Source organism: Leptothrix sp. (in: b-proteobacteria), assembly GCF_965250675.1.
GTDB lineage: Bacteria > Pseudomonadota > Gammaproteobacteria > Burkholderiales > Burkholderiaceae_C > Sphaerotilus.
In genome coordinates, this window is the sequence record NZ_CBDFPH010000001.1 from 392,508 (window position 1) to 613,537 (window position 221,030).

At 67.7% G+C, this 221,030-nt stretch carries 212 protein-coding genes, 2 tRNA genes, 1 other RNA gene and 7 pseudogenes (2 of these 222 cut by a window edge); 103 read left to right on the forward strand and 119 right to left on the reverse strand.

The window, feature by feature from the left end; translation table 11 throughout:
• The 16 genes and pseudogenes from rsmH to lpxC all read left to right on the forward strand — a co-directional run.
• A protein-coding gene (rsmH, locus tag AC5IG3_RS01590) for a 16S rRNA (cytosine(1402)-N(4))-methyltransferase RsmH (protein WP_491905028.1) crosses the window boundary here: on the forward strand, positions 1-844 show its 3' portion. The gene continues 125 nt to the left of window position 1, outside the view; only the last 844 of its 969 coding nucleotides appear in the window; its start codon lies beyond the left edge, outside the window; it ends in the stop codon at positions 842-844.
• A complete protein-coding gene (gene ftsL, locus AC5IG3_RS01595) occupies positions 841-1,143 on the forward strand; it encodes a cell division protein FtsL (RefSeq protein ID WP_491897064.1) in 303 nt (100 codons plus the stop codon). The genes rsmH and ftsL overlap by 4 nt, the downstream gene beginning before the upstream one ends.
• Before the next feature lie 32 nt (positions 1,144-1,175).
• On the forward strand, positions 1,176-3,038 hold the full coding sequence (locus tag AC5IG3_RS01600) for a peptidoglycan D,D-transpeptidase FtsI family protein (protein ID WP_491905029.1): 1,863 nt from the start codon (positions 1,176-1,178) through the stop codon (positions 3,036-3,038).
• Positions 3,038-4,583, forward strand: a pseudogene (locus tag AC5IG3_RS01605) (UDP-N-acetylmuramoyl-L-alanyl-D-glutamate--2,6-diaminopimelate ligase). Before AC5IG3_RS01600 ends, AC5IG3_RS01605 begins: the two are co-directional and overlap by 1 nt.
• A pseudogene (locus AC5IG3_RS01610) lies at positions 4,577-6,018 on the forward strand (UDP-N-acetylmuramoyl-tripeptide--D-alanyl-D-alanine ligase). Before AC5IG3_RS01605 ends, AC5IG3_RS01610 begins: the two co-directional pseudogenes overlap by 7 nt.
• Complete coding sequence (gene mraY / locus AC5IG3_RS01615) at positions 6,008-7,189, forward strand: phospho-N-acetylmuramoyl-pentapeptide-transferase (RefSeq protein ID WP_491897065.1); 1,182 nt, start codon at positions 6,008-6,010, stop codon at positions 7,187-7,189. Before AC5IG3_RS01610 ends, mraY begins: the two are co-directional and overlap by 11 nt.
• A gap of 7 nt (positions 7,190-7,196) precedes the next feature.
• On the forward strand, positions 7,197-7,430 hold the full coding sequence (locus AC5IG3_RS01620; protein WP_491897066.1) for a hypothetical protein: 234 nt from the start codon (positions 7,197-7,199) through the stop codon (positions 7,428-7,430).
• A pseudogene (gene murD / locus AC5IG3_RS01625) lies at positions 7,406-8,978 on the forward strand (UDP-N-acetylmuramoyl-L-alanine--D-glutamate ligase). Before AC5IG3_RS01620 ends, murD begins: the two are co-directional and overlap by 25 nt.
• Positions 8,975-10,261, forward strand: a complete 1,287-nt coding sequence (gene ftsW, locus AC5IG3_RS01630) for a putative lipid II flippase FtsW (protein ID WP_491897067.1) — start codon at positions 8,975-8,977, stop codon at positions 10,259-10,261. Before murD ends, ftsW begins: the two are co-directional and overlap by 4 nt.
• The gene (gene murG, locus AC5IG3_RS01635; protein WP_491897068.1) at positions 10,258-11,361 is read left to right on the forward strand and encodes an undecaprenyldiphospho-muramoylpentapeptide beta-N-acetylglucosaminyltransferase; all 1,104 of its coding nucleotides are present in this window, start codon (positions 10,258-10,260) and stop codon (positions 11,359-11,361) included. Before ftsW ends, murG begins: the two co-directional genes overlap by 4 nt.
• Positions 11,358-12,770 carry a UDP-N-acetylmuramate--L-alanine ligase gene (murC, locus tag AC5IG3_RS01640; RefSeq protein ID WP_491897069.1) on the forward strand — a complete coding sequence of 471 codons (1,413 nt, stop codon included), beginning with the start codon at positions 11,358-11,360 and terminating at the stop codon, positions 12,768-12,770. The genes murG and murC overlap by 4 nt, the downstream gene beginning before the upstream one ends.
• Positions 12,767-13,780 carry a D-alanine--D-alanine ligase gene (locus tag AC5IG3_RS01645; RefSeq protein ID WP_491897070.1) on the forward strand — a complete coding sequence of 338 codons (1,014 nt, stop codon included), beginning with the start codon at positions 12,767-12,769 and terminating at the stop codon, positions 13,778-13,780. Before murC ends, AC5IG3_RS01645 begins: the two co-directional genes overlap by 4 nt.
• An 8-nt stretch (positions 13,781-13,788) precedes the next feature.
• Positions 13,789-14,583 carry a cell division protein FtsQ/DivIB gene (locus tag AC5IG3_RS01650; protein WP_491904536.1) on the forward strand — a complete coding sequence of 265 codons (795 nt, stop codon included), beginning with the start codon at positions 13,789-13,791 and terminating at the stop codon, positions 14,581-14,583.
• 25 nt (positions 14,584-14,608) lie between these two features.
• The gene (gene ftsA / locus AC5IG3_RS01655) at positions 14,609-15,835 is read left to right on the forward strand and encodes a cell division protein FtsA (RefSeq protein WP_491904537.1); all 1,227 of its coding nucleotides are present in this window, start codon (positions 14,609-14,611) and stop codon (positions 15,833-15,835) included.
• Between the two features lie 48 nt (positions 15,836-15,883).
• Positions 15,884-17,098, forward strand: a complete 1,215-nt coding sequence (ftsZ, locus tag AC5IG3_RS01660) for a cell division protein FtsZ (protein ID WP_491904538.1) — start codon at positions 15,884-15,886, stop codon at positions 17,096-17,098.
• 149 nt (positions 17,099-17,247) lie between these two features.
• Positions 17,248-18,183, forward strand: a complete 936-nt coding sequence (gene lpxC / locus AC5IG3_RS01665) for a UDP-3-O-acyl-N-acetylglucosamine deacetylase (RefSeq protein WP_491904539.1) — start codon at positions 17,248-17,250, stop codon at positions 18,181-18,183.
• Here lpxC and AC5IG3_RS01670 read toward each other — a convergent pair.
• From AC5IG3_RS01670 to dusB, 6 genes are all read right to left on the reverse strand, one after another.
• On the reverse strand, positions 18,150-20,363 hold the full coding sequence (locus tag AC5IG3_RS01670; protein ID WP_491904540.1) for a putative bifunctional diguanylate cyclase/phosphodiesterase: 2,214 nt from the start codon (positions 20,361-20,363) through the stop codon (positions 18,150-18,152). The two genes, lpxC and AC5IG3_RS01670, sit on opposite strands and share 34 nt — an antisense overlap.
• Positions 20,364-20,454: 91 nt before the next feature.
• Positions 20,455-21,003, reverse strand: a complete 549-nt coding sequence (gene ruvC, locus AC5IG3_RS01675) for a crossover junction endodeoxyribonuclease RuvC (RefSeq protein WP_491904541.1) — start codon at positions 21,001-21,003, stop codon at positions 20,455-20,457.
• 18 nt (positions 21,004-21,021) lie between these two features.
• Entirely contained in the window at positions 21,022-21,480 is a 459-nt protein-coding gene (locus tag AC5IG3_RS01680; protein ID WP_491904542.1) for a GNAT family N-acetyltransferase, read from the reverse strand.
• 4 nt (positions 21,481-21,484) lie between these two features.
• Positions 21,485-23,092 (reverse strand): bifunctional phosphoribosylaminoimidazolecarboxamide formyltransferase/IMP cyclohydrolase, encoded by a 1,608-nt coding sequence (gene purH / locus AC5IG3_RS01685; protein WP_491904543.1) that lies wholly within the window; start codon positions 23,090-23,092, stop codon positions 21,485-21,487.
• Positions 23,093-23,095: 3 nt separating this feature from the next.
• Positions 23,096-23,353 (reverse strand): helix-turn-helix domain-containing protein, encoded by a 258-nt coding sequence (locus tag AC5IG3_RS01690; RefSeq protein WP_491904544.1) that lies wholly within the window; start codon positions 23,351-23,353, stop codon positions 23,096-23,098.
• Positions 23,350-24,396 (reverse strand): tRNA dihydrouridine synthase DusB, encoded by a 1,047-nt coding sequence (gene dusB / locus AC5IG3_RS01695; protein ID WP_491904545.1) that lies wholly within the window; start codon positions 24,394-24,396, stop codon positions 23,350-23,352. Before dusB ends, AC5IG3_RS01690 begins: the two co-directional genes overlap by 4 nt.
• 150 nt (positions 24,397-24,546) lie before the next feature.
• Here dusB and AC5IG3_RS01700 point away from each other — a divergent pair, with 150 nt between their 5' ends.
• Together AC5IG3_RS01700 and AC5IG3_RS01705 are read left to right on the forward strand one after the other, a co-directional pair.
• The gene (locus AC5IG3_RS01700) at positions 24,547-25,029 is read left to right on the forward strand and encodes a YqaA family protein (RefSeq protein ID WP_491904546.1); all 483 of its coding nucleotides are present in this window, start codon (positions 24,547-24,549) and stop codon (positions 25,027-25,029) included.
• 49 nt (positions 25,030-25,078) lie between these two features.
• A complete protein-coding gene (locus tag AC5IG3_RS01705; RefSeq protein WP_491904547.1) occupies positions 25,079-26,587 on the forward strand; it encodes a carboxypeptidase M32 in 1,509 nt (502 codons plus the stop codon).
• A 4-nt stretch (positions 26,588-26,591) separates the two neighbouring features.
• Here the strand turns inward: AC5IG3_RS01705 and AC5IG3_RS01710 are convergent, their stop codons facing one another.
• The 6 genes from AC5IG3_RS01710 to AC5IG3_RS01735 form a co-directional block, all read right to left on the reverse strand.
• Positions 26,592-26,891, reverse strand: coding sequence for a copper-binding protein (locus AC5IG3_RS01710; protein ID WP_491904548.1), 300 nt, complete (start codon positions 26,889-26,891; stop codon positions 26,592-26,594).
• Between the two features lie 26 nt (positions 26,892-26,917).
• The gene (locus tag AC5IG3_RS01715) at positions 26,918-27,445 is read right to left on the reverse strand and encodes a cupredoxin domain-containing protein (RefSeq protein WP_491904549.1); all 528 of its coding nucleotides are present in this window, start codon (positions 27,443-27,445) and stop codon (positions 26,918-26,920) included.
• Positions 27,446-27,490: 45 nt separating this feature from the next.
• The gene (locus AC5IG3_RS01720; RefSeq protein WP_491904550.1) at positions 27,491-28,873 is read right to left on the reverse strand and encodes a multicopper oxidase family protein; all 1,383 of its coding nucleotides are present in this window, start codon (positions 28,871-28,873) and stop codon (positions 27,491-27,493) included.
• Positions 28,874-28,883: 10 nt separating this feature from the next.
• On the reverse strand, positions 28,884-30,299 hold the full coding sequence (locus AC5IG3_RS01725; RefSeq protein WP_491904551.1) for a TolC family protein: 1,416 nt from the start codon (positions 30,297-30,299) through the stop codon (positions 28,884-28,886).
• Complete coding sequence (locus AC5IG3_RS01730; RefSeq protein WP_491904552.1) at positions 30,296-30,598, reverse strand: hypothetical protein; 303 nt, start codon at positions 30,596-30,598, stop codon at positions 30,296-30,298. The genes AC5IG3_RS01725 and AC5IG3_RS01730 overlap by 4 nt, the downstream gene beginning before the upstream one ends.
• Positions 30,599-30,687: 89 nt before the next feature.
• Positions 30,688-31,116, reverse strand: coding sequence for a hypothetical protein (locus tag AC5IG3_RS01735; protein ID WP_491904553.1), 429 nt, complete (start codon positions 31,114-31,116; stop codon positions 30,688-30,690).
• Between the two features lie 83 nt (positions 31,117-31,199).
• Between AC5IG3_RS01735 and argB the strand changes: the two genes are divergently transcribed.
• From argB to AC5IG3_RS01760, 5 genes are all read left to right on the forward strand, one after another.
• The gene (gene argB / locus AC5IG3_RS01740) at positions 31,200-32,123 is read left to right on the forward strand and encodes an acetylglutamate kinase (RefSeq protein WP_491904554.1); all 924 of its coding nucleotides are present in this window, start codon (positions 31,200-31,202) and stop codon (positions 32,121-32,123) included.
• Entirely contained in the window at positions 32,124-32,951 is an 828-nt protein-coding gene (locus AC5IG3_RS01745; RefSeq protein WP_491904555.1) for a pyrimidine 5'-nucleotidase, read from the forward strand. It begins immediately after the preceding gene.
• Positions 32,923-33,642 (forward strand): nucleoid occlusion factor SlmA, encoded by a 720-nt coding sequence (slmA, locus tag AC5IG3_RS01750; protein ID WP_491904556.1) that lies wholly within the window; start codon positions 32,923-32,925, stop codon positions 33,640-33,642. Before AC5IG3_RS01745 ends, slmA begins: the two co-directional genes overlap by 29 nt.
• A 118-nt stretch (positions 33,643-33,760) precedes the next feature.
• Positions 33,761-35,308, forward strand: a complete 1,548-nt coding sequence (locus AC5IG3_RS01755) for a hypothetical protein (RefSeq protein ID WP_491904557.1) — start codon at positions 33,761-33,763, stop codon at positions 35,306-35,308.
• A gap of 177 nt (positions 35,309-35,485) precedes the next feature.
• Complete coding sequence (locus AC5IG3_RS01760; RefSeq protein WP_491904558.1) at positions 35,486-35,830, forward strand: DUF6444 domain-containing protein; 345 nt, start codon at positions 35,486-35,488, stop codon at positions 35,828-35,830.
• A gap of 170 nt (positions 35,831-36,000) precedes the next feature.
• On the opposite strand, the gene AC5IG3_RS01765 is transcribed toward AC5IG3_RS01760, so the two are convergent.
• The gene (locus tag AC5IG3_RS01765) at positions 36,001-37,587 is read right to left on the reverse strand and encodes a hypothetical protein (RefSeq protein WP_491904559.1); all 1,587 of its coding nucleotides are present in this window, start codon (positions 37,585-37,587) and stop codon (positions 36,001-36,003) included.
• Between the two features lie 27 nt (positions 37,588-37,614).
• Positions 37,615-37,752: a hypothetical protein gene (locus AC5IG3_RS01770; protein WP_491904560.1), complete on the reverse strand. Its 138-nt coding sequence runs from the start codon at positions 37,750-37,752 to the stop codon at positions 37,615-37,617.
• A 315-nt stretch (positions 37,753-38,067) separates the two neighbouring features.
• Here AC5IG3_RS01770 and AC5IG3_RS01775 point away from each other — a divergent pair, with 315 nt between their 5' ends.
• Both AC5IG3_RS01775 and AC5IG3_RS01780 read left to right on the forward strand, forming a co-directional pair.
• Entirely contained in the window at positions 38,068-38,985 is a 918-nt protein-coding gene (locus AC5IG3_RS01775) for an ATP-binding protein (RefSeq protein WP_491904561.1), read from the forward strand.
• A gap of 16 nt (positions 38,986-39,001) precedes the next feature.
• On the forward strand, positions 39,002-39,463 hold the full coding sequence (locus AC5IG3_RS01780) for an NUDIX domain-containing protein (RefSeq protein ID WP_491904562.1): 462 nt from the start codon (positions 39,002-39,004) through the stop codon (positions 39,461-39,463).
• Here AC5IG3_RS01780 and AC5IG3_RS01785 read toward each other — a convergent pair whose 3' ends face one another.
• From AC5IG3_RS01785 to pilB, 6 genes are all read right to left on the reverse strand, one after another.
• Positions 39,464-39,685 carry a DNA gyrase inhibitor YacG gene (locus AC5IG3_RS01785; protein WP_491904563.1) on the reverse strand — a complete coding sequence of 74 codons (222 nt, stop codon included), beginning with the start codon at positions 39,683-39,685 and terminating at the stop codon, positions 39,464-39,466.
• 23 nt (positions 39,686-39,708) lie between these two features.
• Complete coding sequence (gene zapD / locus AC5IG3_RS01790; RefSeq protein ID WP_491904564.1) at positions 39,709-40,464, reverse strand: cell division protein ZapD; 756 nt, start codon at positions 40,462-40,464, stop codon at positions 39,709-39,711.
• Between the two features lie 66 nt (positions 40,465-40,530).
• Positions 40,531-41,076, reverse strand: coding sequence for a dephospho-CoA kinase (gene coaE, locus AC5IG3_RS01795; RefSeq protein WP_491905030.1), 546 nt, complete (start codon positions 41,074-41,076; stop codon positions 40,531-40,533).
• A gap of 59 nt (positions 41,077-41,135) precedes the next feature.
• Entirely contained in the window at positions 41,136-42,068 is a 933-nt protein-coding gene (locus AC5IG3_RS01800) for a prepilin peptidase (protein WP_491904565.1), read from the reverse strand.
• The gene (locus AC5IG3_RS01805) at positions 42,068-43,303 is read right to left on the reverse strand and encodes a type II secretion system F family protein (protein WP_491904566.1); all 1,236 of its coding nucleotides are present in this window, start codon (positions 43,301-43,303) and stop codon (positions 42,068-42,070) included. The genes AC5IG3_RS01800 and AC5IG3_RS01805 overlap by 1 nt, the downstream gene beginning before the upstream one ends.
• Before the next feature lie 46 nt (positions 43,304-43,349).
• Positions 43,350-45,077: a type IV-A pilus assembly ATPase PilB gene (pilB, locus tag AC5IG3_RS01810; protein ID WP_491904567.1), complete on the reverse strand. Its 1,728-nt coding sequence runs from the start codon at positions 45,075-45,077 to the stop codon at positions 43,350-43,352.
• Positions 45,078-45,311: 234 nt separating this feature from the next.
• On the opposite strand from pilB, the gene htpG reads away from it, so the two are divergent.
• The 6 genes from htpG to AC5IG3_RS01840 all read left to right on the forward strand — a co-directional run bounded on the left by htpG (position 45,312) and on the right by AC5IG3_RS01840 (position 51,912).
• On the forward strand, positions 45,312-47,216 hold the full coding sequence (htpG, locus tag AC5IG3_RS01815) for a molecular chaperone HtpG (protein ID WP_491904568.1): 1,905 nt from the start codon (positions 45,312-45,314) through the stop codon (positions 47,214-47,216).
• 76 nt (positions 47,217-47,292) lie between these two features.
• Positions 47,293-47,709, forward strand: a complete 417-nt coding sequence (locus AC5IG3_RS01820) for a DUF2946 domain-containing protein (RefSeq protein ID WP_491904569.1) — start codon at positions 47,293-47,295, stop codon at positions 47,707-47,709.
• A gap of 148 nt (positions 47,710-47,857) precedes the next feature.
• The gene (locus AC5IG3_RS01825) at positions 47,858-48,877 is read left to right on the forward strand and encodes an MbnP family copper-binding protein (RefSeq protein WP_491904570.1); all 1,020 of its coding nucleotides are present in this window, start codon (positions 47,858-47,860) and stop codon (positions 48,875-48,877) included.
• Positions 48,878-48,967: 90 nt separating this feature from the next.
• Positions 48,968-50,143: an MbnH family di-heme enzyme gene (locus tag AC5IG3_RS01830; protein ID WP_491904571.1), complete on the forward strand. Its 1,176-nt coding sequence runs from the start codon at positions 48,968-48,970 to the stop codon at positions 50,141-50,143.
• Entirely contained in the window at positions 50,140-51,357 is a 1,218-nt protein-coding gene (locus tag AC5IG3_RS01835) for a hypothetical protein (RefSeq protein WP_491904572.1), read from the forward strand. The genes AC5IG3_RS01830 and AC5IG3_RS01835 overlap by 4 nt, the downstream gene beginning before the upstream one ends.
• Before the next feature lie 39 nt (positions 51,358-51,396).
• The gene (locus AC5IG3_RS01840) at positions 51,397-51,912 is read left to right on the forward strand and encodes a copper uptake system-associated protein (RefSeq protein ID WP_491904573.1); all 516 of its coding nucleotides are present in this window, start codon (positions 51,397-51,399) and stop codon (positions 51,910-51,912) included.
• A gap of 23 nt (positions 51,913-51,935) precedes the next feature.
• Here the strand turns inward: AC5IG3_RS01840 and AC5IG3_RS01845 are convergent, their stop codons facing one another.
• Positions 51,936-54,875 carry a DUF748 domain-containing protein gene (locus AC5IG3_RS01845; RefSeq protein ID WP_491904574.1) on the reverse strand — a complete coding sequence of 980 codons (2,940 nt, stop codon included), beginning with the start codon at positions 54,873-54,875 and terminating at the stop codon, positions 51,936-51,938.
• Between the two features lie 61 nt (positions 54,876-54,936).
• Here AC5IG3_RS01845 and AC5IG3_RS01850 point away from each other — a divergent pair, with 61 nt between their 5' ends.
• Entirely contained in the window at positions 54,937-55,629 is a 693-nt protein-coding gene (locus tag AC5IG3_RS01850; protein WP_491904575.1) for an FMN-binding negative transcriptional regulator, read from the forward strand.
• Between the two features lie 12 nt (positions 55,630-55,641).
• On the opposite strand, the gene AC5IG3_RS01855 is transcribed toward AC5IG3_RS01850, so the two are convergent.
• The 3 genes from AC5IG3_RS01855 to AC5IG3_RS01865 form a co-directional block, all read right to left on the reverse strand.
• The gene (locus AC5IG3_RS01855) at positions 55,642-56,655 is read right to left on the reverse strand and encodes a serine/threonine protein kinase (RefSeq protein WP_491904576.1); all 1,014 of its coding nucleotides are present in this window, start codon (positions 56,653-56,655) and stop codon (positions 55,642-55,644) included.
• A gap of 4 nt (positions 56,656-56,659) precedes the next feature.
• Positions 56,660-57,481 (reverse strand): DUF2726 domain-containing protein, encoded by an 822-nt coding sequence (locus AC5IG3_RS01860; RefSeq protein WP_491904577.1) that lies wholly within the window; start codon positions 57,479-57,481, stop codon positions 56,660-56,662.
• A gap of 164 nt (positions 57,482-57,645) precedes the next feature.
• A complete protein-coding gene (locus tag AC5IG3_RS01865) occupies positions 57,646-58,368 on the reverse strand; it encodes a GNAT family N-acetyltransferase (protein WP_491904578.1) in 723 nt (240 codons plus the stop codon).
• 202 nt (positions 58,369-58,570) lie between these two features.
• Between AC5IG3_RS01865 and AC5IG3_RS01870 the strand changes: the two genes are divergently transcribed.
• From AC5IG3_RS01870 to AC5IG3_RS01895, 6 genes are all read left to right on the forward strand, one after another.
• Positions 58,571-58,831: a PepSY domain-containing protein gene (locus AC5IG3_RS01870; protein ID WP_491904580.1), complete on the forward strand. Its 261-nt coding sequence runs from the start codon at positions 58,571-58,573 to the stop codon at positions 58,829-58,831.
• 35 nt (positions 58,832-58,866) lie between these two features.
• Positions 58,867-59,472: a cytochrome b/b6 domain-containing protein gene (locus tag AC5IG3_RS01875; RefSeq protein ID WP_491904581.1), complete on the forward strand. Its 606-nt coding sequence runs from the start codon at positions 58,867-58,869 to the stop codon at positions 59,470-59,472.
• A gap of 43 nt (positions 59,473-59,515) precedes the next feature.
• Entirely contained in the window at positions 59,516-60,169 is a 654-nt protein-coding gene (locus tag AC5IG3_RS01880; RefSeq protein ID WP_491904582.1) for a response regulator transcription factor, read from the forward strand.
• A complete protein-coding gene (locus AC5IG3_RS01885; RefSeq protein WP_491904583.1) occupies positions 60,169-61,485 on the forward strand; it encodes a sensor histidine kinase in 1,317 nt (438 codons plus the stop codon). Before AC5IG3_RS01880 ends, AC5IG3_RS01885 begins: the two co-directional genes overlap by 1 nt.
• Before the next feature lie 162 nt (positions 61,486-61,647).
• Complete coding sequence (locus AC5IG3_RS01890; protein WP_491904584.1) at positions 61,648-62,697, forward strand: AfsR/SARP family transcriptional regulator; 1,050 nt, start codon at positions 61,648-61,650, stop codon at positions 62,695-62,697.
• Between the two features lie 210 nt (positions 62,698-62,907).
• Entirely contained in the window at positions 62,908-63,378 is a 471-nt protein-coding gene (locus AC5IG3_RS01895; protein ID WP_491904585.1) for a hypothetical protein, read from the forward strand.
• 144 nt (positions 63,379-63,522) lie between these two features.
• On the opposite strand, the gene ssb is transcribed toward AC5IG3_RS01895, so the two are convergent.
• Positions 63,523-64,095, reverse strand: coding sequence for a single-stranded DNA-binding protein (gene ssb / locus AC5IG3_RS01900; protein WP_491904586.1), 573 nt, complete (start codon positions 64,093-64,095; stop codon positions 63,523-63,525).
• A gap of 146 nt (positions 64,096-64,241) precedes the next feature.
• Between ssb and recQ the strand changes: the two genes are divergently transcribed.
• Both recQ and AC5IG3_RS01910 read left to right on the forward strand, forming a co-directional pair.
• Positions 64,242-66,161, forward strand: a complete 1,920-nt coding sequence (gene recQ, locus AC5IG3_RS01905; protein WP_491904587.1) for a DNA helicase RecQ — start codon at positions 64,242-64,244, stop codon at positions 66,159-66,161.
• Between the two features lie 85 nt (positions 66,162-66,246).
• On the forward strand, positions 66,247-67,365 hold the full coding sequence (locus tag AC5IG3_RS01910; protein ID WP_491904588.1) for a patatin-like phospholipase family protein: 1,119 nt from the start codon (positions 66,247-66,249) through the stop codon (positions 67,363-67,365).
• Here the strand turns inward: AC5IG3_RS01910 and AC5IG3_RS01915 are convergent, their stop codons facing one another.
• From AC5IG3_RS01915 to AC5IG3_RS01925, 3 genes are all read right to left on the reverse strand, one after another.
• A complete protein-coding gene (locus AC5IG3_RS01915; RefSeq protein WP_491904589.1) occupies positions 67,366-68,181 on the reverse strand; it encodes a DUF481 domain-containing protein in 816 nt (271 codons plus the stop codon).
• 62 nt (positions 68,182-68,243) lie between these two features.
• Entirely contained in the window at positions 68,244-68,636 is a 393-nt protein-coding gene (locus AC5IG3_RS01920) for an Ig-like domain-containing protein (protein ID WP_491904590.1), read from the reverse strand.
• A gap of 26 nt (positions 68,637-68,662) precedes the next feature.
• Positions 68,663-69,451, reverse strand: coding sequence for an IclR family transcriptional regulator domain-containing protein (locus tag AC5IG3_RS01925; RefSeq protein ID WP_491904591.1), 789 nt, complete (start codon positions 69,449-69,451; stop codon positions 68,663-68,665).
• A gap of 134 nt (positions 69,452-69,585) precedes the next feature.
• Between AC5IG3_RS01925 and AC5IG3_RS01930 the strand changes: the two genes are divergently transcribed.
• Positions 69,586-71,505: a bifunctional sugar phosphate isomerase/epimerase/4-hydroxyphenylpyruvate dioxygenase family protein gene (locus AC5IG3_RS01930; RefSeq protein WP_491904592.1), complete on the forward strand. Its 1,920-nt coding sequence runs from the start codon at positions 69,586-69,588 to the stop codon at positions 71,503-71,505.
• Positions 71,506-71,514: 9 nt separating this feature from the next.
• Here AC5IG3_RS01930 and AC5IG3_RS01935 read toward each other — a convergent pair whose 3' ends face one another.
• On the reverse strand, positions 71,515-72,732 hold the full coding sequence (locus AC5IG3_RS01935; RefSeq protein ID WP_491904593.1) for an acetate/propionate family kinase: 1,218 nt from the start codon (positions 72,730-72,732) through the stop codon (positions 71,515-71,517).
• Positions 72,729-73,703 (reverse strand): annotated as a pseudogene (locus AC5IG3_RS01940) (bifunctional enoyl-CoA hydratase/phosphate acetyltransferase); the annotation flags it as partial. The gene AC5IG3_RS01935 and the pseudogene AC5IG3_RS01940, both read right to left, overlap by 4 nt.
• A gap of 112 nt (positions 73,704-73,815) precedes the next feature.
• On the opposite strand from AC5IG3_RS01940, the gene AC5IG3_RS01945 reads away from it, so the two are divergent.
• From AC5IG3_RS01945 to AC5IG3_RS01960, 4 genes are read left to right on the forward strand one after another with little or no spacing between them, the layout of a single operon-like run.
• Positions 73,816-74,829: a BMP family lipoprotein gene (locus tag AC5IG3_RS01945; protein WP_491904594.1), complete on the forward strand. Its 1,014-nt coding sequence runs from the start codon at positions 73,816-73,818 to the stop codon at positions 74,827-74,829.
• Positions 74,829-76,406 carry an ABC transporter ATP-binding protein gene (locus tag AC5IG3_RS01950; RefSeq protein ID WP_491904595.1) on the forward strand — a complete coding sequence of 526 codons (1,578 nt, stop codon included), beginning with the start codon at positions 74,829-74,831 and terminating at the stop codon, positions 76,404-76,406. Before AC5IG3_RS01945 ends, AC5IG3_RS01950 begins: the two co-directional genes overlap by 1 nt.
• Positions 76,403-77,554, forward strand: coding sequence for an ABC transporter permease (locus AC5IG3_RS01955; RefSeq protein WP_491904596.1), 1,152 nt, complete (start codon positions 76,403-76,405; stop codon positions 77,552-77,554). Before AC5IG3_RS01950 ends, AC5IG3_RS01955 begins: the two co-directional genes overlap by 4 nt.
• Positions 77,547-78,521 (forward strand): ABC transporter permease, encoded by a 975-nt coding sequence (locus AC5IG3_RS01960; RefSeq protein ID WP_491904597.1) that lies wholly within the window; start codon positions 77,547-77,549, stop codon positions 78,519-78,521. The genes AC5IG3_RS01955 and AC5IG3_RS01960 overlap by 8 nt, the downstream gene beginning before the upstream one ends.
• A 32-nt stretch (positions 78,522-78,553) precedes the next feature.
• On the opposite strand, the gene AC5IG3_RS01965 is transcribed toward AC5IG3_RS01960, so the two are convergent.
• Positions 78,554-78,940 carry a VOC family protein gene (locus AC5IG3_RS01965; protein WP_491904598.1) on the reverse strand — a complete coding sequence of 129 codons (387 nt, stop codon included), beginning with the start codon at positions 78,938-78,940 and terminating at the stop codon, positions 78,554-78,556.
• A gap of 75 nt (positions 78,941-79,015) precedes the next feature.
• On the opposite strand from AC5IG3_RS01965, the gene rnpB reads away from it, so the two are divergent.
• From rnpB to AC5IG3_RS01990, 5 genes are all read left to right on the forward strand, one after another.
• Positions 79,016-79,343, forward strand: an RNA gene (gene rnpB / locus AC5IG3_RS01970) — RNase P RNA component class A.
• 55 nt (positions 79,344-79,398) lie between these two features.
• Complete coding sequence (gene osmF / locus AC5IG3_RS01975; protein WP_491904599.1) at positions 79,399-80,337, forward strand: glycine betaine ABC transporter substrate-binding protein OsmF; 939 nt, start codon at positions 79,399-79,401, stop codon at positions 80,335-80,337.
• 41 nt (positions 80,338-80,378) lie between these two features.
• Positions 80,379-81,545, forward strand: a complete 1,167-nt coding sequence (locus tag AC5IG3_RS01980) for an ABC transporter permease (protein ID WP_491904600.1) — start codon at positions 80,379-80,381, stop codon at positions 81,543-81,545.
• A 5-nt stretch (positions 81,546-81,550) separates the two neighbouring features.
• On the forward strand, positions 81,551-82,507 hold the full coding sequence (locus AC5IG3_RS01985; protein WP_491905031.1) for an ABC transporter ATP-binding protein: 957 nt from the start codon (positions 81,551-81,553) through the stop codon (positions 82,505-82,507).
• On the forward strand, positions 82,507-83,277 hold the full coding sequence (locus AC5IG3_RS01990) for an ABC transporter permease (protein WP_491905032.1): 771 nt from the start codon (positions 82,507-82,509) through the stop codon (positions 83,275-83,277). Before AC5IG3_RS01985 ends, AC5IG3_RS01990 begins: the two co-directional genes overlap by 1 nt.
• Position 83,278: 1 nt before the next feature.
• Here AC5IG3_RS01990 and nagA read toward each other — a convergent pair whose 3' ends face one another.
• From nagA to AC5IG3_RS02005, 3 genes are read right to left on the reverse strand one after another with little or no spacing between them, the layout of a single operon-like run.
• The gene (nagA, locus tag AC5IG3_RS01995; protein ID WP_491904601.1) at positions 83,279-84,382 is read right to left on the reverse strand and encodes an N-acetylglucosamine-6-phosphate deacetylase; all 1,104 of its coding nucleotides are present in this window, start codon (positions 84,380-84,382) and stop codon (positions 83,279-83,281) included.
• Positions 84,379-85,302, reverse strand: a complete 924-nt coding sequence (locus AC5IG3_RS02000) for a glucosamine kinase nucleotide-binding domain-containing protein (protein ID WP_491904602.1) — start codon at positions 85,300-85,302, stop codon at positions 84,379-84,381. The genes nagA and AC5IG3_RS02000 overlap by 4 nt, the downstream gene beginning before the upstream one ends.
• On the reverse strand, positions 85,299-85,937 hold the full coding sequence (locus tag AC5IG3_RS02005) for an RNA pyrophosphohydrolase (RefSeq protein ID WP_491904603.1): 639 nt from the start codon (positions 85,935-85,937) through the stop codon (positions 85,299-85,301). Before AC5IG3_RS02005 ends, AC5IG3_RS02000 begins: the two co-directional genes overlap by 4 nt.
• Before the next feature lie 121 nt (positions 85,938-86,058).
• Here AC5IG3_RS02005 and AC5IG3_RS02010 point away from each other — a divergent pair, with 121 nt between their 5' ends.
• Together AC5IG3_RS02010 and AC5IG3_RS02015 are read left to right on the forward strand one after the other, a co-directional pair.
• Complete coding sequence (locus AC5IG3_RS02010; RefSeq protein ID WP_491904604.1) at positions 86,059-87,804, forward strand: proline--tRNA ligase; 1,746 nt, start codon at positions 86,059-86,061, stop codon at positions 87,802-87,804.
• A 17-nt stretch (positions 87,805-87,821) separates the two neighbouring features.
• Positions 87,822-88,535, forward strand: coding sequence for a lytic transglycosylase domain-containing protein (locus AC5IG3_RS02015; protein ID WP_491904605.1), 714 nt, complete (start codon positions 87,822-87,824; stop codon positions 88,533-88,535).
• Here the strand turns inward: AC5IG3_RS02015 and AC5IG3_RS02020 are convergent, their stop codons facing one another.
• The 5 genes from AC5IG3_RS02020 to hemA form a co-directional block, all read right to left on the reverse strand.
• Positions 88,536-89,102: a UbiX family flavin prenyltransferase gene (locus AC5IG3_RS02020; RefSeq protein ID WP_491904606.1), complete on the reverse strand. Its 567-nt coding sequence runs from the start codon at positions 89,100-89,102 to the stop codon at positions 88,536-88,538. It lies immediately after the preceding gene.
• A gap of 82 nt (positions 89,103-89,184) precedes the next feature.
• Positions 89,185-89,499, reverse strand: coding sequence for a Grx4 family monothiol glutaredoxin (grxD, locus tag AC5IG3_RS02025; RefSeq protein WP_491904607.1), 315 nt, complete (start codon positions 89,497-89,499; stop codon positions 89,185-89,187).
• Positions 89,500-89,594: 95 nt separating this feature from the next.
• Positions 89,595-90,419 carry a peptide chain release factor N(5)-glutamine methyltransferase gene (prmC, locus tag AC5IG3_RS02030; protein ID WP_491904608.1) on the reverse strand — a complete coding sequence of 275 codons (825 nt, stop codon included), beginning with the start codon at positions 90,417-90,419 and terminating at the stop codon, positions 89,595-89,597.
• Entirely contained in the window at positions 90,416-91,504 is a 1,089-nt protein-coding gene (prfA, locus tag AC5IG3_RS02035) for a peptide chain release factor 1 (protein WP_491905033.1), read from the reverse strand. The genes prmC and prfA overlap by 4 nt, the downstream gene beginning before the upstream one ends.
• Positions 91,505-91,509: 5 nt before the next feature.
• The gene (gene hemA / locus AC5IG3_RS02040; protein WP_491904609.1) at positions 91,510-92,814 is read right to left on the reverse strand and encodes a glutamyl-tRNA reductase; all 1,305 of its coding nucleotides are present in this window, start codon (positions 92,812-92,814) and stop codon (positions 91,510-91,512) included.
• A gap of 48 nt (positions 92,815-92,862) precedes the next feature.
• On the opposite strand from hemA, the gene AC5IG3_RS02045 reads away from it, so the two are divergent.
• Positions 92,863-93,144: a hypothetical protein gene (locus AC5IG3_RS02045; RefSeq protein WP_491904610.1), complete on the forward strand. Its 282-nt coding sequence runs from the start codon at positions 92,863-92,865 to the stop codon at positions 93,142-93,144.
• 21 nt (positions 93,145-93,165) lie between these two features.
• Here the strand turns inward: AC5IG3_RS02045 and AC5IG3_RS02050 are convergent, their stop codons facing one another.
• The 4 genes from AC5IG3_RS02050 to AC5IG3_RS02065 all read right to left on the reverse strand — a co-directional run bounded on the left by AC5IG3_RS02050 (position 93,166) and on the right by AC5IG3_RS02065 (position 98,135).
• A complete protein-coding gene (locus AC5IG3_RS02050; RefSeq protein WP_491904611.1) occupies positions 93,166-94,134 on the reverse strand; it encodes an MBL fold metallo-hydrolase in 969 nt (322 codons plus the stop codon).
• Positions 94,135-94,182: 48 nt separating this feature from the next.
• The gene (locus tag AC5IG3_RS02055; protein ID WP_491905034.1) at positions 94,183-96,297 is read right to left on the reverse strand and encodes a PhoX family protein; all 2,115 of its coding nucleotides are present in this window, start codon (positions 96,295-96,297) and stop codon (positions 94,183-94,185) included.
• Between the two features lie 234 nt (positions 96,298-96,531).
• Positions 96,532-97,944: a tRNA (N6-isopentenyl adenosine(37)-C2)-methylthiotransferase MiaB gene (miaB, locus tag AC5IG3_RS02060; protein WP_491904612.1), complete on the reverse strand. Its 1,413-nt coding sequence runs from the start codon at positions 97,942-97,944 to the stop codon at positions 96,532-96,534.
• 114 nt (positions 97,945-98,058) lie between these two features.
• Positions 98,059-98,135, reverse strand: a tRNA-Met gene (locus AC5IG3_RS02065).
• 134 nt (positions 98,136-98,269) lie between these two features.
• Here AC5IG3_RS02065 and AC5IG3_RS02070 point away from each other — a divergent pair.
• The 5 genes from AC5IG3_RS02070 (at position 98,270) to asd (ending at position 101,512) form a co-directional block, all read left to right on the forward strand.
• Positions 98,270-98,617: an ArsR/SmtB family transcription factor gene (locus AC5IG3_RS02070; RefSeq protein WP_491904613.1), complete on the forward strand. Its 348-nt coding sequence runs from the start codon at positions 98,270-98,272 to the stop codon at positions 98,615-98,617.
• A 3-nt stretch (positions 98,618-98,620) separates the two neighbouring features.
• Positions 98,621-99,151 (forward strand): arsenate reductase ArsC, encoded by a 531-nt coding sequence (locus tag AC5IG3_RS02075; RefSeq protein ID WP_491904614.1) that lies wholly within the window; start codon positions 98,621-98,623, stop codon positions 99,149-99,151.
• Between the two features lie 4 nt (positions 99,152-99,155).
• Positions 99,156-99,833: an aquaporin gene (locus AC5IG3_RS02080; RefSeq protein WP_491904615.1), complete on the forward strand. Its 678-nt coding sequence runs from the start codon at positions 99,156-99,158 to the stop codon at positions 99,831-99,833.
• Positions 99,834-99,860: 27 nt separating this feature from the next.
• On the forward strand, positions 99,861-100,583 hold the full coding sequence (gene arsH, locus AC5IG3_RS02085) for an arsenical resistance protein ArsH (protein WP_491904616.1): 723 nt from the start codon (positions 99,861-99,863) through the stop codon (positions 100,581-100,583).
• A gap of 80 nt (positions 100,584-100,663) precedes the next feature.
• Positions 100,664-101,512 carry an archaetidylserine decarboxylase gene (asd, locus tag AC5IG3_RS02090; RefSeq protein WP_491904617.1) on the forward strand — a complete coding sequence of 283 codons (849 nt, stop codon included), beginning with the start codon at positions 100,664-100,666 and terminating at the stop codon, positions 101,510-101,512.
• A gap of 13 nt (positions 101,513-101,525) precedes the next feature.
• On the opposite strand, the gene AC5IG3_RS02095 is transcribed toward asd, so the two are convergent.
• Positions 101,526-101,951 (reverse strand): Lrp/AsnC family transcriptional regulator, encoded by a 426-nt coding sequence (locus AC5IG3_RS02095; RefSeq protein WP_491904618.1) that lies wholly within the window; start codon positions 101,949-101,951, stop codon positions 101,526-101,528.
• A 142-nt stretch (positions 101,952-102,093) separates the two neighbouring features.
• Between AC5IG3_RS02095 and ocd the strand changes: the two genes are divergently transcribed.
• The 4 genes from ocd to AC5IG3_RS02115 all read left to right on the forward strand — a co-directional run bounded on the left by ocd (position 102,094) and on the right by AC5IG3_RS02115 (position 106,863).
• Positions 102,094-103,167 (forward strand): ornithine cyclodeaminase, encoded by a 1,074-nt coding sequence (gene ocd, locus AC5IG3_RS02100; RefSeq protein ID WP_491904619.1) that lies wholly within the window; start codon positions 102,094-102,096, stop codon positions 103,165-103,167.
• A 34-nt stretch (positions 103,168-103,201) separates the two neighbouring features.
• Complete coding sequence (gene ureG, locus AC5IG3_RS02105) at positions 103,202-103,846, forward strand: urease accessory protein UreG (protein ID WP_491904620.1); 645 nt, start codon at positions 103,202-103,204, stop codon at positions 103,844-103,846.
• Between the two features lie 363 nt (positions 103,847-104,209).
• On the forward strand, positions 104,210-106,216 hold the full coding sequence (locus AC5IG3_RS02110; RefSeq protein WP_491904621.1) for a multicopper oxidase family protein: 2,007 nt from the start codon (positions 104,210-104,212) through the stop codon (positions 106,214-106,216).
• A 29-nt stretch (positions 106,217-106,245) separates the two neighbouring features.
• Positions 106,246-106,863 carry an SCO family protein gene (locus AC5IG3_RS02115; RefSeq protein WP_491904622.1) on the forward strand — a complete coding sequence of 206 codons (618 nt, stop codon included), beginning with the start codon at positions 106,246-106,248 and terminating at the stop codon, positions 106,861-106,863.
• 50 nt (positions 106,864-106,913) lie between these two features.
• Here AC5IG3_RS02115 and AC5IG3_RS02120 read toward each other — a convergent pair whose 3' ends face one another.
• The 4 genes from AC5IG3_RS02120 to AC5IG3_RS02135 are packed head-to-tail and all read right to left on the reverse strand — an operon-like array spanning position 106,914 to position 110,024.
• Positions 106,914-107,939 carry a S49 family peptidase gene (locus AC5IG3_RS02120; protein WP_491904623.1) on the reverse strand — a complete coding sequence of 342 codons (1,026 nt, stop codon included), beginning with the start codon at positions 107,937-107,939 and terminating at the stop codon, positions 106,914-106,916.
• A gap of 39 nt (positions 107,940-107,978) precedes the next feature.
• The gene (locus AC5IG3_RS02125; RefSeq protein WP_491904624.1) at positions 107,979-108,365 is read right to left on the reverse strand and encodes a Rieske (2Fe-2S) protein; all 387 of its coding nucleotides are present in this window, start codon (positions 108,363-108,365) and stop codon (positions 107,979-107,981) included.
• Positions 108,366-108,387: 22 nt separating this feature from the next.
• On the reverse strand, positions 108,388-109,065 hold the full coding sequence (locus AC5IG3_RS02130; protein ID WP_491904625.1) for an HAD family hydrolase: 678 nt from the start codon (positions 109,063-109,065) through the stop codon (positions 108,388-108,390).
• The gene (locus AC5IG3_RS02135) at positions 109,062-110,024 is read right to left on the reverse strand and encodes an RluA family pseudouridine synthase (RefSeq protein ID WP_491904626.1); all 963 of its coding nucleotides are present in this window, start codon (positions 110,022-110,024) and stop codon (positions 109,062-109,064) included. Before AC5IG3_RS02135 ends, AC5IG3_RS02130 begins: the two co-directional genes overlap by 4 nt.
• A 926-nt stretch (positions 110,025-110,950) precedes the next feature.
• On the opposite strand from AC5IG3_RS02135, the gene AC5IG3_RS02140 reads away from it, so the two are divergent.
• On the forward strand, positions 110,951-114,097 hold the full coding sequence (locus AC5IG3_RS02140) for an Rne/Rng family ribonuclease (protein WP_491904627.1): 3,147 nt from the start codon (positions 110,951-110,953) through the stop codon (positions 114,095-114,097).
• A gap of 100 nt (positions 114,098-114,197) precedes the next feature.
• Here the strand turns inward: AC5IG3_RS02140 and nagZ are convergent, their stop codons facing one another.
• From nagZ to AC5IG3_RS02235, 19 genes are all read right to left on the reverse strand, one after another.
• Positions 114,198-115,310, reverse strand: coding sequence for a beta-N-acetylhexosaminidase (nagZ, locus tag AC5IG3_RS02145; RefSeq protein WP_491904628.1), 1,113 nt, complete (start codon positions 115,308-115,310; stop codon positions 114,198-114,200).
• A gap of 25 nt (positions 115,311-115,335) precedes the next feature.
• Entirely contained in the window at positions 115,336-115,731 is a 396-nt protein-coding gene (gene acpS / locus AC5IG3_RS02150) for a holo-ACP synthase (RefSeq protein ID WP_491904629.1), read from the reverse strand.
• A gap of 12 nt (positions 115,732-115,743) precedes the next feature.
• On the reverse strand, positions 115,744-116,535 hold the full coding sequence (locus tag AC5IG3_RS02155) for a pyridoxine 5'-phosphate synthase (RefSeq protein WP_491904630.1): 792 nt from the start codon (positions 116,533-116,535) through the stop codon (positions 115,744-115,746).
• 18 nt (positions 116,536-116,553) lie between these two features.
• A complete protein-coding gene (recO, locus tag AC5IG3_RS02160; protein ID WP_491904631.1) occupies positions 116,554-117,375 on the reverse strand; it encodes a DNA repair protein RecO in 822 nt (273 codons plus the stop codon).
• Positions 117,376-117,379: 4 nt separating this feature from the next.
• On the reverse strand, positions 117,380-118,504 hold the full coding sequence (gene era / locus AC5IG3_RS02165; protein WP_491904632.1) for a GTPase Era: 1,125 nt from the start codon (positions 118,502-118,504) through the stop codon (positions 117,380-117,382).
• A gap of 5 nt (positions 118,505-118,509) precedes the next feature.
• A complete protein-coding gene (gene rnc, locus AC5IG3_RS02170) occupies positions 118,510-119,205 on the reverse strand; it encodes a ribonuclease III (protein WP_491904633.1) in 696 nt (231 codons plus the stop codon).
• On the reverse strand, positions 119,202-119,576 hold the full coding sequence (locus tag AC5IG3_RS02175) for a DUF4845 domain-containing protein (RefSeq protein WP_491904634.1): 375 nt from the start codon (positions 119,574-119,576) through the stop codon (positions 119,202-119,204). The genes rnc and AC5IG3_RS02175 overlap by 4 nt, the downstream gene beginning before the upstream one ends.
• A 55-nt stretch (positions 119,577-119,631) precedes the next feature.
• Positions 119,632-120,600 carry a signal peptidase I gene (gene lepB / locus AC5IG3_RS02180; RefSeq protein ID WP_491904635.1) on the reverse strand — a complete coding sequence of 323 codons (969 nt, stop codon included), beginning with the start codon at positions 120,598-120,600 and terminating at the stop codon, positions 119,632-119,634.
• A gap of 48 nt (positions 120,601-120,648) precedes the next feature.
• Positions 120,649-122,457, reverse strand: coding sequence for a translation elongation factor 4 (lepA, locus tag AC5IG3_RS02185; RefSeq protein ID WP_491904636.1), 1,809 nt, complete (start codon positions 122,455-122,457; stop codon positions 120,649-120,651).
• A 138-nt stretch (positions 122,458-122,595) separates the two neighbouring features.
• The gene (locus AC5IG3_RS02190; RefSeq protein WP_491904637.1) at positions 122,596-124,125 is read right to left on the reverse strand and encodes a DegQ family serine endoprotease; all 1,530 of its coding nucleotides are present in this window, start codon (positions 124,123-124,125) and stop codon (positions 122,596-122,598) included.
• A 32-nt stretch (positions 124,126-124,157) separates the two neighbouring features.
• Positions 124,158-124,697 (reverse strand): hypothetical protein, encoded by a 540-nt coding sequence (locus AC5IG3_RS02195; protein ID WP_491904638.1) that lies wholly within the window; start codon positions 124,695-124,697, stop codon positions 124,158-124,160.
• 29 nt (positions 124,698-124,726) lie between these two features.
• Entirely contained in the window at positions 124,727-125,971 is a 1,245-nt protein-coding gene (fabF, locus tag AC5IG3_RS02200) for a beta-ketoacyl-ACP synthase II (protein WP_491904639.1), read from the reverse strand.
• Positions 125,972-126,022: 51 nt separating this feature from the next.
• On the reverse strand, positions 126,023-126,262 hold the full coding sequence (gene acpP, locus AC5IG3_RS02205) for an acyl carrier protein (RefSeq protein ID WP_491904640.1): 240 nt from the start codon (positions 126,260-126,262) through the stop codon (positions 126,023-126,025).
• Between the two features lie 152 nt (positions 126,263-126,414).
• Positions 126,415-127,161: a 3-oxoacyl-ACP reductase FabG gene (gene fabG, locus AC5IG3_RS02210; RefSeq protein WP_491904641.1), complete on the reverse strand. Its 747-nt coding sequence runs from the start codon at positions 127,159-127,161 to the stop codon at positions 126,415-126,417.
• 35 nt (positions 127,162-127,196) lie between these two features.
• Positions 127,197-128,135, reverse strand: coding sequence for an ACP S-malonyltransferase (fabD, locus tag AC5IG3_RS02215; RefSeq protein ID WP_491904642.1), 939 nt, complete (start codon positions 128,133-128,135; stop codon positions 127,197-127,199).
• 94 nt (positions 128,136-128,229) lie between these two features.
• Positions 128,230-129,219 carry a beta-ketoacyl-ACP synthase III gene (locus tag AC5IG3_RS02220; protein ID WP_491904643.1) on the reverse strand — a complete coding sequence of 330 codons (990 nt, stop codon included), beginning with the start codon at positions 129,217-129,219 and terminating at the stop codon, positions 128,230-128,232.
• Positions 129,216-130,283 carry a phosphate acyltransferase PlsX gene (gene plsX / locus AC5IG3_RS02225; RefSeq protein ID WP_491905035.1) on the reverse strand — a complete coding sequence of 356 codons (1,068 nt, stop codon included), beginning with the start codon at positions 130,281-130,283 and terminating at the stop codon, positions 129,216-129,218. Before plsX ends, AC5IG3_RS02220 begins: the two co-directional genes overlap by 4 nt.
• 139 nt (positions 130,284-130,422) lie before the next feature.
• Positions 130,423-130,605, reverse strand: coding sequence for a 50S ribosomal protein L32 (gene rpmF, locus AC5IG3_RS02230; protein WP_491904644.1), 183 nt, complete (start codon positions 130,603-130,605; stop codon positions 130,423-130,425).
• Between the two features lie 88 nt (positions 130,606-130,693).
• Positions 130,694-131,296 (reverse strand): YceD family protein, encoded by a 603-nt coding sequence (locus tag AC5IG3_RS02235; RefSeq protein WP_491904645.1) that lies wholly within the window; start codon positions 131,294-131,296, stop codon positions 130,694-130,696.
• Positions 131,297-131,338: 42 nt separating this feature from the next.
• On the opposite strand from AC5IG3_RS02235, the gene AC5IG3_RS02240 reads away from it, so the two are divergent.
• Together AC5IG3_RS02240 and AC5IG3_RS02245 are read left to right on the forward strand one after the other, a co-directional pair.
• Positions 131,339-131,956, forward strand: a complete 618-nt coding sequence (locus AC5IG3_RS02240; protein ID WP_491904646.1) for a Maf family nucleotide pyrophosphatase — start codon at positions 131,339-131,341, stop codon at positions 131,954-131,956.
• The gene (locus tag AC5IG3_RS02245) at positions 131,953-132,747 is read left to right on the forward strand and encodes an SAM-dependent methyltransferase (RefSeq protein WP_491904647.1); all 795 of its coding nucleotides are present in this window, start codon (positions 131,953-131,955) and stop codon (positions 132,745-132,747) included. Before AC5IG3_RS02240 ends, AC5IG3_RS02245 begins: the two co-directional genes overlap by 4 nt.
• A 57-nt stretch (positions 132,748-132,804) precedes the next feature.
• Here the strand turns inward: AC5IG3_RS02245 and AC5IG3_RS02250 are convergent, their stop codons facing one another.
• Together AC5IG3_RS02250 and AC5IG3_RS02255 are read right to left on the reverse strand one after the other, a co-directional pair.
• Positions 132,805-134,304 carry a DEAD/DEAH box helicase gene (locus tag AC5IG3_RS02250; protein ID WP_491904648.1) on the reverse strand — a complete coding sequence of 500 codons (1,500 nt, stop codon included), beginning with the start codon at positions 134,302-134,304 and terminating at the stop codon, positions 132,805-132,807.
• 85 nt (positions 134,305-134,389) lie between these two features.
• Entirely contained in the window at positions 134,390-135,481 is a 1,092-nt protein-coding gene (locus tag AC5IG3_RS02255; RefSeq protein ID WP_491904649.1) for an MraY family glycosyltransferase, read from the reverse strand.
• Positions 135,482-135,586: 105 nt separating this feature from the next.
• Here AC5IG3_RS02255 and AC5IG3_RS02260 point away from each other — a divergent pair, with 105 nt between their 5' ends.
• Positions 135,587-135,973: a polysaccharide biosynthesis protein gene (locus AC5IG3_RS02260; protein WP_491904650.1), complete on the forward strand. Its 387-nt coding sequence runs from the start codon at positions 135,587-135,589 to the stop codon at positions 135,971-135,973.
• Here the strand turns inward: AC5IG3_RS02260 and AC5IG3_RS02265 are convergent.
• The 20 genes and pseudogenes from AC5IG3_RS02265 to AC5IG3_RS02360 all read right to left on the reverse strand — a co-directional run bounded on the left by AC5IG3_RS02265 (position 135,958) and on the right by AC5IG3_RS02360 (position 156,394).
• Positions 135,958-137,160 carry a glycosyltransferase family 4 protein gene (locus AC5IG3_RS02265; protein WP_491904651.1) on the reverse strand — a complete coding sequence of 401 codons (1,203 nt, stop codon included), beginning with the start codon at positions 137,158-137,160 and terminating at the stop codon, positions 135,958-135,960. The two genes, AC5IG3_RS02260 and AC5IG3_RS02265, sit on opposite strands and share 16 nt — an antisense overlap.
• Before the next feature lie 223 nt (positions 137,161-137,383).
• Entirely contained in the window at positions 137,384-138,391 is a 1,008-nt protein-coding gene (locus AC5IG3_RS02270; RefSeq protein WP_491904652.1) for an EpsG family protein, read from the reverse strand.
• 119 nt (positions 138,392-138,510) lie between these two features.
• Positions 138,511-138,687, reverse strand: a pseudogene (locus tag AC5IG3_RS02275) (DapH/DapD/GlmU-related protein); the annotation flags it as partial.
• Positions 138,688-139,443: 756 nt separating this feature from the next.
• Positions 139,444-139,812, reverse strand: a pseudogene (locus AC5IG3_RS02280) (glycosyltransferase); the annotation flags it as partial.
• Complete coding sequence (locus tag AC5IG3_RS02285) at positions 139,809-140,870, reverse strand: glycosyltransferase family 4 protein (protein ID WP_491904653.1); 1,062 nt, start codon at positions 140,868-140,870, stop codon at positions 139,809-139,811. The gene AC5IG3_RS02285 and the pseudogene AC5IG3_RS02280, both read right to left, overlap by 4 nt.
• Positions 140,871-141,017: 147 nt before the next feature.
• Positions 141,018-142,004 (reverse strand): glycosyltransferase family 2 protein, encoded by a 987-nt coding sequence (locus tag AC5IG3_RS02290; RefSeq protein ID WP_491904654.1) that lies wholly within the window; start codon positions 142,002-142,004, stop codon positions 141,018-141,020.
• A gap of 18 nt (positions 142,005-142,022) precedes the next feature.
• Positions 142,023-143,054: a glycosyltransferase family 2 protein gene (locus tag AC5IG3_RS02295; protein ID WP_491904655.1), complete on the reverse strand. Its 1,032-nt coding sequence runs from the start codon at positions 143,052-143,054 to the stop codon at positions 142,023-142,025.
• Between the two features lie 44 nt (positions 143,055-143,098).
• Entirely contained in the window at positions 143,099-144,382 is a 1,284-nt protein-coding gene (locus AC5IG3_RS02300) for a lipopolysaccharide biosynthesis protein (protein WP_491904656.1), read from the reverse strand.
• Complete coding sequence (locus AC5IG3_RS02305) at positions 144,379-145,440, reverse strand: GDP-mannose 4,6-dehydratase (protein WP_491904657.1); 1,062 nt, start codon at positions 145,438-145,440, stop codon at positions 144,379-144,381. Before AC5IG3_RS02305 ends, AC5IG3_RS02300 begins: the two co-directional genes overlap by 4 nt.
• Positions 145,437-146,321, reverse strand: coding sequence for an NAD-dependent epimerase/dehydratase family protein (locus tag AC5IG3_RS02310; protein WP_491904658.1), 885 nt, complete (start codon positions 146,319-146,321; stop codon positions 145,437-145,439). The genes AC5IG3_RS02305 and AC5IG3_RS02310 overlap by 4 nt, the downstream gene beginning before the upstream one ends.
• A gap of 9 nt (positions 146,322-146,330) precedes the next feature.
• The gene (rfbH, locus tag AC5IG3_RS02315) at positions 146,331-147,671 is read right to left on the reverse strand and encodes a lipopolysaccharide biosynthesis protein RfbH (protein ID WP_491904659.1); all 1,341 of its coding nucleotides are present in this window, start codon (positions 147,669-147,671) and stop codon (positions 146,331-146,333) included.
• Positions 147,668-148,777, reverse strand: coding sequence for a CDP-glucose 4,6-dehydratase (rfbG, locus tag AC5IG3_RS02320; protein WP_491904660.1), 1,110 nt, complete (start codon positions 148,775-148,777; stop codon positions 147,668-147,670). The genes rfbH and rfbG overlap by 4 nt, the downstream gene beginning before the upstream one ends.
• Positions 148,768-149,541: a glucose-1-phosphate cytidylyltransferase gene (gene rfbF, locus AC5IG3_RS02325; RefSeq protein ID WP_491904661.1), complete on the reverse strand. Its 774-nt coding sequence runs from the start codon at positions 149,539-149,541 to the stop codon at positions 148,768-148,770. Before rfbF ends, rfbG begins: the two co-directional genes overlap by 10 nt.
• A 19-nt stretch (positions 149,542-149,560) precedes the next feature.
• Positions 149,561-150,559, reverse strand: coding sequence for an FAD-binding oxidoreductase (locus AC5IG3_RS02330; protein ID WP_491904662.1), 999 nt, complete (start codon positions 150,557-150,559; stop codon positions 149,561-149,563).
• Between the two features lie 36 nt (positions 150,560-150,595).
• Positions 150,596-151,717, reverse strand: a complete 1,122-nt coding sequence (gene gmd, locus AC5IG3_RS02335) for a GDP-mannose 4,6-dehydratase (protein WP_491904663.1) — start codon at positions 151,715-151,717, stop codon at positions 150,596-150,598.
• A gap of 51 nt (positions 151,718-151,768) precedes the next feature.
• Positions 151,769-152,023, reverse strand: a complete 255-nt coding sequence (locus tag AC5IG3_RS02340) for a DUF2442 domain-containing protein (protein WP_491904664.1) — start codon at positions 152,021-152,023, stop codon at positions 151,769-151,771.
• A 7-nt stretch (positions 152,024-152,030) separates the two neighbouring features.
• A pseudogene (locus AC5IG3_RS02345) lies at positions 152,031-152,255 on the reverse strand (DUF4160 domain-containing protein); the annotation flags it as partial.
• A 62-nt stretch (positions 152,256-152,317) separates the two neighbouring features.
• A complete protein-coding gene (locus AC5IG3_RS02350; RefSeq protein ID WP_491904665.1) occupies positions 152,318-153,256 on the reverse strand; it encodes a GDP-L-fucose synthase family protein in 939 nt (312 codons plus the stop codon).
• A gap of 8 nt (positions 153,257-153,264) precedes the next feature.
• Entirely contained in the window at positions 153,265-154,395 is a 1,131-nt protein-coding gene (locus AC5IG3_RS02355; protein WP_491904666.1) for a GumC family protein, read from the reverse strand.
• Between the two features lie 13 nt (positions 154,396-154,408).
• Positions 154,409-156,394: an SLBB domain-containing protein gene (locus AC5IG3_RS02360; protein ID WP_491904667.1), complete on the reverse strand. Its 1,986-nt coding sequence runs from the start codon at positions 156,392-156,394 to the stop codon at positions 154,409-154,411.
• Positions 156,395-156,655: 261 nt separating this feature from the next.
• On the opposite strand from AC5IG3_RS02360, the gene rfbB reads away from it, so the two are divergent.
• From rfbB to AC5IG3_RS02385, 5 genes are read left to right on the forward strand one after another with little or no spacing between them, the layout of a single operon-like run.
• Positions 156,656-157,723, forward strand: coding sequence for a dTDP-glucose 4,6-dehydratase (rfbB, locus tag AC5IG3_RS02365; protein ID WP_491904668.1), 1,068 nt, complete (start codon positions 156,656-156,658; stop codon positions 157,721-157,723).
• Positions 157,720-158,625 carry a dTDP-4-dehydrorhamnose reductase gene (rfbD, locus tag AC5IG3_RS02370; RefSeq protein ID WP_491904669.1) on the forward strand — a complete coding sequence of 302 codons (906 nt, stop codon included), beginning with the start codon at positions 157,720-157,722 and terminating at the stop codon, positions 158,623-158,625. The genes rfbB and rfbD overlap by 4 nt, the downstream gene beginning before the upstream one ends.
• A gap of 41 nt (positions 158,626-158,666) precedes the next feature.
• On the forward strand, positions 158,667-159,548 hold the full coding sequence (gene rfbA, locus AC5IG3_RS02375; protein ID WP_491904670.1) for a glucose-1-phosphate thymidylyltransferase RfbA: 882 nt from the start codon (positions 158,667-158,669) through the stop codon (positions 159,546-159,548).
• A gap of 3 nt (positions 159,549-159,551) precedes the next feature.
• The gene (gene rfbC / locus AC5IG3_RS02380; protein ID WP_491904671.1) at positions 159,552-160,103 is read left to right on the forward strand and encodes a dTDP-4-dehydrorhamnose 3,5-epimerase; all 552 of its coding nucleotides are present in this window, start codon (positions 159,552-159,554) and stop codon (positions 160,101-160,103) included.
• A gap of 16 nt (positions 160,104-160,119) precedes the next feature.
• Entirely contained in the window at positions 160,120-161,565 is a 1,446-nt protein-coding gene (locus AC5IG3_RS02385; protein ID WP_491904672.1) for a mannose-1-phosphate guanylyltransferase/mannose-6-phosphate isomerase, read from the forward strand.
• Positions 161,566-161,669: 104 nt separating this feature from the next.
• Here the strand turns inward: AC5IG3_RS02385 and AC5IG3_RS02390 are convergent, their stop codons facing one another.
• Complete coding sequence (locus AC5IG3_RS02390) at positions 161,670-162,716, reverse strand: hypothetical protein (RefSeq protein ID WP_491904673.1); 1,047 nt, start codon at positions 162,714-162,716, stop codon at positions 161,670-161,672.
• Positions 162,717-162,934: 218 nt separating this feature from the next.
• On the opposite strand from AC5IG3_RS02390, the gene AC5IG3_RS02395 reads away from it, so the two are divergent.
• Positions 162,935-164,257: a UDP-glucose dehydrogenase family protein gene (locus AC5IG3_RS02395; RefSeq protein WP_491904674.1), complete on the forward strand. Its 1,323-nt coding sequence runs from the start codon at positions 162,935-162,937 to the stop codon at positions 164,255-164,257.
• Positions 164,258-164,324: 67 nt separating this feature from the next.
• Here the strand turns inward: AC5IG3_RS02395 and AC5IG3_RS02400 are convergent, their stop codons facing one another.
• The 4 genes from AC5IG3_RS02400 to cysM form a co-directional block, all read right to left on the reverse strand.
• The gene (locus tag AC5IG3_RS02400) at positions 164,325-165,314 is read right to left on the reverse strand and encodes a carboxypeptidase-like regulatory domain-containing protein (RefSeq protein ID WP_491904675.1); all 990 of its coding nucleotides are present in this window, start codon (positions 165,312-165,314) and stop codon (positions 164,325-164,327) included.
• Positions 165,315-165,428: 114 nt separating this feature from the next.
• Positions 165,429-167,297 carry an aminodeoxychorismate synthase component I gene (pabB, locus tag AC5IG3_RS02405; protein WP_491905036.1) on the reverse strand — a complete coding sequence of 623 codons (1,869 nt, stop codon included), beginning with the start codon at positions 167,295-167,297 and terminating at the stop codon, positions 165,429-165,431.
• 48 nt (positions 167,298-167,345) lie between these two features.
• Complete coding sequence (locus AC5IG3_RS02410; protein ID WP_491904676.1) at positions 167,346-168,368, reverse strand: triphosphoribosyl-dephospho-CoA synthase; 1,023 nt, start codon at positions 168,366-168,368, stop codon at positions 167,346-167,348.
• Between the two features lie 85 nt (positions 168,369-168,453).
• The gene (gene cysM, locus AC5IG3_RS02415) at positions 168,454-169,356 is read right to left on the reverse strand and encodes a cysteine synthase CysM (RefSeq protein ID WP_491904677.1); all 903 of its coding nucleotides are present in this window, start codon (positions 169,354-169,356) and stop codon (positions 168,454-168,456) included.
• Positions 169,357-169,502: 146 nt separating this feature from the next.
• On the opposite strand from cysM, the gene AC5IG3_RS02420 reads away from it, so the two are divergent.
• The 3 genes from AC5IG3_RS02420 (at position 169,503) to AC5IG3_RS02430 (ending at position 171,467) form a co-directional block, all read left to right on the forward strand.
• Positions 169,503-169,587, forward strand: a tRNA-Leu gene (locus AC5IG3_RS02420).
• An 85-nt stretch (positions 169,588-169,672) separates the two neighbouring features.
• A complete protein-coding gene (locus AC5IG3_RS02425) occupies positions 169,673-170,272 on the forward strand; it encodes a rhomboid family intramembrane serine protease (RefSeq protein ID WP_491904678.1) in 600 nt (199 codons plus the stop codon).
• A gap of 256 nt (positions 170,273-170,528) precedes the next feature.
• Complete coding sequence (locus AC5IG3_RS02430; RefSeq protein ID WP_491904679.1) at positions 170,529-171,467, forward strand: S1C family serine protease; 939 nt, start codon at positions 170,529-170,531, stop codon at positions 171,465-171,467.
• 39 nt (positions 171,468-171,506) lie between these two features.
• On the opposite strand, the gene AC5IG3_RS02435 is transcribed toward AC5IG3_RS02430, so the two are convergent.
• On the reverse strand, positions 171,507-172,379 hold the full coding sequence (locus AC5IG3_RS02435) for an SDR family oxidoreductase (RefSeq protein WP_491904680.1): 873 nt from the start codon (positions 172,377-172,379) through the stop codon (positions 171,507-171,509).
• A gap of 117 nt (positions 172,380-172,496) precedes the next feature.
• Here AC5IG3_RS02435 and AC5IG3_RS02440 point away from each other — a divergent pair, with 117 nt between their 5' ends.
• The gene (locus AC5IG3_RS02440) at positions 172,497-173,519 is read left to right on the forward strand and encodes a CDP-6-deoxy-delta-3,4-glucoseen reductase (RefSeq protein ID WP_491904681.1); all 1,023 of its coding nucleotides are present in this window, start codon (positions 172,497-172,499) and stop codon (positions 173,517-173,519) included.
• A gap of 106 nt (positions 173,520-173,625) precedes the next feature.
• On the opposite strand, the gene rpsT is transcribed toward AC5IG3_RS02440, so the two are convergent.
• The gene (gene rpsT, locus AC5IG3_RS02445; RefSeq protein WP_491904682.1) at positions 173,626-173,931 is read right to left on the reverse strand and encodes a 30S ribosomal protein S20; all 306 of its coding nucleotides are present in this window, start codon (positions 173,929-173,931) and stop codon (positions 173,626-173,628) included.
• Positions 173,932-174,089: 158 nt separating this feature from the next.
• Here rpsT and murJ point away from each other — a divergent pair, with 158 nt between their 5' ends.
• The 8 genes from murJ (at position 174,090) to AC5IG3_RS02485 (ending at position 181,898) form a co-directional block, all read left to right on the forward strand.
• The gene (murJ, locus tag AC5IG3_RS02450) at positions 174,090-175,652 is read left to right on the forward strand and encodes a murein biosynthesis integral membrane protein MurJ (RefSeq protein ID WP_491904683.1); all 1,563 of its coding nucleotides are present in this window, start codon (positions 174,090-174,092) and stop codon (positions 175,650-175,652) included.
• A 31-nt stretch (positions 175,653-175,683) separates the two neighbouring features.
• Positions 175,684-176,577 carry a SirB1 family protein gene (locus AC5IG3_RS02455; protein ID WP_491904684.1) on the forward strand — a complete coding sequence of 298 codons (894 nt, stop codon included), beginning with the start codon at positions 175,684-175,686 and terminating at the stop codon, positions 176,575-176,577.
• Positions 176,578-176,591: 14 nt separating this feature from the next.
• Positions 176,592-177,293, forward strand: coding sequence for a DnaA regulatory inactivator Hda (hda, locus tag AC5IG3_RS02460; RefSeq protein ID WP_491904685.1), 702 nt, complete (start codon positions 176,592-176,594; stop codon positions 177,291-177,293).
• Positions 177,290-178,006, forward strand: a complete 717-nt coding sequence (locus tag AC5IG3_RS02465) for an HAD family hydrolase (protein WP_491904686.1) — start codon at positions 177,290-177,292, stop codon at positions 178,004-178,006. Before hda ends, AC5IG3_RS02465 begins: the two co-directional genes overlap by 4 nt.
• Positions 178,007-178,016: 10 nt before the next feature.
• Positions 178,017-179,603 (forward strand): polynucleotide adenylyltransferase PcnB, encoded by a 1,587-nt coding sequence (pcnB, locus tag AC5IG3_RS02470; protein ID WP_491904687.1) that lies wholly within the window; start codon positions 178,017-178,019, stop codon positions 179,601-179,603.
• Positions 179,600-180,103 (forward strand): 2-amino-4-hydroxy-6-hydroxymethyldihydropteridine diphosphokinase, encoded by a 504-nt coding sequence (gene folK / locus AC5IG3_RS02475; protein ID WP_491904688.1) that lies wholly within the window; start codon positions 179,600-179,602, stop codon positions 180,101-180,103. Before pcnB ends, folK begins: the two co-directional genes overlap by 4 nt.
• Before the next feature lie 123 nt (positions 180,104-180,226).
• Entirely contained in the window at positions 180,227-180,874 is a 648-nt protein-coding gene (locus AC5IG3_RS02480) for a DUF47 domain-containing protein (RefSeq protein WP_491904689.1), read from the forward strand.
• A gap of 13 nt (positions 180,875-180,887) precedes the next feature.
• Complete coding sequence (locus AC5IG3_RS02485) at positions 180,888-181,898, forward strand: inorganic phosphate transporter (RefSeq protein ID WP_491904690.1); 1,011 nt, start codon at positions 180,888-180,890, stop codon at positions 181,896-181,898.
• Positions 181,899-181,985: 87 nt separating this feature from the next.
• On the opposite strand, the gene AC5IG3_RS02490 is transcribed toward AC5IG3_RS02485, so the two are convergent.
• Together AC5IG3_RS02490 and AC5IG3_RS02495 are read right to left on the reverse strand one after the other, a co-directional pair.
• On the reverse strand, positions 181,986-182,432 hold the full coding sequence (locus AC5IG3_RS02490) for an NINE protein (RefSeq protein WP_491904691.1): 447 nt from the start codon (positions 182,430-182,432) through the stop codon (positions 181,986-181,988).
• Positions 182,429-183,007 carry a GNAT family N-acetyltransferase gene (locus tag AC5IG3_RS02495; RefSeq protein WP_491904692.1) on the reverse strand — a complete coding sequence of 193 codons (579 nt, stop codon included), beginning with the start codon at positions 183,005-183,007 and terminating at the stop codon, positions 182,429-182,431. Before AC5IG3_RS02495 ends, AC5IG3_RS02490 begins: the two co-directional genes overlap by 4 nt.
• A gap of 215 nt (positions 183,008-183,222) precedes the next feature.
• Between AC5IG3_RS02495 and rpsP the strand changes: the two genes are divergently transcribed.
• From rpsP to AC5IG3_RS02525, 6 genes are all read left to right on the forward strand, one after another.
• Entirely contained in the window at positions 183,223-183,483 is a 261-nt protein-coding gene (gene rpsP / locus AC5IG3_RS02500) for a 30S ribosomal protein S16 (RefSeq protein ID WP_491904693.1), read from the forward strand.
• Positions 183,484-183,526: 43 nt separating this feature from the next.
• Entirely contained in the window at positions 183,527-184,111 is a 585-nt protein-coding gene (gene rimM, locus AC5IG3_RS02505) for a ribosome maturation factor RimM (RefSeq protein WP_491904694.1), read from the forward strand.
• Positions 184,112-184,140: 29 nt separating this feature from the next.
• Complete coding sequence (gene trmD, locus AC5IG3_RS02510; protein ID WP_491904695.1) at positions 184,141-184,890, forward strand: tRNA (guanosine(37)-N1)-methyltransferase TrmD; 750 nt, start codon at positions 184,141-184,143, stop codon at positions 184,888-184,890.
• Between the two features lie 78 nt (positions 184,891-184,968).
• Complete coding sequence (gene rplS / locus AC5IG3_RS02515) at positions 184,969-185,322, forward strand: 50S ribosomal protein L19 (protein WP_491904696.1); 354 nt, start codon at positions 184,969-184,971, stop codon at positions 185,320-185,322.
• 145 nt (positions 185,323-185,467) lie between these two features.
• A complete protein-coding gene (locus AC5IG3_RS02520; RefSeq protein ID WP_491904697.1) occupies positions 185,468-186,163 on the forward strand; it encodes a CoA pyrophosphatase in 696 nt (231 codons plus the stop codon).
• A 51-nt stretch (positions 186,164-186,214) separates the two neighbouring features.
• Positions 186,215-187,228: a CobD/CbiB family protein gene (locus AC5IG3_RS02525; protein ID WP_491904698.1), complete on the forward strand. Its 1,014-nt coding sequence runs from the start codon at positions 186,215-186,217 to the stop codon at positions 187,226-187,228.
• Between the two features lie 15 nt (positions 187,229-187,243).
• Here AC5IG3_RS02525 and AC5IG3_RS02530 read toward each other — a convergent pair whose 3' ends face one another.
• Positions 187,244-187,876: a LysE/ArgO family amino acid transporter gene (locus AC5IG3_RS02530; protein WP_491904699.1), complete on the reverse strand. Its 633-nt coding sequence runs from the start codon at positions 187,874-187,876 to the stop codon at positions 187,244-187,246.
• Between the two features lie 108 nt (positions 187,877-187,984).
• Between AC5IG3_RS02530 and AC5IG3_RS02535 the strand changes: the two genes are divergently transcribed.
• Complete coding sequence (locus tag AC5IG3_RS02535; RefSeq protein ID WP_491904700.1) at positions 187,985-188,908, forward strand: LysR family transcriptional regulator ArgP; 924 nt, start codon at positions 187,985-187,987, stop codon at positions 188,906-188,908.
• 15 nt (positions 188,909-188,923) lie between these two features.
• On the opposite strand, the gene rsgA is transcribed toward AC5IG3_RS02535, so the two are convergent.
• Positions 188,924-189,907, reverse strand: a complete 984-nt coding sequence (rsgA, locus tag AC5IG3_RS02540; protein WP_491904701.1) for a ribosome small subunit-dependent GTPase A — start codon at positions 189,905-189,907, stop codon at positions 188,924-188,926.
• On the reverse strand, positions 189,907-191,172 hold the full coding sequence (locus tag AC5IG3_RS02545) for a M48 family metallopeptidase (RefSeq protein WP_491904702.1): 1,266 nt from the start codon (positions 191,170-191,172) through the stop codon (positions 189,907-189,909). Before AC5IG3_RS02545 ends, rsgA begins: the two co-directional genes overlap by 1 nt.
• A gap of 80 nt (positions 191,173-191,252) precedes the next feature.
• Between AC5IG3_RS02545 and orn the strand changes: the two genes are divergently transcribed.
• Complete coding sequence (gene orn, locus AC5IG3_RS02550) at positions 191,253-191,816, forward strand: oligoribonuclease (RefSeq protein ID WP_491904703.1); 564 nt, start codon at positions 191,253-191,255, stop codon at positions 191,814-191,816.
• A gap of 31 nt (positions 191,817-191,847) precedes the next feature.
• Here the strand turns inward: orn and AC5IG3_RS02555 are convergent, their stop codons facing one another.
• The 9 genes from AC5IG3_RS02555 to AC5IG3_RS02595 all read right to left on the reverse strand — a co-directional run bounded on the left by AC5IG3_RS02555 (position 191,848) and on the right by AC5IG3_RS02595 (position 202,582).
• Positions 191,848-192,297 carry a MarR family winged helix-turn-helix transcriptional regulator gene (locus AC5IG3_RS02555; RefSeq protein ID WP_491904704.1) on the reverse strand — a complete coding sequence of 150 codons (450 nt, stop codon included), beginning with the start codon at positions 192,295-192,297 and terminating at the stop codon, positions 191,848-191,850.
• A gap of 47 nt (positions 192,298-192,344) precedes the next feature.
• Positions 192,345-194,141 (reverse strand): acyl-CoA dehydrogenase family protein, encoded by a 1,797-nt coding sequence (locus AC5IG3_RS02560; RefSeq protein WP_491904705.1) that lies wholly within the window; start codon positions 194,139-194,141, stop codon positions 192,345-192,347.
• Between the two features lie 20 nt (positions 194,142-194,161).
• Positions 194,162-194,905, reverse strand: a complete 744-nt coding sequence (locus AC5IG3_RS02565) for an ABC transporter ATP-binding protein (protein ID WP_491904706.1) — start codon at positions 194,903-194,905, stop codon at positions 194,162-194,164.
• A 2-nt stretch (positions 194,906-194,907) separates the two neighbouring features.
• Positions 194,908-196,686, reverse strand: a complete 1,779-nt coding sequence (locus AC5IG3_RS02570) for a branched-chain amino acid ABC transporter ATP-binding protein/permease (RefSeq protein ID WP_491904707.1) — start codon at positions 196,684-196,686, stop codon at positions 194,908-194,910.
• Between the two features lie 23 nt (positions 196,687-196,709).
• Positions 196,710-197,747, reverse strand: a complete 1,038-nt coding sequence (locus tag AC5IG3_RS02575) for a branched-chain amino acid ABC transporter permease (RefSeq protein WP_491904708.1) — start codon at positions 197,745-197,747, stop codon at positions 196,710-196,712.
• 73 nt (positions 197,748-197,820) lie between these two features.
• Complete coding sequence (locus AC5IG3_RS02580) at positions 197,821-198,984, reverse strand: ABC transporter substrate-binding protein (protein WP_491904709.1); 1,164 nt, start codon at positions 198,982-198,984, stop codon at positions 197,821-197,823.
• 104 nt (positions 198,985-199,088) lie between these two features.
• Positions 199,089-199,865: an SDR family NAD(P)-dependent oxidoreductase gene (locus AC5IG3_RS02585; protein WP_491904710.1), complete on the reverse strand. Its 777-nt coding sequence runs from the start codon at positions 199,863-199,865 to the stop codon at positions 199,089-199,091.
• An 11-nt stretch (positions 199,866-199,876) separates the two neighbouring features.
• Positions 199,877-201,751, reverse strand: a complete 1,875-nt coding sequence (locus tag AC5IG3_RS02590; protein ID WP_491904711.1) for a feruloyl-CoA synthase — start codon at positions 201,749-201,751, stop codon at positions 199,877-199,879.
• 3 nt (positions 201,752-201,754) lie between these two features.
• On the reverse strand, positions 201,755-202,582 hold the full coding sequence (locus AC5IG3_RS02595; protein WP_491904712.1) for a crotonase/enoyl-CoA hydratase family protein: 828 nt from the start codon (positions 202,580-202,582) through the stop codon (positions 201,755-201,757).
• A 204-nt stretch (positions 202,583-202,786) separates the two neighbouring features.
• Between AC5IG3_RS02595 and AC5IG3_RS02600 the strand changes: the two genes are divergently transcribed.
• The 3 genes from AC5IG3_RS02600 to AC5IG3_RS02610 all read left to right on the forward strand — a co-directional run bounded on the left by AC5IG3_RS02600 (position 202,787) and on the right by AC5IG3_RS02610 (position 204,850).
• Positions 202,787-203,650, forward strand: coding sequence for an amidohydrolase family protein (locus AC5IG3_RS02600; RefSeq protein WP_491904713.1), 864 nt, complete (start codon positions 202,787-202,789; stop codon positions 203,648-203,650).
• Positions 203,651-203,869: 219 nt separating this feature from the next.
• Positions 203,870-204,181: a c-type cytochrome gene (locus tag AC5IG3_RS02605; protein ID WP_491904714.1), complete on the forward strand. Its 312-nt coding sequence runs from the start codon at positions 203,870-203,872 to the stop codon at positions 204,179-204,181.
• 162 nt (positions 204,182-204,343) lie between these two features.
• On the forward strand, positions 204,344-204,850 hold the full coding sequence (locus tag AC5IG3_RS02610; protein WP_491904715.1) for a tellurite resistance TerB family protein: 507 nt from the start codon (positions 204,344-204,346) through the stop codon (positions 204,848-204,850).
• Positions 204,851-204,937: 87 nt separating this feature from the next.
• Here AC5IG3_RS02610 and AC5IG3_RS02615 read toward each other — a convergent pair whose 3' ends face one another.
• Genes AC5IG3_RS02615 through xseB form a run of 4 tightly spaced genes read right to left on the reverse strand, consistent with a single transcriptional unit; the run spans position 204,938 to position 208,842 of the window.
• Complete coding sequence (locus AC5IG3_RS02615; protein ID WP_491904716.1) at positions 204,938-205,708, reverse strand: ferredoxin--NADP reductase; 771 nt, start codon at positions 205,706-205,708, stop codon at positions 204,938-204,940.
• A 58-nt stretch (positions 205,709-205,766) separates the two neighbouring features.
• A complete protein-coding gene (gene dxs / locus AC5IG3_RS02620; RefSeq protein ID WP_491904717.1) occupies positions 205,767-207,647 on the reverse strand; it encodes a 1-deoxy-D-xylulose-5-phosphate synthase in 1,881 nt (626 codons plus the stop codon).
• Positions 207,648-207,682: 35 nt separating this feature from the next.
• Positions 207,683-208,588 (reverse strand): polyprenyl synthetase family protein, encoded by a 906-nt coding sequence (locus AC5IG3_RS02625; RefSeq protein WP_491904718.1) that lies wholly within the window; start codon positions 208,586-208,588, stop codon positions 207,683-207,685.
• Positions 208,585-208,842: an exodeoxyribonuclease VII small subunit gene (xseB, locus tag AC5IG3_RS02630; protein WP_491904719.1), complete on the reverse strand. Its 258-nt coding sequence runs from the start codon at positions 208,840-208,842 to the stop codon at positions 208,585-208,587. Before xseB ends, AC5IG3_RS02625 begins: the two co-directional genes overlap by 4 nt.
• A gap of 290 nt (positions 208,843-209,132) precedes the next feature.
• On the opposite strand from xseB, the gene AC5IG3_RS02635 reads away from it, so the two are divergent.
• The 3 genes from AC5IG3_RS02635 to AC5IG3_RS02645 all read left to right on the forward strand — a co-directional run bounded on the left by AC5IG3_RS02635 (position 209,133) and on the right by AC5IG3_RS02645 (position 211,648).
• Complete coding sequence (locus AC5IG3_RS02635) at positions 209,133-210,263, forward strand: aromatic ring-hydroxylating oxygenase subunit alpha (protein WP_491904720.1); 1,131 nt, start codon at positions 209,133-209,135, stop codon at positions 210,261-210,263.
• A gap of 7 nt (positions 210,264-210,270) precedes the next feature.
• A complete protein-coding gene (locus tag AC5IG3_RS02640) occupies positions 210,271-211,128 on the forward strand; it encodes a sulfurtransferase (RefSeq protein WP_491904721.1) in 858 nt (285 codons plus the stop codon).
• Positions 211,129-211,213: 85 nt separating this feature from the next.
• Positions 211,214-211,648 (forward strand): universal stress protein, encoded by a 435-nt coding sequence (locus AC5IG3_RS02645; RefSeq protein ID WP_491904722.1) that lies wholly within the window; start codon positions 211,214-211,216, stop codon positions 211,646-211,648.
• Positions 211,649-211,696: 48 nt separating this feature from the next.
• On the opposite strand, the gene AC5IG3_RS02650 is transcribed toward AC5IG3_RS02645, so the two are convergent.
• Positions 211,697-212,512: a TIGR00266 family protein gene (locus AC5IG3_RS02650; RefSeq protein WP_491904723.1), complete on the reverse strand. Its 816-nt coding sequence runs from the start codon at positions 212,510-212,512 to the stop codon at positions 211,697-211,699.
• 81 nt (positions 212,513-212,593) lie between these two features.
• On the opposite strand from AC5IG3_RS02650, the gene AC5IG3_RS02655 reads away from it, so the two are divergent.
• Positions 212,594-213,373 carry an SDR family NAD(P)-dependent oxidoreductase gene (locus tag AC5IG3_RS02655; RefSeq protein WP_491904724.1) on the forward strand — a complete coding sequence of 260 codons (780 nt, stop codon included), beginning with the start codon at positions 212,594-212,596 and terminating at the stop codon, positions 213,371-213,373.
• Between the two features lie 7 nt (positions 213,374-213,380).
• On the opposite strand, the gene AC5IG3_RS02660 is transcribed toward AC5IG3_RS02655, so the two are convergent.
• From AC5IG3_RS02660 to AC5IG3_RS02670, 3 genes are read right to left on the reverse strand one after another with little or no spacing between them, the layout of a single operon-like run.
• Positions 213,381-213,740: an FKBP-type peptidyl-prolyl cis-trans isomerase gene (locus tag AC5IG3_RS02660; RefSeq protein WP_491904725.1), complete on the reverse strand. Its 360-nt coding sequence runs from the start codon at positions 213,738-213,740 to the stop codon at positions 213,381-213,383.
• A gap of 16 nt (positions 213,741-213,756) precedes the next feature.
• On the reverse strand, positions 213,757-214,713 hold the full coding sequence (gene gluQRS / locus AC5IG3_RS02665) for a tRNA glutamyl-Q(34) synthetase GluQRS (RefSeq protein WP_491904726.1): 957 nt from the start codon (positions 214,711-214,713) through the stop codon (positions 213,757-213,759).
• A 17-nt stretch (positions 214,714-214,730) separates the two neighbouring features.
• The gene (locus AC5IG3_RS02670; protein WP_491904727.1) at positions 214,731-215,711 is read right to left on the reverse strand and encodes a LysR family transcriptional regulator; all 981 of its coding nucleotides are present in this window, start codon (positions 215,709-215,711) and stop codon (positions 214,731-214,733) included.
• A 100-nt stretch (positions 215,712-215,811) separates the two neighbouring features.
• Between AC5IG3_RS02670 and AC5IG3_RS02675 the strand changes: the two genes are divergently transcribed.
• The 3 genes from AC5IG3_RS02675 (at position 215,812) to AC5IG3_RS02685 (ending at position 217,931) form a co-directional block, all read left to right on the forward strand.
• Complete coding sequence (locus AC5IG3_RS02675; protein ID WP_491904728.1) at positions 215,812-216,522, forward strand: pirin family protein; 711 nt, start codon at positions 215,812-215,814, stop codon at positions 216,520-216,522.
• A 58-nt stretch (positions 216,523-216,580) separates the two neighbouring features.
• On the forward strand, positions 216,581-217,114 hold the full coding sequence (locus AC5IG3_RS02680) for a flavodoxin family protein (protein ID WP_491904729.1): 534 nt from the start codon (positions 216,581-216,583) through the stop codon (positions 217,112-217,114).
• A gap of 94 nt (positions 217,115-217,208) precedes the next feature.
• On the forward strand, positions 217,209-217,931 hold the full coding sequence (locus AC5IG3_RS02685) for a DUF599 domain-containing protein (RefSeq protein WP_491904730.1): 723 nt from the start codon (positions 217,209-217,211) through the stop codon (positions 217,929-217,931).
• Here AC5IG3_RS02685 and AC5IG3_RS02690 read toward each other — a convergent pair.
• Complete coding sequence (locus AC5IG3_RS02690) at positions 217,883-218,677, reverse strand: sulfurtransferase (RefSeq protein WP_491904731.1); 795 nt, start codon at positions 218,675-218,677, stop codon at positions 217,883-217,885. The genes AC5IG3_RS02685 and AC5IG3_RS02690 overlap by 49 nt on opposite strands.
• Positions 218,678-218,738: 61 nt before the next feature.
• On the opposite strand from AC5IG3_RS02690, the gene dnaE reads away from it, so the two are divergent.
• Positions 218,739-221,030 carry the 5' portion of a DNA polymerase III subunit alpha gene (gene dnaE / locus AC5IG3_RS02695; protein ID WP_491904732.1) on the forward strand. Its footprint extends 1,275 nt past the window's final position, so 2,292 of the gene's 3,567 nt are visible here — the first part of the coding sequence; the start codon lies at positions 218,739-218,741; its stop codon lies off the right edge, out of view.

Sequence of the window (221,030 nt, forward strand, 5' to 3'; positions counted from 1 at the left end):
GCAGCAACTGGGTGCGGACGGCCGCCTGCTGGCGATCGACCGGGATTTCGAGGCCATCGCGCACGCCCGGCAGGGTGACGCAGCCATCACCGACCCGCGCTTCTCCATCGACCACACCAGCTACGCGCACTTCCCCGAGGCGCTGGCCGCCCGCGGCGTGGCGGGCCTGGACGGCATCCTGCTCGACCTGGGCGTGTCTTCGCCGCAGATCGACACCCCCGAGCGCGGTTTCAGCTTCCGCTTCGACGGCCCGCTCGACATGCGCATGGACCCCAGCCAGGGCCAGAGCGCGGCCGAGTTCCTGGCCACGGCGTCGGCTGACCGCATCAAGGAAGTGGTGCGCGACTATGGCGAGGAGCGCTTCGCCCCCGCCATCGCCCGCGCCATCGTCGCCCGGCGCGAGAGCGGCCCGCAGCTGCAGCGCACCTCCGAGCTGGCCGAGCTGCTGGCGCGCACCGTCAAGACCCGCGAACGCGGCCAGGACCCGGCCACGCGCACCTTCCAGGCGCTGCGGATTCTGGTCAACGCCGAGCTCGAAGAACTGGAGCAGGGCCTGAACGCCGCGCTGCGCTGGCTGGCGCCGGGCGGCCGGCTGGTGGTGATCAGCTTCCACTCGCTGGAAGACCGCATCGTCAAGAACTTCATCCGCCGCCATTCGGTGGAGGAGTACGACCGCCGCATGCCGCTGGCTGCGCCCAAGCCGACGCTGCTGACGGCGGTGGCGCGCATCAAGCCGGGTGAGGCCGAGGTGTCGGGCAACCCGCGCGCGCGCTCGGCCATCCTGCGCGTGGCGGAGCGCACCGATGTGGCGCTGGCGCCGGAGTACCAGCGGGGCCGTGCGTGATCCGCGTCAACGTCCTGCTGCTGCTGGCCTTGCTGGTGAGCTCGGTCTACCTGGTGCAGACCTCGTACGAATCGCGCCGCCTGTTCGTGGCGCTGGAGCGTGAGCGCGCCGCTGCCAAGGAGCTCGACATCGACGCCGATCGGCTCGACATCGCCCGGCGCGCCCAGGCCACCAGCCTGCGCATCGAGCGCGTGGCGCGAGAGCAGATGAACATGCGAACCGCCACGCCGGCCGTCACGCAGTACGTGGTCGAGCCGGGTGCTGCCGCAGCGGCTGCCGTTCAAGGGAGCGCACCGTGATCAGCCGCCTGCGCAGCCGTCTGGGCGGCTTGATGGGCGCGCTGACCGCCCGGCGTGGCCGCAACGTGGCCGGGCGCGATTCCGGGCGCAGCACCACCCGTGAAACAGGGCGCGACACCACCACGGGCCGCGCACGCGCCGCCAAGGCGTCGCCCTCGTCGGCCCAATACGCCAGCAGCCCGCTGCTGGCGGCCAAGACGCCGCTGTGGCGTTCGCGCCTGCTGGTGATGGCGGTGGGCGCGGGGTTTTCGGTGCTGATCGGTCGTGCGGTCTACATCCAGGTGATCGACGCCGAGTTCTATCAGAAGCAGGGTGAGAGCCGCTACGCCCGCACCTTCTCCCTGCCGGCCAGCCGGGGCCGCATCGTCGACCGCAACGGCCAGATCCTGGCCGCGAGCGTGCCGTCGCCTTCGGTCTGGGCCAGCCCGAAAGAGTTCGCTCCCACGCCGTTCCAGCGCCGCGAACTGCTGCGCTTGCTGGACATGGGGTCGACGGAGCTGACCAAGCGCCTGAGCGACAACAGCAACTTCGTCTGGCTGCGCCGGCAGATCGACGAGACCACCGCATCCCAGGTCAAGGCGCTGGCCATCAAGGGCCTGCACCAGCAGCGCGAGTTCCGCCGCCAGTATCCGGAGGGCGAGTCGGCCGCGCACGTGGTCGGCTTCACCAACCTGGAAGAAAAAGGCCAGGAAGGCATCGAACTGGCGTTCCAGAAAGAGCTGCAGGGCCGCTCCGGCAGCCGCAGCGTGGTGCGTGACCGGCTGGGCCGCGTGGTCGAGGACACCGGCGAGGGCGTCGAGCCCGAAGACGGTCGCGACATCGCGCTGGCGCTGGACTCCAAGGTGCAGTTCTTTGCCTACCAGCGCGTGCGCGACGCCGTGGCCGAGCACAACGCCAAGGCCGGCAGCGTGGTGGTGCTCGACGCCCAGACCGGCGAGGTGCTGGCGCTGGCCAACTACCCGAGCTATGTGCCGGGCGAGCGCCGCAACATGGCCGGCGGCCAGCTGCGCAACCGCGCGCTGACCGACACCTTCGAGCCCGGCTCGACCATGAAGCCCTTCATCGCCGCGCTGGCGATGCAGACCGGCCGCGTCAGGCCCGAGACGCTGATCCAGACGGCGCCCGGCCGCATCACCATCACCGGCTCGACCATCACCGATTCGCACCCGCAGGGCGCGCTGACGGTGGAGCAGGTGATCCAGAAGTCCAGCAACGTCGGCACCGTCAAGATGGCGATGCAGATGGACCGGCGCGAGATGTGGGAGATGTTCAGCGCGGTCGGCATCGGCCAGAAGCCGCAGCTGCACTTTCCCGGTGTCGCCAACGGTCGGCTGCGCCCGTACAAGAGCTGGCGTCCGATCGAGCAGGCGACCATGAGCTACGGCTACGGCCTGTCGGTCAGCCTGTTCCAGCTGGCGCGCGCCTACACCGTGTTTGCGCGGGACGGCGACCTGGCGCCCGTCACCATGATCAAGGCCGATCAGCCCGCCGTCGGCACGCCGGTGTTCACGCCCGAGGTGGCGCGCTCGGTGCGCAAGATGCTCAACATGGTCACCATCGAAGGCGGCACCGCGCCCAAGGCGCAGACCATCGGCTATTCGGTCGGTGGCAAGACCGGCACCGCCTACAAGCAAGAGGGCAGCGGCTACGTCAGCAACAAGTACCGCGCCTGGTTCGTGGGCATTGCACCGGCCAGTGCGCCGCGCATCGTCGTGGCGGTGATGGTCGACGAGCCGAGCAACGGCCGCTACTTCGGCGGCGATGTGGCCGCACCGGTCTTCAGCGACGTGGTGCAGCAGTCGCTGCGCATGCTGGGCGTGCCGCCCGACATGGAAGTCAAGCCGCAGATCGTTGCGCGCGCCCGCGCGGCTCCAGCGGTCGAGGAGTCTTTCTGATGGCGCTGCACCGGTTGCATGACGTCGATCAGGCGCTGGCCTGGCTGCGGGCCCGGCTGGCGGCTGGCGCCACGTTGCGCGTCGACAGCCGCCAACTGCAGCCCGGCGACGCCTTCATCGCCTGGCCCGGCCACGCGCAGGATGGCCGCCAGCACGTTGCCGCCGCGCTGGCGGCGGGCGCGGCAGCCTGTCTGGTCGAGGCCGATGGCGCCGAGGCGTTTGCCTTCGACGACGCCCGCATCGCCGGTCTGCCCGGCCTGAAAGCTGCCACCGCTGTGATCGCGCATGAATGGCACGGCCGGCCCAGCGCCGCGCTCGACGTGATCGCCACCACCGGCACCAACGGCAAGACCTCCACCGCGTGGTGGACGGCGCAGGCGCTCGGCGCGCTGGCGCGCCGCTGCGGCGTGATCGGCACGCTCGGCGTGGGCGAGCCGCCCAGCCGGGCCCGCCCTGACGCCGTGCTGCACTTCACCGGCCTGACCACGCCCGACCCGCTGACGCTGCACGGCGGCCTGCGCCAATTTATCGACGCCGGCTTCAGCGCCTGCGCCATCGAGGCCTCGTCCATCGGCCTGGCCGAGCACCGGCTCGATGCGCTGCAGATCCGCGTGGCGCTCTACACCAACTTCACGCCCGACCACCTCGACTACCACGCCGACATGGCCGCCTACTGGGCCGCCAAGCGCGCGCTGTTCGACTGGCCGGGTCTGCAGGCGGCGGTGATCAACCTCGATGACGCGCAAGGCGTGGCGCTGGCTGCCGAGTTGCAGGCCGAGGGCCGGCTCGACCTGTGGACCTATGCGCTGCAGGACTCGGCGCCGGGTGCTGTCCGCCTGCGCGCCGGCGACCTGCACTACCAGGACGGCGGCCTGTGCTTCACGGTGCATGAAGGCGCCGAGCAGCAGCCGGTGCGCACGCACCTGATCGGCACCTACAACGCCAGCAACGTGCTGGCGGTGCTGGGCGGGCTGCGTGCGCTGGGCTGGTCGCTGGCGCAGATTGCGCCGCTGGCAGCCGGAGTTCACCTCGGTGCCCGGTCGCATGCAGCGCGTGCAGAGTGGGGCAGACAGCGCTGCCCCGCAGGTGGTGGTCGACTACGCCCACACGCCCGACGCCCTCGAGAAAGCCCTGCAGGCCCTGCGCCCGGTGGCCGAAGCGCAGGGCGGACAGCTCTGGTGCGTGTTCGGCTGCGGCGGCAACCGCGATGCGACCAAGCGGCCGGTGATGGGCGCGATTGCCGCCCGGCTGGCCGACCGCGTCATCGTCACCAGCGACAACCCGCGCCACGAAGCGCCGCAGGCCATCGTCGACCAGATCCTGGCCGGCTGCGCGGATGCTGCATCGGTTGAGGCCGAACTGGACCGCGCCACCGCCATCACCCGGGCCGTGCGCCGCGCCACTGCGCGCGACGTGCTGCTGCTCGCCGGCAAGGGTCACGAGGACTATCAGGATGTGGCTGGCGTCAAGCGCCCGTTCTCCGACATCGACGTGGCCGCGCTGGCGCTGCAGGCCCGCTCCATCACCCAAGGTGCCGCATGCTGACCCTCGCACAAGCCCACGCGCTGATCGCCGCCCGCGTGCCGCAAGCCCGGCTGGTGGGCGACGGCCGCGTGGCCTTCGAGCGCGTGCACACCGACACCCGCAGCCTGCGCGCCGGCGACCTGTTCGTCGCGCTGCGCGGCGAGCGCTTCGATGCGCATGACTTTCTGCCCCAGGCCAGCGGCGCCGGTGCGGTTGCGGCCCTCGCCGAGCGCGGCCTGGCCGAAGCCGGCCTGAACGGCATCGAGGTGCCCGACAGCCTGCAGTCGCACTGCAGGCGCTCGCCGCCGGCTGGCGGGCAGGTCTCGACCTGCCGGTGATCGGCGTGACCGGCAGCAACGGCAAGACCACCGTGACGCAGATGGTCGCGGCCATCCTGCGCGCCTGGCTGGGCGATGCGGCCCACGCCACCGCCGGCAACCTCAACAACCACATCGGCGTGCCGCTGACGGTGCTGGCGCTGCGCCCGCAGCACCGCGCCGCCGTGATCGAACTCGGCATGAACCACCCGGGCGAGATCGCCGAACTGGCCGCCATCGCCCAACCCACCGTCGCGCTGGTCAACAACGCCCAGCGCGAGCACCAGGAGTTCATGAAGACGGTGCAGGCGGTGGCCGAGGAAAACGGCAGCGTGCTGAGCGCCTTGCCGGCCACGGGCGTGGCGGTGTTTCCGGCCGATGACGACTACAGCGGTGTCTGGCGTGCGCTGGCCGGTGAGCGCCGGACGCTGACGTTTGCGCTGGCGGAGTCCGGCGTCACGGCCGGTTCGGTGGCGCGCGCCACCTGGGTGGGCGAGGGCTGGCAGACGGTGTTCGAGACCCCGGCCGGCCGCATCGAGCTGACACTGCGCGTCGCCGGTCGGCACAACGTCAAGAACGCCCTCGCGGCGGCGCTGTGCGCGCTGGCTGCAGGTTGCCCGCTCGACGCAGTGCAGCGCGGGCTGGCGGGCTTCGCGCCGGTCAAGGGCCGCTCGCAGGTCGAGACGCTGGCGTGGGGCGCGCGCCGCGTCACGCTGATCGACGACAGCTACAACGCCAACCCCGATTCGGTCCGCGCCGCCATCGAGGTGCTGGCCGCCTTGCCCGCGCCGCGCTGGCTGCTGCTGGGCGACATGGGCGAGGTCGGCGACGCCGGCCCGGCCTTTCATGCCGAAGTGGGCGCGCTGGCCGCCGAGCGCGGCATCGAGTGTCTGTGGACCGCCGGCACGCTGGCCGCCCACGCCGCCGAGGCGTATCGCCGCGAGGTGCCGCCGATGCAGGCACCGATGCAATCCGTGCGTCACCACGCCGACACCGCCGCCCTGCTGGTGGCCCTGCGCGCTGACCTGCCCGTGGCCGCCTCGGTGCTGGTCAAGGGCTCACGCTTCATGACGATGGAAAAAGGGGTCGCAGCGCTGCGCGAGGCTGCTGCGGCCGACGGAGAACAACATGCTCATTAGCCTCGCCCAGTGGCTGCAAGGCCTCTACCCCGACGCGCTCGGTTTCCTGCGCGTCTTCCAGTACCTGACCTTTCGCGCCGTGATGGCGGCCATGACCGCGCTGCTGCTCGGCCTGGCCTTCGGGCCGTGGGTGATCCGCTCCCTGGCTGCGCTCAAGATCGGCCAGCCAGTGCGCGAATACGCCATGCAGACCCATCTGGTCAAGACTGGCACGCCCACCATGGGCGGCGTGCTGATCCTGCTGTCGATCGCCATCAGCACGCTGCTGTGGTTCGACTGGAGCAACCGCTTCGTCTGGGTCGTGATGCTGGTGACCTTCGGCTTCGGCGCGATCGGCTGGGTCGACGACTGGCGCAAGGTCGTCAGCAAGAACCCCGAAGGCATGCCCTCGGGCGAGAAGTACCTGTGGCAGTCGCTGATCGGGCTGATCGCGGCCATCTACCTTGCCTTCAGCGTGTCCGAGACCAGCAACCTGCGCGTGCTGGAGCTGTTCCTGCGCTGGGTCGGCTCGGGCTTCTCAAACGACCTGCCGCCCAAGGCCGACCTGATGGTGCCGTTCTTCAAGACCATCAGCTACCCGCTGGGCGTGTTCGGCTTCATTTTCCTGAGCTACTTCGTGATCGTCGGCTCCAGCAACGCGGTCAACCTGACCGACGGGCTGGACGGCCTGGCCATCATGCCGGTGGTGCTGGTCGGCTCGGCGCTCGGCCTGTTCGCCTACGTCACCGGCAACTCGGTCTTTGCGCGTTACCTGCTGCTGCCGCACATTCCGGGCGCGGGTGAACTGCTGATCTTCTGCGCCGCCATGGCCGGCGCGGGGCTGGCCTTCCTGTGGTTCAACGCCTACCCGGCGCAGGTCTTCATGGGCGATGTCGGCGCGCTGGCGCTGGGCGGCGCGCTCGGCACCATCGCGGTGATCGTGCGCCAGGAGATCGTGCTCGGCATCATGGGCGGCATCTTCGTGGTCGAGGCGCTGTCGGTCATGCTGCAGGTGAGCTGGTTCAAGTACACCAAGAAGAAGACCGGCACCGGCCAGCGCATCCTGCTGATGGCGCCGCTGCACCACCACTTCGAGAAAAAAGGCTGGGTCGAGACCCAGGTGGTCGTGCGCTTCTGGATCATCACCATGCTGCTGTGCCTGGTGGGCCTGTCGACCTTGAAGCTGCGCTGAGCCGGCCATGAACGCACTCCGCGACAAGCACCTCCTGATCCTCGGCCTGGGGGACTCCGGCCTGGCGATGGCGCGCTGGGCGCAGCGCTGCGGCGCGGCGCGCATCGTGGTGGCCGACAGCCGCAGCGCGCCGCCGCAGGCCGCCCGCCTGGCGCAGGACGTGCCCGGCGCCGAACTGCGCTGCGGCGCCTTCACGCCCGAGTTGCTGGCCGACCGATGGGCCATGTGCATGCGGTGCTGAAAAGCCCCGGCCTGTCGCCGCTCGACCCCGCGCTGGCGCCGCTGCTGGCCGCCGCGCAGCAACGCGGCGTGGCCGTAATGGGCGAGCTGGGCCTGTTCGCCCAGGCGCTGGCCGACCTGAAGACCGCCCGCGGCTACGCGCCCAAGGTGCTGGCCATCACCGGCACCAATGGCAAGACCACCACCACCTCGCTGACCGCGCTGCTGTGCGAGCGCGCCGGCGCGCGGGTGGCCATGGCCGGCAACATCGGCCCGACGCTGCTCGACACGCTGGAGCGCGGCGCTGGATCTGGAGCCGGCTGATGCGCAACGCTGCGCCGCCCCGTCCCTGCCGAGGGGGAGTCGAAGCTCGCCGCAGGAGGCCCAGCCTATGAAGACGAAACCGCCGAGCTGGCGGCGCTCGATGGCGTGACGGACGCAGCCGACGAGCCGCTCGAAGGCGGTGGCCCGCCGCCGCACCTGATTCCGCCCGCGCCGCCCGGCCCGGTGTTCGAGCACCTGCCCGAGGTCTGGGTGCTGGAGCTGTCGAGCTTCCAGCTCGATGGCGTGCAGGGCTTCGAGCCCACTGCGGCGACGGTGCTCAACGTCACGCAGGACCACCTCGACTGGCACGGCGACATGGCGGCCTACGCGGCGGCCAAGGCGCGCATCTTCGGCCAGCACGGCCTGATGGTGCTCAACCGCGACGACGCGCTCGTGATGGCGCTGCAGCCGCGTCCGCCCGAGCCGGAGCTGGGCAAGACCGGCAAGCCGCTCAAGGCCCAGCCGCGCTGGACGCCGCGCGCCTGCGTCAGCTTCGGGCTGGACGCGCCGCGCCGCGCCGGCGACTGGGGCCTGATGACCGACCACGGCATGGCCTGGCTGGTGCGCGCGCAGGACGGCGATGACACGCCGCTGCGCAGCCGGCGCGGCGCGGTGCTGGATGCCGAAATCACGCTGCAACGCCTGATGCCGGCCGACGCGCTGCGCATCCGTGGCCGCCACAACGCCGCCAACGCGCTGGCCGCGCTCGCCCTGGCCAGTGCCACCGGCCTGCCGCTGGCGCCGATGCTGCACGGCCTGCGCGAATACCGGGGCGAGCCGCACCGGGTCGAATACCTCGGCAACGTCGGCGACGTCGAGGCCTACGACGACAGCAAGGGCACCAACGTCGGCGCCACCGTGGCGGCGCTCAAGGGCCTGGGGCCCTGAGAAGGCGCCGAAGAAGCTGGTGCTGATCCTGGGCGGCGACGGCAAGGGCCAGGACTTCACGCCGCTGGTCGAGGCCGTGGCGGCGCACACCCGCGCCGTGGCCCTGATCGGCCGCGACGCCCCGGCGCTGCTGATGACGCTGGCCGAACTGGCCCGCGACGGCCTGCCCATCCACAGCCACGACAGCCTGGAAGCTGCCACGCGCTGGTGCTTCGAGCAGGCCCAGGCCGGTGACGCCGTGCTGCTCAGCCCCGCCTGCGCCAGCCTGGACATGTTCCGCAACTATGCACACCGCGCCCAGGTCTTTGCCGACACCGTGGCGCAACTGGCCACCGAGCATGGAGGGATGAGCCTGTGAGCCGCGACGCCTCCGCCAACACGGCGAACACCACCACGTCCCCCGGCGGCTTCGGCCGCTGGCTGGCCGGCCTGCCGGCGCGCTTCAGCGGCGCCGACCTGTCGTCGTCGCGCGGTCTGCCGCCCGGTGCGCCGGGCCAGCCGGTGCAGTGGGTCGGTTTCGACGTGGCGCTGGCCTGGGTCTGCGTCATGCTGCTGTCGCTCGGCCTGGTGATGGTCTATTCGGCCTCGATCCAGCTGCCCGACAACCCCAAGTTCAGCAACTACACGGCCACGCACTTCTTCTCGCGCCACATCCTGTCGATCGTGCTGGCGGGCATTGCCAGCGCGGTGGCGCTGACGGTGCCCATGCGCGCCTGGGAGAAGTACGCGCCGTGGATCTTCGTCATCGCGCTGGTCCTGCTGGTGGTGGTGCTGATTCCGGGCATCGGCCGGGTGGTCAACAAGTCGCGCCGCTGGATTCCGCTCGGGCTGATGAACTTCCAGCCCAGCGAGCTGGCCAAGCTGGCGATCGCCATGTACGCGGCCAGCTACATGGTCCGCAAGATGGACATCAAGGAGAACTTCCTGCGCGCCGTGTGGCCCATGGCCGTGGCGGTGACGGTGGTGGGTTTTCTGCTGCTGCGCGAGCCGGACATGGGGGCCTTCATCGTGATCGTGACCGTCGCCATGGGCATCCTGTTTCTGGGCGGGGTCAATGCACGGGGCTTCTTCTTCATTGCGCTGCTGGTCGTGGTGCTGTTTGGCACGTTCATCTACTTTGACGACCTGCGGCGCGAGCGCATCTTTGCCTACCTCGACCCGTGGAATCCCAAGTACGCGCAGGGCAAGGGCTACCAGCTGACGCACTCGCTGATCGCCTTCAGCCGCGGCGAATGGTTGGGCCAGGGCCTGGGCTCGTCGCTGGAAAAGCTGCACTACCTGCCGGAGGCGCACACCGACTTCCTGCTGGCGGTGATCGGCGAGGAACTCGGCCTGATCGGCGTGCTGGCCGTGATCACGGCCTTCTTCTGGATGGTGCACCGCATTTTCATGATCGGCCGCCAGGCGATTGCCTTCGACCGCGTCTTTGCCGGCCTGACCGCGCAGGGCATCGGCGTCTGGCTGGGCGGGCAGGCCTTCATCAACATGGGCGTGAACCTGGGCGTGCTGCCCACCAAGGGCCTGACGCTGCCGCTGATGAGCTACGGCGGCTCGGCCATCCTGATGAGCTGCGTCTCGCTGGCCATCGTGTTGCGCGTCGACATCGAGAACCGCCAGCTGATGCGCGGAGGCCGGGTATGACGCGGCACCTGGTCGTCATGGCGGCGGGCACGGGCGGGCACGTCATTCCCGGCCTGGCCGTGGCGCAGGAAATGATGCGGCGCGGCTGGACGGTCAGCTGGCTGGGCACGCGCACCGGCATGGAAAACCGGCTGGTGCCGCCCAGCGGCATTGCGCTCGACCGCATCGGCTTTGCCGGCCTGCGCGGCAAGGGTGCCTTCGGCCTGCTGCGCGGCGCGCTGCAACTGCTGTGGGCGTTCTGGCAGAGCGCGGCCATCCTGCGCCGCCGTTCGGCCACCGCCGTGCTCGGCATGGGCGGCTATGTCTGCGTGCCGGGCGGCTGGGTTGCCCGGCTGCTGCGCCGGCCGCTGGTGCTGGTCAATGCGGACGCGGCGCTGCTGCTGTCCAACCAGTCGCTGCTGAAGGTCGCCGGCCGGGTGGCTTTCGGCTTTGACGGCGCTGCCGCCCGCGCCGTGCCGCAGGCGGTGGTGACCGGCAACCCGGTGCGCGCCGAGATCGAGGCCATCGCCCCGCCCGCGCAGCGCTACGCCGGCCGCAGCGGCCCGCTGCGCGTGCTGGTGGTCGGCGGCAGCCTGGGTGCGCGGGTGCTGAACGACACGCTGCCGCAGATGCTGGCCTTGTTGCCCGCCGCGCAGCGCCCGCACCTGATCCACCAGACCGGCCTGGCCAACCTGGACGCCGTGCGCGGTGCCTACGCCGCCGCCGGCCTGACGCCCGACGCGGCCCACGGCATCGAACTGCTGCCCTTCATCGACGACATGCCGCAGCGGCTGGCCGAGTGCGACCTGATGATCTGCCGCGCCGGCGCCATCACCGTGAGCGAGCTGTGCGCCGCCGGTGTCGCCAGCGTGCTGGTGCCGCTGGTGATCCGCACCACCGGCCACCAGCGCGACAACGCCGAGTGGATGCAGCAGCACGACGCCGCCATTCATCTGCCACAGCCCGAACTGACGCCTGCGCGTCTGGCTGAGCTGCTGGCCTCCCTCGATCGACCCCGGCTGCAGGCGCTGGCCGGGCGCGCCCGCGCGCTGGCGCAGCCGCGCGCCGCGCAGCGCGTGGCCGACGAGATCGAAGCCCTGACCCTGAAGGAGTCCGCATGAAACATGCGGTGAAACACATTCACTTTGTCGGCGTCGGTGGTGCCGGCATGAGCGGCATCGCCGAGATCCTGCACAACCTCGGCTACGTGGTGTCGGGTTCCGACCAGGCCGATGGCGCGGTGACGCGCCGGCTGGCTGAACTCGGCATCCGCATCCACACCGGGCACGATGCGGCGCACATTACCGGCGCGCAGGCGGTGGTGACGTCCACGGCGGTCAAGGGCGACAACCCCGAGGTGATCGCTGCCCGCGCCGCGCGCATTCCGGTCGTGCCGCGCGCGGTGATGCTGGCTGAACTGATGCGTCTCAAATCCGGCATCGCCATCGCCGGCACGCACGGCAAAACCACCACCACCTCGCTGGTGACCAGCGTGCTGGCCGAGGCCGGGCTGGACCCGACCTTCGTGATCGGCGGCAAGCTCAACAGCGCGGGCGCGAATTCGGCGCTGGGCAAGGGCGACTACATCGTGGTCGAGGCCGACGAGAGCGACGCCAGCTTCCTGAACCTGCTGCCGGTGCTGGCGGTCGTCACCAACATCGACGCCGATCACATGGACACCTACGGGCACGACTTCGCCCGGCTCAAGGCGGCGTTCGTCGACTTCCTGCACAAGATGCCGTTCTACGGCGCGGCCATCGTCTGCGCCGACGATCCCGGTGTGCGCTCGATCCTGCCGATGGTGTCGCGCCCGGTCATCACCTACGGCCTGGGCGAGGACGTACAGGTGCGCGCGGTCGACGTGGTGGCGCTGCCCGGCGGGCAGATGCGCTTCACCTGCCAGCGCCGCAATGGCGTGGCGCTGCCCGACCTGCAGATCACCCTCAACCTGCCCGGCGAGCACAACGTGCGCAACGCGCTGGCCGCCATTGCCGTGGCCACCGAACTGGAGTTGCCCGACGCGCCCATCGTGCGTGCGCTGGCGCAGTTCAGCGGCGTGGGCCGGCGCTTCCAGCGCTGGGGCGACTGGCCCAGCGCGCAGGGCGAGGGCGACTTCACGCTGATCGACGACTACGGCCACCACCCGGTCGAGATGGCCGCGACCATCGCCGCCGCGCGCGGCGCCTTCCCCGGCCGCCGGCTGGTGCTGGCCTTCCAGCCGCACCGCTACACCCGCACGCGCGACTGCTTCGAGGACTTCGTCAAGGTCATGGGCCGGGCGGACGCGATCTGGCTGACCGAGGTCTACGCCGCCGGCGAAGCGCCGGTGGTGGCCGCCGACGGCCGCAGCCTGGCACGCGCGCTGCGTGTGTCGGGCAAGGTCGATCCGCTGTTCGTCGATGACATTGCCGAGCTGCCCGCCACCATCGTCGCCCAGGCCCTGCCGGGCGACGTGGTGATCGCGATGGGCGCCGGCTCCATCGGCGGCGTACCGGCCAAGGTGGTCGAGTTGCTGAAGGAAAGCGCATGAATCGTGACGTGACATCACTCGGGAAAGTGGCTGTGCTGCTGGGTGGCAGCTCGGCCGAGCGCGACATTTCGCTGATGAGCGGGCAGGGCGTGCTGGCCGCGCTGCAGAGCCTGGGCGTCGATGCGCACGCGTTCGACCCGGCCGAGCGGCATCTGAACGGCCTGGAAGCCGAAGGCTTTGCGCGCTGTTTCATCGCGCTGCACGGCCGGCACGGCGAGGACGGCTGCATCCAGGGCGCGCTCGAATTGATGGGCATTCCCTACACCGGCTCGGGCGTCATGGCCTCGGCGCTGGCGATGGACAAGGTCATGACCAAGCGCCTGTGGCTGGCCGATGGCCTGCCGACGCCGCGCTACGTCAGCCTGTCGCCCGATGAACTCGGCACGCCGACCGAGGCCGCGCGCCTGGGCGAGGTGGTGGCCGCGCTCGGCCTGCCGCTGATCGTCAAGCCGCCGCGCGAAGGCTCGTCCATTGGCGTGACCAAGGTCGAATCAATCGACGCCATGGCCGCTGCCGTGCGGCTGGCCGCCCGCTACGACGCCGACGTGCTGTGCGAGCAGTTCATCCGCGGCGAGGAAGTTACCTGTCCGGTAATCGGCGAAGGTGCCTCGGCGCGCGCGCTGCCGGTGGTGCGCATCGTGCCGCCCGAGGCCGGCTACGACTACCAGAACAAGTACTTCACCGACGACGTGCGCTACCTCTGCCCGAGCGGCCTGCCCGAGGCCGAGGAGCGCGAGATCCAGCGCATCACCCTGGCCGCCTACCGTAGCCTGGGCTGCCGCGGCTGGGGCCGCGCCGACCTGATGATCGGCGTGGACCCGATCACCGGCGCGCGCCAGCCCTTCCTGCTGGAGATGAACACCTCGCCCGGCATGACCGGCCATTCGCTGGTGCCGATGTCGGCCCGCGCGGCCGGCACCAGCTACCCCGAACTGTGCCTGCAGCTGCTGGCCGCCGCCCGGCTGGACCAGGCCGGACCATCGGCGCACGCGGCGTCCCTTCTGACCTGAGCCGCACCATGGCCAGCCCCGCTCCCGCCTACCTGCCGACCGATGTGCGTCTGATGCGCGTCGCTGCGCGCGGCCTGCTCCTGCTCGCCGTGTTGGCCGTGCTGGCCGGGGCGCTGGTCTGGCTCAGCCGCTTGCCGTGGTTCGATCTGCGCGAGATCCGCATCGAGGGCGAGACCCAGCACAACAGCGCTGCCAGCATCCGCGCCAATGCCATGCCGCACCTGCATGGCAGCTACCTGAGCATGAACCTGCGCGAGGCGCGCGCCGCCTTCGAGGCCGTGCCCTGGGTGCGCCGCGCCGAGGTCAAGCGCGTCTGGCCGCACGCGCTGGTGGTGCGGCTGGAAGAGCACCGCCCGGTGGCCTACTGGGAGCGCGACCAGGCCGATGACCTGCTCATCAACCAGCAGGGCGAGGTCTTCGAGGTCAACCTGGGCGACGTCGAGGACGACAAGCTGCCCACGCTGCGCGGCCCGCAGGGCACGGCTCCACAGGTGCTGGCGATGTGGCGCGAGCTGGCGCCGGAGTTCGCCCGGCTCGACACCCAGCTCGACCGGCTGGCGCTGTCGGATGGGGGCTCCTGGCAGGCGCGGCTGGAACGGGCCGACGCAGTGATCGAACTCGGGCGTGGTGAACCTGCTGAAGTTTTGCAACGGACGCGTCGTTTCGTTCAAAGCGTGACACAAGTCACATCTCATTTTGAGAATCGTGCGATTGAATACGCCGATTTGCGCCACACCGACAGCTACGCGCTGCGGCTGGTGGGAATGGGCACCACCGACAACCCACGCAGCAAGGGCCGCTGAGGCGGACTTTGCGAGGAATAACAAAATGGCCAAGGAATACAAGGACCTCGTCGTGGGACTCGATATCGGCACTGCCAAGGTGATGGCGGTGGTGGCTGAAGTGCTGGCCGATGGCGAATTGCGCCTGGCCGGACTCGGCGTGGCGAGCTCGCACGGCTTGAAGCGCGGCGTGGTCGTCAACATCGACGCCACGGTGCAGAGCATCCAGCAGGCGCTGAAAGAGGCCGAGCTGATGGCCGACTGCCGCATCGGCCGGGTCTACACCGGCATCACCGGCAGCCATGTGCGTGGCCAGAATTCCACCGGCATGGTGATCGTTCGCGACAAGGAAGTGACCCCGTTTGATGTGGCACGGGTGGTGGATACGGCCAAGGCGATCAACATCCCGAATGACCAGCGCCTGTTGCTGGTCGAGCCTCAGGAGTTCGTGATCGACGGCCATGAAGTGAAAGAACCGGTGGGCATGAGCGGCGGCCGCCTGGAGGTCAAGGTGCACATCGTCACCGGCGCACAGAGCGCGGCCGACAACATCATCAAGTGCGTGCGCCGCTGCGGCCTGGAAGTCGAGGCGCTGGTGCTCAACCCGAGCGCGAGCAGCCTGGCGGTGCTGACGCCCGACGAGCGCGACCTGGGCGTGGCGGTGGTCGACATCGGCGCCGGCACCACCGACGTGACGATCTTCACCGACGGCGCCATCCGCCACACGGCCGTGATCCCGATCGCCGGCGACCTGATCACCAGCGACATCGCGATGGCGCTGCGCACGCCGACCAAGGACGCCGAGGAAATCAAGATCGAGCACGGCGTGGCCAAGCAGCTGCTGGCCGATCCGGCCGAGCAGCTGGAAGTGCCGGGCCTGGGCGACCGCGCCCCGCGCCTGCTGAGCCGCCAGGCGCTGGCCGGCGTGATCGAGCCGCGCGTCGAGGAAATCTTCGCGCTGGTGCACCAGGTCATCCGCGAGAGCGGCTACGAAGAGTTGCTGTCTTCCGGCATCGTGCTGACCGGTGGCAGCTCGGTCATGCCCGGCATGGTCGAGCTGGCCGAGGACATTTTTCTGCGCCCGGTGCGCAAGGGTTTGCCGCTGTACGGCGGCGCGCTTTACGACATGGTGGCGAGCCCGCGCTCAGCCACCGCGATGGGACTGCTGGAGGAGGCGCGCCTGGCCCGCACCCGTGGCATGAAGGCGGCGCAATCCGCTTCAGGCGTGGGTCTGTTCGGGCGTGCCAAGGACTGGTTCCTGAAGAGTTTTTGACATAGGCTTTCTGACGACGGCAATTGCAGAGGAAGTAAGGAGAACGAGATGGGTATCGAGATGATTGAAGAGTTCGACATGGGCACGCAGATCAAGGTGATCGGTGTCGGTGGCGGCGGTGGCAATGCCGTCGACCACATGATTGGCCAGGGCGTGCAGGGCGTGGAGTTCATCTGCGCCAACACCGATGCGCAGGCGCTCAACCGCTCCAAGGCGGATTCGCTGCTGCAGCTGGGCCACACCGGCCTGGGTGCGGGTTCGCGTCCGGACGCCGGCAAGGCGGCGGCTGAAGAAGCGGTCGACCGCATCCGCCAGTCGCTCGACGGCGCGCACATGGTCTTCATCACCGCCGGCATGGGCGGCGGCACCGGCACGGGTGCAGCGCCCGTGATCGCGCGCATCGCCAAGGACATGGGCATCCTGACCGTGGGCGTGGTGACCAAGCCGTTCGAATTCGAGGGCAACCGCCGCATGAAGCAGGCCGACACCGGCCTGGCTGAACTGGAAGCCAACGTCGACAGCCTGATCGTGGTGCTGAACGAGAAGCTGCTTGAAGTGCTGGGTGACGACGTCACGCAGGAGCAGGCCTTCGCCGAAGCCAATGACGTGCTGAAGAACGCGGTGGGCGGCATCAGCGACATCATCCATATTCCCGGCCTGGTCAACGTCGACTTCGAAGACGTCAAGACCGTGATGAGCGAGCCCGGCAAGGCCATGATGGGCACGGCCACCGCCAGCGGCCCGGACCGCGCCACCAAGGCGGCTGAAGCGGCCGTGGCCTGCCCGCTGCTCGAAGGCATTGATCTGTCGGGCGCGCGTGGCGTGCTGGTGCTGATTGCCGCGAGCAAGCAGACCTTCAAGCTGGCCGAGAGCCGCAACGCCATGACCACCATCCGCCGTTATGCGGCTGATGAGGCGCACGTGATCTTCGGCACCGCCTACGACGAAAGCCTCGGCGACGCGCTGCGCGTCACGGTGATCGCCACCGGCCTGGCCTCGGCCAAGCGCGCGATTGCACAGATGCAGGTCGTGGCGCCGATGCAGCGCACCGGCACCGACAACATCCCCGTGCTGAACCAGCCGATCCACGCCGGCCCGGCCGTGCACGGTGGCGCCATGCCCGTGGGCATGAGCCAGGACTACACCGTGCCGAGCGTGTGGCGCAACCCGCGCACCCAGGCGGCAGCCAAGGTCGAGGCGCTGGTCAACAACGGCATGGAAGAGATCGAGATCCCGGCTTTCCTGCGCAAGCAGGCCGACTGAGGCGGCGGCGCCTGCGGGTGCCGTCTTCTCAAGCCCGTTCTCCTCTGCCCTCGTCCAAAACCCCGGTGCCCACCCTGTGGCACCGGGGTTTTTTCAGTCCTTGCTGGCGCTTCACCGTCCAGCAACCCGGACTTGCCTAGAATTCCGGCATGCTCCAACAACGCACTCTGAAGTCACTCACCCGCGCCGTCGGCGTCGGCCTGCACAGCGGGCAAAAGGTGGAGTTGACCCTGCGTCCTGCACCGCCCGACACCGGCATCGTCTTTCGCCGCATCGACTTGCCGCAGCCCGTGGACATCGTCGTCAGCGCCGATTCGGTCTGCGATGCCCGCATGGCGACCACGCTGTCGCCCGGAGGCGACCCCGGCGCGCCCAAGGTCAACACGGTCGAGCACCTGATGTCGGCCTGCTGCGGCCTCGGCCTGGACAACCTCTACATCGACATCACCGCCGAGGAAGTGCCGATCCTTGATGGTTCGGCCGCTTCGTTCGTCTTTTTGCTGCAAAGTGCCGGCATCGAGCTGCAGAACGCGCCCAAGCGCTTCCTGCGCGTCAGGAAGCCGGTCGAGGTCAGCCAGGGCGAGGGTGAGCGCCGCATCTGGGCCCGGCTCGATCCGCACCACGGCTACAAGCTGACCTTCGAGATCGATTTCGGCCACCCTGCGGTCGATCAGACCGGCCAGCGCGTGGTCTTCGACATGGGCTCGGGCCAGTACAAGCGCGACATTGCCCGCGCCCGCACCTTCGGCTTCACCAAGGACCTGGAGCTGATGCGCTCGCGCGGCCTGACGCTCGGAGGCAGCATGGACAACGCCATCGTGGTCGACGATTCGCGCGTGCTCAACGCCGGCGGCCTTCGCTACGACGACGAGTTCGTCAAGCACAAGATCCTCGACGCCATCGGTGACCTCTACCTCTGCGGCATGCCGCTGCTGGCCAGCTACACCGCCTACAAGAGCGGCCACGCGCTCAACAACAAGCTGCTGCGCACGCTGCTGGCCGACCCTGACGCGTGGGAGGTCGTGACCTTCGCCGACGAAAAGCTTGCGCCTCAGGGCATGGCCGAGCTGGCGCCGGCCTGGTAGGCCGCCAGCCACGTTTCGAGCTGATCGGCTGTCATCGGCCGCGCCAACAGGAAGCCCTGCAGCACGGGACAGTGGCGCTCGGTCAGGAAGCGGGCCTGGGCTTCGGTTTCCACGCCCTCGGCCACCACCACCAGGTTCAGGCTCTCGCCGATGTGCAGCACCGCGCTGGTCAGGGCCTGGGCCATCTGATGCGCCAGGTCCTGCACAAAGCTCTGGTCGAGCTTGACCTGCCGGATCGGCAGGTGGTGCAGGTGGCTGAGGCTGGAGTAGCCGGTACCGAAGTCGTCCATCGCCAGGCACACGCCCAGCGCGCCGAGCGCATCGAGCGTCCGCAGGGCGTCGGTGCGGCGGTCCAGCAGCACGGTTTCGGTCAACTCCAGCGTGAGCTGGTCGCCGCGCAGACCGTATTGCCGCAGCAGCTGCCCGATGTGTGCGACCAGCGCCGGGTCATGGAAGTCATGCGCCGACAGGTTGACCGCCACCTGCGGCACCGCCACGCCGCGCGCCTGCCAGTCCGCCATCTGCGCGCAGGCGGCGTTCAGCACCCATTGCGACAGTTCGTGGATCAGCCCGCAGGCCTCTGCCACCGGGATGAAGCGCGCCGGTGACACCTCGCCCAGCGTCGGGTGCTGCCAGCGCAGCAAGGCTTCGACGCCGAACAGTGCCCTGCTGGCCGGGGGGGGACTGCCGCTCCGGCGGGCGTGGAGTTGCGGCTGGTAGTGCAGCTGCAATTCGCCGCAGCGCAGCGCGCGGCGCAGATCGGTTTCCAGCTGCAGGCGCTCTTGCGCGGACTGGTTCATCTCGGCCTGGAAGCACTGCAGCCGGCCCCGGCCGGCGCTCTTGGCCTGGTACATGGCCATGTCGGCATGGCGCATCAGGTCATCGAGCGTGGCGCCGTCGGCGGGGTACATCGCCACGCCGATGCTGGCTGCGCTCTGCAGCGGCTGATCGGCCACCATCATGGGCCGGGCCAGTGCCTGCAGCATGCGCTCGGCGGTCTGGCGGGTCTGCTCGGCATTGCAGTTCGGCAGCACCGCCACGAACTCATCGCCCGCCAGCCGGCTGATCAGGTCGCGGTGGCGCACCTCATGAGCCAGCCGCTGGGCGACCTCGCGTAGCACGGCGTCGCCCACTGCGTGGCCCTGGGTGTCGTTGATGGTCTTGAAGCGGTCCAGGTCGATGAACAGCAGGCCCAGCGGCGAGTTGTTGGCCTGCGCGCGGGCGACGGCCTTCGTTGCGTTGGCTTCCAGCAGTGCGCGGTTGGGCAGGCCGGTGAGGCTGTCGTAGTACGCCAGTTCGTGGATGTGGGCGTGCGCCTGCTCGCGCTCCAGCGCCAGCGTGCACAGGTGCACGCTCATCTCGACCAGCCGCTGGTGCAACGTGTTCGGCCCGCGCGGCTGGTGAAAGTAGAACGCGAAGGTGCCCAGCACCCGCCCGGCGCTGTTCTTGATCGGGCTGGACCAGCAGGCGTGCAGGCCCAGCGGCAGCACGAAGTCCCGGTAAGTGGCCCAGAGCGGGTCGGTGGCGATGTCGGTCACGACCACCGGCGTACCGCGCCAGGCGGCGGTGCCGCAGGAGCCGGCCGCCGGGCCGATGGGCTGGCCGTCAAAGGCGCGCGCCACCTCGGGCGGAAAGCTCGGGCCCGCCAGCGGATGCACACGGCCGGCGCCGTCCACCGCCAGCACGGTGGCGACCACGTCCGGCGTCAGCGATTCGACCTGGCCGCACACCAACTCCATCACTTCGGCCAGCGGGCGGTCGCGCACGATGGCGTCCAGCACGCGCTCCTGCAACTCGGTCTGGATGCGGCGCTGCGTGATGTCCACCAGCGTCAGCAGCGATTGCGAGACATGGCCGTCGGCGTCGCGCAGCAGGTCCAGCGTCAGGTCGCACCACAGCGGCTCGCCGTTGCGGCCATGCACCAGCGCCTGGGCCGCGCTGCGGCCGGTGATTTCCGCCGTGCGGCGCAAGGTCGCCCAGGCTTGCGCGGTGGAAGACGGCCCGCCCAGCACCTCTTCCGGCTGGCGGCCCAGCAACTGGGACAACTCCAGCCCCAACCGGCGCACGAAGCCCTGGCTGGCGTGCGTGACGCGCTCGTCCGCGTTGCAGACCAGCACCATGCCCGGACCTTCATCGAAGAACCGCATCAGCGCAGGCAACAGGTCGGGCGGTGTGCTCATGGTGGGAGCGGCGTGCGGGCGTCGGGCCGCCCGCACGGTAAAAATAAAAACCTATTCTGCGCGCTGCAGACGCTGCGGCCTTGCGCGCCCGTCAGAAAATGCGCCCGCCCTTGTAATGCGCGTGCTGCTTGCGCTGCAGGGGGGTCGACTGGGTGATGGCCGCAAACGACACGGCTGCGTGCGCGTGCGTGATGGCCAGCCCGAGCGCGTCGGCCGCGTCCTTGCCGGGCAGGCCGGGCAGCTTGAGCAGGCGCATCACCATGTCCTGCACCTGCTCTTTTTGCGCGTGGCCGTTGCCGACGATGGCCTTCTTCATCTGCAGCGCGGTGTATTCGCTCACCGCCATGTCACGCGACACCAGCGCCGCCATGGCCGCGCCGCGCGCCTGCCCCAGCAGCAGCGTGCTCTGCGGGTTGACGTTGACGAACACGATCTCCACCGACGCCGACTGCGGCTGGTAGGTGCTGACCACCTCGCACACGCCCTCGAAGATCAGCTTGATGCGCCCGGGCAGGTCGCCGATGGCCGCTTCCTTGGTGCGGATCGTGCCGCTGGCGACGTAGCTCAGGCGCGGACCGTCGGCGTCGATGACGCCGAAGCCGGTGATCTGCAGGCCGGGGTCGATGCCGAGGATGCGCATGGGCGTCCGGCGATCGCCTCAGCCCGCCAGATGGCGGTTGTAGGCGAAGAACACCTCGTCACGCACCCAGCCGAGCGATTCGTACAGCGCCTGCGCCTGCAGATTGGTCCTGGCGGTGGTGAGGTCCATCCTGGCACAGCCGGCTTGCCGGGCTTGTGCTTCCGCTGCCAGCAGCAGCGCCCGCCCGATGCCGGCCCGGCGCGCCGTGGCTGGCACGAACAGGTCGTACAAGGCGTAGATCGGCGCCGCTTCGACCGAGCAGAAGGTCGGGTACAGCTGGCAGAAGCCGCAGGCCTGCTGCCGCTCGTCCTCGGCCAGCAGGATCACCGATTCCTGCCGGTCGATGCGCGCGCCGATGAAGGCACGTGCCGCAGCCCGGTCGGGGGCCTGTTCGTAGAACTGCCGGTAGGCATCGAACAGGGCCGCCACGGCCTCGACATCGGCGGCTGTGGCGCGCCGGATCTGGACGGCCGACATGCGTTCAGTGACGGAAGTGCCGCACGCCCGTCAGCACCATTGCGATGCCGCGTTCGTTGGCCGCGTCGATCACCTCCTGGTCGCGCATCGAGCCGCCGGGCTGGATCACGCAGGTGGCGCCCGCGTCGATCACCACGTCCAGGCCGTCGCGGAACGGGAAGAAGGCGTCGCTGGCCACCGCGCTGCCGGCCAGCGTCAGCCCGGCGTGGCCGGCCTTGATGCTGGCGATGCGGGCGGAATCCAGCCGGCTCATCTGCCCGGCGCCGACGCCCACCGTCATGCTGTCCTTGCAGAACACGATGGCGTTGCTCTTGACGAACTTCGCCACCTTCCACGCGAACATCAGGTCGTCCATCTGCTGCGCGGTCGGCGCCAGCGCGGTCACGACCTTCAGGTCGGCGCGCGCCAGCACGTGGTTGTCGGCGCTCTGGATCAACAGGCCCGAGCCGATGCGCTTGATGTCGTGCGCGTTCTGGCCGCGGGCCCAGGCGGATGCGCCGTTGCGATCCACCTTGGACAGGTCGATCAGCAGCACGCGGGTGTTGGCCTTGGCAGCGAAGATGGCCAGCGCTTCGTCGGTGTAAGCCGGGGCGATCAGCACCTCGACAAATTGCTTGGCGACCTTCTCGGCCGCCGCTTTGTCGACCACGGTGTTGAAGGCAATGATGCCGCCGAAGGCGCTGGTCGGGTCGGTCTGGAAGGCCTTGGCGTAGGACTCGGCGGCGTCAGCGCCGAGGGCCACGCCGCAGGGGTTGGCGTGCTTGACGATGACGCAGGCGGGGGTGTCAAAGCTCTTGACGCATTCCCACGCCGCATCGGCGTCGGCGATGTTGTTGTAGGACAGCTCCTTGCCCTGCAGCTGCTGCGCGGTCACCAGCGAGCCGGGCGCCGGGTGCAGGTCGCGGTAGAAGGCGGCGGCCTGGTGCGGGTTCTCGCCATAGCGCAGGTCCTGCAGCTTGACGAAGCGGCCGTTGCTCTGCGCCGGGAACTCGGCGCGGGCGGGGGTGGCGGCGTCATCACACACTTCGGTGATGCCCGAGAGGTAGTCGCTGATCGCCGCGTCGTAGTTGCTGATGCGGTTGAACGCGGCCACCGACAGCGCGAATCGCGTGGCGCGGCTGACGGCGCCGTCGCGCTGGAGCTGCGCGATCACCTCGGCGTACTGGCTGGCATCGGTCAGCACCGCCACGTCTTTCCAGTTCTTGGCCGCGCTGCGCACCATGGCCGGGCCACCGATGTCGATGTTCTCGATCGCATCTTCCAGCGTGCAGCCGGGCTTGGCGACGGTGGCCTCGAACGGGTAGAGGTTGACCACCAGCACGTCGATGGTGGTGATGCCGTGGGTGGCGAGCGCCGCCATGTGCTCGGGCAGGTCACGCCGCGCCAGCAGGCCGCCGTGGATCTTGGGGTGCAGGGTCTTGACGCGGCCGTCGAGCATCTCGGGGAAGCCGGTGTGGTCGGCGACTTCAGTGACCGGCAGGCCGCGCTCGGCCAGCAGCTTGGCGGTGCCGCCGGTGGACAGCAGCTTCACGCCGGCGGCGTGCAGCGCCTGGGCAAGCTCGACGACGCCGGTCTTGTCGGAGACGGAAATCAGGGCAGTGAGTTGGGACATGGTTCAGTCGGTCAGTTTGTGTTCGAGGAGTTTGCGGCGCAGCGTGTTGCGGTTGATGCCCAGCCATTCGGCCGCGCGGCTCTGGTTGCCGTCGGCCTTCTGCATCACGACGTCGAGCAGCGGGCGCTCGACCGCGCGCAGCACCATGTCGTAGAGGGCGTGCGGGTCGGTGCCTTCGAGGTCGCGGAAGTACAGCTCCAGGTTGTCGCGGATGGAGGCTTCGATCGGGCTGTGAGGAGCGTCGGTGGTGGGGGAACTCATGCGGCAAGTGCCTCGGCAGCGTCGCTGGGGGCGGCATCGGGGGATGCGGCCGGCCACAGCGCGTGGGTTTGAGCCAGCTGGCTCAGGTAGTCATGCAGCGCGCGCTGCTGCGCGGCGCTGGCGTCCAGGGTGTTCATGCGGGCGCGGAAGGCCGCGCCGCCGGGCAGGTCGTGCACGGCCCAGCCGATGTGCTTGCGCGCGGTGCGCACGCCGGCGTATTCGCCGTAGAGGCCGTAGTGGTCGTCGAGGTGCTCCAGCAGCCAGTCGCGCACCTGGGTCGTGGCGGGCGCGGTGGCGTGCTCGCCGGTGGCCAGGAAGTGGCCGATCTCGCGGAAGATCCACGGCCGGCCTTGCGCGGCGCGGCCGACCATCAACGCGTCGGCGCCGGTGGCGGCCAGCACCTCGGCGGCTTTTTCGGGGCTGGTGATGTCGCCGTTGGCGACCACCGGAATGCGCAGCGCGCGCTTGACGGCGGCGATGGTGTCGTACTCGGCCGCGCCCTTGTAACCCTGCTCGCGGGTGCGGCCGTGCACCGTCACCATCGCCACGCCGGCGTCCTGCGCGGCCAGCGCGATGCGCAGCGCGTTCTTCTGGCTCTGGCACCAGCCGGTGCGCATCTTCAGCGTCACCGGCACGTTGTAGGGCGCGGCGGCCTCGACCGTAGCGGCGACGATGCGCCGGGCCAGATCCTCGTCCTGCATCAGCGCCGAGCCGGCCCAGACGTTGCACACCTTCTTGGCCGGGCAGCCCATGTTGATGTCGATGATCTGCGCGCCGCGCTCGATGTTGTAGCGCGCCGCTTCGGCCATCATGGCCGGCTCGGTGCCGGCGATCTGCACCGAGATCGGCTCGACTTCGCCGGTGTGGTCGAGCCGGCGGCTGGTCTTGAGGCTGTTGCGCAACTCGGGCCGCGAGGTCACCATCTCGCTGACCGCGTAGCCCGCGCCCAGGCGCTTGCACAGTTGGCGGAACGGCCGGTCGGTCACCCCTGCCATGGGGGCGACAAACAAGGCGTTGGGCAGCTGATGAGGGCCGATGCGCATCAAAAGGCTTGGGAAGTGAGCAAGGGTGAGGGGAGTGCCAAGCACGCGCCGAACATGAAGAACCCCGGCGCGGTTGATCAAAAATGAGGCAGAAGTATAGCGGCGGGGTCGCCGACGCCCGGCGGTGCCAAGGCGGCAGAATCAGCGCCCATGGATGCCTGGATCACCTCAATGCTGGCCGCACTGGCCCTGCCGCAATACGGCCTGCTGACCGTCTTCATCGTCACCACGCTGTCGGCGACGCTGTTGCCGATGGGCTCGGAGCCGGTGGTGTTCGGCCTGGTCAAGCTCAACCCCGAGCTGTTCTGGCCCGCCATGGCCGTGGCGACCGTCGGCAACACGCTGGGCGGAGCGATTTCCTGGTGGATGGGTTACGGCGCCGAGCGCGCCTATGAAAAGCTGGCCCACCGCAGCGCCGACGGCCGCGCGCTGCAACTGCTGCGCCGCTGGGGCCCGCCCGCCTGCCTGCTGAGCTGGCTGCCGGTGGTGGGCGACCCGCTCTGCGCCGTGGCCGGCTGGCTGAAACTGCCCTTCTGGCCGTGCCTGGGCTATATGGCGATCGGCAAGTTCCTGCGCTACTTCATGGCCACCGCCGGGCTGATGTGGATATTCCCGGGCGTGTGGTCGTTTTGACTACGATCCGGGATCTCCCAACCGCAACGCTTGAGGCATCAACAGCAGTATGAGCACCGCTCCCACGCCCGCTTATTCCGAACTCGAACAGCGCCAGCGGCGCATCTACCGCTTCGAGCACCTGGGCGCCATCGTCGGCTGGGACCAGGCCGCCAACATGCCGCCCAAGGGCAACGAGGCCCGCGCGGCGGCCAGCGCCGAGCTGGAAACCCTGCTGCACAGCCTGCGCACCGACGCCGCCTTGGTCGACCTGCTGGCCCGCGCCGAGCAGGAGCCGCTGACCGACCTGCAGCGCGCCAACCTGCGCGAGATGAAGCGCGACTGGCGCGCCAGCAACGCGCTGCCGGCACGGCTGGTCGAAGAGAAATCGCTCGCCGTGGCCCGCTGTGAACACGCCTGGCGCAGCCAGCGCCCGGCCAACGACTGGGCCGGCTTTGCCGCCAACCTCAAGCCCGTGGTGCAGATCGCCCGCGAGGAAGCCCGCTGCCTGGCCGACGCCACCGGCCTGTCGCTCTACGACGCCTTGATGGACCGCTTCGAGCCCGGCACCACCAGCGCCGAGATCGACGCGCTGTTCGGCGACCTCAAGACCTGGCTGCCCGGCCTGATCACGCAGGCCCAGGCGCGCCAGGCCGCACAAGCGTTGCACACGCCCGTGCTCACGCCGGTCGGCCCGTTCAACCGCGCCACGCAAAAGGCCCTGAGCCTGGACGTGATGAAGCTGCTGGGCTTCGATTTCGACGCCGGCCGGCTCGACGAGAGCACCCACCCCTTCTCCGGCGGCGTGCCCGAGGACGTGCGCCTGACCACCCGCTACCTGGACGACGACCTGGCCCAGGCGCTGATGGGCACGGTGCATGAGACCGGCCACGCCCGCTACGAGCAGAACCTGCCGCGCGAGTGGCTCGGCCAGCCGATGGCGCGGGCGCGCAGCTACGGCCTGCACGAAAGCCAGAGCCTGAGCTTCGAGATGCAGCTCGGCGGCCATCCCGGCTTCGTCGCGCAGCTGCTGCCGCTGATCGAGCGCCACTTCGGCCCCCAGCCCGCTTTCACGGCCTCCAACCTGCTGCGGCTGAACACCCGCGTGCGGCCGGGCTTCATCCGCGTCGATGCCGACGAGCTGAGCTACCCGGCCCACGTCATCCTGCGCTACGAGCTGGAACGCGCGCTGATCGAAGGCCAGATCGAGGTCGACGACCTGCCCGCGCTGTGGGACGAGAAGATGGCCGCCTACCTGGGCGTCGACACCCGCGGCAACTACGCCGACGGCGTCATGCAGGACGTGCACTGGCCGTCGTGCTACTTCGGCTACTTCCCCTGCTACACGCTGGGCGCCATGTACTCGGCCCAGTGGTTCGCCACCATGCGCCGCACCACCCCCGACCTGGATGCCCGCATCGCCGCCGGCGACCTCAGCCCGGTGTTCGACTGGCTGCGCGACAACATCTGGAGCCAGGCCTCACGCTGGGAAACGCCGGAACTGGCGCGGCGCGCCAGCGGCGAAACGCTGAACCCGGCGTATTTCCGGGCCCATCTGGAGGGGCGGTATCTGGGGTGATGGCTTACGGCGCCGGCGCCAGCTTGGTGACGGTGTACTGCCCGCCGATCTTTTCAGCGTCGAACATCACCCGGTCGCCGGCCTTGAGGCTCTCCAGCGCGGCAGCGTCCTGCACTTTGAAGACCATGGTCATGGCGGGCATGTCCAGGTTGGCGATCGGGCCGTGGCGCAGCGTGATCTTCTGCTGGGCCTTGTCGACCTTCATGATTTCGCCGGCCGTGCTTTGAGCGAACGCGGCTGTCGCGCTCAGTGCAGTGAGTGCCACGGTGGCGGCCAGAACGGTGAGTTGCTTGGGGGTGCGCATGAGGTTTCCTTTGAGTCGATAACGTTTCAGGACTTGCGGGGGACGACAGGGTTGCCGCTGACGCGCAGCACGCCCTTCATGCCGGCCGAGAAATGCCCGGCGATCAGGCAGGCAAATTCAAACTCGCCCGCGCGGTTGAAGGTCCAGATGATCTCGCCGGCCTGACCCGCAGGCACGTGCGCCATGTAGGGCTCGTCGTGCTCCATGTCGGGAAACTTGACCATCAGCGCGGCGTGTGCTTCCAGCTCGGGCCGGGTGCCGATCACGAACTCGTGCAGCAGCGAGCCGCGGTTGGTGATCTTGAAGCGCACCGTCTCGCCGGTCTTGATGGTGATCAGCGCCGGCGTGAAGCGCATGTCATCGCCCATGCCGACCGCGATGGTGCGGCGCACTTGGGCGGCGGTGCCGGCAATGCCCCAGTCCTTCTGTTCCATCTTGACCGGCCCGGCATGGGCCTTTTCGCCGTGGCCGCGTGCGGCGGGGCTGATGAGGAGTGCCAGGCCCGTGGTGGCCAGCGTGTGCAGCGCAGCGCGCCTGGGGGTGAGTGTCGTCATGGGGTGTCGTCGTTGAAAGGTTGAATTTGCGGGGTCGAGTCGGCTTCAATGCCCGCCGTGTCCGTTCGGCTTGCGCGCCTGTCCGGCGGCCTGGCCGGTGGCGGGCGCGGCCTTGACCGGCTCGGGCAGTGGTGCGCCGGTCCATTCATGGGCGACGGTGCCGGCCGGGTGCCTGAACCAGCCCGGGTCGCTGTAGTCGCCCGGTTTCTGGTCGCGCCGCACCTTGAGCACGCTGAACATGCCGCCCATCTCGACGCTGCCGAACGGGCCCTGGCCGGTCATCATCGGCGCGGTGTTGTCGGGCAGCGGCATGTCCATCTCGGCCATGTCGGCCATGCCGCGCTCGCCCATCACCATGTAGTCGGGGATCAGGCCGGTGATTTTCCTGACCACCTCGCGGTGGTCGACGCCGATCATGGTGGGCACGTTGTGGCCCATCGCGTTCATGGTGTGGTGGCTCTTGTGGCAGTGGAAGGCCCAGTCGCCTTCCTCGTCGGCCAGGAACTCGATCTGCCGCATCTGGCCCACGGCGATGTCGGTCGTCACCTCCGGCCACCGCGCCGTCTTCGGCACCGGCCCGCCGTCGGTGCCGGTCACCTCGAACTCATGGCCGTGCAGGTGGATCGGGTGGTTCGTCATCGTCAGGTTGCCGACGCGGATGCGCACGCGGTCGCCCTGGCGCACGTTGAGCGTGTCGATGCCCGGAAAGATGCGGCTGTTCCAGGCCCACAGGTTGAAGTCCAGCATCGTCATGATCTTGGGCGTGGCGCTGCCGGGCTCGATGTCGAAGGCGTTGAGCAGAAAGCAGAAGTCGCGGTCGACGTTGTCGATCAGCGGGTGCCTGCCGCGCTTGTCCAGCCTGGGGTGCGTGACCCACATGCCGTACATGCCCATCGCCATCTGCGTCATCTCGTCGGCATGCGGGTGGTACATGAAGGTGCCGGGGCGGCGCGCGGTGAACTCGTAGACGAAGGTCTTGCCCGGCTGGATGCTGGGCTGCGTCAGGCCGCTGACGCCGTCCATGCCGTTGGGCAGGCGCTGGCCGTGCCAGTGGACGGCGGTGTGCTCCGGCAGACGGTTGGTGACGAAGAGGCGCACGCGATCGCCCTCGACCACCTCGATGGTCGGCCCGGGCGACTGGCCGTTGTAGCCCCACAGGTTGGCGGTGAAGCCGGGCGTCATTTCGCGCACCACGGGCTCGGCCACCAGGTGGAACTCCTTCGCACCGTTGTTCATGCGCCAGGGCAGCGTCCAGCCGTTGAGCGTCACCACGGGTTGATAGGGCTGGCCGTTGGGTGGCGCCAGCGGGGCGGCAGTGGCAGCGCCTGTCTGGATGACGGGCTCGGGCAGCGCGGCCAGGGCCACGCGGCTGACGGAGGCGGCAGCCATGGCGGCGCCGGCCTGGAAAAGGTGTCGACGGTTGAGCATGATGGGTTCCTCAATGGCCGCCGCCAGCGGCGGGGGCGGCGGCGCGGGATGCGCCGGGCGTCGACAACTGCACTGGCCCGATCTGCGCCTGTTGCAGGTCAGCCTCGGCCAGCCAGAAGTCGCGCCGGGCGTCGATGGCGGTGGCGACGCTGGCGATCTGCAGGCGCGCTTCGGCCAGCAGCTCGAACACGCCGATCAGCATGCCGTTGTAGCGCAGCAGGTTTTCGTCGCCGATGCGCTGGCGGATCGGCACCAGCACCGCCTGCGTGTGCTGGGCGATGTCCCAGGCGTGGCGGTAGGCGCCGTAGGCCTCGCGCACTTCGGAGCGGGCGTTGACGGCCACGTCCGCCGTGCGGTGCAGGCTGGCGGTGTAGGTGGCTTCGGCGCGGGCGACGCGGGCGTCGCCCCAGTCGAACAGCGGCAGCTCCAGGCTCAGTTCCCAGGCGCGGCTGCGCTCGCCGTGGCTGTTGCTGCTGTTGAGCACGCCCAGCTCCAGCACATTGACGAAGCGGGTGCTGCGCGTCAGGCCCAGGCTGCGCGCCAGGCGTTCGCTGCCGAGCTTGGCAGCCTGCACGTCCAGCCGCTGGGCGATGGCGCGGGACTCGATGTCGGGCAAGTCCTGCGCCGCAGCAGGCAGAGCCGGCAGGCGGTCGGGCAGACGGTAGGCGAGCGGGTCGCCCCACAGGCCCAGCGCGCGGTTCAGGCGCTCGCGGGCGGCGTCGCGGTCGCGCTCGGCGCGAGCGAGGTTGAGGGCGGCTTCGGCCTCAAACGCTTGTTCCTGCGCCAGCCGCAGCTTGTTGAAGTTACCGGCGGCCGCCATGCGCCGTGCCAGCTCTGCGCCGGCCTGGGCGGCCTGCAGCACCTGCTGCTGGTAGCCCAGGCTTTCCGCTGCCGCCACGGCCGTGGTCCAGCGGCGTTTGACCTCCGCGACCTGCGCGAGCACGCGCTGGCTGGCGTCGAGTTGTGCCTGCGCCAGGCGCTGCTGTTCCAGCTCGCGGGCCAGCGGCATCAGCAGCAGGCGGCCCAGGCTGAGGTGCAGGCCGCGCTCGTATTCCACCGTGCCGCCGCTGGCGCTGCGCTGGAAGCTGAAGCCCGGATTGGGCCAGCGCGTGGCCTGCGCCAACTCGGCCTGGCCCACGCCCAGCTCCGCCAGCGTGGTCTGCAGGCCTCGATGGTGGATCAGCGCCAGCTCGACCGCCGCTTCCTGCGTCAGCGGCTGGGCGCGCAGCGCGGTGCTGCGCTGGGTCAGCACCGCGCCGGGCGATTCGCTGTCGGGCCAGGCGGCGAGCGCCAGGCCGGTGCGGTCACGCAGGTGCTGCTGCAGCGCACCGGGATCGCTCGGTGCCAGGCTGGCGCAGCCGGTCAGCGCCAGCGTGGCGATCAAGGCCAGCGGGAACGAGGGCCGCGCGCTCAGGGTCGGGCTCATGGCCGTGCTCCTGAGGCGGGTGCCGCAGGCGCAGCGGGTGCCTGCGCCTCCTTGGCATAGGCCCGCCAGCCGCCGATGGTGTGCACGCGGTCGTTGGCCGCGCGCCAGTCGCCGGGCTCGATGGGGGCGGCCTGGGCGGTGGGGCGATGGCTGGACAGGCTGGAGCGGTGCTGCAGCGGCGCGACGCGGGCTTGCGCGTCGGCCGGGCGCGGAGACTGGCTCCACGCGATGGGAGACGCAGCGACAAGCAGCAGCGCGCACAGGCACCGCGTTGCCGCCGCAAGGGGCAATGACTTCATGACGAACCTTGGTTCAGATCGACGTTCAGAACGTGAGCGAACACCCGCCAGGCGGGCGCCACCGAATGGGCCGCAGCGTGCGGCCCGGGTCAGGCGGCGGTGGTTCGAGGCGGTCTGAACAAGCCGCTGACCACGCCAGGCGGCAGGCCGGGGCAGGGTGTGGCGGCCGGCGCGAGGCTGGGTGGCAGGCTCAGGGCCAGCGTCACGCTGGGGGTGGGCCCCAGGCTGGCGTGGCAGATGTCGCACAGGCTGCAGTTGTGCAGCGGGCTGGCGTTCGGGGTGCCGGTGTCCGCCGTGCTGGCGCTGGCATCTTCGTGGCAATGCGCCGCCGGCTCGGCCAGCGCGGCCTCATGATGGGCGGCGTTGCTCTGCGTGCCGGCCTGCATCGGCGCTGCAACCGGCAAGCTCCCCATCGCCATGTGCGCGCCGCTGCGCAGCGGCAGCAGGGCAACCAGCAGCCACAGCAGCCAGGCGAGCCGGGGCAGGTGGAAGCGGGTGGCGTGGCGGGCTGATGACATGGCGCGCCAGTATAGGCAGACGCCGCGCCCGGCGCTGTCACCGGCTGTCCCTAGAATTTGCGCCATTCCCTACCGGAGTCCCCATGAGCACCACGACCGCATCGACGCCCGACCTGACCCCCGACGTCACCCACATCGCTGCCCGCGACAAGGCCGAAATCCTGGCCCAGGCGCTGCCCTACATCCGCAAGTTCCACGGCAAGACGCTGGTCATCAAGTACGGCGGCAACGCCATGACCGATCCGGCGCTGCAGCAGGATTTTGCCGAGGATGTGGTGCTGCTCAAGCTGGTGGGCATGAACCCGATCGTGGTGCACGGCGGCGGGCCGCAGATTGACGAGGCGCTGTCCAAGATCGGCAAGAAGGGCACCTTCATCCAGGGCATGCGCGTCACCGACGAGGAGACCATGGAGGTGGTCGAGTGGGTGCTGGGTGGCGAGGTGCAGCAAGACATCGTCGGCCTGATCAACGCCGCCGGCGGCAAGGCCGTGGGCCTGACCGGCCGCGACGGCGGCATGATCCGCGCCCGCAAGATGAAGCTGCTCGACCGCGACGACCCGAACAAGGAACACGACATCGGCCAGGTCGGCGAGATCGAGTCGATCGACCCGAGCGTGGTCAAGGCGCTGCAGGACGACGCCTTCATTCCCGTCATCAGCCCGATCGGCTTCGGCGAGAACAACGAGAGCTACAACATCAACGCCGACCTGGTGGCGAGCAAGCTGGCCGAGATCCTGAAAGCCGAGAAGCTGCTGATGCTGACCAACATCAAGGGCGTGCTCGACAAGCAGGGCCAGCTGCTGACCGACCTGACCGCCAAGCGCATCGACGAGCTGTTCGAGGACGGCACCATCAGCGGTGGCATGCTGCCCAAGATCGCCGGCGCACTCGACGCGGCCAAGAGCGGCGTCAATGCCGTGCACATCATCGACGGCCGCGTGCCGCATGTGCTGCTGCTGGAAATCCTGACCGATCAGGCCTACGGGACGATGATCCGGGCTCGGTAAATGAAGCCCCCACGCTGGCCGCTGCGCGGCTGCGCGGCCCCCCGAGGGGGCTCGGCGGGCCTTGGGGCGGCCCGGGTGGCGCCAGGCACAGGTGGCGATGCGCCCGTCTGGCTCTTCGACCTCGACAACACCCTGCACGACGCCTCCAACGGCGCGTTCGGCATGATTGACCGTTCGATGAACGACTACATCGTGCGCGAACTGGCGGTCGATGACGCCCAGGCCAACCACCTGCGTGGCCATTACTGGCGCCGCTACGGCGCGACGATGCTGGGGCTGATGCGGCACCACGGCGTGGCCGCGCCGCACTTCCTGCATCACACCCACCTGCTGCCCGGACTGGAGGCCACGCTGCGCACGCACCCGCACGACGTGGCGGCGCTGCGGCGGCTGCGGGGGCGCAAGTACATCCTGACCAACGCGCCGCTGGCCTATGCCGAGCGGGTGCTGGCGGCGCTCGGGCTGACGCGGATCTTTGATGGCGTGATCGCCATTGACCACATGACGATGTTCGGCCAGTGGCGGCCCAAGCCCGATGCGCGCATGTTCCGGGCCCTGGCCGCACGCCTGAAAGTGCCGCCGCAGCGCTGCGTGCTGGTCGAGGACACGCTGGCGCATCAGAAGTCGGCACGGCGCGTCGGGCTGCGCACGGTGTGGATGCAGCGGTGGCTGCAGGCCTCGGTTCACGGCCCGGAAGCGGGGGTGGCGTTGTGCCGAAAGCCCGCGTATGTGTGTGCCAGAATCCGCCGGCTTCAGGCCCTGGGCCCGCTGTTCCGAGATCGAGTTGTCACCTGTGCTGATGTCCATCGAGTCCCCCGCCACCGCTGAATTGCCTGAATCGCCGCCGTCGCAAGATGCTGCGCGCGCGCCGGCCTTGTCCGGCCAGGCGGTGATCGACGGCCTGGCCGAGGCGCCTGCCGAGGCCGCGCGCAAGCGGCCCAAACCGGGCGAGCGCCGCGTGCAGATCCTGCAGGCGCTGGCGCACATGCTGGAGCAGCCCGGTGCCGAGCGCATCACCACCGCCGCGCTGGCCGCGCGCCTGGAGGTGAGCGAGGCGGCGCTCTACCGCCACTTCGCCAGCAAGGCGCAGATGTTCGAGGCGCTGATCGAGTTCATCGAGTCCAGCGTCTTCACCCTGGTCAACCAGATTGCCGAGCGCGAGGCCGACCCGCACGTGCAGGCCGCGCGCACCGTCGCCGTGCTGCTGCAGTTCGCCGAGAAGAACCCCGGTATGACGCGCGTGATGGTGGGCGACGCGCTGGTGTTCGAGCACGAGCGCCTGCAGGCGCGCATGAACCAGTTCTTCGATCGCATCGAGTCGCAGCTGCGCATCAGCCTGCGCGGCGCTGCCGAAGCCAGCGGCTCGGCCAAGCCCACGGTGGACGCCACGGCAGCGGCATCGGTGCTGACCAGCTTCTGCATCGGCCGCCTGCAGCGCTTTGCCCGCTCGGGGTTCAAGCGCAGTCCGACCGAGCACTTGGACGCTGCGCTCGCTTGGCTAATGAGTAGTCTGACCTGATGACAAACGGCACGCTGAGTAGACACCTCTTGCGTGCTGGTTTTTTGACGTCCGCGAGCGTGCTGAGCAGGTTTCTGAAGAGATCTGTTTAATTAAATTAATATCGGTGGAGGGTGTCGTGGCCTTGGTCAATAGTTATGGAAAGTGGCTGAGAAAGCAGCTGTTCGCTGTGATTGTATTGGTGTTTTCTTTATTTTTTTCGACTGCTGCATGGGCCCAGCAGCAGTGCGGCACAGAATATTTGAGGCAATTTGATAATGCGCCTCCCGTAGATCCGGGATTGTTCCGTGCGCTGACGGAAACACGCGCCATCATCCGGGCTTGGGAAGCACAGCCAGACGTTGCCCAAGCAATTTCTGGCCTTGAGGACGCGGGCAGGGACGCATCTGGCTTGGAGGCGGCGGCAAGCCTTCTTGCTAATATTTTGATGCCAAACGGACAATTGAGAAGTTTGGGTAGACCAGACCTCGATGCTTATGCGGCAAGACAAGCCCAGTTTGTTAGAGAGCATCCGAGAGCTGGCCATGATTATGCAGAAGCTATCCTGAGGGTGGAGCGTCTTGGATGGGTCAACTATAAATTGAAGATGATTGAGGCGGCGGAGCCTGTGCTGAATCAGATCGCGCTCACGATGAGTAATCTTCCGTCGGGAGTTGATGCGCTATTGAAGGCTCGCCAACTGGAGAAAATTCATCTGTTTGTCATGAGGGAGTGTGGCATGTGGTTGCCACAGATTAAGTTTGTCAATTCCGCTCCCAGTTGGCTTCATGATTCAGGGTTGGAGCAGTTTGTTGGTGGTCGTGCGCCGTTCAAATCCAAAAACATCGGCGATTTGCTGCTTGAACGTGCGAGTCGCCAGTCTCCTGATGAAGATATTAAAAGCCGCTTCATGAGCGCATCAATTGCGGTTATTCGCGGTAATGAAAATCAACTTGTCAATGTGATTTCAAGTGCAAGTGAGTCCGAGTTGCAGGGCTTGTGGAATAAGATGTTTGGCGATAACGCCTTTGGTGAGTTAAAAACAGTTACCTTGAATAATTCCTTCATCAATGATGCTGTGAGGCGCAGGCAAGAAGAGAATAGGCGCCAAGCCGCGATTGCGGAAGCCGAAGACCATCGACGGAATGCTCAGGCGCGCATTGATCGTATTAATAATAACCTTCCGCCAATCGATTCGGATATATTGCGGGTTACCGTTGGAAATATTGTAAAAGTCATGGGGTCTACGCAGATTGACGCCAATGTGCTTGCACCTACGCCAGCGTTTCTCGTTGCCGCTGGGTTGCATCCTGTAAGCTATTCTGTAGAGGTATCAAATGTCTTGTGTCGGCCTGCAGAGAAAAATTATAAATGCTCCTACAATATGAAAAAAAATATTCAGCGAGGAGGGGAGGTGTGGGGGTCGTTCGGACTTGCACTGGCTCAGGTTGCGGGATCTGATCGCGTTCAGAGTCTTAGCTACATTTTTCAATGGCGCGACGGCGAACTGGTCTCTCCCGAAATGGAGCGCGCTCTTGGCATTGAACGCCGACGCAACATCGCTGAACATGAGGCTGTGATGGCGAGCGTGCGGGAATCGACGCGTGCATCCAATCAAATGGCTTGTGAACGGCGGAATACTCAGCGACTGATTCGTCGCGAAGGTGGTCGCGAGATGTGCCAATAAATACGCTGTTCCACCTGATGGCCTATGAGCACTTCTCGAAACCCCTCGCCTAGCCCGCTGGCCAACTTGCGGCAAGCGCGTGCGTACGTATTCAGCCCCCAGCCAACAAGCCAGCGCAGGTCAACTGGCTGAAGCCCGCGTAGACAGGGCCGAAGACGGTGGCCACAGTGGAGCCCCATGACGGCCGCATCACCCCCACCGGAAAACCCACCGCCCAAGCCCGACACGCTGGCGCAATGCCATGCCGTGATCGACACGCTGGGCCAGCAGCTGGCGCAGTTGCGAGAGCAAGTGGCCTGGCTGCAAGAGCGCGTGAAGCTGGACTCGCGCAACTCTTCGAAGCCGCCGTCCTCAGACGGACCCGGCGGCGGCAACCGCGCCCAGCGCCGTGCCAGCGAGCGCAAGCGCGGCGCGCAGCCCGGGCACAAGGGCAGCTACCGGGCAATGCTGCCCGAGGCCCAGGTCGACGCCATCGCCGTGAAGTCCACCAGTGCGCCGATGGCCGCCAGTGTCTGTATGTAGCCCTCCAACTTGACCTTGCGCTGGCGCGTCAGGAACAGGTCGTCGTGGACTTCTTCCGGGAAGAAGCTCGAGGGCTTGATGCGCGGCGTGATCATGAGTGGAATGTTGCCGGCTCAGATCATGGGGGAGCAGGGCGGTTTCGAGAAGCGCCCCTCAGTGCGCGAGCATCATCAGCACGGTCGACTCGATTCTCTGCGGAGCATGCGCTGCGTGTTCTCTTGTTCGCAATTTGATCGACGCAGGCGGTCTTGCTCGTTTTTTTCCGACGCCTGGATCTCGGCCCTGAGTTCCCTGGCCCGAACGCCCTGAATCGGTCCGGCATAGACGGTCTTCAACCCGTCTTCGGCCAAACCCTCAGTCTCCCAGCGGAACAGCGCATGCCGATTGCCATCCATTTCTTTGCGCTCGAAGCCCACCAACCCGCTCGACCTCAGCGTCACCGAGTACTTGCATCGCTGCTTGTTGCCCTCGGGGCGGCAGTCCACGGGGCCCAGATCGATCTTGTAGATGCTCACGGGAATGTCAAACACGGGATTGAAAACCGTCACCTCGTTCACTCCGGTCTGCCTGACCGATCGGTAGTACTCGCTGAGCAATTGGGCATACGTGCCCACGTGCAGCGACAGGATCTCCGAGTGGGTCGGCGGCACATTGCCCGCAGCCTTACGTTCAAAGGCCGCCCTGCGCGCTGCTGTCTGTCGATTCAATTCTTCGGCCGCCTGCCTCCTCTCCAGTGCGTCCCGCTCGGCCGCCAGCGCCGCGATGGTCTCTCTTTGCTGCCGGAGGGCGGTCGAGACGTCCGGGTCGCGAAACGCTGCCCACGACACGTACTCCGAACTCGTCAAGTCAGCTAGCGCGCGCGACAGCGCAGTCTCGTCGCGGGCCGATTTCATGCTGGCGATCAAGCCGGCCTTGTCATTGGCCACGGCGGTGAGCACGAGTTGACGGTAGCGAACGTCCAGGTTCTGTGTGCGCAACAGGGTCGGGCGTTCGGGCAGCCCTCTCAACGCGCACGCCTCCATGTAGGGGCTGCGAAACCGATCAAACTGGAGCACCGTCTTCAAGCGCGGCGAGCTCTCGAATGTGGCAGCAAAGGCCTCGAAAGTCTCCTGGTAGATGTCTGCAAAGCTCGCGGCATAGGCCCGCTCCTTTTCCTTCAACACCTTGTCCTGTGCGGCCAGGACGGCTGCGTTGTACTCCAGCACCTGGGTGATCTGGGCCGGATTCGGGTTCGTGGTGGACGGGGGCGTTGTCGTGCCGGGCCGCTGACGAGGGGGGAGCCGGTCCGCGGTCGCGGCATCCCCCGCCGGCTGGGCGCGCTTTTGCCTGAAGTTGGGCCCGCCGGTGTCCATGCCGCTTACGCTGCGCTGCGCCAGCGAGCGCTGCATGTGGAAGTCCCACGCATGGCGGGCGCGGGCCATGTCGAGGCCAGTGGCCATCATCCGGTCGAACTTGGCAACGTTGTCGCTGGACAGCCAGGGTGCGCCCTGCAGGGCAGCCAACACACCGGGCCGACACGCTTGCGCGATTTTTTCTTCTTCACGAAATGGCGGCGGCCCCGGCAACGCAGCAGGCTGTCCGTCACGCCTGCGGCTCTGTGCCACGTCGATATCGATCAGCGGCGAATCGGCGGTGATTTCCTGTCTGGCCTGCGCTGTTGGCGCCACCGCGGGCGGCTCGCGACGTGGTGCGGTGCAAGCCGCCGAGAGTCCGGCCACCAGGGCCAAGCCCGCCCATTTGATTACAGGTTGCTTCATTTCCGGTCATCCCATTTCATCGCTTGTTCAATCGTTACTGGCCACCTCTTCACCGCCTTTTGCCAGCAAATCCCCGAATCTGCTGCAGTTCACCTTCACCCCAGCATCCAGATCCAGCGCGGTCCTCTGGTCGGCGTAGTGTCGCAACGTTTCGTCGTAGCCCATGGGGGCACTTCCTAAAACCATCGATCTGATCGTCCGCTTCGCCGGATCGACGTCACGAAGGTTCTCGCAGTGTCATCCAAGGCCGAATCCGACGCCCCTCACGCCGCCCTCGCAGACGCAGACCAGCCATACCAGCCCTCGGGCGTCTCGCCCTTGCCTTGTTGAGCGCCTCGCGCTCAGCCTTGTTGGCCTGAGTGACCGGCGCCTGCACGATGCTGGCGTCGATGATCTGCCCGCCGCGCGGGATGCCCCCGTGCTGCTGCACCTGCTGGCTCAGCGTCTCGAACTTGGGTAACCTCCGTACACTGCCGCGCCATGACTGATTTCACTGCCCTGATCACCCGCGCCGAGGCGCTGCTGGCCCGCCTGGAGGCGGTTCTTCCTCATGCGTTGAGTGCGCCGGACTGGACCGCCTCGGTGGCTTTTCGCTACCGCAAGCGCGCGGGTAGTGGCGGAGGCGGCGCGCTGGAGCCGGTGCGCCATGTCGCGCCGCTGAAGCTGGACGCGCTCAAGGAAGTCGATCTGCAGAAGGAGCGCCTGCTGCGCAACACCGCGCAGTTTGTGGCCGGCCTGCCGGCCAACAACGTGCTGCTGACCGGCGCGCGGGGCACGGGCAAGAGTTCGCTCATCAAGGCGTGCCTGAACGAGCTGGCGGGCCAGGGGCTGCGGCTGATCGAGGTCGACAAGGCCGATCTGGTCGACCTGCCGGATTTGGTGGATCTGGTTTCCGGCCGGCCCGAGCGTTTCATCGTCTACTGCGACGACCTGAGTTTTGACGAGGGCGAGCCGGGCTACAAGGCGCTCAAGTCGATTCTGGACGGCACCATTGCCCAGACCAGCGACAACGTGCTGATCTACGCCACTAGCAACCGCCGCCACCTGCTGCCCGAGCAGGCCAGGGACAACCTCGGCGCGACCTACACCGACGACGGCGAGCTGCACCCGGGCGAGGCGGTCGAGGAGAAGATTTCGCTGTCCGAGCGCTTCGGCCTGTGGATCAGCTTCTACCCCTTCAGCCAGCGCGAGTACCTGGCGATTGCCGGCCAGTGGCTGCGCCACTTCGGGCTCGATGAGGCGGCGATTGCCGCGTCGCGCCAGGAGTCGCTGGTGTGGGCGCTGGAGCGCGGCTCGCGCTCGGGCCGGGTGGCCTACCAGTTTGCGCGCGACTTCGCCGGCCGCGGCGGCCAGGCCACACCGACGGCGCCGATCGCCAACTACGTGCGCGGGGGCTGAGGCGATGTCGAATGCAGTGGATCAAGCGATTGAACGCACGCCGGTCGACGTGGCCGTGGGCGTGCTGATCGAGCGCGATGCGGCGGGCGCCGAAGGCTGCTTCCTGCTGACCTCGCGCCCCGAGGGCAAGGTCTACGCCGGTTACTGGGAGTTTCCGGGCGGCAAACTGGAGGCGGGCGAGTCGGTGGAAGACGCGCTGCGCCGCGAACTGCATGAGGAAATCGGTATCACCCTGGGCACCGCGCCCGGCAGCATCACCCGCTGGCGCGAGCTGGTGATGGACTATCCGCACGCGCGCGTACGGCTGCATTTCTGCAAGGTCTACAGCTGGGCGGGCGAGTTCGAGATGCGCGAGCGCCAGGCCATGTCCTGGCAGACGCTGCCGGTGGCCGAGGTGCCGGTACTGCCCGGCACGGTTCCGGTGCTGGAGTGGCTGGCGGCGGAGCGGGGCCATGTGGGCCCGACGCACGCCGGCTGATCAGTTCGGCTCGTCCAGGTCTTCCGGCGGCGGCGCCGCCTGCACGCGGTAGTCCTCGGCCGCCCAGGCGCCCATGTCGATCTGCTTGCAGCGCTCGCTGCAGAACGGCCGCCACGGGTTGCCGGTGTAGGTGGCTTTCTTGCGGCAGGTGGGGCAGGCGACCTGCAGCGTCGAAGCGGCGGTGGGCGGTGAAGGCGGCGTTGTGGGCGGCGTGGTGTTCATGGGCAAGGCATCAAGATCAGGGGTCAGGCGCAGAGCGTCAGGTCCAGCTCGGCGTCTTCGTTCAGGGGGCGCAGCCGGCCTTCGGCGTCGAGTTGCATCAGGCGGATGGTGACCTGCAGGCGATTGCCGCTGATTTCGGGCACCCGGCCGCTGGCGGCGTCGACCTTGACACGCGCCAGCTGGTAGCCGCGCCCATGCGGCAGGCGCTGCTGGAACTGGCCGGCGCGCAGGGCCACGGTCTGGCCGAGGCCGGTGCCACGCAGCAACTCCATCGCCAATTGCAGTGCCGCAGCCAGCGGTGCCAGCGTGCCGACCCATTGCTGCAGATCGGCGCGGCGGCGCGCGGCGCTCAGGTGCTGCCAGGCGTAGTAGGCCGGCAGGTCGAATTCACAGGTGCCGCCGGGAATGTTGATGCGGCTGCGGATGCTCATGAGCCACTCGTTGCCGGTCAGCGCGTGGCCGGCCTTGCCGGGCAGCTGCAGCAGCGCCAGGTGGGCGACGTCGACGCGGGCGATCACCGCCTCCAGCGTGGCTTCCGAGATGGCGGGGTTGCCGCGGTAGCCGGTCAGCTGCTGGCGCTGGCGGTCGAGTTCCTGCAGCAGGTCGCTCTTGAGGTCGGCGCGCGAGGCCACGTCCATCACCTCGAACAGCGTGGCCAGCGCGTAGTGGTGGTCGATGGCCGACTCCCGCACCAGCAATTCGCCCAGCCGCCCGAGCAGGTGCTCCAGCCGCAACAGCGTGCGCATGCTTTCGTTGAACGGGAATTCGTAGACGATCAAGGCGCGTTCTCCAGCCAGTGCGGCGCTGTCAGCGCAGCGGCGCGAGATTGTTTCACAGCGGGTGTTCTACGCCGGCCTGGCGGTCCAGCGCTGCCAGACCTCGGCCACGCGGGCCTGCAGCGCGTCGAGGCTCAGGCCGTCGTTGAGGATCACCGCATCGGCCACCGCGCAGCGCTGCTCGCGGCTGGCCTGGAGGGCGATCACGCGCTCGACCTGCTCGCGCGGCCAGCCGTTGCGCGCCATGACGCGCTCGATCTGCGTGGCGGCGCTGCAGTCGACCACCAGGATGCGGTCGACCTTGTCGCGCCAGCGGCCCGATTCCACCAGCAGCGGCACGTCGAACACCACCACCTGGCCGGGCGGCACGGCGGCGGCCTGCGCGGCGGTGGTGGCGCTGATCATCGGATGCAGGATGGCTTCGAGCGCCTGCTTGGCCGCCGGATCGGCAAACACCAGGCCGCGCATGTGGGCGCGGTCGAGGGCGCCGTCAGCGGTGATGGCGGCCGGCCCGAAGCGTGCAGCAATCGGCGCGATGGCCGCGCCGCCGGGGGCGGTGAGCTGGTGGGCGAGGGCGTCGGTGTCGATCACCGCCGCGCCCAGCGCCTGCAGCATCGCCGCCACCGTGCTCTTGCCACTGCCGATGCCGCCGGTCAGGCCGATGCGCAGCGTGGTCACGCTGGCAGCCACAGCGCCTGCAACTGCGCGCCGTAGAACATCGCGGCCAGTCCGCCACCGGTCAGGTAGGGGCCGAAGGGGATCGGCACCTCGCGTTGGTGGCCGCGCCCCAGCACCATGAAGAGGCCGATGGCCGCGCCCACCACCGACGCCAGCATCATCACCGGCAGCAGGTTCTGCACGCCCAGCAGCGCGCCGAGTGCGGCCAGCAGCTTGAAGTCGCCCTCGGCCATGCCGATCACGCCGCGCACCAGCTTGTAGAGCGTGGCAATCGCCCAGAGCGCGAAATAGCCCCACAGCACGCCGAGCGCGGCCGATTCCAGCCCCACCTTCGTCCAGCCCATCCACGCGGCGAACAGGCCCAGGCCGAGCAGGCTGTAGGTCAGGCTGTCGGGCAGGTAGGTGGTGTCGAGGTCGATCAGCGCCATGGCGATCAGCAGCGCGGCGGCGGCGCAGTAGACCAGCGTCTGCGCGGTCGGGCCGAACACCCAGGCGATCACGCCGAACAGCGTGGCCGTGGCCAGCTCGACCAGCGGGTAGCGCCGCGAGATGGGTGCCTGGCACGCCGCGCAGCGCCCGCGCAGCACCAGCCAGCTCACCAGCGGCAGGTTCTGGTACCAGGCGATGGCCGTGCCGCAGGACGGGCAGCGCGAGGCGGGTTGGGACAGGCCCAGCGCGGGCAGCTGTTCCAGCGCGGTGTGGAGCGCCGTGCCGGCGCGCTGCAGCAGTTTGTCGGTGTCGCGCGTGAGCCCGTCGCCCAGGGCGCGCTGCAGCGTCGTGCGCTCCTGCAGCAGGCCCTGCACGTCGGCCAGCCACTGGCGCTCCATCATGATGGGCAGGCGGTGGATCACCACGTTCAGGAAGCTGCCGATGCACAGGCCCAGCAGGGCCAGTGCGGGCGGGGACAGCAGGAAGTCGATGTCCGTCATCAGACCACCTGGCCGAGCTTGAAGATGGGCAGGTACATCGCCACGACGATGCCGCCGATGATGGTGCCCAGGATCACGATGATGATCGGCTCCATCAGCGTCGACAGGCCCTTGACGGCGTCGTCGACCTCCTGTTCATAGAAGTCGGCCACCTTGCTGAGCATGCCGTCGAGCGAGCCGGATTCCTCGCCGATGGCGCTCATCTGCAGCACCATGTTGGGGAAGATGTTGGTGGACTGCATCGACGAGGTCAGCGCCGAGCCGGTCGACACGTCGCGCTGGATCTGCTCGGTGGCCTGCGCGAACACCGCGTTGCCGGCGGCGCCGCCGACCGAGTCGAGCGCCTCCACCAGCGGCACGCCGGCGGCGAACATGGTCGACAGCGTGCGCGACCAGCGCGCCACCGCCGCCTTGTGCACCAGCGGGCCGAAGATCGGCACCTTGAGCATCAGCCGGTCCATGGCGACCTGCATGCGCGGCGAGCGCTTCCAGCTCTCCAGGAACATGTAGATGCCGAAGCCCAGTCCGCCGAAGATGGCCCACCAGTAGTCGACGAAGAACTCCGACATCGAGATCACCACCAGCGTGGGCAGCGGCAGGTCGGCGCCGAACGAGGTGAAGATCTCCTTGAACGACGGGATCACGAAGATCATGATCACCGCCACCACCACGAAGGCCACCACCAGCACGGCCACCGGGTAGATCAGCGCCGAGCGGATCTTGCTCTGCAGCTCCAGCGTCTTCTCCTGGTAGACGGCCAGGCGCTCCAGCAGCGTCTCCAGAATGCCGGCGGCTTCGCCGGCCTCGATCAGGTTGCAGTAGAGCGCGTCGAACTGCTGCGGGTGCTTGCGGAACGCGCCCGACAGGCTGGTGCCGGTCTCGACGTCGCCGCGGATGTCGTTGAGCATGCGCGTCAGGCGCGGGTTGGGGCTGCCGCGCGAGACGATGTCGAAGGACTGCAGCAGCGGCACGCCCGCCTTCAGCATGGTCGCCAATTGGCGCGTGAAGATGGCGATGTCCTTGGTCTTGATCGACTTGCCGCCCGAGAGCCGGCGCTTCTTGACCTTGGTGACCAGGATGCCCTGGCGGCGCAGGCTGGCGCTGACCATGGCCTCGCCGCCGGCGCGCATCTCGCCGCGCACCGCCTTGCCGTTGCGGTCCTTGCCTTCCCATTCGAAGACGAAGTCCTTGATCTTCTTTGCCGCCGCTGCGGCTGCCGCTGATGATGTGGCCATTGCGCCCCCTGAAGCTGGTTGGATGCCGTGCCGGCCGCAGTGCGGCTCAGCGGTTGGTCACTGAAATCACTTCCTCAAGCGTGGTCGCGCCGTTGCGCACCTTGGCCAGGCCCGACAGGCGCAGGTCGCGCACGCCGTCGCGGGCGGCCTGCTCGGCGATGTCCATCACGGTGCCCTCGGCCAGGATCAGCCGCTGGATCGTGTCGGTGATCGGCATGACCTGGTAGATGCCGACCCGGCCGCGGTAGCCGTTGTTGCACGCCGAGCAGCCCACGGCGCGGTAAGGCGTCCAGGAGCCGTCGAGTTCCTCGGGCGCGAAGCCCGCGCGCAGCAACGCCTCGCGCGGGTAATCGGCGCGGGTCTTGCAGTTCTCGCACAGCCGCCGCGCCAGCCGCTGGGCGCTGATCAGGATGATGCTCGACGCGATGTTGAACGGCGCCACGCCCATGTTGAGCAGCCGCGTCAGCGTGGTCGGCGCGTCGTTGGTGTGCAGCGTCGACAGCACCAGGTGGCCGGTCTGCGCCGCCTTGATGGCGATGTCGGCGGTCTCCAGGTCGCGGATCTCGCCGACCATGATCACGTCCGGATCCTGGCGCAGGAAGGCCTTCAGCGCGGTGGCGAAGTTCATCCCGGCCTTGTCGTTGACGTTGACCTGGTTGATGCCCGGCAGGTTGATTTCGGCCGGGTCTTCCACCGTGGAGATGTTGACGCCCGGCTGGTTCAGGATGTTCAGGCAGGTGTAGAGCGACACCGTCTTGCCCGAGCCCGTGGGGCCCGTGACCAGAATCATGCCGTAGGGGCGGCGGATGGCGCTCAGCAGGCGCTCCTTCTCCTCGCGCTCGTAGCCCAGCGCCTCGACGCCGAGCTTGGCCGACGACGGGTCGAGAATCCGGATCACGATCTTCTCGCCGAACAGCGTGGGCAGCGTGCTGATGCGGAAGTCGATCGCGCGGCTGCCGAACTTGAGCTTCATGCGGCCGTCCTGCGGCACGCGCTTCTCGGCAATGTCGAGCCGGCTGATGACCTTGATGCGCGAGGCCAGCTTGTCCTTGATCGCCACTGGCGGCTGCGTGATCTCGCGCAGCTCGCCGTCGATGCGGAAGCGCACGCGGTAGATCTGCTCGTAGGGCTCGAAGTGCAGGTCGGACGCGCGCATGTTGATGGCGTCGATCAGCATCTTCTGCAGGAAGCGCACCACGGGCGCGTCCTCGACGTCGGCGGTGACCTCTTCATCGGGCCGCGCGCCGATGTCCTGTTCCTCGACGTCGAACTCGAAGTCACCGGCGACGATCGACTCCAGCGCCTCGCTGGCCGAGGTGGTCTTGGCGTCGACGATCTTGGCGAGCTTGTCGTACTCCACCAGCACCCATTCCGGCGTCAGCTGGGTGGCGAACTTGATGCGGTCGACCGCCTCCTGGTCGGTCGGGTCGGCCCCACCGATGAAGATGCGGTTGCCGCGCCGGCCCAGCACCAGCACCTGGTAGTGCGACAGCGTGCGCGCGTCCACCAGGTTCTGCGGCAGCTTGGTGATGTCGATCGCGTCCAGATCCACCAGCGGTACCGCCAGCGCGTGCGACAGCGTGTGCGCCAGCTCGGCCGGGCTGATCACCATGGCACCCACCACGGCCGCCACGAAGCTGCGGCGCTGGTCGCGCGCGGTGCGCACCAGATCCTCGGCGGTGCGGGCGCTGAGCTTGCCGGCGTGCACCAACACCCGCGCAATGCCCGAGAGGGTGTTCTGAGGAAGTTCGGTCAGGGAGGATTCGGCAGCCACGGTGGCGAGGGTTGAATCTTGAAGAGAATGATTGTCCGATGATCCGTGATCTGTCTGGCACAGTAAATCGCAGGGTTGCGGTGCCAGGGCGGTCGATCCGTCGCACCCGCCCTCAGCCTTTGAGCCGCCCTTGAACTCGGCCCGCCGACCCCCAAGTGGCGCCGGCAAGCCCATGACAGCGTTGACAGTCAACGCGGTCGCCGGCCACCCCGTCATCTACAGAAAGTCCTCCTCATGAGCCAGCCCCTCCAGAAGCAAACCCTTTCCTTCCAGGCCGAGGTCAAGCAGCTGTTGCATCTTGTGACGCATTCGCTGTACTCCAACAAGGAAATCTTCCTGCGCGAGTTGATCTCCAACGCGTCGGACGCCTGCGACAAGCTGCGCTTCGAGGCGCTCAACAACACCGCGCTGTTCGAGGATGCACCGAACCTGGAAGTCCGCGTCAGCTACGACAAGGCCGCGCGCCGCATCGTCATCAGCGACAACGGCATCGGCCTCTCCGCCCAGGAAGCCATCGACCACCTCGGCACCATCGCCAAGAGCGGCACCAAGGAGTTCATGGGCAAGCTCGAAGGCGAACAGGCCAAGGACGCCAACCTGATCGGCCAGTTCGGCGTCGGCTTCTACTCGGGCTACATCGTCGCCGACCGCATCACGGTCGAATCGCGCCGTGCCGGCGTGTCCGCCGACGAGGGCGTGCGCTGGAGCAGCGAGGGCACGGGCGACTTCGAGGTCGAGACCATCCACCGCGAAACCCGCGGCACCGACGTCATCCTGCACCTGCGCGAAGGCGAGGACGAGTTCCTCAGCACCTGGAAGCTCAAGAGCGTCATCAGCAAGTACAGCGACCACATCTCCCTGCCGGTGCTGATGCGCAAGGAAACCTGGGACGCCGAGAAGGGCGAGAACGTCATCGCCGACGACTGGGAAGCCGTCAACAAGGCCGCCGCCCTGTGGGCGCGCAGCAAGAGCGAGGTGACGGACGCCGAGTACAAGACCTTCTACGAAACCCTGACCTACGACCAGACCCCGCCGCTGGCCTACACCCACAACCGCGTCGAGGGCCGCAGCGAATACACCCAGCTGCTCTACATCCCGGCCAAGGCGCCGATGGACCTGTGGAACCGCGACAAGCGCGGCGGCGTCAAGCTCTACGTCAAGCGCGTCTTCATCATGGACGACGCCGAGGCGCTGATGCCCACCTACCTGCGCTTCGTCAAGGGCGTGATCGACTCGGCGGACCTGCCGCTCAACGTCAGCCGCGAACTGCTGCAGGAAAGCCGCGACGTCAAGGCCATCCGCGAAGGCTCGACCAAGCGCGTGCTGTCGATGCTGGAGACCCTGGCCGACAACGAGGACGTGGGCGAAAAGGCCAAGTACGCCGCCTTTTACAAGGAATTCGGCTCGGTGCTCAAGGAAGGCGTCGGCGAAGACCACGCCAACCAGGAGCGCCTGGCCAAGCTGCTGCGCTTTGCCTCCACGCAGGCCGATGAAGGCGTGTCCTTTGCCGACTATGTGGCGCGCATGAAGGAAGGCCAGGAGGTGATTTACTACATCACCGCCGACACCCTGGCAGCTGCCAAGAACAGCCCGCAGCTGGAGATCTTCAAGAAGAAGGGCATCGAGGTGCTGCTGTTCACCGACCGCGTCGACGAGTGGATGCTCAGCCACCTCTACGAGTTCGAGGGCAAGAGCCTGCAGAGCGTCGCCAAGGGCGCAGTCGATCTGGGTGGCCTGCAGGACGAGGAAGAAAAGAAGCAGGCCGAAGCCGCCGCCGAAGGCTTCAAGCCGACGCTGGAGCGCATCAAGGCCGCACTCGCCGGCCGCGCCAAGGACGTGCGCGTCACCACCCGCCTGGTCGACTCCCCCGCCTGCCTGGTGACCGAGGAGGGCGACATGAGCGGCCACCTGGCGCGCCTGCTCAAGCAGGCCGGCCAGAGCGCACCCGCGTCGCAGCCGGTGCTCGAAGTCAACGCCGACCACGCGCTGGTGCAGAAGCTGGCGGCGCTGCCTGAAGGCGCGGCGCAGTTCGGCGACCTGGCGCAGGTGCTGTTCGACAACGCGCTGCTCGCCGAAGGCGGCCAGCTGGAAGATCCGGCTGCGCACGTCAAGCGCATTCAGGCGCTGATCCTGGGCTGATCCTGGGCTCGCAGGCCTGTAAACATGTGTTGCCTTGTGCAAGGTTCGGCAAGGCAACACAAGGCACAATGCGTCTATGTGGCGCAAATCCCTGCAAAAACTCCTGAACAAGGTCGGCATCCTGCTGATCTTGTTCAACGTTCTTGCGCCCACCGTTTCACACGCCTTGCGCCTGCAGGACCCCAGCTTGGGCCAGCGCCAGCAGACGCTGGCGCTGGCCATGGCCGGTGACTGGTGTGTGGCCGCAGGCCAGGTCGGCCCGGACGAGTTCAAGACGCTGCAGCACGCGGTGTCCTTGAGTCAGACGCTGGACCACCTCAAGGCCTGCGATTTCTGCGACGACGCACCGGTCTCCACCGCGCTGCCGATGTCGTTCAACCTGGGTTGGTGCGCCCCCCCGGTCGAGTCGATCCGATTCAAGGCCTACGCCGCCGAGATCCTGCGGCGACCGGCCTACCAGCTGCCTGAGAGCCGCGCCCCGCCGCGCGGCTGATTTGCCCTGCTGGAGGGCACCTCCCGGGCTTGACGCCCGGTCGGGTGCCCTTCGCCACCCCTCCAAAAGCTTTTCCCTGACCCGAGCGCGGTATTTCTGCGCCGTCGGGTTGCGCTTTGCCATGGGCAAAGATTTCTCAGGATGTTTCATGTCTGCACCACAAATTTCCCGGTTTTTCCCGCGTTCCACATTCACCGCGCCCCTGATGGCCGTGGCCGCTGCCAGTCTGGTGGCCTGTGGCGGGGGCGGCGACACCGCTGTGGCCGTCGCGACCACGCAAGACGTGTCGATCGACTTCGCTGCCACGCTGGGCGCTACCGTGCTCGACACCCGCGACTGCGCCGCCGTGAACGTCGATACGCTGGCCACCCGCAACGGGGCTGCGGTCAAGGCCCGGCTCAGCGACCTGCGCTTCTATGTCTCCAACGTCAAGCTGCTCAAGGCGGACGGCAGCGCCGTGCCGGTGACGCTCAACGAGAGCGCATGGCAGGCCAATGCCTCGACCGGCGATACGCTGGCGCTGCTCGACTTCGAGAATGGCACCTGCGTCAACGGCAGTGGCAGCGGTGGCACCAACACCAAGCTCTCCGGCAAGGTGGCTGCCGGCACCTACACCGGCGTGAGCTTCACGCTGGGTGTGCCCGAGTCGCTCAACCACACCAATCCCACGGTGGCGAGCACGCCCAAGCCGATCGACAGCAGCGTGCCCGGCATGGCGTGGTCGTGGCAGAGCGGCCGCAAGCACCTGAAGATCGAGTTCAGCCCGGAGAACGCCACCGCGGCGGGCACCTACACCGGTGGCGTGCAAATCATCAACGCGGATGGCACCCAGGCTACCGCCACGACCGCTGGCGTGACCACCAGCGTGGCCAATACCAGCACCTTCGTCTACCACCTGGGTGCCACGGGTTGCACGGGCACCGAGGCGGCGGGCTACACCTGCACGGCGCCCAACACGCGCGACATCACGATCGCGTCGTTCACGCCGGGCAGCAAGCGCATCGCGCTGGACTTGCAGGCGCTGTTCAATGGCAACAACGGCACCCAGAACACGACGGGTACGGCTGCAGGTTGCATGTCGGCGGCCAACGATCCGCAGTGCACGGCGATGTTCACCGCCCTGGACAACGCCAAGAACGGCACCACGGTGTTCCGTGCCATCGACTGAGGTCGATGCTTTGGCCGTCTGGCACCGTCGAGTCCGCTCCAGGGTGCCGGACGGCGTTTTTCGCGGACCGCACGCCGGTCCGGTCTGGCTATGAAAAACTTCATTTTTTGGGCCGCATCGTTGGTGATGGGCCTGGCGGGCTGTGGCGGCAGCAGCACCGACATCACGGACAGCAGTGCCCGGTCGACGGCCTGGACCTGGGCTTTGCCGGCGGGTTTTCCGACCCCCGTGGTGCCTGCCGACAACCCGATGAGCACCGAGAAAGTGGCGCTGGGCCGCCACCTGTTCTACGACCGGCGCCTCTCAGGCAACGGCCAGCAGGCCTGTGCCAGCTGCCATCGGCAGGACAAGGCCTTCACCGACGGCCTGGCGGTCTCCATCGGCTCGACCGGGCAGGCGCACCCGCGCAACGCGCAATCGCTGGTCAACGTGGCCTACAACGCCACGCTGACCTGGGCGAACTTCTCGCTCATCAATCTGGAAGACCAGGCGCTGGTGCCGTTGTTCAGCACCGATCCGGTCGAGATGGGCATCACCGACCAGAACCAGGCCGAGGTGCTGGCCCGCCTGGCGGCCGACGCCACCTACGCGCGCCTGTTTGCTGCGGCCTATCCTGGCGCTCAAGCCCCGTACACCTGGGGGCAGGTCGTGCAGGCGATTTCCAGCTTCCAGCGTGCCCTCATCAGCGCCGACAGCCGCTACGACCGGGCCCAGCGCGGCGAGGCGGTGCTGAGTGCGGCAGAAATGCGCGGTCTGAACCTGTTCAACAGCGAAAAGGCCGAGTGCTTTCACTGCCACGGCAGCTTCAACTTCAACGACCAGGTCCTGCACCTGGGCATGCGGCTGGTGGACCGGCCTTTCCACAACACCGGCCTCTACAACATCGACGGCCAGGGTGGCTTCCCGTTCCCCAACCGCGGCCTGTTCGAGCTCAGCGGCGTGGCCAGCGACATGGGCAAGTTCCGCGCGCAGGGTCTGCGCAATGTCGCCGTCACCGCGCCGTACATGCATGACGGCAGCATTGCCACGCTGGAAGAGGTGCTGGATTTCTACGCGGCAGGGGGCCGCCTGCTCAGCGGCGGTCCGCACGCGGGCGATGGTCGCGCCAACCCGTTCAAGAGCGACCTGATCTCGGCCATCAGCCTGACCGACCAGGACAAGGCCGATCTGGTGGCCTTCCTGCGCACCCTCACCGACGAGACGCTGCTGACCGACTCGCGCTTTGCCGATCCCTTCAAGACCACTGCCCAGGGGAGCGCGCCATGAAGACCCGTTCGATGCTGTGGGCGCTGGCGCTCGGCTTGAGCCATGCCAGCGGCTGGGCCCATGACCTGAATGCCGATCCGATTCCGGCGATGCCCGGTCTGCGGCTGGGTGCTGCCGTGGCGGTGTCGGCCCTGCAGTCGCCGCACATCTGGCCTGCGCCCCGCGACCGTGGCGTGCTGGGCAGCGGCCAGACGCCCAGCGACCGCCGTGGCCTGCACCTGGAGCACGCCACGCTGGAGGCCGGTCTGCGCCTGACGTCCGTCCTGGGCGCCCATCTGGCGGTGGGCCAGCACGACCGCGACCCGACGCATCTGGAGGCCGCCCGCCTGGAGGCCCGCCACGCCGATGCGCGTGGCATCTGGCGGGCCAGCGCCGGGCGCGACCGGGTGCCGCTGGGCCGGGTCATCACCGGTGCGGGTCACTTCGACCGCTTTGCGCTGCCGCCGCTGGCCAAGCGCTCCATGCTCAACGACGACTGGATCGATGACGGCCTGAACCTGCGCTGGCAGGCGCCCGCCGGTACGGTCAACGCGGGCCTGCAGGACGCTGACCTGGGCCTCTGGCGGGCGCGCCAGTTTCCGGGCGGCCCCGCCGGCCCTGCGGCGCCGGTGCTGCGCCTTCGGGGGGGCTGGGGCGACTTCCAGGCCGACGTGATGGCAGCCTGGCTGGCGCCGGAGGCGCGCGGCACGGTGGCCGTCAGCAGCAGCGCCGGCCATAGCCACAGCGTGCCGGATTGCCGCAGCAGCCTGCAAGGCGTGGTCTGCTTTGACGGGCGCAGCCGCCTGCTGGGCCTGAGCGCGCAATGGACGCCGCATGACCTGCCGCTGACCGCCCAGCTCGCCTGGCTCGGCCAACGCGAAGACGGTTCGCTCTACGCCCGCGATGGCGATGCGCGCTACACCGGCCACACGCAAGGCGGCTGGCTCGATCTGGTCTGGTCGGCCTCCGGGCGGTGGGCGCTGGCGCTGCGGGCCGAGCGGCTCGCGGCCCGCCACCGCCTCGATGGCCCCGGCGCCGCCCAGGTGGCCGAGGCCGCCGCGCTGTCCCCCAACGCGCCGCTGCAGCGCCTGAGCGCCGCCGCGGTCTGGGCGCCCCAAGCGGGCTGGCGCGCCTCGTTCGAGGCCGGCCAGGAGCGCCAGGCCGCCGCCCGGTCGCATTGGCTGGGCCTGCGCCTGCAGTGGTTGACCCCCGATCTGTGGACGGGTTCTTTCTGAGATTTATTCACCCTGGAATTCATGATGAAGAAACACACGATGACTCCGTCCGTATGGACTGCGGTGCTGTTGAGCCTGGGCCTGTCTGCGGCGTACATCAGCCCTGCTCATGCTCATGGCACGCACGCACATGACGATGTGCCCCAGCGCTCGATGGCCACCGATCCGGCCGATGCCCACGCCATCACCCGGGTGCTCAAGGCCACCTGGGAGCGTCCCGATGCGCCGCTGCGTGTCGACCCCGTGGTGGTGCAGGGCGGCGTGGCGATTGCCGGCTGGTTTCAGGGCGAACGCGGTGGTCGTGCCCTGCTCAGAAAACGCATGCCCGGCGAGGCCTGGGAAGTGACGTTCTGTGCCGGCGACGCCCTGAAAGATCCGCAAGGACTGGTCGGCACCGGCTTGAACGCCACGCAGGCTCAGGCGCTGAGTACCGCCCTGATCGAAGCCGAGGCGCGCCTGAGCGGGGCCGATCGTGCGCAACTGGCCAGTTTCGAGGGCGTGGTCAAGATCCAGGCCGGTGCGGCGCATGGCCCCGCCACAGGCCACGGCCACTGACGAGGCCGCAGCAAGGTGGCCGCTCAGCGCAGCGTGAACTGCACGCGCGGGCTGGGACCGCGGTCCTGCACGGCGCCCGAGCCGGCCACCACTGAGCGGTTGATCAGCACACGCTCGGCCGGCAGCCGGGCCGACAGATAAGCCATGACGGCGTCGGCGCGCCGGTCGGCCAGCGTGCGCAGGGCGGCGGGCAGGTCGAAGGCGGGAGCGCTGGCAGCGGGAGTTGGGGCGGCGGCTTTTGAGGCGGGCGCTGCCGTGCCGGAGGCTGCAGTCGCCGGGGGCGCCGGCGGTTGCAGCGCCGCGCCGTCACTGACCGGATCGGCCTCGGCCGTGGCTTCAAGCTTGACCGCCGGGCGGTCCTGCAGGCGTTGGGCCAGGGTGTCGAGACGCTCGCGGGCGGCGGGGCTCAACTCGGCCGAGCCGGGGGCGAACTCGACCTGCGCCAGCTCCTCGCTCTCGCCGCCCATCAGCAGCGCAAACGGCGCCGTCACGGCCCGGTTGATGAGGTTGAGCACCAGCTTCCAGACGATGCCGCCGACCGAGAACTGCGGGTCGTCGAGCGTGCCCGCCACCGGCAGGCGCAGGTCGATCTCGCCCCGGCCGTTCTTGAGCAGCGCCACCGCCAGCCGCACCGGCAGTTGGGTGGCGTCGGCGCTGGCCACTTCGTTGCCGAAGGTGAGCTGGTCGAGGAAGAGCTGGTTCTCGGCCTGCAGCTGGCCCTGGTCGATCTTGTAGCGCAGGTTGACCGACAGCGAGCCCCGGTCGATGGCGTAGCCGGCGTAGCGCTCGGCGTAGGTGCTCAGGCGCGTGAGGGCGATGCCGCGCGCCGAGGCCTCGATGTCGGTGAACAGCCGCGCGCCCAGCGGGTGAAAGCGCCCGGCGATGCGCAGCGGCGCGCCGTCATCCAATGCGCCGGCGATCTCGACCTGCGCTGGCTGCGGCGCGCTGGAACTGAGTGCCGAGAGGCTGCCCTTCAACTGCGTCAGCCGCGCCGAGTAGTTGGGCTTGATGAAGTAGTCGCTGAAGTAGACCGAGCTGCGGTCGATGCGCACCTCCTGCCAGCGCAGCTTGGGCGCATTCGATGCGGCGGCCACTGGCGTGGCGCGCGCCGGCGTGGATGTCGAAGTCGCAGACTGCGGCGTCGTCAGCGATTTCGGCTCGGCCTGCGCGCTGGGCTTGACGATGTCGGCCACGTTCAGGTGCGCGTCCGGGTGCAGGATCAGCCGCGCCTGCAGGCCGTCGAGGCTGATGCGGCCCAGGTCGGCGTCGACCTCGCTGTCACGGCGCAGCGCCACCTTCAAATCCTGGAATCCGAGCGATTTCCACTGCACGAAATCCGCGCCCGTGACGCTGTCCTGCGTGCGCAGATCAGCCACCGCCAGGCGGCCCTGGTAGTCCAGGTCAAGCTGCGGCGCCGCACCTGGCTGGGCGGCCCGGCGCGACAGCGTCAGCTGGCCGTCGGTGCCGAGCGCGCCGCCGATCAGCGTCAGGTTCACGTACGGCGCCATGTAGGGCTGGGCCACGCGCAGGTCGATGCCGTCGAGCTTGACGTGGGCCTGCAGCGCCAGCGGTTGCGGGTGCAGCGTGCCGTTGAGCGCGATCTGGCCCGGCCTGGCGGGCTGCGTGGCACCCACTGATGACGTCATCGCCGCCGCAAACTGCAGCTGCAGCGGCTGGCTCAGGTCGCTGGAGAGCGGCGCCAGCGACAGATTCGTCTGCTTCAACGTGATGTCGGTGGGTGTGCTGGCGTTGGTGCGGGCATCGCGCAGCTGCAACTGGCAGTCGGCGCAGCTCAGGCGGCCGATCTGCCATTGCGGGGTGGATGCGCTGGCGGCGGGTGCCGTTGCTGCGGCCGGGACTGCCCTCGTCGTTGCGGCTGGGGCCGGCGTCAACGTGTAAGCCGCGTCCAGCCCCTGCAGCGCGACCTCGGCCAGCGCGTAACGCTGCTGCAGCGGCGCCAGGTCCAGCCCGCTGAGCTTGAGTTGCTGCCAGGCGACGCGGGCGTGCTGGGCCGGCAGGGCGAGTTGCAGTTGCGACAGGGTGAGGTCGCCCTGCACCTGCAGCCGGGGCGTCTCAGGTGCTGCCGTGGCGGTGTTTGCCGTGATGGGCCGCTCGAAACTCAGTTTCAGCTCGGCGTCCAGCAGGCCGCGTTGAAGGTCGACCGGCCAGTCCGGCGGCAGCACCGCCTTGAGCAGGCCGGCCCAGTCGTGCAGCGCGAGTTTTTGCCAGTGCAGGGTCAGCTCGGCGGGCTGGCCGGGCGCGAAGGGTTTGGCGTGGCCGCCGAGTTCGATCTGGCTGCCGTCGAGTGCGGCGCTCAGCTGCGGCTGCACCTCGGTCTGCACGTCGCTGGGCAGGTTGGACAGGAAGGGCACGCCGAGCTGTAGCGCGGTGACCTCGTGGCGTTGGCCGAGCGTGTCGTCCTGGTAGTGCACCTGGCCGTCGCTCAGCCGGATGTTGTGCAGCGCGAACAGCGTCGGCTCCGGGCTGGGCGGGTGGGCGACGCGCCAGTCGCGCACATGGGCCAGCACGGGGCTGAAGTTGAACGCGCCCGACGCCGTGCGCTGCACCCACGCCTGCGGCGCCTGCAGCGTCAGGCTGCGCACCACCGGTGCGCGTCGCCACAGGGTTTCGCTGGCCAGTTGCACCTGCACACCGTCGAGCTTGAACAGCGGCGCCTCGGCCGGGCCGATGCGCACGCCGCCCACCTGCAGCGCCAGCGCCCAGGGCTGCAGCGTGATCGGCCCCAGGCTCACGGGCGTGCCGAGCACGTCTTGCGCCGCCACTTCGAGGCGCGGGCGCACCCAGTCGGGCAGCCACCCCGTCAGCAGCGCGGTGAGTGCGGCCAGCAGCGCGAGCACGCCGCCCACGCTCCAGGCCAGACGGCGCAGCCAGCGGCGGGGCGGGGTGGCCGTCGTGGCGGGGGAGGATGGCGTCAGGGTATCGGGCGTTGGGGTATCAGGCATGGGCGGCTCGGCCATCGACAAAGGTGAATGGCACGGGCCGCGATGCTAAGCTGCCCGCGCCATGTACCTGCCCAGCCACTTCGAAGAAACCGACCCTGCGGCCCTGCACGCGCTGATGCGCGCCTACCCGCTGGGCACCTGGATCACCCCGTCGCCGGAGGCGGGTGTGGACGTCAACCACCTGCCCTTCCTGCTGGACGCCGATCACCCCGCCGGCCCGCGCCTGCTGGCGCACCTGCCGCGCGGCAATCCGGTCTGGCGCGGGCTGGCGGCTCCTGGAAGATCAGCCGGCTGCCAGGTGATCTTTCACGGGCCGCAGGGCTACATCAGCCCCGGCTGGTACGCCAGCAAGCCCTTGCACGGCAAGGTGGTGCCGACCTGGAACTACGCGGTGGTGCATGCGCACGGCGAGGCGCGTGTGCTGGAGGGGCTGGCGTCAGGCGACCCTGCTGCGGTCAATGGGGCCTTGCTCGACCAGCTCCAGCGCCTGACCGCCACGCATGAGGCCAGCCAGCCGCAGCCGTGGTCGATCCACGACGCGCCGCCCGACTACACCGCTGGCCTGATGCGCGTGCTGGTGTGCGTGGAGATCCGCCTGACGCGACTGGTGGGCAAGTTCAAGCTGAGCCAGAACCGGCCGCTGGACGACCGGCTGGGCGTGGTGGCAGGGCTGCAGGCGCGGGGCGATGCGGCGTCGCTGGCGTTGGCCGACCTGATGGCGCAGCGCGAGCCGTCAACGCCACGCCCGGACTGACCGGCCGGGCCTTCAGGCCACCAGCGGTGCGCCCGCCATGGCCTCGACCTGCTCGCGCAGTTGGGTGGCCTGCTGGTCCCAGTAGGACGGGCTCTCGAACGACGGGAAGGCGATCGGGAAGGCCGGGTCGTCCCAGCGCCGGGCGATCCAGGCGCTGTGGTGAATCAGGCGCAGCGTGCGCAGCGGCTCGATCAGCGCCAGCTCGCGGCGGTCGAATTCGCGCAGTGTTTCGTAGCCGTCGAGCAGCGCGCCCAGCTGGGCCTGCATCTCGTGGCGTTCGCCGCCCAGCAGCATCCACAGATCTTGCACGGCCGGGCCCATGACGGCGTCGTCCAGGTCGACGAAGTGCGGGCCGGCGGGCGTCCACAGCAGGTTGCCGGCGTGGCAGTCGCCGTGCAGGCGCAGCAGTTGCATCGGGCCGTGGCGCTCGAAGGCGCGGTCGACCGCGTCGAGCGCCGCCAGCGCCGCGTTGTGCCAGGCGCTGGTGCCGGGCGGCAGCAGGCCGCTCTCGCGCAGCCACTGCACGCTGGCGCGGCCGGCAGCGCTGCTGTCGAGCGTGACGCGGTGCGCAAAAGGCCGCTGCTGGCCGACCCCATGCAGCCGGGCCAGGAAGCGGCCGATCCATTCCAGCGTGGCGGGGTCTTCCAGTTCCGGCGCCCGGCCGCCGCAGCGCGGGCTGACGGCGTAGCGCCAGCCTTGCCAGTGCGCCAGCGTGGGCGGGGTGCCGGCCAGCGTGACATCCGGCGCAGCCACGCTGAGCGTCAGCGGCGCCACGGCCGGCACCTCGGCGGCGGCGAGTTCGAGCGCGAAGGCGTGCTCTTCCAGAATCTGCGCGTCGCTCCAGCGCCCGGCGCGGTAGAACTTGGCCACCACCACGGCGCCGTCTTCCAGGTGGATCTGGAAGACGCGGTTTTCGTAGGAATTGAGTTGCAGGATGCGGCCGTCGCCGCGCAGGCCGGCGGCGTCCAGCGCATCAAGCACGGCGTAGGGCGTCAGCCCGGCATAGGGCTGGCTCGTGTGGGGCATCGGGTCAGCCGCGGCCGATGATGTGGCCGGCCGAGTCGCCGCTGGGGCCGAAGTCCTCGCGGCGGCGGATCGGGCGCGGAATGCGTTGCGCGGGGTCCGCCTCGGCGCCGGCTTCGGCGGTCTGAGCCTGCGGGGCGCCCGGCTTGCTGCTGACCGGTTCGTCGGCCAGTGGGTCGCGCTGGGTTTCGGGGGCGAAGAACGAGTCGTGCGAGAAGCCGGACTCGAACCACTGTGTCTGGTTGTCGTTGGCACGCAGGCTGTGCGCCAGCGTCGAGCGGCGCTCCTGGCGGTCGGCCAGCGTGCTGGGCACCTGCGGACGCGCGCCGTCGGTCTGGTGCGGCACCAGCATCTGCAATTCAGCGGCGCTGGGCAGCTGGTCGGTGCGGCACTTCACGTAGCGCACACGGCAGGATTCGAGCACTGCCTGCTTGATGGCCAGGGTGCGCTTGGACGACGGGCGATTCGGTTTTTCCAGATCGATGGCGGCCAGCACCCGGCCGTTGTCGGCACAGACCACGAAGCTGACGTGGATCGGCCCGAGCAGGCCGAACCAGTAGCGCAACTCCTCGCGGTCCTGCGGCTGGCAGAAGCGCACCAGCGGCAGTTTGGCCAGCACCATGTGGTTGGGCAGTGCGGCGCGCAACTGGCGGTAGAGGGCCCGTTCTTCCGGCGAGAAGATGGCACGCTGCACCAGCGGCCACTCTTCGGGCAGTGCTTCGGTCTGGCTTTTCGCATCAGATGAGCGGCGCATCACCTTCAATGCGATGGCGATGGCCACCAAAGCAAGCAGGATGACCCCGGAGATGATCCAAACAGGACTGAACATGGCATGTCTTTCGTCGTGGCTGACAGTTCAGCCCATGCCTGTAATGGTAGGTGCTGCCGTTGCCACTTGTGTATCCCGGGGCTGAGGGCGCGTGCACCACAAGGCAGGGGGTGCGGAAACGAAAACGGCAGGCTGATCACCTGCCGTTTTTGCGTCTGCGGTCGTCAGGCACCCAGCCAGCGCGTCCAGACATGGCGCTTGAGGCCGACCAGGATCAACCGGGCTTGCCGCTTGACGCCGTAGTTGAGCTCGGCCGCCTGCACGTCGATCAGCTCTTCGAGCTTGGAGCCCAGGCTGTAGCGCGGCAGCTGCAGCCAGGCCTCGGATTCGCCGCCCTCGCGCGTGACGGTGGCGCCGGCCTTGCGGGCGATGCGCAGCATGGCGGTGTTCTCGCTCAGGGCGTGGATGAACAGGCGGTCCAGTCCCAGGTTGCGCAGGTGCCGCACTGCGTGCACGAACAGCCGGTCGCCGTAGCCGCGCCCGCGTGCCTGAGGCAGCACCGAGACTGCAAATTCCGCCATGCGTACGTTCTCGGCGCTGGTGGTGCTGGTGGCGGTGGGGCCGAACTCGTCGACCGGAATGTGCGCCAGGTGCGAGGTCGCCACCAGCTCCAGCCGGCGGTTGAAGATGCCGAAGACCTCGTCGCGGCTGAAGTCCAGCATGCGCACGTAGTGGCGGATGCGCTCGTCGCTGGCCGGGTAGCCGAAGCGCAGGTAGCGGTCGCGCTCGTTGAGGCTCAGGATGTGCCCGAGCAGGCGCGCCCGGTGCCGCTCCACCAGTCGCCGGATCGGTACCCAGCGCCACCAGGCCCGCTTGGGGACCGGTTTTCCCGAGGCGCTGACGCCATGCTCAACCGGGTCAGCGACAGGTGACTTTTTTGCATTCATGCCTGCATGGTAAGTGTTTACCCTAGTTTTGCGCTGGCTTGCTATTAATGGGAAAAAAACCCATTTAAGATCGGGGTGCGGTTCATGTTGATTTCCGTGATGAAAGTTTCACTTCAGGTCGCCTTCAGGGAACTGGCGTGAAATTCAACACGGCGGCTGATGTGGCTGCTCCCCGTTCAAACCTATCGACAAGGACTTACCCATGAAAACGATTTTTGCTGCTGCCGCCCTGACCCTGCTCGCTTCCGCTGCCGTGGCCGGCCCGACCTGCACCGTGCCGGAAGACAAGTGGATGAAGGAAGCCGACTTCAAGACCAAGCTCGAAGGCCAGGGCTACCAGATCAAGCAGTTCAAGGTCAGCAAGGGCAAGTGCTACGAGATCTATGGTTTCGACAAGGCCGGCAAGAAGGTCGAGATCTATTTCGACCCGTCCAACGCCGCCATCCTCGAACAGAAGTCCTGATCGACGCGCCAGACCTCAGCGAGCGGAGTCCCCCGATGAATCCAGGTTCCATCAACGAGTCAGTGCCGGCGCAAAGCCTGCTTGCCCGGATTCTTCGTCCGGTGGCCTCCCGCTCAGGAGCGCACCTGCGCGTTCGGGTCTGGGATCTTTTCATCCGTGTCTTCCACTGGAGTCTGGTGAGCTGCGTGCTGCTCAACTATTTCGTGATCGACGACGGCGAAGACCTGCACCAATGGGTGGGCTACGCCGCCAGCGCGCTGGTGTCGGCGCGCATCGTCTGGGGCTTCGTGGGCAGCCGGTACGCCCGCTTCAGCGATTTCTTTCCCACGCCGAAGCGGCTGCTGGATCACCTGAAGGTCATGCGCTCGGGCCGGGTGGAGTTTCACGCTGGGCACAACCCGCTGGGTGCCGTCATGATGCTGGCGCTGATGGCCACGGTGCTTGGCCTGGGCCTCACCGGTTTCATGCAGGGCACCGACGCCTTCTGGGGCGAGGAATGGTTGCAGGAGTTGCACGAGTGGCTCGCCTCCGGCCTGATCGCTCTGGCGGGACTGCACGCAGCGGCGGCCCTCATCATGGGCCGGCTGGAGCGCGTGAGGCTCATCCGCGCCATGGTCACCGGCGTCAAGGAACGCTACTGAGCTGTGGTGAGATATTGATCATGATTTGCCAGGGCCTTTGACGATGCGACTCCTGCTGCTGGAAGATGACGCCATCCTCGGCGAGGGCCTGAGTGCCTTCCTGCGCTGCGAAGGCCATGTGGTCGAGTGGTTCACGCGCCTGAGCCAGGTGCAGGCGCTCGGCCAGGAGCCGTACGACGCGCTGCTGGTGGACTGGAACCTGCCGGACGGCTCGGGCCTCGACTGGATCGCTGCGCTGCGCCATCGCGGCAACACCACGCCGATCTTCGTGCTGACCGCGCGCGACCTGATCCGCGACCGCATCCACGGCCTCGACCGGGGCGCGGACGACTACATCGTCAAGCCCTTCGAGCCCGAAGAACTCGCCGCCCGCGTGCGCGCCCTGGCGCGCCGCCTGTCGGGCGCGAGCCAGCATCGCCGGCAACTCGGCCCGGTCGAGATTGATCTGGCCGCCAAAGCGGTGTGGCGGGCGGGCGAGGCGGTCGACCTGACCGCCCGCGAATGGGCGGTGCTGGAGGCCCTGTTGCTGCGCAGCGGCCGCATCGTCGCCAAGTCCGATCTGGATGCGCTGGTGTGCGGCTTCCAGACCGAGAACGTCAGCAACGTGCTGGAAGTTCACGTCAGCCGCCTGCGCCGCAAGCTCGGCCACGACGTGATCGAGACCGTGCGCGGCCTGGGCTACCGGGTGCCGACCTGATGGCGTTGCCGTCGATCCGGGCGCGGCTGTCGCATAAGCTGCTGCGGGTGTCGCTGGTCTGGGGGCTGGCCGTCACCGCCGTGGTCTGGTCGATGGTGCGTCATGAGGTCGATGAGCTCATGGACAACACGTTGCAGGAGTCGGCCGAGATCATCTACGGCCTGCTGGACCTGCATGCCGGCGCGCTGCCCCTGAAAGCAGGCCCGGCCGGTGCCATGGCGGCGCCTTCCCACAAGGAACATCTGGTCTGGCAGCTGGTCGACGCCCATCAGACCGTGCTGCTGCGCTCGCACCGGGCGCCCGACCAGGCGCTGCTGACGGTGCCGGCCGCCGGCTTTGCCGATGTCGGCGACCAATGGCGCATCTTTGGCATGACCTTCAGTCCGCCCGCGCCTGATGCCCCCAAGCTGATGCTCTACGTCGCGCAGGAAGGCGCCGAACGCCGGGAAGCCCGCATCGAAGCCTCCGTGGTGGTGATCGGTTCGGCCATGCTGGTCGGCCTGGCCTGCGCGCTGTGGATGCGCATCTGGGTCCGGCGTGAATTGCAGCCGCTCGATGAACTCTCCGAGAGCGTCCGCACCTTCGACCCCTTGCGCCCGGACGCCGTGCTGCCACCGGCCACCCGCACCGAACTGGCGCCCATGCAGCACGCCATCACCGACCTCGGCCAGCGCCTGGCCCAGCGCGTGGCGAGCGAGCGCGCCTTCACCGCCCACGCCGCCCACGCGCTGCGCACGCCGCTGGCGGGCATGGACACCCAGCTGGCCGTGGCGCTGCGCGAATGCCCGCCCGAGTTGCAGCCACGGCTGCTGCGCTCGCGCGAGGCGGTCGGCCGGCTGCGCCGCGTCGTCAACGCCTTGCTGACGCTGTTCCGCACCGGCTCCGAGCCGCACTGGGAGCCGGTCCAGCTCGACGCGCTGCTGGCCTACCTGCCGTTCGACGGGCTCGACATCCAGGCACCGCAACACCTCGTCCTGCACGCCGACCCCGACCTGCTGGCCGCCGCCCTGCTCAACCTGCTCGACAACGCCCAGCGCCACGGCGCCAGCCGCGTCACCGTCACGGCACGCCCGCAGGGGCGTGACATGTGGGTGGCCGTGCGCGACAACGGCTCCGGCATTCCGCCTGACGAGCGCCAGCGCCTGCAGACAGCCATCGACGCGCAGGACTACGCCGCCCTCAGCGGCCTGGGCCTGATGCTGGCCGATCTGGTCGCCCGCGCCCACGGCGGCGGCCTGCTCCTGCGCGATGAAGGCGAGGGCTGCACCGTGCAGCTGCGCCTCGGCCCGCCGCCTGCCGCGTCCGCCACGCTCTAGCGCAACTTGGCCGCAGAACGCGTTTCAGGCTGCGACTTTGTGCGCAGCCCATGCCTTTCCCTGCTCCCGGCGATTGACAGCTCGCAAGGCCCGTACAACTCCAAAACGGCAAAAATGAAAATCACGAGCTGACATCCGCCAGACGACTGCAGGGAGCCCCCGGTGACCAATTCCAAGCCTGAATGGGCTCACGTGCCCCTGTCCAGCATTCCCCCACCCGGGAATCTGGGCAACATCCTTGCCGCCACGCGCATGCTGCTGGGTGTCTGGGACACGACGCTGTCGCAGTGGGATGACGCAGCGCCACCCGAGCCGGCCCCGGACCCTCGGATCCGCCCGCCGGCTGGCGCACCTGCTGCCTCGACAACCGTCCCCGGTGCTGCGCCTGGCAAGGCCCCGGGTGAGGCGGCCGAGCATGCCAGCACCCGCGCCGTGGCAGCAACCGCCACGGCCACTGCGGTCGCGTCGCTGAACGTGCAGATGCTCGACGGCTTCCAGATCTGCGTGGGCAGTGAACAGTTGCAAGACCTGCCGCGCGGCAAGGCCCGCGCGCTGCTGATGTTTCTGCTGCTCAACCGCCGCCGGCCGCTGTCACGGGCGCGCCTGTGCAGCCTGTTCTGGCCCGAGGTCGATGCAGCGGCCGCACGCAACAACCTGAACGTCAACCTGCACCGCGTGCGCCGCCAGCTGCACGAGCCTAACCTGCTGCACCACAGCGACGAGGGCTACCAGATCCTCACACGGGGTGAAACCTGGCTTGACATCGAGCAGTTCCAGCTGCACGCCGTACTCGGCGCGCAGGAGGACGCTGCCGGCCATGCGGCCCAGTCCATCGCGCATTACGAGGTCGCCGCTGCGCTCTACCGCACCGACCTGGTCGACGACAGTGAGCACGAGCCGGCGCTGATGGCGCAGTCCCAGGCGCAGCGCGATCGGCTCAACCAGGTGCTGGAGCGCCTGTCATCCCTGCGCGAAACCTCGGGCGACCTGCATGGCTGCCTGCGCATCACCCTGCGCCACCTGGGCCTGGACGAATGCAACGAAGTGGCCCATCGCCGCCTGATGCGCTGCTACGCCCTGCTCGGCCAGCCGCAACTCGCCGAACGCCAGTACCGCCAATGCCTGGTGACGCTGCGCCGGCAACTCGGCCTCAACCCCAGCGCCGAAACCACCGAGCTGTACCGCCGCATCACGCGCCGCGAGGGGCTCTGAACATGCTTTGACGAGGGCCTTGGATGGCCGCGCGCTCCGGCGGCCTGTGCCGTGCCTGAGCTTAACCGCCACACGCCACACCGCTAAGTCTGTACGTAATCGGCGCGGTATCTGTCTATTAACGGTGGCTTTCTACAGTCAATTCTGTCGAAAGCCTGTGCAAAAGCTCTCGACGGTTGAGTTGTCTCACTGTTCTCAAAGGAGTCCATCATGGCTAATCCCTTCCCGATCGTCTTTGAAGAAAGCCTGCCCGCCTTCGTGATCGCCAGCACCGCGCAGGCGACGATCACCGAACTGACGAGTCCGCCGCCTATGCCTTTCCCCCCGGTGCTCACGCCGGCCAGCAGCATCCGCTCGGATCAGCCGTGGGGCGTGCGGGTCGAGTGGCAGACCAGCGGGTCACTGAGTTCGCTGCTGGCGGGCGACTGGGAGGTCACGGTCTACATCGACCGCATGGGCGGCGCGCCTTTCACGCTGCCGGGCAATGTGCAGACCACGCCGCTGGTGGCCCTCAATCCGGCCAACTACACCGTGGACTTCACTTTCCCGGCCGGCGCCGTCCCCGCTGGCGCTTACCGGATGGCCATCACCGTCACGATGCGCGGCCCGGCCCCCGGCCACGTCCCCGGCCCGATCGGCGGCATCGGTGATGGCCCGCTGCTGCAGTTCTACAGCGCCTGACCCCACAGCGCCGAGGGAGGTTGGCAGGCCGCTTCCCTGACTGGGCAGCGGCCCGCTGTCGGGTACCGAAAAAGAAAAAGCCCCTTGCCGCGACAGCAAGGGGCTGGGCTGTTGACGGACGGTGGCGCCGTCCTTTTCCTGTTTTCAGAACGGAATATCGTCATCCATATCGTCAAAGCCGGTCGTCGGCTTCTGGGTGGGCGCCGGTGCGGGCGGACGCGGTGCCGGCGCGCGTGGCGCAGGCGCTGCGCGGCCTTCGGAGGCGTCGCGGCGATAGCCACCACCCCCGCCCATGCCACCGCTTTCACGGCTGCTGGACATGCCGCCACCCATGCTCATTTCCTCTTCGGCGCTCATGCCGCCGCCACCGCCGCCGCTGCCTTCACGGCCGCCCAGCAGCTGCATCTGGTCGGCGACGATCTCCGTCGTGTAGTTTTCCTTGCCTTCCTTGTCGGTCCACTTGCGCGTCTTCAGGCGGCCTTCGACGTAGACCGGGCGGCCCTTGCGCAGGTACTCGCCGGCGATTTCGGCCAGGCGGTCGTAGAACACCACGCGGTGCCATTCGGTTTCTTCCTGGCGCTCACCGCCGTCCTTGCCCTTCCAGTTGCGCGTGGTGGCAATCGAGACGTTGCAGACGGCCGCGCCGCTGGGCGTGTAGCGCACTTCGGGGTCGCGGCCGAGGTTGCCGATGAGGATGACTTTGTTGACTGACGCCATGAGCGGCTCCTGTACGTCGCCCCGGGGGGCGAGGCGGATGTAGAAATAGAAAGATGGTCCGAATTGTGCCAGCCACCCCGCCGCCGGCGCCTCCCGCCAAGGTGGGATAGGCCGGTGCGTGGGGCGCCGCTACCATCCACGCCCTCATGAGCCAAGATCCCGCCGTCGACACCCCACCCGCCCGCCAAGTGCTCTCGCAGGTGTTCGGCTACCCGGCCTTCCGCAGCCAGCAGGAGGTCATCGTCGAGACGGTGATTGCCGGCGGCGACGCGCTGGTCCTGATGCCCACCGGCGGCGGCAAAAGCCTGTGCTACCAGGTGCCGGCCATCGTGCGCCAGCAGGCCGGGCGCGGCGTCACGGTGGTGGTCAGCCCGCTGATCGCGCTGATGCACGACCAGGTGGGCGCGCTCGACGAGGTCGGCGTGCCCGCCGCGTACCTCAACTCCAGCCTGAGCAGCGAAGAAGCGCAGGGCGTGGAGCGCGACCTGTTCGCCGGCCGGCTGACGCTGCTGTACGTGGCGCCCGAGCGCCTGCTGACGCCCCGGTTCCTGGGCGTGCTGGATTCGCTCAACGAGCGTGGCCTGCTGTCGCTGTTCGCCATCGACGAGGCGCATTGCGTCAGCCAGTGGGGCCACGATTTCCGCGAGGACTATCTGGCGCTGAGTGCGTTGCACGAGCGTTTCCCGAGCGTGCCGCGCATCGCGCTCACCGCCACCGCCGACGGCCACACCCGGGCCGACATCATCGAGCGGCTGCAGCTGCAGGACGCGCACGTCTTCATCAGCAGCTTCGACCGGCCCAACATCCGCTACACCATCACCGAGCGCGACAGCTCGGCGCTCAGCGCCCGTGCGCAGCTGCTGCGCTTCATCCGCGACGAGCATCCGGGTGAGGCAGGCATCGTCTACTGCGGCAGTCGCAAGAAGGTCGAGGAAGTGGCCGCCTGGCTCGAAGGCGAGGGCGTGCCCGCGCTGCCGTACCACGCCGGGCTGGACGCGCAGGTGCGCCGTCGCCACCAGGACCGCTTCCTGCGCGAGGAAGGGCTGACGATGGTCGCCACCATCGCCTTCGGCATGGGCATCGACAAGCCCGATGTGCGCTTTGTGGCCCACCTCGACCTGCCCAAGAACATCGAAGGCTATTACCAGGAGACCGGCCGCGCCGGCCGCGATGGCGCGCCGGCCGAGGCCTGGATGGCCTATGGCCTGGCCGACCTGGTCTACCAGCGCCGGTTGATAGACGAAAGCCCGGCGGCCGAAGAATTCAAGCGCGTGCAGCGCGGCAAGCTCGACGCGCTGCTGGCGCTGGCCGAGGCGCACGACTGCCGCCGCGTGCGCCTGCTGAGCTACTTCGGCGAAGACGGCCCGCCCTGCCGTCCGTACCAGAACGCCTGCGACAACTGCCTGCGCCCGCCCAGCACCTGGGACGGCACCGAGGCGGCGCGCAAGGCTCTCAGCGGCATCTACCGCTTTGCCCAGCAAGGCCGCGAGCAGGGCGGCGCGCGCAGCTTCGGCGCCGTGCACCTGATCGATGTGCTGCGCGGCAAGACCACCGACAAGATCGCGCAGTACGGCCATGCCGCGCTGTCGACCTTCGGCTGCGGCGCCGACCTGAGCGAGGCGCAATGGCGCGCCGTGCTGCGCCAGCTGATCGCGCTGGGTCACGTGGTGGCCGAGGGCGAATACAACACGCTGGCGCTGACCGACAGCGCCCGCGCCGTGCTGCGCGGCGAGGTCAACCTGCGCATGAAGACGCCGCCCGAGCAGCCCAAGCGGGCCCGAGGCGCACGCGGCACCTCGGGCGCCGGGGCGGCCAGCCGGCCCGCGCCGATCGACCTCGATGCCGCTGCGCAACAGCGCTTCGATGCCCTGCGCGCCTGGCGCACCGAGGTCGCCCGCGAGCACAACCTGCCCCCCTACGTGGTCTTCCATGACGCCACGCTGGCCGAGATGGCCCGGCGTGAGCCGCACAGCCTGGCCGAACTGGGTGACATCACCGGCGTGGGCGCCAAGCGGCTGGAGGCCTATGGGCACGAACTCTTGCGCGTGTTGAGCCAGCCGGGCTGAGCGCGGCCCCCTGGCGGGCGCCCCTGTCACCTGCAACCGGCAGAATTGAAACTCCCTGCCGCCGTGCAGCCACCAGGATTCCGCCATGCCCGTGCCGCCCAAGTCGTCGCCCAAGCCACCATCCAAGCCGGTATCCCCGCCGACCCGCCTGCTGGACCTGGCGCTGCAAGGCGGCGGCTCGCACGGTGCGTTCACCTGGGGCGTGCTGGACGCCCTGCTGGAAGACGGTCAACTGACCTTCGACGGCGTTTCCGGCACCAGCGCCGGGGCCATGAACGCGGCGGTGCTGGCCTGCGGCTACGCGCGGGGCGGACGTGAGGGCGCCCGGCAGGCGCTGCGCGCGTTCTGGAGCGACGTGGCGGGCGTGCCCGGCTGCCTGGGCCGTGCAGCGGCGTCCAATGGACGGCGCTCCTCTGACGCCTGGGCTGCCTTGCCGGCCTGGCCCGCCTGGCTGTTCAACACCGGTGCCTGGCCGCTCTACAGCCTGTGGGATGGCTGGCTCAAGACCTTCAGCCCTTACCAGATCAACCCGCTCAACCTCAACCCGTTGCGCGACATCCTGGTGCGCCATGTGGATGTGGCAGCGCTGCGCGCCGGGCCGCTGAAGGTGTTTGTCACGGCCACCGCCGTCAGCACGGGCCAGCCCCGGGTGTTCAGCGGCGCCGACCTGTCGGTGGAGGCGCTGCTGGCTTCGGCCTGCCTGCCGCAGATGTCGCACGCGGTCGAGATCGACGGCCAGGCCTACTGGGATGGCGGCTTTGCCGGCAACCCGGCGATCTGGCCGCTGATCTACGGCACGGGCGCGGTGGACGTGCTGCTGGTGCAGATCAACCCGCTGGTGCGCCCCGGCGTGCCCACCAGCGCGCTGGACATTGCCGACCGGGTGAACGAAATCACCTTCAATGCCAGCCTGGTGGCCGAGATGCGCGCCATCGCCTTTGTGCAGAAGCTGATCGCGCAGGGCCAGGTGTCGTCCGATGACTACAAGAACCTGCGCCTGCACCGCGTGGCCGACGAGGCCGGGCTGGCGCCGTTTGACGCGTCCAGCAAGCTCAACACCGACCCGCGCCTGCTGCAGACCCTGTTCGACCTGGGCCGCCAGGCCGCCGTGCGCTGGCTGGCCGAGCACGGGCAGGAGGTGGGGGTGTGCGGCTCGACCCGCATCGAGCCGGTCTACCTGGCGCCGCGCAGCCTCCCGGGCTGATCAGAACCGGTAGCTCAGGCCCGCATCGAAGCTCGATTCGGCCTGGCTGGGTGCGCTGTCGAACGGGAAGGCCTTGCGGTACTGCATTTCGTACTTGAGCCAGACCCGCTCGGTGATCTTGTTGCGCAGGCTGGCGCTCAGGGTGCGGTAGTTCTCGCGGTTGGAGCGCTCGTCGACGTAGTTGAACTTGAAGTAGAGCGTGTCGGTCAGCTCGTAGTCGAGCTTGCTGGAGATGCCGTAGAGCGTCTCGAACACGCTGCCGCCGGCCTGCTTCTGCGCCCAGCGGATGCCGGGGCCGACTTCGAGGCTCAGGTTCAGGCGCGGGCTGGGCTCGAATCGCCGGCCCAGACCCACCCGCCAAGCCTGCGAGCTGCGGAAGTAGCCGAAGCGGTTGTAGCGCAGCCGGGGCGAGACGAAGCTGTAGAACGGGTTGTCCAGCAGCATGCGCTTCCACTTGATGTTGGCGTCGTATTCGTCGCGGTTGACCTCGGCAGCGCCGCCGTTGGCCTGGACGTATTCGCGGTCGATGCGGAATTCGCTGCTGATCTCGCTGCGGGTCCAGCGGTAGTCGATGTCGCCGTCAGACGCCAGGCGTCGGCTGGTGTAGGTGGACTTGCTGAGCGCAAAGCGCAGGCCGATTTCGGCGGAGATCTTGGGCACCTCGTCGGCATCGGCGACGGGGGCGAGCGTGCTGGTGTCGGTTTCGGTGGGAATGTCGATCACCGGCGCGCCTTCGGCGGCCGCGCGGTTCAGGGATGACAGGGCGAACAGGGCGCAGGTGAGCGCAAGGCTCAGGGGAGTGTGGCGGGACAGCATGGGCGGGATTTTCGCCGCAGCCCGGCCGCTTTGCCGGGCCGGCCGGCTGCTGCAATGGGCGATCAGCGCAATACGGTCACGGCAGACAGCGCGCTGTCGCGGCGCTGGCCGGCGTCGTCTTCGGCGCGGGCGAAGTAGCGCACGCTGCTGAAGGCGCTCTCGGGCAGCACGCTGTCCCAGCGGTAGGGCCGGGCGTAGTCGTCGCCCAGCCAGAGCGCAACGCCGTTGTCGCCGACGCGGTAGAAGCTCACGCGCACCACGCGGTAGTCGTCGCTGGCATCGGCGCTGAGCTGTACCGCGCTGCCCGGCAGGGCGGCGGCGGGGCTGGCGACCAGGGCCACGCTGGGCGGTGCGTCGGCGCTGTTGTCCCAGCCGAGGTAGATGCCGCCGCCGCAGCCCGCCAGCATCAGGCCAGCCAGGGCGATGAGGCTGAGGCGGTGGGGTTGGCGTTTCATGGCGGGACCTCCGGCGTTGGTGTCGTTCACAGGATAGAGCGCAACGCGTGCGCGGCTTCCTGCAGCGGCGGCAGCAGCCGCACGAGGCAGCTGTCCTCGGGGTAGGCCTGCGCCTGGAAGGTCATGCTCAGCGCGCCGGCGCAGCGGCCCTTGCGGTCGACCAGCGCCACGGCCAGACCGCACAGGCCGAGGTCGACCGATTGCTCGACCCGGCCGTAGCCGAGCCGTCCGGCGTTGAGCACCGCCGCGCGAAAGCGCGCGGCTTCCGTGATGGTGTTGGGCGTGAACTTGCCGAAGGCGTGTGCGGCCAGCCAGCCCTCCAGCAGCGGCTCGCTCCAGGTCGACAGCACGGCCAGTCCCGGTGAGACGACGTGCGCCGGCAGGCGCGAGCCGACCTGAAAGCCGATCGAGATGATGCGTGGCGAGTTGCTGCGCACCAGGTAGACCACCTCGTGGCCGTCGAGCACGCTGAGGTTGGCGGTCTCGCCTGTCTGCATCGACAGGCGCTGCAGGAAGGGCTGTACCAAGCGCGGCAGGCGCGCCGCTTCCAGATAGCTCTGGCCCAGGCGCAGCACGCTGGGCATCAGCCAGTAGTGCTTGCCGTCGGTGTCGGCGTAGCCGAAGTGCACCAGGCTCATCAGGTAGCGGCGTGCGGCGGTGCGCGTCATGCCGGTGCGCAGGCCGGCCTCGGTGGCGGTCAGGCGCGGGTGGTCGTCGGTGAAGGACTCGATCACCCGCAGCCCCTTGCCCAGTCCTTCGATGAGCAGCGAGCGGTCGATGTCGGTGCGGGGCGGGGTGGGCGTCGGGGGGGACATGGGCTCAGTAGAAACCAGTAGTGCGGTCGGTCAATGATTGTCTGCGATCAGTCATCGATCGCAAGCTGATTGCAAAGCCTGGACCTGTGGCATGCCGCGGCCTACATTGACCAGCCCACTTGTCGAGACTAGCCATGCGCCGATCGATCGCCACCGTTTCCCTCTCCGGCATGCTGCGCGAAAAGCTGCAGGCCATTGCCGCCGCGCGTTTCGACGGCGTCGAGATCTTCGAGAACGACCTGCTGCAGTTCTCCGGCAAGCCGGCCGAGGTGCGCGCGATCGCCGCCGACCTGGGCCTGGCCATCGACATGTTCCAGCCCTTCCGCGACTTCGACGGCAGCACGCCCGCGCAGGTCGCGCGCAGCCTGGACCGGGTCGAGCGCAAGTTTGATTTGATGGAGCAGCTCGGCACCGACCTGCTGCTGGTCTGCTCCAGCGTGCAGCCTGACGCGCTGGGCGACACCGACCGGCTGGCCGAGCAGTTCGCCCAGCTGGCCGCCGCCGCCGGCCGGCGCGGCATGCGCATCGCCTATGAGGCACTCGCCTGGGGCACACAGGTCAAGCTGTTCTCGCAGGCCTGGGACGTCGTCAACAAGGTGAATCATCCGGCGCTGGGCCTGGCGCTCGACAGCTTCCACACGCTGTCGCTGCGCGACGACCCGGCGCCGATCCGCCAGATTCCGGGCGACCGCATCTTCTACGTGCAGCTGGCCGACGCGCCCTGGGTCAACACCGATGTGCTCACGCACAGCCGCCACTACCGCTGCTTCCCCGGCCAGGGCGAGATGAACGTGACCGGCTTTGTCGGCGCCATCCTCGACGCCGGCTACACCGGCACGATTTCGCTGGAAATCTTCAACGACGAGTTCCGCTCGGCGCCGGCGCGCGCCAACGCGGTCGACGCGATGCGCTCGCTGCTGTGGCTGGAGGAGCAGGTGCGTCTGACGCGTCCGGCCGAGCCGGCGGCGCGCGTGCCGCTGTTCAACCCGCCGCCACCGCCCCAGCTGGCTGGCTGGTCCTTCATCGAATTCGCGGTCGACACGGCGGCCGCCACCCGCCTGGCCGCGCTGCTGGCCACGCTGGGCTTCGTGCGCATTGGCCAGCACCGCAGCAAGGACGTCGAGCTGTTCGGCCTGGGCGACGTGCGCCTTGTGCTCAACCGCGAGCAGGAATGCTTCTCGCGCAGCTATTTCGACCTGCACGGCACCTCGGCCTGCGCCACCGCGCTGACCACCGCCGACCCGCAGGCCGCATTGGCCCGCGCCGAGGCGCTGGGCTGTGTGCGCGTCACCGGCCGCGTCGGCCAGGGCGAGCTCGACATTCCGGCGGTGCAGGCCCCGGACGGCAGCCTGCTGTACTTCTGCCCGCCCGCAGCCCACGGCCAGCACGCCTTCGAGGCCGACTTCGTGATGGACGCCGCCGCCGTGCGCCAGCTGGCCGACCACGCGCCGACGCAATCGGCCCGTGTCGACCACCTGGTGCAGGCGGTGCCCGGCGGCCAGATCGATCCGTGGGTGCTGTTCCAGCGCGCCGTGCTGGGCCTGGTGCCGCAGCGCAACACGGTGCTGCACGACCCGTTCGGCATCATCCGCAGCCGCGAGATCGAGTCCGCCGACAAGGCGGTGCGCACTTCGCTGATCGTTTCGGAGCGCGACAACACCGCGATTTCGCGCTCGGTGGCGCGCTTCGGCGGCGGTGGCGTGCAGCAGATCGCCATTGCGGTTGACGACATCCTGGTCACCGTGGCCGCGCTGCGCCGCCAGGGTGCGCCGCTGCTGCCGGTGCCCGACAACTACTACGACGACCTCGACGCCAAGTACGCGCTGGAGCCGGCCTTCCTGGCCGCCATGCGCGAGGCCGGCGTGTTCTACGAGCGCGACGCGCAGGGCGGCGAGTTCCTGCACGCCTACGCGGCGCCGTTCGATGACCGCTTCGAGTTCGAGTTCATCGAGCGCCGTGGCGGCTACGACTTGTACGGCTCGACCAACTCGCCGTTCCGGCTGGCCGCGCTGGCCGAATGGCGCAGCGGGTGTGGCGTTGGAGTGGGCGCCTGACCTGACGTTTCAGCCCGCCGCGTCCAGCAGCGCCCAGGCCGCCTGCGCCGCCACCCGGCCTTCGTCGGTGGGCACGACCCAGACTTCGACCGCGCTGTCGGCGGCGTGAATCGGCACGGTGGCGTCGCCCCGCGCGGCGGCGTTGGCGGCGGGGTCGAGCCGCACGCCCAGGTGCGCGAGCCCGGCCACCAGCGTGGCGCGCGTGGCGGCGTCGTGTTCGCCGATGCCGCCGGTGCAGGCCAGCAGATCCAGCCCGCCGAGCACCGCCGTCAGCGCGCCGGCTTCGCGCACCAGCCGGTAGCCGAACAGGTCGACCGCCTGCTGCGCCGGTTCGTCACCGCTGGCTGCCAGTGCGCGCAGCGTGCGCATGTCGGCCGAGCGGCCCGAGACGCCGAGCAAACCGCTTTCCTTGTAGAGCAGGTGCTCAAGCTGATCGACGCTCCAGCCCTGGCGCCCCAGGTGCAGCAGCACGCCGGGGTCGAGCGCGCCGCAGCGGCTGCCCATCATCAGCCCGTCCAGTGCCGAGAATCCCATCGAGGTGGCGATGCTCTGCCCCGACCGCGTCGCGCACAGGCTCGCGCCATTGCCCAGGTGCGCCAGCAACGCGCGACCCTGGCTGCGCGGCGTGCGCGCCTGCAGCACTTGCGACACGTACTGGTAGGACAGGCCATGAAAGCCGTAGCGCTGGATGCCCTGGTCGTGCAGCGCGCGCGGCAGCGCATAGCGCCGCTCCAGCGCAGGCAGGTGGGCGTGAAAGGCGGTGTCGAAGCAGCCGATCTGCGGCAGCGCCGGCCAGCTGCGTCGCAGCGCACGCACGCCGCCCAGGTTGTGCGGCTGGTGCAGCGGCGCCAGCGGCTCCAGCGCGGTCAGTTGCGCCAGCAGCGCGTCGTCCAGCACCACCGGCGCGCTGCAGACCGTGCCACCGTGGACGATGCGGTGCGCCACCGCGACGATCTGCTCCTGCGGCGCCGCCTGCGCCACATGGCACTGCAGTGCCTGCAAGGCGACGTCAAAGCGGGCCTCATCCGCCAACGCGGGGTCGATGTCCAGCGCCTGCACCGGCCCTTCGTTCGGACACAGGCGCGGCGTGCCGCCGGGCTGCAGGCCGTCGATCTGGCCGGCGGCCAGCGCCGCACCGTCGCGCGGGTAGAGCGCGAACTTCAGCGTTGCCGAGCCGGCGTTGACGACCAGCACGGCCGCAGCGGTGTGGCGGGGCACCCCATTCATCGTGCCCGCTCCCGGCAGGCCAGCGCCAGCCGCACCGCCAGCGCCACCGAGGCGAGCCGGGCCTCTTCGCCATCTGACCGGCTGGTGAGCGCAATCGGGATGCGCGCGCCCAGCACCACGCCGCAGCTGGCCGCGCCGGCCAGGTATTCGAGCTGCTTGGCCAGCATGTTGCCGGCTTCCAGGTCGGGCACCAGCAGGATGTCGGCGTCGCCGGCCACCGGCGAGGTGATGCCCTTGATGCGCGCCGCCTCGGCCGAGATGGCGTTGTCGAAGGCCAGCGGGCCGTCGAGCACCGCGCCGGTGATCTGGCCGCGATCGGCCATCTTGCACAGCGCGGCGGCGTCCACGGTCGACGGCATGCGCGAGCTGACGGTCTCCACCGCCGCCAGGATCGCCACCTTCGGGGCGGCCACGCCCAGCACGTGCGCCAGGTCGATGGCGTTCTGGGCGATGTCGGCCTTGTCCTCCAGCGTCGGGTTGATGTTGATGGCCGCGTCGGTGATCAGCACCAGCTTGGGGTAGGCCGGGATGTCGAAGCAGAACACGTGGCTGATGCGCCGCTTGGTGCGCAGCGCGGGCTGGCCGATCACGGCGTGCATCAGCTCGTCGGTGTGCAGGCTGCCCTTGATCATCAGCTCGACCTGGCCGCTGGCGGCCAGTTGCGCGGCGCGTTCGGCGGCGGCGTCGCTGTGTGGCACGGACTCGATGTGCACGCCGTCCAGGCTCAGCCCGAGCTGCTCGGCCAGCGCCCGCAGCCGCGCCTCGGGGCCGATCAGCCACGGCGTGATCAGGCCGAGCTGCGCCGCCTGCAAGGCGCTGCCCAGCGAGCCGGCGTCGCACGGGTGCACCACCGCGCACGGCACGGCCGGCCGCACCACGGTGGGGCTGACCGAGGCCAGCAGGCGGTGCGCCGGCGTGTCGTGGCCGGCGGGCGAGAGGGGCGGATGCGGGATGTGGTTCATCGGGGTGCGTTCCTGGCGTGTTTTCGGGGCTTATACCGGACAGACAGCGGGCTTATACCGTGTTCACCCCCGGGTACGGCTATTGCAGAATCGCGCCACCCTTTCTGGAGACGCCCGCGCCATGAACTGTTTCGCCACCCGCCGTACCTTGCTGGCCGCCGCTGCGGTCCTGAGCCTGAATGCTGCCCTGCCGGCCCAGGCGCAGACCGCCCAGCCCGCCGTCGTCTACGACGCCGGTGGCAAGTTCGACAAGTCCTTCAACGAGGCGGCCTACAACGGCATCGAGCGCTTCAAGAAGGAAACCGGCACCGCCTACCTCGACTTCGAGATCCAGAACGACACCCAGCGCGAGCAGGCCTTCCGCCGCATGGCGCAGAAGGGCGCCAACCCGATCATCGGCGTGGGCTTCACGCAGGCCTCGGCGATCGAGAAGGTCGCCAAGGAGTTCCCGGCGCTCAAGTTCGCCATCGTCGACATGGTGGTGAACCTGCCCAACGTGCAGTCGGTGGTGTTCAAGGAGCAGGAAGGCTCCTTTCTGGCCGGCATGCTGGCCGTCCTCAGCAGCAAGACCGGCAAGGTCGGCTTCGTGGGCGGCATGGACGTGCCGCTGATCCGCCGCTTCCAGTGTGGCTACGAGCAGGGCGCCAAGTACGCCAACTCCAAGGCCGAGGTGCTGTCGAACATGACCGGCACCACGCCGGCGGCCTGGAGCGACCCGACCCGCGGCGGTGAACTCGCGCGCAACCAGTTCTCGCGCGGCGTCGACGTGGTCTACGCGGCTGCCGGCGGCACCGGCGTGGGCGTCTACCAGGCGGCCAAGGACGCCGGCAAGCTGGCCATCGGCGTCGACAGCAACCAGAACCACCTGCACCCCGGCACCATGCTGACCAGCATGACCAAGGGCGTGGACGTGGCGGTGTTCAACATCGCCAAGTCGGTCAAGGACGGCACATTCAAGCCCGGCATCAGCGCGCTCGGCCTGAAGGAACAAGGCGTCGGTCTGGCGATGGACGCCAACAACGCCAAGCTCGTCAGCGCCGACGCCAAGAAGAAGATCGAGGCCGCCCAGGCCGACATCATCAGCGGCAAGATCAAGGTGGCCGACTACATGGCCGACAACGCCTGCAAGATCTGATGCCGCCCGAGCAGCCCGCCACGCCGGCCGTGGCGCTGCGCGGCATCTCCAAGCGCTTCGGCGCGGTGCAGGCCAATGCGGACGTCAGCTTCGAGGTGGCGCCCGGCAGCATCCACGGCCTGATCGGCGAGAACGGCGCCGGCAAGTCCACCCTGATGGGTGTGCTCTACGGCCTGCACGCGCCCGACACCGGCCGCATCGAGCTGGCCGGCCAGCCGCTGCGCCTGCGCAGCTCGCGCGACGCCATCGCCGCCGGCATCGGCATGGTCCACCAGCACTTCATGCTGGTGGACCGTTTCACCGTGCTGGAGAACATCGTGCTGGGCGCCGAGGGCGGCTGGCGCCTGGACCAGAGCCTGGCGCAGGCGCGGCGCGAATTGCAGCGGCTGGCGGCCGAGTTCGGCCTGGCGGTCGACCCCGACGCCCGCGTGCGCGATCTGCCGGTGGGCGTGCTGCAGCGCGTCGAAATCCTGAAGGCGCTCTACCGTGGCGCGCGGGTGCTGATCCTCGACGAGCCCACCGGCGTGCTGACGCCGCAGGAGGCCGAGCAGCTGATGGTCATCCTGCGCCAGCTGAAAGCGCGCGGCACCACCGTGTTGCTGATCACGCACAAGCTCAAGGAGGTGCTGGCCATCACCGATCGGGTGACGGTGATGCGTGCCGGCCAGGTCGTGGCCACGCGCGAAACCGCGCAGACCACCGAGGCCGAGCTGGGCGAGCTGATGGTGGGCCGGCAGGTCGACCAGGCCTTGCGCACCGGCCAAGCGGCCGCCGTGCGTGGCGAAACGATGTTGCAGGCTCACGGCCTGAGCTGGCGCGATGCGCAAGGCGTCGAGCGCCTCAGCGACGTGCGCCTGACGCTGCGCGCGGGCGAGATCGTCGGCCTGGCCGGCGTCTCCGGCAACGGCCAGAGCGAGCTGCTGGCGCTGCTGGCCGGCCTGGCGCCGCTGCAGGCCGGGCGGTTGCAGCTGGCCGGCCAGGACTTTGACGCCCACCACAGCCCCGACCCGCACGCGCTGCGCCAGTTGGGCGTCGCCCACGTGCCCGAAGACCGCCACAAGCTCGGCCTGGTGCTGGGCTTTGCGGCGTGGGAATCGGCCGCGCTGGGCTATCAGGACGACGCCGCCATCAGCGCCGGGCCGGCCTGGGCCGGGCTGATGAAGCCCACAGCCATGAAGCAGCAGTGCGCCGAGATGATGGATGCCTTCGACGTCCGCCCGCGCAACCCGCTGCTGGGCAGCGCCAAGTTCTCGGGCGGCAACCAGCAGAAGCTGATCATCGCGCGTGAGTTCCGCCGTGCGCCGCGCGTGCTGCTGATCGGCCAGCCGACCCGCGGCGTCGACATCGGCGCGATCGAGACCATCCACCGCGCCATCCTGGCCTTGCGCGATGCCGGTGGCGCGGTGCTGCTGGTGTCGACCGAGCTGGATGAAATCATGGCGCTGAGCGACCGCATCGTCGTGATGTGCCAGGGCCGAATCACCGGCGAATTTGAGCGCGCCGAGGCTGACGAGGCCCGCATCGGTCTGTGCATGGGCCAGGTCCAGGCGCCCCAGGATCCAGAGGTTTCCGCATGAGCGGCAAGGCGGGTAAAAACACGGGGCAGGCGCTGCCCAAATGGATCGACGTCGGCCTGCTGCCGCTGCTCAACATCGGCGTGGCGCTGCTGGCGGCGGGCGTGCTGGTGGCGGCCCTCGGCCACAGTCCGCTGGCGGCGCTCAGGCTGCTGGTCGACGGCGCTTTCGGCAGCCCGCTGGCGTGGGGCTACACGCTGTACTACACGACCAATTTCATCTTCACCGGGCTGGCGGTGGCGGTGGCGGCGCAGGCCGGCCACTTCAACATCGGCGGCGAGGGCCAGGCCACGCTGGGGGGCATCGGCGTGGCGCTGCTGCTGTTGGGGCTGGACGCGCACCTGCCGGCCGTCGTGCTGTTGCCGCTGGTCGTGCTGGCTGGCGCGGGGGCGGGGGCGGCGTGGGCGGCGGTGCCGGCCTGGCTGCAGGCGCGGCGCGGCAGTCACATCGTCATCACCACCATCATGTTCAATTTCCTGGCCAGCACGCTGATCGTGTGGCTGCTGGTCAACGTGATCAAGGCGCCGGGCACGCCCTCGGTCGAGACCCGCGTCTTTGCCGCCGCCGGTCTGCTGCCGAGCGCGCAGCAACTGGGCGCGGCGCTGGGCGTGGCGCTGCCGTCGACGCCGCTCAACCTCAGTCTGGGGCTGGCGCTGCTGTGCGCGCTGGGCGTGTGGGGGCTGCTGTGGCGCACGCGGCTGGGCTATGCGCTGCGGGCGCTGGGTCTGGCGCCTGCCGCCGCGCACTACGCCGGCTTCAAGCCGCAGCGGCTGACGCTCATCGCGCTGATGCTCTCGGGCGCGCTGGCCGGCGGCGTGGGTGTCAACGAGGTCAGCGGTGTGCACCACAAGCTGCTGCTGGACTTTGTCGCTGGCGCCGGCTTCACCGGCATCGCCGTGGCGCTGATGGGCCGCAACCACCCGGCAGGCATCGTGCTGGCGGCGCTGTTGTTCGGCGCGCTGGCGCAGGGCGGCTCGGAGCTGGCGTTCGAGATTCCGGCCTTCAGCCGCGACATGGTGACGGCAGTGCAGGGCCTGGTGGTGCTGTTCTGCGGCGCGCTGGCGCTGATGCTGCGGCCGCTGGTGGTGCGCGCGCATGCCGCGTTGACGCTGCGCAGCCCGGCGGCGCTGACCGGAGCCGCTCATGGATGACATGGTCCTGATCCTGAGTTCGGTGCTGGGCGCGACGCTGCGCATCAGCGTGCCGCTGATCCTGTGCGCGATGGCGGGTGTGCTGAGCGAGCGCGCCGGCGTGATCGACATCGGCCTGGAAGGCAAGCTGCTGGCCAGCGCCTTTGCGGCTGCTGCTGCGGGGGCGCTGGGCGCACCGGCCTTTGTGGCGCTGGTGGTGGCGATTGCCGTCAGCATGACGCTGGCGGCGGTGCACGGGCTGGCGTGCATCACGTTCAAGGGCGACCAGATCGTCTCGGGCGTGGCGCTCAACATCATCGCGCTGGGCCTGACCGCCGTGCTGGGCCTGCACTGGTTCCAGCGCGGTGGGCGCACGCCGGATGTGCCGCCTGCGGGCCGCTTTACCGCGCTGTTTCCGGATGCGGCGCGGGCGATGCAGGATGTGCCGCTGATCGGCCCCTTCATCGCCGAAGGCCTGCTGGCCCACAACCTGCTGACCTGGTTGGCGTTTGCCGCCGTGCCGCTGGTCTGGTGGGGCCTGTACCGCACCCGCTTCGGCCTGCGCCTGCGCGCGGTGGGCGAGAACCCGGCGATGGTTGATGCCGCCGGCATCTCGGTGCCGTGGCTGCGCTACCGCGCGGTGCTGCTGGCGGGCGTGCTGTGCGGCATCGGCGGCACCTTCCTGACGCTGGCGCAGAACGCCAGCTTCACGCCCGGCATGAGCGCCGGCCGCGGCTTCATGGCGCTGGCGGCGATGGTGTTCGGCCACTGGCACCCGGTGCGCGCGTTCTGGGCCTGCCTGCTGTTCGGCCTGCTGGACGCCATCGCCATTCGCCTGCAGGGCCTGCGCCTGCCGGGCATCGGCGACGTGCCGGTCGAGCTGATCCAGGCGCTGCCCTACCTGCTGACCGTGGTGCTGCTGGCGGGCTTCTTCGGCCGCGCCGAGTCGCCCGCGGCGCTGGGCCGGGCGTTCAGCAAGGAACGCTGAACGAGACCGGCCACAGGCCTGTCAACGCGGGTTCAGGTGCGGCAGAAAAAGGCCAGCTTGTTGCCGTCCAGATCGCGGAAGTAGCCGCCATAGAAGCCGTTGGTGCCACGCGGTCCGGGCGCGCCCTCGTCGGCGCTGCCCAGCGACAGGGCCAGGGCGTGCAGGCGGTCGACTTCCTCGGGCGTCTTGACCATCAGCGCGATCATGGTGCCGTTGCCGACCGTGGCGGGCTGGCCGTCGAACGGGGTGATGATGCCGAAGCTCGGGCCCTTGCCCGTGCCGTAGACCATGCCGCGCGGCAACGGAAACAGGCGGCCGGCGCCGGTGGCTTCCATCAGCGCGTCGTAGAAGGCCAGGGCGCGGGGCATGTCGTTGGTGCCGACGGTGGTGTAGCCGATCATGGGGGTGAGCTCCTGCAAGGGTGGGGGATAGAAAGCCGGCAGTGTGGCAGCAGCCCCGGGCCCTGCCTCGCACGCATGTGACAATCGCTGTGTGAAGCAGGCCAGACCGCCGCTGGTGCCGGATCCGAAAGGTGGCACTGGAGGAAGGTCCGGACTGCATAGAACGGCGTAGCAGCTAACGGCTGTCCACCGTGAGGTGAGGATCAGAGCAACAGAGACGAGCCGGTTCAGTCCGGGTGAAACGGGCAATCTCTACGCGCAGCAACACCAAATAGGCCAGCATTGAGGCGGTTCGCTGAGCTGGCGGGTAGGTGGCACCGAGCCGGGGGGCGACTCCCGGCCCAGATGAATGGCGGTCACGGCCGAGCGTCTTCCAAGACGCCCGGCTGCACAGAATCCGGCCTATCGGCTTGCTTCACACTTTATTTTTCAATGCTTGTTTTTCAATGGTCTCCCAACCTTTGCAGGGGTTCAGCATGCGTCAGTCATCCTTCCGTCGTGCCCTCTTCAGCCTGCCGGTGGCCATCGCCCTGGCGGGCTCGCTGCTGACGGGTGCCGTGCAGGCGGCCGACCCGATCCGCGTCGCCTCCAAGATCGACACCGAAGGCGCGCTGCTGGGCCAGTTGATCATCCAGACGCTCGAGGCCAACGGCATCAAGACCGTCAACAAGGTGTCGCTGGGCAACACCAAGGTGGTGCGCGGCGCGCTGACTGCCGGCGAGATCGACGTCTACCCCGAGTACACCGGCAACGGCGCCTTCTTCTTTGCCGACGAGAGCAACCCGGCCTGGAAAAACGCCGCCGCTGGCTACCAACTGGTCAAGAAGCTCGACGCCGACAAGAACAAGCTGGTCTGGCTGACCCCGGCGCCGGCCAACAACACCTGGGCGATTGCCATCCGCAAGGACGTGGCTACGTCGGCCAAGCTCAAGACCCTCGACGACCTGGGCCGCTACATCGGCCAGGGCGGCGTGTTCAAGCTGGCGGCGTCGGCCGAGTTCATCGAGCGCCCGGACGCGCTGCCTGCTTTCGAGCGTGCCTACGGCTTCAAGCTCAAGCAGGACCAGCTGCTGACGCTGGCTGGCGGCGACACGGCCGTCACCATCAAGACTGCCGCCGAGAAGACCTCCGGTGTCAATGCCGCGATGGCCTACGGCACCGATGGCCCGGTGGCCGCGCTCGGGCTGGTGACGCTCGACGACGTCAAGGGCGTGCAGCCGATCTACGCGCCCACGCCCGTGATCCGCGCCGAGGTGCTGGCGCGTGAACCCAAGATCGCTGACCTGCTCAAGCCGGTCTTCCTGACGCTGGACGGCCCGACGCTGCAGAAGCTCAACGCCAGCATCGCCATCGAGGGCCGCGACGCCCGCAAGGTGGCCGGCGACTACCTCAAGAGCAAGGGCCTCATCAAGTGAGCCCGTCCGGCGACCGCCCGCAGGCCGCCGGCTGACCCGCGATGCACAGGGGCGTGCGGCTGCACAGCCGCGTCCACCTGCTGCTGGTGGCGCTGGCGGTGGCGGCCGCCTTTGGCCTGCCGCTGCTGACCGTTGCCCCCAACCGGCTGCTGACCGGGCAGGGCGTCGGCCTGACGGATTTGCTGACCGGCGGGCGCTGGGGGTTGGCGTTGCCGGCGCTGGTGCTGTGGACCGCGCCGTGGCGGGCGCCCTCGCGCTGGCAGCGTGGCGCGGTGATCGTGGCGGCTGCGGCGCTGGGCGCCGGTCTGCTGGTGCTGTGCGGGCAGGAGGCGCAGGCGCGCACCGCCGAGCCGGACTCGTTGGTGCGCGTTTCCTTTGGCGGCGGTTTCTGGCTGCTGCTGCTCGCGGCCTGGCTGCAACTGGCGCAGGCGCTGCAGGGGGATGGGGAGGACGTGCCCTCGCTGCCCCGGCAGGTGGCGGTCGTGGTGGCTTCCTGCCTGCCGCTGATCGCGCTGCTGGCGGGTGGTGCGCTGGAGCATCTTTCGCTGCTCAAGGAATACCGCAACCACCAAGACAGCTTCGACGCCGCGCTGCTGCGCCACGGCCAGCTGGTGCTGGGCGCCGTGCTGCCGGCCATCGTGATCGGGTCGGCGCTGGGTGTCTGGGCGTTTCGCCGCCGTGCGGTGCGCGCGGCGCTGTTCCCGCTGCTGAACGTGCTGCAGACGGTGCCGTCGATCGCGCTGTTCGGCCTGCTGATCGGGCCGCTGGCGTGGCTGGGCCGGCTGTGGCCGGCGTCGGGCATTGCCGGCATCGGCCTGGCGCCGGCGCTGGTGGCGCTGACGCTCTACTCGCTGCTGCCGCTCGCCCGCGCCACGCTGGCCGGGCTGGAACAGGTGCCGCCCGCCGTGCGCGAGGCGGCGCGAGGCATCGGCCTGTCGGCGTGGCAGGTGTTCTGGCGGGTCGAGCTGCCGCTGGCCCTGCCGGTGTTCCTGAGCGGCCTGCGCGTCACCACCGTGCAGGCCATCGGCCTGGCCGCGCTAGCGGCGCTGATCGGCGCGGGCGGCTTTGGTGCGTTGATGTTCCAGGGCCTCTCGGGCAGCGCGGTCGATCTGGTGCTGCTGGGCGCGGTGCCGGTGGTGGCGCTGGCCCTGGTCGCCGACACGGCTTTCAAGCTGCTGGTCAACGCTTTGGAACGGCCCCAACCATGACGAACATGCTGGAGATCACTGCCGTCCACAAGGCCTTCAAGGGCTGGCCGGCGGTCAATGACCTGACGCTCACGGTGCCCGCCGGCGAGCTGGTGGTGCTGATCGGCACCTCGGGCTCGGGCAAGTCGACGCTGCTGAAGATGATCAACCGGCTGATCGAGCCCGATGCCGGCCAGATCCGCCTGCGCGGCGAAGACATCGCCCGCCAGGCGCCCGAGCAGCTGCGCCGGCGCATCGGCTACGCCATCCAGTCGGTCGGGCTGTTTCCGCACTGGACGGTCGAGCAGAACATCGCCGCCGTGCCGCAGCTGCTGGCCTGGCCGCGCTCGCGCATCCGCGACCGGGTGACCGAGCTGCTGGCGCTGCTGGACCTGCCCGAGGCCTTCCGCAGCCGTTATCCGCACCAGCTTTCGGGCGGCCAGCAGCAGCGCGTCGGCGTGGCGCGGGCGCTGGCGGCCGACCCGGACGTGCTGCTGATGGACGAGCCCTTCGGCGCGCTCGACCCGGTCACGCGCGCCAACCTGCAGCGCGAGCTCTCGCGCATCCACGCCGCCTCGGGCAAGACTATCGTGCTGGTGACGCACGACATCGATGAAGCGCTGGCGCTCGGCCAACGCCTCGTGCTGATGGACGCCGGCCGCATCGTGCAGCAGGGCCGGCCGGCCGACTTTCTGCTGGCGCCGGCCAACGACTTCGTGCGCGGCTTCTTTGGCCAGAGCGACGCCGGCATCCGCCTGCTCGGGCTGACCGAAGTCGCCCGCCGGCTGCGGCCAGGTGAGCGGGCCGAGGGCGCGCCGATCGCCAGCGACCTGACGCTGCGCGAGGCGCTGTCGGCCTTCGTCACGCGCGGCGTGGCAGTGCTGCCGGTGGTCGATGCGCAGGGCCGGGCGGCCGGGGCGCTGCACTTTGCGGATCTGCTGGTGTCCCCGTCCAAGGCGGTGGGCCAGGAGTCGCGCGCTTGATGGTCCGGATCGGCTCTTGGCTGCTGCGGCACCGCACGCCGCTGCTCATCAGCCTGCTGCTGCTGGCCCTGAGCGGGGGCATGCCGCTGGCCGCGCCGCTGTTCGCGTGGGCCTTCCCAGCGCTGGACCGGCCGCTCTACACCCAGGACACGTTTGCCGCGCTGGTTCTGGCGCATCTGCAGATCGTCGGCCTGTCCAGCGCGGTGGCCGTCGTGGGCGGCGTGGCGGCGGGGCTGTTCGTGACCCGGCCGGCGGGACGCGAGTTCCGGCCGCTGCTGGACACGCTGCTGGCCATCAGCCAGTCGCTGCCGCCGGTGGCAGTGCTGGCGGTGGCCGCACCGCTGATCGGCTTTGGCGAGGCGCCGGCGCTGATCGCGCTGGTGCTCTACGGCGTGCTGCCGGTGGTGCAGGGCACGGTCAGCGGCATCGGCTCGGTGCCGGTCGCCGTGCGCGAGGTGGCAGCCGGCCTGGGCATGACACCCGCGCAGACGCTCTGGCGCGTGGAGCTGCCGCTGGCCGCGCCGGTGCTGCTGGCGGGGGTGCGCACGTCGGTGGTGGTCAACATCGGCACGGCGGCCATCGCCTCGACCGTGGGCGCCAAGACGCTGGGGCTGCCGATCATCGTGGGCTTGAGCGGCTTCAACACCGCCTACGTGATCCAGGGCGCGGTGCTGGTGGCGCTGCTGGCGCTGGTGGCCGATCAGTGGTTCGAGGCGCTGGCGCGCGGGCTGTCGCCGCACATCGAACTGAACGCCGAGCCTTTGGGCTGAACTACAGCGCCTCGCCCGCCACGATCACGCGCTGAATCTGCAGCGCGGCGTCCAGCACGACCACATCGGCGCAGGCGCCGGGCGTGAGCCGGCCGAGGTCGCTGCGGCCCAGGAAATCTGCCGCGTGGGTCGAGACGCGCCGGGCGGCCTCGTCCAGCGGCAGGCCGATGCCAACCAGGTTGCGCAGCGCCTGGTCGAGCGTCAGCGCGCTGCCGGCCAGCGTGCCATCGGCCAGCCGCACGCCATTGCCGCACTTGCGCACGGTGTGGCGGCCGAGGCGGTAGTCGCCATCGGGCATGCCGGTGGCGGCGGTGGCGTCGCTGACGCAGTACAGGCCGGGAATAGCGCGCAGCGCGGCGTGGATCGCGCCGGGATGCACGTGCAGCAGGTCCGGAATGATCTCGGCGTGCTGCGCGTGCGCGAGTGCCGCGCCGACCATGCCGGGCGCGCGGTGGTGCAACGCGCTCATGGCGTTGAACAGGTGGGTGAAGCCGGCCGCGCCGCAGCGCAGCGCCGCCACGCCGTCTTCGTAGCTGCCGCTGCTGTGGCCGATCTGCACGCGGTGGCCGGCGGCGCGCAGCGGGACGATCAGGTCGAGGTGGCCGTCGACCTCAGGCGCCAGCGTGATCGTCACCAGCGGCGCGATGGCGTGCAGCGCGGCCACTTCGGCCAGCGTCATCACGCGTGCGAAATCCGGCTGCGCGCCGAGCCGGCTGGCGGCGATGTACGGGCCTTCCAGATGCACGCCCAGCACGCGCGCGCCGCCGGTGGGCCGCTGCGCGATGGCGGGGGCGATGGCGTGCAGCGCTGCGCAGATCTCGTCCAGCGGCGCCGTCATGGTGGTGGCCAGCAGCGCGGTGGTGCCGTGGCGGGCGTGGGTGCGGGCGACGGTGGTGACGGCCTCACCCGCGTCCATGATGTCGCTGCCGCCGGCGCCGTGCACGTGCAGGTCTATGAAGCCGGGCAGCACGACGGCGTGGCCGTCACGGCCGGCTTCGGCGGTGGCGATGGGCGTGCCGTCGATGCGCTCAACGTGGCCTGCCGCCAGGTGCAGCGTGCCGCGCACAAAGCCTTGCGGCGTGAGGATGTCGCCGGCGAGTCTCATGCGAAGTGCTTGCTCAATGCGTGCCGCAGCAGATGCAGCGCGCCCTCGGTGGCGTCACCCGCCGGGCTGACGAGGCGCGCCTGGAAACGGGCCGACAGGCGTGGCAGCAACTGCGCGCCGATGCTGCCGGTGATCGCCAGCGGCAGTGTGCCGTGCGGGTCGAGTGCATCGGCCAGTTGCTGCACTTCATCCACGGCCCGGGCGATCAAGGCGGCGGCGGCGGGGTCGGCGGCTTGCCACTCGAATACCAACGTCGCCAGTTCGGCATAGCGTTGCTGCTGGGCGGCGGCGCACCAGTCGAGCAGGGTGGGGCGGTCGGCGCCGCACTTGGTCCAGATCGCATGCGCGAGAGCGCCGGCGGTGGCGCGGCCGTCCAGGGCCTGTTGCGCGTGGCGGATGGCGTGCTGGCCGAGCCAGGCGCCGCCAGCCTCGTCGCCAAGCATCCAGCCCCAGCCGCCCACCGTCAGGCGCCGGCCGTCGGCGTGCAGCGCTTCGCCCACGCTGCCGGTGCCGACCGCCACCAGCGCGCCCGGCCGGCCGCCGTGGGCGCCGAGCACGGCGGCGTAGCCGTCGGTGTCGAGCGCGAGGTGGCCCCAGGCGGGCGCCAGGCTCAGAAAGTCACGCACCCAGCCGGGGTTCTCGGCCCCCGACAGGCCCAGTCCCAGGCCGCAGCGGTCGAGCAGCGCGGGGTCGTCGAGCGAGGCAGCCTCATGCGTCAGCCCCGCTGCCCTGAACGCGTCGGCCACCGCCGCCTGCACATGGCGCCAGGCCTGTGCCGCGCCTTGTCCGAGCGCCGAAGGCCCGGCTTGGCCGAGGCCGAGCAAGCGGCCCTCGGCGTCGACCAGGCGGGCACGCGTGCTGGTGCCGCCGCCGTCGATGCCGATCAGGTGGATGGGCTGGTCAGCGCTGCGCAGGCTCAATCGCGGTGACCCGTGGCGGCGTCAGGCGCGCAGAAGTCGACGCTCATCGAGGCATCCTGCTGCGGTTGATCGTCCTCGTGCTGCAGTTCGCAGTTCGGGTCGGCGCAGCCCTCGCGCCGCTGGCTGCGCACGCCAGCGCGCAGGTAGCGGTTCGGGTAGTGCGCGCGCGGCAGGAAGCGGGCGAGTTCGGTGAGCGCCATCTGATAGACGTCGCGCTTGAACTCGATCACCACGTCCAGCGGGATCCAGTAGTCGTGCCAGCGCCAAGCGTCGAACTCCGGGTGGTCGGTGGCGCGCAGGTTCATGTCGCAGTCGTGGCCGGTCAACTGCAGCAGGAACCAGATCTGCTTCTGGCCGCGGTAGTGGCCACGCGCGTCGCGGCGGATGAAGTGGTCGGGCACTTCATAGCGCAGCCAGTCGCGCGTGCGCGCAACGATGCGGACATGTTCTGGATGCAAGCCCACTTCTTCGTGGAGCTCGCGAAACATCGCCTGCTCGGGCGACTCACCGTATTTGATGCCGCCCTGGGGGAACTGCCAGGAGTGGGTGCGGATGCGTTTGCCCCAGAACACCTGGTTGCGGTGGTTGAGCAGCACGATGCCGACGTTGGGCCTGAAGCCTTCACGGTCGAGCATAATAAAATCCTGAATTCGAGTTGAAATCATTATTGCACTGGCCCCACGCGGCGCAAGCCCGCGACAAACCCGCAGCGGCCCGTGCTTCCTTTCCCCCTCCCGCCTGACGCCGCATCCGCTCATGAAAGCATCCCAGTTCTTCATCGCCACGCTGAAGGAAGCGCCCGCTGACGCCGAAGTCATCAGCCACCAACTCATGATGCGTGCCGGCATGATCAAGCGCCTGGGCGCCGGCATCTACACCTACATGCCGATGGGGCTGCGCGTGATCCGCAAGGTCGAGGCCATCATCCGCGAGGAGATGACCCGCGCCGGTGCCGTCGAGATGCTGATGCCCGTGGTCCAGCCCGCCGAACTCTGGCAGGAGACCGGCCGCTTCGACAAGATGGGCCCCGAGCTGATGCGCGTGAAGGACCGCCACGACCGCGACTTCATCATCCAGCCGACCAGCGAAGAGGTCGTCACCGACATCGCCCGGCAGGAACTGCGCAGCTACAAGCAGTTGCCCAAGAACTTCTTCCACATCCAGACCAAGTTCCGCGACGAGCGCCGGCCGCGCTTCGGCGTGATGCGCGGGCGCGAGTTCACGATGAAGGACGCCTATTCCTTCGACCGTGACCCGGCTGCCGCCGCCAGGAGCTACGACGGCATGTTCGCCGCCTACAAGCGCATCTTTGACCGCTTCGGCCTGCAGTACCGCGCCGTGGCGGCCGACACCGGTGCCATCGGCGGCGACCTGTCGCACGAGTTCCAGGTGATCGCCGACACCGGCGAAGACGCCATCGTCTACTGCCCCACCAGCGACTACGCCGCCAACATCGAGCTGGCCGAAGGCGTGGCGCTGATCGCCCAGCGCGCAGCCGCCGCGCAAGCACTGACCAAGACCGCCACGCCGGGCAAGAGCACCTGCGCCGACGTGGCTGCGCTGCTCGACCTGCCGCTGGCGCAGACCGTCAAGTCGCTGGTGCTGGCCACCGATGAATTGAACGACAAGGGCGACATCGTCAAGAGCACCGTCTGGCTGCTGCTGCTGCGCGGCGACCACGACATGAACGAGGTCAAGGTCGGCAAGGTCGAAGGCCTCAAGGCCGGCTTCCGCTTTGCCACGCTGGCGGAGATCGAAGCGCACTTCGGCACCAAGCCCGGCTACCTGGGGCCCATCGGCTTGAAGAAGCCGGTCAAGGTCATCGCCGACCGCACGGTGGCGAACATGGCCGACTGGGTCTGCGGCGCCAACGAGGCTGATTTCCACCTCACCGGCGTCAACTGGGGCCGCGACCTGCCTGAGCCGGACATCATTGCCGACATCCGCAACGTCGTCGCCGGCGATCCGTCGCCGGACGGCCAGGGCGTGCTGGCCATTCAGCGCGGCATCGAGGTCGGCCACGTGTTCTACCTCGGCACCAAGTACAGCCGTGCCATGAACGCCACCTTCCTCGATGAGACCGGCAAGCCGGCGTTGATGGAGATGGGCTGCTACGGCATCGGCGTGACGCGCATCCTGGGCGCGGCCATCGAGCAGAGCCACGATGCGCGCGGCATCGTCTGGCCGGACGCGATCGCGCCATTCTCGGTGGCGATCTGCCCCATCGGCATGGACCGCTCGGAAGCCGTCAAGGCCGCTGCCGAGGCGCTGCATGAAGAATTGCAGGCCGCCGGCATCGACGTGATGCTCGACGACCGCGGCGAGCGCCCCGGCGCCATGTTTGCCGACTGGGAACTGATCGGCGTGCCGCACCGCGTGGTGATCTCCGACCGGGGCCTGAAAGAAGGCCAGGTCGAATACCAGGGCCGGCGCGACGCCGCTGCCAGCAGCGTGGCCGCCGCTGAGGTGGCTGCCTTCGTCAAGGCGCAACTCCAGGCCTGAACCCATGGGCGCGTGACATGAACCGACTGTCCACGCGCCATCACACAAGCGGCTGCACACGCCGCGATTGGCTGGCCCGCACCACCTTCACGGCGGGCCGGTTGCTGACACTGGGCGCCGTGCCGGCGTTGCTGCCGAAGCTGGCACAGGCCGGCTCGCAAGTCGAAGAGCCGTTGGCCGATTCAGTGCGCACCGCGTTGTCAGCGGCGGTGTCTGACGCCGCGCCGCCCAAGCTCGACTTCGTGCACATCGATGCCCGGCTGGCCTACCTGCGCTGGCTGGGCGCTTTAAGCCCGCGCCTGCAGCGGCGCAAGCCCGACTTCAACGTCCGGCGCGATTTCCTCGAAACCCTCTGGTACGAAAGCCGCCGCGCGGGCCTGGAGCCGGCGCTGGTGCTCGGGCTGGTCGAGGTGGAAAGCGGCTTCCGCAAGTACGCGATTTCGAGCGTCGGTGCGCGTGGCTACATGCAGGTCATGCCGTTCTGGAGCCGGCTGATCGGCGACGGCGATGCGGGCCGCCTCTTTCATCTGCAAACCAACCTGCGCTTCGGCTGCGTGATCCTGCGCCATTACCTCGACCGCGAAAAGGGCGACCTGTTCATGGCGCTGGGCCGCTACAACGGCAGCCGGGGCAAGGCGCCGTATCCGAACATGGTGCTCGGCGCACGGCAGCGCTGGCTGTTCGATGACAGGGAAGCGGCACCTAGGCTGGCGAAGGCGGCTTCGAGCTGATCAAAGCCCCGCCCACGCCTTGGGCGCAGACGACCGCACGCCGCTGATCTGCAGCACCCGCTCGACCGTGTCGTCGACCAGCTCATCAATCGTCTGCGGCCGGTGATAGAAGGCCGGCAGCGGCGGGAAGATGATGGCGCCCATCTCGGTGGCCGACACCATGTTGCGCAGGTGGGCAAGGTTGAACGGCGTCTCGCGCACCATCAGGACCAGGCGGCGGCGCTCTTTCAGCGTGACGTCGGCGGCGCGGGTCAGCAGGTTGTCGCCGTAGCCGTGGGCCACGGCGGCGAGCGTCTTCATCGAGCAGGGCGTGATCACCATCGCCTCGGTCATGAAGCTGCCGCTGGCGATGCAGGCGCCGACCTCGCCGGGCGCGTGTGAATGGTCGGCCAGCGCCTCGAGGCCCTTGCGGTCCAGGCCCATCTCGTGGTGCACGTTGAGCACGCCGGCCGGGGTGACGACCAGGTGCGTCTCCACGCCCAGCACACGGCAGCGCTCCAGCAGCCGCACACCGTAGATGGCGCCCGATGCGCCGGTGATGCCAACAACCAGCCGCGGCGGAGTCATGTCTGCCCCTCGCTCAGCGCATACGCTGAACGATCCCCCGAGGGGATGTGGGCCGGGGCCCGGCGCTCGGCCCGCCTGGCGCTCACTGCGCTGCAATCAGCTGCTGCAGTTCACCGGCTTCGAACATCTCCATCATGATGTCCGAGCCGCCGATGAATTCACCGTTGACGTAGAGCTGCGGGATGGTCGGCCACTGGGCGTAGTCCTTGATGCCCTGGCGGATTTCCGCGTCTTCCAGCACGTTGACGGTGGTCAGGTTGCTCGCGCCGCAGGCCTTGAGGATCTGGATGGCGCGGCCCGAGAAGCCGCACATCGGGAACTGGGCAGTGCCCTTCATGAACAGCACCACAGGGTGGGTCTTGACCAGGGTGTCGATGCGATCGTGGGTAGTGGACATGGCAGAAATCAAGTGAATGCGGCGGTGCCGCGAAAACCGGGTTTATACGGCATTGCGTCGTTTCTTGTCAGCACGCGGCTTCCGGCGGCGGCTTTTCAGCCGGGCCAGGTGCCGCCGCTGCAGCGCACATGGCCAGCCAGATCGTGCCGATGCGCGATCGCCTGGAAGCCGCGCTGGCGCAGCAACTCGGCCACGGCGTCGCCCTGGTCGTAGCCGTGCTCCAGCAGCAGCGCGCTGCCCGGGCAGAGGTGCTCCGGCGCGCGGGCGACGATCTGGCGGATGGCGTCCAGCCCGTCGGCGCCCGACGTCAGCGCCAGCAGCGGCTCGTGGCGCAGCGCGGGCAAGTGCGGGTCGGCGTCGGCGATGTAGGGCGGATTGCTGACGATCAGGTCGAAGCGCTCGCCCGGCAGCGCGCCGAACCAGTCACCCTGGCGCCACTGCACGGCCAGGCCCAGGCGCGCGCCATTGCGCTGCGCCATGGCCAGCGCATCGGCGCTCAGGTCCACAGCGAAAACCTTCGCCTGCGGCCAGCCGTGCTGGACGGCCAGCGCGACCGCGCCGCTGCCGGTGCCCAGATCGACCACGCGCGGCGCGCTCAGGCCGCTGTCGCGCAGCCGTTCCAGCGCCCAGTCGACCAGCGTTTCGGTGTCGGGCCGGGGGTCGAGCACGGCCGGCCCGACATGCAGCATCAGCCCATGAAACTCATGCCAGCCGGTGATGTAGGCCAGCGGCTCGCCGTCGGCGCGGCGGCTCAGGGCGGTTTGCCAGCGCGCTTGCTGCGCGGCGTCGAGCACGGCGTCGTCATGCGTCAGCAGCCAGGTGCGCGGCTGCGCCAGCACGTCGGCCAGCAGCAACTGGGCGTCGAGCCGGTCGATGCCCAGCGTGCGCGCTTGCCTGAGCGCGTCGGCGACTGAAGTCATCCGCGCGCTTCCATCTCGGCCAGCTGCTCAGCGGCGGCGGCCGATTGCAGCGCGGCAATCACCTCGTCCAGCTCGCCTTCCATCACTGCGCCCAGCTTGTAGAGCGTCAGGTTGATGCGGTGGTCGGTGAGGCGCCCCTGCGGAAAGTTGTAGGTTCGGATGCGGTCGCTGCGGTCGCCGCTGCCGATCAGGCTCTTGCGCTGGGCGGCGTCCTTGGCCTGGCGCTCCAGCCGGTCCTTGTCGCGCAGCCGCGCGCCCAGCACGGCCAGGGCGCGGGCCTTGTTGCGGTGCTGGCTGCGGTCGTCCTGGCATTCGGCCACCAGGCCGGTCGGGATGTGCGTGACGCGCACGGCCGAGTCGGTCTTGTTGATGTGCTGGCCGCCCGCGCCGCTGGCGCGGTAGGTGTCGATGCGCAGGTCGGCGGGGTTGAGCGTGACCTCCTCGGCCTCGTCCGGCTCGGGCAGCACCGCCACGGTGCAGGCGCTGGTGTGGATGCGGCCTTGCGTCTCGGTCTGCGGCACGCGCTGCACGCGGTGGCCGCCAGATTCGTACTTCAGCGCCTCGTAGACGGCGTCGCCCTCCACGCGCACGACCACTTCCTTGTAGCCGCCCAGGTCGGACTCGCTGGCCGACATGATCTCGGTTTTCCAGCCCTGGCGTTCGGCGTGGCGCAGGTACATGCGCAGCAGGTCGGCGGCAAACAGCGCGGATTCATCGCCGCCGGTGCCGGCGCGGATTTCCATGAAGGCGTTGCGGTCGTCGTCGGCGTCGCGCGGCATCAGCGCGGTTTGCAGCTCGGCGGCCAGGCGCTCGATGTCGGCTTGCGCGGCGGCGGCTTCGTCGGCGGCCATTTCGGCCATCTCGGTGTCGCCCTCGGCCAGCATCGCCTGCGCGTCGGCCAGGTCACGTTCGCGCTGGGCGAAGCGCAGCCAGCGTTCGCTGAGTGCCGACACGCGCGCGTGCTCGCGGTTCAGGCTCTTGAGGGTGGCGAGCTGGCTGCTGACCTGGGGGTCGGCCAACGCAGCGTCGATTTCAGCCAGGCGCAGGCTCTGGCGTTCGAGCTGGCTGCGCAGAAACGGGGACAGCAGACTCATCGGCGCGGCTCATGGCCTGAGTGACCGCGTGGTTCGCCCCGAAGGAACAGCCTGCTCACCGTGTCGCTCATCTGCGCGCGCTGCTGCGGGTCGGCGTTGTGCAGCTCGGCCAGCGCGCCGTGCAGCATTTTCTGCGTCAGGCCGCGGCTCAGCGCTTCCAGCACCTCTTCGACATCGGCGCCGCGCGCCAGCTGCTTGCGGGCGCGGGCGATCTCGGCGGCACGCCACGCATCGGCCTGCGCCTGCACGGCCTGGATCAGTGGCACGGTGCCACGCTGCGCCAGCCAGTGGACAAAGTTCTGCACGCCGGCGTCGATGATGGCCTCGGCCTGCGCCACGGCGGCCAGCCGCTTTTCGCCGGCCGTCTGCACCAGCGCGGACAGGTCGTCGACGGTGTAGAGGTAGACGTCATCGAGTTGGGCCACCTCGGGCTCGATGTCGCGCGGCACCGCCAGGTCGACCATGAAGATCGGCCGGCGACGACGGGCTTTCAACGCGCGTTCGACCGCGCCCAGGCCGATCAGCGGCAGCGTGCTGGCGGTGCAGGAGATCACCGCGTCGAACTCGTGCAGCCGCGCCGGCAGGTCGGCCAGGCGCATCGCCTCGGCACCGAAGTGCTGCGCGAGCTTCTCGCCGCGCTCCAGCGTGCGGTTGGCAATCGCGATGTGCTTGGGCGCCTTGGCGGCGAAGTGGGTGGCGGCCAGCTCGATCATCTCGCCCGCGCCGACGAACAGCACGCGGATCTTGCTCAGGTCCTCGAACAGCTGGCCGGCCAGGCGCACCGAGGCGGCGGCCATGCTGATGGAGTGGCTGCCGATCTCGGTCGAGGTGCGCACTTCCTTGGCCACCGAAAAGCTGCGCTGGAACAGCTGGTGCAGGGTGGTGCCCAAGGTGCCGGCGGTGTCGGCCTCGCGTACGGCCTGCTTGAGCTGGCCGAGGATCTGCGGCTCGCCCAGCACCATCGAATCCAGCCCGCTGGCGACGCGGAAGGCGTGGCGCGCGGCATCCTTGGCTTCCAGCACGTGGGTGTGGCGGCGCAACTCGTCGGCACTGACGCCGCCGTGCGCGGCCAGCCAGTCCAGCGCGGGCACGACCAGATGACGCGCCTGGGCCGGATCGCTGGCGATGTAGAGCTCGGTGCGGTTGCAGGTCGACAGCAGCGCCGCCTCGGGCGCGGCCCGCTGCAGGCCCTCGCGCAGGCCTTGCAGCGCGGGGGTCAGCTGCTCCAGCGTGAACGCAAACCGGCCCCGCAGGTCGACCGGCGCGGAGTGGTGGTTCAGGCTCAATGCAAACACGCTCATGCCGCAATTGTAGGATCGCTGGTTTTTCGCCACGCTATCCGCCAAGCCATGGGCCCGATCGACGCGCTGCTCCACCTGATCAACTTCCTGCTGCCCGCCGTGTGCGTGGCCGCGTTCGCCGCTGGCGTGGCCAAGCTGCTGTGGCGGCGTGAGCTGGCGGGCGTGTCCTGGCGCCGCCTGTTTGGTCCGGCCGCCGCGCTGGGCGCGCTGGCGCTGGCCGTTGGCCTGGTGGTGCAGGGCCGCGATGGCCGCATCGGCAGCTACGCGCTGCTGGTGCTGGGATGTGCGCTGGGGCTGTGGTGGCGCGGGTTCGGGCCAGGGCGGGCGTAGCTTGCGGCCTGGCGCTTGCCCTCACGCATCCACCACCCACCCGTCCACCTCGCGCAGCGCGCCCTGCGCCAGCAGCTCGCTGATCAGCGCTTCGGCCCAGGCGGCTGCTGACAGCGCCACGCCGGCGCGCTGGTGCGAGCTGGCGTAGAGCGGCGTGGCCAGCGTCCAGTCGAGCAAGGCGGCGCGTGTCTGGCGGCGCACTTCCATCAGGTGGTACTTGATCAGGACCTTGGCGCCGTAGCGGGCGTGCCTGGCCGGGTCGGCCACGAAGCCGGCCAAGCGGGTGCGGGCGCGGGCCAGGGCGCCGGCCACGTCGGTGAACGGTGCGCCGTGGCCGGGGATCACGCCCCGCACCGGCAGCGACTCGATCAGGTCGAGCGTTGCGGCCACTTCGTCGAAGGCGTCCACGCCGTCCAGTTCGGGGAACACCACGCCGAAGCCGTTTTCCCACAGCGCATCGGCCGAGATCAGCACGCCGTGCCCGGGCTCGAACAGCATGACCGAGTGCGGGTCATGGCCGGGCGCCGCCATCACCTGCCAGTGGCGGCCGTTGACGGCCAGCACCTGGCCGGGCTGCAGCACGGCGTCCATGTGGAAGCGCTCGCACAGCTGGCCGGTGGCGCGGTAGCTCAGTGCGGCTTCGTCCCAGGCGCGCACCGCTGCGGCGTTGCCGGGCGGAATCCACACCGGCATGGCGTGCTCGCGCTGCAGCGTGGCGTTGCCGCCGCAGTGGTCGGAGTGCAGGTGGGTGTTGACCAGCCGCGCCAGCGGCTCGCCCTGCAGGGCGTGGCGCACCAGCGCCTGGGTCTGTTCGGCGTGGACCAGGTGGCCGCTGTCGACCAGCGTCGCGCCTTCGCCCGGCGCGCCGTGGAGGACGATGTTGTTCGACGACAGCCAGCCGCGCTGCAAAACAGTCAGGCCGACCCAGGGATCACTCCCTGGGTCGGCCTGTGGCGTGGCGGGTGCCGCGTGTGAGGGTTGCGCTTGCATGGACCCGCACTTTAGCGGGGCCCTGCTCACACCCCGTTCAGGTCGGGTTCAGACCAGACCGATCTGGCCGCCGTCCGTGCGCGTGACCACCACGGTCGATGAGCGCGGGCGCTGGGTCGAGGTGGCCGTGGTCTGGCTGGCAGGCCAGGTGCTGGTCGGAGCGGCCAGCGTGCCGTCTTCGCCCGGGTGCTGGACGTTGAAGAACAGCGTCTTGCCGTCCGGCGTGACCGTGATGCCGGTGATCTCGCAGTCCTTCGGGCCGACCAGGAAGCGGCGCACGGTGTCGGCCGTGGCGTCGGCGCCCTTGATCGTGGCGGTGCCGCCCGCAGCGGTCACAGCGCTGCCGTCACCGACCTTGCCTGGCACGGCGGCCAGCATCATGCAGTTGGTGACATCGGTGTAGGCGCCGTCGTCGGTCTGGATCCACAGCAGGCCGCGGTCGTCGAACACCAGGCCGTCCGGGCTGGAGAAGTCGTTGATGGCGGTCAGGTTGGACAGGTTGACGTTGGCCGCAGCGTCGTTCTCGGCGCCGAACAGGTAGATGTCCCAGGCGAAGCTGGTGGCGGCCACACTGCCGCCCTCTTCACGCCAGCGGATGATGTGGCCGTTCGGGTTGCCCTTGTTGCCCTCGCCGTCGTCGTAGTAGCGCGGGTTGGCGGCGTCGGGCTTGAGCTGGCTGCCCGTCAGGGTGGCTGCCGCCGGATCGACGCGGTTGCTGTTGTTGGTCAGCGTGACGTAGACCTCGCCGTTGAGCGGGTTGACGGCGCCCCACTCCGGGCGGTCCATCTTGGTGGCGCCCAGGAAGTCGGCGGCCAGGCGGGCGTGGATCAGCACGTCGGCCTGGTCGGCGAAGGCATAGGTGGCGTTGGCGGCATCCAGGCCGTTCTTGCCGAAGGTCAGCTCCAGCCACTGGCCGGTGCCGTCGGCCGCGAACTTAGCGACGTACAGCGTGCCTTCATCGAGGTACTTGGCGCCGGCGGCCAGGCCACCGCCCACGTCGGCGGCGCTCCACAGCGCCTTGGAGACGAACTTGTAGATGTACTCGTTGCGCGAGTCATCGCCCGAATACATCACGATCGGCTGGCCGACCACCGCCTTGGCGGGCCAGGCGCCTTCATGGTTGAAGCGGCCCAGCGCGCTGCGCTTGACCGGGACCGATTCCGGTGCGAACGGGTCGATCTCCACCACCCAGCCGAAGGTGTTGATGGTGTTGCGGAAGTCGTCCGCGCCGGTGCCGGTGGTGACCGTCACGGCCGAGTTCCAGCGCGCGTACTCGTCGGCCGTGCCGGCGGTGTTCCACAGGTAGGGGCTGTTGCGGGCCTGCGGCAGGCCGTAGCGGTTCAGGCCGACGATTTCCTTGGCCGTGCGGTTGTTGTTGTCGAGAGCGGCTCGGCTGATGACGTTGAGGTAGTTCTCCTCGCAGGTCAGGTAGGTGCCCCAGGGCGTGTAGCCGTTGGCGCAGTTGTTGTTCATGCCGTGGGCTTGCGTGCCGGTGGTCGACCACTTGGTCTTGACCAGGTTCGAGCCCTTGACCGGGCCGCCGAAGTCCATGACGGTGGCCGAGGTGACGCGGCGGTTGAAGCGCGAGCCGCGCACCATCGTCATGCCGTTGCCGGTGCTGCCGCGCTTGACCTCGACGATGCTGGCGCCGTGAGCGTTGATTTCCTTGTCCACTTCGGACGCCACGCGCGCCGCGCCGGCCGTGCGGCCTGCGGGGTGCAGCGCATAGGGGCTGACCACGTATTCGTGGTTGACGCACAGCAGGCCGCGGTCGGAGCGGTCGGCCTGGAAGACGCCCGCCTCGGACAGGCCGAAGTAGTACATGCCGTCATGGCCGTCGCCGATGCGGCGGTTGTACGAGTCGGCGGTCTCGCTGCCGTCGTTCTTCCAGGTGGCGTCGCCCCAGTGCATCGGGTCGCCCAGCGAGTGCAGGATGCTGACCTGGTAGCCCGTGGGCACCGTCACCACGTCGAGCTTGTTCTTGTCCACGCCGGTGAAGCCCAGTGTGAGTGCCGGGGTGCTGCTGGCCGAGGTGACCGAGGTGTCGTCACCGCCACCGCAGGCGCTCAGGCCCACGCTGCCCAGCAGCACGCCAGTGGTCACGCCCAGACCGCCCTTGAGCGCTTGACGACGGCTCAGGCGCGCGGCCACGAGGTCGTTCATGTGCGGGTTGGCCGACGGGTTGACGATCTCGTTGTCGTCGTAGAGGTTGTGCTCGATCGAGGTGGGCAGGGGCTTGTTCAAGGGCATCTCCGTCGCAGGCATGGGGGTTGAGGAAACGCCGCAGCATCGCGATGTTTCCATTTGTGACCATGTTGCCCACCCTGCGTGGCACCTTCGTGAACGAACGATGACGAGGAGGTGACAGCCGCTCCGCCCGTTCGCGGAGCGTCGAGATCAGCCTTTGACGATCACCTCGCCCCGCAGCGAATGCGGGTTGGCGAGCGTGATGTTCAGGTCGATCAGCTGGCCCAGCAGGCGCGCCGGGTTCGGGCCGCCGGGGAAGTTGACGATGCGGTTGCACTCGGTGCGGCCCATCAGCTCGCTGGGGTCCTTGCGGCTCGGGCCTTCGACCAGCACGCGCTGCACGGTGCCGACGCGGGTCTGGCTGATGCTGAAGACGTTGGCCTCGATGGTGGCCTGCAGTTGCTGCAGGCGCTTGAGCTTGACCTCCATCGGCGTGTCGTCGGCCAGCGCCGCGGCCGGCGTGCCGGGGCGGGCGCTGAAGACGAAGCTGAACGAGGCGTCGAAGCCCAGGTCGTCGATCAGCTTCATGGTCTTGGCGTGGTCGTCGTCGGTCTCGCCGGGGAATCCGACGATGAAGTCGCTGCTCAGGCTGATGCCGGGCCGCACCGCGCGCAGCTTGCGGATCGTGCTCTTGTATTCGAGCGCCGTGTAGCCGCGCTTCATCGCCATCAGGATGCGGTCGCTGCCGTGCTGAACCGGCAGGTGCACGTGGTTGACGAGCTGCGGAATGCGCGCGTAGGCGTCGATCAGGCGCTGGCTGAATTCGTTCGGGTGGCTGGTGGTGTAGCGGATGCGTTCGATGCCGGGGATCTCGGCCACGTACTCCAGCAGCAGCGCGAAGTCGGCGATCTCGGTCGTGTCGCCCATCTTGCCGCGGTAGCCGTTGACGTTCTGGCCCAGCAGCGTCACTTCCTTGACACCCTGGTCGGCCAGCACCGCGACCTCGGTCAGCACGTCGTCGAACGGGCGGCTGACCTCCTCGCCGCGCGTGTAGGGCACGACGCAGTAGCTGCAGTACTTGCTGCAGCCTTCCATGATCGACACGAAGGCCGCCGCGCCGTCGACCCGCGCCGGCGGCAGGTGGTCGAACTTCTCGATCTCCGGAAAGCTGATGTCCACCTGCGGGCGGTCCTGCAGCTTGCGGCGCGCCAGCATCTGCGGCAGGCGGTGCAGCGTCTGCGGGCCGAACACCACGTCCACATAAGGCGCGCGGTCGATGATCGCCGCACCTTCCTGGCTCGCCACGCAGCCGCCCACGCCGATCAGCACGCCCTTGGCCTTCAGGTGCTTGACGCGGCCGAGGTCGCTGAAGACCTTCTCCTGCGCCTTCTCTCGCACCGAGCAGGTGTTGAACAGGATCAGGTCGGCCTGCTCCGGATCGTCGGTGGGCGTGTAACCCTCGGCGGCGTGCATGACGTCGGACATCTTGTCCGAGTCGTACTCGTTCATCTGGCAGCCGAAGGTCCGGATGTAGACCTTCTTGCCGCCGTCAGCGGGATGGACGGGCGCGTCGACTTCACTGGAGAGGACGGCGACGGACGATTCGGGGGCAGGGGTGTGCATGGAAAGCGCCTCGGACATGGTGTAGAGCCAGCGGCTGCGCAGGGCAGGGGATGAAAACGGATCGCACAAAGAAAAACGTCCCCAAGCACGGGGCTTGGGGACGTCATCTATGTTTGGTGGCGCTTCACGGACTCGAACCGCGGACCTGTGGATTATGATTCCATCGCTCTAACCGACTGAGCTAAAGCGCCAAGAGACCGATATTCTATACAGAAAACAGGGCGGCGCAAGACAGTCTTGCAGAATTTATTTGCTGACTTTGTTCGGGTAGGCGCTGTCATCACGTTGACTTGAATTTCTTCCATGATTCGATAAAAATAGAATCATGGAAGAAAAAGACGCTGTCACCTCCCTTGCTGCCTTGGCCCAGGCCATGCGCCTGCGCGTGTTTCGCGCCCTGGTCGGCGCGGGCCCGGCCGGCCTGACGCCCGGCGCGCTGTCGACTGCGCTGGACGTGCCGGCCTCGACGTTGTCGTTCCACCTGAAAGAGCTGACGCACGCCGGCCTGGTGACGCAGGAGCGCGACGGCCGCAGCCTGATCTACCGCCCCGCGATCGCGCAGATGAACGCGCTGCTGGCCTACCTGACCGCGCACTGCTGCCAGGGCGAGCCTTGCGCCATCGATGCCATTTCTGCTGTTTCCGCTGCTTCCCAACCCTGCACCGACTGCTGAACCATGACCACCCACGTCCTCATCCTCTGCACCCACAACTCGGCGCGCAGCGTGCTGTCCGAAGGCATGCTCAACCACTGGGCCGCCAAGCTCGGTGCTGATGTCCAGGCGCACAGCGCGGGCAGTGCGCCCAGCGGCCGGCTCAATCCGTTCGCGCTGGAGGCGCTCCAGCACGCCGGCGTTGACACCACCGGCTACCGCAGCAAGAGCTGGGACGAGTTCAGTACTCCAGGCGCGCCGCCGCTGGCCATCGTCATCACGGTCTGCGACAGCGCGGCGGCGGAAACCTGCCCGGTGTTCTTTGGTGGCGTGAGTGCAGGTTTGAGCGGCGCGCAGCCCGTCAAGGTGCACTGGGGCTATCCCGATCCGTCGAACGCCGAGGGCGGCGATGAGGGCAAGCGTCGCGCCTTCGAGCTGACGCGCCAGGCCATTGGCTATCGCATGCTGCAACTGCTGGCGCTGCTGGCCCAACCTGATGCGACGCTGGACCGCGCTGCGCTGCAGGCGGCGCTGGTCGAGATCGGCCAGTCCTGACGCGATGAATGCCTCCACGCTCCAGAAACTCTTTGCCGAGGCACTGGGCACCGCGCTGCTGCTGGCGGTGGTGATCGGCTCCGGGATCATGGCCGAGCGGCTGTCGGGCGGCAACGTCGGCGTTGCGCTGCTGGCCAACACGGCGGCTACGGTCGGTGGGCTCTATGTGCTGATCGAGGTCTTCGGCCCCGTCAGCGGCGCGCACTTCAACCCGGCGGTGTCGCTGGTGATGGCTGCGCGTGGCGCGTTGAACCGCTCGCTGCTGCTGCCCTATATCGCGGCGCAGTTGCTGGGCGCCCTGCTGGGGGCGTGGCTGGCGCATGCGATGTTCGACCTGGCCATCCTGCAGTTCTCCGGCCACGTGCGCGCTGGCGCGGGGACCTGGATCGCCGAGGCCGTGGCCACCGCCGGCCTGCTGCTGGTGATCCTGCGCGCGCCGCCTGACCGGGTGGCAGCGATGGTGGCGGCCTATATCGGTGCGGCCTACTGGTTCACCGCGTCAACGTCGTTTGCCAACCCGGCCGCCGCTTTCGGGCGCCTGTTCAGCGACAGCTTTGCCGGCATCGCCCCGGCCAGCGTGCCGGGCTTTGTGTTGGCCGAGCTGATCGGCGCCAGCCTGGGGGTGCTGATTCACCGGTCGCTGGGTGCTGTGACGGCCCCGTCGGCGCAGCCTGGCACTTGATCCCCCACCTTCATGGATCACCCCTAAATGTCCGAAACCCCGCTGACCTTCCCCGCGCTGGACGCCACGCTGTTCGAGGTGCCGAGCCTCGCCCGCCTGCACGCGGCTGCGCCTTCGACGCACGCGCCGCGTTTCCTGCTGCTCTATGGCTCACTGCGTGAGCGCTCCTACAGCCGCCTGCTGACCGAAGAGGCCGCGCGGCTGCTGCAGGCCCTGGGCGGCGAGACCCGCATCTTCGACCCCACCGGGCTGCCGCTGCCTGATGGCGCGCCCGAGTCGCATCCCAAGGTGGCCGAGTTGCGCGCGCTGGCGCTGTGGGCCGAGGGCATGGTGTGGACCTCGCCTGAGCGCCACGGTGCCATGACCGGCATCCTGAAAAGCCAGATCGACTGGATTCCGCTCAACAGCGGCGCCGTGCGGCCCACCCAGGGCAAGACGCTGGCGGTGATGCAGGTCAGTGGCGGATCGCAGAGCTTCAACGCCGTCAACCAGCTGCGCGTGCTGGGCCGCTGGATGCGCATGCTGACGATTCCCAACCAGTCGTCGGTCGCCAAGGCGTTTTTGGAGTTCGACGAGGCCGGCCGCATGAAGCCGTCGTCGTACTACGACCGCGTGGTCGACGTGATGGAAGAGCTGATGAAGTTCACGCTGCTGACGCGCGACGCCACGCCCTGCCTGGTCGACCGCTACAGCGAGCGCCGTGAAAGCGCCGAGGCCTTGTCCAAACGCGTCAACCAGCCCAGCCTTTGATGGAAGGCAGCGGGCGCGGTGCCGCGTCGATACACTGGCGCGCCGCGTTCCCGCCCACCTTCTGTCCACAAGGCCCCGCCGTGTCTGATCGTCTTGCCGTCCTGCCCCAGTATGTTTTCCCCAAGCAGGCCCTGACCCGCTTTGCCGGCTGGGTGGCGCGCGGCCAGGCGGGCGCGATCACCACCGGCATCATTCGCGACTTCGTGCGGCGCTACAACGTCAACATGAGCGAGGCGGCCGAGCCCGACATCGCCCGCTACGCCAGCTTCAACGAGTTCTTCACCCGCGCGCTGAAAGACGGTGCCCGGCCACTGGCGGACGCCGACCTGATCTGCCCGGTGGATGGCGCGATCAGCCAGTTCGGCGCCATCGAGGGCGACCAGGTCTTCCAGGCCAAGGGCCACCGCTACAGCACCACCGCGCTGGTGGGCGGCGACGCGGCGCTGGCGGCGCAGTTCCAGAACGGCCACTTCGCCACGCTCTACCTCAGCCCGCGTGACTACCACCGCATCCACATGCCGTGCGACGGCCGGCTGCTGCGCATGATCTACGTGCCGGGCGAGCTGTTCTCGGTCAACCCGACCACCGCGCGCGGCGTGCCGGGACTCTTTGCGCGCAACGAGCGGGTGGTGTGCGTGTTCGAGGGCCGCAACGGCCCCTTCGTGCTGGTGCTGGTGGGAGCGACCATCGTCGGCAGCATGGCCACGGTCTGGCACGGCCTGGTCAACCCGCCGCGCACGAAGCAGGTGCGCGAATGGCGCTATGACGACCAGCGCGTCACGCTGCGCCGGGGCGAGGAAATGGGCCGCTTCCTGCTCGGCTCGACCGTGGTGATGCTGTTCCCGCAGGGGCCGCTGCAGTTCAACCCGGCCTGGACGCCGACGCGCGAAATCCGCCTCGGCGAGGCGATGGCCGACACGCTGCCCTGAGTGGTCTGCGGGCTCAGTCGAGCCGATACGTCTGCAGGTGAATGCTGGTCTCGGTCGCGCCGATGCCCTTGAGCAGCCGGATGCGCTCCAGCACCGCTGCCAGTTCGTTGAGGTTGCTTGAGCGCAGCTCGGCCAGCAGGTCCCAGCGGCCATTGGTGTCGTGCAGCGCGGCCACGCCGGGCTCGCCCAGCAGCGCGGCAATCACCTGGCGGGTCTGGTTGCCCTCGACCGCGATGCTGGTCCAGGCGCGGATCTGCTCGGTCTGCACGTCCGGGCGCAGCTTGACCGCGTAGCCGACGATCACGCCGCTGTCTTCGAGCTTGGTCAGCCGGTTGCTGACCGTGCCACGCGACACGCCCAGCCGGTGCGCCAGCGTGGCGATGCTGGCGCGGGCATCGGTGCGCAGCAGCGCAATCAGTTCCTGGTCGGTCGAGTCCATGGCGGTTTTGCTCAATGTGGCATTGAAGTCTGTCGAAATGGCAGTTTATCCAGCAATTTGAAGCAGCTTGTGCGCTAGTGCTTGCGTCTGAGGGCCGGAACAATCACTTCATTCCTGCACCGGCTCTCTGCCAAGCTCCATCATGACCCTGCTCCTCACCCCCCAAGACGTCGCCCAGATCGTGGCTGCCCAAACCCTGCCTGCGGCCTTCGAGCGCCTGGTGGGTTACGTGGAATCCGACTTCCGCCGCTGGCCGGAGTTCGACAAGAGCGCCCGCGTCGCCAACCACAGCGACGACGGCGTGATCGAGCTGATGCCGATCTCCGACGCCGAGTTCTACACCTTCAAGTACGTCAACGGCCACCCGGTCAACACCCAGGTGGGCCTGCCCACGGTGATGGCGTTCGGCGTGCTGGCTGAGGTCTCGACCGGCCGGCCGCTGCTGCTGAGCGAGCTGACGCTGAGCACCGCGCTGCGCACTGCCGCCACCTCGGCGCTGGCTGCCCGCACGCTGGCCCGCCCGGGCAGCCGCCGCATGGCGCTGATCGGCAACGGCGCGCAAAGCGAGTTCCAGGCGCTGGCCTTCCACTACCTGCTGGGCATCGACGAAATCCGCCTATATGACATTGACCCGGCCGCCAGCGCCAAACTGGTGCGTAACCTGAGCGCGATCGCGGGCCTGAAGCTCCAAATCTGTGCGACTTGCGCCGAAGCGGTGCGTGGCGCGGACATCGTCACCACCATCACCGCCGACAAGGCGCTGGCCACCATCATCGAACCCGAGTGGCTCGAACCCGGCATGCACTTCAACGCCGTGGGCGGCGACTGCCCGGGCAAGACCGAACTGGCCGCCGACGTGTTGCAGCGCGCCAATGTGTTCGTCGAGTACGAGCCGCAGAGCCGCATCGAAGGCGACATCCAGCAGATGCCGGCCGACTTTGCCGTGACCGAGTTGTGGCGCGTCATCACCGGCCAGGCGCCGGGCCGCCGCAGCGATGCCGAGGTGACGGTGTTCGACTCGGTCGGCTTCGCGCTGGAAGACTTCGCCACGCTGCGCTGGCTGCGCGACAGCGCCAGGGAGCTGGGCCTGGGCCAGCCGGTGGTGCTGGTGCCGGGCCTGGCGGACCCGAAGGACCTGTTCTCGCAACTCGGCCAGGCTCGTCACCCGGCGCAGGCCAACGCACTTGGCGCAGCCCTTGCAAAGACTGCGGCCTGATCCATCACCACGGCCCCCAGCGGCCGCCACCAGCATGACCGCCTTGCACAACATCCCCGGCCGCAGCAAGAAACTCCCACCCCTGCGCGTGGGCGTGGGCGGGCCGGTCGGCTCCGGCAAGACCACCCTGGTCGAGATGCTGTGCAAGACGATGCGCGAGAAATGGGATCTCGTCGTCGTCACCAACGACATCTACACCAAGGAAGACCAGCGCCTGCTGACGGTGTCGGGCGCGCTGGCGCCCGAACGCATCATGGGCGTCGAGACCGGCGGCTGCCCACACACCGCCATCCGGGAAGACGCGTCGATCAACCTCGAAGCCGTCGACCGCATGCTGGAGAAGTTTCCCGATGCGGACATCGTCTTCATCGAGTCCGGCGGCGACAACCTGGCCGCGACCTTCAGCCCCGAGTTGAGCGACCTGACGATCTACGTCATCGACGTCGCTGCGGGCGAAAAAATCCCGCGCAAGGGCGGCCCGGGCATCACCAAGAGCGACCTGTTCGTGATCAACAAGGTCGACCTGGCCCCCTACGTGGGCGCCGATCTGGCGGTGATGGAAGCCGACACCCAGCGCATGCGCCCCAGCCGCCCCTTCGTGATGACCAACCTCAAGACCCGCCAGGGCCTGGCCGAGGTGGTGAGCTTCATCGAGACCAAGGGCCTGCTGACCGCCTGACTACCGGTCCTTTGTGATCGGTTGACTGCTGCTGCGCCCGCCGAGAACCGGCGGGCGCAGCGCTTTGTGACATCTGCATCCACATCTATTTGTGCCAAATTTGTAATGGCCCTCAAATAAATCTCTCATTAATGTAAGCATTTGAAACAAATGATGTGAAGAGTTACGCTCCGGCTTCGAAATCGTTAAGAAAAATCAAGAAACCAGGCGCAGACCCCAGACACGTCGAAGCCAAGTGCAGGACAAGTTTCCTGAGACTTGCCGAGAGTGGTCCGGATTGCGTGACTCGGTTCCATTTGTTGCAGCACAGCGGTTCACTGACTGCGCTGCGCCTTCCATATGCTGCTTAGGGGGCCTGAAGCCATGCCGAACTCATCACCGTCCGATTCGTCCGTGACGCCGTCGCCGGACGTCATCTCATCAGTCGAGCCCAAGCGCCGCGACCTGTTCAGGCTGGGTGCTGTGGCCGTGCCGGCCGGGCTGCTCGGCGCCTCGACGGCCAGCCAGGGCCAGACCTTGCTCGGTCTTGTCGGCGGCCTGCTGTCGCCGTGGACCAACTTCCTGTCCACGCTGAATAACACCAATTTCCAGCCCACCGGCGCGGTGGCCCGCACGCCCAGCCCGACGATGTCGTCGTTCGCCGAGCCGCTGCAGATCATTCCGGAGCTGCCCCAGCGCCCGCTGACCGACCCGGCTTTCTCGGCCTTCCCGCCCACGATTGCGCCCAACCGCGCCGTCAACCCCGCCACCGGCATTCCCTACGAAGGCCGTGGCGAGCCGCACCAACTGCGCGAACTCAACCCGCCCAAGTTCTTCTTCGCCCAGCGCTACGGCGCGGTGCCACCGGTGTCCATCCACCCCAGCCTGCCCAAGCAGACCAACTTCTGGGGCTCCAACCTCGGTGGTGCGGACATGAACGTCGACAAGCCGATGACGCCGATGCCCACCATCGTCAGCCGCTACCAGGCGGGCGCCAACACCGCCATCCTGGTGCGCCGCTTCAACAACCTGCCGGACGGCCCGCCCAGCGGCGGTTTTGGCCGCAACGAGGTGTCCACGCACCTGCACAATTTCCACTCGGCGCCCGACAGCGACGGCGGCCCGTGCGACCCGAGTCTGGGTGCGCTGTCCGAGAACCCGCTGACGCAAGGCCGGTTCTTCTTCCGCGGCCAGTACTACGACTACTACTACAACATGAAGCGCTCGGGCTTCACCAAGCCGGGCACGCCCGACGGTGACGTGCGCGAGACGCTGGGCACCCTCTGGTACCACGACCACCGCGAGGCCCACACCTCCGAGAACGTCTACAAGGGCCTGGCCGGCTTCCACATCGTCTTCAACGAATACGACACCGGCGACGAGCGCACCGGTTTCCGCCTGCCCAGCTACCCCAAGTACGACATCCCGCTGATCTTCACGGACCTGCGCATCGACCCCGCCACCGGTCAGGCCGTGTTCGACGTGGCCGACGACAACGGCCACCTCGGCGACAAGTACATGGTCAACGGCAAGATCCAGCCGTACTTCAACGTCGAGCGCCGCCGCTATCGCCTGCGCCTGCTGGACATGGGGCCGTCACGTTTCTACCAGCTGTTCCTGACCAACCCGGACAACCCGTCGCAGCGGATCCCGTTCTGGCAGATCGCCAACGACGGCAACCTGCTGCCCAAGCCGTTGCAGGTGTTCAGCTCGCGCCAGTCGGTGGCCGAGCGGGCCGACATCATCGTGGACTTCAACAAGCTCACCGCCTCCGGTGGCCCCGCAGCGGGCGCCACGCGCCTGTGGCTGGAAAACCGCCTGATTCAGGACAGCGGCCGCGGTCCGGACAAGGACAATCCGCTGGATGTGCCCGGCCAGCTGAAGAACGCGCTGATGGAGTTCCGCCTGGGGGCCATCACTGCCGACGCCAGTGCCGACCCGGCGCAGATCACCAGCTTCGCCCCCATCAGCCTGCCGCCGCTGACCACGCCCACCGTCACCCGCTACTTCGCCTGGGGCCGCGGTAATGGCGGCTGGGTCGTCAACGGCAAGCCCATCAGCTGCGACGAAGTCCGCTTCACGATGAAGAAGGACCGCATCGAGCGCTGGCTGTTCAAGTCCGGCGGAGGCTGGGCGCATCCGATCCACAACCACTTCGTCGAAGGCCGCATCATCAGCCGCAACGGCGTGGCCATCCCGACCAACTCGCCCGAATTCAGCCGCAAGGATGTGGTCTGGCTGGGCGAAGGTGACGAGGTGGAGTACTGGGTCAAGGCCACCGACTACACCGGCGTCTACCCCATGCACTGCCACAACGTTGTGCATGAGGACAAGGGCATGATGCTGCTGTTCCGCGTCGACGACGTGGGCGACACCAACGACAAGCCCTGAGCCCCCTGCTGCCGATACGGGAGAAGCCCATGCAATTCAATGCCTTGAGACGCGGCCTGTTGGGCGCCGCCGTGGCCGGTGGTGCGTTCGCCGTGGCGGCTGCCGTGTCGTCGACCGTGCCGTCCCGCACGGCGTATGCGGTGGACGATCCGCGTGAGCGGATCCGCCAGCGGCGGTTGCCCAATGTGCCGCTGGTCGACCAGGACGGACGCGCGGTCCGGTTCTACGACGACATCGTCAAGGACCGCAAGGTCGTGATCAACGTGATGTACACGGTGTGCAGCAACATCTGCACGCCCGCCACGCGCAACCTGATGGACGCGCGCGCGCGGCTGGGTGACCTGGCGCGCGACATCCACTTTGTCTCGATCTCGCTGACGCCGTTGACCGACACGCCCGCCGAGTTGCGCGCCTACAAGAAGATGCATGGCATCGACGAGCGCTGGACCTTCCTGACCGGCGCGCCCGCCAACGTCGAGCGGGTGCAGCGCGGCCTGGGTTTCCTGAGCGACGAGCCGGGCGACGACCTGCTGAGCCACGCTGGCTCGGCCGTCGTGGCCGACGAGCCGCGCGTGCGCTGGGGCCACGCAAACACCATGACGCCGGGCCGCGCGATCGCGCGGATGATTCGCTTCGAACTGGCCTGAACCCAGCGGCGTCGTGCCGTCCCGACCGGGTCCGCACGACGCCGTGCTTTTCAGCGAATCGTGGCGCTCTGCAACGCCTTGATGGCCCCGGCGCCCATCGCGGCGCCAAAGCGCTTGGCCAGACGCTCAGCCACGTTTTCCTTGGGCGTGTAGTCGATGATGTCCTCGGCCTGCACCACCTCGCGGGCGACGAAGTCGAGGTTGCCGAACGCATCGGCCAGGCCCAGCTTGACGGCCTCTTCGCCGTTCCAGAACAGGCCGCTGAAGGTCTCGGGCGTTTCCTTCAGACGCTCGCCACGGCCTTGCTTGACCACGTCGATGAACTGGCGGTGGATCTGGTCGAGCATGGCCTGCGCGTAGGCGCGGTGCTTTTCCGACTGCGGTGAGAACGGGTCGAGCAGGCCCTTGTTCTCGCCCGCCGTGATCAGGCGGCGTTCTACACCGACCTTCTGCATGACGTCGCTGAAGCCGAAGCCGTCCATCAGCACGCCGATCGAGCCGACGATGGACGCCTTGTCGACGTAGATCGAGTCGGCGGCCACCGCCACGTAGTACGCACCCGAGGCGCAGCTTTCCTCGACCACGGCGTAGACCTTCTTCTGGTGCAGGGCCTTCAGGCGCAGGATTTCATCGTGAATGATGCCGGCCTGCACCGGGCTGCCGCCGGGCGAGTTGATGCGGATGACCACCGCCTTGGCGCCTTCGTCCTCGAAGGCGCTGCGGATGCCCGAGAGCATGAACTCGGCGCTGGCTTCGGTGTCGGCGGCGATCTCGCCGCGCAGCTCGACCAGCGCGGTGTGTGGGCTGGTGGGCGCGCTGCCGTGCATGTTCTGCGTCGCAAAAGCCCAGGCCATCACCAGCGCGGCCAGCAGCCAGCCGGTGCGCAGCACCAGGCGCCAGCGGCGGGCGCTGCGGCGCTCCTGCAGGTATTCGCGGGCGAACTGCTCCAGCAGGCGATCGCTGGCAGAGGGTTGCGCGGCGGCCGGTGTGGCCGCGGGTGCCGGGGCTGCAACGCTGGCGGCCAGCGGTGCGCCAGCTTCGGGCGAAGGCGTGGAAGATTCGTCAGACGGGTTCATGGGAGGCGTGCCGCAGGCCATGCGGCGGGGACGGGAAACTCAGTCCGCGAGGGCGGGGGTGTAAGGCTCGGCAGGATACCAATAGACCTGTCCGTCGCGCTCCAGCACGTCCAGCGGGCGCAGGGTGCGGCCGGCGCAGGGGCCGGCGACGCAGTGGCCGCTGTGGGGCTCGTAGAGCGCGCCGTGGATCGAGCAGATGATCCAGCGCCGCTGGCTGTCGAGAAACTCGCCCGGCTGCCAGTCCAGTTCTGTGGGCACATGCGCGCAGCGGTTGAGGTAGCTGACGACCCGGCCCTGGTAGCGCAGCGCGAAGCCGAGCGCCGGCAGGCCGTACTCGAACAGCTTGAAGAGGTGGGCCTTGCCGCTCTCGGCCAGATCGGTCGAGGCGCACAGCAGGATGCCGGCGGCGGGGGATGACGCAGTCATGAGGTGCTTTCTCGGGCGCTTTTCAGGCGTTTGCCATCAGCCACGCCTGCAACTCGGCCACGCTGTGCGCCACGTGCAGCGCGCCGTGGTCGTGCAGCGCGGCGGGCTCATGCGCGCCGTAGGCTACAGCCACGCTGGCGGCGCCGGCGTTGCGGGCCAGCTGCAGGTCGTGGGTGGTGTCGCCGATCATGAGCGTGCGCTCGGGTGGCACGTCGAGTTCGGCCATCAGCTCGTGCAGCATCTGCGGGTGCGGCTTGGAGGCGGTCTCGTCGGCCGTACGGGTGGCCTCGAACCAGTGACCGAGCTCGGCGCTGCGCAGCACCTCGTTGAGGCCCCGGCGGCTCTTGCCGGTGGCCACGGCCAGCTGGTGCTGGCGCTCGCGCAGGGCTTGCAGCAGATCGGGCACGCCTGCAAACAGCGTGACCTGGTGCTGCTCCCTGAAGTAGTGATGCTGGTAGCGCTGGCTGAGTTCGGGGTAGCGCTCGGTGGGCAGGCCGGGCATGGCGTGGCGCAGTGCGTCGAGCAGGCTCAGGCCGATGACGTAGGCTGCGTCGGTGTCGCTGGGCACGGTCACGCCCAGGTCGCGTGCGGCGGCCTGGATGCTGCGCACGATCAGCGCGGTGGAGTCGAACAGCGTGCCGTCCCAGTCGAACACGATCAGGTCGTAGCGGCGGGGGCGGAAGTCGTCGGGGGTGCTCATGTCGGAATTGTCGTGGTGGACGGTGACAGCTGCTGCAGCAGGGCGATGCATTCTGGCGGCAGCGGCGCGGCCAGCTCGATGCGCTCGCCAGTGGCGGGGTGGTCGAAGGCCAGCCGGCGTGCGTGCAGGAACATGCGCTCGAAGCGGCAGCCCGGCACCGCCTCGCCGCGCGCCAGCGACTTGTTGAGCGCGAAGTCGCCGTACTTGTCGTCGCCCACGATCGGGTGGCCGCCGTGCAGCAGGTGCACGCGGATCTGGTGGGTGCGGCCGGTCTTGATGGTGACGTCGAGCAGGCTGTAGTCGGCAAAGGTCTTGACGATGTGGACGATGCTGATCGAGCGGCGGCCCTCCTCGGCGTCCTGCGGCACGGCGCGCACACGGCGCTCGCCGGCGGCGTCCAGGTACTTGTGCAGCGCCACGTCGATCACCTTCTGGCTGGCCGGCCAGCGGCCGATCACCAGCGCGGCGTAGGTCTTGCCGGTCTCGCGCTGGCGGAACTGCTCCTGCAGCGCGGTGAGCGCGCTGCGCTTCTTGGCGATCAGCAGCAGACCGGAGGTCTCGCGGTCGAGCCGGTGCACCAGCTCCAGGAACTTGGCCTGCGGCCGCGCCTGGCGCAGTTGCTCGATCACGCCGAAGCTCACGCCCGAGCCGCCGTGCACCGCCACGCCGGCGGGCTTGTTGATGACCAGCAGGTGCTCGTCCTCGTACAGCAGCGGGAATTCGCGTGCCGGGGCGGGTGCGGTGGTGGGGTCACGCTCGGTCAGGCGCAGCGGCGGCACGCGCACCACGTCGCCCACTTCCACGCGGGTGTCGGCGTGGGCGCGGCCCTTGTTGACGCGCACCTCGCCGCTGCGGATGACGCGGTAGACCAGCGTCTTGGGCGCGCCTTTCAGCTCGCGCAGCAGGAAGTTGTCCAGGCGCTGGCCGGCGCTGCCGTCATCGACCGTCAGGTATTTCACTTCGGGTTTCAGATCCGGTGCAGGCGGTGGCGTGGCCGCTCGCGGGGATGGCGGTGTGGGCGGGGGTGCGGGGCGCCGCGCACCGGGTGCCGCCGGCACGCTGATCCGGGACGTTGTCCCGGCGGGCCGGCGAGGCTTTGCCCTTATAATCCGATGCTCCACGTTCGTGCTGTAAGTGTTTGATTTGTCTGAGTTTACCGGGCGCCGCCAGCATCAGGCTGCGCTCCGAGGCTGAGGCGGGGTGCGTGACTGAATGCGGCCTGAGGGCCGAGGTCGCCGCTCCAGCAGGGGCAAGACATCGACACGGCAGCGTCGAGCGGGGAGAGCAGGCCTGGGGCCCGGCGCATTTGGTGCGCGGGACGCAGGCCTGCAAGGCCGATGCAGTGCAGTGTTGCCGTCATGGTGCCCCTTCCCAAGGTGAGGGGGCGGATGCAGCAGCCTTGCACCAGAGACCACGCTGTCAGAGCCACCACAAGGTTTTTTTGGCTGCAGCACGGTGCCCGGTCCAGCCCGGGGCGCTTCATGCGCCTGGGCGGGTCCGATGGCATTTGCTGCAGTTTGCGTTTCGATACTCAACGCTTGCGCGATGTCCGAATCCCTGTCCCCACGCTCCATTCCGTTCCCCCGCGCCGCTGGCGCCGGGCGCGGTGGTGCGCCCGTCTGGCGCGCCCGGAGCGGCAGGACGCTTGTGCGTCCGCCCACCAGCGGACCCCAAGGCCGGAGAACCCTCTGGCAACCCCGCGGCTACCGCTGCGGGCCCGATTCAGGCGCCGCCACTTCGTTTTCGTCGATCGCACACGCGCCAACGCTGCGTCACTGAGGCCCTCCCGGCCCCCGCGCGCGCAGTCCAGGGCGATTCCTTCACGGTTCTGCTGCGCTGTTCTCGTGCATTCAACACATGAATGTTTGCAAGAGAAGGACAACGCATGAAACGCATGCTGATCAATGCCACGCAGCCCGAAGAGCGCCGCCTGGCGATCGTCGACGGCCAGAAGCTGCTTGATTTCGAGACCGAAATCGAGGGCCGCGAGCAACGCAAGGGCAACATCTACAAGGCCGTCGTCACGCGCGTCGAGCCCTCGCTGGAAGCCTGCTTCGTCGACTACGGCGAAGACCGCCACGGCTTCCTGCCGTTCAAGGAAATCTCGCGCAGCTACTTCAAGGAAGGTGTCTCGGTCCGTGACGCCAAGATTTCCGACGTCATCCACAACGGCCAGGAACTGCTGGTCCAGGTCGAGAAGGAAGAGCGCGGCAACAAGGGCGCCGCGCTGACCACTTTTGTCAGCCTGGCGGGCCGCTACCTGGTCCTGATGCCCAACAACCCGCGTGGCGGTGGCGTCAGCCGCCGCATCGAGGGCGAGGACCGCGAGGAGCTCAAGGAGAACCTCGAACAGCTCGAATACCCCAAGGGCATGAGCCTGATCGCGCGCACCGCCGGCATCGGCCGCAGCGCGCCCGAGCTGCAGTGGGACCTGAACTACATGCTCAAGCTCTGGAGCGCGATCGACGACGCTTCCAAGGGCGGGCGGGGTGCGTTCCTGATCTATCAGGAGTCGTCGCTGGTGATCCGTGCGATCCGCGATTACTTCACCGCCGACATCGGCGAGATCCTGATCGACACCGACGACATCTACGAGCAGGCCAAGCAGTTCATGCTGCACGTCATGCCCGACACGGCCGACCGCGTCAAACGCTACCGCGATGACGCCGCGCTGTTCAGCCGCTTCCAGATCGAGCACCAGATCGAGACCGCCTTCAGCCGCACGGTCAACCTGCCCTCGGGCGGCGCGATCGTGATCGACCACACCGAGGCGCTGGTCTCGGTCGACGTCAACTCGGCGCGCTCCACGCGTGGCAGCGACATCGAGGAAACCGCGACCCGCACCAACCTCGAAGCCGCCGACGAGATCGCCCGCCAGTGCCGCCTGCGTGACCTGGGTGGCCTGATCGTGGTCGACTTCATCGACATGGAAGAGAGCAAGAACCGCCGCGAGGTCGAGACCCGGCTGCGCGACGCGCTGCGCCAGGATCGGGCCCGCGTGCAGTTCAGCTCCATCAGCAAGTTCGGCCTGCTCGAACTCAGCCGCCAGCGCCTGCGCCCGGCGCTGTCCGAGGGCAGCCACATCACCTGCCCGCGCTGCAACGGCACCGGCCACATCCGCGACACCGAATCTTCCGCGCTGCAGACGCTGCGCATCATCCAGGAAGAGTCGATGAAGGAAGGCACGGCGGCCGTGCACGTGCAGGTGCCGGTCGAGGTGGCCAGCTTCCTGCTCAACGAGAAGCGTACCGAGATCACCAAGATCGAGTTCAAGCAGCGCGTGACCGTGATGCTGGTGCCCAACAAGCACCTCGACACGCCCAACTACAAGCTGGAGCGCCTGCGCCACGACGACCCGCGTCTGGAAAACCTCAGCGCCAGCTACGCGATGATCGAGGAGCCGGAAGAGGACGTCGGCATCACCCGCCGCGAGAAGAACGTCAAGCCCAAGCAGGAGCCGATGATCAAGGGCGTGCTGCCCGATCAGCCCGCCCCGGTCGCACCGCCCAAGCCTGAGCCGGTGGTTCGTGCCCCGGCCCCGGTGGCTGCCGCGCCTGTGGCGGCTCCGGTTGCGCCGGCCCCTGCGCCGGTGGCCGCACCGGCCACCGGTGGTGGCCTGTTCGGCTGGATCAAGAAGCTGTTTGCCGCTCCGGCTCCTGCCGCGCTGGTGACGGCGCCGGTGGTGGTGGCTGCGGCTGCTGTCGCGGCCGAGCCGGCCAAGGACGGCGAAACCCCGGCCCGCAATGGCCGTGGCGAGCGCGGTGGTCGCCGTGAAGGTGGTCGCGACGGTCGTCGTGAAGGTGGACGTGAGGGCGGCCGTGAAGGGGGCAGCCGTGACGGCCAGCGCCGTGGTGAGCGCGCCGAGCGTGGCGAAGCTGCCGCCAAGCCCGAGGCCGCTGCCCCGCGCGAGGCCCGCGAACCGCGTGAACCCCGCGAGCCGCGCGAGACCGGCAACGAGCAACGCCGCCGTGAACGTGGCGAGCGCGGTGGCGAGCGTCGTGAGCGCAACGCCGAAGGCGTGGCCAACGTCAGCGTGAATGCCGGTATCAACGGCGAAACCGCTGCACCCGCCAATGCGCGTCCGCCGCGTGGTGAGCGCCGCCCGGCTGCGGCCGAGGGGGTCGCACTGAACGCGGTCGAGACCGACGCGCCGGCTGCCGATGACCTCCAGGCCATCGCGCCTGAAGGCGGTGATGCCGCCAACGCCGAGCGCGATGCACGCCGGGGCCGCCGTGGTGGTCGCGGCGGTCGTGGTGAGCGCGGCGGTCGTCGTGACGAGCAGGGTGCGGCTGCGCCGGAGTCGGCTGAGGCTGCGTTGCCGGTGTCTGCCCTTGCTGCGGCTGCCGATGAGTCGGTGACGGCCTCGAATGCGGTCGATGCGCCGCAAGGCGAAGCGTCCGAGCAGGACGCCGATGCCAACCGCGACGGTCGCCGTCGCCGCCGTGGCCGTGGCCGTGGCCGTGAAGGTGCAGAAACGGTCGAAGGCGGCGCCCCCGCTGCCGACACCACCTGGACCGAGTCCGGCGTGACGGAAGCGGTCGTGGCGGCGGCGCCGGTGGAGGCTGCGCCTGCGGCTGAAGTCGCGGCACCGGCGCCGGTCGCTGCGGCTGTTGATGTGGCTGTCGCTGCGGTCGTGCCTGAAGTCGCCGCTCCGGTCGTGGCCGAAGTGGCTGCGGCACCGGCGTTCGTGCCGGCGCCTGTGGCTGCCCCAACCCCAACTCCTGCACCGGTCGCTGCGGCGCCTGCCGCCGTGATCGAAGTGGCGGCCCCGGTGGCTGCGCCCGCACAGCCTTACGTGCTGGCGCTGGACGATCTGGCCGCCGTGGCCCGCAACGTGGGCCTGGAGTGGGTCAACAGCGACGCAGCCAAGGTTCAGGCCGTGCAGCAGGCGATCGCCAACACCCCTGCGCCGGTGCATGTGCCGCGCGAGATCAAGCCCGTGGTGCTGGTCGATGACGGTCCGCTGGTGCTGGTCGAGACCCGCAAGGATCTGAGCCAGATCACGCTGCCCTTCGAGGCGGACCGGAGCTGATCGCGCGCGCCAGGACGGCTCGCTGAGCTGATAAAAAAGCCGCCGGGGCGCAAACCCCGGCGGCTTTTTCTATTTCAGAGCGGCTGTGCTGCGGTGGCGATCAGCCCAGCTCGGCCAGCCGGTCCAGCGCGTGCAGGTAGGGCGCGTGGTGCATCAGGTCGTCCCACGGCAGCGGCGGGGTCTGGGGCAGCAGGGCGAGGCGGCGGGCTTCGCTGTCGGGCTGGCTTTGCCAGCGGCCGTCGGCCTGCGCCTGGCTCAGGCCGTCGAGCAGTTCGTCGATGGCGCTGCCTCCGCCCACTGCCCCCAGGGACTGGTTGCACAGCAGCACCAGATCGCAGCCAGCCTGCAGCGCCAGCAGCGCGGCGTCGGTGTAGCTCAACACGGCACCATCCTGCACGCCTGGCACGCGGCGGGCCGCTTCCATGCTCAGGTCATCGCTGAAGACGGCGCCGGTGAAGCCGAGCCGCTCACGCAGGATGTCCTGCAGCCAGCGCGATGAATAACCGGCCGGCCGCGCGTCGACTTTGGGGTAGACCACGTGGGCCGGCATCACGGCCGTCAGGCTGGTCGAGAGCCAGGCGTAGGGCAGCGCGTCGTCGGCCAGGATGGCCTTGAGTGAGCGCGTGTCGCGTGGCGCGGCCACGTGGCTGTCGGCTGCCGCCCAGCCGTGACCGGGAAAGTGCTTGCCGCAGTGCGCCATGCCGGCCTGCAGCAGGCCGTGCATCACGCTGCGCGCCAGCATCGTCACCACGCGCGGGTCGCGGTGAAAGGCACGGTCACCGATGACGCCGCTGCGGTCGTGGTCGAGGTCGAGCACCGGCGCGAAGCTCAGGTCGACGCCGCAGGCGCGCAGTTCGCTGGCCAGCACCAGGCCGACGGCTGTGGCGGCATCGCAGGCGGCCATGGCGCCGCTGCCCGCGCCGGCCTGGCCGTCGCGCATCCAGCGCTCACCCAGGGCGCGCATCGGCGGCAGGTGGGTGTAGCCGTCGGTCCTGAAGCGCTGCACGCGGCCGCCTTCGTGGTCGACGCAGATCAGCACATCGGGCCGTTCGGCCTTGATCTCGGCGATCAGCGCGGTGAGCTGGTGCCGGCTCTGCCAGTTGCGTGCAAACAGGATCAGCCCGCCGGTGAGCGGGTGCTGCAGGCGGCGGCGGTCGTCGGCGGTCAGCGTGGTGCCGGCGATATCCAGCACGACAGGAGCGTGGGTGTGCATGAGCGGGAATCTCTCGGGTGAGGTGTCAGGCGCGTGTTTCAACCACCACGAAACTGGTGGCGTAGTCGGTTTCGTCGGTCAGGCTGACGTGGGCGACTAACTGGCGGGCTTCGAACCAGGCCGCCAGCTCGCCATGCAAGCGGATGATGGGCTGACCCGACGGCGCGTTGACGATCTCGCAGGCGCGCCAGCTCATCGGCTGGTGCAGCCCCAGGCCGATGGCCTTGGAGAACGCTTCCTTGGCCGAGAAGCGGGTGGCCAGGTAGCTGAGGCCGCGCGCCTCGACCCGGGCGCGGCGGGCGTGGAAGACCTGCAGCTCGGTGGCCCCAAGCACCTTCTCGGCAAAACGGTCACCGCGCCGCGCCAGCGTGGCGCGGATGCGGCGGATGTCGCAGATGTCGGTGCCGACGCCAAAAATCATGACTCGCCCGGATCAGCGCTGCGGCGCGTAGGCGTTCTGGATGCTGCGCTGGTAGGCGCGCACGGTGTCGGCGTAGCCGAGTTCCAGCGCATCGGCGATCAGCGCGTGGCCGATCGACACCTCCTGCACGCCGGGCACGGCACGCAGGAAATCGCTCAGGTTGTCGCGGTTGAGGTCATGACCTGCGTTGATCTCCAGGCCGACCGCCAGCGCGGCTTCAGCAGTGCGCACGTAGCGCGCCAGCACTTCGTCCTGCTGCGGCGTGCCCCAGGCACTGGCGTAGGCCTCGGTGTAGAGCTCGACCCGGTCGGCGCCCACGTCGCGCGCGGCGCGCATCTGCTCAGGGATCGGGTCCATGAACAGGCTGACGCGCACGCCTAAAGCGCGCGTTTCGGCCACCACCGCCTGCAGGCGCTCGAAGTCGGCCGGGAAGCTCCAGCCGTGGTCGGAGGTGAACTGGCCGACCGTGTCCGGCACGAAGGTGGCCTGGTGCGGCCGCACGGCGCGGACCACGTCCATCAGGTTGTGGAAGGGGTTGCCTTCGATGTTGTATTCGACCTGCGGCCAGCTTTTCAGCAGCGCGTCCAGCTCGGCCACGTCCTGCGCGCGGATGTGGCGCTCGTCCGGGCGCGGGTGCACGGTGATGCCTTGCGCGCCGGCTTCCAGCACGATCTGCGCGGCGCGCGTCACGCTCGGGATGCCCAGATGGCGGGTGTTGCGCAGCAGCGCGACCTTGTTGAGGTTGACCGACAGCGCGGTGCGACCACCACGGACATGCGACTCGGGAGCGACAAGTGGATTCATCAGGAGTGTGGGACCAGGTCAGGCGATGAGCTTTTGTACCTCGGCCATCAGGGCGCGGGTGCGCAGCCGGGCGGTGCCCAGATGATAGTGAAGCAGGTGGCGCAGCTGCACGCGCAACTCCTGCGGCGCGGCGCGGCAGGCCGTGCGCAGTGCCGCCATATCCTTGGCCGACAGGGCGGCCTGCAGCGCGGCGAGCGTGGCGCCGCTCAGGCTGGCGTCGGTGGGGGCGGCGGTGACCACGCCGGCTTCGGCTTCCAGCCGGTAGCGGCTACTGGCCTGCACGCCTTGCTGGGTCAGCGTGACGCAGGCCAGGTCAGGCAGCACGCCGGTTTCGGCCAGCAGGCACAACTCGAAGGCGCGCAGCGCGGCAGCGGTGCGGGCGGGGGCGTCGGTCGGGTCGTGCTCGGCCTCGGCCAGCGCGGGCAGGGTATCGGCGTAGGCGTCGAACAGGTGGGGGTGGGCGTCGTGGCGGGCCAGGCCGCGCAGCAGCAGCTCGTTGGCGTGAAAGCCCGCCAGCAGCGCCGCACCGCTCAACATCGCGCTGCCGCCAGCCCATTCGGCGCTGCGCAGCAGGTGGATGTCGGTGGTGCTGCCAGTGTTGCTGCCCGAGGCCGGGCCGGTCGACTTGCCCGGCTTGCCGCCCAGCACCACGTTCAGGCGCTGGAAGGCCAGCAGCACCGGGCGCAGCTGCGAGTACGGCCGCTTGGCGCCCTTGGCAATCACGGCGATGCGGCCCTGGTCGCGCGTGAACAGCTCCAGGATCAGGCTGGATTCGCTCCAGTCGTGGTGGTGCAGCACGAAGGCGGCCAGCGGCGCCGGCGGGGCACGGCGCGTGGCCACCGGTTTACTCGTAGCCGTAGCTCTTGAGGCGCTGTTCGTCGTCGGCCCAGCCGGAGCGGACCTTGACCCAGATCTCCAGGAAGACCCGGCCATCGGTCAGCCGTTCCAGCTCGGAGCGGGCTTCGGAGGCGATGCGCTTCAGGCGCTCGCCGCCTTCACCGATCACGATGCCCTTGTGCGAATCGCGCTCGACGATGATGGTGGCCGCAATGCGGCGCAGCCGGCCTTCTTCGGTGTACTTGTCGATCTGCACGGTCGAGGTGTAGGGCAGCTCGTCACCGGTGAGGCGGAAGAGCTTCTCGCGGATCAGCTCGGAGGCCAGGAACTTGTCGCTGCGGTCGGTCAGCGCGTCGGCGTCGTAGTACCAGGGCTGCTCGGGCAGGTAGGGGCGGATGATGCCCAGCAGGCGCTCGGCGTCGTCCTTACGCGTGGCGGTCAGCGGCACGAACTCGTTGAACGGGTGGCGCGTCTGCATCTGCTGCAGCCAGGGCAGCAGGTCGGAGCGGCGGTTGACCATGTCGAGCTTGTTGGCGACCAGGAACACCGGCTTGCCGGGCGGAATCAGCGCCAGCACCTTGGCGTCATCGCTGCCGAACTTGCCGGCCTCGACCAGGAACAGCACCAGGTCGACATCGCCCAGCACCGACTGCACCGTCTTGTTGAGGTTGCGGTTGAGCGCCGACGTGCCGCGCACGGTGTGGCGGGTCTGGAAGCCGGGCGTGTCGACGAAGACGAACTGCGTGTCGCCCTGCGTGCTGATGCCGGTGATGCGGTGGCGCGTGGTCTGCGCCTTGCGCGAGGTGATGCTGACCTTCTGGCCGATCAGCGTGTTGAGCAGCGTCGACTTGCCAACGTTGGGCCGGCCGACGATGGCGATCAGGCCGCAGCGCTGGTCGCTGGGGTCGACCGGCTCGGCGCTGTCGGCGTCGCCGTCAGCGTCGTCCTCGTCGCCTTCATATTCGTCGTGGTCTTCGGCGTCTTCATCGTCGGCGTTGCCGTTGGTTTTGAAGAAGCTGTCCAGCACGTCATCTTCGTGGATGGAGATGTCGGGTGCGGAGGTGTCTTCGGTCTCAGGGGCGGCTTCTGGAGCGGGTGCGGCGGGGGGGATCGGCAGGGCGTCGGCGGTCATGGGGGTCATTCGTTGGAGGCGCTGAGTCGGGCCAGCACTGTGGAGGCGGCTTCTTGTTCAGCCGCGCGGCGGGAGCGGCCTTCGCCACGACCTTCGATGCGCTGAGAGGAGTTGGGGCTGGCGATGCTGCAGACCACCACGAAGGTCTGGTCGTGCGCGCGGCCGCGGGTGGTTTCAATGCGGTATTCGGGCACGCTCAGTCTGCGGCCCTGCAGCCATTCCTGCAACTGGGTCTTGGCGTCCTTGGCCCAGGCCTGGCTGGCGGTTTCGGTCACCAGCGGCTCGAACAGCCGGCGCACCAGCGCCTCGGCGGCGGCAAAGCCGGCGTCGCGGTAGACGGCGCCGATCACGGCTTCCATCACGTCGGCCAGGATCGACGGCCGCTGCGCGCCGCCGCCGCGCGCTTCGCCCTCGGACAGGCGCAGCACGTCGGGCAACTGCAGCGACAGCGCCAGGCGGTGCAGCATGTCCTGGCGCACCAGGTGCGCGCGGATGCGGGTCAGGTCGCCTTCGGGCGCGTCATGGAACTCGTCGAACAGCAGGTCGGAGACGGCCAGGTTGAGCACCGCGTCGCCGAGGAACTCCAGGCGCTCGTTGTGATCGACGCCGAAGCTGCGGTGCGTGAGCGCCAGCGTCAGCAGTTCAGGGCGGGCAAAGATGTGGCCGATGCGTTGTTGCAGGGCATCCAGAGCTGGGTTCATTTCGAATCGCCGCGGTACTTGATCAGCAGGTAGACGGGGCCGAGGATCTCGATCTGCTTGTCGTAGGCAAAGCTCACCACGATGCGCTCGCCCTCCTTGGTGATCTCGAGGTCCTTGCCCGAGACCGAGGTGATGGCGTATTCCACATCCTTGTAGCGATCAAACGCCGCGCGGATTTCCGGCACGGTGTTGCCGCCGGTGGTGGCGACCTTGGCCACCGCGCGCTTGAGGGTGTAGAACTCGTTGACCGTGGGCACCACGCGCAGCGTCAGCAGCGCGGCCATCGAGATCAGGATGGCCCAGAACAGCAGTCCGATCAGCGTGATGCCCCGCTCGGGGCCCGTCAGGTCGGGGAAGTGAGGCGTTTTCATCTTCTGTCTCCGCAGCAGGACATCCGGCCGAGCCGTTTCGATGCGATCGCTGTGATCAATGGAACAGGCCGACGCGCTTGAGGTTGCCGAAGTTCATCCAGACCATGAAGGCGCGGCCGACGATGTTCTCGTCGGGCACGAAACCCCAGAAGCGCGAGTCTTCGGAGTTGTCGCGGTTGTCGCCCATCATGAAATAGTGGCCGGCGGGCACCTTGCACGTCACACCTTCGGCGGTATAGCGGCAGTTCTCGCTGTACGGGAACTGGCGGGCGCGCATGCCGTAGCTCGACGGCAGGCTCGGGTCGACCAGAATGCGGTGGCTGACGTCGCCAAACTGTTCCCGGTATTGTTTCGAGTAGGTCCGGCGGTCATCGTCGTAGTAGTCGTCCAGGGTTTCCAGCGGCACCGGCTTGCCGTTGACGCTGAGCTTCTGATTCACGTAGGTGATCTCGTCGCCCGGCACACCGACCACGCGCTTGATGAAGTCGATGCTCGGGTCGACGGGATAGCGGAACACCATCACGTCGCCACGCTGCGGAACATTATTGGCAATGATCTTCTTGTTGACCACCGGCAGGCGCACGCCGTAGTGGAACTTGTTGACCAGGATCAGGTCGCCGATTTCGAGCGTCGGAATCATCGAGCCCGACGGAATCTTGAACGGCTCGAACAGGAATGAGCGCAGCACGAACACCATCAGGATCACCGGGAACAGGCCGGCGGTCCAGTCCAGCCACCAGGGCTGGGCCAGCAGGGCCTGGCGGGCCGGTTCGAGGTTGCTGTCGACCCGGGCAATGCCCAGGTCGGCGAGCTTGCTGCGGCGCTCGGTGTCCTGGCTTTCGAGTTGTGCCGCCGCTGCACGGCGGCGCGGCAGGAACACGAAGCGCTCGGCCAGCCAGTAGGCCAGGGTCACCATGGTGAGCATGAAGAGCAGCAGCGAGAAGTTGCCGCTCCATTTGCCCAGGTACCAGCCCAGGCCGTAGGTGATCAGGCAGGCGTAGAGGATGCCGGTGATGGTGGCCATGAAGTCTTTGCTAGGGTGAATCGGCAGCGGCGTGCGGGCGGGCTGAGGTCAGTCATCGACCTGCAGGATGGCCAGGAAGGCCTCCTGAGGCACCTCGACCGAGCCGATCTGCTTCATGCGCTTCTTGCCGGCTTTCTGCTTCTCAAGCAGCTTGCGCTTGCGGCTGATGTCGCCGCCATAGCATTTTGCCAGCACGTTCTTGCGCAGCGCCTTGATGTTCTCGCGGGCGATGATGTTGGCGCCGATGGCCGCCTGGATGGCCACGTCGTACATCTGGCGCGGAATCTGTTCGCGCATCTTGGCCGCCACGGCGCGGCCGCGGAACTGGCTCTGCGCCCGGTGCACGATGATCGACAGCGCGTCGACCCGGTCACCGTTGATCATGATGTCGACCTTGACGACGTCGGACGCGCGGTTCTCCTTGAACTCGTAGTCCATCGAGGCGTAGCCGCGCGACACGGATTTGAGCTTGTCGAAGAAGTCCAGCACGATCTCGGCCAGCGGCATCTCGTAGGTCAGCATGACCTGGCGGCCGTGGTAGGCCATGTTGAGCTGCACGCCACGCTTCTGGTTGGCCAGCGTCATGACCGGGCCGACGTAGTCCTGCGGCATGTACAGGTGGACCGTGACGATGGGCTCGCGGATCTCCTGGATCTTGCCGATCTCGGGCATCTTGCTCGGGTTCTCGACTTCGATCACCGAGCCGTCACCGAGCATCACCTCGTAGACCACGCTCGGCGCGGTCGTGATCAGGTCCTGGTCGAACTCGCGCTCCAGACGCTCCTGCACGATCTCCATGTGCAGCAGGCCGAGGAAGCCGCAGCGGAAGCCGAAGCCCAGCGCCTGGCTGACCTCGGGCTCGTAGCGCAGCGAGCTGTCGTTCAACTTGAGCTTTTCCAGCGCGTCGCGCAGCTGGTCGTATTCGCTCGCTTCGGTCGGATACAGGCCGGCAAACACCTGCGGCTGGATTTCCTTGAAGCCGGGCAGCGCCTCGGTCGCCGGGCCGGCGTTGTTGGGCAGCTTCTTCTCGATCGTGATGGTGTCGCCGACCTTGGCTGCCTGCAGCTCCTTGATGCCGGCGATGATGAAGCCGACCTCGCCCGCGCGCAGCGCGTCGCGGTCTTCGCTCTTGGGCGTGAACACGCCCAGGTGCTCGGCCGGGTAGACCGTGTTGGTGGCCATCATGCGGATGCGCTCGCCCTTCTTGAGCACACCGTCGACCACGCGCACCAGCATCACCACGCCGACGTAGGTATCAAACCAGCTGTCGACGATCATGGCGCGCAGCGGGCCGTCCGGGTCGCCCTTGGGTGGCGGCATGCGGGTGATGACGGCTTCGATGATGTCGTCGATGCCCAGGCCGGTCTTGGCCGAGCAGGGAATGGCGTCGTCGGCGTCGATGCCGATCACGTCCTCGATCTCGGCCTTGGCGTTGTCGGGATCTGCGTTGGGCAGATCCATCTTGTTGAGCACCGGCACCACCTCGACGCCGAGGTCGAGCGCGGTGTAGCAGTTGGCCACCGTCTGCGCCTCGACGCCCTGGCTGGCATCCACCACCAGCAGCGCGCCTTCGCAGGCCGACAGCGAGCGGCTGACTTCGTACGAGAAGTCGACGTGGCCGGGCGTGTCGATCAGGTTGAGGTTGTAGACCTTGCCGTCACGGGCCTTGTACTGCAGCGCGGCGGTCTGGGCCTTGATGGTGATACCGCGCTCGCGCTCGATGTCCATCGAGTCCAGCACCTGGGCTTCCATCTCACGGTCGCTCAAGCCCCCGCAGCGTTGAATGATGCGATCGGCCAGCGTGCTCTTGCCGTGGTCGATGTGGGCAATGATCGAAAAATTTCTGATGTGGTCCATGGGTCAATCAAGGCGCGAAGCGGGCGTGCCAGAAACAAAAAAAAGGCACGTCCAAGCGATGACGCGCCTTCCAACAAAAAGGTTTGGCAACTGCTTTGCTGGGCCCTCATTGTAGCCAGCCCGGTGCAGTTGCGTTGTTCAGCGCGCTGGCTTGATCACCGCGTACTGCGCCCACTCGCCACGGCGAAACAGCAGGTTGACGGGTTTGGCCTTGTCGAGCTTGGCCACCAGCGCCTCGAACTGCTTGACGCCGGTGACTTCGGTGTTGGCCAGCGACAGGATCACGTCGCCCGCTTGCAGGCCGGCGCGGCTGGCCGGGCCGTCAACGCCTTCGATCAGGATGCCGCCCTTGATCTTGAGCTCGGCGCGCTGCGCCTCGGTGAGGTCGTTCACGCTCAGGCCCAGCAGGCCGATGACGGTGGGCGTGGCCGGCTTCTTGGGCGCAGGCTCCGTGCTGGCCGGGCGCTTGGCGGTGTCGCTTTCGAGTTCGACCACGGTCAGGCTCAGGTCGCGGCTCGCGCCGCGCCGCCAGACCTGGATCGTGCTCTTGACGCCGGGCGCGGTGTTGCCCACCAGGCGCGGCAGGTCGTTCCACTTCTCGACCGGCTTGCCGTCGAAGCGTGTGACGATGTCACCCGGCTCCAGGCCCGCCTTGTCGGCCGGGCCGCCCGGCTCGACCGAGCGCACCAGCGCGCCCGCCGCGCGGCTCAGGCCCAGCGAATCGGCCACTTCCTTGGTCACTTCGCCGATCTGCACGCCGATGCGGCCCCGCACCACGCGGCCCTTGCTGCGCAGCTGGTCGGCCACGCGGCTGGCCTCGTCGATCGGAATCGCGAACGAGATGCCCATGTATCCGCCAGACCGACTGTAGATTTGCGAGTTGACGCCCACCACCTCGCCGCGCATGTTGATCAGCGGGCCGCCCGAGTTGCCGGGGTTGATGGCGACGTCGGTCTGGATGAAGGGCACCAGGTCGCCGGTGTCGCGCGCCTTGGCGCTGACGATGCCGGCGGTGACGGTGTTGTCCAGGTCGAACGGCGAGCCGATCGCGATCACCCATTCGCCCACGCGCAGCCGGCCGACATCGCCGAGCTTGACGGTTGGCAGGCCGGTGGCTTCGATCTTGAGCACCGCCACGTCGGTGCGCTTGTCCGAGCCGACCACGCGGGCCTTGAACTCGCGCTTGTCGGTCAGGCGTACGACGACTTCGTCGGCGCCGTCGACCACGTGGGCGTTGGTCATCACATAGCCGTCGGCCGAGGTGATGAAGCCCGAGCCGACGCCGCGCGGCGTGCGGTCCTCGTCCGGATCGGGCTTGGGCTGCTGGTTGCGACGCGGGTCCGGGCGCTGGTCGGGGCGTGGCACGGGCACGCCGAAGAAGCGACGGAAGAACTCCTGCATCTCCTCGTCCGGTGCGGCTTCGGCCCGTGCGGCGGCCTGCTTGGAACTGGTGCGGATGTTGACGACGGCGGGGCCGACCTGCTCGACCAGATCCGCGAAGTCCGGCAAGCCGCGTGCGGAGGCCGTGGCGGTTGCAGAGGTTGCGGGCTGGGCGGCGGCACTGCCGCTGGCCAGCGGCAGTGCCAGCAGGGTGGCGGTCAGCACCGTGGTCAGGGTGGTGCCCAGGGTAGAGCGCAGCCGGTTCATCGGAGTCGTACTTTCAAGCATGCAATCCTCGGTGGGTTTGAAGTGGTGAAAGTTCACACGACGCCAGTGTACGGAGGCTCTGTTGCTCTGGAGTTTCCGGTGGCTTTGCGGGCGCTGTCGTGCACGGCGCAGCGCAAGGCATGCCACGGCGCATGCTGCAGGCGCTCGCTGACGGCCAGCCAGTAAGTGGGCGGTCGCCAGCGCGACTCTGCGGGTGATGTGGCGCGGAATTTCAGCAGCATCCAGCCGCCCAGATCGAGTTGCAGCGCCACTTGGCCGGGCAGGGCGGCGTCCGGTACGCGGTGGTCGAAAGCGGGTTTGAGGTCGGCCCACCACTGCTGGCCATCCCAGCTCAGGCGTCGCACCGGCGCACGACGCAAGGCCCAGGCACTGGCGGCGAGACCGGTAGTGACCAGCAGCGCGACGGCATGCATGGCCGTGCGTGTCAATGATTGGGGGTATGCGCTGGTGGATGCATGCCACGCCCACCAGATCAGCACACACAACGGCGCTGCCAGGGTCAGCAGCGCAATCGCTGCGCGCCAGCCCGGCTCGTCTTGAAGCGTGATGGACACGGCAGGGGCGGATTGCATCGCCGCCTGCCTGGGTCATGCCGCGCGGGTCAGGCCTTGCGGAAGACCAGCGTGCCGTTGGTGCCGCCGAAGCCGAAGTTGTTCTTCACGGCGGCGTCGATCTTCATCTCACGCGCGGTGTTGGCGCAGTAGTCCAGGTCGCACTCGGGATCCTGGTTGAAGATGTTGATCGTCGGGGGCGAGATCTGGTGATGCAGCGCCAGCACCGTGAAGACCGACTCCATGCCGCCCGCGCCGCCCAGCAGGTGGCCGGTCATGGACTTGGTGGAGTTGACCACCAACTGCTTGGCATGGTCGCCGAACGCCAGCTTGATGGCGTTGGTCTCGTTGGCGTCACCCAGCGGCGTCGAGGTGCCGTGGGCGTTGACGTACTGCACCGCATCGGCGTTGAGGCCGGCGTTGCGCAGCGCGAGCTGCATCGAGCGCTTGGGGCCGTCGACGTTGGGCGCGGTCATGTGATACGCGTCGCCGGTCATGCCGAAGCCGCCGAACTCGGCGTAGATCTTGGCGCCGCGCTTCTTGGCGTGTTCGTATTCTTCGAGCACCATCACGCCGGCGCCTTCGCCCAGCACGAAGCCGTCGCGGTCCTTGTCCCAGGGGCGGGACGCGGTGGTCGGGTCGTCGTTGCGGCTCGACAGCGCACGGGCGGCCGCGAAGCCGCCGATGCCCAGCGGCGAGATGGTCGATTCGGCGCCGCCGGCCACCATCACGTCCGCGTCACCGCATTCGATCAGGCGCGCGGCCATGCCGATGCTGTGCAGGCCGGTGGTGCAGGCCGTGACGATGGCCAGGTTCGGGCCCTTGAAGCCGCACTGGATCGACACGTGGCCCGAGATCATGTTGATGATCGAGGCCGGCACGAAGAACGGCGAGATGCGGCGTGGGCCGCGGTTGCGGTATTCCTCGTGGGTGGCTTCGATCATCGGCAGACCGCCGATGCCCGAGCCCACCAGCACGCCGACCCGCTCGGCCAGCTCTTCGGTCAGCGCGTCGCCACTCGGCAGCCCCGCATCCTTGATGGCCTGCAGCGAAGCTGCCACACCAAAGTGGATGAACGCGTCCATGTGCCGGGCTTCCTTGGCGGGGATGTAATCCTCGATGTTGAAGCCCTTGACCTCGCCGGCGAACCGCACCGACAGGTTCGACGCATCGAAGCGCTTCACGGTGTCGATGCCGGAGCGTCCGGCGATCAGGTTGTCCCAGGACTCGGCCACCGTGTTCCCCACGGGGGTCACAAGGCCAAGACCGGTTACGACGATACGACGACGGCTCATGCGGAGATCTGCTGCAGGTGGCGACTCAAGAATTTTTCAAGCCGAAGGCGCTCAGGCCTTGGCGTTGTTCTTGGCGTAATCGATGGCGAGCTGGACCGTGGTGATCTTCTCGGCTTCTTCATCGGGGATTTCGATGCCGAATTCGTCTTCCAGCGCCATCACGAGTTCAACCGTGTCGAGCGAGTCAGCGCCCAGGTCGGCCACGAAAGCCTTTTCGCTGATGACTTCAGCTTCAGCCACGCCGAGTTGTTCAGCAATGATCTTCTTGACGCGTGCTTCGATGTCGCTCATGAATCTCCTCCAGGAGAGTGTTGGGAAAAACAGCCTGCAATTCTAAAGGCACGGAATGACATATTTCCGACGCCCCGACAGCGGCCCGTGCAGGATGAAAACGGGCCGTCGTCGGTCAATAAAAAAACGGATCCTGTCGCGGCGGGTGGGCCTCAGCCCATGTACATGCCGCCGTTGACGTGCAATTCGCTGCCGGTGATGTAGCCGCCTTGCGGCGACACCAGGTAGGCCACCGCACCGGCGATGTCCTCGGGCGAACCCAGGCGGCCTAGCGGGATCTGTGCCATCAGGGCGGTTTTCTGGGTTTCGGGCAGTGTCTCGGTCATGTCGGTGGCGATGAAGCCGGGCGCGACGCAGTTGACCGTGATGTTGCGGCTGCCGAGTTCGCGCGCCAGCGAACGCGTCATGCCCGCCACGCCGGCCTTCGAGGCGCAGTAGTTAGCCTGGCCCGGGTTGCCCGAGGCGCCGACCACCGAGGTGATGTTGACGATGCGGCCGAAGCGCTGCTTCATCATCGGCTTGATGGCGGCGCGGCAGGCGCGGAAGACGGCCTTGAGGTTGGTGTCGATCACCGCATCCCAGTCGTCGTCCTTCAGGCGCATGGCCAGCGTGTCGCGGGTGATGCCGGCGTTGTTGACCAGCACGTGCAAGCCGCCTTCGGCCTTGACGATGCTGTCGATGGCCGCGTCCAGCGCAGCCGCATCGGTCACGTTCAGCGCCAGGCCACGGCCGCCCCATTCGGCCAGCGCGTCGCCGATGGCCTGCGCGCCGCTCTCGCTCGTGGCGGTGCCGATGACCTTGAAGCCGGCCTGCGCCAGCGTGGTGGCAATGGCGCGGCCGATGCCACGGCTGGCGCCGGTGACGAGGGCGACTTGCTTGGGAGCCGATTCGGTGCTCATGAGGTGTTCCAGTGACGACGGGGTCGGATCGGGTTTCAGGCCAGCAGCGTCTTGACGTCGGCCAGGCTGGCGGGGTCGAAGATCGTGGCGCTGACGAGTTCGGCGTCAATGCGCTTGACCATGCCGGCCAGCACCTTGCCCGGGCCGCATTCGATCACATGCGTCAGCCCATGCGCCTTCAGGGCTTGTACCAACTCGACCCAGCGCACCGGGCCGAAGGCCTGGCGGTAGAGCGCGTCGCGAATGGCATCGGCCTCGGTCTGCACCGCGACGTCGATGTTGTTGAGCACCGGCATGCGGGGTGCGGCCAGCGTGATGCTGGCAAGACGCTCGCGCAGGCGCTCGGCGGCGGGCTTCATCAGGCTGGAGTGGAAGGGCGCCGACACCGGCAGCGGCAGCGTGCGCTTGGCGCCACGGGCCTTGAGCACCTCGCAGCCCTTCTCGACGCCGGCCTTGCTGCCGGCGATCACGATCTGCTTGGGATCGTTGAAGTTGACGGCCTCGACCACTTCGCCGCTCTCGGCCGCCGCTTGCGCGCAGCCTTCGATCACGGCGGCGGCGTCCAGGCCCAGGATGGCGGCCATGCCGCCGGTGCCGACCGGCACGGCGTCCTGCATCGCCTGGGCACGCAGGCGCACCAGCGGCAGCGCGTCGGCCAGCGTCAGCACGCCGGCGGCGACCAGCGCGGTGTACTCGCCCAGCGAATGGCCGGCCACGGCCGCGGGTTCTGCGCCGCCTTCAGCCCGCCAGACGCGGTAGTTGGCGATGCCGGCCGTCAGCATCACCGGCTGGGTGTTGGTGGTCAGGTCCAGCGCGTCCTTGGAGCCTTCGGCGATCAGCCTGGCGACGTCTTCACCGAGCGCGGCACTGGCTTCGGCCAGCGTCTCGCGCACGGCGGGGTGATCGCCCCAAGCGTTGAGCATGCCCACCGATTGGGAGCCCTGGCCGGGAAATACGAAGGCGAACGCGGTCATGGTGTGAACCTTGTGTCGAGGTGAATTCAGAAAGCAGGGTCTGTCGCGTACGGCAGGTCGGGCGGATCGGCGGGGATCGCGGGCCCGACGGTGCTCAGTAGTCGAGCAGCACCGCGCCCCAGGTGAAGCCGCCACCCACGCCTTCGAGCATGAGCGTGTCGCCGCGCTGCACCTTGCCGCTGCGCACGGCGTGGTCGAGTGCCAGCGGAATCGAGGCGGCCGAGGTGTTGCCGTGCTGGTCGACCGTGACGACCAGCTTGTCCAGCGGCAGCTTCAGCTTCTTGGCCGTGCTCTGCATGATGCGGATGTTGGCCTGGTGCGGGATCAGCCAGTCGATGTCGGCGTCCGTGCGTCCGGCTTTGGTCAGCACGGCGCGCGCGGCCTGTTCAAGCACGCCCACGGCAAGCTTGAAGACGGCCTGGCCGTCCATCTTCAGCAGCGGGTCGCCCAGCACCTGACCGCCCGAGACCGTGCCCGGCACGCACAGGATGTCGACGTGGCGGCCATCGGCGTGCAGATCGGTGGCCAGGATGCCGGGGACGTCACTGGCCGACAGCACCACGGCGCCGGCGCCGTCGCCGAACAGCACGCAGGTGGTGCGGTCCTTGAAATCGAGGATGCGCGAGAACACCTCGGCGCCAATCACCAGCGCGTGGCGCGCCGTGCCGGTGCGGATCATGGCGTCGGCCACGGTCAGGCCGTAGACGAAGCCCGAGCACACCGCCTGCACGTCAAACGCCGGGCAGCCGTTGGTGATGCCGAGCTTGCGCTGCACGATGGTCGCCGTCGACGGGAACACCATGTCGGGCGTGGAGGTCGCGACGATGATCAGGCCGATGTCGCTGCCGGTCAGGCCGGCAGCCTCCAGCGCCAGACGCGCGGCGTCAACCGCCAGGTCGCTGGACGACTGATCTGCCGCCGCGAAGTGGCGCGCCCGGATGCCGGTGCGTTCGACGATCCAGTCGTCCGAGCTTTCGACGCCCTGCGCAGCCAGTTCGGCCACCAGGTCGGCGTTGCTCAGGCGACGGGCGGGCAGCGTGCTGCCGGTGCCGCTGATGCGGCTGAATGGGGTGGGGGTGCTCATGCGGCTTGGCGTGCGACGGCAGGCTCGGTGCGGTTGGAGGTGGCGCCGGGCAGGGCGTGCAGGCTGGAGACGATGCGCTGATGCACGCGCTCGAGCAAGCCATTGCGGGCAGCGTCGTAGGCGCGGTTGAGGGCGTTCTCGAAGGCGAGCGCGTCGGCCGAGCCGTGGCTCTTGAACACCAGCCCGCGCAGGCCCAGCAGTGCTGCGCCGTTGTAGCGACGGTGGTCGATGCGCTGCTTGAAATGCTTGAGCACCGGCATCGCAATCAGCGCGGCCAGCTTGGCGTAGGGCGTGCGCGTGAATTCCTGCTTGATGAAGTTCGACAGCATGCCTGCCAGTCCTTCAGCGGTTTTCAGCGCCACGTTGCCGACAAAGCCATCGCACACCACCAGATCGGTCGTGCCCTTGAAGATGTCGTTGCCTTCGACGTTGCCGTAGAAGTTCAAGTGACCGGCGGCCCCCATCGCGCGCAGCATTTCGCCGGCCCGCTTGATGACCTCGTTGCCCTTGATGGCTTCTTCGCCGATGTTGAGCAGGCCCACGCTCGGCTGCCCCTTGCCCTCGACCGCCGCCACCAGCGCGCTTCCCATCAGCGCGAACTGCACCAGATGCTCGGCGCTGCAGTCCACGTTGGCGCCCAGGTCGAGCACGGTGGTGTAGCCATCGTGCGCGTTGGGCATCACCGATGCAATCGCCGGGCGGTCGATGCCGTCCAGCGTCTTGAGCAGGTAACGCGCCACCGCCATCAAGGCGCCGGTGTTGCCGGCCGACACGCACGCGTCGGCCGCAGCAGGCTGATCGCCGGCCTTGACCTGCGCGATGGCGACGCGCATCGATGAATCCCGTTTCTTGCGCAGGGCAATTTCCACCGGGTCGTCCATTTCGACGACTTCAGTGGCGGCCACCACGCGGCAGCGCTCCCAGCCGGCGGCTTCGGCCAGTGCCTCGGCACGACCGACGAGCAGCAGCTCGGCTTCCGGGTGATTGCGCAAGAAGCTGCGGCACGCAGGCAGCGTCACGGCAGGGCCGTGGTCACCACCCATGCAATCGACAGCTAGGCGAATCGGACGCAAAGCGGGGGATGTAGGCACGGTCAAGATCTGATGCGGCGCATTGAGCGAAGACCGCAAAGGGCGGTCGCCGAATCGGGGGTCTCAGTGCGCATCCGCACGACAGGGGTGCCGTGCGTTGCCAAACCGGTGCTTACGCGTCGGCCTTGGTCTTGAGGACCTTGCGACCACGGTAAAAGCCCGTCGGGCTGATGTGGTGACGCAGATGAACTTCGCCCGTGGTGGTTTCGATCGCGGTACCCGGGGTGACCAGGGCATTGTGCGAACGGTGCATACCACGCTTGGAGGGCGACTTCTTGTTTTGCTGAACGGCCATGACTGACTCCTTGGGATTTCCAAGTCGGAAAAGCCCAAGAGTCTAGCATGACCCGCGCCACCGTGCGCCAACTCCTTGGGCAAGCGACTCAGGAGCCGTCTGATTCCGGCGTCACCGGCCCGCGCCGCAAGGAGGCCAGCACGGCGAACGGGTTGGGCTTGTCGTCGGGGCGGGCCTCGCCGGCAGCGTCGTCCGGGTGGCCTTCAGCGGACGTGCCGACAGTGTGTGCATCCACCACCGATGGCGGGCAGACCTCGTGGCGCGGGATCACGGGCAGGGCGAGCAGCAACTCGTCCTCGATCAATTCCAGCAGGTCGAAGTTGACGCTTTGCGCCAGCACGTCGTGGTCGGACTCGGCATCCAGCGCCGCAGCCTGTTCTTCGGTGGCGGCGAAGCGAAACCAGTTGTCGATGTCCAGCACGTGTTGCGCCGGCTCCAGGCAGCGCTGGCATTCCAGCGCGATGCTGGTCTGCGCCGTCAGGTGCAGCCAGAGTTCCGGCGCGCTGCCGCTCTGCGGTCGCAACTCGGCGCGGGCGTGCCAGGCAATCATGGCGGGCAGCTCACCGGCGTTGTAGGTGGAGGCCGCCAGGCGCTCCAGCTCATGCAGCGGCGTCTGGCCGTCCAGGTCGGTGCCGGCCTCGGCGAAGGCGGTGATGTCGAGGTGGCGGGGCTTGAAGTCGCGGTGTTTCATGGCGAGAAGTTTACGCGGCGCGAAACAGGGAACAATCGCGTCATGACTGTTGTGACGCCCCATTTGATCCTCGCTTCGACCTCGCCTTACCGGCGCGAATTGCTGCAACGCCTGCGCCTGCCCTTCGAGGTGATCGCACCGCACGTCGATGAGTCCACCCTGCCCGGCGAGACGCCCGCAGCCACCAGCCTGCGCCTGGCGCGTGCCAAGGCACAGGCCGTGGCCGAGCGCTTTCCGCACAGCTGGGTGATCGGCTCCGACCAGGTGGCCGAGCTTGATGGCGTGGCCATCGGCAAGCCGGGCGATCACACCCGGGCCGTGCGCCAACTGCAGGCCATGCGCGGGCGCGAAGTGCTGTTCCACACCGCCGTGGCGCTGGCGCATGCCGCCAGCGGTCACCTTGAAGCCGCCGTGGTGCCGGTGCGCGTGCGCTTTCTGAACCTCACCGATGCCGAGATCGAGACCTACCTGCGGCTGGAGCAGCCCTACGACTGCGCCGGCAGCGCCAAGTGCGAGGGCCTGGGCATCCGCCTGCTCGACGCGATCGAGTCTGACGACCCCACCGCGCTGATCGGCCTGCCGCTGATCCGCACCAGCGCCTTGCTGCGCGCCGCAGGCATCGATCCCTTGATGCAGGTTGTCAGCGGAGCCTCGGCATGAACGCGCCCCGCCACGCCGGCCCCAAGGGTCGCCTGCTGCTGATCCCCAACACCCTGGACCTGGGCACGTTGGCTGAAGGTGCCCCACCGCCTGACTTGCAAGAGGTGTTGCCGCTCGGTGCCGTGCGCGCTGCCGCCGGCTTGCGGCACTGGGTGGCCGAGAACGCCCGCTCGGCGCGTGCGCTGCTCAAGCGCGTCCATGCGGTCGTGCCGCTGGTCGTGCCGCTGCAGGAGATCGAGATTCGTGAACTGCCGCGTCCGCCCAAAGGCGGCGCGCGTGCGGCGGCGCCGGCCATCGACTGGGTCGCGCTGCTCGCGCCGGCCTTGCAGGGCCACGATCTGGGGCTGGTGTCCGAGGCGGGCTTGCCGGCCATTGCAGATCCCGGTGCAGCGCTGGTGCGGGCCGCCCATGCGCAAGGCATCGCGGTGCTGCCGTTGTCGGGCCCGAGTTCATTGATGCTGGCCTTGGGGGCCAGCGGCCTCAACGGCCAGAGCTTCGCGTTCGTGGGCTATCTGCCCACCGACAGCGCCGCCCGCACGCTGCGCCTGCGCGAACTGGAAGCGCATTCGCGTCGCCAGCAGCAGACCCAGCTGCTGATCGAGACTCCCTACCGCAACGCCGCCGTGCTGGCGGCCTTGCTGGAGGTGCTGGCGCCGCAGACCTGGCTGAGCGTGAGCTGCGGCCTGACGCTCACCGGTGGCTTCACCCGCACGATGAGCGTGGCGCAGTGGCGCCAGTCACCGCTGGACCTGCCCGCCAGCGTGCCGGCGGTGTTCGCGTTCCTGGCCTGACAAAGTCAAAGGGCGGCTCGAAAGCCGCCCTCCACACGCGTCAGGCCTTGCAGCCTGTCAAGTCGGCAGCGTGCCGCCCAGCAAGGTGGCGACCTTGCGCTTGGGCTTGATGAAGCGGCTCACGCTGCTGCCGCGGTTGGCGGCGGACACCGCTGCGGCGCTCTCCCACACCGGCGCGGCGTTGGCGTCCGGCTCGTAGGGGCGGTCAAAGAATGGGTCGGACTGCGCTTGACGCGAGGTCGGCCGGCTGTAGCGCGGCGCGGCCGGCGCGTAAGCCGGGGCAGGCGCATGCACAGGGGTGGCAGCGCCGATGTTGGCAACCGCTGGCTCTTCGTCGCGGCGGCGGTAGCGGGGGCGCTCGTCGCGGACCTCCAGCGTTTCCAGCTCGATCTTCTTGTTGATCAGCTTCTCGATGTCGGCCACCAGCCGGGCGTCGTCGCGCGTGGCCAGCGACACCGCCAAGCCTGAGGCGCCCGCGCGACCCGTGCGGCCGATGCGGTGCACATAGTCTTCGGCGTTGAACGGAATGTCGAAGTTGAACACCGCCGGCAGATCGGCAATGTCCAGGCCGCGTGCGGCCACGTCGGTGGCCACCAGCAGATCGACCTCACCGGCCTTGAACGCGGCCAGCGACTTCAGGCGCTCGTCCTGCGACTTGTCGCCATGCAGGGCTGATGTACGCATGCCGTCGCGCTCGAACGAGCGCGCCAGGCGCGCCGCGCCGAGCTTGGAGTTCACGAAGATGATGGCCTGCTTGATGCCGCGCTCGCGCAGGATCTGGCGTATGGCGTGGCGCTTGTCGTCGTCGCCGACGCTGTAGAAGCGCTGCTCCACATTGGTCGCCGTGGCGTTGGCGCGTGCCACTTCCACCAGCAGCGGGTCTTGCAGATAGCTCTGCGCCAGCTTCTTGATCTCGGGCGAGAACGTCGCCGAGAACAGCAGCGTCTGCCGCGCCTTGGGCAGGAAGCTCAGGATGCGCTGCAGGTCCGGCAGGAAGCCGATGTCGAGCATGCGGTCCGCTTCATCGAGCACCACGTACTCGACCTGCCCCAGCTGGCAGTTCTTCATCTGGATGTGGTCCAGCAGGCGGCCCGGCGTGGCGATCAGCACTTCCACGCCGCGCTTGAGTTCCGCCGTCTGCGGGCCGATGTCGACGCCGCCAAACACGCAGGCCACGCGCAGATCGCTGTGCTTGGCGTACATCTTGATGTTGACGGCGACCTGGTCGGCCAGCTCCCGCGTCGGTGCCAGCACCAGCGCGCGCACCGGGTGGCGGGCGGGCGAGGCACTGTTGCTCTCGTGCCGCAGCATCTTCTGCAGCAGCGGCAGCGAGAACGCCGCCGTCTTGCCGGTGCCGGTCTGGGCCGCACCCATCACGTCACGGCCGGCCAGGACGATCGGAATCGCCTTGGCCTGGATCGGCGTCATGGTGGCGTAACCGGCGTCGACAATGGCCCGCTGGAGCTTGGCGTCCAGCGGCAGGGTGTTGAAGCGTGCCGGTTCGGGGACGGCGTCGGGTGCGGCATCCGGTGCCGCGGCCTGAGAAAGATCGGTCATGTCTAAGGATTATCGCTGCAACCCGGATCGCGCTGGCGCGTCAACCCCTTCCATGCGTTTCCAGTTGCGCGCGCAAGGTTGTGCCTCAGCGCCGCATCACCATCCAGCGCGGCGTCTTGAAGCGCACGATGCGCCAGTACAGCGCCAGATAGCTCAGGCCGAACAGCACGATGAATGCCGCCAGGATCGGCGTGCTGTTCCACCACAGCATCGCGGGTGCCAGCGACAGCATGCACAGCAGCCACAGGAAGGGCGATGTCATCGAGTTGCGCCGCGACATCTCGCGCGGGCCGTGGCGTCGCCCCGGCGCCCGCACCAGCCGACGGTAGATCAGGCTGTGCAGGTGCGCGGCATCCGGCATGCCCACCGGCTTGCCCTGCAGCAGCTTGCGCCGGTACATCGAGAACACCGTCTCAAAGATCGGGTAAATGCACATCAGCAGCGGAAACAGTGGCGACACGTCTGAATTGCGCGCCATCAGCAGGATCGCCAACTCCGCCAAGTAGAAACCCAGGAAGTAGGCGCCGCCATCGCCCAGAAAAATCAGCCCGGCCGGAAAGTTCCACACAAAGAAGCCGAACACCGCCCCCACGCCGATCAGCGCCATCGACGCCACAAACCGGTCGCCGGTCTCGAAGCCTACATACGCCAGGCTCATCAGCATCATCAGCACGCACATCGACGACAGCCCGTTGAACCCATCGATCAGATTCACCGAATTGGCCACCCCCGCCACCGCAAACACCGTCACCACCAGCGCGCCCAGCCAGAAACCCACCACCCAGTCCAGCCCGGGGAGGTCGGTGCGGCGGATCAGTGCATCCATCAGCCACCCTGCCAGCACGGCCGACAGCGCCGTGAACGCCAACCGCCGCCGCGGACTCACGCTCTTGGTCACGTCCTCGGTGATCCCCGACAGAAACGCCGGCATCCCGCAAGCCACCAGCAGCCAGGGCGTGGCACCCGTCGACGGGTAGCGCCAGTGCAACAACCCCGCGCCCATCACCACCGCACACACGATGCCCAGCCCCCCCACGCGCGGCACCGGGCTGGAGTGGAACTTCTGCACACCCGCCAGATCATGGTCGTTCGTCAGGTGGGCGTGGGTGTGCGAGAAGCGCACGACGGCCATGGTGACGAGGAAGGCGGTGAGGAAGGCGATGATGAGCAGCGTCATGGGGGCGAATTATGAGTTCGTCATGTGCTTCACTTTGGAGTCTGTTCGTAGCATCGCGCCACTTTAAGTGAACCGCCCCGCCTTTGAACTGACCCGGGGCGGTTCATGTCGGGGCGTGGCGAGCATGACGTCGGCATCCTTTTCACGGGCCTGCGTCCGGGCGAGAAACTCTTTGAGGAGTTGATCGCAGACTCCGACAAGACGCTGCCGACGCGGATTTCCAACATGAGGCCCAGCCAAGCTGGGCGCCACGGGGGTGGGGGACCTGTTGGAGTGGCTTGCCACGACGCAGGGTACCGCCGGGCGCCTCCGCAGCGAGGTCGCAAGCGGCTTGTCCCGTTTCGTGCAGGAGTACGTGCCGAGTTCAACAGGCACCCGCGAAAACTAGTCGCGACCTGGCCTGTCTGCCACGAACGGGCGACCTTACCGGAAGGGGCAGCCTCCGTGCGCTCGATCGGAAATGGTTCGGTGTGGGCTCAGCCGCCCGGCTGAGCTTGCAATCGGGCGTCGATGGTCTCGACCATCGGCGCGAGCATCGCGGCCCATGAGTGGGTCGCTTCGACATAGTGGCGGGCATTCTTAGCCATCACTTCCGCGAAGCCGCGATCGTTCAACGCGCGCAGCACGGCAGCAGCCAGCTCTTCGGTCCCGTTGGCCACCAGCAGATCTCGTTCATCCTGGGCCTCGAAGCCTTCCAGGCCCATGGTTGTCGACACGGTGGGCAGGCCCAACGCCATGTACTCGAGTACTTTGTTCTGAACTCCCGCGCCGAGGCGCAATGGACACACGCCCACGGCGCCACCTCGGGCTGCGACAGCCACATCGGGCACCTCGCCACTGACATCGACGCCGTCGAAAGCGGCGAGTTGTGCGGCCTGGTCGGGACGGATTCGACCGATCAGGCGAAGACGGACATCGGGGCGGATGCGACGGATCAGCGGCAAGACCTCCGAAGACATGTACATCGCCGCATCGAAGTTCTGCAGGCTGAACATGTTGCCGATGAAGACGATGTCCCGCCCGCCTGCATCGAACTGGTACGGCATCGTGTCCAGGGCGACACCGTTTGAGACGACGCTGACGCGTGAAAGTTTCTCCGGTCGGGCGCCAAACAGATGGCGACGGTCGATGTCGGAGACCAGAAAGCTGTGATCGAAGTGGTCAACGATCTCCTCTTCGTAGGCACGCAAGCGATCCGCCTCCAGCGAATAGATCCGGGCGCGAAGGTCACTTTTGGATACGCGGGTCGAGCGGATCCGTTCGTAGTTCAACGAGATGGCATCGGTCATCTCGAGGAACTTGGCGCCCGGCACATCCTTGATCACGTCGCCCACTCGGATCAAGTGAGCCAGCGCGCCGGCATGTTCGGTCATCAACTCAAGCGCACGTTGACGGAATCCCTCGTGGCGGTAGTACGCCACCTGCAACGGCGTCCGCCCTGGAAGCGCAAGTGCGCTGCTCAGCCACGAGCGCCACTTGGGCAAATAGATGCGCTCGACCCGATGGAAGACACCGTCATCAGGCAAGGGCATGGCCATCTCCGTGGCGGTGTCGCACAAGCTGAGCAAGGTCAGCCGATATCGGGCCGAGAGGGCGCGGCAGAGTTGATAGATGCGCAGGCGGTCGCCACCGACCACGGGGTACGGAAAACGCGGCGTGAGGACCAAAAGGCGCTTCATGCCGATGCCTTCCCTTGCGCACGCCATGACGCATGCGCGTGGACTGACGCAAGTGCCCACGGCGATGACCAAAATGGAATCTGGCGTGCTAGGACGGTGGGCTGCCGGGGTGGAATGTTTGTCATGTGTTCCGCAGGCAAGTCATATGCGCAGGTGAGATCTGCGGCCGGCAAGGTGTTTGTCGGTCCTTGGGGTCTATCAGACGCAGGGCGTCGATGGGGCATCAAAAAAAATGGGCAAGCCAGGTTCGGTATGGCGTAAACAACTCAAGGACGTAAGGGTTGGTCCAATAGATGAAAACAAACATGCCGCTGGCAATGAGCAATGGAACGGCGGCGTTGCGTCTTCCGACGAGCTGGCTCACCAGGAAATAGATGGGCAGCCCATCCATCGGCGAGAAAAACATCCGTACCCGCCCGCCCACTTCAAATGAGTCGAACATGTAGGGAGTCGTCAGGGCGGCGATGGAAATGGCGGCGGCCTCCGCTGAATACTGTTCTTTGAAGTGATCGAGCCTGAAGATGATGGTCGCGAACAATACTAATCCGAGGAAGGCTTTGAAGTTCAGGCTGCGTGCTTCCGCAAAGTCGCCTTCGATGTAGACCTTCGGCAGGAACAGCGCCGATATGAAGGAAAAAATTATGGCAAGTCCGAATACCGAGGTCAGTAGCCAGAATCTGTTGCGAGCGCCTAGCCTGATGCACAGGTAAATCAGAGCTGCCAGCGCGGCCGCGGAGTGTGCAAGGATGGCGGCGCCAAGAATGGCCCCGGCGCGCAGCTTGGATTGCCGTGATGCCGCGATTGCGCAGAGAAATAGTCCTGCTGCAAGGCCCGCCCGGATGTAGAACATCTGGGCGCTGTAAAAGACGATAAGGCAATAAAAGCCGAAGCAGATGATCGCCACACGGCGATTTCCCAATACCTGATGCAATCCCTTCCATATCAAGACATTGGAAAGCAAAGCCGTCACGAGTAGGTACAAGTCGAAATCGAGGCCCAACTTTCGGAGAATGAGCGAGTATGCGATCCACCCGGGTTCCACTCCGAAGGTGAAGATCGAGTCGAAGGAGAAGCTGTTAAACCATTCTTCGTAGATTTGCCAGTCTCCGCCTGTCTGGTAGCGCAGTCCGGCAATCAGCGTGCTTGCTAGTATCAATGGCGCCAGTGTGACGAGCGGATGAACACGAAAATTCGGTCGCCCGATCGTCAGCGATGCGTGAGCGATCGCCATCGCCGCCAGGAATGAAAGGGCTACATATGGGAACATAAGTGTCGAGCCGGTGTGGAATTGACGGCCAATTACATCGCTTGTGGATAGGTGTAGTTAAGCGCGTATTCAGGAATTGTGTGGCGACGACCGATCGTGCGCGCGGGCACGCCGCCCACGATAGCCATGGGATCGACATCCTTGGTGACGACGGCACCAGCGTAGATCACGGCGCCTGCACCGATGCGCACGCCGGGCATGATATTCGCGTTCGCGAAAATCACCGCGTGATCGTCAATTCGAACGGGCGCGATCACCATTTCGAAGAAGGGGGATTCAGGGTCGTGGCCGGCAGTGAAGATCGCGACATTTCTGGCAATGGAAACCTGCCTGCCAACCTGGATGGTTCCGCGGTTATCGAACAGGCAGGAACGATTGACAACGGAGCCCTCGCCGAGAGTCACGCCACCCGGCTTGTAGAACTGGAAGCCCATGCCGATGGATGCGCGCTGCCCGAGTTGGAAACCCAGCAGACCGAAGTAAATCCGGCGCATCCAATAAAAAGGCAGGCACTGGGCCAGACTGTTGGCGATGCTCACCAGCAGATGTTTGAGCGTGCGCAGCGGACTGCGAAACACCGACCGATACACGTGCAGCACCCGGCGCACCGCAGGCAGAAGGCGGCTGGCAGTGGCCGCATACCGATGGCTGGTGAGGCCTAGGCGGGTGGTGCAGAGGAAGTACTCGTGCATCGCCTTGCCGAACTTGCGGTCGCTCACCCCGCCTTCCGCCATGTAGGCGACGCTGTCAAAACGCTTGAAATCGCATCCAGCGCGGAAGATCCGCAGTAGCCAGTCCGTGTCGATGGCAATACGCAAGCTGGTGTCGAAATGCCCGATCTTTGCAAAGCAGGTTGCCGAAGCGAGGCTACCAGGATGAGCAAAACCTACACCCCCGCGGGCAATGCCGCGCGCCGTCGGGGGGGCGCCCCGAATGGAGACCGTGGGCTCGTTGCGGTCGTTGAACTTGAGGACGTCGCTATACAGGATCGTTGGCCGTTGCGCACCCTCTTGCAACAGGGGCATGGCGCGCGTGAAGTGATCCCGGTGCAGCAGGTCACCAGCATTCAGGAAGATGATCCAACCGCCGCGGGCATGGCGAACGCCCTTGTTCCAAGCGTCCGCAATGCCGGTGTCCGGTTCCGAGAGTTGGAAGGCGATGTCCTTGCTGAACTCCCCGGCCACGCGCAGCGTGCCGTCAGTTGAGGCGCCATCGATCAGGACGATTTCGAAGTCGCGTGCGGTCTGTGCCACCAGCGACTGCAGCGTGCGCCGCAGCGTGTGTTCGGCATTGCGAACCGCGACGACGACGGAAATGAGCGGGGTGGAAGAGGCCGTGGTCATTGGGGGTGGGGCGGATGGGCCCGCAGGCGAGTCGCCCGTCATGGCACCAAGCTGCGATAGGCCGCGAGCGTCTGGTCGAAACAGCGATCCCAACTGAACTGTTGGCACTGTTCCAGTCCGAGTCTTCGCAACTCGGTGCGTGTTTGTCGGTCGGTCGTGACCATGACGGCTTTGGCGAGCGAGGCCGGGTCGCGGCTGTCTTCGGACACGCACAGCGCTGCTCCGCCGATCTCGATGACGGCCTTGCAGTCGATGCATACGACAGGACATCCGGCTCGCATCGCCTCAAGCACCGGGATTCCAAACCCCTCGTACAACGACGGATAGAGGAGGCACTGGGCCTGGTTGTAGAGGAGATTCAGCCGCGCGTCATCGACGAAACCGAGATGGCGCACGCGATCACGCGTGGTCGAGGGGACCGCCGCAAGTTCGTCTTCGCTCAACGGGCCACCGCCCACACAGTGCAATTCGAAGTCGGGCAGGAGACTCAGCGCGGCAAGGGCCAGCGCGAAATTCTTGTAGCCACCGCGCTGCCCAACGAACAGTATGAAAGGTCGATGACCCGAGGTCAGAGTGGCAAATTCTTGATCCGGAAGTAGATGGAAGAATTCGGGAACGCCGTGGTGAATGACGCTGATCTGCTGGCTGGCACGGATCGGAACAAACTCCAGCAGGTCCTGACGCGTTGCCTCGGAAATGCAGATGATGTGTTGCGCTTGTCGAATGGCACCGACCATCTCCCATTGGTGGCGCCATTTCTTTTGCCCGCGCACGAAGCGTTGATAGACGAAGTCGTGTACGGTCACCACGCTTGGTTGCGAAGCATCAACTGGGCGGCGATAGTATGTCGAGTGATATACATCGAACCGCTTATCACCGGGCGGTCGCGCACGGCGCATCCGCTCCAGTCGGCGGCCGGGCCGTTCAAGGCGCGCCACTGCGGGAGCATCGGCGTCCGAAAAGACTTGCTGAACCGGCTGTTCAAGGGTCAGACAGACGCCATGCTCCGGTGTGTAACGCCTGAACAGCTCACGGAAATAGGTTGTGATACCACCGTGTTTCTGGAGGGAAAAAATGATTCCGTCGATGTGTACGCGCACGATGGATATATGGGATGTTGAAGGAGTCTGCTGCGAGTTGCTCGCGGGAAAATCCGTTTGTCCGAGCCGCTGGCTGGGCGCCGATAGGTACGATTCCCTTTCGTATGTCTACGAATCCGCGAGTGGCGGGCGTTCGATGCCCGCTGTCTACGTGGCGGGATTGTGGGTCGTGGGACGTCGCAGCCGTCGATACCCGCTGACCAGCGAGCGCAGCATGCCCGGAGGGGTGATGCTGATGACGTACAGCGCCAATCGCTTGATCGGGTTTCGGATATGCGAGGCCAAGTAGCGGTGAAACTGCGCCTTGTCATATCCCAACTCTGAGCGTAGACGCATGGCCACGCGAAGCGAAAGCCATTGATAGCGATGTTCCATGACCTCGGCAGCTGTCTGAGCTTGGGCGGCGATGACCGGAAACTGACGCGCGACGGCCGCGCACATGGCCTGGAAGCCAAAGAACACGCCGTAGGAATCGTGCTTCCAGGTAAAAGTGTCCGTCCCGTCGACGCGGTTCGCGACAGAGGGTTCGGAGATGAGGCCTGCGACGGCTCCCGGCGCGGCCAGCAGTTCGCAAATGCGGCCGACGTGCGTGTAATAGGTGCCTTTGTAAGGCGTCGGGGACGTGGCGGCCCAGCGCCGTCGGTCGATGATGCAGCCGCCGATGAAACCAGCGGCCCAGAGATGGCTAGCGACAAAGTCCGTGCCGGGCATCTGCGCGGGTGGTGCATGGAGGGCTTGGTCGATGACGCGCCCGCCGTCGTCGCTCACGTAGACGTAGTTGGCAAACACGAACGCGCTCGACGACCGTTGCAGCAGGTCATGAACGCGCTGCACGGCGCCTGGCAGGAAGTAGTCGTCCTCACCGACGATCCAGGCGTAATCGCAGTCACACATGTCGACGGAGCACTGAATGTTGTCGTCAATGCCCAGGTTGATCGGATTTCGACTGATGACTATTCGTTCCGAGAGTCGGGCCAGTTCGGCGTACAGCGCGGTGTTCGTGTCGTCCATCGAGTCGTCGGCGATGAAGACGCGGACGGGACGGTCACCCGCGGCCTCCAGCGCGGACAGTACGCAACGGCGCAGGAAATCCGGCCGCTTGTAGGTGGGAATGCAAATGCCGAGAGTAGTCATGAGATCGAGGTCTGGGGGTCAGACGGCGGCGGCGCTTGGCGCCCGCCCGCGGAGGCGGCGTCGCAGCCAACGCAGTCCGTACAGCCCCGCTTGCGGTATCAGCATTAGCGGCACCATGCGCGTCCAGGCGATGGGTTCCCACCAGGTGTAGCGCAGCAATTGATGGTGCTCAACGAGTGTAAGCGCGCGTGGCTTGGCGCCCATGCGCACGATCAGGATCATGCTCGGCAGCGTGTCGCGCATGGTGCGGCGCTTGACTGCGGCGATCGTCGCGGCTGAGAAGCCCAGGCCCGGAGCCTGCTCCAGCAGCAGTTTCATGAAGTGCAGCCCGAAGGCGTGGAACATGCGGTAGCTGCCTGTGAAGGCGTCGCGCGCAGCGACCAGCGCATCGGCGGTCACGATCTTGGTGCGCTGTGGTTGCGCTGCCAGCAGGCGCAGCAGCACATGGGTCAGGTAGATGTCGGTGCCGAGATGTTGCGTTGGGTTCGGGACGCTCACCCAGGCTTGGCGCTCGACGAAAAAGGCCGACAAGAAAGTGGACCAGACGCCGATGGCCTCGAGCAGCGCGTCGTTGCTCCGTGTCACCAGCGTGCTGTCGAGCTTGATGATGGGCGGGGCGCGGAAGGTCGGGTCGTATGTACCCCTGAAGGAGTAGCCGTTGACGAAGCAAAACAGCATGTCCGGGTGCTCACGCACCATCGCTTGCAGCCGCCGCAGCGAGCCGGACAGGAGCACGTCGTCGTCCGACATGAAGAGGATGTAGCGCCCGGTGGCCAGTTCACCGACGCGGTGGATATTGCCGTCGATGCCCTCGTTGCTGGCATTGCGGTGCAGCACAAGCGGCCGGTTGTGGCGGCGTTCGAACTCACGCAGCACCGCCGTCGGGTCGACCGGCGATGCATTGTCGGAAATGACGATTTCCAGGTCTGCGTCATAGAAGCCGTCCTGGCGCGCCAGTTCCTCCAGTGTTTCCGTCAACATTTCGATCCGATTGAAGGTCGGGATCGCGATGGTGATCAGCGGCGCATCGGCGCGGGCAGCAGGGCTCATGGTAGTTCGTTTGGTGGGATGCTCTGGCGGCTGTCGGACCGGCATCAGGCCGTAGCCGGCGTTTCGGGGTGCGCGGGGCGGGTGATGGACAGGAAGCGCAGCGGCAGGATCCATCCGGCCGTCAGCAGGAAAGACACTAGGATGCCCAGCACGATGCCGGGAGCACCCCAACGGGAGGCCAGCAGCCATTGCGCCGTCACGCTGATCAGTGACTGCCAGACGATGTAGCGGTTGATTACGGCGACCTGGTTGCAACTCAACAGCGCGGTGGCAAAGCTGTCGGACCACACGCGCATAGCGACGTACATCAGCCAGCCCAGTGTCAGTGCCAGAGGCAGGGCTTCGATCTTGCCGCCGGTGAGCAGCCGTACGATCAGATCCATGCCGAGCACCAGCGGCAGACCGATCAGCGTCACCAACACCAATCCCATACCCAGTACGCGAACCAACTGGCGCCGCACGCCGGCAAGGTCGCCACGGAAGAAGCGGTCAGACAGCGGCGTCCACGAGGCCGCCAGCAGCACGCTGTGAAGCGTCAGGATCGTGCCGAAGGTCTTGCTGGCGAGGTTGTATTCGGCCACCTGCGCACTCTGCAGCAGGCGCGACATAACGATGTAATCGCAGGACAGCGCCATTGTGCCCGTCAGCCCGAACAGCAGGAAGCCGCGCGCCGCATGGAGCAGCCTGCGCAGCGCGCGGCCGTCGAGCCGTGCGCGCTGACGCGCACCTGCGATGAATGCCGAGATCAGAAACACCGTCAGGATGGGCAGTGCGGTGGCGAGCGAGCCCCACAACTCGCGATGGTGCGGCGCCATGGTTGCACCGCGTGCACCCAACAACATCGCCGCGGTGAGCGCCGCCTGCACGGCCGGTGCCACGACCGGCCAGGTGCTTCGGTGCATCGCGTGGAGCACTTGGTGAAATACGGTGGTCAGCCCCAGCAGCACTAGGGCCCACAGCAGCAGGGTCACGCTCGCGAAGGACATGCTGCCGTGGCTGGGCAGCAGCAGGTGCTGCACCAGCAGTGCGGCGAGGAGCACCAGCGGCAGGTACAGCAGGCCGACGGCGAAGGCGGTGTCGATGGCCGCGCGGCGCAGGCGACCCGGCTGCAGACCGCGGGCGCGGCGTTCCGCGATCAGATTCTGCGCCGTGTTCGGCAGGCCCATGTTCAGCAGTGCCAGCCAAGGGGCGAGCGACAGCACGATCGAGAACGCCGCGTAGCCGTTCACGCCGACCAAATCCAGGAGCAGGCGTGTATTGACGAAGGCGCAGCCGATCACCACGGCTCGCGCCGTCCAGCCTGCAGCGACGGGGATCAATCGACTCAAGCGCGGCTCCGTGGCAGCGGCTCAGGCCCTGTGGCCTCGACCACATCACTGACCCAGCTCAGCATGCGTCCGACGCCCTCCTGGGCGCTGACCTGCGGACGCCAGCCCGAGAGCGCAGTCATGCGAGCGATGTCGGCGACGAACACACGCTGGTCGCTCGCGCGCGGGGGCAGTTTCATGTACTGCAGCGGCTGTCCGATCTCGGCCTCGAGCAGGCCGAACAGTTCCAGCAGCGACAAGCTGTTGGTAATGCCGCCACCGATGTTGAAGGCCTGACCCGCAGCAGCGTCGGCGTGCTGCAGCGTCGAGAAATACAGCGTGATCATGTCCTCGGCGTGCAGAACGTCGCGCACTTGCTTGCCATTGCCAGAGATGGTGAAAGGCTCGGTCCGCATGCCGGCGCGTGTCTGTGCCGCCATCTGGCAGAACCAGCCGATCCAGCCCTGATCTGCCGTTGCGAACTGGCGACCGCCGTACATGGACGAGTGGCGAAAGACCACCGTCTTGATGCCGAAGATCCGGTGATAGTCCCGCAGATACTGGTCGGCTGAGCCTTTGGAGCAGCCATAGGGAGAATGGAAGTCCAGTGGCGTGCCCTCGTTGAAGCCGTTCGGATGATCGGTGCATACGTAGCGCGTTGCGGTTTCCTCGTAGGCGTACTGCTCCAGATCGCCGTAGACCTTGTTGGTCGACGAGTAGATGACGGCTGCTTCCGGCGCATGCTGGCGCACTGCCTCCAGCAGGTTGAGCGTGCCCAGGGCGTTGACCTCGAAATCCATGCGCGGGTCGGCGATGGACGTCGTCATGGCCACTTGGCCGGCCAGGTGGAAGATGGCATCCGGGCGGATACGCTGTATCAGTCGTTGCACGTCGTTGGCATTGCGGATGTCACCGTGTACGAACTCGAACTGGCCTTGACCGCGCAGCCACTGCAGATTGCTTTGCGAACCGTTGCGGTAGAGGTTGTCGAACACGCACAGATCCATACCCTGCGAGATTGCGTGCGCTGCGAGATTGCTGCCAAGGAAGCCGCAGCCGCCGGTGATGAGAAGTTTCATGTAGTGATTCCGAGATGAAGCGTCTGGCGCATACCTGCTTCCAGATCGAACGCAGCACGCCAGCCCAATGCTGACAGTCTGGTGATATCGGCGACGCAAAGCATTGCTTCGGTGGAGCGATAAGGCACGGCACCGAAGTCGAGTTCGGTCGAAGCCTTTGTGATCCGTTTGGCCAGTTCGACGAAGTCTCGCATGCGCAATGCCGTTCCCGAGCCCACGTCGATGGCATCGCTGGCGGCAAAGCTGGCGTGGTTCTCGAGAATCAAGTCGTAGGCCTGCACCACATCGTCGATATGGATGAAGTCACGCTTTTGCTCGCCGGGTGTTAAGGCCAGGTAAGGCTCGTTGTTGCGGCAGGCCTCAAGGATATGGGTCGTGAACTTGGATCGGTCATCCCCCGGGCCGTACATCTGCTGCAGGTGGATGTCGATGAATTGCAGCGTCGCAGGGTGCTGTGTGGCGAGCGCTGCCCCCCATTGTGAGAACTGGGTCTTGCTCAGGGCGTAAAGGCTGACGTCCGGTTGAAGCACCGTGCCTGTGTTCAGGAAGGCAGTCTGCCGCCCCGTTGCTTGAAGTGCGGCCTGTAGTAGCACCGTACCAAAGCGTAGGTTGGCATCTATGACACCGAGCGGTGTCTCGCCCTGACGACCGTAGGAGCACGCGGTGTGAACGACAGCGTCGGGCGCGAATCCTTTAAACAGCCCCGGAATATCCTCGATACCCGCGATGCGCGCCAGCCGCGTCTGCGGCAGCAGCGCGTCAATGCGGTGTGTGTTCGAAGACGGTCGTGCCAGCAGCAGCAGTTCATGCCCACGACTGCTCCAGTGGCGTGCCAATGCACTGCCCAGGAATCCGGTCGAACCTGTCAGGAGAATTCGCATGCGGGTGGATCAGAAATTCACACCCAGAAACTCTTCAAGCTTGTCGGCGATGTAGTCCAGATGCTCGGTCGTGAGCCCTGGGAAGGTACCCACCCAGAAGGTCTGGTTCATGACAACGTCGGTCTGGGTCAACTCGCCGCTGATGCGGAAGTTCTTGCCGATCATGTAGGGCTGCCGGGTCAGGTTGCCTGCGAACAGCAAACGCGTGCCGATCTTGTTCTGGTCCAGGAAGTTCAGCAGATCCACGCGCTTGACACCCGCCGACTCTTTCAACACCAGCGGGAAACCAAACCATGACGGGTCTGCGTTCGGGGTGGCTTCCGGCAGGTGCAGAAACTCTTCACAACTCTTCAGGCGGTTCTTCAGATAAGTGAAGTTCGCCTTGCGGGCAGCGATGAACTCGTCAAGCCGGTCCAGCTGCGCCAGTGCGCAGGCGGCCTGCATGTCGGTGATCTTGAGGTTGTAGCCGAGGTGACTGTAGGTGTACTTGTGGTCGTAGCCTTCCGGCAGGTCACCCAGCTTCCAGCAGAAGCGCTTGTTGCAGGTGTTGTCCTTGCCCGGCGGGCAATAGCAATCACGGCCCCAGTCGCGGAAGGATTCGGCGATGAGTTTCAGCTCGGAGTTGTTGGTGAACACCGCGCCGCCTTCACCCATGGTGATGTGGTGCGCCGGGTAGAAGCTCAGCGTGGCGATGTCGCCAAAAGTGCCGACCAACTGGCCGTTGTAGGTGGCGCCCAGCGCGTCGCAGCAGTCCTCGACCAGCCAGAGGTTGTATTTCTTGCAGAGGGCCGTCACCACGTCGACGTTGAACGGGTTGCCCAGGCTGTGGGCCAGCATGATGGCCTTGGTCTTGGGCGTGATGGCCGCTTCGATCAGGCTGGCGTCGATGTTGTGCGTGGCCAGGTCCACGTCCACGAACACCGGCACGGCGCCAAACTGCAGGATCGGGTTGACGGTGGTCGGGAAGCCCGCAGCCACGCCAATCACTTCGTCGCCTTGCTGAATGGCGCGGTCCCCCAGTCGGGGCGAGGTCAGCGTCGAGAACGCCACCAGATTGGCTGAGGAGCCGGAATTGACCGTGAGCAGGTGCTTGACGCCCAGGTACTTGGCCAGGCGCTCTTCGAATTCGGCGTTGAAGCGACCGGTGGTCAGCCAGCCGTCCAGGCTGGCTTCGACCATCAACTGCAACTCCTTGGCGCCGATGACCTTGCCCGACACAGGCACTGCCGTCTCGCCTGCCACAAAGGGTTTGGGCGCGTAGATGACGTCGGCATATTGCTGCACCAATTCGGCGATCTGGCTGCGAATGGCTTGCGGGTTGGTCTTGTGGATCGTGATCGGCGCGCTCATGCGAAATCCTTGTTGATAGCGTTTGTGTAGCGGGTGTATTGCGAGATCTGCGACAGGCAGAGTTGCTGCATGTCCTGCTTCGACAGCCAGGCTTGGTGCCAATGCGTGATCTGGTCCAGCGCCGTGGCCAGATTCCAGCGCGGCTGCCAGCCCAGGCGGTGCTTGGCCTTGGAAATGTCGAGTTTGAGGTAGTTGGCTTCGTGCGGATGTTCGCTGCCGTCTTGCTGCCAACTCGCGCCTTGTCCCCAACTGCTGACCAGTTGCTCGACGATCCATTGCACCGGGCGGGCGTCGTCGTCGTGCGGGCCGAAATTCCAGCCCTCGGCGTAGGCTTGACCCTCGGTGTAAAGGCGCTCCGCCAGGGTCAGGTAGCCTGACAGTGGCTCCAGCACGTGCTGCCAGGGGCGTGTCGCGTGTGGGTTGCGGATGACCACCGGCTCGCGGCGCTCAAAGGCCCGCAGCACATCGGGCACGAGCCGATCTGCGGCCCAGTCACCACCGCCGATGACGTTGCCGGCACGGCCCGACGCCAGCGCAATGTCACCTTTCTGGAAGAACGAACGGCGGTAGGCGCTGGTGACCAGCTCCGAGCAGCCTTTGCTGTTGCTGTAGGGGTCGTAGCCTCCCATCGGCTCATCTTCGCGGTAGCCCCAGACCCACTCCTTGTTCTCGTAGCACTTGTCGGTCGTGACGTTGACGATGGCGCGCACGCTGCCAGTCTGGCGCGCGGCTTCCAGCACATGCACGGTGCCCATCACGTTGGTGGCGTAGGTGGCGATCGGCTCGCTGTAGGACAGGCGCACCAGCGGCTGGGCTGCCATGTGGATGACGATTTCAGGCTGGAAGGCTGCCATGCAAGACTGCACAGCCTCAAAGTCCCGGATGTCGCCCATCGTGCTGGCCATGCCTGCACCAACCTTCGCTTCGGTGAAGAGGCTGGGCGTGGTGGGCGGCTGCAGCGCCAGGCCGTGAATCTCGGCGCCAAGAGATTGCAGCCAGAGGCTCAGCCAGCTGCCCTTGAAGCCGGTGTGGCCGGTCAGCAGCACGCGTTTGCCGCGCCAGAACGCGGGGGTGACAGAGGTGTGGGTCACGGCAGTCAGTCCCATTTCTTCCAGGGCGCCTTGCCGGAGGCCCACAACTCTTCCAGCAGATGCTTGTCGCGCAGGGTGTCCATGGGCTGCCAGAAGCCGTCGTGCTCATAGGCCATGAGCTGATCGTCGGCGGCTAGCTCCATCAGTGGCTCCTGTTCCCAGACGGTGCTGTCGTCTTTCAGATACTTCAATACCTGCGGCGACAGCACAAAGAAGCCGCCATTGATCATGGCACCGTCGCCCTTGGGCTTTTCCTTGAAATTCATGACCTGCCGGTTGCGGATGTCCAGCGCGCCAAAACGTCCGGGCGGAAAAGTGGAGGTCAGCGTGGCGGCCTTGCCGTGGCTGCGGTGAAACTCGATGGTCGCACCGATGTCCATGTCGCCGACGCCATCGCCGTAGGTGAAGCAGAAGGCTTCATCGTCCTGTACATACTTGGCCACGCGCTTGAGGCGGCCACCCGTCATGGACTCATCGCCGGTGTCCACCAGCGTGACGTTCCACGGTTCAGCACGTTTGTGATGAACTTCCATGCGGTTGCTGCGCATGTCGAAAGTCACATCCGACATGTGCAGGAAGTAGTTGGCGAAATATTCCTTGATGACGTAACCCTTATAGCCACAGCAGATCACGAAGTCGTTGACGCCGTGATGGGAATACATTTTTAGAATGTGCCAAAGAATTGGCTTGCCACCGATCTCCACCATTGGTTTGGGTCGTGTAGAAGTTTCTTCACTCAAGCGGGTCCCGAGGCCACCAGCCAATATCACAGCTTTCATGTATTGGTTCTTTCCTTGTTCAGTTTGCAGCGGAGCATACAAATGCATCCGAATGGAAGCGGCGCTCGGGCAGGCCGGCGGCCATGAGTTGTTCGCGGGCGCTCTGGATCATGGCGTCAGATCCGCAGGCGTAAACCGCCGTGTTTTGCAGGTCGGTTGCGTTTGTGCTCGTATCTGCCAGGAACGCATCCTGTACATGGCCTCGCACCCCGCCCCAGCTTTCATCAGCCCGCGACAGCACGCGAATGAATCGGTGCTGGACATCCAGCGATGCCGAGTCCCAGTACATATCCTGTTCGGTGCGCCCGCCCCAGTACACCGTAACCGATTGGGGTCGCAACTCCTGCAGCGTTTCGCTCAGACCTTCAAGCATGGCTTTGACAGGCGCTATACCGGTGCCTGTAGCCAGAAATACCAAGTTCATCCCGGCTGTATCACGCAAGAAGAATGTGCCCAAAGGACCATTGAGGCGCAGCAGGTCATTGGGCTTGGCCTGCTCGAACCAATACTGGCTCATCGCCCCGCCGGGGACTTGCCGAATATGCAACTCAATGCGCTTGTCGGCCGCAGGTGCGTTGGCAACCGAGTAACTACGGCGCAGTCCATTGTGGCCGATGACATCAAGGTATTGCCCTGGGTAGTAGCGCAGGTCGCTGGCCGGGGGCAACCTCAACAGGACCTTGACCACGTCCGGAGACAACCGCTCCAGCGCATGAATGCGGCAGGGAAAGGTCTTGGCCGCAAACAGCTCCACGCCGAGGTCTTCGACTTCAAGTTCCACCTCCGACGTGGCAGTGCGCGCGCAGGTCAATATCCAGCCCGCATCACGCTCAGCCTGGGTCAAGCCTGACTCGTCGTGAATGACCACCGTCGAGCCGTCACGGACCTGACCCTTGCAGGTACTGCAACGTCCCGTGCGGCAGCTGTAAGCCAGCGTCACTTCCGCGCGCAGGGCCGCGTCGAGCAGGCTTTCCCCTTCTGCTGCTGAGAATTGCTTGCCGCTGGTGGTGGTGATCAAAGGCATTGGATAAGCTGTCGTCTTGTGCCGAACTGATCACTCGTGATGATCAAACGCCTGGAACCCCGCCATCTTCACCAGGCTGTCCTTGCGCGCCGCCGTGTAGTCGCTCTCGATCATTTCCTTGACCAGTTCGTCGAAGGTGGTGCGCGGCGTCCAGCCAAGTTTGTCCTTGGCCTTGGTCGGGTCGCCCAGCAGGGTTTCGACTTCGGTGGGGCGGTAGTAGCGCGGGTCGACCTTGACGATCACGTCGCCGACCTTGCACTTGGCCTTGTCGCCTGTCACGGCTGAGACGTAGCCGAATTCCTTCTCGCCTTCGCCCTCGAAGGTGATGGTGATGCCGAGTTCGGCGGCCGCCTTCTCGACAAACTGGCGCACGCTGAACTGCACGCCGGTGGCGATGACGAAGTCTTCGGCCTGGTCCTGCTGCAGCATCAGCCACTGCATTTCGACGTAGTCGCGCGCGTGACCCCAGTCTCTGAGGGCGCTCATGTTGCCGAGGTACAGCGTTTCCTGCAGGCCGAGCGCGATGCGCGCCACGGCGCGGGTGATCTTGCGGGTGACGAAGGTCTCGCCGCGGATCGGGCTCTCGTGGTTGAAGAGGATGCCGTTGCAGGCGTAGATGCCGTAGGCCTCGCGGTAGTTGACCGTGATCCAGTAGGCGTACATCTTGGCCACCGCGTAGGGGCTGCGCGGGTAGAAGGGGGTGGTTTCCTTCTGGGGGATTTCCTGCACCAGGCCGTAGAGCTCGGAGGTACTGGCTTGATAGAAGCGGGTCTTCTTCTCCAAGCCGCAGATGCGGATGGCTTCGAGCAGGCGCAGCGCGCCCAGGCCGTCGGCGTTGGCGGTGTATTCGGGCTCTTCGAAGCTGACGGCGACGTGGCTCTGCGCGGCCAGGTTGTAGATCTCGTCGGGCTTGACCAGCTGGACGATGCGCACCAGGCTGGTCGAATCCGTCAGGTCACCGTAGTGGAGCGTGAAGTTGCGCTGCTCGACGTGCGGGTCCTGGTACAGGTGGTCGATGCGGTCGGTGTTGAACAGGCTGCTGCGGCGCTTGATGCCGTGGACCTGGTAGCCCTTCTTGAGCAGGAATTCAGCCAGGTAGGCGCCGTCCTGGCCGGTGACGCCGGTGATGAGGGCTACTTTTTGTGCGGTCATGTTCATTAATTTGTAAGCGGTGGGCTGCTGATATGAGGTGAATAGCTGAACTCAGCGTTCGACGGGAATTGAATTACGGTAAAGAGGCTCCGGAGCGATATCAATATCGCCAGGCCACACGACGGTGCCATTCGCGACTTCCGCCTGAGAAAACTGCGCGTTGTTCAACTTGGCCCAAGGGCGGCGCTTCAGGTACGGCGACATATCAAAGCGGCGCAACTCACCATTTTCAAATGTGAGCAAGAGCATGTGATGGGGTTCAACGACCACGCTGACGATGTCCAACAAGATGTCTGCTGCGTTCATCTCGATCTCACTTGAGCGGGTCGATGCGATAGGGTTCTTCGCCCAGGCAAGCAAGATCCCAGTCGGCCATTAACTCGTCGCGGTGCAAGTCGATCCACACCTGAACCATCCGGAGTTGCTTGGGGGGAAAGTCGCCAGCCAGTAACTCGGTGGTGTCGATCGCAATCGATGTCTTCATGCCTTGGTATCGCACATGAATATGCGGGCGGTGGTGGTGTCCGTCGTCTCCATAAAAATGGACACGAGAATTCCATAAAACATGCTGATGGTTGACATGCGTATTGGCCTCTGTGCTTAATTTTGAAAGGACGCCATAAACGGCGTAGCTTCATAAGCGCGCTGGATGCCATCACGCAACGTGGTCTTGGCCGTCCAGCCCAGGCCCTTGAGGCGGCTGACGTCGAGCAGCTTGCGCGGCGTGCCGTCGGGCTTGGTGGCATCAAACACGATGCGGCCCTCAAAGCCGACGATGTCCATCACGGTCTCGGCCAGTTCGCGGATGGTGACGTCTTCGCCGGTGCCGATGTTGACCAGCGGGCCGTCGTAGCCGGACTCCATCAGGTGCACGCAGGCGTCGGCCAGATCGTCGACGTAGAGGAATTCGCGCTTGGGGGTGCCGGTGCCCCAGACGGTGTATTCGGCGTCGCCGCGCAGCTTGGCTTCATGGGCCTTGCGCAGCAGCGCGGGCAGCACGTGGCTGTTGGCGAGGTCGTAGTTGTCGTTGGGGCCGTAGAGGTTGGTGGGCATCGCGCTGATGTACTGCCGGCCGTACTGGCGGTTGTAGCTCTCGGCCAGCTTGATGCCGGCAATCTTGGCGATCGCGTAAGGCTCGTTGGTGGGCTCGAGCGGGCCGGTCAGCAGGTAGTCTTCCTTGATGGGCTGGGGACAGTCGCGCGGGTAGATGCAGCTCGAACCCAGGAACATCAGGCGTTGTACGCCGGCCAGGTGGGCGCCGTGGATCAGGTTGCTCTCGATGAGCAGGTTCTGATAAAGGAAGTCGGCGCGGTAGAGGTTGTTGGCCTGGATGCCGCCTACCTTGGCGGCGGCGATGAAGATGTAGTCGGGCTTCTCTGCGCTCAAGAAGGCGTGCACGGCGCGCTGGTCGATCAGGTCCAGCTCGGCGTGGGTGCGGGTGATGAGGTTGTCGTAGCCCAGCGCCTGCAGGCGGCGCACGATGGCCGAGCCCACCATGCCGCGGTGGCCGGTGATGTAGATCTTGGCGGTGTTGTTCATGATGTGCCTTATGCCGTCGCGTTGGCCGCACTGCGCCGGAAATGCCGGATCAAGACCCAGGCAGACAAGATGAGGCCCGCCAGTACTGCGCCGCCCAAGGCAATCGTGCCGCGCTTGGGCTTGCTCTTGCGCTCAGGCGTCGTTGCTACATCCAGCACCTGAATCAGTGCGCCTTCACGGCTTTCGTCCACCCGTGCCAGTTCATATTGCTTGGCAAACAGATCAAACAGGGTTTCCTGGTATTTGAACTCGCGGTAACGACCGATGTAGTCGGCGTCATTGCCAGGTTTGGTGCTGACTTCCAGCGCGGCCAGTTGGCGGCGCAGTGCGCCCAGGGTGGCTTGCTGCTGGAGAATCTCAGGGGCGTTATCGGCCAGCATGCCACGCAGGGTCTGCAGTTTGACTTCGACGGTGGTGACTTCGGCGCGCAGTTTGGCGTAGCCTTCTGCGGCGGCCTTGGGTTCTGCTTTCAGGGCGCCAGCGTTGAAGCCGCTGCCTTGCAGTTCAATTTGCGCCTGCGTGAGTTTTTCTTTGGTTTTCTGCAGTTGCTGCTCGAAGAAAACCCGGCGTTGCTGCGCTTCGGTCACCGCCAAGGAGGTGGTAATCGCACGCAACTCGTTGACGTAATGATTCGCCATGTCGGCGCTGCGCGCAGGGCTTTCATCATCGACTTCAATGGTCAATAGTCCGTCTTTCTTGCCTGCGCTGATGCGCACGTTTGCCAGAAGGGCTTTTTGTGCATCAATGCGGAATTTGCTTTCATACACCTCCATCAACTTGAATTTGTCGATGACGTGATTGCTGACGGTGGTGCTTTGCATCAGCGCGATGTATTTGTCCGCTGGACTGCTGATGCCGGCAACACCACCCGCCAAACCGGCCAATGCGCCCAAGCTGGACAAAGCCGCTGCGGCGCTGCTTTGCTGCTGTTGCGGCGGCAGGATGACCGTCTTGGCGGTGTAGATGGGCGGCAGCAGAAAGGCGATGCCCAGCGCAATCAAGCCGGCAACGACCGATCCGCCGATGATGAGTTTCCATTGAGCGAGCAGGATGGAGAACAGCTCGCCCAGGGAAATGCCGTCGTCCTCATCGAGGTCAGCAGAAGAATATTGTTCGCCGGTGGCGCTGGTGGTATTCATGCGATTCGGCGATTTACTGCAGCGTGCGGACGGCTGCTGCGCCGATGCCGAACTGGTAGAAGATCTGCGTCCATTCCTTGAGGTTCTGGGTCCAGGTGGTCTTGTTGAGTTCTTCGGGCACAAAGACGGTGTCACCGGGCAGCGAGGACTCGCTGTTCAGGCTGGATTCGATGTTGAGTCCCAGGAAACCCGAGCGCTGCGGGGCGCTGACCACGCTGCCGTTGGCGCGCACGACAAAGGTGCTGGACTTGTCGGCGCCGCGGGTCGGACCACCTGCCAGATTGACGAAGTCGCCTACGCTGCTGCCGGCTGACAACAGGAAGCTGCCGCCGCTGTAGACCGAGCCGAACACGCCGACGGTGGTCGGCTTGGGCGGGATGTAGAGGCGGTCGCCATCTTCCAGCGGCAGGTCGGGCAGGGTTTGTGTGTCGGCAGGCAGCTGAAACACGATGCGGCCGGTGGGCTTGACGGCTTTCAGGCTCTCGATCAGGCGGGTGGTGCCGCTGGCCTGGGCGGCCTGGGTGGTGGCTTCCTGGGCGTCGAGCGCGCGTTGCGTGCTGGTGGCCTTGGCGAATTCGATTTCCAGATCGCGCAGGGCGCGGTCGTAGTTGATCTGCTGGGTGACACGCACGCTTTCCCGCGTGAACTCGGCGCCGTAGAGGAAGGCGTTGGCCGTGGTGCCACCGGCCTGGGCCAGGACGCTGCTCATGCTGGTGTTGGCGGGCAGCACGTATTCGCCCGGGCGCTGTACTTCGCCTTCGATGCGGATGCGCTTGTTCTGGCGCGACAGCGGCAGCACGGTATCCACCGCGCTGAAGACGCGCAGTACGTCGCCGTTCTGCGGCGTCTGGCTGGCGTCCTGAGGCCAGCTCAACTGGGTGACGCGGGTGGTCTGGCGGTCATCGAGGCGCTCGATGGCGAGCCGGCTCTTGTCGGCAATCGAGGTGAAGCCGCCGGCCATGGCCAGCACGTCGGCGAGCTTTTCGCCGGGCTTGATCTCGAAGATGGCGGGTTTGTTGACGCTGCCGATCAGGCCGACCTGCGGGCCGACTGGGCCGACGTAGATGATGTCGTCGGACTGCACCATGCGGTCGGCGGCCTTGTCGCCGCGCAGCATGAGGTCGTAGAGATCGATGTCGGTGGTGGGGCTGCCCGCCCGGCGCAGCTGGATGTTGCGGAAGCTGCCGGCCGAGGCCGGACCGCCCGCGCGCATCACGGCGGCCACCATGGTCGACAGCGCGCTGACGCTGTAGGAGCCGGGGTGCTTGACGTAGCCGGTCAGGAAAACGCGCACATTGCGCAGCCGGCCCAGGCTGACGCTGAGTTGGTAGTTGCGGAACACCTGGCTGACGCGCTTGCCGATCACGTCCTGCAGGTCGGCATAACGCACGCCAGCCACCATGACCACGCCGACGCGCGGCACCGAGATGCGGCCGGTGCGGTCCACCGTCAGGCGCAGGTCGGCGTCGACCGAGCCCCACAGCAGCAGCTGAAGTTCATCGCCAGGGCTGACGATGTAGTCGGGTGGCACCAGCGGCTGGGCGTCTTCGCCGTCGTCCATGCCGGCTGAAGTGACGAGTTCCGTGCCGAGGCGCCGGATGACGAGGGGCGGCGCTTGCAACTCGGTGCCCGAGCGGCGCGCGTAGCTGGCTTCCTGCTGATCGGTGCTGGCGCGGCGTGCCATGTTGGCGCTGGCCTGACGGGTCACGTAGATCTCGAACTCATCCGGCTCGGTGGGCAGTTGGGCGGGCGCCAGCCGGCGGGTGTCCTGCAGGCTGTTGACGCGATCGGCATTTGCTGCGTTATTGGCTGTACCCGCTCTCAGGCGGATCGGCCCGCCGGTGGAGGCTGCCTGCTGCCCTGCCTGTCCGGTGGTCTCCAGCGTTTGCTGTGCAAAGGCGATGCCGCCCATGCAACTGGTCGCCAGCAGCGCCCATGCTGTCAGGCGACGAACGCCCGTGAAAGACAGGAAACGGGAGCCGGATTCAGGAAGACGCATGCGTGGGCCAGGTCAGGTCAGAGCAATCAACCCCGCCACGGGGGCGGGCATTTGTCGATGGCCTGAGCCGATTCGACGCAAGCGCAAGATTCTAGCGAGCTGCCTGTATCGACCTCGTGACAAGCTGCACACAGTTGGGGCTTCCCATGCAACCCCTGTTTCGGGTGGTGGGCGGCTTGCCGGGAACGATAGAAATGCAGGGAGAATGAAAGGCTTTTTTAAAAACCATGCTTCAGCGCACTCATCAGCGCTCTCAAACACATGATCCTCATCACTGGCGCGGCCGGCTTCATCGGCGGAAATTTCGTTCACCACTGGTTCAGCCAAAGCGCGGAGCCGGTGGTCGTGCTCGACAAGCTCACCTACGCGGGCAACCCGCAGACGATCGCGGAGCACATCGATGCCGGCCGTTGCACGTTGGTGCAGGGCGACATCTGCGACCGCACGCTGGTGGCGCGACTGCTGGCCGAGCATCGCCCGACCGCCGTGCTGCACTTTGCCGCCGAGAGCCACGTCGACCGCAGCATCCACGGTCCGGGTGAGTTCATCCAGACCAATATGGTCGGTACCTTCAGCCTGCTTGAAGAAGTGCGCGCGTTCTGGGGTGCTTTGCCGGCCGAAGACAAGGCCGCATTCCGCTTCCTGCACGTCTCGACCGACGAGGTCTACGGCAGCCTGAGCGACACCGACCCGGCCTTCAACGAGACCACGCCCTACGCGCCCAACAGCCCGTACTCGGCCAGCAAGGCCGGCAGCGACCACCTGGTGCGCGCCTACCACCACACCTACGGCCTGCCCACGCTCACCACCAACTGCAGCAACAACTACGGGCCGTTCCATTTCCCCGAGAAGCTGATCCCGCTGGTGATCCTGAACGCGCTCGACGGCAAGCCGCTGCCGGTCTACGGCGACGGCCTCAACATCCGCGACTGGCTCTATGTGCGCGACCACTGCGAAGCCATCCTGCAGGTATTGGCCCGCGGCCGCGTGGGTGAGACGTACAACGTCGGTGGCAAGAACGAGGTGCGCAACATCGACGTCGTCACCACCATCTGCCGCAAGCTCGACGCGCTTCGCCCCAAGGCCGCCGGCCAGTACGAAGACCAGATCACCTATGTGACCGACCGCCCTGGCCACGACCGCCGCTACGCCATCGACCCGAGCAAGATCGAGCGCGAAATCGGCTGGCAGCCGGCCGAGACCTTCGAGTCGGGCATCGACAAGACCGTGCGCTGGTATCTGGAAAACACTGCCTGGATCGACGCCGTGCGCACCGGCGCCTACCGCGACTGGGTCGAGCAGAACTACGCCGGGCGCGCCGCCGAATGAAGATCCTGCTGCTGGGCAAGAACGGCCAGGTCGGCTGGGAGTTGCAACGCGCGCTCAGTCCCCTGGGCGAGGTGATCGCGCTCGGCCATGACCGCAGCACCAACCCCCACGGCCTGCACGGCGACTTCAGCCAGCCCGGGCGCTTGGCCGAAACCGTGGCTGCGGTGTGCCCGGACGTGATCGTCAACGCCGCCGCGCACACTGCCGTCGACCGTGCCGAGAGCGAACCCGCGCTGGCCCGCGCCCTCAACGCCACCGCGCCCGCCGTGCTGGCGCGCTGCGCCGCCGAGACCGGCGCCTGGCTGGTGCACTACAGCACCGACTACGTGTTTGACGGCAGCGGCGACCAGCCCCGCGACGAGACGGCCGCCACCGCGCCGCTCGGCGTCTACGGCCAGACCAAGCTCGAAGGCGAGCAGGCGATCCAGGCCAGCGGTTGCCGGCATCTGATCCTGCGCACCAGCTGGGTCTATGCCGCGCGCGGCGGCAACTTCGCCAAGACCATGCTGCGCCTGGCGCGTGAGCGCGACCAGCTCAAGGTCATCGCCGACCAGATTGGCGCGCCCACCGGCGCTGATCTGCTGGCCGACGTGACAGCGCACGCACTGCGCACCGCGCAGCAGCGCCCGGAGGTCTCCGGGCTGTACCACCTGGTCGCCAGCGGTGAAACCAGCTGGCACGGCTACGCGCGGCACGTGATCGGCTGGGCGCAGGCGCACGGCCATGATCTCCAGGCCGGACCGGAGGCGGTCGCCCCGATCCCGACCAGCGCTTACCCGACGCCTGCGCAGCGCCCGCTGAACTCACGCCTGTCCACGGCCCGGCTGCAAGACACCTTCGGCCTGCGCCTGCCGCACTGGCAGCCGGGCGTGGAGCGCATGCTGGCCGAGGTGCTGGGCTGAAGCGCTCGGCTGACACCACTCACCTCACAGGGAACCTACGCATGCAACGCAAAGGCATCATCCTCGCCGGCGGCTCCGGCACCCGGCTGCATCCGGCCACGCTGGCGATCAGCAAGCAGCTGCTGCCGGTCTATGACAAGCCGATGATCTATTACCCGCTCAGCACGCTGATGCTGGCGGGCATCCGTGACATCCTGATCATCAGCACGCCGCAGGACACGCCGCGCTTCGAGGCGCTGCTGGGCGACGGCAGCCGCTGGGGCCTGAACCTGAGCTACTGCGTGCAGCCCAGCCCCGATGGCCTGGCGCAGGCTTTCATCCTCGGTCGCGACTTTGTCGGCGGCGCGCCCAGCGCGCTGGTGCTGGGCGACAACATCTACTACGGCCACGACCTGCAGGGGCTGCTCAACAACGCGCACTCGCAGACCACTGGCGCGAGCGTCTTTGCGTACCACGTGACCGACCCCGAGCGTTACGGCGTGGTTGAGTTCGACGAGCACAAGCGCGCCCGCAGCATCGAGGAAAAGCCCCTGGCGCCCAAGAGCAACTACGCGGTCACCGGCCTGTATTTCTACGATGAGCAGGTGTGCGACATCGCCGCGAGCATTCAGCCGAGTGCGCGTGGCGAACTGGAGATCACCGAGGTCAATGCCACCTACCTGCGCCAGGGTCAGCTGAACGTCGAGATCATGGGCCGCGGCTATGCGTGGCTGGACACCGGCACGCACGACAGCCTGCTCGAAGCCGGCCAGTTCATCGCCACGCTGGAAAAGCGCCAGGGCCTGAAAGTGGCGTGCCTGGAGGAAATCGCCTTCCGCAGCGGCTGGATCGACGCGGCCCAGCTCGAAAAACTCGCGCAGCCGCTGCTCAAGAACGGCTACGGCCAGTACCTGCTCAAGGTGCTGGCCGAGAAGGTGTTCTGAAGCATGAACGTCATCCGCACTGAAATCCCCGATCTGCTGATCCTCGAACCCAAGGTGTTCGGCGATGCACGCGGCTTCTTCACCGAGAGCTGGAACGAGCGCACTTTCAACGAGGCCGTCGGCCACGACATGCGCTTCGTGCAGGACAACCACAGCCGCTCGGCCCAGGGCGTGCTGCGCGGCCTGCATTTCCAGTTGCCGCCGCACGCGCAGGGCAAGCTGGTGCGCTGCACCAGCGGGGCGGTGTTTGACGTGGCGGTCGACATCCGCCGCAGCAGCGCGACCTTCGGCAAGTGGGTCGGCGTGGAACTGACTGCCGACAACCACCGCCAGTTCTGGATTCCGCCGGGCTTCGCGCATGGTTTCGTGGTGCTGAGCGAGACGGCCGACTTCCTCTACAAGACCACCGACTATCACGCACCGGCCTCGGAAGGCGCTGTGCGCTGGGATGACCCGCAACTGGCCGTCGCCTGGCCCGAGCTGGCTGTACCGCTCAAGCTGTCTGCCAAGGACGAGCAGGCGCCTCTGCTGGCGCAAGCCGTTTTATTTGACTGAATCACCCGATCACACCATGACGCAATCCATTCAGATTCAACCCGTCATCATGGCCGGCGGCAGCGGTACGCGGCTGTGGCCGCTGTCACGCGCGGGCTATCCCAAGCAGTTCCTGGTGCTCGACGAGAGCAACCGCAGCCTGTTCCAGCAGGCCGTCAGCCGCCTGGGCGCGCTGGCCGCGCCCGGCCTGGACCTGCACGCGCCGCTGATCGTCGGCAATGAGGAGCATCGCTTCCTGGTGCTCGACCAGCTGCGCGAACTGGCTTGCGAGCCGGCCGCCGTGCTGCTGGAGCCGCTGGGCCGCAACACCGCGCCAGCCATGACGCTGGCGGCGCTGCAGGCAGTCGAGCGCGGCGCCGATCCGGTGCTGGTGGTGGCGCCGGCCGACCAGACCGTGATTGACCCGGCAGCCTACACCGCCGCCTTGCAGGAAGCCGTGCGCGTGGCCGCTGACGGCGCCATCGTGATCCTGGGCATCACGCCGGATGCGCCGGAGACCGGCTACGGCTACATCCGCAGTGAAGCGGCCGCAGGGGCTGCGCGCGTGGCCCAGTTCGTCGAGAAACCCGACCTGGCCACCGCCGAGCGTTATCTGGCCGAGGGCGGCTACAGCTGGAACAGCGGCATGTTCGTGCTGCGCGCGTCGGTCTGGCTGAAGGCGCTGGAGCGCTTCCGGCCCGACATCGCCGAAGCCACCCGTGCCGCGTGGGCTGCGCGCCAGAGCGACGCCAAGTTCGTGCGCCCCGGCAAGGCCGAATTCGCGGCGGTGCCGAGCGAGTCGGTCGACTACGCCGTGATGGAACGCTGCCCGGGCGGCGACATCGACATCCGCATGGTGCCGCTGGCTGCCGGCTGGAACGACCTGGGCGCGTGGGACGCAGTCTGGCAAGTCGCGCCCAAGGACGCGCAGGGCAACGCCGCCCACGGCGACGTCATCGCCCGCGACAGCCGCAACACGCTGGTGCACGCCACCAGCCGGCTGGTCAGCGTGGTGGGGCTGAGCGACGTCATCGTGGTCGAGACGCCGGACGCCGTGCTGGTGACGGACCGTGCCCGCAGCCAGGACGTCAAGAAGATCGTCAACGAGTTGGCCGCTCAGAAGCGCAACGAGCACACGCTGCACCGCAAGGTCCACCGCCCCTGGGGCTGGTACGACAGCATCGACAGCGGCCCGCGCCACCAGGTCAAGCGGATCATGGTCAAGCCGGGCGCCTCCTTGAGCCTGCAGATGCACTACCACCGCGCCGAGCACTGGATCGTGGTCAACGGCACCGCCGAGATCACCAACGGCGACAAGGTGCTGGTGCTGACCGAAAACCAGTCGACCTACATCCCGCTCGGCCAGACCCATCGGCTGGCGAATCCGGGCAAGGTCGACCTGGAGATCATCGAAGTCCAGTCCGGCAGCTACCTGGGCGAGGACGACATCGTGCGGTTTGAGGACACGTACGGGCGCAATTGATGCGCATGGACCAGCAATACACCGTTTGAAATGGAAAAAGCGTCCGGTTGGACGCTTTTTTTATGGGGGTGACGCGGCGGATGCGTCGTCGCTGCCGTGCAGGGTCAGGGCTTGCTGAAGCTGGCGTGAACGTTGAAGAACTCGAAGTCGTCGAGGTCGTCAATGACATTGTTGGCCGAGTCTTTGCACGCGCCGGAAGCAACTTCTGCCCACAATGCGCTGCCCTTGACCAATCCTGCCGTGGACAGTGCGAACGTCAGATCCTTGGGCAGACCACTGTCGAAGTCAGCCAGTTTGGTCGGTTCTGTGCTTGCAGTGATCACTGTTTCAGCAGTGCGAGTACCGCTGCCATCTGCGGTTGCTGCCTGGAATAAGGCGATCTTGTCTGCGCAGTAGGTGGCTTGCAGGCCCCGGAAAGAAATTGCGAGCGTGACCGTGGAGTAATACGAGGTCAGCGTACCGTCTGCGCCAAAGAGGCTGTCGATCGATCCCAGCTTGATGAGCTTGTTCGCGACGGAGGTGTTTGCGGGCAAAGAAGCCTGCAGTGCCTCGTTGGCGCCGCCAGCTGTCTTGCCGTTGCCGAGGCGAACCAGCGCGAGACCTTCTGCCGGAATCAGATCTGTGACAGCGACTTGCGTGAGCGTTGTGGCGGGAATGGTGACGGTGGTGCCGGCGACCAGCTTGTCCGAACTGATCACCACCGATTCGGGCACATAGCCGTCTTTGCTGATGGTCACCACCACAGGCGTACTGGCGCTAGATGTCGGCAGTTGGCTGGTCGGAATGGCCAGGGTGTAGGTGCCGTTGTTCTCCGTCAGAGTGACGGTTCCCGTGCTGGTCGTGATGCTGACCACTGCACCGGTGATGGCTGTCGTGCCGTCCTGCTCGGTCACTGCAGTGGAGACCGTCAGGCTGGGGACGACCGCCGGAGGAGCCGGAGCAGCAGGTGCCGTCGAGCCGCCGCCACCACCGCAAGCCGCCAGAAACAGGGCGCTCAGGCCCGAGGCGACGAGTGCGCTGTGGCGACGCGATGCGACGGGACGAGGTGCGGGAGCGATCTGAGTCTGCATGTTTTGATCCGGGTATGAAAGGCTGAGATTGTGACGACACAACATGAAGCAAAGTTTAATCTTCAGCGTTGCTGAATTCACCGTTCAGGTGTAGCGAGTCCCCCGCACTTCAGGGGGGCTAATCGTGATCGTTTAGGCGCGCATGGGCAATTTGTCCAGTTTGTGATGTCCATGGTGCTGTGATGTCCGATTTGTTGCCTTGCAGCGCAAGACCCGTCCGGCACAATTTGCCATGACGTCAAGTCGCGCTGCAGGGCGGTCAGCGGCTTCCAATCCCATTTTTCCCATCACGCTGAAATATGAAAATCACTGTCGTCGGCACCGGCTATGTCGGTCTTGTTACCGGAGCCTGTCTGTCCGAGATGGGCAACCATGTGCTTTGCCTGGACGTGGACGCAGCCAAGATCCAGACCCTCAATGAGGGTGGCATCCCCATCCACGAGCCGGGACTGCTGGAGATGGTGCGGCGCAACGTCGCTGCGGGCCGACTGGAGTTCACCACCGACGTGCCGCACGCCGTGGCGCACGGCACGATCCAGTTCATTGCCGTGGGCACGCCGCCGGATGAAGACGGCTCGGCCGACCTGAAGTACGTGCTGGCGGCAGCCCGCAACATCGGCCGCACCATGACCGACTTCAAGGTCATCGTCGACAAGAGCACGGTGCCGGTGGGCACCGCCGACCAGGTTCAGGCGGCGGTGGCCGATGAGCTGGCCAAGCGCGGCGTGACGCTCGACTTCGCGGTCTGCTCCAACCCCGAGTTCCTGAAAGAAGGCGCCGCAGTGCCCGACTTCATGAAGCCCGACCGCGTCGTGATCGGCGCCGAGGACGAGCGCGCCATCCTGCTGATGAAGGCGATCTACGCACCCTTCACCCGCAACCGCGACCGCCTGCTGGTGATGGACGTACGCAGCGCCGAGTTCACCAAGTACGCCGCCAACGCCATGCTGGCTACCCGTATCAGCTTCATGAACGAGATGTCGCGCCTGGCCGAGAAGGTCGGTGCCGACATCGAGCTGGTGCGCGCCGGCATTGGCTCCGACCCGCGCATCGGCACGCAGTTCCTGTACGCCGGTGCCGGCTACGGTGGCAGCTGCTTCCCCAAGGACGTCAAGGCGCTGGCGCGCACCGCCAACGACGTCGGCCTGCCGTCCAAGCTGCTGGCGGCGGTGGAAGACGTCAATGAAGCCCAGAAGATGGTGCTGGTCGACAAGGTGGTGGCCCGTTACGGCGAAGACCTGAGCGGCCGCACCTTTGCGCTGTGGGGCCTGGCCTTCAAGCCCAACACCGACGACATGCGCGAGGCGCCCAGCCGCGTCATCGTGGCCGAGCTGCTCAAGCGCGGCGCACAGCTGCGTGCCTATGACCCGGTGGCGATGCCCGAATCCAGGCGCGTCATGCCTGAAGGTGGTGGATTGAGCTACGTCGATGGCGCCATGCCGGCGCTGCAGGGCGCCGATGCGCTGCTGATCGTGACGGAGTGGAAAGAGTTCCGCACACCCGATTTCGACGCCATGCGCGATGCCATCAAGGACCGGCTGGTCTTCGACGGCCGCAACCTCTACGAGCCGGCGCTGATCCGCTCGTTCGGGCTGGAATACCAGGCCATCGGCCGGCCGTGATCACGGTCTGCTGAACGGACGAACTGAAGCTGAAGCGGGCCTGGTTTTCCAGGCCCGCTTTTTTGTGTCAGGGTGCGGCGCTTGCGGCGTTGAACTTGGCGTGGATGTTGACGAACTCGAAGTCGTCGTATTCGTCCGGCAGGCACAGCCCGGACTTGATCTCCAGCCACAGCGGGCCCTGGCCGATCTTCATGCCGGCGGTGGAAATGGTGGGCTGAAACAGCGTCAGGCTGCCGTTGACGTTGGCGTCGATCAGCTGTGGCGTGGTGTTCCAGGAGAAGCGCTGGATCAAGGTGGGCGTCGCGCCCTGCGCCTGCGCCTGGTAAAGGCGGACTTCGTCGTCCTGGCAGTCGTTGGCCTGCAGCGCCCGGAAGCTGATGGACAGCGTCATGGTCGGGTAGGCGCTCAGGTGGCCTGAGCCATCCGCCAGCGAATCGATGCTGCCCAGATGGATGGTTTTCGACAGGCCGACCGCCGCCGTCTGCATGTACTTGTTGATCTCGTCATTGGGCGCCTTGTTGTCGCCTACGCGGGTCAGCGTCACGCCCTCGGCGGGCGCCAGCTCGGTGACGGGATCCAGCGGCTTGAGCGCAATCGGGGTCTCCGCGATCGGGATGCCGGCTTTCAGCTGGCTCGACAGCACCTCGATGACTTGCGTTTCATAGCCCGGTTTGCTGATCGTCAGCAGGACCGGGGCGGACGTGGGCAGCGTGGCCGGGTCGAGGCTGGTTTGCAGCGTGTACGTGCCGGTGACGACGTCGAGCGTTGCCACCACGGGCACCTCTGCCGCACTGGTCGACAGGGTGATGACGGCGCCTTCGAGCGGTGTGCTGCTGGCGTCTGCGGAGTCGGTGACCACGGTGGTGATCTTGACCTGCAATGGTTTTGTGACCGGCGTGACCGGTGTCACTGGCGCAGCGACAGTGGCCGTGCTTTCAGATCCGCCGCCACCGCAGGCCGTCAGCAGCAGCGCGACCAGACTGGCGGCGAGGCTCCTGCATGCTTTGGGGCCAATCGAGTTCGGCTGCACGGGCAGGGAAGGGCGAAACGGGGTCATGCGGCGTCCTGTGGATCGAGAGGGGTGACGAAGAAGATGACTCTCTTATCGGCAACCTTGATCCATCTTTAACCTTGCACACGGGCGGTGACGGTACGCCCGACGTGAATTTGTTCAAGCCCTGTTCTGAATGGCGCACGCTGCTGACGCGATTCGCGCTGGCAGCACGCCGCGCAGGCTGTTGCACAGCACCAGCGCTTCGGCACGCTGCAGGTCGGCGCGGGTGATGAGGGCCTCGACGGGTGTGGGCTCCAAGCCGCCCCGCCCGGCCAGCAGCTCGGCGCGCATCACGCCGGGCAGCACGTCGCCCTGCAGCGGTGGCGTCAGCCAGCGGCCGTCCCGTTTGACGAAAACGTTGCTGCGGGCGCCTTCGGTCAACTCGCCCTGGGCGTTGAAGAACAGCGTGTCAAAGGCGCCAGCGGCTTCGGCCGCCTGGATGGCCGCGTCGTAGCTTTGGCGCAAGGAGGTCTTGTGGCTCAGCAGCTGAGCCTCATCGGCTGAGACCGGCGCTTCACCCAGCAGCACATTGACCGGGCCGGCAGGCAGCGCCGTCAGTGCGCCGATGCGGATCCGCACCTCGCCGCTGGCCTGCAGATCGAGCCGCAGGCGGTGCGACCCGGCCGCGTCGAGCGTGGCCAGTGCATCCGCCAGTGCTTGCCGCACCGCCGCCTCGTCCCAGGCAAAACCGAGCGTGCATGCACTGCGTGCCAGCCGCGCCAGGTGGGCCTCCAGCCGCAGCAGCGTGCCGCCGTCGGCGCGCAGGGTTTCGAACAGCGTGAAGCCGGGGTCGAGCGCGGTGGCAAAGCGGGCTTTCAGGCGGCATTCCTCGGCCTCGTCGGCGGCGACCGAGTCGAGCGTGATGCCCGCACCGATGCCCAGCGTGGCCGGTCGCGTGGCAGGGCCGGTGGGTGCGCCGAGCGTGAGGGTGCGGATCGCCACGCTCAGGCAGAAATCGCCCAGCGCGCGGCCGGCCTCGGTCGGTGCGTCCAGCCAGCCGATCGCGCCGCAGTACAGGCCGCGTGGCGTGTTCTCCAGGCGGGCGATCAGTTCCATGCTGTGGTGCTTGGGCGCGCCGGTGATCGAGCCACAGGGGAACAGCGCGCGCAGCACCGCCGGCAGGCCGACTTCCGGTGCGATCTCGGCCTGCACGGTCGAGGTCATCTGGAAGACGGTGCGGTAGCCCTCGACGCTGAACAGCGCCGGCACCTTGACCGTGCCGACGCGGGCGATGCGGCCCAGGTCGTTGCGCAGCAGGTCGACGATCATCAGGTTTTCGGCACGGTTCTTCTCGTCGCGGTGCAGCCAGCCGGCCATGGCGCTGTCGGCCTCGGCCGCCGGACGGCGCGCGGCGGTGCCCTTCATCGGCTTGGTCAGCAGCGTGCCGCGCTGGTGCTGCAGAAACAGCTCGGGCGAGCATGACAGCACCCAGCCATCGCCCGGCAGGTGCATCAACGCGCCGTAGCGCACCGGCTGGCGCTGGCGCAGCTTCCTGTACAGCGTCAGCGGTTCTCCCCAGGCTTCGCCCGTCAGGCGGTAGGTGTAGTTGATCTGGTAGGTCTCGCCGGCGCGGATGTGGTCGTGGATCTGCGCGATGGCGGCATCGAACTGCGCAGGGCTCACCGTCGGCTGCAGCTGGCTGAAGCCGGCCGGCTGGCTGGCATCGCGCGCGGTCAGCCAGGCCTCGACGGCGAGGGCGTCGAGCCGCTCGCAGTGCCGGAACATCAGCAGCCGCAGCGCGCTGGCGTCCTCGGCAGCCAGCGCGGCGTCACCGGCATGCAGCAGCTTGGCGCCCCATTCGTAGTCGGCCAGCAGCACCGCGTGCAGGCCGGCGGCCAGGTCGGTCTGCACAGCCGTCCAGGTGGCCTCCAGCGTGGCAGGGTCGGTGCAGCGGTGTTCGTGCACCCAGCCGGTGTAGAGCCGGCTGGTGGGCTGCGCGGCGCTGGCCTCATGGTCGTCCAGCAGGACGAAGACTTCTTCTCTCATCAGCATGGCGGCGATTGTGGCCGCCTCGTGTTCCTTGGCTCCGGTGCCTCAGATCACGCTCAGCAGGGCGGCCAGAAAGGCGGTGGTCACGGTCAGGTCGGCGCTGGTGCCAGGGTTGAGGCTGCGCGACTTGAGCAGGTCGTCCCAGCGCGCCCATTCGCGCGCGTCAGGGCCGTGCAGCGGCTCGGGCAGGCGCATGCGCCATCCGCGTGCCTGAACGGTGACGCTGTGGGCCACGTCCGCGCCATGCTTGCGGACCAGGTGTGAATCGAGCCCGCTGGCCAGCCACAGCAGGAAGCAGCGCTGGGTGGCGTTCTCCAGCGCGGGGCTCAGCTGCGGCAGGCCGGCGGGCAGCACCTGCGGCCAGGCGCGCTCGGTGCCCAGTGCGCGCTGGAAGACCGGCAGGCCGAGCTCGAAGAGCTCCAGGTAGTCCTCGTGGTACTGCTTGGCGATGCGGTCGTGCGGCGCGGCCAGCGACATGGCCGTGCGCAGGCTGGAGGGCTGATGCACGTCCTGGCGCTCGTCGTTGCCCAGGACGCCGGGACTGGCCAGCGCGATGGCGCGCAAGGCCGCTGCTGCGTCGTCCACGTCCAGCCCGGCCAGCACGGTCTGCAGGGCCTGCTGAAGCTGGCGCATGCGGCCGGCCAGCTCGGCGGTGTCTGCGGGAGGCCCGGCGATGCCGTCGGTGCGGCCGGCGCGGATCAGCACTTCTGCGGCAGCGGCCAGCGGCGCGCACAGCAGCACGATGCCCAGGTTGGTGTTGCAGCCGGCCGCCGCCCAGCTGGCTTGCACCGCACCTTCAATGCGCGCGCCCACTGCAGTGCCCGGGCTGGTCAGTGGCGTGGCAGCGGCAGCGGCACTGCTCAGGAACTGGCCTGCGCTCATGCCGTGGCCCGACGAGACGATGCTGACGTTGCCGGGCTTGCGCACCGCCACGTCCAGCCCACAAGCCCAGCGGAAGGCCAGCTGGATGCGCGCGCGGCCCTGCTCCACGTTGCTGTCGGCGCCGCCCAGCGCGGGAATCAGCGTGTTGTGGGTCAGCTTGGCAGGAGAGATGAGGGGGTGCGTCATGGAAGATTGCCGGAGGCCGGGCTGGCATCTTAGGCCGCTTGGCGCTGTTCCTGACATCGGCTCAGCAAATCCTCAGTCTCTCGCCTCAGGCCGGGAAGACCCCGGTGGAAAGGTAGCGGTCACCGCGGTCGCAGACGATGAAGACGATGGTGGCGTTCTCCACCTGCTGTGCGATCTGCAGCGCCGCCCAGCAGGCGCCGGCGGCCGAGATGCCGGCGAACAGGCCCTCGTCACGCGCCAGGCGGCGGGCCATGTCTTCGGCGTCGCCCTGGCTGACGTAGATGAGTTCGTCGACGCCGCTGGGATCGTAGATCTTGGGCAGGTAGGCCTCGGGCCATTTGCGGATGCCGGGAATGCGCGAGCCGTCCTGCGGCTGCGCGCCGACGATGCGCACCGCCGGGTTCTGCTCCTTCAGGTAGCGCGACACGCCGGTGATGGTGCCGGTGGTGCCCATGGCGCTGACGAAGTGGGTGACGCGGCCCTGCGTGTCGGCCCAGATCTCGGGGCCGGTGGTCTCGTAGTGGACGCGCGGGTTGTCGGCGTTGGCGAACTGGTCGAGCACGCGGCCTTTGCCGTCGCGCTGCATCTGCTCGGCCAGGTCGCGGGCGTGTTCCATGCCACCGGCCTTGGGCGTCAGGATCAGTTCGGCGCCGAAGGCCTTCATGGTCTGGGCGCGCTCGATCGACAGGTCCTCCGGCATGATCAGCAGCATGCGGTAGCCCTTGATGGCCGCCGCCATGGCCAGCGCGATGCCGGTGTTGCCGCTGGTGGCCTCGATGAGCGTGTCGCCGGGGCGGATGTCGCCGCGCTCCTCGGCGCGCCGGATCATGCTGATGGCCGGGCGGTCTTTCACCGAGCCGGCCGGGTTGTTGCCCTCCAGCTTGCCCAGGATGACGTTGCCACGCTGCTCGGCAGCGGCGCTCAGGCGTTGCAGGCGGACCAGCGGCGTGGCTCCGATCGTTTCTTCAAGCGTCTTGTAGGTGGGCATGGCTCGGTGGGGTCGATACAGGGTGATGCGGGGTCTTGGGTCCGACTCATTATGGCGGCGCATCGGGCGTGCGGAGGCCGGCCTCATGGGCATGTAATAATCCGCTGCTTACGTGTTGACGACTCCCAAGTTGCTTCACACACCATGCCCGGGTGGCGAAATCGGTAGACGCAGGGGACTCAAAATCCCCCGCCGCAAGGTGTGCCGGTTCGAGTCCGGCCCCGGGCACCAGGTTACGAAGGCAGTTCATCTGCCCCTCGTAGATGTTCAGCGCGATGCGGTCGCATCCGCTCCCCCGTTCTAGCAGCCGATCCTCATGCCCCAGCTCCCACCCGTTACCAAGGCGCTGATGCTGATCTGCACCGCCCTGTTCTGCGTGCAGTTGCTGCTGGGTTCATGGGTCGAAGGGGTGCTGGCGCTGTGGCCGCTGAGCAGCGGGCATTTCCTGCCTTGGCAAATCCTGACCTACGCCTTCCTGCACGGTGACCCGACCCACCTGTTCTTCAACATGCTGGGCCTGTGGATGTTCGGCTCCGAGATCGAGTCGATCTGGGGCCGCAAGCGCTATATCCATTACCTACTGGCCAGCGTGCTGGCGGGTGGCGCTGCGCAACTGCTGGTGGCGCCGCTGTTTGCGATGAGCGGGCCCACGGTCGGCGCCTCGGGTGCGCTGTTCGGGCTGCTGCTGGCGTTCGGCATGATGTTCCCGGACCGGATCATCATGCCGCTGTTCCCGCCCATTCCGATGAAGGCCAAGATCTTCGTCGCGATCTTTGGCGGTCTTGAGTTGCTGTTCGGCCTGATGGGCGGTGGCGGTGTCGCCCACTTTGCCCACCTGGGCGGCATGCTCGGGGGCTGGCTGATGATCCGCTACTGGCGCGGACAGCCGCCGTTTCCGCCGCGCAAGCGCCGCTGACTCGGCCATCAACCCCGGCGTCCATGCGGACGTTGCCTGAAACGTTGATCCTGATCTAACCCCCTGCGCTTGCACCGGGATGGCGGGCGGTTCATGCTTGAACCTCGCTGCGTCATCTGTGGGGGTCATCATGGTGCTTCGCTTGTCTACCCGTGTCTCTGTCCGCATCCCTGCGGCACTGCTTCTGGCCGGCTGGCTTCTTGCCGCGCCGGCCTATGCCCAGACTCTCCCTGAGCCACTCCACCCCCTGGTCGCCTTGCAGCGCGCGAGCGACTCGGCCATCGGCATCGAGGTTCGTGCGCTCGATGGCGCCCTGTCGGCCCAGACGCTCGGCCAGAACCGCAAGGGCACGGGCGTCGTGATCGGCGCTGACGGGCTGGTGCTCACCATCGGCTACCTGATCCTGGAGGCGGATGAGGTTGATCTGGTGCTCGACGACGGCCGCCACATTCCCGCCCGACCGCTGGCCTACGACCTGGCCACCGGTTTCGGCCTGGTACAGGCGCTGGTGCCTCTGTCGGTGGCGGCGGTGCCGCTGGGCGAGTCGGCTGCCGTGGTCGAGGACGAGACGCTGATGTTCGTCAGCGGCGGCGTCGGCGGTGGCATCAGCCAGGCCCGGCTACAGACGCGCGGCCGCTTTGCCGGTTACTGGGAATACCTGATCGACGGCGCGTTGTTCACCACGCCGGCACGGCCCGACCAGAGCGGCGCCGGGCTCTACAACCGGCAGGGCGAGCTGGTGGGCATCGGCTCGCTGGTGGTGGCCGACACGGCCAGCAGCGCCAGTGGTCGCGCGCGCGCGCCCAACGAGGTGGCGCGCCAGCCCGGCAACATGTTCGTGCCGATCGACCTGCTCAAGCCCATCCTGTCGGAGTTGCGCAGCCAGGGCCGATCCCAGGCCAGCCGGCGCGCCTGGCTCGGCCTCAACTGCACCGAGGCCGATGGCGCGCTGGTGGTGATGCGCGTCAGCCCCAACAGCCCGGCTGAAGCGGCTGGTCTGCAGCCGGGCGACCGCATCCTGCAACTCGATGGCACACAGGTCAGTGATCTGGCGGGCTTCTACGAGCGCCTCTGGAGCGGCGGCGCGCCCGAACGCGAAGTGCGCCTGCAGGTCGGCCGCAGTGGCTCGCCGCGCGATCTGCTGCTGCGCAGCGTCGACCGGGTCGAGACACTCAAGCACGCTGCAGGCATCTGAGTCGAGTCGCCGATCTGGGCTGTCGCAGCGCTTTCAGGCTCAGGCCAGCAGCCCTTCTGCCACGGTCGGGTAGCGCAGCGCCACGCGCAACTCGGCGTGCAGCCGCGTGTTGACCAGCCGGCGCGACTCGCTCATGAAGCTCAGCAGCATCGGCGTCAGTTGCGTGCGCGCCTGTTCGCGGCTGATGCGCTCGGGCAGCGGCAGGCCGCAGAGCGTGGCGGCGAGGTCGAAGTAGTCGCCCATCTTCAGTTCGCTGTCGTCGCTGGCGTGATAGATGCGCTGCGGCTGCCCGCGCAGCAGCGCGGCCACGCAGATGCGTGCCAGATCGTCGGCGTGGATGTGGTTGGTGTAGACGTCATCTGCGGATGCCAGCACGGGCGTGCCGCGCTGCAGGCGCTCGCGCGGGTGGCCCCCGGGGCGGTCGCCGGCGTAGATGCCCGGAATGCGCAGCACGCAGGCGTTGCGTCCGGCCTGGCGGCCCCAGCGGCGGATCTGGCCTTCGGCGGCGACCCGGCGGCGGGCGCGGGCGGTGGTGGGCGCGACGGCGCGGGTTTCGTCAAAGCGCGCGCCGCCGGCGTCGCCATAGACGCCGCTGGTGCTGGCGTAGACCAGCCGCCGCAGCGTCGGGCTGCGCGACCAGGCCTGCAGCAGCGCGCGGGTGCGCGGGTCACCCTCGCCCTGACCCGGTGGCGGCGCCAGATGCAGCGCATACGGTGCCAGCGCGGCCAGACGGCGCAGCGTGGCGGCGTGGTCCAGATCGCCCTGCAACGGGCGCAGGCCGAGCGCGCGCAGCACGGGAATGCGCTCGGCCGATGAGGTCAGCGCCGTGATGCGCCAGCGGTTGCGCAGCGCACGGGCCACGCGCTGGCCGACATCGCCGCAGCCGATGATCAGCAGCCGGGGCCGGCGCATGGCGGCCAGCGGACGCAGTGAAGGTGTGAGAGCAGATCGAAGCAAAGTCATGGCGGGCAAAATACCAGATTGCGCAACCTGTTGCGCTTTTGCTTTTCCAGCTTTGAGGATCCCCAGATGACTTTCACCGTGACGGTGCAGCCGGCCGGCCGCAGTTTCGATGTGGCGCGCGACGAGGCGATCCTGCCTGCGGCCATTCGCCAGGGCGTCGGCCTGCCTTACGGATGCAAGGACGGCGCCTGCGGCTCGTGCAAGAGCCGGCTGCTGGAGGGGCGGGTGATCCACGGCGCGCATCAGACCAAGGCGCTGAGCGGGGCCGAAGAGGCTGCCGGCTACGTGCTGACCTGCTGCGCCACGCCGCAGACCGATTGCGTGATCGAGTCGCGCCAGGTCACAGCCGCCGGCCAGTTCGCGGTGCTGAAGATGCCGGCGCGGCTCTCCAGCATCGAGCGGCCTGCGCCCGACGTGGCGCTGCTGCGCCTGCAACTGCCGGCCAACCAGACCTTCCAGTACCACGCCGGCCAGTACGTGGAATTCATCCTGCGCGACGGCGCGCGCCGCAGCTATTCGATGGCAAACGCGCCCGAGCCGGGCCAGACCCACATCGAGTTGCACATCCGCCACATGCCGGGCGGGCGCTTCACCGATCACGTCTTCGGGGCAATGAAGGAGCGCGAGATCCTGCGCCTGGAAGGCCCGTACGGCAGCTTTTTCCTGAGGGAGGACAGCGATAAGCCGATCGTGCTGCTGGCCTCGGGCACCGGCTTCGCGCCGGTCAAGGCGCTGATTGAGCTTCTGCGCGCCAAAGGCATCCAGCGCCCCGTCACGTTGTATTGGGGCTGCCGCAGCCGGGCGGATCTTTATCTGAACGATTGGGCCGAGCAGGCCGCCGGGCAGATGCCGCAGCTGAGCTATGTGCCGGTGCTGTCCGAGCCGGACAGCGATTGGCGCGGGCGCGTCGGCTTCGTGCACCAGGCGGTGATGGCCGACCACCCTGACTTGAGTGCCTACCAGGTCTATGCCTGTGGCGCGCCGATCATGGTCGACAGCGCCAGACGCGACTTCGTGGCCCGCTGCGGCCTGCCTGAGGAAGAGTTCTACGCGGACTCATTCACCAGCGAGGCCGACAAGCACGCGTGACGCGTGCCGGGGCGGTTGAACTGCAGGGTGCAGCGCTGCACCGAGCGCCCCAATGACAAAGGGCCTGCATTTGCAGGCCCTTTGAGGCGTTCACCCGGATCAGTTCTTAGGCGGCAGCAACAGCCAAAGCCTTCACCTTGGCCGACAGACGGCTCTTCAGGCGGGAAGCTTTGTTCTTGTGGAAGATGCCCTTGTCAGCGATCGAATCGATCACGCCTTGGGCAGACTTGAAGGTGTCGCTGGCCTTGGACTTGTCGCCACTGGCAACAGCCTTGAGCACGCTCTTGACAGCGGTGCGGAACTTCGAGCGCAGTGCGGTGTTCGCAGCGTTGAGCTTGACGTCCTGACGGGCGCGCTTGCGGCCCGATGCAATGCGGACCGTCTTTTTCTTGAGTTTCGAGGCAGTTGCCATGGTGTTCGGTTCTCCGGATGAAGCCCAAGACTATAGCACGCTATGAGCGCCCGTCGACCTGGGCCGTCTCAATGCCGACACGGTCCGGCCTGATAATCGCCCGCTTCGCCTTGCGGCGCCCGTTTCCTGAGTCCGCTTTCTGAGTCCGATCACGCCTGATGAACCTGCTGCGCGCTGCCTCTGTCGTTTCCCTGCTGACCCTGGTCTCGCGCATTACCGGGCTGGTGCGTGAGCAGCTGATTGCCGCCGCCTTCGGTGCCAGCGCGGCCACCGACGCCTTCCAGGTCGCCTTCCGCATTCCCAATCTCTTGCGTCGGCTGTTTGCCGAGGGCGCGTTCTCGCAGGCCTTCGTGCCCATTCTGGCCGGCACCCGTGCCAAGGAAGGTGACGAGGCCACGCGGCTGCTGATCGACGCCGTGGCCACCGTGCTGGTCTGGACGCTGCTGCTGGTGTGCACGGCGGGCGTGGTGGCCGCACCACTGCTGGTGTGGCTGATGGCGGCCGGTCTGTCTGATGTGGGGAATGAAGCCGCCGTCACCATGACGCGCTGGATGTTTCCCTATATCGGCTGCATGTCGCTGGTGGCGCTGGCTGCGGGCGTGCTCAACACCTGGAAGCGCTTTGCCGTGCCGGCTGCCACGCCGGTGCTGCTGAATCTGAGCGTCATCGGCGCTGCTTGGTGGCTGGCGCCGCAGTTCACGCAATGGGGCCTGCCGCCGATCTACGCGCTGGCCGCCGGCGTGATGCTGGGCGGCGTGCTGCAACTGGCAGTGCAGGTGCCGGCGCTGGCGCGGCTGGGTCTGCTGCCGCGCATCGGCGTGACGTGGGCGACCTGGCAGCGCGCCTGGGCCAATGAGGGCGTGCACCGCATCCTGCGGCAGATGGCGCCGGCGCTGCTGGGCGTGTCGGTGGCGCAGTTGTCGCTGTTGATCAACACGCAGATTGCCTCGCATCTGCCCGCAGGTTCGGTGTCGTGGCTGACCTACGCGGATCGGCTGATGGAGTTCCCGACCGCCCTGCTGGGCGTGGCGCTGGGCGTGGTGCTGCTGCCGCAGTTGTCGGCCGCGCAAGCCAGCGGCGATGCCGAGCGCTATTCCGGCCTGCTCGACTGGGGCCTGCGCCTGGTGCTGCTGCTGGCCGTGCCCTGCGCGGTGGCGCTGCTGGTGTTTCCGCAGCCGCTGGTGACCGTGCTCTATCACTATGGCCGCTTCACCGACAACGACGTCGCGCAGACCGTGCTGGCGCTGATGGGCTACGGCGCCGGGCTGATCGGCCTGGTGGCGATCAAGGTGCTGGCGCCGGGCTTCTACGCGCGGCAGGACATCCGCACACCGGTGCGCATTGCCATCACGGTGCTGGTGCTCACGCAGCTGCTCAACCTGGCGTTCGTGCCCTGGCTGGGCCACGCCGGGCTGGCGCTGTCGATCGGGCTGGCCGCGCTGGTCAACGCCAGCTGGCTGCTCTACGGCCTGCGCAAGCGGGGCAGCTACACGCCGTCGCCGGGCTGGGTGGGTTTCGGGCTGCGCATCGTGGCCGCTTCCGCCGTGATGGGCGCCGGCCTGTACGCTGCCGCCCACGGCCTGGACTGGATCGCGCTGCGCCAGCAGTCCGGCCTGCGCGTGCTGCTGCTGGCGGCGGTGCTGGCCGCCGCCGGGTTGGTCTACTTCGGCAGCCTGCTGGCCACCGGCCTGCAGTGGCGGGCCTTGGTGCGCCGCGCCTGAGCCGGCCTGCAGGCGCCGATACACTGAGACCATGCTCTGGACTCCCCCGACTCCGCTGGACTACTTTGCGGCCCTGGTGGCCGATGACGCCGGCTTGCCGCTGACCGAAGCCGCCATCAGCCTGGCGCAGGACGAAGACGCCGCGCTCGACGTGCAGGCCGTGCTGGCCGAGCTGGACGCGCACGCCGTCAAGCTCAACGCCCGGCTCGATGCCGACGCCGGCCCGCTGCAGCGCGTGCGCGCCCTGCACCGCTACCTGTATGAAGAGCTGGCGCTGACGGGCAACGTCAACGACTTCTACAGCCCCACCAACAGCTTCGTGCACCAAGTGCTGCGCACGCGGCGCGGCATTCCGATCTCGCTGGCGGTGGTCTATCTGGAGCTGGCCGGCCAGTGCGGGCTGGACGCCGCCGGACTGTCCTTCCCCGGCCACTTCCTCGTCAAGCTCAAGCTGCCGCTGGGCGATGCGGTGATCGACCCGCTCAACGGCCAGTCGCTCGGGCGTGACGAGCTGGAACAGCGGCTCGGCCCCTACCTGCGCCGCAACCGCGACATCGCGCGCCAGTGGGGCGTCGAAGGTGCGGGGCTCGCGCCGGACGCGCCCGATGCGCTGGCGACGTTCCTTGTGCCGGCCACGCCGCGCGAGATCCTCACGCGCATGCTGCACAACCTGGAATCGGTCTACCGTACCGCCGAAGACCTGCCGCGCACGCTGCAGGTGCAGCAGCGCCTGGTCGTGTTGCAGCCGCAGGCGCTCGACAGCCGGCGCGATCGCGGCCTGACGCTGGCCCGCCTCGGCCAGACCGAAGCGGCCATCGAAGACCTGGCGCTCTACCTGCGCCACAGCCGCGCCAGCACCGACCGCGCCCAGGTGCAGGCCCGTCTCGACGCGCTGCGCGAAGCCGGCCCGCCGCGCTGGCACTGAGGATCCTGAGCCTGATGTCTCCCATGCCCACGCAACAAGTCCCGCTGGCCTTCGGGCCCGAACCGGTCTGGCGACTCGACAACTTCCAGCCCGGCGCCAACGCGCAGTGGCTGCAGGTGCTGGAAGCCCTGCAGCGGCCCGATCCGTCGGTGCCACTCTACCTGTGGGGCCCTGCCGGCAGCGGCAAGAGCCATCTGCTGCAGGCGGCGGCCGCGCAGGCACAGGCCTACGGGCTGACGGTGGCGGCCTTCGACCTGCGCACGCCGTTGCCCTGGGAGTTCGATGACGCCATTGGCTTGCTGGTGCTCGACGACTGCGAACGCTACGACGCCGTGCGCCAGCACGCCGCCTTCTCGCTGTTCGTGCAGGCCACCACCATGGGCGTGCCGGTGCTGAGCGCCGGTCGCCTGCCGCCGGTCGACCTGCCGTTGCGCGACGACCTGCGCACCCGCCTGGGCTGGGGGCTGATCTACCAGCTCCAGCCTCCCAGCGAAGCGCATGTGCGTGCACTGCTGCGCCGCGATGCCGACCGGCGCGGCATCGTGCTGTCGGCCGAGGTGATGGACTACCTGCTCAAGCACTGCGCCCGCGACCTCAGCCACCTGATCCCGGTGCTGGATCGCCTCGACCAATACGCCTTGGCCGCCAAACGTGCCGTGACCCTGCCGCTGGTGCGCCAGGTGCTGGCCGAGCACGACCAACAGGACAACGAATGACGACCCTCGACCCTACTTCTCCCCCATCGCTGGACACGCCCGCGCGCCACCTCTGCCTGTTCGACCTGGACGGCACGCTGATTCCGATCGACTCCGACCACGCTTTCGGCGAGTTCATGGTCACCATCGGCTGGGCTGACGGCGACACCTTTCGCCAGCGCAACAACGCCTTCTATGCCGACTACCAGGCCGGCACGCTGGACCTGAAGGCCTACATCGAGTTCTCGACCGCCGCCTGGCGCGACCGCCCGCTGGCCGAGTCCGACGCCGCCCGCGTGCGCTTCATGCAAGAGGTGATGGGCGTGCAGCTGCAGCCCAAGGCCTTCGACCTGGTGCGCCAGCATCAGGCGCGCGGCGATCTGGTCGCCATCGTCACCGCCACCAACGAGTTCGTCACCGCGCCGATCGCCGCTGCCCTGGGCGTGCCGTACCTGCTGGCGGTGGAGTTGGAGCGCGAGGCCGACGGCGCCTGGAGCGGCCGCATCCGTGGTACACCCACGTTCCGCGAAGGCAAGGTGCAGCGCGTGCACGACTGGCTGGCCGGCCTTGGCCACCAGCTGACCGACTTCTCGGGCGTGAGCGTCTACAGCGACTCGCCCAACGACCTGCCCTTGCTGGAACTCGCCACCGAGCCGGTGGCCACCAATCCGAGTCCCGCGCTCGAAGCCACCGCCGTCGAACGCGGCTGGCGCATCCTGCGGCTCTTCTCGTGATCCGGACTCCATGATCAAAAAATTCATCAACAAGTTGCTCGGCAAGAGCGACAAGGCCACCCCCATCGCTGCCGACGTGCCCCCGATCGGGCAGCGCGTTGACGTGCCGCGCGAGGTGCATCAGATCAACCCGGCGCTGCTGGACGATCGGGCCGTCAAGGTCGTCAACACCCTGCAGGATGCCGGCTATGAGGCCTACGTGGTGGGTGGCGCGGTGCGCGACCTGCTGCTGGGCCACCGGCCCAAGGACTTCGACGTCGCCACCAACGCCACGCCCGAGCAGGTCAAGGGCCTGTTCCGGCGCGCCTTCATCATCGGCCGGCGCTTCCGCATCGTGCACGTGGTGCATGGCCGCGGCCGCGAGCACGAGGTGGTCGAGGTCTCGACCTTCCGCGCCTACCTCGACCCCAATGCGGCCGAGCAGGTCAGCAGCCCCGAGAAATCGACTCGCAACGCCCTGCAGGACAAGAGCCACGTGGTGGACGCCGCCGGCCGCGTGCTGCGCGACAACGTCTGGGGCCCGCAGGATGAGGACGCCGCGCGGCGCGACTTCACCATCAACGCGCTCTACTACGACCCGCGCCGCCAGCTGGTGATCGACTACCACCACGGCATTGCCGACGCCCGCAAGCGCGTGCTGCGCATGATCGGCGACCCCGAGACGCGCTACCGCGAAGACCCGGTGCGCATCATCCGCGTGGTGCGCTTTGCCGCCAAGCTGGGCTTCGAGATCGAGCCCGCCACCCGGCTGCCGATCCTGCGCATGGCCGACCTGCTGGCCAACGTGCCGACCAGCCGCCTGTTCGACGAGATGATCAAGCTGCTGCAGACCGGCCACGCCTTGTCCAGCCTGGAAGAGCTGCGCAAGCAGGGCCTGCACCGCGGCGTGTTCCCGGTGCTGGACGCGGTGCTCGACGACGCGCACCGCCACGACGGCCGCGAGAAGTTCATCAAGCTGGCGCTGGGCGACACCGACCGGCGCGTCAACGAAGGCAAGCCGGTGGCGCCGAGCTTCATGCTCGCCTGCATGCTGTGGCACGACGTGCTCAAGCGTGCCGACGAAGCCCGCCGCCGCGGCGAGCCGGTGATCCAGGCGCTGCAGATGGCGGTGGACGCGGTGTTCGACGCTCGCATCGGCGACATCTCCGGCCGCGGCAAGCTGGCGGCCGACATGCGCGAGATCTGGCTGATGCAGCCACGCTTCGAGCGCCGCACGCCCAGCTCGGCCTTCGCGCTGGTAAGCCAGCCGCGCTTCCGCGCCGGTTTCGACTTCCTGCGCCTGCGCGCCGACGCCGGCGAGATCGACGACGAGCTGGCGCGCTGGTGGGAAGACTATTCGCTGGCCGACGATGCCGAGCGTGAAACGCTGCTCGAAGACGCACGCCTGGCTGATCAGGCCCGCCGCAAGGGGCAGGGCGCGCAAGCGCGTCCGGCCCATCAGGCACAAGCTCACGCCGAGGGGGATGACGGTCCCGTCACCGAAGGCTTTGCAGCGGCTGCGGCGCCCAAGAAACGCCGCCGGCGCCGCAAGCCGCCGGTGGAGGGTGCGGCTGCGCCCGCGACGGGTACTGAAGGGTCATCCGCCGAACCGTCATGAGCATGGCGCCTGCCGCCGACGAGCCGGTGCGCGTCTACATCGGCCTGGGCGCGAACCTGGGTGACGCGCGGGCGACGCTGGACGCGGCCTGTGCCGCGCTCGCCGGCCTGCCGGACACGCGCTGGCTGGCGACTTCGCGCCTCTACCGCAGCGCGCCGGTCGATGCGCAGGGGCCGGACTTTCTCAACGCCGTGGTGGCGCTCGACACCCGGCTCGCACCGCTGGACGTGCTGGCCGCCTTGCAGCACATCGAGCAGGAGCACGGCCGCCTGCGCCCGTACCGCAACGCGCCGCGCACGCTCGACCTGGACGTGCTGCTCTACGGCGATGCCGTGATCGACCTGCCGACGCTGCAGGTGCCGCACCCGCGCGGCCACCAGCGCGCCTTCGTGCTGGCGCCGCTGGCCGAACTGGCGCCGGCGCTGCAATGGCCCGGGCAAGGCGCCGTGGTCGGGTTGCTGGCGGCGATACAAGACCAGGCGATCACACCGCTCGATTGAATTTGCGTGAAACCTTGCGCGATTACACTCGCGCCGTTTCAATTTGATGACGAAACGATGACAGTGCTGCATCGATTCCGTCCTCGCTTCCCACCCATCTGACTCGCCCCTTCTGGAGACCGCATGTTCTTCGGCAAACTCCTGCCGCGTGACGGCAATTTTTTCGAGCTGTTCAACGCCCACGGCGCCTCCATCACCAGTGGCGCGCGGTCCTTCATGGCCATGATCGAGAACTACAACGACCTGACGCTGCGTGAAAAGCACGCCGCCGATGTCGACGGTGCCGAGCATGCGGCCGACAAGGTCACGGCCGAGGTCAACCGCCTGCTGCACAAGACCTTCATCACGCCGATCGACCGCGAGCAGATCCACTCGCTCATCAACGGCATGGACGACATCCTCGACCTGCTGCAGGACACCAGCGAGACGCTGTCGCTCTATGACGTGCGCGTCGTCAACGAGGACGTGATGCGTCTGACCGACCTGTCGGTCAAGTGCTGCGAGCGCGTGACGCATGCCGTGTCGCTGCTGTCGCAGTTGTCCAAGAGCAGCGTGGCCGAGGCCACCATCAAGACCTGCGCCGAGATCGACCGCCTGGAGTCCGACGCCGACCGCGTCATGCGCTCGGCCATGTCGCGCCTGTTCCGCGAGGAGAAGGACATCCGCGAGCTCATCAAGCTCAAGGCGATCTACGAGCAACTGGAGCTGATCTCCGACAAGTGCGAGGACGTGGCCAACCTGATCGAGGGCATCGTCCTCGAGAACTCTTAAGCCGTCCCGCGCCATGGATGCAGTCCAGGTCAGTTTCTGGGTGGTCGTGCTGCTGGTCGTGCTGGCCATCGGTTTCGATTTCATGAACGGCTTTCACGATGCCGCCAACTCGATTGCCACGGTGGTGTCGACAGGGGTGCTCAAGCCGCAGCAGGCGGTGCTGTTTGCCGCGTTCTTCAACGTCATCGCCATCAGCGTCTTCCAGCTCAAGGTGGCCGCCACCGTGGGCAAGGGCATCGTGCTGCCCGGGGTGGTTGACCAGCACGTCGTCTTCGGCGCGCTGGTGGGGGCCATTGTCTGGAACATCGTGACGTGGTGGTACGGCATTCCGTCGAGTTCGTCGCATGCGCTGATCGGCGGCATCGTCGGGGCGGTGGTCAGCAAGGCCGGCACCGACGCGCTGGTGTCCGCCGGGGTGTGGAAGACGGTGCTGTTCATCTTCCTGTCGCCCACGCTCGGCTTCGTGCTGGGCTCGCTGCTGATGGTGATCGTGGCGTGGGTGTGTCGAGACACTTCGCCGCTCAGGGTGGACAAGTGGTTCAGACGATTGCAACTGGTCTCGGCCGGCCTCTACAGCCTGGGTCACGGCGGCAATGACGCGCAGAAGACCATCGGCATCATCTGGATGCTGCTGATCGCCTCGGGCTACGCTGCAGTGGGCGACAAGATGCCGCCGAACTGGGTGATCTGGGCCTGCTACCTGGCCATCGGTGCTGGCACGATGTTCGGTGGCTGGCGCATCGTCAAGACCATGGGCCAGAAGATCACCAAGCTCAAGCCGGTGGGCGGTTTCTGTGCTGAGACGGGCGGCGCCATCACGCTGTTCATCGCCACGGCGATGGGTGTGCCGGTGTCGACCACCCACACCATCACCGGCGCCATCGTCGGCGTGGGCTCCACGCAGCGGGCCTCGGCCGTGCGCTGGGGCGTGGCGGGCAACATCGTCTGGGCGTGGATTTTCACCATTCCCGCGTCTGCTGCAGTGGCGTCGGGCGCCTACATCCTCAGCAACTACTTGTTCTGATGCCGCACTGATTCGCTGCGAACTCCCGCAAAAAAGCCGGGCTGAATCTGCTTCAGCCCGGCTTTGCCACGTCTGGAGCGCAGAAATCTACTGGCTCAACTCGCGCGAGGCTTCGATCTGCGACTCGAAGAAGCGCTGCATGCCGAAGCTCAGGGTCGACACCATCACGATGCCGCCGATGAACAGCGCCAGCACCACGCCGATCACGGTGGCCCAGTTGCTGGGCGCGCTCGCGGCAGCATGGGCGTTGTAGCGTGTATTCCAGCGCTCGTCGGCCATCAGTCCGAAGTAGAGCGCGCTGATCATCGCGGCGGTGATGCTGATGCCGGCCAGCGGCATCAGCAAGGCGGCCAGGTTGTCGTCCATGCCAAGTTCAAACGCGCGCTGCAGGCCCTTGAGGCCCAGCAGCGTCGGGAACAGGTGCAGCCAGCCGGCGTAGTCGCGCAGGCCGTGCAGGTAGAAACGGTGCAGGCCGAAGCCGCCGCCCAGCAGGGCCAGCCAGGTGGTGAGGGTCTTGGATTTGGTGGCGCTCATGCGGCGTCTCCGGTCGAGGGTTGAATGCTCTTGGCCTGCGGCCCGTATTCCTGCGGCGAGCTGTTGTCGCCTTCGCCGAGGTCGCGTTGCATCAGCACCACATCGAGCCAGCGGTCAAATTTCCAGCCCGCACTGCGCATCACGCCCACATCGCTGAAGCCGCAGCGCCGATGCAGCGCCACCGAACCGGCGTTGGCCGAGTCGCCGATGACCGCGAACATCTGCCGGGCGCCGAGCGCCGTGCAGCGCGCGATCAGCTCCGCCAGCAGCAGCCGGCCCACGCCCTGGCCCTGGGCGTCAGGGTGCAGATAGACCGAATCCTCCAGTGCAAAGCGGAACGCCAGGCGAGGGCGGAAGTGGTTGACGTAGGCGTAGCCGATGACGTGGCCGTCGCGCTCGGCCACCAGCCAGGGCAGGCCTTTGGCGAGCACATCGTCGCGGCGGCGCGCCATGTCGGCGGCGTCGGGCGGCTCGATCTCGAAGGTGCCGGTGCCGTGCAGGACGTTCCAGGCATAGATCGCGGTGACTGCCGCCAGATCGGCTTCAGTGCTGGGTCGGATGAGTAGGGCTGACATGCCGCTTATAATCGCAGGTTTTCCGGCGACGGCTGTTCAGCGCTCAATGCCTTCGGGCTTGATGCAACGCAGCACGTATCTAGCGGGGCCGGAGAAAAACAGCCAACTTCCGATGAGCTGCCTTTGTGCGCTTGCCGGGAAATTTCAATGATCTGCTGACCTGCGTGTCTCCTGGTCGGGTAGATCACTCAACGTTAGTGATCAAAGGAAACATCATGGTCGTGATCCGACTCGCACGCGGCGGCTCCAAGAAGCGCCCCTTCTACAACATCGTTGCTGCCAACAGCCAGAACCGCCGTGACGGCCGTTTCCTGGAGCGCGTGGGTTTCTACAACCCCGTGGCCGCTGCCACCGAAGAAGGCCTGCGCGTTGCTTTCGACCGCCTCGAGCACTGGGTGAACCACGGCGCACAAATGTCGCCCACCGTGATTCGTTTGGTCAAGCAAGCCCGCGCCAAGGTTGCTCCGGCAGCCTGAGGCAGGTTCTGGCCCTCTCACTGCATCAAGGCGCTGACAGAACATGACTTCTGCTGACGTGGAAGCCCATCTGCCGGCCGATGCGGTCGAGGTGGCCCGGATCATCGGCCCTTGGGGTATCAAGGGCTGGATCCGGGTCCAGACCTACGCTGCCGACGCGCAGGCGGTTCTCACTTCGAAGCGCTGGTTCTTGCTGCCGCCCGAAGGCCGCCCCGTCTCGGTGGCATCCGCCTTGCCCCGCTTGCTGAACATCACGCAAGCCAAGGAGCATGGCGAGGGCATCGTCGCCACCGCGCAGGAAGTTCCTGACCGCGAACGCGCTGAAACCCTCAAAGGCGCACGCATCTTCGTGTCGCGCGCCAGTTTCCCGTCCGCCGGCATCGGCGAGTACTACTGGGTCGACCTGATGGGTCTGGCCGTCGTCAACCGCGCCGGCGAATCGCTGGGCACGGTGACCGATCTGCTCGACACCGGCCCGCACAGCGTGCTGCGGCTGAGCTTTCCCGGCGTCGACGACAAGGGCAATGCCATCACCGATGAGCGCCTGATTCCCTTCGTGGCCGCCTACATCGATGAAGTCAGCCTTGAGAACAAGCGCATCGTGGCCGATTGGGGCCTCGATTACTGAGTTTTCTGCAGTCGGGAGGCCGCTCGGCCATGCGCTTTGACGTCCTGACGCTGTTCCCCGAACTGTTCGAGCCTTTCCTGCACGCGGGCGTGACCCGCCGCGCCTACGAGAGCCGGCAGGTCGATGTGCGCCTGTGGCAGGTGCGCGACTTCGCCACCGACAACTACCGCCGTGTCGACGACCGCTGCTACGGCGGCGGCCCTGGCATGGTGATGCTGGTCGAGCCGCTCGAACGTGCGCTGGCCGCCATCCGCGCCGAGGCCGGCCCCGACGCACCCGTGATCCATTTCAGCCCCGCCGGTGCGCCGTTGACGCAGGCGCGCGTGCAGAAACTGGCCGCCACGCCTGGCGCGATCCTGCTGTGCGGCCGCTATGAAGGCATCGACCAGCGCTTCATCGACCGGCATGTCGATGAGGAAATCAGCCTGGGTGACTTCGTGCTCTCGGGCGGCGAGTTGCCCGCGCTGACGCTGCTCGACGCCGTCACGCGCCTGCAGCCCGGTGTGCTCAACGACGCCGCCTCGCACGAGCAAGACAGCTTCTCCGACGGCCTGCTCGACTGCCCGCACTACAGCCGCCCCGAGCGCCTGGGTGATTCGGCTGAAGCCAGCGTGCCGGCGGTGCTGATGTCCGGCCATCACGCCGAGATCGCGCGCTGGCGCCGGGCGCAGCAACTGGCGATCACCGCCCGGCGTCGGCCCGACCTGATCGTGGCCGCACGCGCGGCGGGTACGTTGAGCAAGGCTGACGAGAAGATACTGGCCGCTCTGCAGCTATAATCTTGGGTTTCGATCCTCTGCCGGGTCGGCGCGACGCGCCAAAATCATTCGCCGGCACGATCGCTTGGAGTCCTCTCAATGAACCTGATTCAACAACTCGAGCAAGAAGAAATTGCTCGCCTCAACAAGACCATCCCCGTGTTCGCTCCTGGCGACACCGTGATCGTCGGCGTCAACGTCGTTGAAGGCACCCGCAAGCGTACCCAGGCCTTCGAAGGCGTGGTGATCGCTCGCCGCAACCGTGGCCTCAACAGCAGCTTCATCGTGCGCAAGATCGCCAGCGGCGAAGGCGTGGAACGCACGTTCCAGCTGTACAGCCCGCTGATCTCGTCGATCGAAGTCAAGCGCCGCGGCGATGTCCGTCGCGCCAAGCTGTACTACCTGCGCCAGCGCAGCGGCAAGTCGGCACGCATCAAGGAAAAGCTGGCCTGAGCGTAGCGAAACTGCGGCGCTTGCGCCGCAGGGTCTGGCGAAGCCAGAACGGCGAGCTTTCGTTAAAAGCTGGTCTGAGCTTCATAGCTCACCAAGACAAAGCCGCCCTCGGGCGGCTTTGTGCTTTCCGGCCTATGCTGCTGCGATGAGTTCGCCCCTGATCCGAGACCCGCGCATCGTTCCCATCGAGAGCGCAGACCACCACTTGCCACCGATTGCCGACGCGCAACTGCGTCTGGCTGCACTGCGCCAGCGCTTTCTGCAGCCGCCCGACTGGACGCCCGAGTTCTCGGGCGACGGCGCGCGCTTCTCCGACCGTGAACCCAAGCCGGCCTCGGTGCTGGTGCCGCTGGTCCAGCGCGAGCATGGCCTGAACGTGCTGCTGACGCGCCGCGCCGATCACCTGCGTGATCACGCCGGCCAGATCAGCTTTCCCGGTGGCCGCGCCGAGCCGTGGGAAACCGAGCCCGCCCAGACCGCGCTGCGCGAGGCGCATGAAGAAGTCGGCCTGCCGCCCGCTGCGGTCGAAATCCTCGGCCGCTTGCCGTCCTACACCACCGTGACCTCGTATGTGGTGACGCCGGTGGTCGGGCTGATCACGCCGCCGTTGCATCTGCAGATCGACCCGTTCGAGGTGGCCGAGGCCTTTGAGGTGCCGTTGCGCTTCCTGATGACGCCGGCCCACCATCGCCGTCACCGCTACGAATCCGAGCAGGGCGCGCGCCACTTCCTCTCCATGCCCTGGCATGGGGTGGATGCCACGGGCGCCGAGCGCGAATACTTCATCTGGGGCGCCACAGCCGCCATGCTGCGCAACCTCTATCGCTTTCTGGCCGCCTGAAACGGGCGCGTCGGTGGCGGAAGGTGCAAATCGCGCCGGTATCATCTGCGCATGAGCTTTTTCGCGGTCCTGCTGGCCCTGATCATTGAACAATTGCGGCCTCTGCCGCGCGGCAATCCGGTGCACGAGGCGTTGATTGCCTGGTCGCGCTGGACGGGGCATAACTTCGACGCGGGCCGGGAACATCACGCCTGGGTGGTGTGGGCCGTGACGATCTTCGTGCCCGCGCTGCTGGTGTTTGGCGTGCATGCGCTGCTGTACCACTACAGCCTGGTGCTGGCGCTGGCCTGGGATCTGGTGGTGCTCTACCTGACGCTGGGCTTCCGCCAGTTCAGCCATTACTTCACCGACATCCGTGACGCGCTGGAGCAGGGCCAGGAAGACAAGGCACGCCAGTTGCTGCAGGCCTGGCGCAACCTTGACGCCAGCGAGCTGCCGCGCACCGAACTGCTGCGCCACGTGATCGAGCACGCGCTGCTGGCCGCGCACCGGCACGTCTTCGGCGTGTTCTTCTGGTTTGTGCTGGGCTCGGCCATGGGCCTGGGGCCGGTCGGCGCGGTGGTCTACCGCATGGCCGAGTTCTGCGCACGCTACTGGGCGCACAAGAGCGTCACGCTGGCGGCCCCCACGCATGAGCGGCTGATGCAGCGCTCGCAGCTGGCGTTCTCCATCATCGACTACGTGCCCACGCGCCTCACGGCGGCCGGGTTTGCGGTGGTGGGCAACTTCGAGGAAGCGGTCGACTGCTGGCGCCGCTATGCCGGGCTGTGGAAGCACGGCAATGACGGCATCCTGCTGGCCTCGGCCGCCGGTGCGGTGGGCGTGGCCCTGGGTGGCGTGCACGCGCCTGAACTGGCGCCCGTCCGCCCGGTGGATGGCAACGCCACGGTCACGGGCCGCTTTGATGCCGGCTACATCCCCGATGAGGCCGAGGCCGAAGGCAGCACTTCGGGCGCCGTGCCGCAACTGGCGCACCTGCGCTCGGTGGTCGGCCTGGTGTGGCGCTCGATGATCCTGTGGATGCTGCTGCTGGCGCTGCTGTCGCTGGCCAATCTGCTGGGTTGAATCGCTGCGGCTGACTCAGCCCGGCAGCATCTGACGCACCAGGCCGCCGGCCAGCGTCAGCATCATCACCGCGATGCCGGTGTCGAGCACGCGCCACGCGGCGGGTTGCTTGAACACCGGCGCGAGCCGCCCGGCGCTCCACGCCAGCAGTGAGAACCACAGCACGCTGGCGGTGACGCCGCCCGCCGCAAAGACCCACTGGCGACCTGCACCCTGTGAATTGGCCAGCGAGCCCAGCAGCACGACCGTGTCCAGCCACACATGCGGGTTGAGCCAGCTGAAGGCCGCAGCACGCCAGATCGCCGCACTGCGGCTCAGTGCCGCGCCACCCGCTGCATCCGACAGCCCCGCATCCTGCCGCCAGGCCCGCCGCGCTGCCTGCCACCCATAGCTGGTGAGGAAGATGATGCCGGCCACCGTCAGCGCCGGCACCGCCCAGGGCAAGCCCTCGGACAACCAGCCCACGCCCGCCGTGCCCAGGGTAATCAGCACCGCGTCCGATACGGCGCACACCACTACCACCGGCAGCACATGCTCGCGCCGCAGGCCCTGGCGCAGCACGAAGGCGTTTTGCGCGCCGATGGCGATGATGAGACCAGCGCTGGACGCCAGGCCGAACAGGTAGACGGAGATCAGTTCGAGGTTCATGCCGCGCAGCGTAGGAAATCGATCAGCAGCGGTCCAGCTAAACTTTCTTCAGTTGATGAAGTTGAGCTTCATTTGCGCTGGAATCACGCTTGGAAAGGGCACGCTGCCATGGTCGATCTTCAGGTCCTGCGGGCGCTGGTCGCCATCCTGCGTGCCGGCAGCTTCGAGCGGGCGGCGCGGCAGTTGCACATCACGCCATCGGCGGTGTCGCAGCGCGTGCGCACGCTGGAAGAGCGCCTGGGCTGCGTGCTGCTGGTGCGCGGCAATCCGGTCACGGCCACCGCCGAAGGCGAGCGCCTCTACCGCCATTACCTGCAGATCGAGATGCTGGAGGCCGACCTGGCCCACGACCTGACGCCGCTGGCGGTCGATGCCGCCGCCGGCCAGCCGCGCCGCATTCCGATCGCGCTCAATGCCGACAGTCTGGCCACCTGGGGCGTGGCCGCGCTGGCCGACTTTCAGTCGCGCAGCAGCGACACCCTGACGGTGCACCTGGACGATCAGGACCACACCCGCGACTGGCTGCGCCGGGGCACGGTGTTTGGTGCGGTCACGGCCGACGCCGAGCCGGTCAGCGGCTGCCGGGTCGAGCCGCTGGGCGCGATGCGCTACACCCTGGCCGTCAGCCCCGCGTTCGCCGCGCGCCATTTCGCAGGCGTTTCTCTGGCCGAAGGCCTGCAGCGTGCGCCGAGGCTGGTGTTCAATGAAAAAGACCAGATGCAGCAACGCTTCCTGGCCGAGATCGTCGGTGGTGATGCCGCAGACCCGCCCGGCCTGCCGCCACAGTGGCAGCTGCCCTCGACGCATGATTTTCTGGCCGCAGCTCGCGCCGGACTGGGCTGGGGGCTGCATCCCCGCACCTTGCTGGCCGAGGAGTTTGCTGCCGGGCGACTGGTTGACCTGTGTCCGCAGCACAGCGTGTTCGTGCCGCTGTTTTGGCAAAGCTGGCGGCTGGATTCGGCCACGGTGCGCAGCCTGAACGGCTGCATCGTGCGGGCGGCGGCGGCCGTGCTGGAGCCGCTGCCGCGCTGACCGACCCGTATCGACTTACCAGCGCTTGCCCGACAACTCCGCGCGCAACTCCAGATAGATGCGGTAGCGCGTCGCGGCGATCTCGCCCCGGTCGAGCGCGGCGCGCACCGCGCAGCCCGGTTCCTGGTCGTGGCTGCAGTTGCTGAAGCGGCAATCGGCCTGGTGCTTGGCCAGGTCTGGCATCAGGCGCGCCAGTTCGGTGGCCGGAATGTGGCGCATGCCGAATTCCTGGAAGCCGGGCGAGTCGATCAGCGCACCTTCGCGCGACTCGTCGAGCCAGTACCAGCGCGTGTGCGTGGTGGTGTGGCGGCCCGAGTTGAGCGCAGTCGAGATCTCGCCCACCTGCGCCGCCGCGTTGGGCACCAGCAGGTTGACCATCGTGCTCTTGCCGGTGCCCGAGGGCCCCAGCACCAGCGTCGTGCCGTGCGCCAGCAGCGGCGTGAGCTGCGCACGGGCCAGTTCCGGCGTCAGCGTCGAGGTGCCGCCTTCGTCGTCCTTGGCCTTGAGCGCCACCTCGATCACGTCGTAGCCCATGGCGGTGTAGGGCTTGAGGCGCTCGCGCGCCAGTTCGGCGGCTTCGCCCAGGTCGACCTTGTTGAGCAGGATGTGCACGGCGATGTCGGCGTGCTCGGCGGCGATCAGCGCGCGGCTCAGCTGGCTTTCGCTGAACACCGGCTCGGCGGCGACCAGGATCAGCAGGCGGTCCAGGTTGGCGGCAAAGCTCTTGGTGCGCCATTCGTCCTGGCGGTAGAACAGGTTGCGGCGCGGCACGATCGACTCGATCACGCCTTCGTCGCCTCGGGTGTCGGTCACCTTCCAGCGCACATGGTCGCCGACCACGCAGTCGCTTTTCTTGCCGCGCTGGTGGCATTTCACCTCGCGGCCTTCCGGCGTCTGCACCTTGTAGTGCCGGCCGTGGCCGGCCAGGACCAGGCCCGTGTTCAGGTCGTCGATAGTCAATTCCTCAGTGGGCGACACGGCGTGCCGCGTCAGATGCATCAGGCCTGCGGCAGCGCCGCGAGGCGCTCGCTCGCGGGCGGGTGGGAGTAGTGCACGCGCACGTAGAGCGGGTCGGGCGTGAGCGTGTTGGCATTGTCTTCGTAGAGCTTGAGCAGCGCGCCCGACAGGTCGCTGGACCGCGCCTGGGCGCAGGCGTAGGCGTCGGCCTCGAACTCGTGCCTGCGCGACACGGCAGCACTGAGCGGGCCGATGAAGAAGCCGAACACCGGCCCCGCCATCATCAGCAGCACCAGCGCCAGGCCGTGGTTGGGCGCCGTCATGCTGGGGATGACGCCCAGGCCGGCATAGAACGCCGGCTGCTTCATCAGCCAGCCCAGCAGTGCCAGGCTCACCAGCCAGATGCCCATCACCGTGACGATGCGCTTGGGCACATGGCGATGGTGGAAGTGGCCCAGCTCATGAGCCAGCACCGCCTCGATCTCGCCAGGCGACAGGCGCTTGAGCAGCGTGTCGAAAAACACCACGCGCTTGCTGGCGCCAAAGCCGGTGAAGTAGGCGTTGGCGTGCGCCGAGCGCTTGCTGCCGTCCATCACGTACAGGCCCTGGGCCTTGAAGCCACAGCGCGCCATCAGGCTCTGCACGCGAGCCACCATGTCGGTGTCGGCCAGCGGCTCGAACTTGTTGAACAACGGTGCGATCACGGTCGGGTAGAGCACCTGCATCAGCAGCGTGAAGCCGGCCAGCACCGCAAAGGCCCACAGCCACCACAGGTCGCCGGCGGCGGACATCAGCCACAGCAGCAGCGCGGCCAGCGGCAGCGCGATCACCGCGCCGACCAGGTTGGTGACGACCAGATCACGCAGCCACAGAGCCGGCGTCATGCGGTTGAAGCCGAAGCGCTGCTCCAGCTTGAAAGTGCGCCACAGGTCGAAGGGCAGGTCCAGCACGCCGCTGACCAGCGCCACGCCCACCAGCAGCGCCAGCTGGTAGGCCATGTCGCCCCAGCGCGGCTGCACGGTCTGCAGCAGCCAGCCGTTGAGGGCGTCGAGCCCGCCCAGCAGCGTCCAGCCCAGCAGCACCGCGCCGCCCCAGGCGGTGGTGAGCAGGTCCTGGCGCTGGCGGGCGATGGTGTAGTCGGCTGCCTTCTGGTGCGCGGCCAGGCTGACGGTGGCGGCAAACGCGGCCGGCACGGCCTCGCGGTGCCGCGCCACGTGGCGGATCTGGCGGCTGATCAGCCACAGCCGTGCTGCCAGCATCAGGACCAGCGCAACGGCGAATGTGAAGGTGACAAAAGGTGCAGTCATGCGTGGATTCTCTCCCAGCCCCATGGACAGATTGCGCGGCGGGGCCATGGGACAATTTGAGGCATTCAAAGGGGATCGCAATGACCGAAGCCGGCCAACTCAGCCGCAATGACCAGAACCTGATCTGGATCGACCTGGAGATGACCGGGCTCGACCCGGCCAACGACCGCATCATCGAGATCGCGGTGGTCGTGACCGACGCCCAGCTCAACCTGCGCGCCGAAGGCCCGGTGATCGCCGTGCACCAGACCGACGAGGCGCTGGGCCGCATGGACGCCTGGAACCGCGGCACCCACGGCAAGAGCGGGCTGACCGAGCGCGTCAAGGCCTCGACCATCAGCGAGGCGCAAGCCCAGGCCGAGGTGATTGCCTTCCTGAAGCCCTACATCAGCGCCAAGACCTCGCCGATGTGCGGCAACAGCATCTGCCAGGACCGCCGCTTCCTGGCCAACTACATGCCGCAGCTGGAAGCCTTCTTCCACTACCGCAACCTCGACGTGTCGACGCTCAAGGAGCTGGGCAAGCGCTGGAAGCCGGAGATCATGGACGGCTTCAAGAAGCACCAGAAGCACACCGCGATGGCCGACATCCACGAGTCGATCGACGAGTTGATTTACTACCGCCAGCACCTGCTGTCGGTCTGAGGACGGATCGAAACGGCTGACCGGGCGGCGTTCAGTGCGCCGCCGCCACCTTCTGCAGCAGCTCGATCAGCATGGCGCGCTCGGCGCGGCTCAGGTTGTCCTGCAGGCTGTCTTCCATGTGCTGTGCAGCGGCGCTGCATTGATCGGCCAGCGCTATGCCAGCCTCGGTCAGCAGCACGTGCTGCGAGCGGCCATCGGTGTCGCTGCGCACGCGTGTGAGCACGCCGCGCTCCTGCAGCTTGTCCAGCATGATCGTGAGCTTGGGGGCGGTCAGCCCCAGCGCGGCGGCCAGTTGCTTGGGCGTGGGCAGGGCGTTGGCCTGCAGCAGCAGCAGCAGCGAATATTCCGCGGGCCGCAACTGCAGCGGCTCGCCGGCGTGGCGCATGAACAGTTCGTGCGTGGCCAGCCGCGCCTTGGCGATCTGGTAGCCCAGCACGTCGCCCAGGGCGCCGTCGGACAGGGCGGGTTTGCGTTTGACCATGGCGCGGGAGTCTAAGGCGGTGCCCATGGCCGCGCTGGCGGCTGTGTTCAGGCCCGCACCCAGGGCAGTGCCGGCATCTGCTGCACACGCTGCCAGCGCCACTGCGCGGCGGGCAGCAGCCAGTCCAGCCCGAACTGCGCCAGCTCGCGCTGACGGGCGGCGTCATTCGCATCCACACGCCGATCCGCCGTGCGCGCCAGCCGCGCCCACGCCCAGGCCAGCAGGGCGTGGCCCATGCCGTGCATCACGTCGTCGGCGACCACGAAGGGCGCTTGCGCGTCGGTGGCGCGTGCGGCCTGCAGCGCGGTGATGGCCGCGCGGATCCGCGCGGCCTGCTCCTCCAGGGCCGCGCTGAAGGCCGGCAGGCCGGCGGCGGCGCAGCGTCCGGCCTCGGCGGTGAACTCGGCCAGCAGCAGGTCGATGCGGCGTGGCGTGTCCAGCAGCTTGCGCATCACCAGGTCGATGGCCTGGATCTCGTTGGTGCCCTCGTAGATCAGGGCGATGCGGCTGTCGCGCACATGCTGCTCGATGCCGTACTCGTGGATGAAGCCGTAGCCACCGAACACGCCCAGCGCGTCGTCGGCGCCGCGGTGGCCGAGGTCGGTCAGGAAGGCCTTGACGATGGGCGTCAGCAGCGCGACCAGGTCACCGGCTTCGCGGCGGCGGGTCGCGTCGGGCTGCTGCTCGTGCTCGTCGAGCAGCAGCGCGGTCCAGTAGGCCAGCACGCGCGCGGCGGCGGTCTGGGCCTGCAGCGTCAGCAGGATGCGGCGCATCGCCGGATGCCAGACGATCAGGTCGGCGCCGCTGGCAGTGGCTCCCTCCGGCCTGGCGGGCGCGCGCAGCTGCACGCGTTCCTGGGCGTAGGCGATGGCGCGCCGGGTCGCGGCGTCGAGGTGGCCCAGGCCCTGCATGCCGACGTTCAGGCGCGCCGAGTTCATCATCAGGAACATCGCGGCCAGGCCCGCCCCGGGCTCGCCGAGCAGCCAGCCTTCGGCGCGGTCGAAGCGCATCTGGCTGGTCACGCTGCCATGGATGCCCATCTTGTGCTCGATGCCGTCACACCAGACCGTGTTGCGGCGGCCCAGTCCGCCGTCGGCGCCGGGCATGAACTTCGGCACCAGGAACAGGCTCAGGCCCTTGGTGCCCGGCAGGGCGTCGGGCAGGCGGGCCAGCACCAGGTGGACGATGTTGTCCGTCAGGTCGTGGTCGCCGCAGGAGATGAAGATCTTGTTGCCGCTGACCGCCACCCGGGCGCCGTTGACGGGCGGGCCGCCGTCCAGCAGCTCGGCCTTGGAGCGGATCAGGCCCAGGTCGCTGCCGGCCTGGGGCTCGGTGATGCTCATCGTCGCCAGCCACTCGCCGCTGACCACCTTGGGCAGGTAGCGCTCGCGCAGCTCGGGCGTGGCGGTGGCCCGGATGGATTCGCAGGCGCCGTGCAGGATGCCCGGGTACATGGTCCAGGCGTGGTTGGCGGCGCTCAGCATCTCGAACAGCGCGGCGTTCAGCACCTGTGGCAGGCCCTGGCCGCCGATGTCCGGGGCGCAGGCCAGCGCCGGCCAGCCACCGTCGACAAAGGCCTGCCAGGCGGCGGGAAAGCCATCAGGCGTCCTGACCTCGCCGCCGCCGTGCTCGCCGGCGCTCCAGCGGCAGCCTTGCCGGTCGCCGGGGCCGTTGAGCGGGGCCAGCACGTCCTGGGCAAAGCGGCCGGCCTGTTCGAGCACTTCGCGCGCCAGGTCGGCGTCGACTTCGGCGTAGGCGGGCAGCTGTGCCCAGACGGCGGGCGCGTCGAGCACCTGCTCGATCACGAACTGCATCTCCTGCAGCGGGGCGGTGTAGTGGTTCATCTCAGGGGCTCAGGCGTGTTTCAGGCGTGCTTCTTCTGCGCGCCGAGGTAGGTCTCGATCACGCGGGCGTCGCCGGCCAGATCGCGCGCCGGGCCTTCGAGGCCGATGGCGCCGGTCTCCAGCACGTAGCCGTAGTCGGCCACTTCCAGCGCGGCGCGGGCGTTCTGCTCGATCAGCAGGATGCTGACGCCGGTGCTGCGCAGCTGCTCGACGATGCGGAAAATCTCGCGCACCACCAGCGGCGCCAGGCCCAGGCTGGGCTCGTCGAGCATCAGCAGCTTCGGGCGGCTCATCAGCGCGCGGCCCACCGCCAGCATCTGGCGCTCGCCGCCCGACAGGGTGCCGGCCAGCTGCACGCGGCGCTCTTTCAGGCGCGGAAACAGGGTGTAGACCTCGTCGAGCCGGTCGCGCCACTGCGCGTTGCCCAGCCGCATCTGGCGCCAGCCGCCGAGCACGAGGTTGTCCTCGACCGGCATGGTCGAGAACAGCTCGCGCTTCTCGGGCACCAGCGCCAGGCCGAGCATGACGCGCTCTTCGAGCGTGGCGCGGCCGATGTCCTGGCCGTCAAAAATGATCTGGCCCCGGCTGGCGAGCACGCCCATCAGGGCGTTGAGCGTGGTCGACTTGCCCGCGCCGTTGGGGCCGATCACGGTGGCGACCGCGCCCGGGTCGACGTGCAGGTTCAGGCCCGAGAGCACCTCGGCGCGGCCGTAGCCGGCGTGCAGGCCACGAACCTGCAGCAGGGGAGTGGTGTTTGCGCTCATGTTCAGTGCTCAGTTCCGAGATAAGCGGCGCGCACGATCGGGCTTTCCTGCACTTCGGCGGGCGTGCCCTCGATCAGCTTGGTGCCGAACTCCATCACCACGATGCGGTCGGTCAGGTTCATGACGAAGTCCATGTCGTGCTCGACCAGCAGGATGCTCATGCCTTCGGCCTTGAGCTGCTTGAGCACGTCGGCCAGCGCCTGCTTTTCCTTGTGGCGCAGGCCGGCGGCGGGCTCATCGAGCAGCAGCAGCGCCGGGTCGGTGCACAGCGCGCGGGCGATCTCCATCAGCCGCGCCGGGCCCAGCGCCAGGTTGCCGGCCAGCTCGTGCATCTGCTCTTTCATGCCGATGCGCGCCAGCTGGCGCTCGGCTTCCTTGAACAGGCGGCGTTCCTCGTCGCGGTCGGTGCGCAGCATGGCGGCCAGCGTGCCCTTGTGGCTGCGCAGGTAGCCGCCCAGGGCGACGTTCTCCAGCACCGTCATGTCGGGCAGCATCTTGACGTGCTGGAAGGTGCGCGACATGCCGCGCTCGGCGATCTGGCGCGAACTCAGGCCGCCCACGGCCTGGCCGCGAAACTGCACCCGGCCGCCGGTCAGGCCCAGCACGCCGGTGATCAGGTTGAAGGTGGTGCTCTTGCCGGCGCCGTTGGGGCCGATCAGGCCCATGATCTCGCCGGCGCGGATCTGGAAGCTCACGTCGTTGACGGCCACCAGCCCGCCGAACTGCTTGCGCACGGCCTGCACGTCCAGCAGCAGCTCGCCCGGGGTCGGCTTGCTGCGCTCGTCCAGCGCGGCGGCATCGGCCCAGTCGCGCGGGCGGGGCGACGCCGGCAGCCAGCGGGCGGTCAGCTTCTCGACAAACGGCCACAGGCCTTGCGGTGCGTACTTCAGCACCACCACCAGCACGATGCCGAAGACGATGATCTCGTAGTTGCCGCTGCCGCCGATCAGCCGCGGCAGCAGCACCTGCAGCTGGTCTTCCAGCAGCTTGACCACCGCCGCGCCCATGAAGGCGCCCCAGACATTGCCGATGCCGCCCAGCACCGCCATGAACAGGTACTCAATGCCCTTGCCGAGCGCGAACGGCGACGGGTTGACCGTGCGCTGGAAGTGCGCGAACAGCCAGCCCGACAGGCACGCCAGCATCGCGGCCAGCACGAATACCAGCACCTTGTAGCGGTAGGTGGAGATGCCCATGGCCTCGGCCATCGTCACGCCGCCCTTGAGGGCGCGGATGGCGCGGCCGGTGCGCGAATCCAGCAGCCGGATCACCGCCACCGCGCTCAGCAGCGCCACTGCCCAGATCAGGTAGTAGTAGCTGCGTCCGGAGGCCAGGCTGAGGCCGAAGAACTCCATCGCCGGCACGCCCAGGATGCCGTCGTACTTGCCCAGCCATTCCATGTTGGACATGGTGTAGTAGAGCGACAGCGCCCAGGCGATGGTCGCCAGCGGCAGGTAATGGCCCGACATGCGCAGCGTGATGGCCGCCAGCACCAGCGCCACCACCACCGTGATGGCCAGACCGACCCACACCGTCAGCCAGGGCGACAGGCCGACCTGCGTCGTCAGGTAGGCCGAGGTGTAGGCGCCCAGGCCCACGAAGGCGGCCTGGCCGAAGGAGGTCAGCCCCGCGACGCCCGTCAGCAGCACCAGGCCGAGTGCAATCAGCGCGGCCAGGCCGATGTAATTGAGCTGCGTGATCCAGAACTCGGGCGTGGGCAGCAGCGGCAGCGCGGCCAGCAGCAGCACGGTGGCAAAAAAGAAGGAACGGCGGGCGTTCATGGTGAGTCCCATAGCTTCCCAAATCACTCTTCGTCGTGGTGCGGGTCGCGCAAGCTGCGCCACAACAGCACCGGCAGGATGGAGGTGAACACGATCACCTCCTTGAACGAGCTGGCCCAGAACGAGCCGAAGGCCTCCAGCACGCCGACGCCGATGGCGCCCACTGCCGCCAGCGGGTAGCTCGCCAGCCCGGCAAATACCGCCGCCACGAAGCCTTTCAGGCCGATCAGGAAGCCCGAGTCGTAGAAGATCGTGGTGGTCGGCCCGATCAGCAGGCCCGAGAGCGCGCCGATGAACGCCGCCATCGTGAACGACAGCCGCCCGGCCTGCGTGGTCGGAATGCCCATCAGCCGCGCGCCCAGCCGGTTGACGGCCGTGGCGCGCAAGGCCTTGCCGTAGAGCGAGCGCTCGAAGAACAGCCACAGCATCACGATCAGCGCCGCCGAGGCGCCCAGGATGATGACGGCCTGCCCCGACAGCATCAGCGCGCCGAGCTGGAAGCGCTCATCCCAGAAACTCGGGTTGCGAAAGCCCTCGGCGCCGAAGAACAGCAGCCCCATTCCGGTCAGCGCAAAGTGCACGCCCACCGACACGATCAGCAGCACCAGCACGGTGGCGTCGGCCAGCGACTCGTAGGCCAGCCGGTAGAGCAGCCCACCCATCGGCGTGACGATCGCCAGCGTCAGCAGCGCCTGCAGCCCCAGCGACAGCTTGAGCGGCGCCATCCAGACCGCCAGCAACGCCACCGCCGCCGGATAGGCCAGCGTGCGCACGGCTCCGATCACCAGCCGCCCGACCGGCAGGCCGCGACGCGCGCCGTGGAAACCGTCCAGCACCGCCGTCAGCACCGCCATCAGCAACAGCAGCCAGACCGTGCCTGGCACCTGGCCCAGCTGCAGCATGGCGAGCGTGAGCGCGCCGAACGCGACGAACTCGCCCTGCGGAATGAAGATGACCCGCGTGACGGCAAACAGCAGCACCGTCGCCATGGCCAGCAGCGCGTAGATGGCGCCGTTGGTCAGGCCGTCGAGGGCCAGGATGCTGGCAATCGAGAAGTCCATGGAATCTGCTCAGTTGAGGTGCATGAGGAACATCAGGCACCGAAGCTACCGGCCCGGCGCCCGGGGCTCACATTCACTCGACTTTCCAGTCGCCGTTGACCACCTTGAGCATCACGCCGGTCTCGGTCGTGAAGCCCCAGTGGTTGTCCTTGGAGTAGGTCAGCACGCCGTGCGAGACCACGGTGCGGCCCATGGTTTCGGTGGCGTCTTTCAGCGCCGCGCGGAATTCCTTGGTGCCCGGCTTGGCCTTCTTGAGGGCGACCGGGATGATCTTTTCCAGCACCAGCGCGGCGTCATAGGCGTGGCCGGCAAACTGGTTGCGCGAGCCGGCGCCGTAGGCCTTCTCGTACTTCTGCACGAAGTCCAGCGCCACCTTCTTGGACGGGTGGCTGTCGGGCAGCTGGTCACCGATCACGGCTGGGCCGGAGACGACGTAGGCACCCTCGACATCCTTGCCGCCGATGCGCATCAGGTCGCGCGTGGCTGCGGCATGGGTCTGGTAGATCTTGCCCTTGTAGCCGCGCTCGACGATGCCCTTGTGCGGCATGGCCGCGCCGGAGCCGGAGGCCACCACCAGGATGGCGTCCGGGTTGGCGGCCACCAGCTTGAGCGCCTGGCCGGTCACGGCGGTGTCGCTGCGGGCAAAGCGCTCGGTGGCGATGATCTTGATGCCCGGGGCGATCTTGGCGGCTTCGGCCTGGAAGTCCTTGAGCCAGCTTTCGCCGTAGGCGTCGGTGTAGCCCAGGAAGCCCACGGTCTTGATGCCGAGCTTGCTCATGTGCTGCAGCACCGCGTTCGACATCACCGCATTCGACTGCGGCAGGCGGAAGGCCCAGCTGTCCTTGCCGGCTTGCAGCACCGCCGGCGAGAACATGAAGTGCGGCGTGGCGGCTTCGGCCACGATGTCGGCCATGGCGATGGCCGGCGGCGTGGCGGCCGAGCCCATCACGATGTCGACCTTGTCCTCGGTGACGAAGCGCTTGGCGTTCTGCGCGCCCTTGGTCGGGTCGCTGGCGTCATCGAGCACGGTGATGTTGAGCTTCTCGCCGCCGATGCTGGCCGGCCAGAGCTTGATGGCGTTGCTCATCGGAATGCCCAGCCCGCTGGCCGGGCCGGTCAGCGGCAGGCTGATGCCGATGTGGATGTCCGCCTGCGCCAGGCCGGCACAAGCCAGCAGGCTCGCGGCCACCACGGGGCGGAGTGCGTTGTTCAGTGCAGTGTTGATGGCGTTCTTCATCATGTCTCCTCAGGGCGGCAATGTGCCGGGATGGCGGTGGGGCAGCAATCAGTGTTTATCCGACTGACCGGTCGGTTTATAAATCGTTGAGGCAAAACGGCGCTTCAGCGCGGCGCCAGGCGCAGCGCGCCGTCGAGCCGGATCACCTCGCCGTTGAGGTGGCCGTTGCTGACGATGTGCGCGGCCAGCGACGCAAACTCTTCCGGCTGACCGAGTCGTTTCGGGAAGGGAATCGACGCGGCCAGCGACGCCTGCACCGCCTCGGGCAGCTCGTTCATCAGCGGTGTGGCGAACAGGCCGGGGGCGATGGTGCAGACGCGCACGCCCCACTGCGCCAGGTCGCGCGCCAGCGGCAGCGTCATGCCGACCACGCCGCCTTTGCTGGCCGAATACGCCTCCTGGCCGACCTGGCCGTCGAACGCGGCCACCGAGGCGGTGTTGACGATCACGCCGCGCTCGCCGTCGTTGGACGCGGACGGCAGCGCGTCGAGCCGGGCGATGCGCGCCGCAGCCAGGCGGATCATGTTGTAGGTGCCGATCAGGTTGACGCGCACCACGCGCTCGAAGTCCTCCAGCGGCGCGGGTGAGCCGTCGCGCTGGATCACGCGTCTGGCGCTGCCAATGCCGGCAATGTTCATCACGATGCGTGCGGGGCCGTGCGCGGCCTCGGCCGCATCGAGCGCAGCCGTCACGCTGGCGCTGTCGGTGATGTCGCAGCGGCAGGCCAGGCCGCCGATCTCTGCGGCCACCGCCTGCGCGCCGGCCTCGTTGACGTCCAGCACCGCCACGCGGGCGCCGAGTCGCGCCAGTTCCCGCGCCACGGCGGCCCCGAGGCCCGAGCCCCCGCCGGTGACGAGGGCGGCTTGTCCTTGAATCTGCATGGGAGGGTTCCTTAAATCTTGTTCGGCAGGATCAGGAACGGGTCGCTGTCCCGTCCTTCATAAAGCGCATCGACCAGCGCGGCGCGGTGTTGCAGCACGGCGCGCTGGTTGATCGAGCCCTTGTCGGTGACCTCGCCCAGGTCGATCGAAGGCGGCTCGGCCAGCACGTGCAGCCGGGTGGGCCGGTTGGCGCTGCCGGTGCCTTGGCGCCACAGCGTGTCGGCCAGGGCCTGGAAGAAGGCGCGCACTGCCGGGTGGTGCAGCACCTCGGGCGCGGGCGTGGCCGCACTCAGGTCGGCCAGGCGCCGGCATTCGTCCAGGCGCGGAAAGATCAGCAGGCCGATCTCGTCGCGGTTCAGGCCGGTGACGACGACGTCCTGCACGCACGGGTCGCCCGCACCGATGACGCGCGCCCGCAGCGGCCCGACGCTGACGAAAGTGCCGGTCGAGAGCTTGAAGTCCTCGGCAATGCGGCCATCGAAGCGCAGGCCCAGCGTGGGCTGGTCGGGGTCGATGAAGCGGACGGCGTCGCCGGTGCAGTAGTAGCCCTCGGCGTCGAGCGCCTCGGCGGTCTGCTCGGGCGCGCGCCAGTAGCCGGGCATGACGTGCGGGCCGCGAAAGCGGATCTCGACCTTGTCCCACGGACTGCGGTTGTGGATGTCTCCGGTCGGCACCAGCTTGACCTCGCAGCCCGGCACCGGCAGGCCGATGTGGCCGGAGCGCACATCCGGGCCCAGCGCAAAGGTGGCTGACGGCGCGGTCTCGGTCATGCCCAGGCCGGTGATCATGGGCACGCGCTGGCCGCGCGTCTGCTCGCCGATCCGGTCGAGCCGGTCCCACACCGCCTGCGACAGGCCGGCGCCGGCAAAGAAGAAGGCCTTCAGGCGCGCGAACAGCGAGCGGCGCAAGGGCTCGTCGTGTTCTGCCGCGCTGGCGATTTCTTCCAGGCCCTTGGGTACGTTGAAGTAGACGGTGGGCGAGACCTCGCGCAGGTTGCGCAGCGTCTCGGCGATGCCCTTGGGCGTGGGCTTGCCCTCGTCGATGTAGAGCGTGCCGCCGTTGTAGAGCGCGATACCGACGTTGTGGTTGCCGCCGAAGGTGTGGTTCCACGGCAGCCAGTCGACCAGCACGGGCGGCTCGTCGGCCAGGAAGGTCATGCTCTGGCGAATCATCTGCTGGTTGGCACACAGCATGCGCTGGGTGTTGATGACCGCCTTGGGCAGCTTGGTCGAGCCGGAGGTGAACAGGAACTTGGCGATGGTGTCCGGGCCGACCTGCGCATGCGCCGCGTCGCCGGAGGCGCCCGGCGTGGTGGCCAGCAGCGCGTCGAAGGGCGTCACGGTGCGGTCGTCAAGCGTGCCCTGGGTCAGCACCACCTCGACGTCCGGCCCGGCCACCGCGCGAATGGCCTTGCCGTAGGCGGCCGACGAGGCGAACACCAGCCCCGGCGTCACGGTGGCAAAGACATGGCGCAGCTTGCCGTGGTCCTGCGAGATGAGCGAATACGCCGGCGACACCGGCACATGCGGCACGCCGGCCCACATCGCGCCGAGCGCGAGCGTCAGGTGCTCCAGATCGTTCTCCGACAGGATCGCCACCGGCCGCTCGGCCGACAGGCTGCGGTCGGTCAGCGCCTGGCCGACGGCGCGCACGCGCTGCAGCATCTGCGCGTAGCTGATGCGCCGCCAGTCACCGCCTTGGTCCCGTTTGGCCGCGAAGGTGCGCTCGGGCACCTCGGCCGCCCACTGTTCCAGCGCGTCGGTCAGGCGGTCGGGAAACCAGCGCAGCGGCTCGGTCGCGCGCAGCACCTGGCAGCCGTCGGCGCGGGTTTCCAGCGTGGCGCGCAGGCCGTCAGTTGCCGGGGTGGGGGACTGGGGCGCATGCATGGCTCAGGCTCCTGACTTGACGACCTTGCCGGCGCGCTTTTCCAGGAAGGCGCGCAGGCGCTCCTGGGCTTCGGGCGTGCTTTCGGCCACTGCGGCCATCAGCGATTCGGTGAACAGGCCATCGGACTGCGACTGGTCGGCAATGCGTGGCAGCGCGTGCATGACGGCGTAGTTGGACAGCGGCGCGTTGGTGGCGATGCGCGCGGCCAGCGCCAGCGCCTTGGCAACCGCCTCGCCCTCGGGCACCAGGTACTGCGCCAGGCCGGCGGCGTAGCCTTCCTGCGCGTCGTAGACGCGGCCGGTGAGCATCAGGTCGGTGACGCGCGCCACGTTCATCAGGCGCGGAATCCGCACCGAGCCGCCGCCGCCCAGGAAGATGCCGCGCTGGCCTTCGGGCATGCCGAAGTAGGCGCTGGCGTCGGCCACCCGCACGTGGCAGGCGGCCGCCATTTCCAGCCCGCCGCCGACCACCGCGCCGTGCAGCGCCGCCACCACCGGCACCCGGCCGAACTGGATGGCGTCAAACGCGGCGTGCCACATGCGCGAATGGAACACGCCCGAGGCCACATCGCGCTCGACCAGCTCCGACAGGTCGAGCCCGGCGCAGAAGTGCTGCCCTGCGCCGCTGATGACGGCCGCGCCCACGCCCTCGGGCACGTTGATCAGCGCAGTGTGCAGTTGGCCGATCAGCACGTCCGACAGCGCGTTGCGCTTGGCCGGGCGGTTGAGGCTGATGTGCAGCACGGCGCCGCCGACGCGGATGTCCAGCAGGTCCAGCCCGGCCAGCAGGCCGGTGGCGGGGGAGAAGTCGATGGCAGTGGTGGCGTTCATGCGGGCTCGGGTGAGATGTCGTGAGGGGTCGTGAAGTCTTGAGGCGGTATTTAGTTCATAAATATAAGTAGATGACGACGCTTCAAGATCGGTGAAAACCCGCTGATCGAATGTAAATAAGGACGATGTTTCGGGTTAACCCTTGATCGAGATGGCTTGTTTGATTTCAGAATGCAACCATCTAACGCTCCCTGGAACGCTGCCATGAACCATCAGGACCTGATCGCCATCGACATCCACACCCACGCCGAGGTGTCGTGCTGGAACCCGTTCGACGCCTATGGCGAAGAGTTCGACCGCGCGGCCGACAAGTACTTCCGCGCCGGCAAGCGCCCGACCATCGACGAGACGGTGGCCTACTACCGCGAGAAGAAGATCGGCCTGGTGATGTTCACGGTCGACAGCGAGAGCCAGATCGGCCGGCGCCGCATCCCCAACGAGGAGATCTGCGAGGCGGCGCAGAAGAACAGCGACATGATGATTGCCTTCGCCAGCATCGACCCGCACAAAGGCAAGATGGGTGCGCGCGAGGCGCGCCGGCTGATCGAGGAGCACGGCGTCAAGGGCTTCAAGTTCCACCCCACCGTGCAGGGTTTCCTGCCCTACGACCGCATGGCCTGGCCGCTCTACGAGGTGATTGCCGAGTACAAGCTGCCGGCGATCTTCCACAGCGGCCACTCCGGCATCGGCTCGGGCATGCGCTGCGGCGGCGGCCTGCGGCTGCAGAACAGCAACCCGATGCTGCTCGAAGACGTGGCGATCGATTTCCCCGACATCGAGATCGTCATCGCCCACCCGAGCTGGCCGTGGCAGGACGAGGCGCTGAGCCTGGCGCTGCACAAGCCCAATGTCTGGATCGACCTGAGCGGCTGGAGCCCGAAGTACTTCCCGCAGCAGCTGGTGCAGTACGCCAACACGCTGCTGAAGGACCGCATGCTGTTCGGCAGCGACTACCCGCTGATCACGCCCGAGCGCTGGATGAAGGACTTCACCGAAGCCGGCTTCAAGCCCGAGGTGCACGACCTGATCCTGAAGGAAAACGCCAAGCGGCTGTTGCGCCTGGCGTGACGAATCACTGTCGCGCGCTGGAGCAACGCTCAGGCGACGCCCCGCCCGGCGCAACAGTGACACAGCCGTGAGGCCATTCAGAACAAGGGTTGACCCTGATCAAATGGAGCCGAGGACGGGCGTGCTGGCCCTGATGGATGCAATCGCCTTGCTGGGCACGGCCATTGCAAAAGCGGGCGATCCGGGGGCGTCCTGCTCCTGCTTCTTCAGGAGACCTCCATGTCGTTTTTCCGTCCCGCCTTGATGGCCGCCGCCGTCACCCTGACCTTGACCGCCGGTGCGGCCCGTGCCGCCGACGGCGTGACCGTCTACAACCAGGCCTGCGCGATGTGCCATGTGCCCGGCCTGGCCAATGCGCCCAAGCTCGGCGACAAGGCTGCCTGGGAGTCGCGCCTGAAGACCGGCCGCGACGCGCTGCTGGTCAGTGCCATCAAAGGCAAGGGGGTCATGCCGCCCAAGGGTGGCAATCCCAAGCTGAGCGACGAGGAAATCGCTGCAGCGCTGGACCACATGCTGGCGGCATTGAAATAACGGGATGAATTGCACGGTGCCCCGATGACCCGTGAAAAACCCGGCGCTGCATGAGTGGTAGCATTTCTGCAGCTTTGGACGACTGAGGGGTATGTGGTGAATCATTGATATTCACCATGACCTTGTCCAGAGCGCCATCAATTCAACGCGACGAGGTATTCCATGGGTTTGTTCGACATGTTCAAGGGTGATTCTGGTGAAAAGATGACGCCTCATCTGGCGTTTGCCACCAGCTTGCTCTACATGATGTCGGCGGATGGCGAGATCGATCATGAGGAGATCGGTCACCTGCTGTCGGTGCTGGGCGGCCAGGACCAGGGCAATGGCGTGGTGGGCGTGGGTGCGCAGAGCCAGGCTCTGCTCGACAGCGCGTCAAAATATCGCCGCAAGAACACGGTCGACACCTTCCTGCAGGAGGCGGCTCCTCTGCTGAGCGATGCGCAGAAGATGTGCATCATGATCAACCTGATCGACTCCTCGCTGGCCGACGGTCAGCCCGAGCCGCAGGAGCAGGAGCTGTTCTCCAAGTTCCTGCGTGCGTTCAATATCAGCGAAGAGCGTTTCCGTCCGTTCTTTGAAGTGATCATGATCAAGACCGATCGCACGGTATTCACCAACCAGTCTCACCCGAGCAATCAGCCTGGGCATCAGATCAAGTTGTCGATCTGATATTTCCTGACCCTCAAATAGAAACGCGGCCCATGGGCCGCGTTTCTATTGGGAATCCCGTGCAGGGATTCCGGGTGTCATGCTGGATTACTGCTCCGCGAAGGCACGCTCAATCACGAAATCGCCCGGTGTGGTGGTATTGCCTTCGGCAAAGCCGCGCTCTTCGAGCATGCGCTTCAAATCCTTCAGCATGGCCGGGCTGCCGCAGATCATGGCGCGGTCTTCGGCCGGGTTGAAGGCCGGCAGACCGAAGTCGTTCCACAGCCGACCGTCTTCGATCAGGTCGGTGATGCGGCCTTGGCGCTCGAACGGTTCGCGTGTCACGGTCGGGCAGTAGATCAGCTTGTCGCCGATCAACTCGCCCAGGAACTCGTGGTTCGGCAGGCTCTTGAACAGATCCTGATAAGCCAGCTCGTTGACCTGACGGCAGCCGTGGACGACGATGACCTTCTCGAAACGCTCGTAGGTTTCCGGGTCCTGGATGATCGACAACCACGGCGCCAGGCCGGTGCCGGTGCCGAACAGGTACAGGCGCTTGCCGGGGTTGAGGTAGTCGACCAGCAGCGTGCCGGTGGGCTTGCGGCCGACCAGGATCTTGTCGCCGACCTGCAGGTGTTGCAGGCGCGAGGTCAACGGGCCGTCGGGTACCTTGATCGAGAAGAAGTGCAGGCTTTCTTCCCAGTTCGGGCTGGCGACGCTGTAGGCGCGCAGCAGCGGTTTGCCGTTGACGGGCAGGCCGATCATGACGAAATGGCCGCTCGAGAACCGGAACGCCGGGTCGCGGGTGGTGGTGAAGCTGAACAGGCGATCGGTCCAGTGGTGGACCGCCGTGACGGTCTCTTCGTTGAAAGGTTTCATCGCAATCGGGCGTCAGTCATGGCCGGTGGTCGGCGCGGGGGCTAGAGAATACCCTGAGTCAGCGTTCGCGGCGTCGCCGGATCGAGGCTTCGATGCCGGCGGCATCGAGCCCGCAGCGCGCCATCAGCACGGCCGGGTCGCCGTGGTCGATGAACTCGTCGGGCAGGCCGAGCACCAGCACCGGCGTGGTCAGGCCGGCGGCCTGCAGCGCTTCGAGCACGGCCGAGCCGGCGCCACCCATCACGCAACCGTCTTCCACCGTGACCAGCACGTCGTGGCTGCGCGCGAGTTGTTCGACCAGCGCGGTGTCCAGTGGCTTGATGAAGCGCATGTTGGCGACGCTGGCGTCGAGCTTTTCAGCGGCGGCGAGCGCCGGGTAGAGCAGGCTGCCGAAGGCGAGGATGGCAATCCGTGGCCCGTTCGGCTGCTTGACTTCACGGCGGATTTCACCCTTGCCCCAGGGCAGTTCGTCGAGTTCTGCCAACGGGGTGGTACCGGCGCCGCTGCCACGCGGATAGCGCACGGTGACCGGGCCGTCGTGGCGCCAGCCGGTGGTGAGCGCGCGGCGCGTCTCGGCCTCGTCGGCCGGAGCGATCAGCGCCATGTTGGGAATGCAGCGCACGAAGGCGATGTCATAGGCGCCGGCATGCGTGGCGCCGTCGGCACCGACCAGGCCGGCGCGGTCGAGCGCGAACAGCACCGGCAGGTTCTGCAGCGCGACGTCGTGGATCAGCTGGTCGTAGGCGCGCTGCAGGAAGGTCGAGTAGATCGCGACCACCGGCTTGAGGCCTTCGCAGGCCATGCCGGCCGCGAACGTGACCGCGTGCTGCTCGGCGATGCCGACGTCGTGGTAGCGCTCCGGGTAACGGCGGTGGAATTCCACCATGCCCGAGCCCTCGCGCATGGCCGGCGTCACGGCGACCAGGCGCGCATCGGCCTCGGCCATGTCGCACAGCCACTGGCCGAAGATGTGGGTGAAGGTGGGCTTGGGCGCGTTGACGGGCTGGACCAGGCCCACGGCCGGGTCGAACTTGCCGGGGCCGTGGTAGGCGATCGGGTCGGCCTCGGCCAGGTCATAGCCGTAGCCCTTCTTGGTGACGACGTGCAGGAACTGCGCGCCGGGCTTGTCGCGCAGGTTCTCCAGCGTCGGGATCAGCGCGTCGAGGTCGTGGCCGTCGATCGGGCCGACGTAGTTGAAGCCGAACTCCTCGAAGATCGTGCCGGGCACGACCATGCCCTTGGCGTGCTCTTCCAGGCGGCGCGCCAGCTCGAACAGCGGCGGCGCGTTCTTGAGCACGGCCTTGGCGCTTTCGCGCGCTGCCGTGTAGAACTTGCCGCTCATCAGCCGCGCCAGGTGCTTGTTGAGCGCGCCGACTGGCGGGCTGATCGACATGTCGTTGTCGTTTAGCACCACCAGCATGTTGGGCACCTTGCCGGCGTGGGGCATGCCGGCGTTGTTGAGCGCCTCGAAGGCCATGCCGGCGGTCATGGCGCCGTCGCCGATGATGGCCACCGCGTGGCGCTTCTCGCCCTTGAACTGCGCCGCCATGGCCATGCCGAGTGCGGCCGAGATCGAGGTCGACGAGTGCGCGGTGCCGAAGTTGTCGTACGCGCTCTCGTCGCGCTTGGGGAAGCCGCTCAGGCCGCCCAGCTGGCGCAGCGTGTTCATTCGGTCGCGCCGGCCGGTCAGGATCTTGTGCGGGTAGGTCTGGTGGCCCACGTCCCACACCAGCCGGTCCTCGGGGGTGTTGAAGACGTAGTGCAGCGCGATCGTCAGCTCGACCGTGCCCAGGTTGGATGACAGGTGGCCGCCGGTGCGCGAGACGCTGTGCAGCAGGAATTCGCGCAGCTCGGTGGCGAGCTGGGGCAGTTCCTCGCGGGAGAGGCGGCGCAGATCGGCCGGCGAGTTGATGCGGGGGAGCAGCGCAGGAGCGTTCATCTCAGCGGGGCCTTGATCGGAGTGGAGTGCGGCGCTCAAGATTCACGCTCGACGATGCGGTCGGCCAGGGCGGCCAGATAGCGGCCGTCCGGCAGCTTGGCATTGCGCAGGGCCGCCTGGGCGCGCTGGTGCAGCGATTGGGCGCGGTCGCGCGCGCCTTGCAGGCCGAGCAGCGACACATAGGTGGGTTTGTTGCGGTCGGCGTCCTTGCCGGCGGTCTTGCCCAGCGTGTCGGACGGCTGGGTGACGTCCAGAATGTCGTCGACCACCTGGAACGCCAGGCCGATGGCGGCGCCGTAGTCCGACAGTGCCGCCCAGTTGCAGGCGCCGGCCGGGCCGCAGGCCGCACCCATCAGCACGCTGGCCTGCAGCAGGGCGCCAGTCTTGCGGCGGTGCATGTCCTGCAGCGTGGTTTCGTCGAGCGGCTTGCCGACGCTGTCCAGGTCGATGGCCTGGCCCCCGGCCATGCCTTCGACGCCCGATGCATGCGACAGCAGCCGGCACAGCCGGGCCTGCAGCGCGTCGGGCACGACCGCGGTGCCGTCTGCGGCGGGCGGCGGGGTGAGCACCTCGAAGGCCAGGGCCTGCATGGCGTCGCCGGCCAGCATGGCCTGGGCTTCGCCGTAACGCACATGCACGGTGGGCTTGCCGCGCCGCAGCACGTCGTTGTCCATGCAGGGCATGTCGTCGTGGACCAGCGAGTAGGCGTGGATCAGCTCGACCGCGCAGGCGGCGCGCAAGGCGGCCTCGGCGTGGGCGTTGACGGCTTGCGCGGCGGCCAGCAGCAGCAGCGGCCGCAGGCGTTTGCCGCCGTCGAGCACGCCGTAGCGCATGGCCTCGCCCAGGCCGGCCGGGGTGTCGGCCACGACGTGCTGCTCCAGCGCACGTTCCACGGCCTGCAACTGGGTCTGCGCCCAGGATTCGAATTCAGCGTCGGTCATTGTTTTTCGCCCCAGGGCTTGAGCTGCCCTTCCTCCAGGACCTTGACTTGTTGTTCGACCGCCTCAAGGCGCGAACGGCAGAACCCGAGCAGTCGGGCACCGTCCTGATAGCTTTCGAGCATCTGGTCAAGCGGCAATTGCCCGGTCTCCATCGATTGAATCAGGCGCTCCAACTCCTGCAGCGCCGCCTCGTAACTGGCCGGCTCCACCAGGGAGGTACTCGACAGGGCTGAGGCGGTGGCTTTTTTTGGCATGTGTTCAAACGCAAAGACCGCGATTGTAGGGCGCGGTCTTGCTCGCTCCTTGCAGGGGTGTCGATAGAATCCACGACCCGTTTCGGGTGGCCGCCCATTCCGTTTCCTCGTTGGCGCATCTGTTCCTGATCCGATTGTCCATCCCTTGACCAAGGGATGTCGACCGGGTCCAACCCCGTTGCATGCCGGTTCCCGCCCAGGTCCGGCGCCGCACGACGGCGGTTGTCTGGCGACATGCGCGTCTGGCGAGGGGCATGGCTCAACATTCACTTCTGGAGATCCCGGGGATCATGTCCGACCTGAGCATCACACGCGAAGCTCTGCACCGCAGCCGAACTCAATTGCCTGTCTCGAGTTACTTCGACCAGGCGCTGTTTGACAAGGAGATGCGCCAGATCTTCCCCTCGGGCCCGCGCTACGTCGGGCACGAGCTGATGGTGCCCGAGGTCGGTGACTACCAGACGCTGGCGCACGAGGGCGAAGGCCGCGCGCTGATCCGCACCGAGCACGGCGTCGAGCTGGTCTCCAACGTCTGCCGCCACCGTCAGGCCGTGATGCTCAAGGGCCGCGGCCAGACCGGCAGGAACGTGGTCTGCCCGCTGCACCGCTGGACCTACGACCTGCAGGGCCAGCTGGTCGGCGCGCCGCACTTCAAGGAAGATCCGTGCCTGAACCTGCGCAACTACCCGGTGCAGAACTGGAACGGGCTGATCTTCGAGGCGGGCGAGGGCCGCCGCAACGTCGTCACCGACCTGGCCCAGCTCGGGCCGCGTGCGCAGCTTGACTTCAGCGGCTACGTCTTCGATCGCGCCATCCAGCACGAGTGCGACTACAACTGGAAGACCTTCATCGAGGTCTATCTGGAGGACTACCACGTCGGCCCCTTCCACCCCGGCCTGGGCAACTTCGTCACCTGCGAAGACCTGCGCTGGGAAATGGGCCGCGACTACTCGGTGCAGACCGTCGGCGTGGCGCAGGGCGCGGGCAAGGCGCTGGGCAAGCCCGGCTCGGCCGTCTATGAACGCTGGCACGAGCAGGTGCTGCAGTTCCAGCGCGGCAAGACGCCCGAGCACGGCGCGATCTGGCTGACCTACTACCCGCACATCATGGTCGAGTGGTATCCCAACGTGCTGACGGTATCGACCCTGCACCCGATCGGGCCGCAGAAGACGCTCAACACGGTCGAGTTCTACTACCCCGAGGAAATCGCCGCCTTCGAGCGCGATTACGTCGAAGCCCAGCAGGCTGCCTATCTGGAGACCTGCGTCGAGGACGACGAGATCGCCCTGCGCATGGACGCCGGCCGCCGTGCGCTGATGCAGCGCGGCGACGACGAGTCCGGCCCCTACCAAAGCCCCATGGAGGACGGCATGCAGCACTTCCACGAGTGGTATCGCCGGCAGATCGGCGATGCGCTCTGAGGCGGTCATGACGCCGCTCATCAGCGCCAGCCAGCTGCGCGCCAAGCCGATGTCGGCGGCCAGCCCGCCGCTCCTGCTGCTGGACTGCCGCTTCGACCTCACCCGCCCCGCTGCCGGTCGTGAGGCTTTCGAGCAAGGCCACCTGCCGGGTGCCAGCTACGTCAACCTGGACCTTGACCTGAGTGCCCTCCCCGGGCAGGCCGTGTGCGGCGGGCGCCACCCGCTGCCGCGCCCGGAGGTGTGGGCGCATACCCTCGGCCGGCTGGGCGTGACGCCAGCCCACCGCGTCATCGCCTACGACGCCCAGGGCGGCATGTTTGCCGCACGCCTCTGGTGGATGCTGCGCTGGCTCGGCCATGAACACGTGCAGGTGCTCGACGGCGGCCTGCCCGCCTGGCTGGCCGCTGGGGGCGCGCTGGAAACAGGCGCGGGCCTGGCGCCGACGCCGGCCAGCGACTACCCGTTGCCCGCAGAACCTGGCTGCGCCACCGTCAGCGCCGACGCCCTGCACGCCGAACTTGGCCGCGGCGTGCTGATCGACGCCCGCGCGCCTGAGCGCTACCGCGGTGAGGTCGAGTCGCTCGACCCGGTCGCCGGCCATATTCCCGGTGCGCTCAACCGGCCGTTTGCCGCCAATCTCGACGCACAAGGCCACTTCCTGGCGCCCGAGGCCCTGCAGGCCGCCTTTGCGCCGCTGCTGGCCGGCCGCGTCCCGTCGGTCGTGGTGCACCAATGCGGCTCGGGCGTCACGGCGTGCCACAACCTGCTGGCGATGGAGGTGGCGGGCCTCGCCGGCTCGCGTCTTTATCCAGGCTCCTGGAGCGAGTGGTGCAGCGACGCCAGCCGGCCGGTGGCGCGCGGCTGAACCGGGCTTTGATTGAGGCGCATCAAGCCGGCCGATGAAGGGGCATCGCAAGATCTGCCCATTCATTCCGGCTTGGAGGCCTCTCATGTACAAGCGAATTCTGGTGCCCACCGACGGCTCCGACATCACCGCCAAGGCGGTCGAAACCGCCGTCAAGCTGGCGCACACCCTGGGCGCGCAACTGTTGACGCTGTCGGTCAAGGAGCCGTTTCCCTACAGCGCGGTGTCGGAGATGCAGCCGATTCCGCCGCAGGAATTCTTCGACTCGCAGGAGCGCATCGCGCTCAAGCATGTGCAGGTGGTGCTGGATGCGGCCAAAGCCGCTGGCGTGCCGTGCGAAGGCTCCACGGTGGAGGCGCTGCACCCTTGGGAGGCCATTCTTGAGCATGGCAAGGTCAAGGGCTGCGACCTGCTGGTGATGGGCTCGCATGGCCGACGCGGTGTCGCTGCCCTGTTGCTGGGCAGCGAAACGCAGAAGGTACTGACGCACTCGACCGTGCCGGTGCTGGTGGTTCGATAAGGCCGTCAGGCCGCCGGCGCGCCACTGCGCAGGCAGCGTCGTGAGCGGTTACTCGTCGTCGCCGCCGCCGAACATGCCACCCAGCAGGCCGCCGGTGGCGAGGCCACCGAGCATCGAGCCTTCATCGCGGCTGCCGCCGTTCTGAGGTGCTGCCGCAAAGATCCGGCTGGCCAGGCGCGAGAACGGCAGGCTCTGCAGCCAGACCGTGCCCGGGCCGGTCAGCTTGGCCAGGAACAGGCCTTCGCCGCCAAACAGCGCCGTCTTGATCTTGCCGACGTACTGGATCTCGAAGTCCACGCTCTGGGTGTAGGCCACCACGCAGCCGGTGTCGACCATCAGCGACTGGCCGGCCTGCAACTCGCGCCGAACCACCGTGCCGCCCGCATGGACGAAGGCCAGGCCATTTCCTTCGAGCTTCTGCATGATGAAGCCCTCGCCGCCGAAGAAGCCGACCGACAGCTTCTGCTGCACCGCGATGCCCAGCGACACGCCGCGCGCCGCGCACAGGAACGAGTCCTTCTGGCAGATCAGCATGCCGCCGAGCTGGCGCAGGTCCATCGGCAGGATCTTGCCGGGATAGGGCGCCGCAAACGCCACACGCTGCTTGCCGCTGCCGTTGTTGGTGTACACGGTGGTGAAGAGCGACTCGCCCGTGATCAGCCGCTTGCCCGCGCCCAGCAGCTTGCCGAAGAGGCCGCCTTGCTGCGCACGGCCGTCGCCGAACACCGTGTCCATGGCAATGCCGGCGTCCATGAACATCATGCTGCCGGCCTCGCCGATGGCGGCCTCGCCGGGGTCGAGCTCGACCTCGACGAATTGCATCTCTGCGCCTCTGATTTCGTAATCGATCACGTCCATGGCCATGGGGGCAACTCCTGCAAGACAGTTGAAAAATGATGGTTGGATCGACGGGGAATCTTAGCCAAGGCTGGGCAGAATCGCGCCATGAATCCCACCGAACTCACTGTGCTCACCGGCGCCTCGCGCGGCCTGGGGCTGGCCATGGCGCGCCAGATCCTGTCGCGCCGCGCGCCGCAAACCCTCCTCACGCTGCAGCGCCAGCCGGCGCCTGAACTGGCGTCGCTGGCGCAGGCGAACGGTCATCGCCTGCTGGCCTGGGCGGTGGATCTGGCCGAGCCGCTGGCCGTGGCGCAGCAACTGGAACAGGCGCTGGCGGCGTGGGAGGTGGCGGGCATCGACCGCGCCACGCTCATCAACAACGCCGGCGTGCTGTCCACGCCCGGGGCGGCGTCAGACACCGATGCAGCAGAGTTGGTGCGGGCGATCCGCGTCGGTCTTGAGGCACCGCTGCTGCTGATGGCGGCTTTCCTGCGCATCACGCGCAACTGGCCGGCGCGCATGCAACGCGGCGTGCGGGTGCTGAATGTGTCCTCAGGCCTGGGCCGCTACGCGATGGCCGGCAGCGCGGCCTATTGCGGCGCCAAGGCCGGGCTGGACCACGCCAGCCGCGCACTGGCGCTGGAAGAAGCGCAGCAGCCGCAGCCGGCACGCATCGTGTCGCTGGCGCCGGGCGTGATCGCCACCGACATGCAGGTGCAACTGCGCAGCCAGAGCGCCGAGCGTTTTCCGGACGGCGCGCGCTTTCAGGGCCTGCACCAGCACGGTCAGCTGGCAACGCCCGAGGAGGCCGCGACCCGCGTGCTGGCGTGGCTGGAGCGCCCCGACTTCGGCGACGTGGTGGTCGCTGATGTGCGGGACGCCTGATCGTGGATCAGTAGCCGATGAAGTCGACCTCGAACACCAGCGTGGCGTTCGGCGGGATCACGCCGCCGGCGCCGCGGGCACCGTAGCCCAGCGCCGCGGGGATGGTCAGCACGCGGGTGCCGCCGATCTTCATGCCCTGCACGCCTTCGTCCCAGCCACGGATGACCTGGCCGCCACCGAGGTGGAAGCGGAAGGGCTGGCCGCGGTCCTTGCTGGAGTCGAACTTGCGGCCGCGGTTGTTGGCCGCGGTCGGGTCGAACAGCCAGCCGGTGTAGTGAACGCTGACCTCGCGGCCCGCGACGGCGAGTTCGCCGCTGCCGGTCACGGTGTCTTCGTATTGCAGGCCGCTTTCGGTGGTGGTGCTCATGGGAATGCCTTTCGAATCAGGGGGACGGGAAAACCGAGGGCGCGATCATGCCATCGTGTCGTATCAGATCGGTCCAGGCGGCCACGGCGGCGGCCAGGGTATCGGCCACGGTGCGGGTCGTGGCGTCATCGCCTGCAGGCAACTCCAGCCCCAGTGCCATCGCCGCGTCGCTCAGCACGCGCACCGGCGCCGACACATCGACCGCTGCCGCGCCGTTCTGTTTGGAGAGCTTGTGGCCGTCCGCCGCCAGAACCAGCGGCGTGTGCAGGTAGGCCGGCGTGGCGCAGCCCAGGGCGCGCTGCAGCGTGATCTGGCGGGCGGTGTTGTCGGCCAGGTCTTCCCCGCGCACGATGTGGGTGATGCCCTGCGCGGCGTCATCGACCACCACCGCCAGCTGGTAGGCCCACAGACCGTCGGCGCGCTTGAGGACGAAGTCGCCGACCTCGCGCGCCACGTCCTGGCGTTGTGCGCCCAGGCGGCGGTCTTGCCATGCAAGGGGCGGCGGCACCACGCCACCCGGCGCGGTGTGCAGGCGCCAGGCGCGTGGGGCGCGGTCGCGTAATCCACCGTTCTCAGGCCGACAGGTGCCGGGGTAGACGCGCTCGCCGTGGCGTTCGTGCGCGATGCCTTGCGCCTGCAACGCGGCTTCGATGTCGCGCCGCGTGCAGGCGCAGCCGTAGGCGCGGCTGCGGTCGACCAGCGTCTGCAGCGCGGCGGCGTAGGCGGCATCGCGCTGGGACTGGAACCACGGCGGCGCGTCGGGTTGCAGGCCGCAGGCGGCGAGCTGGCGCAGGATTTCGGCGGTGGCGCTGGCGCTGCAGCGCGGCGTGTCGACGTCTTCGATGCGCACCAGCCAGCCCCCGCCGTGGGCACGGGCGTCCAGCCATGAGGCGAGTGCGGCGACCATCGAGCCGGCGTGCAGTGCGCCGGTGGGCGAGGGCGCGAAGCGCCCGGTGTAGCCGCCTGCGCTCATCACACTGGTCACTCGCCTCAGAGGATCAGGCCGGCGTGCTGTTCCAGCAGCGCACGGCGCGTGGTGGGGCGCTCCAGCTGCTGCAGCCACCAGCCCAGCGCGCGGCCTTGCGCGGCGCTGCGGCGCCAGGCGTAGTGCAGCTCGATCTCGCGGCCGGGTTCCTCGGTCTCCAGCAGCACCAGCCGGCCGGCTTCGACCTGGCGGCGCACCAGCGTCTCGGGCAGCCGGCCGCAGCCCAGGCCACGGATCTGCGCTTCGAGCTTGGCCGCCAGCGACGGCACGGTCAGTACGTCCTGGCCCGACTGCACGCCCACCGTGATGGGCGCCAGCCGCTGCGCCGAATCGGCGATGGCGACGATGCGGTGCCGCGCGATGGTGTCGGCGCACAGCGGCGCGGTTTCCTGCGCCAGCGGATGGTGCGGCGCCACCGCCAGCACCATGCGCAGGTGGCCGAGCGCGGCGGTCTGGATGTCGTCTTCGGCGCTGCTGGGCGGACTCACGCCGATGGCCAGGTCGGCGCGGCCCGTCACCAGTGATTCCCAGGTGCCGGCCATGACCTCGTCCATCAGCTTGAGCCGCGTCGGCGGGCCTTTGTCGGGCGTGCCGGGGGCGGATTCCACGCCGCTGGGCAGGCGGTAGAAGGCGTCGATCAGGTCGAACAGCGCGGCCGGTGCAATGATGTTGTCGACCGCAATCGCCAGCTCGGTCTCCCAGCCGGTGGCCACGCGCTGCACGCGGTTGGCCACGGCGTCCATCTGCTGCAGCAGGCGGCGGCCTTCGCGCAGCAACTCGTCACCGGCGGGCGTGAGCTGGGCCTGGCGCGAGCGGCGGTCGAACAGCAGCGCGTCCAGCGCCTCTTCCAGCTGCCGCACGCTGTAGGTCAGCGCCGAGGGCACCTTGCCCAGTTCGCGGGCGGCGGCGGCAAAACTGCCAGTGCGGGCGATGGTGTCCATCATCTGCAGGGCTTCGGGGGTGAGGGCAAGGCGGCGGTCGGGCATGGCAGGCATCTTTCAGAGCGTTTGAATGATGCCATCAGCGCTTCTCAGTCCCGGCGGGCCCCGGGCGACGCATGATCACGGTCAACCTGAGGACACCGTCATGCACATCCTGCGCAAGTCTGCCGAACGGGGCTACGCCGACCACGGCTGGCTCAAGAGCTTTCACAGTTTCTCGTTTGCCGACTACCACGACCCGGCGCACATGGGCTGGGGCAATCTGCGCGTGATCAATGAGGACCGCATCACCGCCGGCACCGGCTTCGGCACGCACGGCCACCGCGACATGGAGATCGTCAGCTACGTGCTCTCGGGCGAGCTGGCGCACAAGGACAGCATGGGCAACGGCGCGGCCATCCGTCCCGGCGAAGTCCAGCGCATGACCGCCGGCACCGGCGTGCGCCACAGCGAGTTCAACCACGCCCAGGACGCGACCACGCACTTCCTGCAGATCTGGCTGCTGCCGGCCGCACGCGACCTGGCGCCCGGCTACGAGCAGCGCGACTTCCCCGTCGCCGACAAGCAGGGCCGCCTGCGCCTGGTGGCCTCGCCGCTGGACGCCGACGTGGCCGACGGCGCCGTGCGCCTGAACGCCGACGCGCGGTTGTGGGTCGGCCTGTTCGAGGCCGGTCAAACCGCGCACCTGACGCTCAACCCCGCCCGCAAGGCCTACGTCTTTCTGGCGCGCGGCCGCCTGCACGCCAACGGCGTGGCGCTGCAGGCCGGCGATGCGCTGGCGCTGGACGCTGAAGCCGCGCTCGACCTCAGTCATGGCCAGGACGCCGAAGTGCTGGTGTTCGACCTGGCAGCCTGAAGCCCTGATTTCACCGATTTTTCACCCCCTCTCACCCACCCTGAACCGGAGTTCCTCCATGAGCAAGATCGCCATCGTTTCCCACAGCGGCTACGGCCACACCGCCCGCGTCGCCCAGTTCGTGGCTGAAGGGGCCGGCGCCGAGCTGATCACCATCAACGCCGAAGGCGACATCAGCGAAGCCGACTGGGCCACGCTGGACGCGGCCGACGCCATCATCTTCGGCTCGCCGACCTACATGGGCATGGCGTCGTGGCAGTTCAAGAAGTTCGCCGACGCCACCTCCAAGCGCTGGTTCACCAGCGCCTGGAAGGACAAGGTCGCCGGTGGCTTCACCATCTCGGCCAGCCCGAGCGGCGACAAGCTCTCGACCATCCAGTACTTCATCACCCTGGCGATGCAGCAGGGCATGATCTGGGTCGGCCAGCCGGCCATGAACGACGGCAACATCAACCGCATCGGCTCCAACTCTGGCCTGATGGCGCAAGTCGGCCCGACCAGCCCGGCCGAAGACATCCCCCAGGGCGACCTGGACACCGCCAAGGCCTACGGCGCGCGCGTGGCGCAGATCACGGCCAAGCTGCGCGGCTGATCCGCATGAACCGGGCCTTCATGGCCCGACACGACGTGACATCACGGCCCGGCTTGCCCGGGCCGTTTTTCATGGCGCGCTACATTGCCGGCCCATGGACCTCATGCTGCGTTTGATACAGGTGCTGCCGCTGGCCGACTGGCTGGCGCTGGGCTGGTTTTTCATCGGCTGGGTCGGCTACGTGCACTTTGCCCGGCGGCTGGCGCAATCGCGGGTGTCGGTGCTGGGCACCACCAACCGCATCCGGGGCGAATGGATGCTGCAGACCACGCGGCGCGAGGTGCGCATCCTCGACGGTGCGGTGGCGCAGAACATGGCATCGAGCCCGAGCTTCTTCGCCTCGACCACCATCTTCATCATCGGCGGCCTGGCCGCTGCCATGGGTGCGACCGACAAGGCCAGCGAGCTGGTGCACGAACTGCCCTTCGCCGCCCGCACCACCGCGCTGGTGTTCGACCTGAAGCTGCTGGTGCTGGCGAGCCTGTTCGTCTACGCCTTCTTCCGCTTCACCTGGTCGATGCGGCAGTACAGCTTCGGCGCGCTGCTGATCGGTGCGGCGCCCAGCGCGGCAGAGTTCGGTGCCGATGAAGTCGCGCGCCAGCGCTTTGCCGACCGCGCCGGCCGCGTCATGGGGCTGGCGGCCGAGACCTTCAACGACGGCCTGCGCGCCGTCTACATGAGCTTCGCCGCCGTGCTGTGGTTCGTGTCACCGCTGGGCTTTGCGCTCGGCACCGCCGGCGTGATCGGCGTGCTCTACCGACGCGAATTTCACTCCGACGTGCTGGCCGTGCTCAACGAGCTGGAGCCGCCGGCCTGAGCCGTGGCGGCTGTCGGCGTGAGCTGCGCCCCCAGCGCTTCGCGCTGATCGAACACGAAACAGCCGCCGTGCCAGCCCGGTGCGCCCTCGGTTTCCTCAAAGTACTTCAGGATGCCGCCTTCGAGCTGGTAGACGTGCTCCAGCCCCACATCCTGCAGGTAGATCGCCGCCTTCTCGCAGCGGATGCCGCCGGTGCAGAAGCTCACCACGGTCTTGCCTTCGAGTTCGGCGCGGTGCGCCTGCACGGCAGCGGGAAAGTCGCTGAACTTGGCGATGCGCCAGTCGATCGCGCCGTCGAAGGTGCCGTGGTCGATCTCGAAGGCGTTGCGCGTGTCGAGCGTCACCACCGGTCGGCCGGCGTCGTCATGACCTTGCGCCAGCCATTGCGCCAGCACGGCGGGCGCCACGGCCGGCGCGCGCTGCGCCTCGGGGCGGATGCTGGGATGGTTCATGCGGATGATCTCGCGCTTGACCTTGACGCGCAGGTGCTTGAACGGCACCGCCGCGCTCCAGCTCTCCTTGGGCTGCAGGTCGGCCAGCCGCGGGTCGGTGTGCAGGTAGGCCATGAATTCGCGCACGCCGGCTTCCGGCCCCGCCATGAAGAGGTTGATGCCCTCTTCGGCCAGCAGCACGGTGCCTTTTAGGCGGCAGGCGGCGGCCTGGCCCTGCAGCGGCAGACGCAGGGCCTCGGCATCGGCCAGGGTGACGAATTTGTAGGTCGAGATGTTCAGGATGGGCGCATTCACGCGTTCGATTGTAGAAAACCGGCTGCGCCGGGTCGACCGGGCGGCTTCCTACAATCCGCCGATGAGCTTTGTCCACCTGCGCACCCACACCGAGTTTTCTGTTGTCGACGGCACCCTGCGGATCGACGAGGTGGTCAAGACCGCCGTCAAGGACGGCCAGCCCGCCCTGGCGATCACCGACCTGTCCAACCTGTTCGGCGCCATCAAGTTCTACAGCGCCGCGCGCAAGAAGGGCCTCAAGCCGCTGATCGGCGCTGATCTGTGGCTCGAACCCGAAGGCGTCGCTGCCGCCGGCGAGACCCGCCCGCCCAGCCGCCTGCTGCTGCTGGTGCAGGACACGCAGGGCTACCTGAACCTGTGCGAAATCATCTCGCGCGCCTGGATCACCAACGTCCAGCGCAACCAGGCCTGGGTCAAGTGGGACTGGTTGGCCGAACTCGGCGGCGGCTTGATTGCGCTGTCGGGCGGGCTGATGGGCGCCGTCGGCCAAGCGCTGGCGCAGGGCGACACCGTGCGGGCCGAAGCCACAGCGCGGCGCCTGGCCGGGCTGTTTCCGCAGCGCTTCTATCTGGAAGTGCAGCGCGCCGGCCTGGCCGGGCAGGAAGCCAACGTGCGCGCCACGGCGCAGCTGGCCGGTGCCCTGAAATTGCCGGTGGTGGCCACTCACCCGGCGCAGTTTCTGGAGCCGGACGACTTTGACGCCCATGAGGCACGGGTTTGTGTCGCCGAGGGCGAAACCCTCGCCAACCCCAAGCGCATCAAGCGTTTCGGGCGCGAGCAGTATTTCAAGAACCAGGCGCAGATGGAGGCGCTGTTTGCCGACCTGCCCAGCGCCATCGCCAACACGCTCGAAATTGCCAAGCGCTGCAACCTGACGCTGGTGCTGGGCAAGCCGCAGTTGCCCGATTTCCCGACGCCGATCCAGGCCGACGGCCAGCCGATGCCGATTGCCGAGTATTTCCGGCTCGAATCCTATGAAGGCCTGGAAGACCGCCTCAAACTGCTCTACCCGAAGGAAGCCGAGCGTGAAAAGCGCCGGCCCGAGTATGTGGAGCGGCTGGAGTTCGAGATCGGCACCATCCTGAAGATGGGGTTTCCGGGCTACTTCCTGATCGTGTCGGACTTCATCACCTGGGCCAAGAACAACGGCTGCCCGGTCGGGCCGGGCCGGGGTTCGGGCGCCGGTTCGCTGGTGGCGTATGCGCTCAAGATCACCGATCTGGACCCGCTGCAATACAAGCTGCTGTTCGAGCGCTTCCTGAACCCGGAGCGGGTGTCGATGCCTGACTTCGATATTGACTTCTGCCAGGGCAACCGCGACCGCGTCATCGATTACGTCAAAGACAAATATGGCCGCCAGGCCGTGAGCCAGATTGCCACCTTCGGCACCATGGCTGCCAAGGCCGCGCTGCGCGACATCGGCCGGGTGCTGGGCATGGGCTACGGCCACGTCGACTCGATCGCCAAGCTGATTCCGGCGCCGCCCGGCAAGAGCGTGACGCTGGCGCGCGTGCCCGAGAAGGTCGAGGACCGTGACGGCGGCGTGATCTACGCCCGCCTGGAAGCGCCCGAGCTGGAAGAGCGCGAGCAGAAGGAAGAAGAAGTCGCCGAGCTGCTGAGCCTGGCCATGCGCGTCGAAGGCATGGTGCGCAACATCGGCATGCACGCCGGCGGCGTGCTGATCGCGCCGGGCAAGATCACCGATTTCTGCCCGCAATACCAGCAGCCGGGCAGCGATTCGGCCGTCAGCCAGTACGACAAGGACGACGTCGAATCGATCGGTCTGGTCAAGTTCGACTTTCTGGGCCTGGCGACGCTGACGATTCTGGAGTTGGCCAAGGAATTCATCGTCAGCCGTTATCCGGAGCAGAGCCAGTTCAATTTCGAGACCATTCCGCTCGATGACACCAAGGTCTATCAACTGTTCTCGGAAGGGCTGACCGAGGCGGTGTTCCAGTTTGAATCGGGCGGCATGCAGCGCATGTTGCGCGACGCCAAACCCAGCCGGCTGGAGGACCTGATTGCGCTCAACGCGCTGTATCGCCCCGGCCCGATGGACCTGATCCCGAGTTTCGTCGCCCGCAAGCACGGCCGCGAGGTGGTGGAGTATCCGCACCCGCTGGTCGAGGCGGTGCTGTCGGAAACCTACGGCATCATGGTCTATCAGGAACAGGTGATGCAGACCGCGCAGGTGCTGGGCGGTTATTCGCTCGGCGGCGCCGATTTGCTGCGCCGTGCGATGGGCAAGAAAAAGGCCGAGGAAATGGCCGCCCACCGCAAGATCTTCCGCGAGGGCGCGGCCAAGAAAGACATCAGCGAAGCCAAGGCTGACGAAATCTTCGACCTGATGGAG

Bases quoted from the DNA above. Each gene is read 5' to 3' on its own strand.
- rfbH (WP_491904659.1), bottom strand. From the start codon at position 147,671: ATGAGCGCGCCGATCACGATCCACAAGACCAACCCGCAAGCCATTCGC.
- AC5IG3_RS02530 (WP_491904699.1), bottom strand. From the start codon at position 187,876: ATGAACCTCGAACTGATCTCCGTCTACCTGTTCGGCCTGGCGTCCAGC.
- coaE (WP_491905030.1), bottom strand. From the start codon at position 41,076: ATGCTGCAGGCGCTGGGCGCGGCGGTGATCGACACCGACGCCCTCGCC.
- AC5IG3_RS01800 (WP_491904565.1), bottom strand. From the start codon at position 42,068: ATGACGGACATCGACTTCCTGCTGTCCCCGCCCGCACTGGCCCTGCTG.
- AC5IG3_RS02595 (WP_491904712.1), bottom strand. From the start codon at position 202,582: ATGAACGCCACCACTGCCATCGACTTCTCCCCCGCCACCGGCCTGCTG.
- AC5IG3_RS01865 (WP_491904578.1), bottom strand. From the start codon at position 58,368: ATGAATGCAAAAAAGTCACCTGTCGCTGACCCGGTTGAGCATGGCGTC.
- AC5IG3_RS02350 (WP_491904665.1), bottom strand. From the start codon at position 153,256: ATGAACAACACCGCCAAGATCTACATCACCGGCCACCGCGGCATGGTG.
- AC5IG3_RS02220 (WP_491904643.1), bottom strand. From the start codon at position 129,219: ATGAGCACCCCCACCCCATTCAGCCGCATCAGCGGCACCGGCAGCACG.
- AC5IG3_RS01650 (WP_491904536.1), top strand. From the start codon at position 13,789: ATGGCCAGCCCCGCTCCCGCCTACCTGCCGACCGATGTGCGTCTGATG.
- AC5IG3_RS01730 (WP_491904552.1), bottom strand. From the start codon at position 30,598: ATGAAGTCATTGCCCCTTGCGGCGGCAACGCGGTGCCTGTGCGCGCTG.
- htpG (WP_491904568.1), top strand. From the start codon at position 45,312: ATGAGCCAGCCCCTCCAGAAGCAAACCCTTTCCTTCCAGGCCGAGGTC.
- AC5IG3_RS01645 (WP_491897070.1), top strand. From the start codon at position 12,767: ATGAATCGTGACGTGACATCACTCGGGAAAGTGGCTGTGCTGCTGGGT.
- AC5IG3_RS01835 (WP_491904572.1), top strand. From the start codon at position 50,140: ATGAAGACCCGTTCGATGCTGTGGGCGCTGGCGCTCGGCTTGAGCCAT.
- AC5IG3_RS02670 (WP_491904727.1), bottom strand. From the start codon at position 215,711: ATGCCCGACCGCCGCCTTGCCCTCACCCCCGAAGCCCTGCAGATGATG.
- AC5IG3_RS02480 (WP_491904689.1), top strand. From the start codon at position 180,227: ATGTTCTTCGGCAAACTCCTGCCGCGTGACGGCAATTTTTTCGAGCTG.
- AC5IG3_RS01985 (WP_491905031.1), top strand. From the start codon at position 81,551: ATGCTGGAGATCACTGCCGTCCACAAGGCCTTCAAGGGCTGGCCGGCG.
- AC5IG3_RS02455 (WP_491904684.1), top strand. From the start codon at position 175,684: ATGCTCTGGACTCCCCCGACTCCGCTGGACTACTTTGCGGCCCTGGTG.
- AC5IG3_RS02055 (WP_491905034.1), bottom strand. From the start codon at position 96,297: ATGAACGACCTCGTGGCCGCGCGCCTGAGCCGTCGTCAAGCGCTCAAG.
- AC5IG3_RS02050 (WP_491904611.1), bottom strand. From the start codon at position 94,134: ATGCAAGCGCAACCCTCACACGCGGCACCCGCCACGCCACAGGCCGAC.
- grxD (WP_491904607.1), bottom strand. From the start codon at position 89,499: ATGTCCACTACCCACGATCGCATCGACACCCTGGTCAAGACCCACCCT.
- AC5IG3_RS02080 (WP_491904615.1), top strand. From the start codon at position 99,156: ATGAATGCCTCCACGCTCCAGAAACTCTTTGCCGAGGCACTGGGCACC.
- AC5IG3_RS01960 (WP_491904597.1), top strand. From the start codon at position 77,547: ATGGATGACATGGTCCTGATCCTGAGTTCGGTGCTGGGCGCGACGCTG.
- AC5IG3_RS02400 (WP_491904675.1), bottom strand. From the start codon at position 165,314: ATGACCCCGTTTCGCCCTTCCCTGCCCGTGCAGCCGAACTCGATTGGC.
- purH (WP_491904543.1), bottom strand. From the start codon at position 23,092: ATGTCCCAACTCACTGCCCTGATTTCCGTCTCCGACAAGACCGGCGTC.
- AC5IG3_RS02545 (WP_491904702.1), bottom strand. From the start codon at position 191,172: ATGACTGCACCTTTTGTCACCTTCACATTCGCCGTTGCGCTGGTCCTG.
- AC5IG3_RS02610 (WP_491904715.1), top strand. From the start codon at position 204,344: ATGGGTTTGTTCGACATGTTCAAGGGTGATTCTGGTGAAAAGATGACG.
- AC5IG3_RS01770 (WP_491904560.1), bottom strand. From the start codon at position 37,752: ATGGGCTACGACGAAACGTTGCGACACTACGCCGACCAGAGGACCGCG.
- AC5IG3_RS01935 (WP_491904593.1), bottom strand. From the start codon at position 72,732: ATGAATGGGGTGCCCCGCCACACCGCTGCGGCCGTGCTGGTCGTCAAC.
- AC5IG3_RS02005 (WP_491904603.1), bottom strand. From the start codon at position 85,937: ATGCTCGACCGTGAAGGCTTCAGGCCCAACGTCGGCATCGTGCTGCTC.
- hemA (WP_491904609.1), bottom strand. From the start codon at position 92,814: ATGAGCGTGTTTGCATTGAGCCTGAACCACCACTCCGCGCCGGTCGAC.
- AC5IG3_RS01735 (WP_491904553.1), bottom strand. From the start codon at position 31,116: ATGTCATCAGCCCGCCACGCCACCCGCTTCCACCTGCCCCGGCTCGCC.
- AC5IG3_RS02155 (WP_491904630.1), bottom strand. From the start codon at position 116,535: ATGAATCCACTTGTCGCTCCCGAGTCGCATGTCCGTGGTGGTCGCACC.
- orn (WP_491904703.1), top strand. From the start codon at position 191,253: ATGACCGAAGCCGGCCAACTCAGCCGCAATGACCAGAACCTGATCTGG.
- AC5IG3_RS02660 (WP_491904725.1), bottom strand. From the start codon at position 213,740: ATGAGCACCACCACCGAAAGCGGCCTGCAATACGAAGACACCGTGACC.
- AC5IG3_RS02650 (WP_491904723.1), bottom strand. From the start codon at position 212,512: ATGGCCATGGACGTGATCGATTACGAAATCAGAGGCGCAGAGATGCAA.
- AC5IG3_RS01885 (WP_491904583.1), top strand. From the start codon at position 60,169: ATGGCGTTGCCGTCGATCCGGGCGCGGCTGTCGCATAAGCTGCTGCGG.
- gluQRS (WP_491904726.1), bottom strand. From the start codon at position 214,713: ATGAGCGCAGGCGGCTACACCGGGCGCTTCGCGCCCTCGCCCACCGGC.
- nagZ (WP_491904628.1), bottom strand. From the start codon at position 115,310: ATGCACACCCACGCTCCTGTCGTGCTGGATATCGCCGGCACCACGCTG.
- AC5IG3_RS01820 (WP_491904569.1), top strand. From the start codon at position 47,293: ATGTGGCGCAAATCCCTGCAAAAACTCCTGAACAAGGTCGGCATCCTG.
- rsgA (WP_491904701.1), bottom strand. From the start codon at position 189,907: ATGCATCTGACGCGGCACGCCGTGTCGCCCACTGAGGAATTGACTATC.
- prmC (WP_491904608.1), bottom strand. From the start codon at position 90,419: ATGACTTCAGTCGCCGACGCGCTCAGGCAAGCGCGCACGCTGGGCATC.
- AC5IG3_RS02010 (WP_491904604.1), top strand. From the start codon at position 86,059: ATGAAAGCATCCCAGTTCTTCATCGCCACGCTGAAGGAAGCGCCCGCT.
- AC5IG3_RS01950 (WP_491904595.1), top strand. From the start codon at position 74,829: ATGCCGCCCGAGCAGCCCGCCACGCCGGCCGTGGCGCTGCGCGGCATC.
- AC5IG3_RS01955 (WP_491904596.1), top strand. From the start codon at position 76,403: ATGAGCGGCAAGGCGGGTAAAAACACGGGGCAGGCGCTGCCCAAATGG.
- rpsP (WP_491904693.1), top strand. From the start codon at position 183,223: ATGGTCGTGATCCGACTCGCACGCGGCGGCTCCAAGAAGCGCCCCTTC.
- ftsZ (WP_491904538.1), top strand. From the start codon at position 15,884: ATGGGTATCGAGATGATTGAAGAGTTCGACATGGGCACGCAGATCAAG.
- AC5IG3_RS01680 (WP_491904542.1), bottom strand. From the start codon at position 21,480: ATGTCGGCCGTCCAGATCCGGCGCGCCACAGCCGCCGATGTCGAGGCC.
- AC5IG3_RS02385 (WP_491904672.1), top strand. From the start codon at position 160,120: ATGACGCAATCCATTCAGATTCAACCCGTCATCATGGCCGGCGGCAGC.
- rfbC (WP_491904671.1), top strand. From the start codon at position 159,552: ATGAACGTCATCCGCACTGAAATCCCCGATCTGCTGATCCTCGAACCC.
- rfbA (WP_491904670.1), top strand. From the start codon at position 158,667: ATGCAACGCAAAGGCATCATCCTCGCCGGCGGCTCCGGCACCCGGCTG.
- argB (WP_491904554.1), top strand. From the start codon at position 31,200: ATGAGCACCACGACCGCATCGACGCCCGACCTGACCCCCGACGTCACC.
- AC5IG3_RS01840 (WP_491904573.1), top strand. From the start codon at position 51,397: ATGACTCCGTCCGTATGGACTGCGGTGCTGTTGAGCCTGGGCCTGTCT.
- rpsT (WP_491904682.1), bottom strand. From the start codon at position 173,931: ATGGCAACTGCCTCGAAACTCAAGAAAAAGACGGTCCGCATTGCATCG.
- AC5IG3_RS01600 (WP_491905029.1), top strand. From the start codon at position 1,176: ATGGGCGCGCTGACCGCCCGGCGTGGCCGCAACGTGGCCGGGCGCGAT.
- ruvC (WP_491904541.1), bottom strand. From the start codon at position 21,003: ATGCGCATCCTCGGCATCGACCCCGGCCTGCAGATCACCGGCTTCGGC.
- AC5IG3_RS02295 (WP_491904655.1), bottom strand. From the start codon at position 143,054: ATGAGCCCTGCTGCCCGCGCCGATGCGCCGCTGATCACCATCGCGATC.
- AC5IG3_RS02340 (WP_491904664.1), bottom strand. From the start codon at position 152,023: ATGAACGCAGCAGACATCTTGTTGGACATCGTCAGCGTGGTCGTTGAA.
- AC5IG3_RS01765 (WP_491904559.1), bottom strand. From the start codon at position 37,587: ATGAAGCAACCTGTAATCAAATGGGCGGGCTTGGCCCTGGTGGCCGGA.
- AC5IG3_RS02425 (WP_491904678.1), top strand. From the start codon at position 169,673: ATGCCCCAGCTCCCACCCGTTACCAAGGCGCTGATGCTGATCTGCACC.
- rfbD (WP_491904669.1), top strand. From the start codon at position 157,720: ATGAAGATCCTGCTGCTGGGCAAGAACGGCCAGGTCGGCTGGGAGTTG.
- AC5IG3_RS02580 (WP_491904709.1), bottom strand. From the start codon at position 198,984: ATGAAGAACGCCATCAACACTGCACTGAACAACGCACTCCGCCCCGTG.
- AC5IG3_RS01745 (WP_491904555.1), top strand. From the start codon at position 32,124: ATGAAGCCCCCACGCTGGCCGCTGCGCGGCTGCGCGGCCCCCCGAGGG.
- AC5IG3_RS01930 (WP_491904592.1), top strand. From the start codon at position 69,586: ATGCGCCGATCGATCGCCACCGTTTCCCTCTCCGGCATGCTGCGCGAA.
- AC5IG3_RS01915 (WP_491904589.1), bottom strand. From the start codon at position 68,181: ATGCTGTCCCGCCACACTCCCCTGAGCCTTGCGCTCACCTGCGCCCTG.
- AC5IG3_RS02235 (WP_491904645.1), bottom strand. From the start codon at position 131,296: ATGAAACACCGCGACTTCAAGCCCCGCCACCTCGACATCACCGCCTTC.
- osmF (WP_491904599.1), top strand. From the start codon at position 79,399: ATGCGTCAGTCATCCTTCCGTCGTGCCCTCTTCAGCCTGCCGGTGGCC.
- AC5IG3_RS02435 (WP_491904680.1), bottom strand. From the start codon at position 172,379: ATGCGCCGGCCCCGGCTGCTGATCATCGGCTGCGGCGATGTCGGCCAG.
- AC5IG3_RS01700 (WP_491904546.1), top strand. From the start codon at position 24,547: ATGGATGCCTGGATCACCTCAATGCTGGCCGCACTGGCCCTGCCGCAA.
- AC5IG3_RS02260 (WP_491904650.1), top strand. From the start codon at position 135,587: ATGTCGGGGCGTGGCGAGCATGACGTCGGCATCCTTTTCACGGGCCTG.
- AC5IG3_RS02240 (WP_491904646.1), top strand. From the start codon at position 131,339: ATGACTGTTGTGACGCCCCATTTGATCCTCGCTTCGACCTCGCCTTAC.
- AC5IG3_RS02520 (WP_491904697.1), top strand. From the start codon at position 185,468: ATGAGTTCGCCCCTGATCCGAGACCCGCGCATCGTTCCCATCGAGAGC.
- AC5IG3_RS01945 (WP_491904594.1), top strand. From the start codon at position 73,816: ATGAACTGTTTCGCCACCCGCCGTACCTTGCTGGCCGCCGCTGCGGTC.
- AC5IG3_RS01710 (WP_491904548.1), bottom strand. From the start codon at position 26,891: ATGCGCACCCCCAAGCAACTCACCGTTCTGGCCGCCACCGTGGCACTC.
- hda (WP_491904685.1), top strand. From the start codon at position 176,592: ATGTCTCCCATGCCCACGCAACAAGTCCCGCTGGCCTTCGGGCCCGAA.
- AC5IG3_RS01910 (WP_491904588.1), top strand. From the start codon at position 66,247: ATGCCCGTGCCGCCCAAGTCGTCGCCCAAGCCACCATCCAAGCCGGTA.
- AC5IG3_RS02305 (WP_491904657.1), bottom strand. From the start codon at position 145,440: ATGAAACTTCTCATCACCGGCGGCTGCGGCTTCCTTGGCAGCAATCTC.
- AC5IG3_RS01620 (WP_491897066.1), top strand. From the start codon at position 7,197: ATGAACGCACTCCGCGACAAGCACCTCCTGATCCTCGGCCTGGGGGAC.
- AC5IG3_RS02635 (WP_491904720.1), top strand. From the start codon at position 209,133: ATGTCCGACCTGAGCATCACACGCGAAGCTCTGCACCGCAGCCGAACT.
- AC5IG3_RS01880 (WP_491904582.1), top strand. From the start codon at position 59,516: ATGCGACTCCTGCTGCTGGAAGATGACGCCATCCTCGGCGAGGGCCTG.
- murJ (WP_491904683.1), top strand. From the start codon at position 174,090: ATGAACCTGCTGCGCGCTGCCTCTGTCGTTTCCCTGCTGACCCTGGTC.
- AC5IG3_RS02440 (WP_491904681.1), top strand. From the start codon at position 172,497: ATGACTTTCACCGTGACGGTGCAGCCGGCCGGCCGCAGTTTCGATGTG.
- AC5IG3_RS01670 (WP_491904540.1), bottom strand. From the start codon at position 20,363: ATGAGCACACCGCCCGACCTGTTGCCTGCGCTGATGCGGTTCTTCGAT.
- AC5IG3_RS02575 (WP_491904708.1), bottom strand. From the start codon at position 197,747: ATGGACTTCTCGATTGCCAGCATCCTGGCCCTCGACGGCCTGACCAAC.
- AC5IG3_RS01850 (WP_491904575.1), top strand. From the start codon at position 54,937: ATGTACCTGCCCAGCCACTTCGAAGAAACCGACCCTGCGGCCCTGCAC.
- cysM (WP_491904677.1), bottom strand. From the start codon at position 169,356: ATGCCCACCTACAAGACGCTTGAAGAAACGATCGGAGCCACGCCGCTG.
- rimM (WP_491904694.1), top strand. From the start codon at position 183,527: ATGACTTCTGCTGACGTGGAAGCCCATCTGCCGGCCGATGCGGTCGAG.
- AC5IG3_RS02525 (WP_491904698.1), top strand. From the start codon at position 186,215: ATGAGCTTTTTCGCGGTCCTGCTGGCCCTGATCATTGAACAATTGCGG.
- rfbB (WP_491904668.1), top strand. From the start codon at position 156,656: ATGATCCTCATCACTGGCGCGGCCGGCTTCATCGGCGGAAATTTCGTT.
- AC5IG3_RS01825 (WP_491904570.1), top strand. From the start codon at position 47,858: ATGTCTGCACCACAAATTTCCCGGTTTTTCCCGCGTTCCACATTCACC.
- AC5IG3_RS02140 (WP_491904627.1), top strand. From the start codon at position 110,951: ATGAAACGCATGCTGATCAATGCCACGCAGCCCGAAGAGCGCCGCCTG.
- ssb (WP_491904586.1), bottom strand. From the start codon at position 64,095: ATGGCGTCAGTCAACAAAGTCATCCTCATCGGCAACCTCGGCCGCGAC.
- AC5IG3_RS02115 (WP_491904622.1), top strand. From the start codon at position 106,246: ATGCAATTCAATGCCTTGAGACGCGGCCTGTTGGGCGCCGCCGTGGCC.
- AC5IG3_RS01925 (WP_491904591.1), bottom strand. From the start codon at position 69,451: ATGTCCCCCCCGACGCCCACCCCGCCCCGCACCGACATCGACCGCTCG.
- lpxC (WP_491904539.1), top strand. From the start codon at position 17,248: ATGCTCCAACAACGCACTCTGAAGTCACTCACCCGCGCCGTCGGCGTC.
- xseB (WP_491904719.1), bottom strand. From the start codon at position 208,842: ATGCCAAAAAAAGCCACCGCCTCAGCCCTGTCGAGTACCTCCCTGGTG.
- AC5IG3_RS02485 (WP_491904690.1), top strand. From the start codon at position 180,888: ATGGATGCAGTCCAGGTCAGTTTCTGGGTGGTCGTGCTGCTGGTCGTG.
- arsH (WP_491904616.1), top strand. From the start codon at position 99,861: ATGTCCGAAACCCCGCTGACCTTCCCCGCGCTGGACGCCACGCTGTTC.
- dxs (WP_491904717.1), bottom strand. From the start codon at position 207,647: ATGAACGCTCCTGCGCTGCTCCCCCGCATCAACTCGCCGGCCGATCTG.
- era (WP_491904632.1), bottom strand. From the start codon at position 118,504: ATGACCGCCGACGCCCTGCCGATCCCCCCCGCCGCACCCGCTCCAGAA.
- AC5IG3_RS01980 (WP_491904600.1), top strand. From the start codon at position 80,379: ATGCACAGGGGCGTGCGGCTGCACAGCCGCGTCCACCTGCTGCTGGTG.
- trmD (WP_491904695.1), top strand. From the start codon at position 184,141: ATGCGCTTTGACGTCCTGACGCTGTTCCCCGAACTGTTCGAGCCTTTC.
- AC5IG3_RS01920 (WP_491904590.1), bottom strand. From the start codon at position 68,636: ATGAAACGCCAACCCCACCGCCTCAGCCTCATCGCCCTGGCTGGCCTG.
- AC5IG3_RS02680 (WP_491904729.1), top strand. From the start codon at position 216,581: ATGAGCAAGATCGCCATCGTTTCCCACAGCGGCTACGGCCACACCGCC.
- pcnB (WP_491904687.1), top strand. From the start codon at position 178,017: ATGATCAAAAAATTCATCAACAAGTTGCTCGGCAAGAGCGACAAGGCC.
- AC5IG3_RS02020 (WP_491904606.1), bottom strand. From the start codon at position 89,102: ATGACTCCGCCGCGGCTGGTTGTTGGCATCACCGGCGCATCGGGCGCC.
- AC5IG3_RS02110 (WP_491904621.1), top strand. From the start codon at position 104,210: ATGCCGAACTCATCACCGTCCGATTCGTCCGTGACGCCGTCGCCGGAC.
- AC5IG3_RS02685 (WP_491904730.1), top strand. From the start codon at position 217,209: ATGGACCTCATGCTGCGTTTGATACAGGTGCTGCCGCTGGCCGACTGG.
- AC5IG3_RS01715 (WP_491904549.1), bottom strand. From the start codon at position 27,445: ATGACGACACTCACCCCCAGGCGCGCTGCGCTGCACACGCTGGCCACC.
- AC5IG3_RS01805 (WP_491904566.1), bottom strand. From the start codon at position 43,303: ATGGCCACATCATCAGCGGCAGCCGCAGCGGCGGCAAAGAAGATCAAG.
- fabF (WP_491904639.1), bottom strand. From the start codon at position 125,971: ATGAGCCGTCGTCGTATCGTCGTAACCGGTCTTGGCCTTGTGACCCCC.
- AC5IG3_RS02045 (WP_491904610.1), top strand. From the start codon at position 92,863: ATGGGCCCGATCGACGCGCTGCTCCACCTGATCAACTTCCTGCTGCCC.
- AC5IG3_RS02625 (WP_491904718.1), bottom strand. From the start codon at position 208,588: ATGACCGACGCTGAATTCGAATCCTGGGCGCAGACCCAGTTGCAGGCC.
- AC5IG3_RS02120 (WP_491904623.1), bottom strand. From the start codon at position 107,939: ATGAACCCGTCTGACGAATCTTCCACGCCTTCGCCCGAAGCTGGCGCA.
- AC5IG3_RS02250 (WP_491904648.1), bottom strand. From the start codon at position 134,304: ATGACCGATCTTTCTCAGGCCGCGGCACCGGATGCCGCACCCGACGCC.
- AC5IG3_RS01990 (WP_491905032.1), top strand. From the start codon at position 82,507: ATGGTCCGGATCGGCTCTTGGCTGCTGCGGCACCGCACGCCGCTGCTC.
- AC5IG3_RS01720 (WP_491904550.1), bottom strand. From the start codon at position 28,873: ATGCTCAACCGTCGACACCTTTTCCAGGCCGGCGCCGCCATGGCTGCC.
- AC5IG3_RS01690 (WP_491904544.1), bottom strand. From the start codon at position 23,353: ATGAGTTCCCCCACCACCGACGCTCCTCACAGCCCGATCGAAGCCTCC.
- nagA (WP_491904601.1), bottom strand. From the start codon at position 84,382: ATGAGACTCGCCGGCGACATCCTCACGCCGCAAGGCTTTGTGCGCGGC.
- ftsA (WP_491904537.1), top strand. From the start codon at position 14,609: ATGGCCAAGGAATACAAGGACCTCGTCGTGGGACTCGATATCGGCACT.
- AC5IG3_RS02095 (WP_491904618.1), bottom strand. From the start codon at position 101,951: ATGGACTCGACCGACCAGGAACTGATTGCGCTGCTGCGCACCGATGCC.
- mraY (WP_491897065.1), top strand. From the start codon at position 6,008: ATGCTCATTAGCCTCGCCCAGTGGCTGCAAGGCCTCTACCCCGACGCG.
- AC5IG3_RS01830 (WP_491904571.1), top strand. From the start codon at position 48,968: ATGAAAAACTTCATTTTTTGGGCCGCATCGTTGGTGATGGGCCTGGCG.
- AC5IG3_RS01775 (WP_491904561.1), top strand. From the start codon at position 38,068: ATGACTGATTTCACTGCCCTGATCACCCGCGCCGAGGCGCTGCTGGCC.
- fabD (WP_491904642.1), bottom strand. From the start codon at position 128,135: ATGACCGCGTTCGCCTTCGTATTTCCCGGCCAGGGCTCCCAATCGGTG.
- AC5IG3_RS02675 (WP_491904728.1), top strand. From the start codon at position 215,812: ATGCACATCCTGCGCAAGTCTGCCGAACGGGGCTACGCCGACCACGGC.
- pabB (WP_491905036.1), bottom strand. From the start codon at position 167,297: ATGAGAGAAGAAGTCTTCGTCCTGCTGGACGACCATGAGGCCAGCGCC.
- AC5IG3_RS02125 (WP_491904624.1), bottom strand. From the start codon at position 108,365: ATGACTGCGTCATCCCCCGCCGCCGGCATCCTGCTGTGCGCCTCGACC.
- ureG (WP_491904620.1), top strand. From the start codon at position 103,202: ATGACCGCCTTGCACAACATCCCCGGCCGCAGCAAGAAACTCCCACCC.
- AC5IG3_RS02490 (WP_491904691.1), bottom strand. From the start codon at position 182,432: ATGAGCGCCACCAAATCCAAGACCCTCACCACCTGGCTGGCCCTGCTG.
- AC5IG3_RS01845 (WP_491904574.1), bottom strand. From the start codon at position 54,875: ATGCCTGATACCCCAACGCCCGATACCCTGACGCCATCCTCCCCCGCC.
- AC5IG3_RS02585 (WP_491904710.1), bottom strand. From the start codon at position 199,865: ATGCAGATTCAAGGACAAGCCGCCCTCGTCACCGGCGGGGGCTCGGGC.
- AC5IG3_RS01760 (WP_491904558.1), top strand. From the start codon at position 35,486: ATGACGGCCGCATCACCCCCACCGGAAAACCCACCGCCCAAGCCCGAC.
- AC5IG3_RS02015 (WP_491904605.1), top strand. From the start codon at position 87,822: ATGAACCGACTGTCCACGCGCCATCACACAAGCGGCTGCACACGCCGC.
- murG (WP_491897068.1), top strand. From the start codon at position 10,258: ATGACGCGGCACCTGGTCGTCATGGCGGCGGGCACGGGCGGGCACGTC.
- acpP (WP_491904640.1), bottom strand. From the start codon at position 126,262: ATGAGCGACATCGAAGCACGCGTCAAGAAGATCATTGCTGAACAACTC.
- AC5IG3_RS02265 (WP_491904651.1), bottom strand. From the start codon at position 137,160: ATGAAGCGCCTTTTGGTCCTCACGCCGCGTTTTCCGTACCCCGTGGTC.
- AC5IG3_RS02615 (WP_491904716.1), bottom strand. From the start codon at position 205,708: ATGAAACCTTTCAACGAAGAGACCGTCACGGCGGTCCACCACTGGACC.
- rfbG (WP_491904660.1), bottom strand. From the start codon at position 148,777: ATGGGACTGACTGCCGTGACCCACACCTCTGTCACCCCCGCGTTCTGG.
- slmA (WP_491904556.1), top strand. From the start codon at position 32,923: ATGTCCATCGAGTCCCCCGCCACCGCTGAATTGCCTGAATCGCCGCCG.
- miaB (WP_491904612.1), bottom strand. From the start codon at position 97,944: ATGCACACCCCTGCCCCCGAATCGTCCGTCGCCGTCCTCTCCAGTGAA.
- AC5IG3_RS02310 (WP_491904658.1), bottom strand. From the start codon at position 146,321: ATGCGAATTCTCCTGACAGGTTCGACCGGATTCCTGGGCAGTGCATTG.
- gmd (WP_491904663.1), bottom strand. From the start codon at position 151,717: ATGACCGCACAAAAAGTAGCCCTCATCACCGGCGTCACCGGCCAGGAC.
- AC5IG3_RS02410 (WP_491904676.1), bottom strand. From the start codon at position 168,368: ATGACGCACCCCCTCATCTCTCCTGCCAAGCTGACCCACAACACGCTG.
- AC5IG3_RS02555 (WP_491904704.1), bottom strand. From the start codon at position 192,297: ATGGTCAAACGCAAACCCGCCCTGTCCGACGGCGCCCTGGGCGACGTG.
- AC5IG3_RS01705 (WP_491904547.1), top strand. From the start codon at position 25,079: ATGAGCACCGCTCCCACGCCCGCTTATTCCGAACTCGAACAGCGCCAG.
- rpmF (WP_491904644.1), bottom strand. From the start codon at position 130,605: ATGGCCGTTCAGCAAAACAAGAAGTCGCCCTCCAAGCGTGGTATGCAC.
- AC5IG3_RS02195 (WP_491904638.1), bottom strand. From the start codon at position 124,697: ATGCAATCCGCCCCTGCCGTGTCCATCACGCTTCAAGACGAGCCGGGC.
- AC5IG3_RS02465 (WP_491904686.1), top strand. From the start codon at position 177,290: ATGACGACCCTCGACCCTACTTCTCCCCCATCGCTGGACACGCCCGCG.
- AC5IG3_RS02175 (WP_491904634.1), bottom strand. From the start codon at position 119,576: ATGAAAACGCCTCACTTCCCCGACCTGACGGGCCCCGAGCGGGGCATC.
- lepA (WP_491904636.1), bottom strand. From the start codon at position 122,457: ATGGACCACATCAGAAATTTTTCGATCATTGCCCACATCGACCACGGC.
- AC5IG3_RS01895 (WP_491904585.1), top strand. From the start codon at position 62,908: ATGGCTAATCCCTTCCCGATCGTCTTTGAAGAAAGCCTGCCCGCCTTC.
- AC5IG3_RS02190 (WP_491904637.1), bottom strand. From the start codon at position 124,125: ATGCTTGAAAGTACGACTCCGATGAACCGGCTGCGCTCTACCCTGGGC.
- AC5IG3_RS01860 (WP_491904577.1), bottom strand. From the start codon at position 57,481: ATGTTCAGTCCTGTTTGGATCATCTCCGGGGTCATCCTGCTTGCTTTG.
- AC5IG3_RS01855 (WP_491904576.1), bottom strand. From the start codon at position 56,655: ATGCCCCACACGAGCCAGCCCTATGCCGGGCTGACGCCCTACGCCGTG.
- rplS (WP_491904696.1), top strand. From the start codon at position 184,969: ATGAACCTGATTCAACAACTCGAGCAAGAAGAAATTGCTCGCCTCAAC.
- AC5IG3_RS02535 (WP_491904700.1), top strand. From the start codon at position 187,985: ATGGTCGATCTTCAGGTCCTGCGGGCGCTGGTCGCCATCCTGCGTGCC.
- AC5IG3_RS02395 (WP_491904674.1), top strand. From the start codon at position 162,935: ATGAAAATCACTGTCGTCGGCACCGGCTATGTCGGTCTTGTTACCGGA.
- acpS (WP_491904629.1), bottom strand. From the start codon at position 115,731: ATGATTTTTGGCGTCGGCACCGACATCTGCGACATCCGCCGCATCCGC.
- dusB (WP_491904545.1), bottom strand. From the start codon at position 24,396: ATGCGCATCGGCCCTCATCAGCTGCCCAACGCCTTGTTTGTCGCCCCC.
- AC5IG3_RS02605 (WP_491904714.1), top strand. From the start codon at position 203,870: ATGTCGTTTTTCCGTCCCGCCTTGATGGCCGCCGCCGTCACCCTGACC.
- rnc (WP_491904633.1), bottom strand. From the start codon at position 119,205: ATGAACCCAGCTCTGGATGCCCTGCAACAACGCATCGGCCACATCTTT.
- AC5IG3_RS02640 (WP_491904721.1), top strand. From the start codon at position 210,271: ATGACGCCGCTCATCAGCGCCAGCCAGCTGCGCGCCAAGCCGATGTCG.
- fabG (WP_491904641.1), bottom strand. From the start codon at position 127,161: ATGAGCACCGAATCGGCTCCCAAGCAAGTCGCCCTCGTCACCGGCGCC.
- ocd (WP_491904619.1), top strand. From the start codon at position 102,094: ATGACCCTGCTCCTCACCCCCCAAGACGTCGCCCAGATCGTGGCTGCC.
- recQ (WP_491904587.1), top strand. From the start codon at position 64,242: ATGAGCCAAGATCCCGCCGTCGACACCCCACCCGCCCGCCAAGTGCTC.
- AC5IG3_RS02290 (WP_491904654.1), bottom strand. From the start codon at position 142,004: ATGACTACTCTCGGCATTTGCATTCCCACCTACAAGCGGCCGGATTTC.
- AC5IG3_RS02255 (WP_491904649.1), bottom strand. From the start codon at position 135,481: ATGACGCTGCTCATCATCGCCTTCCTCACCGCCTTCCTCGTCACCATG.
- AC5IG3_RS01725 (WP_491904551.1), bottom strand. From the start codon at position 30,299: ATGAGCCCGACCCTGAGCGCGCGGCCCTCGTTCCCGCTGGCCTTGATC.
- AC5IG3_RS02600 (WP_491904713.1), top strand. From the start codon at position 202,787: ATGAACCATCAGGACCTGATCGCCATCGACATCCACACCCACGCCGAG.
- AC5IG3_RS01870 (WP_491904580.1), top strand. From the start codon at position 58,571: ATGAAAACGATTTTTGCTGCTGCCGCCCTGACCCTGCTCGCTTCCGCT.
- AC5IG3_RS01875 (WP_491904581.1), top strand. From the start codon at position 58,867: ATGAATCCAGGTTCCATCAACGAGTCAGTGCCGGCGCAAAGCCTGCTT.
- AC5IG3_RS01785 (WP_491904563.1), bottom strand. From the start codon at position 39,685: ATGAACACCACGCCGCCCACAACGCCGCCTTCACCGCCCACCGCCGCT.
- AC5IG3_RS02645 (WP_491904722.1), top strand. From the start codon at position 211,214: ATGTACAAGCGAATTCTGGTGCCCACCGACGGCTCCGACATCACCGCC.
- AC5IG3_RS02075 (WP_491904614.1), top strand. From the start codon at position 98,621: ATGACCACCCACGTCCTCATCCTCTGCACCCACAACTCGGCGCGCAGC.
- rfbF (WP_491904661.1), bottom strand. From the start codon at position 149,541: ATGAAAGCTGTGATATTGGCTGGTGGCCTCGGGACCCGCTTGAGTGAA.
- AC5IG3_RS02270 (WP_491904652.1), bottom strand. From the start codon at position 138,391: ATGGCGATCGCTCACGCATCGCTGACGATCGGGCGACCGAATTTTCGT.
- folK (WP_491904688.1), top strand. From the start codon at position 179,600: ATGAGCATGGCGCCTGCCGCCGACGAGCCGGTGCGCGTCTACATCGGC.
- AC5IG3_RS02565 (WP_491904706.1), bottom strand. From the start codon at position 194,905: ATGAGCGCAAACACCACTCCCCTGCTGCAGGTTCGTGGCCTGCACGCC.
- AC5IG3_RS02245 (WP_491904647.1), top strand. From the start codon at position 131,953: ATGAACGCGCCCCGCCACGCCGGCCCCAAGGGTCGCCTGCTGCTGATC.
- AC5IG3_RS02070 (WP_491904613.1), top strand. From the start codon at position 98,270: ATGGAAGAAAAAGACGCTGTCACCTCCCTTGCTGCCTTGGCCCAGGCC.
- AC5IG3_RS02130 (WP_491904625.1), bottom strand. From the start codon at position 109,065: ATGAGCACCCCCGACGACTTCCGCCCCCGCCGCTACGACCTGATCGTG.
- AC5IG3_RS02590 (WP_491904711.1), bottom strand. From the start codon at position 201,751: ATGCATGCGCCCCAGTCCCCCACCCCGGCAACTGACGGCCTGCGCGCC.
- AC5IG3_RS02655 (WP_491904724.1), top strand. From the start codon at position 212,594: ATGAATCCCACCGAACTCACTGTGCTCACCGGCGCCTCGCGCGGCCTG.
- AC5IG3_RS02355 (WP_491904666.1), bottom strand. From the start codon at position 154,395: ATGAATACCACCAGCGCCACCGGCGAACAATATTCTTCTGCTGACCTC.
- AC5IG3_RS02570 (WP_491904707.1), bottom strand. From the start codon at position 196,686: ATGAACGCCCGCCGTTCCTTCTTTTTTGCCACCGTGCTGCTGCTGGCC.
- AC5IG3_RS02495 (WP_491904692.1), bottom strand. From the start codon at position 183,007: ATGTCAGCCCTACTCATCCGACCCAGCACTGAAGCCGATCTGGCGGCA.
- lepB (WP_491904635.1), bottom strand. From the start codon at position 120,600: ATGGCCACCATCACCGGCATCCTCTACGCCTGCCTGATCACCTACGGC.
- AC5IG3_RS02360 (WP_491904667.1), bottom strand. From the start codon at position 156,394: ATGCGTCTTCCTGAATCCGGCTCCCGTTTCCTGTCTTTCACGGGCGTT.
- murC (WP_491897069.1), top strand. From the start codon at position 11,358: ATGAAACATGCGGTGAAACACATTCACTTTGTCGGCGTCGGTGGTGCC.
- AC5IG3_RS02560 (WP_491904705.1), bottom strand. From the start codon at position 194,141: ATGAACCACTACACCGCCCCGCTGCAGGAGATGCAGTTCGTGATCGAG.